The sequence below is a fragment of the Arthrobacter sp. FW306-2-2C-D06B genome (genome assembly GCF_021789175.1).
In the GTDB taxonomy this organism is placed as follows: domain Bacteria; phylum Actinomycetota; class Actinomycetes; order Actinomycetales; family Micrococcaceae; genus Arthrobacter.
In genome coordinates, this window is record NZ_CP084560.1 from 3,597,734 (window position 1) to 3,827,219 (window position 229,486).

217 protein-coding genes and 1 riboswitch (1 of these 218 only partly in view) are annotated in these 229,486 nt (G+C 62.9%); of the genes, 87 read left to right on the top strand and 130 right to left on the bottom strand.

Annotated features, from left to right (window positions below):
• Nucleotides 1-409: 409 nt before the first annotated feature.
• The 5 genes from LFT47_RS16780 to LFT47_RS16800 form a co-directional block, all read right to left on the bottom strand.
• On the bottom strand, nt 410-1,822 hold the full coding sequence (locus tag LFT47_RS16780) for a sulfate adenylyltransferase subunit 1 (protein WP_236812431.1): 1,413 nt from the start codon (nt 1,820-1,822) through the stop codon (nt 410-412).
• Nucleotides 1,822-2,769, bottom strand: a complete 948-nt coding sequence (gene cysD / locus LFT47_RS16785; protein WP_236812432.1) for a sulfate adenylyltransferase subunit CysD — start codon at nt 2,767-2,769, stop codon at nt 1,822-1,824. Before cysD ends, LFT47_RS16780 begins: the two co-directional genes overlap by 1 nt.
• Nucleotides 2,766-3,482: a phosphoadenylyl-sulfate reductase gene (locus LFT47_RS16790; protein WP_236812434.1), complete on the bottom strand. Its 717-nt coding sequence runs from the start codon at nt 3,480-3,482 to the stop codon at nt 2,766-2,768. The genes cysD and LFT47_RS16790 overlap by 4 nt, the downstream gene beginning before the upstream one ends.
• Nucleotides 3,479-5,224, bottom strand: coding sequence for a nitrite/sulfite reductase (locus tag LFT47_RS16795; protein ID WP_236812436.1), 1,746 nt, complete (start codon nt 5,222-5,224; stop codon nt 3,479-3,481). Before LFT47_RS16795 ends, LFT47_RS16790 begins: the two co-directional genes overlap by 4 nt.
• Nucleotides 5,225-5,357: 133 nt before the next feature.
• Nucleotides 5,358-6,056: a sirohydrochlorin chelatase gene (locus tag LFT47_RS16800; RefSeq protein WP_236812437.1), complete on the bottom strand. Its 699-nt coding sequence runs from the start codon at nt 6,054-6,056 to the stop codon at nt 5,358-5,360.
• Nucleotides 6,057-6,119: 63 nt separating this feature from the next.
• On the opposite strand from LFT47_RS16800, the gene LFT47_RS16805 reads away from it, so the two are divergent.
• The gene (locus LFT47_RS16805) at nt 6,120-6,791 is read left to right on the top strand and encodes a trimeric intracellular cation channel family protein (protein ID WP_236812439.1); all 672 of its coding nucleotides are present in this window, start codon (nt 6,120-6,122) and stop codon (nt 6,789-6,791) included.
• Between the two features lie 13 nt (nt 6,792-6,804).
• On the top strand, nt 6,805-7,227 hold the full coding sequence (locus LFT47_RS16810) for a hypothetical protein (RefSeq protein WP_236812441.1): 423 nt from the start codon (nt 6,805-6,807) through the stop codon (nt 7,225-7,227).
• A 120-nt stretch (nt 7,228-7,347) separates the two neighbouring features.
• On the opposite strand, the gene LFT47_RS16815 is transcribed toward LFT47_RS16810, so the two are convergent.
• The 4 genes from LFT47_RS16815 to LFT47_RS16830 all read right to left on the bottom strand — a co-directional run bounded on the left by LFT47_RS16815 (nt 7,348) and on the right by LFT47_RS16830 (nt 11,782).
• Nucleotides 7,348-7,989, bottom strand: a complete 642-nt coding sequence (locus LFT47_RS16815) for an endonuclease domain-containing protein (RefSeq protein ID WP_236812442.1) — start codon at nt 7,987-7,989, stop codon at nt 7,348-7,350.
• A gap of 537 nt (nt 7,990-8,526) precedes the next feature.
• On the bottom strand, nt 8,527-9,630 hold the full coding sequence (locus LFT47_RS16820; RefSeq protein WP_236812443.1) for a polyprenyl synthetase family protein: 1,104 nt from the start codon (nt 9,628-9,630) through the stop codon (nt 8,527-8,529).
• A gap of 9 nt (nt 9,631-9,639) precedes the next feature.
• The gene (locus tag LFT47_RS16825) at nt 9,640-10,983 is read right to left on the bottom strand and encodes a geranylgeranyl reductase family protein (RefSeq protein ID WP_236812444.1); all 1,344 of its coding nucleotides are present in this window, start codon (nt 10,981-10,983) and stop codon (nt 9,640-9,642) included.
• Nucleotides 10,984-11,005: 22 nt separating this feature from the next.
• Nucleotides 11,006-11,782 carry a demethylmenaquinone methyltransferase gene (locus LFT47_RS16830; RefSeq protein ID WP_236812445.1) on the bottom strand — a complete coding sequence of 259 codons (777 nt, stop codon included), beginning with the start codon at nt 11,780-11,782 and terminating at the stop codon, nt 11,006-11,008.
• A gap of 92 nt (nt 11,783-11,874) precedes the next feature.
• On the opposite strand from LFT47_RS16830, the gene LFT47_RS16835 reads away from it, so the two are divergent.
• The 4 genes from LFT47_RS16835 (at nt 11,875) to LFT47_RS16850 (ending at nt 16,170) form a co-directional block, all read left to right on the top strand.
• Nucleotides 11,875-13,233 (top strand): isochorismate synthase, encoded by a 1,359-nt coding sequence (locus tag LFT47_RS16835; RefSeq protein ID WP_236812446.1) that lies wholly within the window; start codon nt 11,875-11,877, stop codon nt 13,231-13,233.
• A 200-nt stretch (nt 13,234-13,433) separates the two neighbouring features.
• A complete protein-coding gene (locus tag LFT47_RS16840; RefSeq protein ID WP_059387235.1) occupies nt 13,434-14,387 on the top strand; it encodes an ABC transporter substrate-binding protein in 954 nt (317 codons plus the stop codon).
• A 35-nt stretch (nt 14,388-14,422) separates the two neighbouring features.
• Nucleotides 14,423-15,397, top strand: a complete 975-nt coding sequence (locus LFT47_RS16845; protein ID WP_236812447.1) for an amino acid ABC transporter permease — start codon at nt 14,423-14,425, stop codon at nt 15,395-15,397.
• Nucleotides 15,394-16,170, top strand: a complete 777-nt coding sequence (locus tag LFT47_RS16850) for an amino acid ABC transporter ATP-binding protein (RefSeq protein WP_272909590.1) — start codon at nt 15,394-15,396, stop codon at nt 16,168-16,170. Before LFT47_RS16845 ends, LFT47_RS16850 begins: the two co-directional genes overlap by 4 nt.
• A gap of 37 nt (nt 16,171-16,207) precedes the next feature.
• Here the strand turns inward: LFT47_RS16850 and LFT47_RS16855 are convergent, their stop codons facing one another.
• From LFT47_RS16855 to LFT47_RS16875, 5 genes are all read right to left on the bottom strand, one after another.
• A complete protein-coding gene (locus tag LFT47_RS16855; protein ID WP_236812448.1) occupies nt 16,208-17,209 on the bottom strand; it encodes a type IV toxin-antitoxin system AbiEi family antitoxin domain-containing protein in 1,002 nt (333 codons plus the stop codon).
• 180 nt (nt 17,210-17,389) lie between these two features.
• Nucleotides 17,390-19,099, bottom strand: coding sequence for a 2-succinyl-5-enolpyruvyl-6-hydroxy-3-cyclohexene-1-carboxylic-acid synthase (gene menD / locus LFT47_RS16860; protein WP_236812449.1), 1,710 nt, complete (start codon nt 19,097-19,099; stop codon nt 17,390-17,392).
• Nucleotides 19,100-19,353: 254 nt separating this feature from the next.
• Complete coding sequence (locus LFT47_RS16865) at nt 19,354-21,438, bottom strand: PhoX family protein (RefSeq protein ID WP_236812450.1); 2,085 nt, start codon at nt 21,436-21,438, stop codon at nt 19,354-19,356.
• 109 nt (nt 21,439-21,547) lie between these two features.
• A complete protein-coding gene (locus LFT47_RS16870) occupies nt 21,548-22,537 on the bottom strand; it encodes an o-succinylbenzoate synthase (protein WP_236812451.1) in 990 nt (329 codons plus the stop codon).
• A gap of 25 nt (nt 22,538-22,562) precedes the next feature.
• Nucleotides 22,563-23,360, bottom strand: a complete 798-nt coding sequence (locus LFT47_RS16875; protein ID WP_236812452.1) for a hypothetical protein — start codon at nt 23,358-23,360, stop codon at nt 22,563-22,565.
• Nucleotides 23,361-23,718: 358 nt separating this feature from the next.
• On the opposite strand from LFT47_RS16875, the gene LFT47_RS16880 reads away from it, so the two are divergent.
• On the top strand, nt 23,719-24,780 hold the full coding sequence (locus LFT47_RS16880; protein WP_236812453.1) for a LacI family DNA-binding transcriptional regulator: 1,062 nt from the start codon (nt 23,719-23,721) through the stop codon (nt 24,778-24,780).
• Nucleotides 24,781-24,895: 115 nt separating this feature from the next.
• Here the strand turns inward: LFT47_RS16880 and LFT47_RS16885 are convergent, their stop codons facing one another.
• The 4 genes from LFT47_RS16885 to LFT47_RS16900 all read right to left on the bottom strand — a co-directional run bounded on the left by LFT47_RS16885 (nt 24,896) and on the right by LFT47_RS16900 (nt 29,601).
• Nucleotides 24,896-26,323 carry a glycoside hydrolase family 32 protein gene (locus LFT47_RS16885; protein ID WP_236812454.1) on the bottom strand — a complete coding sequence of 476 codons (1,428 nt, stop codon included), beginning with the start codon at nt 26,321-26,323 and terminating at the stop codon, nt 24,896-24,898.
• Between the two features lie 25 nt (nt 26,324-26,348).
• The gene (locus tag LFT47_RS16890) at nt 26,349-27,152 is read right to left on the bottom strand and encodes a carbohydrate ABC transporter permease (RefSeq protein WP_236818659.1); all 804 of its coding nucleotides are present in this window, start codon (nt 27,150-27,152) and stop codon (nt 26,349-26,351) included.
• A 92-nt stretch (nt 27,153-27,244) separates the two neighbouring features.
• Nucleotides 27,245-28,165: a carbohydrate ABC transporter permease gene (locus tag LFT47_RS16895; protein ID WP_236818660.1), complete on the bottom strand. Its 921-nt coding sequence runs from the start codon at nt 28,163-28,165 to the stop codon at nt 27,245-27,247.
• Nucleotides 28,166-28,182: 17 nt separating this feature from the next.
• Nucleotides 28,183-29,601 (bottom strand): extracellular solute-binding protein, encoded by a 1,419-nt coding sequence (locus LFT47_RS16900; protein WP_236812455.1) that lies wholly within the window; start codon nt 29,599-29,601, stop codon nt 28,183-28,185.
• Nucleotides 29,602-29,971: 370 nt separating this feature from the next.
• On the opposite strand from LFT47_RS16900, the gene LFT47_RS16905 reads away from it, so the two are divergent.
• The 3 genes from LFT47_RS16905 to LFT47_RS16915 all read left to right on the top strand — a co-directional run bounded on the left by LFT47_RS16905 (nt 29,972) and on the right by LFT47_RS16915 (nt 34,116).
• Complete coding sequence (locus tag LFT47_RS16905) at nt 29,972-32,143, top strand: amylo-alpha-1,6-glucosidase (RefSeq protein ID WP_236812457.1); 2,172 nt, start codon at nt 29,972-29,974, stop codon at nt 32,141-32,143.
• Complete coding sequence (locus LFT47_RS16910) at nt 32,144-33,166, top strand: glycosyltransferase (protein ID WP_236812459.1); 1,023 nt, start codon at nt 32,144-32,146, stop codon at nt 33,164-33,166.
• A gap of 104 nt (nt 33,167-33,270) precedes the next feature.
• Nucleotides 33,271-34,116: a phosphatase PAP2 family protein gene (locus LFT47_RS16915; RefSeq protein WP_236812461.1), complete on the top strand. Its 846-nt coding sequence runs from the start codon at nt 33,271-33,273 to the stop codon at nt 34,114-34,116.
• Nucleotides 34,117-34,189: 73 nt separating this feature from the next.
• Here the strand turns inward: LFT47_RS16915 and LFT47_RS16920 are convergent, their stop codons facing one another.
• Nucleotides 34,190-34,927 (bottom strand): hypothetical protein, encoded by a 738-nt coding sequence (locus LFT47_RS16920; protein ID WP_236812463.1) that lies wholly within the window; start codon nt 34,925-34,927, stop codon nt 34,190-34,192.
• 167 nt (nt 34,928-35,094) lie between these two features.
• Here LFT47_RS16920 and LFT47_RS16925 point away from each other — a divergent pair, with 167 nt between their 5' ends.
• Complete coding sequence (locus LFT47_RS16925; protein WP_236812464.1) at nt 35,095-35,889, top strand: alpha/beta fold hydrolase; 795 nt, start codon at nt 35,095-35,097, stop codon at nt 35,887-35,889.
• 3 nt (nt 35,890-35,892) lie between these two features.
• On the opposite strand, the gene LFT47_RS16930 is transcribed toward LFT47_RS16925, so the two are convergent.
• The 9 genes from LFT47_RS16930 to LFT47_RS16970 all read right to left on the bottom strand — a co-directional run bounded on the left by LFT47_RS16930 (nt 35,893) and on the right by LFT47_RS16970 (nt 47,026).
• The gene (locus LFT47_RS16930) at nt 35,893-37,005 is read right to left on the bottom strand and encodes an acyltransferase family protein (protein WP_236812466.1); all 1,113 of its coding nucleotides are present in this window, start codon (nt 37,003-37,005) and stop codon (nt 35,893-35,895) included.
• Between the two features lie 417 nt (nt 37,006-37,422).
• Nucleotides 37,423-38,643: an MFS transporter gene (locus tag LFT47_RS16935; protein ID WP_236812467.1), complete on the bottom strand. Its 1,221-nt coding sequence runs from the start codon at nt 38,641-38,643 to the stop codon at nt 37,423-37,425.
• 44 nt (nt 38,644-38,687) lie between these two features.
• Complete coding sequence (locus LFT47_RS16940) at nt 38,688-39,557, bottom strand: hypothetical protein (RefSeq protein ID WP_236812468.1); 870 nt, start codon at nt 39,555-39,557, stop codon at nt 38,688-38,690.
• A 369-nt stretch (nt 39,558-39,926) separates the two neighbouring features.
• On the bottom strand, nt 39,927-41,240 hold the full coding sequence (locus LFT47_RS16945) for a MinD/ParA family ATP-binding protein (protein WP_236812469.1): 1,314 nt from the start codon (nt 41,238-41,240) through the stop codon (nt 39,927-39,929).
• Between the two features lie 297 nt (nt 41,241-41,537).
• Entirely contained in the window at nt 41,538-41,957 is a 420-nt protein-coding gene (locus LFT47_RS16950; RefSeq protein ID WP_236812470.1) for an arsenate reductase ArsC, read from the bottom strand.
• A complete protein-coding gene (locus tag LFT47_RS16955) occupies nt 41,954-42,688 on the bottom strand; it encodes an aquaporin (RefSeq protein ID WP_236812471.1) in 735 nt (244 codons plus the stop codon). Before LFT47_RS16955 ends, LFT47_RS16950 begins: the two co-directional genes overlap by 4 nt.
• Complete coding sequence (locus tag LFT47_RS16960; RefSeq protein WP_236818661.1) at nt 42,685-43,035, bottom strand: ArsR/SmtB family transcription factor; 351 nt, start codon at nt 43,033-43,035, stop codon at nt 42,685-42,687. Before LFT47_RS16960 ends, LFT47_RS16955 begins: the two co-directional genes overlap by 4 nt.
• 46 nt (nt 43,036-43,081) lie before the next feature.
• Complete coding sequence (locus LFT47_RS16965; protein ID WP_236812472.1) at nt 43,082-44,578, bottom strand: SDR family oxidoreductase; 1,497 nt, start codon at nt 44,576-44,578, stop codon at nt 43,082-43,084.
• Between the two features lie 60 nt (nt 44,579-44,638).
• A complete protein-coding gene (locus LFT47_RS16970; protein ID WP_236812474.1) occupies nt 44,639-47,026 on the bottom strand; it encodes a glycosyltransferase family 2 protein in 2,388 nt (795 codons plus the stop codon).
• 217 nt (nt 47,027-47,243) lie between these two features.
• On the opposite strand from LFT47_RS16970, the gene LFT47_RS16975 reads away from it, so the two are divergent.
• Complete coding sequence (locus LFT47_RS16975) at nt 47,244-48,812, top strand: chitinase (protein WP_236812475.1); 1,569 nt, start codon at nt 47,244-47,246, stop codon at nt 48,810-48,812.
• A 142-nt stretch (nt 48,813-48,954) separates the two neighbouring features.
• Here LFT47_RS16975 and LFT47_RS16980 read toward each other — a convergent pair whose 3' ends face one another.
• Nucleotides 48,955-49,575, bottom strand: coding sequence for a CalY family protein (locus LFT47_RS16980; protein WP_236812476.1), 621 nt, complete (start codon nt 49,573-49,575; stop codon nt 48,955-48,957).
• Between the two features lie 556 nt (nt 49,576-50,131).
• On the opposite strand from LFT47_RS16980, the gene LFT47_RS16985 reads away from it, so the two are divergent.
• The 4 genes from LFT47_RS16985 to LFT47_RS17000 are packed head-to-tail and all read left to right on the top strand — an operon-like array spanning nt 50,132 to nt 53,291.
• Nucleotides 50,132-50,545 (top strand): ArsR/SmtB family transcription factor, encoded by a 414-nt coding sequence (locus LFT47_RS16985; RefSeq protein ID WP_236812477.1) that lies wholly within the window; start codon nt 50,132-50,134, stop codon nt 50,543-50,545.
• On the top strand, nt 50,542-51,525 hold the full coding sequence (locus LFT47_RS16990; protein ID WP_236812478.1) for a cation diffusion facilitator family transporter: 984 nt from the start codon (nt 50,542-50,544) through the stop codon (nt 51,523-51,525). Before LFT47_RS16985 ends, LFT47_RS16990 begins: the two co-directional genes overlap by 4 nt.
• Nucleotides 51,526-51,573: 48 nt before the next feature.
• A complete protein-coding gene (locus tag LFT47_RS16995; protein WP_236812479.1) occupies nt 51,574-52,116 on the top strand; it encodes a Chromate resistance protein ChrB in 543 nt (180 codons plus the stop codon).
• A 38-nt stretch (nt 52,117-52,154) separates the two neighbouring features.
• On the top strand, nt 52,155-53,291 hold the full coding sequence (locus LFT47_RS17000) for an MFS transporter (RefSeq protein WP_236818662.1): 1,137 nt from the start codon (nt 52,155-52,157) through the stop codon (nt 53,289-53,291).
• Nucleotides 53,292-53,308: 17 nt separating this feature from the next.
• On the opposite strand, the gene LFT47_RS17005 is transcribed toward LFT47_RS17000, so the two are convergent.
• Both LFT47_RS17005 and LFT47_RS17010 read right to left on the bottom strand, forming a co-directional pair.
• Nucleotides 53,309-54,127: an MBL fold metallo-hydrolase gene (locus LFT47_RS17005; protein ID WP_236812480.1), complete on the bottom strand. Its 819-nt coding sequence runs from the start codon at nt 54,125-54,127 to the stop codon at nt 53,309-53,311.
• A gap of 145 nt (nt 54,128-54,272) precedes the next feature.
• Nucleotides 54,273-55,514 (bottom strand): integrase catalytic domain-containing protein, encoded by a 1,242-nt coding sequence (locus LFT47_RS17010; RefSeq protein ID WP_236812481.1) that lies wholly within the window; start codon nt 55,512-55,514, stop codon nt 54,273-54,275.
• A gap of 215 nt (nt 55,515-55,729) precedes the next feature.
• On the opposite strand from LFT47_RS17010, the gene LFT47_RS17015 reads away from it, so the two are divergent.
• From LFT47_RS17015 to LFT47_RS17030, 4 genes are all read left to right on the top strand, one after another.
• Entirely contained in the window at nt 55,730-56,104 is a 375-nt protein-coding gene (locus LFT47_RS17015) for a DUF7793 family protein (protein ID WP_236812483.1), read from the top strand.
• A 36-nt stretch (nt 56,105-56,140) separates the two neighbouring features.
• Nucleotides 56,141-57,679 (top strand): putative bifunctional diguanylate cyclase/phosphodiesterase, encoded by a 1,539-nt coding sequence (locus LFT47_RS17020; RefSeq protein WP_236812484.1) that lies wholly within the window; start codon nt 56,141-56,143, stop codon nt 57,677-57,679.
• A gap of 9 nt (nt 57,680-57,688) precedes the next feature.
• Nucleotides 57,689-58,486 (top strand): class I SAM-dependent methyltransferase, encoded by a 798-nt coding sequence (locus LFT47_RS17025; protein WP_236812486.1) that lies wholly within the window; start codon nt 57,689-57,691, stop codon nt 58,484-58,486.
• A 159-nt stretch (nt 58,487-58,645) separates the two neighbouring features.
• Nucleotides 58,646-59,776: an EAL domain-containing protein gene (locus LFT47_RS17030; RefSeq protein ID WP_236812487.1), complete on the top strand. Its 1,131-nt coding sequence runs from the start codon at nt 58,646-58,648 to the stop codon at nt 59,774-59,776.
• A 12-nt stretch (nt 59,777-59,788) separates the two neighbouring features.
• Here the strand turns inward: LFT47_RS17030 and LFT47_RS17035 are convergent, their stop codons facing one another.
• Nucleotides 59,789-60,433: a TetR/AcrR family transcriptional regulator gene (locus tag LFT47_RS17035; protein ID WP_236812489.1), complete on the bottom strand. Its 645-nt coding sequence runs from the start codon at nt 60,431-60,433 to the stop codon at nt 59,789-59,791.
• Nucleotides 60,434-60,635: 202 nt separating this feature from the next.
• Between LFT47_RS17035 and LFT47_RS17040 the strand changes: the two genes are divergently transcribed.
• Nucleotides 60,636-62,141 (top strand): FAD-dependent oxidoreductase, encoded by a 1,506-nt coding sequence (locus LFT47_RS17040; RefSeq protein ID WP_236812491.1) that lies wholly within the window; start codon nt 60,636-60,638, stop codon nt 62,139-62,141.
• Between the two features lie 18 nt (nt 62,142-62,159).
• Here LFT47_RS17040 and LFT47_RS17045 read toward each other — a convergent pair whose 3' ends face one another.
• Entirely contained in the window at nt 62,160-62,729 is a 570-nt protein-coding gene (locus tag LFT47_RS17045) for an NADPH-dependent F420 reductase (protein WP_236812492.1), read from the bottom strand.
• A gap of 349 nt (nt 62,730-63,078) precedes the next feature.
• Between LFT47_RS17045 and LFT47_RS17050 the strand changes: the two genes are divergently transcribed.
• The 9 genes from LFT47_RS17050 (at nt 63,079) to LFT47_RS17090 (ending at nt 71,909) form a co-directional block, all read left to right on the top strand.
• Nucleotides 63,079-64,320 carry an integrase catalytic domain-containing protein gene (locus LFT47_RS17050; RefSeq protein WP_236812481.1) on the top strand — a complete coding sequence of 414 codons (1,242 nt, stop codon included), beginning with the start codon at nt 63,079-63,081 and terminating at the stop codon, nt 64,318-64,320.
• Between the two features lie 315 nt (nt 64,321-64,635).
• Nucleotides 64,636-64,866 carry a hypothetical protein gene (locus LFT47_RS17055; RefSeq protein WP_236812493.1) on the top strand — a complete coding sequence of 77 codons (231 nt, stop codon included), beginning with the start codon at nt 64,636-64,638 and terminating at the stop codon, nt 64,864-64,866.
• A 35-nt stretch (nt 64,867-64,901) separates the two neighbouring features.
• Nucleotides 64,902-65,084 carry a hypothetical protein gene (locus LFT47_RS17060; protein ID WP_236812494.1) on the top strand — a complete coding sequence of 61 codons (183 nt, stop codon included), beginning with the start codon at nt 64,902-64,904 and terminating at the stop codon, nt 65,082-65,084.
• A gap of 234 nt (nt 65,085-65,318) precedes the next feature.
• Nucleotides 65,319-65,528, top strand: coding sequence for a hypothetical protein (locus LFT47_RS17065; protein WP_236812495.1), 210 nt, complete (start codon nt 65,319-65,321; stop codon nt 65,526-65,528).
• A gap of 344 nt (nt 65,529-65,872) precedes the next feature.
• A complete protein-coding gene (locus LFT47_RS17070; RefSeq protein ID WP_236812496.1) occupies nt 65,873-66,532 on the top strand; it encodes a response regulator transcription factor in 660 nt (219 codons plus the stop codon).
• On the top strand, nt 66,529-68,316 hold the full coding sequence (locus LFT47_RS17075) for a hypothetical protein (RefSeq protein ID WP_236812497.1): 1,788 nt from the start codon (nt 66,529-66,531) through the stop codon (nt 68,314-68,316). The genes LFT47_RS17070 and LFT47_RS17075 overlap by 4 nt, the downstream gene beginning before the upstream one ends.
• Before the next feature lie 89 nt (nt 68,317-68,405).
• A complete protein-coding gene (locus LFT47_RS17080; RefSeq protein WP_236812499.1) occupies nt 68,406-68,990 on the top strand; it encodes a YdcF family protein in 585 nt (194 codons plus the stop codon).
• A 652-nt stretch (nt 68,991-69,642) separates the two neighbouring features.
• Nucleotides 69,643-70,752 carry a hypothetical protein gene (locus LFT47_RS17085; RefSeq protein ID WP_236812500.1) on the top strand — a complete coding sequence of 370 codons (1,110 nt, stop codon included), beginning with the start codon at nt 69,643-69,645 and terminating at the stop codon, nt 70,750-70,752.
• A 182-nt stretch (nt 70,753-70,934) separates the two neighbouring features.
• On the top strand, nt 70,935-71,909 hold the full coding sequence (locus LFT47_RS17090) for a cellulase family glycosylhydrolase (RefSeq protein ID WP_236812501.1): 975 nt from the start codon (nt 70,935-70,937) through the stop codon (nt 71,907-71,909).
• Between the two features lie 346 nt (nt 71,910-72,255).
• Here LFT47_RS17090 and LFT47_RS17095 read toward each other — a convergent pair whose 3' ends face one another.
• From LFT47_RS17095 to LFT47_RS17105, 3 genes are read right to left on the bottom strand one after another with little or no spacing between them, the layout of a single operon-like run.
• Nucleotides 72,256-73,680, bottom strand: a complete 1,425-nt coding sequence (locus tag LFT47_RS17095; protein WP_236812502.1) for a dihydrolipoamide acetyltransferase family protein — start codon at nt 73,678-73,680, stop codon at nt 72,256-72,258.
• 2 nt (nt 73,681-73,682) lie between these two features.
• Nucleotides 73,683-74,810 carry an alpha-ketoacid dehydrogenase subunit beta gene (locus tag LFT47_RS17100; protein ID WP_236812503.1) on the bottom strand — a complete coding sequence of 376 codons (1,128 nt, stop codon included), beginning with the start codon at nt 74,808-74,810 and terminating at the stop codon, nt 73,683-73,685.
• Complete coding sequence (locus LFT47_RS17105; RefSeq protein WP_236812504.1) at nt 74,807-76,039, bottom strand: thiamine pyrophosphate-dependent dehydrogenase E1 component subunit alpha; 1,233 nt, start codon at nt 76,037-76,039, stop codon at nt 74,807-74,809. Before LFT47_RS17105 ends, LFT47_RS17100 begins: the two co-directional genes overlap by 4 nt.
• A gap of 171 nt (nt 76,040-76,210) precedes the next feature.
• Between LFT47_RS17105 and LFT47_RS17110 the strand changes: the two genes are divergently transcribed.
• Nucleotides 76,211-76,675: an Lrp/AsnC family transcriptional regulator gene (locus tag LFT47_RS17110; RefSeq protein ID WP_234748882.1), complete on the top strand. Its 465-nt coding sequence runs from the start codon at nt 76,211-76,213 to the stop codon at nt 76,673-76,675.
• A 236-nt stretch (nt 76,676-76,911) separates the two neighbouring features.
• Here LFT47_RS17110 and LFT47_RS21400 read toward each other — a convergent pair whose 3' ends face one another.
• Complete coding sequence (locus LFT47_RS21400; protein WP_272909591.1) at nt 76,912-77,046, bottom strand: hypothetical protein; 135 nt, start codon at nt 77,044-77,046, stop codon at nt 76,912-76,914.
• An 82-nt stretch (nt 77,047-77,128) separates the two neighbouring features.
• Nucleotides 77,129-78,124, bottom strand: coding sequence for a glycosyltransferase family 4 protein (locus tag LFT47_RS17115; protein ID WP_236812506.1), 996 nt, complete (start codon nt 78,122-78,124; stop codon nt 77,129-77,131).
• 341 nt (nt 78,125-78,465) lie between these two features.
• On the opposite strand from LFT47_RS17115, the gene LFT47_RS17120 reads away from it, so the two are divergent.
• The 3 genes from LFT47_RS17120 (at nt 78,466) to LFT47_RS17130 (ending at nt 82,304) form a co-directional block, all read left to right on the top strand.
• Complete coding sequence (locus LFT47_RS17120; protein WP_236812508.1) at nt 78,466-80,016, top strand: polysaccharide biosynthesis tyrosine autokinase; 1,551 nt, start codon at nt 78,466-78,468, stop codon at nt 80,014-80,016.
• Between the two features lie 116 nt (nt 80,017-80,132).
• Nucleotides 80,133-81,275 carry a glycosyltransferase gene (locus LFT47_RS17125; protein ID WP_236812509.1) on the top strand — a complete coding sequence of 381 codons (1,143 nt, stop codon included), beginning with the start codon at nt 80,133-80,135 and terminating at the stop codon, nt 81,273-81,275.
• Nucleotides 81,276-81,365: 90 nt separating this feature from the next.
• Nucleotides 81,366-82,304 (top strand): glycosyltransferase family 4 protein, encoded by a 939-nt coding sequence (locus tag LFT47_RS17130; protein WP_236812510.1) that lies wholly within the window; start codon nt 81,366-81,368, stop codon nt 82,302-82,304.
• A gap of 72 nt (nt 82,305-82,376) precedes the next feature.
• Here LFT47_RS17130 and LFT47_RS17135 read toward each other — a convergent pair whose 3' ends face one another.
• The 6 genes from LFT47_RS17135 to LFT47_RS17160 form a co-directional block, all read right to left on the bottom strand.
• Complete coding sequence (locus tag LFT47_RS17135; protein WP_236812511.1) at nt 82,377-82,961, bottom strand: glycosyltransferase; 585 nt, start codon at nt 82,959-82,961, stop codon at nt 82,377-82,379.
• A 483-nt stretch (nt 82,962-83,444) separates the two neighbouring features.
• On the bottom strand, nt 83,445-84,302 hold the full coding sequence (locus LFT47_RS17140; protein WP_236812512.1) for a glycosyltransferase family 2 protein: 858 nt from the start codon (nt 84,300-84,302) through the stop codon (nt 83,445-83,447).
• Nucleotides 84,292-85,749 carry an oligosaccharide flippase family protein gene (locus tag LFT47_RS17145; protein ID WP_336885418.1) on the bottom strand — a complete coding sequence of 486 codons (1,458 nt, stop codon included), beginning with the start codon at nt 85,747-85,749 and terminating at the stop codon, nt 84,292-84,294. Before LFT47_RS17145 ends, LFT47_RS17140 begins: the two co-directional genes overlap by 11 nt.
• Nucleotides 85,750-85,900: 151 nt before the next feature.
• A complete protein-coding gene (locus tag LFT47_RS17150) occupies nt 85,901-87,052 on the bottom strand; it encodes a glycosyltransferase (RefSeq protein WP_236812515.1) in 1,152 nt (383 codons plus the stop codon).
• Nucleotides 87,053-87,086: 34 nt separating this feature from the next.
• Entirely contained in the window at nt 87,087-88,217 is a 1,131-nt protein-coding gene (locus tag LFT47_RS17155; RefSeq protein WP_236812517.1) for a glycosyltransferase, read from the bottom strand.
• Nucleotides 88,218-88,293: 76 nt separating this feature from the next.
• The gene (locus tag LFT47_RS17160; protein ID WP_236812519.1) at nt 88,294-89,655 is read right to left on the bottom strand and encodes an O-antigen ligase family protein; all 1,362 of its coding nucleotides are present in this window, start codon (nt 89,653-89,655) and stop codon (nt 88,294-88,296) included.
• A 414-nt stretch (nt 89,656-90,069) separates the two neighbouring features.
• Between LFT47_RS17160 and LFT47_RS17165 the strand changes: the two genes are divergently transcribed.
• The 5 genes from LFT47_RS17165 to LFT47_RS17185 all read left to right on the top strand — a co-directional run bounded on the left by LFT47_RS17165 (nt 90,070) and on the right by LFT47_RS17185 (nt 96,420).
• Entirely contained in the window at nt 90,070-91,455 is a 1,386-nt protein-coding gene (locus LFT47_RS17165) for a sugar transferase (RefSeq protein ID WP_236812521.1), read from the top strand.
• A gap of 42 nt (nt 91,456-91,497) precedes the next feature.
• Complete coding sequence (locus LFT47_RS17170) at nt 91,498-92,811, top strand: UDP-glucose dehydrogenase family protein (protein ID WP_236812523.1); 1,314 nt, start codon at nt 91,498-91,500, stop codon at nt 92,809-92,811.
• 2 nt (nt 92,812-92,813) lie between these two features.
• A complete protein-coding gene (locus LFT47_RS17175; RefSeq protein WP_236812524.1) occupies nt 92,814-94,700 on the top strand; it encodes a DUF4012 domain-containing protein in 1,887 nt (628 codons plus the stop codon).
• Nucleotides 94,701-94,886: 186 nt separating this feature from the next.
• Nucleotides 94,887-95,498, top strand: coding sequence for an LPXTG cell wall anchor domain-containing protein (locus tag LFT47_RS17180; protein ID WP_236812526.1), 612 nt, complete (start codon nt 94,887-94,889; stop codon nt 95,496-95,498).
• A gap of 319 nt (nt 95,499-95,817) precedes the next feature.
• Complete coding sequence (locus tag LFT47_RS17185; protein ID WP_236812528.1) at nt 95,818-96,420, top strand: arsenate reductase/protein-tyrosine-phosphatase family protein; 603 nt, start codon at nt 95,818-95,820, stop codon at nt 96,418-96,420.
• Here LFT47_RS17185 and galU read toward each other — a convergent pair.
• Entirely contained in the window at nt 96,417-97,307 is an 891-nt protein-coding gene (galU, locus tag LFT47_RS17190) for a UTP--glucose-1-phosphate uridylyltransferase GalU (RefSeq protein WP_236812530.1), read from the bottom strand. The genes LFT47_RS17185 and galU overlap by 4 nt on opposite strands.
• 456 nt (nt 97,308-97,763) lie before the next feature.
• Between galU and LFT47_RS17195 the strand changes: the two genes are divergently transcribed.
• The 4 genes from LFT47_RS17195 (at nt 97,764) to LFT47_RS21555 (ending at nt 100,066) form a co-directional block, all read left to right on the top strand.
• On the top strand, nt 97,764-98,372 hold the full coding sequence (locus LFT47_RS17195) for a hypothetical protein (RefSeq protein ID WP_236812532.1): 609 nt from the start codon (nt 97,764-97,766) through the stop codon (nt 98,370-98,372).
• Nucleotides 98,373-98,424: 52 nt separating this feature from the next.
• The gene (locus LFT47_RS17200) at nt 98,425-98,793 is read left to right on the top strand and encodes a hypothetical protein (protein WP_236812534.1); all 369 of its coding nucleotides are present in this window, start codon (nt 98,425-98,427) and stop codon (nt 98,791-98,793) included.
• A 550-nt stretch (nt 98,794-99,343) separates the two neighbouring features.
• The gene (locus tag LFT47_RS17205; protein WP_139359671.1) at nt 99,344-99,652 is read left to right on the top strand and encodes a hypothetical protein; all 309 of its coding nucleotides are present in this window, start codon (nt 99,344-99,346) and stop codon (nt 99,650-99,652) included.
• Nucleotides 99,653-99,655: 3 nt separating this feature from the next.
• Nucleotides 99,656-100,066 carry a MauE/DoxX family redox-associated membrane protein gene (locus LFT47_RS21555; protein ID WP_442863414.1) on the top strand — a complete coding sequence of 137 codons (411 nt, stop codon included), beginning with the start codon at nt 99,656-99,658 and terminating at the stop codon, nt 100,064-100,066.
• A 442-nt stretch (nt 100,067-100,508) separates the two neighbouring features.
• Here the strand turns inward: LFT47_RS21555 and LFT47_RS17210 are convergent, their stop codons facing one another.
• From LFT47_RS17210 to LFT47_RS17220, 3 genes are all read right to left on the bottom strand, one after another.
• Nucleotides 100,509-100,991, bottom strand: a complete 483-nt coding sequence (locus tag LFT47_RS17210) for a carboxymuconolactone decarboxylase family protein (protein ID WP_236812536.1) — start codon at nt 100,989-100,991, stop codon at nt 100,509-100,511.
• 38 nt (nt 100,992-101,029) lie between these two features.
• The gene (locus LFT47_RS17215; protein WP_236812538.1) at nt 101,030-102,370 is read right to left on the bottom strand and encodes an LCP family protein; all 1,341 of its coding nucleotides are present in this window, start codon (nt 102,368-102,370) and stop codon (nt 101,030-101,032) included.
• Between the two features lie 114 nt (nt 102,371-102,484).
• Nucleotides 102,485-104,122, bottom strand: coding sequence for an NRAMP family divalent metal transporter (locus LFT47_RS17220; RefSeq protein ID WP_236812540.1), 1,638 nt, complete (start codon nt 104,120-104,122; stop codon nt 102,485-102,487).
• Between the two features lie 282 nt (nt 104,123-104,404).
• Nucleotides 104,405-104,579, bottom strand: a riboswitch (M-box (ykoK) riboswitch).
• Nucleotides 104,580-104,626: 47 nt separating this feature from the next.
• On the opposite strand from LFT47_RS17220, the gene LFT47_RS17225 reads away from it, so the two are divergent.
• Nucleotides 104,627-104,986: an ArsR/SmtB family transcription factor gene (locus LFT47_RS17225; RefSeq protein ID WP_236812542.1), complete on the top strand. Its 360-nt coding sequence runs from the start codon at nt 104,627-104,629 to the stop codon at nt 104,984-104,986.
• A gap of 86 nt (nt 104,987-105,072) precedes the next feature.
• On the opposite strand, the gene LFT47_RS17230 is transcribed toward LFT47_RS17225, so the two are convergent.
• The gene (locus tag LFT47_RS17230) at nt 105,073-105,882 is read right to left on the bottom strand and encodes an ABC transporter permease (RefSeq protein ID WP_236812544.1); all 810 of its coding nucleotides are present in this window, start codon (nt 105,880-105,882) and stop codon (nt 105,073-105,075) included.
• Nucleotides 105,879-106,796, bottom strand: a complete 918-nt coding sequence (locus tag LFT47_RS17235) for an ABC transporter ATP-binding protein (protein ID WP_236812546.1) — start codon at nt 106,794-106,796, stop codon at nt 105,879-105,881. Before LFT47_RS17235 ends, LFT47_RS17230 begins: the two co-directional genes overlap by 4 nt.
• 38 nt (nt 106,797-106,834) lie before the next feature.
• On the opposite strand from LFT47_RS17235, the gene LFT47_RS17240 reads away from it, so the two are divergent.
• Nucleotides 106,835-107,350, top strand: a complete 516-nt coding sequence (locus LFT47_RS17240) for a DUF2127 domain-containing protein (RefSeq protein WP_236812547.1) — start codon at nt 106,835-106,837, stop codon at nt 107,348-107,350.
• A 130-nt stretch (nt 107,351-107,480) separates the two neighbouring features.
• Here LFT47_RS17240 and LFT47_RS17245 read toward each other — a convergent pair whose 3' ends face one another.
• The 8 genes from LFT47_RS17245 to LFT47_RS17280 all read right to left on the bottom strand — a co-directional run bounded on the left by LFT47_RS17245 (nt 107,481) and on the right by LFT47_RS17280 (nt 115,158).
• A complete protein-coding gene (locus LFT47_RS17245) occupies nt 107,481-108,260 on the bottom strand; it encodes an enoyl-CoA hydratase/isomerase family protein (RefSeq protein WP_236812548.1) in 780 nt (259 codons plus the stop codon).
• Nucleotides 108,261-108,271: 11 nt separating this feature from the next.
• On the bottom strand, nt 108,272-109,507 hold the full coding sequence (gene paaE / locus LFT47_RS17250) for a 1,2-phenylacetyl-CoA epoxidase subunit PaaE (RefSeq protein WP_236812549.1): 1,236 nt from the start codon (nt 109,505-109,507) through the stop codon (nt 108,272-108,274).
• A 10-nt stretch (nt 109,508-109,517) separates the two neighbouring features.
• On the bottom strand, nt 109,518-110,057 hold the full coding sequence (paaD, locus tag LFT47_RS17255) for a 1,2-phenylacetyl-CoA epoxidase subunit PaaD (RefSeq protein WP_236812550.1): 540 nt from the start codon (nt 110,055-110,057) through the stop codon (nt 109,518-109,520).
• 11 nt (nt 110,058-110,068) lie between these two features.
• Nucleotides 110,069-110,971 (bottom strand): 1,2-phenylacetyl-CoA epoxidase subunit PaaC, encoded by a 903-nt coding sequence (gene paaC / locus LFT47_RS17260; protein WP_236818663.1) that lies wholly within the window; start codon nt 110,969-110,971, stop codon nt 110,069-110,071.
• Nucleotides 110,972-111,033: 62 nt separating this feature from the next.
• Nucleotides 111,034-111,363, bottom strand: coding sequence for a 1,2-phenylacetyl-CoA epoxidase subunit PaaB (gene paaB, locus LFT47_RS17265; RefSeq protein WP_236812551.1), 330 nt, complete (start codon nt 111,361-111,363; stop codon nt 111,034-111,036).
• Nucleotides 111,360-112,355 (bottom strand): 1,2-phenylacetyl-CoA epoxidase subunit PaaA, encoded by a 996-nt coding sequence (gene paaA / locus LFT47_RS17270; protein ID WP_236812552.1) that lies wholly within the window; start codon nt 112,353-112,355, stop codon nt 111,360-111,362. Before paaA ends, paaB begins: the two co-directional genes overlap by 4 nt.
• A gap of 485 nt (nt 112,356-112,840) precedes the next feature.
• Nucleotides 112,841-113,233 (bottom strand): hypothetical protein, encoded by a 393-nt coding sequence (locus tag LFT47_RS17275; protein ID WP_236812553.1) that lies wholly within the window; start codon nt 113,231-113,233, stop codon nt 112,841-112,843.
• A 224-nt stretch (nt 113,234-113,457) separates the two neighbouring features.
• Nucleotides 113,458-115,158, bottom strand: a complete 1,701-nt coding sequence (locus LFT47_RS17280) for a sensor histidine kinase (RefSeq protein ID WP_236812554.1) — start codon at nt 115,156-115,158, stop codon at nt 113,458-113,460.
• A gap of 251 nt (nt 115,159-115,409) precedes the next feature.
• On the opposite strand from LFT47_RS17280, the gene LFT47_RS17285 reads away from it, so the two are divergent.
• Nucleotides 115,410-116,252 carry a response regulator transcription factor gene (locus LFT47_RS17285; RefSeq protein WP_236812555.1) on the top strand — a complete coding sequence of 281 codons (843 nt, stop codon included), beginning with the start codon at nt 115,410-115,412 and terminating at the stop codon, nt 116,250-116,252.
• Between the two features lie 31 nt (nt 116,253-116,283).
• Here LFT47_RS17285 and LFT47_RS17290 read toward each other — a convergent pair whose 3' ends face one another.
• The 13 genes from LFT47_RS17290 to LFT47_RS17350 form a co-directional block, all read right to left on the bottom strand.
• Nucleotides 116,284-116,739 carry an Hpt domain-containing protein gene (locus LFT47_RS17290; protein ID WP_236812556.1) on the bottom strand — a complete coding sequence of 152 codons (456 nt, stop codon included), beginning with the start codon at nt 116,737-116,739 and terminating at the stop codon, nt 116,284-116,286.
• A gap of 125 nt (nt 116,740-116,864) precedes the next feature.
• Nucleotides 116,865-117,749, bottom strand: a complete 885-nt coding sequence (locus tag LFT47_RS17295) for a type II secretion system F family protein (protein WP_236812557.1) — start codon at nt 117,747-117,749, stop codon at nt 116,865-116,867.
• 8 nt (nt 117,750-117,757) lie between these two features.
• Nucleotides 117,758-118,690 carry a type II secretion system F family protein gene (locus tag LFT47_RS17300; RefSeq protein WP_236812558.1) on the bottom strand — a complete coding sequence of 311 codons (933 nt, stop codon included), beginning with the start codon at nt 118,688-118,690 and terminating at the stop codon, nt 117,758-117,760.
• Nucleotides 118,691-118,697: 7 nt separating this feature from the next.
• A complete protein-coding gene (locus tag LFT47_RS17305; RefSeq protein WP_442863477.1) occupies nt 118,698-120,020 on the bottom strand; it encodes a CpaF family protein in 1,323 nt (440 codons plus the stop codon).
• A gap of 203 nt (nt 120,021-120,223) precedes the next feature.
• Nucleotides 120,224-121,417, bottom strand: coding sequence for an AAA family ATPase (locus LFT47_RS17310; RefSeq protein WP_236812560.1), 1,194 nt, complete (start codon nt 121,415-121,417; stop codon nt 120,224-120,226).
• The gene (gene cpaB, locus LFT47_RS17315) at nt 121,414-122,163 is read right to left on the bottom strand and encodes a Flp pilus assembly protein CpaB (protein WP_236812561.1); all 750 of its coding nucleotides are present in this window, start codon (nt 122,161-122,163) and stop codon (nt 121,414-121,416) included. Before cpaB ends, LFT47_RS17310 begins: the two co-directional genes overlap by 4 nt.
• 34 nt (nt 122,164-122,197) lie before the next feature.
• Entirely contained in the window at nt 122,198-123,229 is a 1,032-nt protein-coding gene (locus tag LFT47_RS17320; RefSeq protein ID WP_236812562.1) for a Tad domain-containing protein, read from the bottom strand.
• The gene (locus LFT47_RS17325) at nt 123,217-123,591 is read right to left on the bottom strand and encodes a TadE/TadG family type IV pilus assembly protein (RefSeq protein ID WP_236812563.1); all 375 of its coding nucleotides are present in this window, start codon (nt 123,589-123,591) and stop codon (nt 123,217-123,219) included. Before LFT47_RS17325 ends, LFT47_RS17320 begins: the two co-directional genes overlap by 13 nt.
• A gap of 125 nt (nt 123,592-123,716) precedes the next feature.
• A complete protein-coding gene (locus LFT47_RS17330) occupies nt 123,717-123,944 on the bottom strand; it encodes a Flp family type IVb pilin (protein ID WP_236812565.1) in 228 nt (75 codons plus the stop codon).
• Nucleotides 123,945-123,990: 46 nt separating this feature from the next.
• Entirely contained in the window at nt 123,991-124,203 is a 213-nt protein-coding gene (locus LFT47_RS17335) for a Flp family type IVb pilin (RefSeq protein WP_236812567.1), read from the bottom strand.
• Between the two features lie 725 nt (nt 124,204-124,928).
• Nucleotides 124,929-127,727: a PEP/pyruvate-binding domain-containing protein gene (locus LFT47_RS17340; RefSeq protein ID WP_236812569.1), complete on the bottom strand. Its 2,799-nt coding sequence runs from the start codon at nt 127,725-127,727 to the stop codon at nt 124,929-124,931.
• A gap of 99 nt (nt 127,728-127,826) precedes the next feature.
• Nucleotides 127,827-128,492 (bottom strand): PAS and ANTAR domain-containing protein, encoded by a 666-nt coding sequence (locus LFT47_RS17345; RefSeq protein ID WP_236812571.1) that lies wholly within the window; start codon nt 128,490-128,492, stop codon nt 127,827-127,829.
• 195 nt (nt 128,493-128,687) lie between these two features.
• On the bottom strand, nt 128,688-129,650 hold the full coding sequence (locus LFT47_RS17350) for a plastocyanin/azurin family copper-binding protein (RefSeq protein WP_236812573.1): 963 nt from the start codon (nt 129,648-129,650) through the stop codon (nt 128,688-128,690).
• A gap of 419 nt (nt 129,651-130,069) precedes the next feature.
• On the opposite strand from LFT47_RS17350, the gene LFT47_RS17355 reads away from it, so the two are divergent.
• The 6 genes from LFT47_RS17355 (at nt 130,070) to LFT47_RS17380 (ending at nt 137,545) form a co-directional block, all read left to right on the top strand.
• Nucleotides 130,070-131,113 (top strand): LCP family protein, encoded by a 1,044-nt coding sequence (locus tag LFT47_RS17355; protein WP_236812575.1) that lies wholly within the window; start codon nt 130,070-130,072, stop codon nt 131,111-131,113.
• A 203-nt stretch (nt 131,114-131,316) separates the two neighbouring features.
• A complete protein-coding gene (locus tag LFT47_RS17360) occupies nt 131,317-131,937 on the top strand; it encodes a CalY family protein (RefSeq protein ID WP_236812576.1) in 621 nt (206 codons plus the stop codon).
• An 83-nt stretch (nt 131,938-132,020) separates the two neighbouring features.
• Entirely contained in the window at nt 132,021-133,007 is a 987-nt protein-coding gene (locus LFT47_RS17365) for a signal peptidase I (protein ID WP_236812577.1), read from the top strand.
• Nucleotides 133,008-133,050: 43 nt separating this feature from the next.
• Entirely contained in the window at nt 133,051-133,560 is a 510-nt protein-coding gene (locus LFT47_RS17370) for a hypothetical protein (RefSeq protein ID WP_236812578.1), read from the top strand.
• Between the two features lie 78 nt (nt 133,561-133,638).
• Nucleotides 133,639-135,858 carry a S9 family peptidase gene (locus LFT47_RS17375; protein ID WP_236812579.1) on the top strand — a complete coding sequence of 740 codons (2,220 nt, stop codon included), beginning with the start codon at nt 133,639-133,641 and terminating at the stop codon, nt 135,856-135,858.
• 55 nt (nt 135,859-135,913) lie between these two features.
• The gene (locus tag LFT47_RS17380; RefSeq protein WP_236812580.1) at nt 135,914-137,545 is read left to right on the top strand and encodes a sensor histidine kinase; all 1,632 of its coding nucleotides are present in this window, start codon (nt 135,914-135,916) and stop codon (nt 137,543-137,545) included.
• 115 nt (nt 137,546-137,660) lie between these two features.
• Here the strand turns inward: LFT47_RS17380 and LFT47_RS17385 are convergent, their stop codons facing one another.
• The 8 genes from LFT47_RS17385 to LFT47_RS17420 form a co-directional block, all read right to left on the bottom strand.
• The gene (locus tag LFT47_RS17385) at nt 137,661-137,834 is read right to left on the bottom strand and encodes a hypothetical protein (protein WP_236812581.1); all 174 of its coding nucleotides are present in this window, start codon (nt 137,832-137,834) and stop codon (nt 137,661-137,663) included.
• Nucleotides 137,835-137,916: 82 nt separating this feature from the next.
• Nucleotides 137,917-138,711 (bottom strand): response regulator transcription factor, encoded by a 795-nt coding sequence (locus tag LFT47_RS17390; RefSeq protein ID WP_236812582.1) that lies wholly within the window; start codon nt 138,709-138,711, stop codon nt 137,917-137,919.
• Between the two features lie 99 nt (nt 138,712-138,810).
• The gene (locus tag LFT47_RS17395; protein WP_236812584.1) at nt 138,811-139,461 is read right to left on the bottom strand and encodes a TetR/AcrR family transcriptional regulator; all 651 of its coding nucleotides are present in this window, start codon (nt 139,459-139,461) and stop codon (nt 138,811-138,813) included.
• Between the two features lie 24 nt (nt 139,462-139,485).
• Nucleotides 139,486-141,513, bottom strand: a complete 2,028-nt coding sequence (locus LFT47_RS17400; RefSeq protein ID WP_236812587.1) for a CocE/NonD family hydrolase — start codon at nt 141,511-141,513, stop codon at nt 139,486-139,488.
• A 30-nt stretch (nt 141,514-141,543) separates the two neighbouring features.
• The gene (locus LFT47_RS17405) at nt 141,544-143,472 is read right to left on the bottom strand and encodes an ABC transporter ATP-binding protein (protein ID WP_236812588.1); all 1,929 of its coding nucleotides are present in this window, start codon (nt 143,470-143,472) and stop codon (nt 141,544-141,546) included.
• Nucleotides 143,472-144,377: an ABC transporter permease gene (locus LFT47_RS17410; protein ID WP_236812590.1), complete on the bottom strand. Its 906-nt coding sequence runs from the start codon at nt 144,375-144,377 to the stop codon at nt 143,472-143,474. The genes LFT47_RS17405 and LFT47_RS17410 overlap by 1 nt, the downstream gene beginning before the upstream one ends.
• A gap of 30 nt (nt 144,378-144,407) precedes the next feature.
• Entirely contained in the window at nt 144,408-145,364 is a 957-nt protein-coding gene (locus LFT47_RS17415; RefSeq protein ID WP_236812592.1) for an ABC transporter permease, read from the bottom strand.
• Entirely contained in the window at nt 145,364-146,941 is a 1,578-nt protein-coding gene (locus tag LFT47_RS17420; RefSeq protein ID WP_236812594.1) for an ABC transporter substrate-binding protein, read from the bottom strand. The genes LFT47_RS17415 and LFT47_RS17420 overlap by 1 nt, the downstream gene beginning before the upstream one ends.
• Before the next feature lie 175 nt (nt 146,942-147,116).
• Here LFT47_RS17420 and LFT47_RS17425 point away from each other — a divergent pair, with 175 nt between their 5' ends.
• On the top strand, nt 147,117-147,977 hold the full coding sequence (locus tag LFT47_RS17425) for a DMT family transporter (RefSeq protein WP_236812596.1): 861 nt from the start codon (nt 147,117-147,119) through the stop codon (nt 147,975-147,977).
• Nucleotides 147,974-148,453 carry a hypothetical protein gene (locus LFT47_RS17430; RefSeq protein ID WP_236812598.1) on the top strand — a complete coding sequence of 160 codons (480 nt, stop codon included), beginning with the start codon at nt 147,974-147,976 and terminating at the stop codon, nt 148,451-148,453. The genes LFT47_RS17425 and LFT47_RS17430 overlap by 4 nt, the downstream gene beginning before the upstream one ends.
• Before the next feature lie 89 nt (nt 148,454-148,542).
• On the opposite strand, the gene LFT47_RS17435 is transcribed toward LFT47_RS17430, so the two are convergent.
• From LFT47_RS17435 to LFT47_RS17455, 5 genes are all read right to left on the bottom strand, one after another.
• The gene (locus LFT47_RS17435; protein ID WP_236812600.1) at nt 148,543-149,340 is read right to left on the bottom strand and encodes an ABC transporter permease; all 798 of its coding nucleotides are present in this window, start codon (nt 149,338-149,340) and stop codon (nt 148,543-148,545) included.
• Entirely contained in the window at nt 149,337-150,200 is an 864-nt protein-coding gene (locus LFT47_RS17440) for an ABC transporter permease (protein ID WP_236812602.1), read from the bottom strand. The genes LFT47_RS17435 and LFT47_RS17440 overlap by 4 nt, the downstream gene beginning before the upstream one ends.
• Before the next feature lies 1 nt (nt 150,201).
• Nucleotides 150,202-151,035, bottom strand: a complete 834-nt coding sequence (locus LFT47_RS17445; protein ID WP_236812604.1) for an ABC transporter ATP-binding protein — start codon at nt 151,033-151,035, stop codon at nt 150,202-150,204.
• Nucleotides 151,036-151,060: 25 nt separating this feature from the next.
• Entirely contained in the window at nt 151,061-152,143 is a 1,083-nt protein-coding gene (locus LFT47_RS17450; protein WP_236812606.1) for an ABC transporter substrate-binding protein, read from the bottom strand.
• A gap of 143 nt (nt 152,144-152,286) precedes the next feature.
• The gene (locus LFT47_RS17455) at nt 152,287-152,841 is read right to left on the bottom strand and encodes a GNAT family N-acetyltransferase (protein ID WP_236812608.1); all 555 of its coding nucleotides are present in this window, start codon (nt 152,839-152,841) and stop codon (nt 152,287-152,289) included.
• Between the two features lie 130 nt (nt 152,842-152,971).
• Between LFT47_RS17455 and LFT47_RS17460 the strand changes: the two genes are divergently transcribed.
• From LFT47_RS17460 to LFT47_RS17470, 3 genes are read left to right on the top strand one after another with little or no spacing between them, the layout of a single operon-like run.
• Nucleotides 152,972-153,454, top strand: coding sequence for a hotdog fold thioesterase (locus tag LFT47_RS17460; RefSeq protein ID WP_236812610.1), 483 nt, complete (start codon nt 152,972-152,974; stop codon nt 153,452-153,454).
• 7 nt (nt 153,455-153,461) lie between these two features.
• Nucleotides 153,462-154,814 carry a phenylacetate--CoA ligase PaaK gene (gene paaK / locus LFT47_RS17465; RefSeq protein WP_236812612.1) on the top strand — a complete coding sequence of 451 codons (1,353 nt, stop codon included), beginning with the start codon at nt 153,462-153,464 and terminating at the stop codon, nt 154,812-154,814.
• Nucleotides 154,815-154,867: 53 nt separating this feature from the next.
• Nucleotides 154,868-155,470: a TetR/AcrR family transcriptional regulator gene (locus LFT47_RS17470; RefSeq protein ID WP_236812614.1), complete on the top strand. Its 603-nt coding sequence runs from the start codon at nt 154,868-154,870 to the stop codon at nt 155,468-155,470.
• Between the two features lie 216 nt (nt 155,471-155,686).
• Here the strand turns inward: LFT47_RS17470 and LFT47_RS17475 are convergent, their stop codons facing one another.
• Nucleotides 155,687-156,094 (bottom strand): VOC family protein, encoded by a 408-nt coding sequence (locus LFT47_RS17475; protein ID WP_236812616.1) that lies wholly within the window; start codon nt 156,092-156,094, stop codon nt 155,687-155,689.
• Between the two features lie 210 nt (nt 156,095-156,304).
• Between LFT47_RS17475 and LFT47_RS17480 the strand changes: the two genes are divergently transcribed.
• Complete coding sequence (locus LFT47_RS17480) at nt 156,305-156,625, top strand: GYD domain-containing protein (RefSeq protein WP_236812618.1); 321 nt, start codon at nt 156,305-156,307, stop codon at nt 156,623-156,625.
• Between the two features lie 243 nt (nt 156,626-156,868).
• Here the strand turns inward: LFT47_RS17480 and paaZ are convergent, their stop codons facing one another.
• Together paaZ and LFT47_RS17490 are read right to left on the bottom strand one after the other, a co-directional pair.
• Nucleotides 156,869-158,971, bottom strand: coding sequence for a phenylacetic acid degradation bifunctional protein PaaZ (gene paaZ, locus LFT47_RS17485; protein ID WP_236812620.1), 2,103 nt, complete (start codon nt 158,969-158,971; stop codon nt 156,869-156,871).
• Between the two features lie 245 nt (nt 158,972-159,216).
• A complete protein-coding gene (locus LFT47_RS17490; RefSeq protein ID WP_236812622.1) occupies nt 159,217-159,942 on the bottom strand; it encodes a tyrosine-protein phosphatase in 726 nt (241 codons plus the stop codon).
• Nucleotides 159,943-160,191: 249 nt separating this feature from the next.
• On the opposite strand from LFT47_RS17490, the gene LFT47_RS17495 reads away from it, so the two are divergent.
• The 6 genes from LFT47_RS17495 to LFT47_RS17520 all read left to right on the top strand — a co-directional run bounded on the left by LFT47_RS17495 (nt 160,192) and on the right by LFT47_RS17520 (nt 166,450).
• Nucleotides 160,192-161,205, top strand: a complete 1,014-nt coding sequence (locus LFT47_RS17495; protein ID WP_236812624.1) for a LacI family DNA-binding transcriptional regulator — start codon at nt 160,192-160,194, stop codon at nt 161,203-161,205.
• Nucleotides 161,206-161,372: 167 nt separating this feature from the next.
• Nucleotides 161,373-162,608, top strand: coding sequence for a sugar ABC transporter substrate-binding protein (locus LFT47_RS17500; RefSeq protein WP_236812626.1), 1,236 nt, complete (start codon nt 161,373-161,375; stop codon nt 162,606-162,608).
• A gap of 10 nt (nt 162,609-162,618) precedes the next feature.
• Nucleotides 162,619-163,623 carry a carbohydrate ABC transporter permease gene (locus LFT47_RS17505; protein WP_236812628.1) on the top strand — a complete coding sequence of 335 codons (1,005 nt, stop codon included), beginning with the start codon at nt 162,619-162,621 and terminating at the stop codon, nt 163,621-163,623.
• A gap of 7 nt (nt 163,624-163,630) precedes the next feature.
• Complete coding sequence (locus tag LFT47_RS17510; protein ID WP_236812630.1) at nt 163,631-164,446, top strand: carbohydrate ABC transporter permease; 816 nt, start codon at nt 163,631-163,633, stop codon at nt 164,444-164,446.
• A gap of 100 nt (nt 164,447-164,546) precedes the next feature.
• Nucleotides 164,547-165,320 (top strand): ThuA domain-containing protein, encoded by a 774-nt coding sequence (locus LFT47_RS17515; protein ID WP_236812632.1) that lies wholly within the window; start codon nt 164,547-164,549, stop codon nt 165,318-165,320.
• Complete coding sequence (locus LFT47_RS17520; protein ID WP_236812634.1) at nt 165,317-166,450, top strand: Gfo/Idh/MocA family protein; 1,134 nt, start codon at nt 165,317-165,319, stop codon at nt 166,448-166,450. Before LFT47_RS17515 ends, LFT47_RS17520 begins: the two co-directional genes overlap by 4 nt.
• Here LFT47_RS17520 and LFT47_RS17525 read toward each other — a convergent pair.
• A complete protein-coding gene (locus LFT47_RS17525; protein WP_236812636.1) occupies nt 166,447-167,445 on the bottom strand; it encodes an IS481 family transposase in 999 nt (332 codons plus the stop codon). The two genes, LFT47_RS17520 and LFT47_RS17525, sit on opposite strands and share 4 nt — an antisense overlap.
• 221 nt (nt 167,446-167,666) lie before the next feature.
• Nucleotides 167,667-168,305 carry a LysE family translocator gene (locus LFT47_RS17530; RefSeq protein WP_236812638.1) on the bottom strand — a complete coding sequence of 213 codons (639 nt, stop codon included), beginning with the start codon at nt 168,303-168,305 and terminating at the stop codon, nt 167,667-167,669.
• Nucleotides 168,306-168,520: 215 nt separating this feature from the next.
• Here LFT47_RS17530 and LFT47_RS17535 point away from each other — a divergent pair, with 215 nt between their 5' ends.
• The gene (locus tag LFT47_RS17535) at nt 168,521-169,372 is read left to right on the top strand and encodes an SGNH/GDSL hydrolase family protein (protein WP_236812640.1); all 852 of its coding nucleotides are present in this window, start codon (nt 168,521-168,523) and stop codon (nt 169,370-169,372) included.
• 44 nt (nt 169,373-169,416) lie between these two features.
• On the opposite strand, the gene LFT47_RS17540 is transcribed toward LFT47_RS17535, so the two are convergent.
• Nucleotides 169,417-170,010, bottom strand: coding sequence for a GNAT family N-acetyltransferase (locus LFT47_RS17540; protein WP_236812642.1), 594 nt, complete (start codon nt 170,008-170,010; stop codon nt 169,417-169,419).
• 22 nt (nt 170,011-170,032) lie between these two features.
• Complete coding sequence (locus LFT47_RS17545; protein WP_236812636.1) at nt 170,033-171,031, bottom strand: IS481 family transposase; 999 nt, start codon at nt 171,029-171,031, stop codon at nt 170,033-170,035.
• A gap of 247 nt (nt 171,032-171,278) precedes the next feature.
• Between LFT47_RS17545 and LFT47_RS17550 the strand changes: the two genes are divergently transcribed.
• Complete coding sequence (locus LFT47_RS17550) at nt 171,279-172,223, top strand: endonuclease domain-containing protein (protein WP_236812644.1); 945 nt, start codon at nt 171,279-171,281, stop codon at nt 172,221-172,223.
• Between the two features lie 69 nt (nt 172,224-172,292).
• On the opposite strand, the gene LFT47_RS17555 is transcribed toward LFT47_RS17550, so the two are convergent.
• From LFT47_RS17555 to LFT47_RS17575, 5 genes are all read right to left on the bottom strand, one after another.
• The gene (locus LFT47_RS17555) at nt 172,293-173,156 is read right to left on the bottom strand and encodes a 3-hydroxyacyl-CoA dehydrogenase family protein (RefSeq protein WP_236812646.1); all 864 of its coding nucleotides are present in this window, start codon (nt 173,154-173,156) and stop codon (nt 172,293-172,295) included.
• On the bottom strand, nt 173,153-173,974 hold the full coding sequence (locus LFT47_RS17560) for an enoyl-CoA hydratase/isomerase family protein (protein WP_236812648.1): 822 nt from the start codon (nt 173,972-173,974) through the stop codon (nt 173,153-173,155). Before LFT47_RS17560 ends, LFT47_RS17555 begins: the two co-directional genes overlap by 4 nt.
• The gene (locus LFT47_RS17565) at nt 173,974-175,197 is read right to left on the bottom strand and encodes a thiolase family protein (RefSeq protein WP_236812650.1); all 1,224 of its coding nucleotides are present in this window, start codon (nt 175,195-175,197) and stop codon (nt 173,974-173,976) included. The genes LFT47_RS17560 and LFT47_RS17565 overlap by 1 nt, the downstream gene beginning before the upstream one ends.
• Before the next feature lie 162 nt (nt 175,198-175,359).
• Entirely contained in the window at nt 175,360-176,019 is a 660-nt protein-coding gene (locus LFT47_RS17570) for a pentapeptide repeat-containing protein (protein ID WP_236812652.1), read from the bottom strand.
• Complete coding sequence (locus LFT47_RS17575) at nt 176,019-176,477, bottom strand: SRPBCC family protein (protein WP_236812654.1); 459 nt, start codon at nt 176,475-176,477, stop codon at nt 176,019-176,021. Before LFT47_RS17575 ends, LFT47_RS17570 begins: the two co-directional genes overlap by 1 nt.
• A 73-nt stretch (nt 176,478-176,550) precedes the next feature.
• On the opposite strand from LFT47_RS17575, the gene LFT47_RS17580 reads away from it, so the two are divergent.
• Nucleotides 176,551-177,276: a dienelactone hydrolase family protein gene (locus tag LFT47_RS17580; protein ID WP_236812656.1), complete on the top strand. Its 726-nt coding sequence runs from the start codon at nt 176,551-176,553 to the stop codon at nt 177,274-177,276.
• Nucleotides 177,277-177,409: 133 nt separating this feature from the next.
• Here LFT47_RS17580 and LFT47_RS17585 read toward each other — a convergent pair whose 3' ends face one another.
• Nucleotides 177,410-178,888 (bottom strand): amino acid permease, encoded by a 1,479-nt coding sequence (locus LFT47_RS17585; protein WP_236812657.1) that lies wholly within the window; start codon nt 178,886-178,888, stop codon nt 177,410-177,412.
• Between the two features lie 201 nt (nt 178,889-179,089).
• On the opposite strand from LFT47_RS17585, the gene LFT47_RS17590 reads away from it, so the two are divergent.
• The 5 genes from LFT47_RS17590 to LFT47_RS17610 all read left to right on the top strand — a co-directional run bounded on the left by LFT47_RS17590 (nt 179,090) and on the right by LFT47_RS17610 (nt 183,452).
• Nucleotides 179,090-179,818 carry a CPBP family intramembrane glutamic endopeptidase gene (locus tag LFT47_RS17590; RefSeq protein WP_236812659.1) on the top strand — a complete coding sequence of 243 codons (729 nt, stop codon included), beginning with the start codon at nt 179,090-179,092 and terminating at the stop codon, nt 179,816-179,818.
• Nucleotides 179,819-179,954: 136 nt separating this feature from the next.
• A complete protein-coding gene (locus tag LFT47_RS17595; protein ID WP_236812661.1) occupies nt 179,955-180,392 on the top strand; it encodes a VOC family protein in 438 nt (145 codons plus the stop codon).
• A gap of 21 nt (nt 180,393-180,413) precedes the next feature.
• On the top strand, nt 180,414-181,367 hold the full coding sequence (locus LFT47_RS17600) for a 1,4-dihydroxy-2-naphthoyl-CoA synthase (RefSeq protein WP_236812663.1): 954 nt from the start codon (nt 180,414-180,416) through the stop codon (nt 181,365-181,367).
• Nucleotides 181,368-181,376: 9 nt separating this feature from the next.
• Nucleotides 181,377-182,510 carry an AMP-binding protein gene (locus LFT47_RS17605; RefSeq protein ID WP_236812665.1) on the top strand — a complete coding sequence of 378 codons (1,134 nt, stop codon included), beginning with the start codon at nt 181,377-181,379 and terminating at the stop codon, nt 182,508-182,510.
• 60 nt (nt 182,511-182,570) lie between these two features.
• Nucleotides 182,571-183,452, top strand: coding sequence for a 1,4-dihydroxy-2-naphthoate polyprenyltransferase (locus LFT47_RS17610; RefSeq protein WP_236812667.1), 882 nt, complete (start codon nt 182,571-182,573; stop codon nt 183,450-183,452).
• 227 nt (nt 183,453-183,679) lie between these two features.
• Here LFT47_RS17610 and LFT47_RS17615 read toward each other — a convergent pair whose 3' ends face one another.
• Nucleotides 183,680-183,988 carry a DUF4229 domain-containing protein gene (locus LFT47_RS17615; RefSeq protein ID WP_236812669.1) on the bottom strand — a complete coding sequence of 103 codons (309 nt, stop codon included), beginning with the start codon at nt 183,986-183,988 and terminating at the stop codon, nt 183,680-183,682.
• 81 nt (nt 183,989-184,069) lie between these two features.
• Between LFT47_RS17615 and LFT47_RS17620 the strand changes: the two genes are divergently transcribed.
• The gene (locus LFT47_RS17620) at nt 184,070-184,447 is read left to right on the top strand and encodes a PLD nuclease N-terminal domain-containing protein (RefSeq protein WP_236812671.1); all 378 of its coding nucleotides are present in this window, start codon (nt 184,070-184,072) and stop codon (nt 184,445-184,447) included.
• A gap of 123 nt (nt 184,448-184,570) precedes the next feature.
• On the opposite strand, the gene ccsB is transcribed toward LFT47_RS17620, so the two are convergent.
• Genes ccsB through LFT47_RS17645 form a run of 5 tightly spaced genes read right to left on the bottom strand, consistent with a single transcriptional unit; the run spans nt 184,571 to nt 189,447 of the window.
• Entirely contained in the window at nt 184,571-185,635 is a 1,065-nt protein-coding gene (gene ccsB, locus LFT47_RS17625) for a c-type cytochrome biogenesis protein CcsB (RefSeq protein ID WP_236812673.1), read from the bottom strand.
• Entirely contained in the window at nt 185,635-187,362 is a 1,728-nt protein-coding gene (gene resB / locus LFT47_RS17630) for a cytochrome c biogenesis protein ResB (protein ID WP_236812674.1), read from the bottom strand. Before resB ends, ccsB begins: the two co-directional genes overlap by 1 nt.
• Nucleotides 187,362-188,117, bottom strand: coding sequence for a cytochrome c biogenesis CcdA family protein (locus LFT47_RS17635; protein ID WP_236812676.1), 756 nt, complete (start codon nt 188,115-188,117; stop codon nt 187,362-187,364). The genes resB and LFT47_RS17635 overlap by 1 nt, the downstream gene beginning before the upstream one ends.
• A 14-nt stretch (nt 188,118-188,131) precedes the next feature.
• On the bottom strand, nt 188,132-188,782 hold the full coding sequence (locus LFT47_RS17640; RefSeq protein WP_442863478.1) for a TlpA family protein disulfide reductase: 651 nt from the start codon (nt 188,780-188,782) through the stop codon (nt 188,132-188,134).
• Between the two features lie 2 nt (nt 188,783-188,784).
• Nucleotides 188,785-189,447 (bottom strand): histidine phosphatase family protein, encoded by a 663-nt coding sequence (locus LFT47_RS17645; protein ID WP_236812678.1) that lies wholly within the window; start codon nt 189,445-189,447, stop codon nt 188,785-188,787.
• A gap of 203 nt (nt 189,448-189,650) precedes the next feature.
• On the opposite strand from LFT47_RS17645, the gene LFT47_RS17650 reads away from it, so the two are divergent.
• The 3 genes from LFT47_RS17650 (at nt 189,651) to LFT47_RS17660 (ending at nt 192,119) form a co-directional block, all read left to right on the top strand.
• A complete protein-coding gene (locus LFT47_RS17650) occupies nt 189,651-190,199 on the top strand; it encodes a YceI family protein (protein ID WP_236812679.1) in 549 nt (182 codons plus the stop codon).
• A 198-nt stretch (nt 190,200-190,397) separates the two neighbouring features.
• Nucleotides 190,398-191,060, top strand: coding sequence for a hypothetical protein (locus tag LFT47_RS17655; RefSeq protein ID WP_236812681.1), 663 nt, complete (start codon nt 190,398-190,400; stop codon nt 191,058-191,060).
• A gap of 234 nt (nt 191,061-191,294) precedes the next feature.
• On the top strand, nt 191,295-192,119 hold the full coding sequence (locus LFT47_RS17660; RefSeq protein ID WP_236812683.1) for a hypothetical protein: 825 nt from the start codon (nt 191,295-191,297) through the stop codon (nt 192,117-192,119).
• Between the two features lie 71 nt (nt 192,120-192,190).
• On the opposite strand, the gene LFT47_RS17665 is transcribed toward LFT47_RS17660, so the two are convergent.
• Entirely contained in the window at nt 192,191-192,898 is a 708-nt protein-coding gene (locus LFT47_RS17665) for a redox-sensing transcriptional repressor Rex (protein ID WP_268818795.1), read from the bottom strand.
• Between the two features lie 51 nt (nt 192,899-192,949).
• Nucleotides 192,950-193,204 (bottom strand): glutaredoxin family protein, encoded by a 255-nt coding sequence (locus LFT47_RS17670; RefSeq protein ID WP_236812685.1) that lies wholly within the window; start codon nt 193,202-193,204, stop codon nt 192,950-192,952.
• 77 nt (nt 193,205-193,281) lie between these two features.
• Here LFT47_RS17670 and LFT47_RS17675 point away from each other — a divergent pair, with 77 nt between their 5' ends.
• Nucleotides 193,282-194,100 (top strand): HAD family hydrolase, encoded by an 819-nt coding sequence (locus tag LFT47_RS17675; RefSeq protein WP_236812687.1) that lies wholly within the window; start codon nt 193,282-193,284, stop codon nt 194,098-194,100.
• A 299-nt stretch (nt 194,101-194,399) separates the two neighbouring features.
• On the opposite strand, the gene LFT47_RS17680 is transcribed toward LFT47_RS17675, so the two are convergent.
• From LFT47_RS17680 to LFT47_RS17690, 3 genes are all read right to left on the bottom strand, one after another.
• The gene (locus LFT47_RS17680) at nt 194,400-194,498 is read right to left on the bottom strand and encodes a 30S ribosomal protein bS22 (RefSeq protein WP_003792170.1); all 99 of its coding nucleotides are present in this window, start codon (nt 194,496-194,498) and stop codon (nt 194,400-194,402) included.
• Nucleotides 194,499-194,671: 173 nt separating this feature from the next.
• Nucleotides 194,672-194,884 (bottom strand): helix-turn-helix domain-containing protein, encoded by a 213-nt coding sequence (locus tag LFT47_RS17685; RefSeq protein WP_078107672.1) that lies wholly within the window; start codon nt 194,882-194,884, stop codon nt 194,672-194,674.
• A gap of 158 nt (nt 194,885-195,042) precedes the next feature.
• On the bottom strand, nt 195,043-196,185 hold the full coding sequence (locus LFT47_RS17690; protein WP_236812689.1) for a 3-deoxy-7-phosphoheptulonate synthase: 1,143 nt from the start codon (nt 196,183-196,185) through the stop codon (nt 195,043-195,045).
• Between the two features lie 325 nt (nt 196,186-196,510).
• On the opposite strand from LFT47_RS17690, the gene LFT47_RS17695 reads away from it, so the two are divergent.
• Nucleotides 196,511-197,524, top strand: a complete 1,014-nt coding sequence (locus LFT47_RS17695) for a LacI family DNA-binding transcriptional regulator (protein WP_236812691.1) — start codon at nt 196,511-196,513, stop codon at nt 197,522-197,524.
• Here LFT47_RS17695 and LFT47_RS17700 read toward each other — a convergent pair.
• The gene (locus LFT47_RS17700; protein ID WP_236812693.1) at nt 197,521-198,219 is read right to left on the bottom strand and encodes a FadR/GntR family transcriptional regulator; all 699 of its coding nucleotides are present in this window, start codon (nt 198,217-198,219) and stop codon (nt 197,521-197,523) included. The genes LFT47_RS17695 and LFT47_RS17700 overlap by 4 nt on opposite strands.
• A gap of 79 nt (nt 198,220-198,298) precedes the next feature.
• Between LFT47_RS17700 and LFT47_RS17705 the strand changes: the two genes are divergently transcribed.
• The gene (locus LFT47_RS17705; RefSeq protein WP_272909592.1) at nt 198,299-199,603 is read left to right on the top strand and encodes an alpha-hydroxy acid oxidase; all 1,305 of its coding nucleotides are present in this window, start codon (nt 198,299-198,301) and stop codon (nt 199,601-199,603) included.
• A gap of 129 nt (nt 199,604-199,732) precedes the next feature.
• Here the strand turns inward: LFT47_RS17705 and gdhA are convergent, their stop codons facing one another.
• From gdhA to LFT47_RS17730, 5 genes are all read right to left on the bottom strand, one after another.
• Entirely contained in the window at nt 199,733-201,070 is a 1,338-nt protein-coding gene (gdhA, locus tag LFT47_RS17710) for an NADP-specific glutamate dehydrogenase (RefSeq protein ID WP_236812695.1), read from the bottom strand.
• Nucleotides 201,071-201,275: 205 nt separating this feature from the next.
• Entirely contained in the window at nt 201,276-201,461 is a 186-nt protein-coding gene (locus tag LFT47_RS17715) for a hypothetical protein (RefSeq protein WP_236812697.1), read from the bottom strand.
• A gap of 135 nt (nt 201,462-201,596) precedes the next feature.
• Nucleotides 201,597-201,845 carry a hypothetical protein gene (locus LFT47_RS17720; RefSeq protein WP_236812699.1) on the bottom strand — a complete coding sequence of 83 codons (249 nt, stop codon included), beginning with the start codon at nt 201,843-201,845 and terminating at the stop codon, nt 201,597-201,599.
• Nucleotides 201,846-202,258: 413 nt separating this feature from the next.
• On the bottom strand, nt 202,259-202,846 hold the full coding sequence (locus tag LFT47_RS17725) for an ArsR/SmtB family transcription factor (protein WP_236812701.1): 588 nt from the start codon (nt 202,844-202,846) through the stop codon (nt 202,259-202,261).
• A 98-nt stretch (nt 202,847-202,944) separates the two neighbouring features.
• Nucleotides 202,945-204,156, bottom strand: a complete 1,212-nt coding sequence (locus LFT47_RS17730; protein ID WP_236812703.1) for an acetoin utilization protein AcuC — start codon at nt 204,154-204,156, stop codon at nt 202,945-202,947.
• Nucleotides 204,157-204,268: 112 nt separating this feature from the next.
• Here LFT47_RS17730 and LFT47_RS17735 point away from each other — a divergent pair, with 112 nt between their 5' ends.
• Nucleotides 204,269-205,702, top strand: coding sequence for a TrkH family potassium uptake protein (locus tag LFT47_RS17735; RefSeq protein WP_236812705.1), 1,434 nt, complete (start codon nt 204,269-204,271; stop codon nt 205,700-205,702).
• 40 nt (nt 205,703-205,742) lie between these two features.
• Nucleotides 205,743-206,381 (top strand): potassium channel family protein, encoded by a 639-nt coding sequence (locus tag LFT47_RS17740; RefSeq protein ID WP_171983496.1) that lies wholly within the window; start codon nt 205,743-205,745, stop codon nt 206,379-206,381.
• Between the two features lie 26 nt (nt 206,382-206,407).
• On the opposite strand, the gene proC is transcribed toward LFT47_RS17740, so the two are convergent.
• The 8 genes from proC to LFT47_RS17780 form a co-directional block, all read right to left on the bottom strand.
• On the bottom strand, nt 206,408-207,238 hold the full coding sequence (gene proC / locus LFT47_RS17745) for a pyrroline-5-carboxylate reductase (RefSeq protein WP_236812707.1): 831 nt from the start codon (nt 207,236-207,238) through the stop codon (nt 206,408-206,410).
• Between the two features lie 252 nt (nt 207,239-207,490).
• Nucleotides 207,491-208,327 carry a sugar phosphate isomerase/epimerase family protein gene (locus LFT47_RS17750; RefSeq protein WP_059389509.1) on the bottom strand — a complete coding sequence of 279 codons (837 nt, stop codon included), beginning with the start codon at nt 208,325-208,327 and terminating at the stop codon, nt 207,491-207,493.
• A gap of 1 nt (nt 208,328) precedes the next feature.
• Nucleotides 208,329-209,393, bottom strand: a complete 1,065-nt coding sequence (locus LFT47_RS17755) for a Ppx/GppA phosphatase family protein (protein WP_236812709.1) — start codon at nt 209,391-209,393, stop codon at nt 208,329-208,331.
• A gap of 71 nt (nt 209,394-209,464) precedes the next feature.
• The gene (locus LFT47_RS17760; protein WP_236812711.1) at nt 209,465-209,953 is read right to left on the bottom strand and encodes an SseB family protein; all 489 of its coding nucleotides are present in this window, start codon (nt 209,951-209,953) and stop codon (nt 209,465-209,467) included.
• Between the two features lie 186 nt (nt 209,954-210,139).
• Nucleotides 210,140-211,201, bottom strand: coding sequence for a hypothetical protein (locus tag LFT47_RS17765; RefSeq protein WP_236812713.1), 1,062 nt, complete (start codon nt 211,199-211,201; stop codon nt 210,140-210,142).
• A gap of 178 nt (nt 211,202-211,379) precedes the next feature.
• Nucleotides 211,380-214,109: a type I DNA topoisomerase gene (gene topA / locus LFT47_RS17770; RefSeq protein WP_236812715.1), complete on the bottom strand. Its 2,730-nt coding sequence runs from the start codon at nt 214,107-214,109 to the stop codon at nt 211,380-211,382.
• Nucleotides 214,110-214,229: 120 nt separating this feature from the next.
• A complete protein-coding gene (locus LFT47_RS17775) occupies nt 214,230-214,871 on the bottom strand; it encodes an ArsR/SmtB family transcription factor (RefSeq protein WP_236812717.1) in 642 nt (213 codons plus the stop codon).
• A 36-nt stretch (nt 214,872-214,907) separates the two neighbouring features.
• Complete coding sequence (locus LFT47_RS17780; RefSeq protein ID WP_236812719.1) at nt 214,908-216,581, bottom strand: DUF7059 domain-containing protein; 1,674 nt, start codon at nt 216,579-216,581, stop codon at nt 214,908-214,910.
• An 84-nt stretch (nt 216,582-216,665) separates the two neighbouring features.
• On the opposite strand from LFT47_RS17780, the gene LFT47_RS17785 reads away from it, so the two are divergent.
• Together LFT47_RS17785 and LFT47_RS17790 are read left to right on the top strand one after the other, a co-directional pair.
• Nucleotides 216,666-217,103 (top strand): hypothetical protein, encoded by a 438-nt coding sequence (locus LFT47_RS17785; protein ID WP_236812721.1) that lies wholly within the window; start codon nt 216,666-216,668, stop codon nt 217,101-217,103.
• Between the two features lie 44 nt (nt 217,104-217,147).
• Nucleotides 217,148-217,684 carry a hypothetical protein gene (locus LFT47_RS17790; RefSeq protein WP_236812723.1) on the top strand — a complete coding sequence of 179 codons (537 nt, stop codon included), beginning with the start codon at nt 217,148-217,150 and terminating at the stop codon, nt 217,682-217,684.
• A 9-nt stretch (nt 217,685-217,693) separates the two neighbouring features.
• Here LFT47_RS17790 and trhO read toward each other — a convergent pair whose 3' ends face one another.
• On the bottom strand, nt 217,694-218,587 hold the full coding sequence (gene trhO / locus LFT47_RS17795) for an oxygen-dependent tRNA uridine(34) hydroxylase TrhO (RefSeq protein WP_236812725.1): 894 nt from the start codon (nt 218,585-218,587) through the stop codon (nt 217,694-217,696).
• 125 nt (nt 218,588-218,712) lie between these two features.
• Here trhO and LFT47_RS17800 point away from each other — a divergent pair, with 125 nt between their 5' ends.
• Both LFT47_RS17800 and LFT47_RS17805 read left to right on the top strand, forming a co-directional pair.
• Nucleotides 218,713-219,408, top strand: a complete 696-nt coding sequence (locus tag LFT47_RS17800) for a GNAT family N-acetyltransferase (RefSeq protein WP_236812726.1) — start codon at nt 218,713-218,715, stop codon at nt 219,406-219,408.
• Between the two features lie 65 nt (nt 219,409-219,473).
• Nucleotides 219,474-221,798 carry a DEAD/DEAH box helicase gene (locus LFT47_RS17805; RefSeq protein WP_442863479.1) on the top strand — a complete coding sequence of 775 codons (2,325 nt, stop codon included), beginning with the start codon at nt 219,474-219,476 and terminating at the stop codon, nt 221,796-221,798.
• Between the two features lie 18 nt (nt 221,799-221,816).
• Here the strand turns inward: LFT47_RS17805 and LFT47_RS17810 are convergent, their stop codons facing one another.
• The 7 genes from LFT47_RS17810 to ssd all read right to left on the bottom strand — a co-directional run bounded on the left by LFT47_RS17810 (nt 221,817) and on the right by ssd (nt 227,371).
• Nucleotides 221,817-222,248 carry an Rv3654c family TadE-like protein gene (locus LFT47_RS17810; protein WP_336885419.1) on the bottom strand — a complete coding sequence of 144 codons (432 nt, stop codon included), beginning with the start codon at nt 222,246-222,248 and terminating at the stop codon, nt 221,817-221,819.
• Nucleotides 222,245-222,655, bottom strand: coding sequence for a TadE family type IV pilus minor pilin (locus LFT47_RS17815; RefSeq protein WP_336885420.1), 411 nt, complete (start codon nt 222,653-222,655; stop codon nt 222,245-222,247). The genes LFT47_RS17810 and LFT47_RS17815 overlap by 4 nt, the downstream gene beginning before the upstream one ends.
• Before the next feature lie 227 nt (nt 222,656-222,882).
• Entirely contained in the window at nt 222,883-223,263 is a 381-nt protein-coding gene (locus LFT47_RS17820) for a DUF4244 domain-containing protein (protein WP_236812730.1), read from the bottom strand.
• 174 nt (nt 223,264-223,437) lie between these two features.
• Nucleotides 223,438-224,088 carry a type II secretion system F family protein gene (locus tag LFT47_RS17825; RefSeq protein WP_236812732.1) on the bottom strand — a complete coding sequence of 217 codons (651 nt, stop codon included), beginning with the start codon at nt 224,086-224,088 and terminating at the stop codon, nt 223,438-223,440.
• A gap of 3 nt (nt 224,089-224,091) precedes the next feature.
• Complete coding sequence (locus LFT47_RS17830) at nt 224,092-224,886, bottom strand: hypothetical protein (RefSeq protein ID WP_236812734.1); 795 nt, start codon at nt 224,884-224,886, stop codon at nt 224,092-224,094.
• Nucleotides 224,883-226,148, bottom strand: coding sequence for a TadA family conjugal transfer-associated ATPase (locus LFT47_RS17835; protein ID WP_236812736.1), 1,266 nt, complete (start codon nt 226,146-226,148; stop codon nt 224,883-224,885). Before LFT47_RS17835 ends, LFT47_RS17830 begins: the two co-directional genes overlap by 4 nt.
• Entirely contained in the window at nt 226,145-227,371 is a 1,227-nt protein-coding gene (ssd, locus tag LFT47_RS17840; RefSeq protein WP_236812738.1) for a septum site-determining protein Ssd, read from the bottom strand. Before ssd ends, LFT47_RS17835 begins: the two co-directional genes overlap by 4 nt.
• Before the next feature lie 160 nt (nt 227,372-227,531).
• On the opposite strand from ssd, the gene LFT47_RS17845 reads away from it, so the two are divergent.
• Nucleotides 227,532-229,226, top strand: a complete 1,695-nt coding sequence (locus LFT47_RS17845; protein ID WP_236812740.1) for a bifunctional 3'-5' exonuclease/DNA polymerase — start codon at nt 227,532-227,534, stop codon at nt 229,224-229,226.
• A gap of 44 nt (nt 229,227-229,270) precedes the next feature.
• A protein-coding gene (locus LFT47_RS17850) for a CHAD domain-containing protein (RefSeq protein WP_236812741.1) crosses the window boundary here: on the top strand, nt 229,271-229,486 show its start. The gene runs 648 nt beyond the window's last position; the window shows 216 of its 864 coding nt (coding positions 1-216); the start codon lies at nt 229,271-229,273; its stop codon lies beyond the right edge, outside the window.

Here is a 229,486-nt window from a genome sequence, read left to right on the forward strand (position 1 = left end):
CTGGCGCTCCTTTATCCAACTCTTGCTGGAATCGGATTCATCCTGTTCGCTGGGTTCGGCTACCTTCGCCTGGTGTTGCAGCCCGGCCAAGTCTTGGTCCGCCCCTTCGGCAGCGAGCGTCCAATTTACGAGAAGGCTTCGGACGGGACTGTATTTTCAACATACTTGGAGGCTGACTGTATTTGGTGTGCCTCAAACGGACTAAACAGCAAAATGGCAATCCGCCACGTCAACAACGAAATCGTCTGGGTTTGCCGAACCAATCCATCCCAACACCGTATCGGCTTTGATCCGACGTCCGTTGGCCCTTAATCGAGACAGCAGACACAAAAAACCGCAGCGTGTTTCCCATCCCGGGCCTTGAAGGCGGGGTTTGGGAAACAAGCTGCGGTTTTCACTAACCACCAAGTCAGATGACGTAACGTTCGTCCTCGTGGTCGCCTGGGTGGTCCTTCACCAGGCCGGCGGCCAGGGTGTTGCCGTCCACGGGGTCGATCACCAGGAACGCACCGGTGCGGCGGTGGTGCAGGTAGTTCTCCAACGGCAACGGCGCGGCCAATCGAAGCTGGGCGTTGCCGATGTCGTTCAGCTCAAGGCTGGAGGCAGCCTCCACGTTGAACGTGGCCAGATCCAGTTTGCCCGTCACATTTCGGACGAGCGCCTGGACGGTACGGGTCCCGTGCTTCACAAGCACCTTGGCACCTTCGCGCAGCGGTTTCGGTGAGAGCCAGGCCAGCGCCGCGTACAGATCTGCCGAGCTCTCGCGCACGGTCCCTGCTGCGGCAATGGTGTCACCGCGGGCGATGTCGATTTCATCGGCCAGGCGGATCGCCACGGACTGCGGAGCGGTAGCCTCGGCCAACTCGCTGCCGGCGAAGTCGATCCCCGTCACGGTGGTGATCTTGGGCTCGTGGCCCGGGCTCAGGACGGTGACCTTGTCGCCGAGCTTCACGGTCCCCTCCGTGATCTGGCCGGCGTAGGCACGGTAGTCGCGGTACGCTCCGACGTCGAGCCCGGCGGCCACGGCGTCGGGAGCCAGCGCGCCCTGCGGGCGGATGACCAGCTGGACCGGGAAGCGGAAGCTCTCCAGGTGGCTTTCGAGCTCGTCGGCGGCCGGAAGGGTTTCGAGGACCTCGAGTAGGGCCGGGCCGCTGTACCAGGGAGTGCGGTCCGAGCGGTCCACGACGTTGTCGCCGTCGAGCGCTGACACCGGGATGACCGCGACGTCGGCAATTCCGTCGCTGCCCAGGCCAAGCTCACGGGCAACCTTCTGCACGTCCGCCTCGATTTCGCGGAAGACCGACTCGCTGAAGTCCACGAGGTCGATCTTGTTCACGGCGACGATCACGTGCGCCACGCGGAGCAACTGCAGCACCGACAGGTGGCGGCGGGTCTGCTCCAGGACTCCCTTGCGGGCGTCAATGAGCACGACGACGGCATCCGCAGTGGACGCGCCCGTCACCGTGTTCTTGGTGTACTGCACGTGGCCGGGGCAATCCGCGAGGATGAAGCTGCGGCGGTCGGTGGCGAAGTAGCGGTACGCGACATCGATGGTGATGCCCTGCTCCCGCTCGGCACGAAGGCCGTCGGTCAGGAGGGCGAGGTCGATCGCCTGGCTGCCGGTGGCACCGGCTCCGCCAAAGCCACGGTCCGCCGATGTGCGGGCAACGGCGTCGAGCTGGTCAGCAAGGATCGCCTTGGAATCGTGCAGCAGGCGGCCCACCAGGGTGGACTTGCCGTCGTCGACCGATCCAGCGGTGGCGAAGCGGAACAGAGTAGATTCGCGCAGGCCGGTCTCCAGGAGTGAAGTCTCAGTGCTCATTAGAAGTAGCCGTCCTTCTTGCGGTCTTCCATGGCTGCCTCGGAGATGCGGTCATCTGCACGGGTGGCGCCACGTTCGGTGAGAGTGGATGCGGCAACTTCGACAACGACGTCGGCGACCGTGCGGGCGTCGGAAAGAACGGCGCCGGTGCAGGACATGTCGCCCACAGTGCGGTAGCGCACGAGCTTCGTGATGACTTCCTCGTGGGGTTTCGGCATGGAAACCTCGCCGACCGCGCGCCACATGCCATCGCGTTCGTAGACCTCGCGCTCGTGGGCGTAGTACAGGCCGGGCAGCTCAATGCCTTCGCGCTCGATGTAGCGCCACACGTCCAGCTCGGTCCAGTTGCTGATGGGGAACGCGCGGACGTGCTGGCCCACGGTGTGGCGGCCGTTGTACAGGTTCCACAATTCGGGGCGCTGGTTGCGGGGATCCCACTGGCCGAATTCGTCGCGCAGGCTCAGGATGCGTTCCTTGGCACGGGCTTTGTCCTCGTCGCGGCGGCCGCCGCCGAAGACGGCGTCGAACTTGTTCCGCTGGATCGCATCCAGCAGCGGCACGGTCTGCAGCGGGTTGCGGGTACCGTCGGCACGCTCGGCAAGTTCGCCACGGTCGATGAACTCCTGCACGGAGCCGACCACAAGCTTCAGGCCCAGGCGCTCCACCGTGCGGTCACGGAAATCGATGACCTCGGGGAAGTTGTGTCCCGTGTCCACGTGCAACACGGGGAACGGCACCTTGCCCGGCCAGAACGCCTTCGTGGCCAAGTGCAGCATCACCACGGAGTCCTTGCCGCCGGAGAACAGCAACGCAGGCTTCTCGAACTCGGCAACAACCTCACGGATGATATGGATTGCCTCGGACTCGAGGGTGTCGAGGCTGGAAAGGCGCTCACGGGTTTCCAGCACAGACAACTCCAGGTCCTCGTTGGTGATTTGGGTACTCATACGTGTAGTCCGCATTCTGTCTTGTCGGTTCCTGCCCAGCGGCCGGAGCGGGGGTCCGCTCCCGGGGCCACTTTGCGGGTGCAGGGCTGGCATCCGATGGACGGGTAACCCTGGCTCAGGAGGGGGTTGACGGGAAGGATGTTGTCTTCGGAGTACTGGACCAGCTGGTCAAAGCTCCAGTCGGCCATCGGGTTGACCTTGACCAGGCCGTTGGTTTCGTCCCACGTGATCAGCGGTGTGTTGGTCCGGGTGGGGGCCTCGTCGCGGCGGACACCGGTGAACCAGACTTCGTAGCCGGCGAGGGTCCGGCGCAGCGGCTGGACCTTGCGGAGCGCGCAGCACTGGGCGGCGTCGCGGGCAAACAGATCCTTGCCAAGAAGGCGGTCCTGCTGCTCCACGGTGTTCTCGGGGAGCACATCCACGATGTTCACGCGCAGGTTCGCGGCGACCTCGTCCCGCGTGGCATGGGTTTCCGGGAAGTGATAGCCAGTCTCCAGGAAGAGGACGTCGACGCCCGGAAACTGGTCCGCGACGAGGGCCGGCAGCACGGCGTCGGCCATGGAGCAGGCGACCGCGACGGCGGGCAGTTCGAAGTTGCGGGCCACCCAGGCGATGACGTCGCGGGCGGGCGCGTTCCAGCCGAGTTCTGCGGCACCGGATTCGGCCAGGGCCTTGAGTTCCTCGTGGGAGCGGAGCTCGGTTGTGGTGGTCACTGGAGATCTCCTTCATCTGCGGAGTGTGCCCATTCGGCGAAGGTCTGGCCTTCGGCGCGGTCGGCCACGAACTTCCGGACTACCCGCTCAACGTAATCGGGCAAGTCCTCGACGTAGACCTTGAGGCCGCGCACGGTGCGTCCGAGGCCTGCTTCTTCGCGGCTGGACGAAGCCAGCCCGCCGCCCAAGTGAACCTGGAAACCCGGGGTGGGATCGCCGTCGGGCGTTGGCAACATCATGCCCTTGAGCCCGATGTCCGCGGTCTGGATGCGGGCGCAGGAGTTGGGGCAGCCGTTGATGTGCAGGGACAGTGCTTGCGGCAACTGACCGCTGTCCGCAAGGTCGGCCAGGCGGCGTTCCAGTTCGGCGACGGCGGTGGCTGCCGTGACCTTGGTTTCCACGATGGCGAGCTTGCAGAACTCGATACCGGTGCAGGCGATGGTGCCGCGGCGGAAGACGGACGGGCGGGCGGAGAGGCCCAGGGTGTCAAGCTCGGCCACGAGCTGCTCAACCTGCTCCTTGGCGACATCCAGCACAACGATCTTCTGGTGCGGGGTGGTGCGCAGGCGGAAGGATCCTCGGGCTTCGAGGGTGTCCGCGAGCTTCACGAGCTGGCTCCCCGAGAGGCGTCCGGCCAAGGGTGTGGCGCCGATGAAGAACTTGCCGTCCTTCTGCTCGTGGATGCCGACGTGGTCGCCCGGTGTCGAGGGCTTCGGGGCTGCGGGGCCGTCGGAAAGCTTGAAGCCGAGGTACTCGTCCTCGAGGATCTGGCGGAACTTCTCGGGACCCCAGTCGGCCATGAGGAACTTCAGGCGAGCCTTGGTGCGCATGCGGCGGTAACCGTAGTCGCGGAAGATGCTGGTGACACCGAGCCATACTTCGGCGGCTTCCTCGGGCTTCACGAACGCACCGAGCCGCTTGGCGAGCATCGGGTTGGTGGAAAGCGCGCCGCCCACCCAGAGGTCGTAGCCGACGCCGAGTTCGGGGTGGACCATGCCGACCAGGCCGAAGTCGTTGATCTCGTGGACCACGTCCTGCGAGGGGTGGCCGGTGATGGCGGTCTTGTATTTGCGCGGCAGGTTGGCGAGTTCGGGGTCGCCGATGAAGCGCTCCGCGAGTTCGTGGATCAGCGGCGTGGGATCGATGATCTCGTCCTTGGCAATGCCGGCAACCGGGGAGCCCAGGATGACCCGCGGGACGTCGCCGCAGGCCTCAGTGGTGGACAGGCCGACGGATTCGAGGCGGCGCCAGATTTCCGGCACGTCCTCCACGCGGATCCAGTGCAGCTGGATGTTCTGGCGGTCGGTCAGGTCGGCGCTGCCGCGGGCGAAGTCCACGGAGATCTGGCCGATGACGCGCAGCTGCTCGGTGGTCAGCGCGCCGCCGTCGATCCTCACACGGAGCATGAAGTACTTGTCCTCGAGCTCGTGCGGCTCAAGCGTGGCGGTCTTGCCGCCGTCGATCCCGGGCTTGCGCTGGGTGTACAGGCCCCACCAGCGGAAACGGCCGTGCAGGTCCGTGCCGTCGATCGAGTCGAAGCCGTGCTTGGAGTAGACAGACTCGATACGCTCGCGGACGTTGAGCCCGCTGTCTTCCTGCTTCCAGGTTTCGTTGGCGTTGAGCGGCGCGGTGCCGTCAACCTTCCATTGGCCGTGGGGTTTAGCGGCAGGACGGGCGGTGCGGGCCGGGCGCTTGGGTGCAGCCTCGTCCGCAGACGCTCCGGCTAGAGCTGTATCAGTCATGCATCGACTGTAGGGCTGGCCCGAGAGGCGTAACAAAGGTCCGGGAAACGGAAAGTCACCTAGGGAAACATTTCGTCACGAACCGCCGTCGGGCCTTGTTCACCCGGCCGCGCTGTGCATTCGAAAAACCCGCTCAGGAGCTGGCATCAACCACCGCGTCGTAGCGTTCCAGGGCGATCTTCGCGAGCACCGGAGAAGGCAGCAGCGGTGCCGTCACGACGTCGGCTCCGGCCTTGGACAGTTGGTCGTGGAAGTAGCCCGTGGCCAGCAGATACGAGGAAACCACCACCCGGCCACCGTCTCCGGTGACTTCCGCGCGCAAGGCCGCGACGCCGTCGGGCACGTTCGGCTCGGCACTGGCGCCATAGGCGACGCGCACCTTGTTGGGAAGCAGCCCGGCGAGCTGGCGCGCCTGCTCTTCCGAATCGACGGAACCGTCCGGTAGCGACGAGCCCGCGGCGGCGAGCAGGACGCCGTCGTCGTCGCGCAGGCCCGAGTCGCGCAACCGCGCGGCGAGCAGCTCCGCGAGCCGCGGATCCGGCCCCAGCGGCGGCGCCGCGGACACCTCCGGGCGGGACTTGATCGCCTTCGGGATGTCCACCTTGACATGGTAGCCGGTACTGAGCAGCAAGGGAACGACGACGGCGGGCGTGCCTTCCGGGAGGCCGGCCACCACGCCCGACAACTCGGGTTCCTGGACGTCGACGTAGGCCTCAACGACGGTCAGGCCGGGCCGGAGCGCCTCGATCTCGGCCATGACCTGGCGGATAGCGGCTTGCCCTTCGACGTTCCGGGTTCCGTGGGCGCACGCGATCAAGACGGGGCTGTTCATGCGTGCAAGCGTAACGTTGGGCGAGCATGATCGCCCGTCTGTGAACGAAGAATGGAGCTGCATTTGTTCACTTTTGACCTTGCGCTGGTATGGCTGGATCTGGCCGGCGTCTTCTTTTTCGCCGTGTCCGGATCCTTGCTCGCGGCCAGGAAGCAGTTCGACATCATCGGCTCAGTTCTCTTGGCTTCGCTGGTTTCCCTGGGCGGCGGTGTCATCCGCGACATCGTCATCAATGCCGGCCCTCCGGCGGCGTTCACCAACCCGGTCTACCTTGTACCGCCCCTGTTGGCCGCGATCCTGGTGTACTTCCTGTTTTCGAGCATCCAGCGCTTCACGTCCCTCTTGACCCTGTTCGACGCCGGCGGGCTGGCCCTGTTCTGCATCACGGGGACACTCAAGGCACTGGCCGCCGGGATGAATCCGGTGGCTGCAATCCTCTTGGGTGTCACCACGGCCGTTGGCGGCGGCTTGCTCCGGGACATCACGGCCAACGAAATTCCCACCCTCTTCAATGCCCGGGATCTCTACGCCCTGCCAGCCTTCACGGGAGCCGCGCTGACGGCACTCCTCTGGAACATCGGAGCCTTCAACGGACTTTCGGCGGCCCTGGTTGCTGCCTGGGTTTTCGCCTTCCGGGTAGTGGCTTGGCGCTGGGGTTGGCGGGTGCCTTTGGCGGTCCGGGGATGGCACCGCGCCGGGGTCTCCCCAGGCGCCGATTCACGTGGCCGCGATTAGCTAGGATGGGAGCATGACTGACATGTTCCTCGAGAAATTCCGCGCGCTTGTACCGAAGTATCTCGAGGACGAATGGCAGGAAGAAGATGGGCTGTCCGCCACTGAGCTGGACGAAGCCCTGTCCGCCCACTCGTTCACCATTCCCATGGTGCTGCGCGAGTTCTACCTCGCGCTCGGTGGCTGTGAGGACCTCATGGAGGCTTACCACTACTTCTGGGACCCGGAAGAGCTCGAAGTGGACGACGAAGGCTTTCTCATGTTCCTGGAGGACGAGGAAGAGCAGTTCACCTGGGGCTTCCGCGTAGGCGACCTTGGCGTCCCGGATCCCATCGTCTGGCGCCGCAACAACGCCCGCGGCCAGTGGAAATCCGAAGAGGGCACGTTCTCCGAGTTCGTGTTCGACATGTTCGACTGGGCCTTTAGCGACGAAGACTAGGGGTTTGCTGGGAGGCCGGAGCTTTCTCCCCACCTTTGGGCTGAGTCTCGCTCCCGATCCCCTTGTTTCCGGGGCTGTTCTTTCTGCGCCTGGCCTGCGCTTGGCCAAAGCCGGGGAGTTTCAGCGGCTTTTTTGGCGTAGGACCTGGAGAACCTCGGCAAGCACGGTTTCTGGCTGATACACAATCTGCGAATAGTCGTATCTAAGAACCAGAAAGCCTTTCACCGTTCCTGCGTTATTGCGTCGCCGATCCTTCTTGACCTGCCGAGGCTGCAGGTGGCTCTCCCCGTCTACCTCCACGATCAGCTTGCCCTCCAGCAAGAAATCCACAATGCCTATTCCGGGCAATTCGACCTGCGTCTCGGTACGGATCCCTGCATTCAGGAAAAGTATCCGCGCCACAACCTCGATCGGAGAATCTGCCGAACCGTCGACCAGTGAGAGCACCTTTCGGGCCGCCCCGTTCCGGTTGCCGGGTAGCCTTTCACGGAGGTAATCAAGATTGGTCCGGCCTTGGAGGAGAGCACTTTCCACCATGATGGCGGCCTCAATTTCAGGCAGGCACCGGAGCGAATGCAGCAGAGTGTCTGTCAGGCTGGCCACGGGACGAATGTGCCGAGTTTCCAAAACTGACTCACGGTGGACTACAAAATCCTTGGCATTGCCGTGCTTGCACAGCAAATGGACGGTCCGGGGTTCGTGCAAGACCCAGATGCCATGGTGCCGGGAGATGACGCGGTCGGAGAAGCCGGCCTGCTTCACCGTGGAGGTTCTCGCAGCGGAGCCTGCGTAATTCAGGAAGCCAACGAGGTCCATACTCCAGCAGTGTGGCGATGCCGCTGAAAGGCCAAAGTTTCGCTATGTGGACAACTGGCAGGCGCCGAAACTCCCCGGCTTTGATCGAGCTGCAGGGATTCCGACGCCGAGAATCCAGGCCTCGGGGTCCAAGGGGCTATCAAAGGTGGGGAATTTACGACGCAGAAGTCCCGACAAACTACAGAAAAGCCTTTGACCGGGGAAGTTGCACCCGTGACAAAGTTGTCATATGCTGTAACCGGATTCACTAAATGCCTCCGGTGAGTCTGATGCGAACGGAGATTATGGTCCCGGTTCGTTGCAGCGCGTGACTCGTAGCGTTGCAAGGAACCGGGGCCATTGCATTTAAGCCCGTCCCCGCCCAACTGACTACGGGGGTGGGCCCACCACGCCGCCCCCCTGAGCCCAACTGACTCGCAGTTGTTGTCGTTATGAAGCGTCAAAACGACAACAACTGCGAGTCAGTTGGGTCTGCGGTGGGGACTAGCTGGCGCGCTCCACCACGGCGTGGGCGAAGTTCGTGAGCGACTCCTTGACCACGCCTTCGGGCAACGGCTTCAAGGCTTCGATGGCGTCAGCAGACCACTGGCGCGCAATCACCCAGGATTCGGCGGTGACGGGATGCTCGCGGAGCCCGGCCACGGCCAAGGCCAGCGCCTCATCGGAGGACAAGTCACCGTCTACCAGCTTCAAGAGTTCGACGGCGGAGCGGTCACCATTGTCGGCAGCCTTGCGGAGCAGGAGCACAGGCAGAGTGGGTACGCCTTCGCGGAGATCCGTGCCCGGGGATTTGCCGGACTTGACCTTGACGCCCGTGACGTCGATGACGTCGTCGGCCAGTTGGAAGGCCACGCCGACCTTCTCGCCGTATTCCACCAGCACGTCCTCGAAGGCTTCGTCGGCGCCGGCGAAGATGGCACCGAGCTGGCCCGAGGCCGCAACCAAAGAGCCGGTCTTGTCGGCGATGACGGAGAGGTAGTGCTCCACCGCGTCCTCGCCTTCACGCGGGCCCACGGTTTCGTGCAGCTGCCCGAGGCACAGGCGCTCGAAGGTGCGGGCCTGGATTCCCAGGGCACGCGACCCGAGTTCGGAGACCAGGATCGAGGCGCGGGCGAAGATCAGGTCACCTGTGAGGATCGCCACTGAGTTGCCCCAGACTTCGTGGGCCGTGGGGGCGCCGCGGCGGTAGGGCGCGGAGTCCATCACGTCGTCGTGATAGAGCGTTGCGAGGTGGGTCAGTTCAACCACGACGGCGGCCTGGACCACTTCCGGCCGGGAGGCGTCGCCGAGGTGGGCGCACAGGAGGGTCAGCAGCGGACGGATGCGCTTGCCGCCGGCTTCCACCAAGTGACGCGACGTTGCGTCAGCCAGGGGATCCGAGTTGGCGATTGCTTCGCGGAGCTTCTTTTCCACGCGGGCAAGGTTAGTGGTGATGGCAGGACCCAGCTCCACGTCCTTGGCGATGGCCGCAAAACCGGCAGGAAGCTGCAGGCCAGTGGCGATCGCGGTGGTGGTGGGAGCGGGTTCGACAGCGTCCGGCAGGCCGTGCCCGGCGTGCGTCCAGCTGTGTTCGGCAGAGTGAGTCACGGGTTAACCCTAACTTTTCACGGAGGAAAGCGTTGATTCGGTGCCGGCGCGGGTGGAAGCGGCGGTGGACGTGGTGTTGGACGTGGCCGGGACCAGCATCTCGAGGACGCGGATCGCGCGGTCCTCGAAACCCTTGGCCGACGCATCCGTGAGGTTCGCGAGCATCCGCACCACAAAGCGCATCAGCACCGGAATGGGCATGCCCGTCCGTAGCGCGAGTTTCATCACGGCGGGCTTTCCGATGAGGGCGGCAAAGACACGGCCCAGGGTGAAATGTGAACCCCACTGGGCCCGCAGGTAGTCCGCGTACCGCGAAAGGTGCGCGTCGGCGTCGTCGGCCGTCCATCCCGCGGAACGGGAACGCGAGGACGCGTCGATAATGAACTCGGCCGCGAAGCGGGCGGACTCCATGGCGTAGGAAATGCCCTCTCCGTTGAACGGCGAAACCATGCCGCCGGCGTCGCCCAGGAGCATGAGCCCCGGCGAGTAGTGCGGGGTGCGGTTGAAGCCCATGGGCAGTGCGGCGCCACGGATCTCCCCCACCTGGTTTTCGGGTGTGAAGCCCCACTCGGACGGCATTCCGGCGGTCCATTCGCGCAAGACCTGCTTGTAGTCGAGCTTGCCGAATTCCTTGGAGGAGTTCAGGATCCCGAGGCCGACGTTGGACGTGCCGTCGCCGACGCCGAAAACCCAACCGTAACCGGGCAGGGGCTTGCCGGACTTGCCGGGGAGCTCAAGCCAGCCTTCCATCCAGTCGTCGTCGTGGCGCGGCGAGGTGAAGTAGGTGCGGACGGCGACGCCGAGCGGGCGGTCGTCGCGCTTGTGCATGCCGAGCGAAACGGCGGTGCGGGTGGAGTTGCCGTCTGCGGCGAGCACGACGTCGGCATGGAAGTCGCGCGTTTCGCCCGTCTTGCGTCCGGACTCGTCGAGCAGCGCGGCGCGCGCGCCGATCACGCGGCCGGCGTCGTCGCGCAGGGCTTCGGAGACGCTGTGGCGTTCAAGCACGACGGCGCCCGCCGACTGGGCGTGCCGGGCCAACTCCTCGTCGAACCCGAGGCGCGTGCGAATGAGTCCGTACGTGGGAAAATCGGCGACCTCGGGCCACGGCAATTCAATGGTGCGGCCGCCGGCGATGAGCCTGAGCCCCTTGTTCCGGCGCCACCCCTCGTCCTCGGCGTGCGGGAGGCCGAGCTTCTGGACTTCGCGGACCGCGCGGGGAGTGAGGCCGTCGCCGCAGACCTTCTCGCGCGGGAAGGCGGTCTTTTCCAGAACCGTCACGGAAATGCCCGCCTGGGCAAGGTAGTACGCGGCGGTGGACCCGGCTGGCCCTGCGCCGACTATCAGTACGTTCACAGCGTCCTTGTTAATAGGCCGGTTAGCGGGACTGATCGCCGGCTTGGCGGCGCGGCTTGATCTGGCGGCGCAGCTTCGCCACGGGAACGCTTTCCCGGTGTTCGGCACCGGGCTTCTGGGCGCGGTGCACCGCGACGATGCCGCCGCTCAGGTTGCGATAGTTGACGTCCGTCCAGCCGGCTTCCTGCAGCCATGCGGCCAGGTGGTCCTGGTCCGGCCAAGCGCGGATGGACTCGGCGAGGTACACATAGGCGTCCGGGTTGGAGGAGACCTTGGTGGCGATGGCGGGCAGTGCTCGCATGAGGTATTCGGTGTACATGGTCCGCCAAAGGGGCACCACCGGGGCCGAGAATTCGGCGATGACCAGGCGTCCGCCCGGCTTGGTGACGCGGAACATCTCCGCGAGGGCCTTGTGTGGTTCGTTGACGTTGCGCAGGCCGAAGGAAATGGTGCACGCGTCGAAGGAGTTGTCCGCGAAGGGCAGCTTGGTGGCGTCCCCGGCAACGAAATTGATGTCGGGGCGGCGGCGCTTGCCGACCTTCAACATCCCGAGCGAGAAGTCGCAGGCCACAACGTCCACTCCGGCGTCGGCGTACGGTTCGCTGGATGTGCCGGTACCGGCGGCGAGATCCAGGACCCGCTGGCCTACCCGAACATCCATCGCATCCACGACGACGCGGCGCCAACGCCGGGTCTGCCCCATGGACAGGACATCGTTGACGACGTCGTATTTGGGGGCGACATCATCAAACATCGTCGCAACTTCGTCCGGACGCTTTTCCAAGGATGCTCGGTTCACCCTGCAATTGTCTCAGACAAATATGGGAAGAACTTTCGGGGCGCTCCGGCCAGCACGGCTACCGTGGCCCGCGGGAGTAATGTTGTTCCATCATGACGAGTACGCTCCGCACCTTGACAGTCCCCCTCGATGTTGATTCATCCTCCGGGGGACTGCCGTCATTTCTGGTTCGGGACGACGTCCTGTGCTGGTCCCGCCGCGAGAACGGACTGGTGGGCTTTGGCGAACTCGCGCGATTCACCGCTTCCGGGCCCGATCGCTTTCTCGAGGCCGACATCTGGTGGCGCCACCTCGTCATCGAGGCCGACGTCACGGATCCCCTCGAGATCCCCGGCACCGGCCCTGTCGCTTTTGGCTCCTTTGCCTTCTCCAAGACCTCCGCCTTTGAGTCCCGCTTGATCCTTCCGGAAATTGTTGTCGGGATCAGGGACGGGCAGTCCTGGCTCACCCAGTTGACGCTCGACGACGTCGAACTCACCGAAGCGGGTGCCCTCGCCGCCCTGGCCGGCTGGCTTAGCTCCGGCGTCGGGCACCCAACTAACTCGCAGTTGTTGTCGTTTAGAAGGCCCATAACGACAACAAGTGCGAGCCAGTTGGGTGATGGGAAGGTCACGCTGGAAAGCGGTTCGCTGAGCGAAACCGCCTGGAAGCAGGCCGTGGCCGACGGCGTCGCGGAAATCCGGACCGGAAAGCTGGAGAAGCTGGTCCTGGCGCGCGACGTCGTGGCGACACTGCCCGACGGCGTCAACGCCGCCAACGTGCTGCGGCAGCTGGCCGGCCGTTACCGCGAATGCTGGACGTACGGCGTCGACGGCTTGGTCGGCGCGACGCCGGAAATGCTCATCCAGGTGGAGGGCCGCACGGCACAAGCGCGGGTCCTGGCCGGCACGCTGGACCGTCGCGACGCCGAGGGGTTGGACGGCTCCCCCATGGAATACGCCGAACGCGTGCTGGCCGGTTCCGAGAAACAACGGCACGAGCACGAGATCGCCATCCAATCACTGACCACGCAGCTCGCACCCTTTTCCGAAGCCATGAACGCCCACAGTGAACCGTTCATCCTGGAGCTGCCCAATGTGTGGCATCTGGCATCGGATGTGAAGGCCGAGCTTGCCGATATCGAGGGACATGTCCCTACGTGCTTGGCCCTGATCAACGCGCTTCACCCCACGGCCGCAGTGTGTGGCACACCTACTTTGGTTGCCGGGGAACTGATCCGGGAGCTTGAACACATGGATCGCGGGCCGTACGCCGGTCCGGTCGGGTGGCTCGACGCCGCGGGGAACGGCGAGTGGGGCATCGCGCTGCGCGGCGCGATCATCGAGAGTCCTACAACCGTGCGCCTGTATGCGGGCTGCGGGATCGTTGACGGCTCGGTTCCCGATGCCGAGCTGGCGGAGACCTGGGCCAAATTCCGGCCGATGCTCGAGTCCCTGGGGATCAGCAGCTAAGCCCCGAACCCGAGGATTCCGTTCGAAACCTGCCCTCCCAACTGTCTGGGGTGCGAGACAATAGCCAAGGTGGGGGTCTTGATTTTTTGCTTGGTAGGTTATCCAATAGTAAAACTTAGTTTTCTGTGACGCACATCTCATGTTCGGCGCTACACTATGAACCGATTAGTTTCGCATCCACTGCAACAAAAGGTAAGAAAATGCAGAAATTCCGTTCGCTTCCGGTCAGTTCGACGCTCAAGGCTGCAACAATCATCGCAATCGGCGCCCTGGCACTGACTGCCTGCACCAACGCCTCAGAGGCGGGCCCGTCGAGCGCCGCTTCGCCTTCCGGCAGTGCCAATGCAAGCTTTGACCCCAGCACCATCACCAAGGACGACACCCTGGCTGCACTGGTTCCCGCGGCCATCAAGTCCAAGGGCACGCTGACCGTCGGCTCTGACACGACCTACGCTCCTGCGGAATTCCTTGGAACCGACGGCCAAACCCCGGTCGGTTACGACGTCGACATCGCCAAGGCGATCGGCGCCACCCTCGGCCTGAAGGTCCAGGTGCAGACCGCCGAATTCACGGGCATCCTCCCCGCCCTCGGCCCGAAGTACGATCTGGGCATCTCGTCCTTCACCATCAACCCCGAGCGCCTCGGCGCCGTCAACATGGTCAGCTACTTCAACGCCGGCACCGCCTGGGCCGTGCAGAAGGGCAACCCGAAGAAGTTCTCCTTGGATGATGTCTGCGGCAAGTCCATCGGCGTGCAGACCGGTACCGTCCAGGAAGACCCGGACCTCTCCGGCCGCAACAAGAAGTGCGCAGCTGACGGCAAGCAGCCGATCAACATCGTGACTCTCAAGAACCAGACCGATGTCACCACCCGGCTCGTCAACGGCAGCATCGACGCCATGGCAGCCGACTCCCCCATCATCGGTTACGCGCTGACCCAGACCAACGGACAGCTTGAGAAGCTCGGCGACGTGTACGACGCCGCTCCCCAGGGCATCGCTGTTGCCAAGTCGGACACCGCCCTCGCCGATGTCATCCAGAAGACGCTGACCAAGCTCATGTCTGACGGTTCCTACAAGAAGATCCTCACTGGCTGGGGCAACGCCGAAGGCGCCATCACCAAGTCCGAGGTCAACCCGGCGGTCAAGTCTTGAGTATTCCCGCCACCGATAACAAATCAGGTGCACAGATGGATCATCATCAACCAGGCCACGCCGCGCCCGTGCTGAACGATGCGGTGCCGGTCAGGCACCCTGGCCGCTGGATCAGCGCCATCATCATTGTTGGCGCAGTGATCCTTATGATTCAGAGTGCGATCACGAATCCCAACTTCCGCTGGGACGTGGTCGGAACTTACATCCTGGACGTGAAAGTCGTCCAGGGCGTGGGCTGGACCCTGCTCCTGACCGTCGCCGCAATGGTTCTGGCAATTGTCTTGGCCATCCTGCTCGCTGTGATGCGCCAGTCCGACAACCCCGTCCTGCGCTACACCTCCTGGGTATGGGTCTGGTTCTTCCGCGGCACCCCGGTCTACACCCAGCTGGTCTTCTGGGGACTCGTCACCGTCCTTTACCCCACGCTGTCCCTCGGCATCCCCTTTGGCCCGCAGCTCGTCACTTACGTGCTGTCGGACCCCACCCATGGCCTTATCCCGGCCATCCTGGGGCTTGGCCTGAATGAATCGGCCTACCTGGCCGAGATCTTCCGGGCCGGCTTGAAGTCCGTCGACAAGGGTCAGACCGAAGCTGCCGAAGCCCTGGGCATGGGCAAAGGCAAGATCATGTGGCGGATCATCCTGCCCCAGGCAATGCGCATCATCGTCCCGCCGACCGGCAACGAAACGATCGGCATGCTCAAGACCACCTCGCTGGTATTGGCCGTGCCGTTCACGCTCGATCTGACCTTCGCGACCAACGCCCTGGCCAACCGGATCTACCTTCCGATCCCGCTCCTGATCATCGCGGCCGCCTGGTACCTCCTGGTCACCAGCGTGCTCATGGTCGGCCAGCACTACATCGAGGCCTACTACGGCAAGGGCGTGGACACCAACCTCGCGCCGGCGGTCATCAACCCCGCAGCTGCCAAGGCTGCCGCAGCAGTAGCACCGAGCGCCGAAGCAGAGCCGTCCTTGAAGATGGACTTCCCGGAGGATGAGGCAAAATGACGATCACCACCCAGAAACCGCTGGTGCGGATCGAAGGCCTCCACAAGTACTTCGGTCCCCACCACGTGCTCCGCGGCATCGACCTGACGGTCAACCAAGGCGAAGTGTCCGTTGTCATCGGCCCGTCCGGTTCGGGCAAGTCCACCATGCTCCGCTGCGTGAACCTGCTGGAAACCATCAGCGCCGGCCGCATTTCCGTCGGCGACCAGCTGATCGGCTACCGCGAAGTCAACGGGCGCCTCCACGACCTGAAGGTCAAAGAAATCGCCGCGCAGCGCCGGGAAATCGGCATGGTCTTCCAGCGCTTCAACCTGTTCCCGCACAAGACCGCGTTGTACAACGTCATGGAAGCGCCCGTGCAGGTCAAGGGCAAATCCAAGGGCGATGCCAAGAAGGCGGCCCTCGAATTGTTGGACCGGGTGGGCCTGGCCGACCGGGCCAACCACTACCCGGCCCAGCTCTCCGGTGGCCAGCAGCAACGCGTCGCGATTGCCCGTGCCCTGGCCATGGAACCGGAGCTGATGCTCTTCGACGAGCCCACGTCCGCCCTTGACCCAGAACTCGTGGGCGATGTGCTCAACGTGATGAAGGATTTGGCCAAGTCCGGCATGACCATGATCGTGGTGACCCACGAGATCGGCTTTGCCCGCGAGGTCGGCGACCGCCTGACCTTCATGGACGGAGGTGTGGTGGTGGAATCCGGTGACCCCCGCGAGATCATTGCCAACCCCCAGCACGCCCGCACCAAGGAATTCCTCAGCCGAGTGCTGTAGCAAACGGGCAATCGCTACGCAAACGGGCCGGTGACACTCATATCCGAGTGTCACCGGCCCGTTTGCTTGTCACGGACACATTTGGGTGTCCCACGGAGGCCCGACGGCGGCGCGGCACCCCGGCGTCGAGCAGTATTCGTTCCAGTCGGCCCGGAGTGTTGAGTTCGTCCCAGACCCACCTAGCCACGTTTCTGCCCGTGGCCCGGATCCGGTCTTCGCGTAGCTTTTCCTCATACACCACATCCGACGGCGTCCGGCCTCGCAGATACTCCGGTTTGAGATACTTCTCGCGACCATCGAATTCGCCGACAACCCGGGTCTCCTCCCAATAGAAATCCGTGATGGCGACCCTGCCAGTACCGTTCCTGACCTCGTATTGCAGCACCGGCGGGGCAAATCCGGCAACGTGGATCAGCCCCCGGCTATACGACTCTCCCGGCGAGCAGGACTGCGGGTCGGCGAAATCGACCACCGCCGTGATACGCCGGACGGCCGCGTGCGAATACCTCCCGTCTATGCCAGCCAGCAGATCTTTTTTCGAGAGCACAGGCACGGGCCGCAGCGAGTCAGGCTTGAGGATGTGATCCACGGGCACCACGGCTTCCGCGAAGGGGACCGTCGCAGCGATGTCGAGGACAGTACGGATCCGGCCTGTGACGAGAAACCCATCCAACTGTTCACTGTTGTGGGCTTGTTCAGGTACATAGTGCCGGCGGACTCCTGCGCGGGACCGGCCGCCGCCGGAGAACGCGGTAAGTGCGTGGATCGGCTGTTTCCGCAGGATGACAGGTATTCCGCTAATGGCCGCGGCTGAGTGGTGCGAAAACGTGGTGGGCGAAGTAAACGTCTCTGCCGCGGCCTCGACTCGGAGCCTGTACCGCTCCCACTCTTGCAGCTTGCTCCAGCGCACCGCTTCCACGTATACGCCATGACGAATGCGGATAAGCTTCCCTGAACGGGCCTGCGCGGACAATGCCCTGGTAGTGAGACCGATCCTGGACAGGTCCTTCGCCAGAATCAGCCGCGGAAGTGTGTTCATTCATCCACGATCACAGCCCAACAACGGGCTGCGCGAGGCACTTTCTACCGTATGTGGACAACTGCTGAAGACGCTCTCCCCGACGCGCGACACAACTACGGACGGGCGCCACGTGTATCCGGGTATCCCCGGTCCGCTTGCGCGTCTCCAACCCGTTTGCGCGTCGCCAGGGCCGAGCGCCTACGCCCCGAGCAGCACCTGGGACACTGCCGAAGCAACTGCGGCCTTGATGCGCGCGTGCAAGGGACGCAGGTCCGGACGGTCCGTGCGTACTTCCACGATGCTGCGCCCCTTCAGAGGCGAGGCAAGCACGGCGGCGAGCTCCGCCGTCGTACGCGCCAAAGAGTGCCCGACGCCGTATGCCGCGGCCAGCGCTGAAATGTCCACGCTGTGCGGGGTGCCGAAGAGGCGCTCGACGGCGGTGCCGTATCCGCCGTCGTCCTCCACCTTGCCGTGCTCAAGGAGGCCGAAGATGCCCCCGCCGGCGTCGTTGAGGACCACGATGCGCAGGTCCGGTGCTGGTTCTCCGGCTCCAAGGAACAGGCCTCCGGCGTCGTGCAGGAAGGTGATGTCGCCCAGGAGGAGGGTGGTTTCGCGGCCCGCGCCGAGGGCGATTCCCGTGGCCGTTGAGATGGTGCCGTCGATGCCGGCGAGGCCGCGGTTCGCGAACACTGTGGCGAGTGGTTCGGGCCCCGGCTGCCCCGCGAGGTCGACGTCGCGGATGCCGTTGGAGGAGCCCAACACCAGCTGCCCACGGGCGTGTTTCCAGACGGTGGCTCCGACGGCGGGACCGTTGGCTGCCTGCTCGACCTCGAGGACGCTGTCGAGCGCGTGTTGGGCCGCGGCACCGGCCAGGAGCCAGGCGTCGAGCCACTCAGCCGAACCCCGGCCTGCGAACGCCGCCAATTCAGTCAGCGAATCAAAGCGTTCCTCGCTGCGCCGGCCGTGTTCGTACCAGGCCACAGGAACGGGCTCGTACATGGCGGCGCGAAGGTCTCCGCGGGCCAACAAAGCAGCAACCGGCCGGGAAAGGGTAGGCCGTCCGAAGACCACCACCCTTTCGATCGGCAGCGCAGAGCCACGCCCGAAGTTCTCCAGCATGAGGCGGTACGGCCCCACCGCATTGGGCCCGAAACGCGCGTTGGAAGAGGGCTCGGCCAGCAACGGAAGGCCGTGGGCGCGGGCGAACGCCTCGGCGACCGGACCGGCGTCGTGCCCAGCCAAAACCACCGTCCGCCGTTCCGTCAGTTCGGCAGGAGCGAGGGGCATGCTCAGTGGCTGGGGACCCGAGTCGTAGTGGAAAACTCCGTGGCCCTTGGTGGCAGGCAGCGCCTCGCCCAATTCCGGAACCAGCGGCTCGCGGAACGCCAGGTTGAGCTGCACCGGTCCGGGAGGCGTGTCCTCGAGGGCGCCGGTTGCCGCGTAGATGGCGGTCTCGACGGCCCTTTGCGGGTTGCTTCCAGCGGCGATGTCGACGGCGAAGCGAACGTGTTCGCCGAAGAGGTCCAGTTGGATAGTGGTCTGGTTGGCGCCGGTACCGTGGAGCTCGGCCGGGCGATCGGCCGAAAGGACCACGAGCGGCACGGCGGCGTGGTTGGCCTCCATGACCGCGGGCAAGAGATTCCCGACGGCGGTGCCCGAGGTGGTGAGGACGGCCGCCGGAGCGCCTGTCGACAGGGCCAGGCCCAGGGCCGTGAACCCGGCAGAGCGTTCGTCGATCCTGACGAGGAGGCTGACGTTCCCGGCAGCTTCGGCTTCGGCCAGCGCGTATGCCATGGGTGCCGAGCGCGAACCGGGAGAGACCACCACGTGCCGCACACCGCCGTCGAGCAGGGCCTTGACGGCGATCCGGGCAGCGGCGAGGGAGCTCAGGGAGCCTTGCGAAGTCACCGCACCAGTCTATTAGCGGCGCCTCCCTCCCGACGCCCGCTCACCTATCGGCCCAAAACCCCAAACGCCCGCTCACCTATGGGCCCCCAAACCGAAACGCCCGCTCACCTATCGGCCCCCAAACCGAAACGCCCGCTCACATATCGGGCCCCAACCCCAAACGCCCGCTCACTCCCTTGAAGAGAGTGAGCGGGCGTCTCCCGAAAGACGCACATAAGTGAGCGAGCGTCGGGAAAGGGGGGAACGGGAAACCCTTAGCCGTCCTTGCGGAACACCTGCACGATCGACGGACGCGGGGCGCGGACCTGGCCGGCGGCGGGGGCGGCTCCGGCGCCCACGTAGTCCGGGAAGTACGAGTGCGGAGCGTCGAACGTCCCTTCCTCACCCGGGTGCTGCACGGCGACGAAGACGGTCCGCTCGTCGTCGTGCACGATCGGCCCACAGGTCTCGGCGTCGCGCGGTACGGCGAGGAACTGCTCCACCTTGCCGCGTTCGCTGCCATCCAGGGTGACTTTGAACAGCCCGTCCGCATACCCGATCGACGACGGCGCGCCGTCAGTGGCGATCCACATGTAGCCTGCCGAGTCGAAGGCGACGTTGTCCGGGCAGGAAATGGGCGAGACCTTGTCGGCCGGGAAACCGGAGAAGTATGTGGAGGAGTTCTTGGCCGGATCTCCACAAACCATCAGGAGCGTCCAGTTGAAGCGCGTGGAGTTCTGGTCCCCGGTTTCGGTGATTTCGACGATGTGGCCGTCCCGGTTGAGCGTGCGCGGGTTGACCTCGGTGGCGCCTTCCTTGCCGGGCTTGCCACGGTCCGAGTTGTTGGTGCAGACGACGTAGACCTTGCCGGTCGCCAGGTTCGGCTCGACGTCTTCGCAGCGGTCCATCTTCGTGGGGCCAACCTTGTCCGCGGCGAGTCGGGTGTAGACCAGGACCTCAGGAACGGACATGCCCGGAACTGCGGAGGCGCCGTCGACAACCAGGGGAAGCCACTCGCCGGAACCGTCGAATGCGCCGTCAGACGGAAGCTTGCCGGTTCCGTCGATCTCAGCCGCGGGAGAATCGCCGGTGAACTTGGCGACGTAGAGGTCGCCTTCCGAGAGAAGGTTCATGTTGTTCCGGCGGGCCGCGGCCGAGTCTCCGGCCATGTACTTGCCCTTCGAGACGAACTTGTAGAGGTAGTCGAAGCGCTCGTCGTCGCCCATGTACGCCACTACATGGCCGGACGCGGCGACAATCACGTTGGCGCCTTCGTGCTTGAAGCGGCCCATGGCGGAGTGCTTTTTCGGTGTGGAGGAGGGGTCAAACGGGTCGACTTCCACGATCCAGCCAAAGCGGTTGGTTTCGTTGGCGTACCCGGCATTACGGGTGTCGAATCGCTGCTCGTCCAGCTCCCACTTGCGCGCGGTGGCCTTGGAACTAAGGCCGTAGCGCTTGTCGCCCGCCGAGGTACCGGGAGCTACGAAATAGCCGTTGAAGTTTTCCTCGCCGGAGAGGATGGTGCCCCAGGGAGTCGTCCCGCCGGAGCAGTTCCCCAGGGTGCCCTTGATCTTCCGGCCGGACGGATCGTCGATGGTCTTGACGAGGTCCGTGCCCGCGGCGGGACCGGTGAGCTCATACGTCGTGTCGGTCAGGAACCGACGGTTGAGCGGCGCGCCCTTCACGTAGCTCCACGGCTTGTTCTTGTTCTTGCGCTCGAGTTCAACAACCGTGAGCCCGTGTGCGGCACGTCCGATCGCGCGCGCCTCCGCAGCCGCCAAAGTGGCCGGGAACATGATGTTCTCGTTGGTGTACTCGTGGTTCGTGAAGAGCACGGCACGGCGGTCCTTGGAATCCGGGATGGGCAGGATGTCCGTGTAGTCGTTGTTGTAGCCGAACTGGCGGGCCTGCGCCGCTGCGGTCTGGCCGTTCAGCTCGAAGGCCGGCGAGTCCGCAAAGAGCGGATCGCCCCAACGGATGATCGGCTGCCACGCGAAACCATCCGGCACGGTGAACGCGTCAACGGTGTAGTCGACAGGCTTGATCGGCGCGAACTTGAGCTTGGCCTTGTCGAAGCCCGTCTTTGCCGCCGCGGACAGGCCAGCACCTTCGGGAACGTTGCCAGGCAGGTTTCCGCCCAGCACGACGGCGAGCGCGCCCACGGCGCCGAAGCCCAGGGCGGCGCGGCGGGTCACAGCTGCGGAAGCGATGTCGCGGAAGTAGGCGTTGGAGCTCGTGTTGCACACCTCGCCCGAGCAGGCGTTGTCGCACTTCAGGGCGCACGTCACTGGGCTGCGCTTGCCCTTCGTATGGCCGAGCATCGGGAGCAAGCCGAACTTGCGCTTGGTTGATTCAGACATGGGAAATACCTCCGGGGATTGAGTGATCTCCCAACCCTTACAGCGCTAGCGGAATCCGAGAGGACACCCCGGTAAAATCCCGGTGAATTCCCAGACTTTTCCCAGCAATCTATGTTTCAAGGAGTGCGTGCACGCGGCGGAGCCGGTCCAGCCACCAATCGCGACGTTCAGCGGCGGCCGCGTACTGCTCCAGCAGCCCCTCGTCGGCGACGGCTTCGCGGACGCGGATGGCGCCGTCGTCGGGCACTAACGGATCCTGGGTGATGTCCGAGGCGAACAGCCGCACGGTCCCCAGCCCGCACGCGAACGGCAGCTCCGGCAGCGCGGCGGCGAGCGCGAGCCCCGCGCGGATCCCCACCGAGGTGTCCAGCGCCGAACTTACGACGGCGGGAAGCCCGGCTTGCGCCACGATGTCCAGCGCCCGCCGCACTCCCCCAAGCGGCGCCACCTTGACCACGATCAAGTCAGCCGCGCCCGCGCGGGCAACCTTGAGGGGATCGTCTTCCTTCCGCACGGATTCGTCGGCGGCGATGAGCACCGGCGTTCCCTGCTGCGCTAGCCGTCGGCGGACTTCGGCGAGGCCCTCGATGTGGGGCACGGGCTGTTCGGCGTATTCGAGCCCGACGGCGGACAGCCGCCCGAGTGCCTCAACCGCCTGCGGCACGTCCCAGCCCGCGTTCGCGTCCACGCGGATCGCGGCGTCCGGCAGGGCGTCCCGGACTGCGGTGACGCGCGCGACGTCGTCGGCCAGTTCCTGCCCGCGCTCGGCAACCTTGACCTTCACGGCGTCCACCCGGCCAAAGCGCTCCAGGACCTCGGGCACCCGGGCGGCAGGCACGGCGGGGACGGTGGCGTTGACTGGAATGGTGTCCCTTAGCTGCGGCGGAAAACCTTGCCATGCGGCTTCGACGGCGGCGGCGAGCCAGCGGGAAGCCTCGGCGTCGCCGTACTCCGGGAACGGGCAAAACTCGCCCCAACCGGCCGGCCCGCGGAACAGGAGCGTCTCGCGCTCTGTGATGCCCCGGAACTTGACCCGCATCGGCAGGCTGACCACTTTGGCGGTGGCAAGGAGTTCGTCGAGGGTGGGGAATGGAGGCATGGTTTCACTGTAGCCCGGGGCGCCGCTAGGCCGAGTTGCCTGTCTGTGGCGGCTGTTTCGTAGCCGGAGCAGTGGGCAGTCGGTCGCCGGCATGGTCGACGATCGCATTGACGTAGCTGCTGAGCTCCCGGATGACCGCATCCGAGGGCTGCGCATCCGGCAGCGGGTGGACACCTGTGACGAACAGGTTTCCGCTCATGGTGACCATGCGAAGCACATGGATCGGCGACCCCGAACCCGTGATGGTGGTGACGTAGGTGAAGGACTTCGAGCCGTGAAGGTCCAAATTCAACCGCGTCAGGGACGAGTGCACGTATTGATTCCCCGAGCTAATAGTCACCTCGGTGCAATATCCGAGGACTTTACCGATGCTGTACATGCCCTGCCAGAAATAGCCGGAATTGTCGGAGGACGCCATGATGACGGACATGTTCGCCTGGGGGCCAAGCACCGCGGCCGCCGTCGGGATTCTGTAGTCGACCAGCTCTCCTGCCTTCAGGAGGTCCCGGCAATTGGCGGGATCGGTGGTCATGTCGGCGGGCCCGACGGCCATCGAATCCTGCATGTCCTGAATTGCTGCCTCATCAATGAGCCGCGACATCACGCCGTCGGGAGCGCGGAGGTTGCCGAGCAACGCCTGCAGCTCGTGCGACGATTGGACCCGCGCTTGGGCACCGCTGCTTGCCGTGGGTGCCGCGGTTGGCTTGGAGGTCGGAGGGGCCTCGGACGTCCCGGCTGGGGCCAGAGGCCTGGCGGCAGTTACATCGAACACGCAGGCGTTGAGACTCAACGCCGCCGCCGCTGTCAGCGCGATCGTAGCCATTTGGCGCAAGGAAAAAATCGGACCCACCCCCATAGATCAGAACACCGGTTCTGCCCGGCACGCACAACGATACCGCTTGGCGTTCGGCTCGAAGGGCGCCTATGTGAGCGAGCGTTCGTCTGGAAGGGCGTATACGTGAGCGAGCGTTCGTCTGGCAGGCAGGCCCCCAAACGCTCGCTCACCTTTGGGGTGTTTTCGGCAATCGCTCGCTCACCTGATGTGAGCGAGCGTTCGTCTGGAAGGGCGTATATGTGAGCGAGCGTCGGGTTGGAGAAGGCGGGGGACGCGAACCGGGCCGCCCCTCACACGCGTTAGGTAGAATGCAGCAAGAAACGGGACCACAGCCGGAGGAGCACGCATGCAGCGCAAGGCCACAGCACTCGACGTCGCCAAACGGGCGGGCGTCTCGCGGAGTGCGGTGTCGCTGGTGCTCAACGGCCGGGGAGACGGCAACGTGGCCAAGGAAAGCCAGGACCGTATCCGGCAGGCAGCCGCGGACCTCAACTACTCCCCCAACCCCATCGCCCTGAGCCTGCGGAATCAACGTACGCGCGTGATCGGCATCGTGTCGGACGAGGTGGTGGTCAGCCCGTTCGACGGCAACATCATCGGTGGCGCCGACGACGTCGCCCGGGCCCACGGCTTTGTCACGGTAGTGATGGACACCGAGCGGGACGCCTCCCGTGACGAGAGCGCCGTCGAGACCTTGTTGGACCGGCAAGTGGACGGGCTCATGTACGTCACGGTCGGTTTGAAGCCGCTCGATGTGCCCCAAGGCATGCTGCGCGTCCCGTCCGTGCTCGCCAATTGCTTCGACAACAGCCCCGAACCGCAGTTGCGCCACGTGATCCCGGACGAAGTTTCCGGCGGTCGCGAAGCCACTGAGCACTTGCTTCAGCTGGGCCATCGCGATATCGCGTTCCTTGCCGGCGCCGCCACCTCACCGGCCGTGCCCTTGCGCGTCGTGGGGCATCGGGAAGCAATGGCCAAGGCCGCCATCCCCGTTCGCGAGGACCGCGTGTTCATGGCCGGTTGGGACATCAACGACGGTTTCCATGGCGCCATGGGACTGCTCTCCGCCACCGATCGGCCGACGGCGATTGTCTGCGCGAACGATCGACTCGCCATCGGCGTCGCCCTGGCTGCCGCGCGGCTGGGCCTGGCCGTACCGCGCGACCTCTCGATCATGGGTTACGACGACGAGTCACGCATCGCGGCCACGATGGTCCCCGCGCTCACCACCATGGCACTCCCCCTGCGGGAAATGGGAGCGGCCGCGATGAGCATGCTGCTGGAGCAGATTGAGGACCCTGAGCGGGTCCAGCGGCCGACGTCGGGCGGCGGCACCGGCCATCTGGAAACCATGGTTCCCTGCCGCTTGGTGGTCCGTGAGTCGACTGGGCCTGTACCCGCCCTCTAGATCCGACCTCTTTTGGCCGGGCCACCGCCCGGGAATCCGCGGAAACGCGGGGATTCCGGACGGCAGCACCGGCCAAAAGTGGTCAAAAGTTGAGTGCCCGACGGCGGCCTGCCGCCTATTCCCGCAGCGTCAGTTCCCAGACGTCCGCCTCCGCACCTTCGGGAAGCTCAAGAATCCACGTTTCCCCGGGCGCAGGGTAGGCACGGAGTGTGGTCGCCACGGAACCTGTCCGATACACCTCCACCAGGGAAGCATCGACAAAGATTCGAAGTTCCTCCCCCTCGGACAACGCCCCTGCAAACACGACTTGGCGTTCCGCGCCGGAGGCCAGGACCAGCCGAACCTCACCGGTTCCGCCAACAGTCCCAGCCTTCACAACAGCCTCGGCAAACGGCGGCAAGGCCACAGACCCGGACGCCCCGTCCGCGGTCAAGACACCCCGATACGCCTCGACCTCAGGCGCAGGAGCAACCACCAATGCACCGTCCTCAACCGAGAGGAAGCGCGGGTGGGTTAATACGCCCGCCCAGCCTGCGGCGTCGATCTCGTCTTGCGAACGGCCGCGCCGGCCGTCACGGCCCGGGCCTTCGTTGGCCCACCCCCACAGCAGGGCACGCGGCTCAGACCCAGACCCCGACCCCGACCCAGCCGCAGAATCCAGCTGAACAATCTGTGGGGCGTAGAAATCCCGGCCAAGGTCGGACCTGCCGCCGGAACGCGGCACGAACACCGGCAACCCCGTGGACGGGTCCACGGCGAGCGAGCCGATCAGGTGGCCCACGCCGTTGGCGTGCTCGTGGTCGTCGCCGGAGAGCCACAGGGAGAACATCATGACCCAGGTTTCCACCCCGTCGGCAGGCACCCGGTTGGACGGCACCTGGACCAGTTGCGGGCATTCCCAGATTTCGGCCGGAGTGTGCGTGGCCGCCACGGGGTTTTCGGTGGTCAGCCAAATGCCTTGGTACGTCCAGTTGGACATGTCCTCCACCGTGTACAGCAGCAAAGCAGCATGGCCATTGGCCAGCCCGGCGCCCTGCATGGCGTAGCGCTTGCCGTTGAAGTGGAAGATGAAAGGGTCTCGCACGGCCGTGACCAGTCCGTCGTCCGGCATGGAAGCGGCAATGTGGCCGTCCTGTTCCCACGTCACCAGGTCCGCGGAGCCCCGGGAAATCACCACTTGCGAGTGCCCTCCGTCGCCCCGCACGCCCGAGTACGCGGCGGTGGGGACACCGCCGTCGTCGGTCACCACGCCGGTCCAGCAACCGAACTCATCCGGCCCGCCGTCCTCCGGGCGGAGCGCGACCGGGTGCTCATCCCAGTGGACCAGGTCCGGAGAGCTGACGTGCCCCCAGTGGATCCGATGATGCCTTGCCGATTCCGGGTTGAACTGGAAGAACACGTGGTAACGGCCGTTGATGTAGCTGATGCCGTTCGGGTCGTTGATCCAGCCTTGCACAGGGCGGGGGTGGAAGCGCGGGAAAGCCGGGTCCGGGTGGATGGCAGCCGCCGCAAGTGCCGGGGTGGAGGATATGAGGTCCGTCATCGAAATCCTTTCAGGGAAGTAGAAGCTATTTGCCGGTGCCGGCGGTGAGTCCGTCACGCAACGCGCGCTGGCCGAACATGAACACCACCAGGGCGGGAATCATGGAGAGGATCACGCCTGCCAGCACCACGGAGATGCTGCCCGTGCCGAGGTTGCCCTGGAGCGACACCAGGCCCAGCGGGAGCGTGAAGTTCTGCTCGGAGATGGTCAGGATGAGGGGTCGGAAGAACTCGTTCCAGTGGTAGTTGAAGGCCAGGATGCCTACGATCGCCATGCCCGGCATCGCCAGCGGCGCGTACACGGAACGGAACGTGCGCCACGGCGAGGCGCCGTCGATCGCGGCTGCCTCGCCCAAATCACTTGGCAGCCCCAGGAAGTACTGGCGCATCAGGAAGGTGCCGAACGCCGTCGGGATCGCCGGAAGGATAAGCGCAAGGAGCGTATCCGACAGACCGATGCCGCGGATCAGCATGAAGACCGGAACGATCGTCACCTGCGCCGGGACCATCATGGTGGCCAGCACAATCGAGAAGAGTGCCCCGCGGCCCCGGAACTTGAGGTTCGCGAACGCGTAGCCGGCGAGCGCCGCCGTGAACATCTGCCCGACGGCGATCAGTCCCGTCACGAGGGCGCTGTTGAGGACCAGAAGCATGATGTTGAGCTGTTTGAAGACCTGGTCATAGGACGAGAAATCGGGGTTGAGCGGAAGGAACGACGGCGGCAGCTGGAACGATTCCGCCGGTGGCCGCAGCGAGGTGGACAGGGTCCACAACACCGGGCCGAGGATGAAGACGGACGCGATCAGGAGCAGCACGATTCGTCCCGCCATGCTCCAGTTCCGCTTCTTGCGGCCCGCGGGCCTTGCGGGCGCCAAGCGGTCGATGGCGGCGCGCGGGGTTGAGGTTGTAGTCATGGCGGGCCTTACTGGTAGAAGACGAATCGTTTGCTGAGCCGGAACTGGGCGGCGGTAATGGCCATGATGATCAGCGTGAGGATGACGCCGATCGCCGAGGCCTGGCCGAATTCGAGCCGCTGGAACGCCGACTCGAAAATCACCATCACCGCGGTGCGCGTGGCGTCGCCGGGGCCGCCGCGGGTGAGGACGTAGGGCTGGTCGAACACTTGGAGGGCGTTGATGATCGCCATGACGGATGCCACTAGCGTGGTGGGGCTCAGCAGGGGCAGCGTCACGTGGAGGTGTTTGCGCCAGCCCGTGGCGCCGTCGATCGACGCGGCCTCGTACGTTTCGGTGGGGATGGACGCCAGCCCGCCGATGAACAGCAGGAACGAGAACCCAAAGTTCTGCCACACGTACACGAGGATCACGACGGCGGCAGATCCGGCTGGCGTCGTCAGCCACGGGACGGCGGGGACGCCTACGAAAGACAAGAGCCAGTTGACCACGCCGAATTGTTCGTTGAACAGGTAGCGCATGAAGATGGACACCGACGCGGCGGACAGGATCAGCGGGAAGAAGAAAGCGCTGCGGAAGAAGACGCGAAGCCAGGCCGGGAGCTTCTCCTGCACCATAATCGCCAGCGCCAACGCGAGACCGAGCTGAAGCGCGACGGCGACCACCACGAACAGTATGGTGTTCAGGAACGAGACACGCACCGTGGGGTCCTGGACCACTTCGGCGAAGTTGTCGAACCCGACGAAGCTTGGCGCAGAAATGATGTCCCAGCGGAAGAACGCGAGCACCACGGAAGCGACGATCGGCACGAGCGTGAACAAGCCCATGCCCAGGATGGTCGGGGCCAGGAACGCCCACGGCAGCCAGCGCTGACGTTGTCTTCCGCCTGTCTCGCTCGTAGCGGCGCCGTTTCGACGTCTGGTGGACATGTCCCTTGTTGCCGTGCTCATGCCTGCCTCCTCAAGGCGATCTCAAGGTCGCGCTGCATGGAGGCGAGGGCCTGCTTGAGCTGGTTCTCATCACCGCTGACGGCCAGGGATACGTTTTTCATCAATGCGGTCTCGACGGCGGCCTGCTGGGGCGGTGCCGGAATGGGACCTGTGGTGGGGAATTTGTCGAGCGTGTCGTAGAAGACTTTCCAGTGTTTGGGTCCGCGTCCCGCGTACAACTGCTCGTTGACCATGGAGCGGCGCGCGGGGGTGGTGTTCGGCGTCGGGAAGACCAAGCGCATGGCTTCCAGGCTGGAAGCGAACTTGAGCCACTCCCAGGCCGCGTCCTTGTCCTTTGCGGTCTTCATGATGGCGTAGCCGGCGGTGCCGAACTGGTGCCGCTGGGTGCGCCAGCGCGGGAAGAACTGGACGTCGAAGCCGTCTTCCTTCATTCCGGCTTCGTGGAGGCCTTCCACCCAGTAGCCGCCGGCGGGGGTCATTCCGATCCTGTTGGAGGCGAACAGCCCGACGAGCGAATTTCCGCCGCCTTCTTCGGGTCGGACACCGAGGCCATCCTTGACGAGGCCGCGCAGGTAGTCGAACGACTCGTACACTCGCGGGTCGTCGGCATTGGGTTCAAGCCACTGGTAGCCACCGGAACGCAGTGCGCGCGAAGGATCCTGGGCGTAGAAGCTGTCCCAGAGCCATTCCCCGCCGGTGGACTTGGATTCCTTGAGGAAGCTGGTGTCGTTGGCATAGAGCCAGGGCACCACGCCGCCGAAAAGCCTGTTCGTCCAGTAGTACGGAGTGAAGTCCTGCGGCTTGGCTTTCCTCATGGCAGCGAGGGTGTTGCGGAAATCGACCTGGGTCCAGTTATCTGCCGGACGCTCCAGCCCGGCTTGCTGCAGGGCCGAGGTGTTGTAGTAGATGTTGGCGGCGTTCCAGTCGATGGGGAGCTGGAACAGGCTGCCCTTGTACATGAACGCCTCCACGAGGCTCGGGTGGACGTCGGCGAAGTACTCCTTCATGTCCGCGGCGTCGCGGCGAAGGTACTCGTCCAAGGGGTGCGCCAGTTTCTCGGCGAAAAGCTGGGCACCTTCCGTGGCTACGTAGACCACATCCGGCGGCGTTCCTGCTGCCACCATGGTGAGGATCTTGGTGAAGAAGTCCTTCCAGTCCGCGGCCTGGATGGCCTGGACCTTCACCTTGATGTCGGGGTGCACCTTCGCGAACGCATCAATGACCCGCTGGCGGGCGGCTGCGTCCGCTGCGGTTCCCAAGATGGCGATGCTGAGGCTGTTGTCCCCGCGGCCCGGGATGTCCATGCCGGTCAACCGCGGCCACGACGCCACCGTTGCTCCGACAATTCCCGCACCCAAGGCACCAAGGGCTGTCCTGCGTGAGATCTCACGCAGCTTCCCATTGCTTTCTGCCATGTCCAATTCCTTCCTAACACGTGTTAGGTAGCGTAAATCCATCGCCTAACACGTGTCAAGCGTCACATTCGTGTTACGCGCCCCTCACCCTCCCCGACGCCCGCTCACATATCTCCCCCTTTGGCCCGACGCCCGCTCACATATCTCCCCCATTCGCCCGACGCCCGCTCACATATCTCTCCCCCCTTTGGCCCGACGCCCGCTCACATCCGAGCGAGCGTCCCCCCAACCCGGACCCAAACCCCCCTATATCCGAGCGAGCGTCAACCCAAAAGCCCCCATATCTGCAGGAGGGTTCACTTCCGAAGACGTGGCGAATACGCTGAAACAAGCTGCCCCATTCCCCCGTCCCTAGCTTTGGAGCCCATTGATGACAGGTTGGAATGCCGAGAACCTCGCAGGTTCGGCCGGCGCAGGTGCCGTGACGCTGTTGGCAGGAACATCGTTTTGCGTCTCCGCGGCCAACGGCGACATGGACCAACTGCGCCCGCACGGGATGTTCTTCCGTGACACGCGGTTCGTTTCAAACTGGGCGTTGGAGGTGAACGGTCACCCGATCGAGGCCTTGGGTTCTCCCGTCCCGGAGCCCTATCGCGCCGATTTCGTCGGACGAGCGTCCCGCACCGACGGCTTGGCCGACAGCCATCTGCTCATTGAACGCCGGCGGAGCCTGTTTGGCGGAGTGCACGAAGAGATTACCGTCAGGAATTTTTCCAGCAAGCCCACCCACGCCACGGTTTCGCTCACGGTCAATGCGGACTTTGCCGACATCTTCGAAGTGAAGGAGGGCCGGGCACGCCACGAAAGCGTGCATTTGACGCGGGGTGGCGACGGTTCGTTGGTCCTTGAGTCCCAGCGGCAGGGGCGGCACGTCCTGGTCACCGTTGACGCGCCGAATGGCGTGGTTGACGGTGATGTCATCAGCTATGACTTCACTCTTGAACCCCAAGGCCATTGGTCCACGGGTGTGACGGCCACGCCACGCATCGAAGGGGTCGGACCCGAGGCGGACGCCCAGGTTTGGGGCAACCAGCGCCCTTACGATGTCCCGGAAGAAAGGTTGCAGGAGTGGCATGGCAAGGTTCCCACAACGGAACTTGCCAACAAGGCCTTCGAGAAGGCGTTGGCCCAGAGCAGGGCTGACCTCGGCTCCCTCAGGATCTTCGACCCCGACCATCCCGGACGGACAGTCGTGGCCGCAGGATCGCCGTGGTTCATGGCCCTTTTCGGCCGGGACTCGCTCCTGACGTCCTTCATGACACTTCCACTGGATCCTTCGCTGGCGCTGGGAACACTCAAAACCCTTGCCGACCATCAGGGCCGGACCGTCAATCCCCTCAGCGAGGAGGAGCCGGGCCGGATCCTGCACGAGGTGCGTCTCGGCGCCACCACGGGCCTCGCACTTGGCGGCGGTACTGCCTACTACGGTTCAGTGGACGCCACCCCGTTGTTCGTCACCCTCTCCGGGGAGCTCACCCGTTGGGGATTCCATTCCGAGGTCTCGGAAGCCCTTCTGCCTGCGGTCGACCGCGCGCTGGACTGGATCCGCGACTACGGAGACGCCGACGGTGATGGCTTCGTTGAGTACTCGCGGGCCACGGATCATGGCCTCCTCAATCAAGGCTGGAAGGACTCAGGGGACGGAATCAACTTCGCCGACGGCACATTGGCGGAGCCGCCGATCGCCTTGTGCGAAGTCCAGGGCTATGTCTACACCGCGTATCTCAGCCGGGCTTTGATGGCCCAAGAAGACGGCGACCTGAAGCTGGCCGCAGTCTGGGGCGCTCGGGCAGCCGAGCTCAAGCGACTCTTCAACGAGAAATTCTGGCTCCCCGAACGCGGCTATTTCGCGATCGCCCTCGATCGCGAGAAACGGCCGGTAGACGCATGCGCGTCCAATATGGGCCACTGCCTCTGGAGCGGAATCGTCGACGACGACAAGGCTCCGTTAGTCGCGGAGCGGCTGATGTCGGACACCATGTTCACAGGCTGGGGCGTCCGTACGCTGGCCTCGGACATGGCAGCCTACAACCCGGCGAGCTACCACAACGGCTCGGTGTGGCCGCATGACAATGCACTCATTGCCGGCGGATTGATGCGCTACGGCTTCGTTGAAGAGTCCCAACGCCTCGTCACAGGCCTCCTGGAAGCCGCCGAGGCGTTCGATGGACGGCTACCGGAGTTGTTCTGCGGCCTGGACAGGAAAACCTACGGGACGCCAGTCCCCTACCCTTCGTCGTGTTCGCCACAGGCTTGGGCCGCCGCCACACCCGTTCATTTGCTGAGGGTATTGCTGCGCTTCGATCCGTGCCTCACCCACGGCGGCCTCTGGCTGGCACCGGTGGCTCCCGAAGGCTTCGGCGACATCCGCATGCGGAACATCCCCCTCGCCGGCTCCCGGATTTCCGTGGAGGTGGTCAACGGAAAAACCCGGGTCACGGACCTGCCCGAGAATGTCGCGCTCCACCTCGAAGCCCGCAAACCGTTGTCCGATCTCCTTGATGTACACCACGTCGCCGCCGGACTGCGGCGGGGGCACTAGGTGCGCATCGGACTGGTTGCTCCGCCTTGGATTCCAGTACCGCCGCCTGCATACGGCGGCACGGAGTCGATCATCGATATCCTGGCTCGCGGCCTGGCTGCCGCGGGCCACGACGTGCTTCTGGCGGCCGCGTCCGGAAGCACATGTCCGGTGGACAAAGTCCCCGGCCCGCCGCTTGCCGACGGCTCGAGGATCGGGAACGGGACGGACGAACTCCGCCACAGCGTGTACGCGTTCGCGGCCATGGTCGACGTCGACCTCATCCACGACAACACCCTGGCGGGGCCGCTGTACAGGCATCGGCCGAAGGGAACGCCCATCGTCGCAACGGCGCACCTCCCGTTTTCGGCAGAAAACCATGACATCTACCAGGCCATGGCCACGGACACAGCGATCATTGCCATCTCGCACCATCAAGCAGACACTGCCCCCGGCATCAAGATACGGAAGGTCATCCACCACGGGATAGACACGCAGTCCGTCCCGCTCGGAGCCGGCGACGGCGGCTACGCCTGCTTCCTTGGCCGGATGCATCCCGGCAAGGGCCTGCCGGAAGCAATCAAGACCGCCCGACTGGCCCAGGTACCGCTGCGAATTGCGGCCAAGATGTACAGCGCGGAAGAACATGAGTACTACGCCGAGGTCATCGCACCGCTGCTCGGGCCCGACGTCGAATACCTCGGCGAGCTGAACGCGGCGGACAAGTTCGTCCTCCTGGGCGAGTCCTTGGCCCTGTTGAATCCGCTTCAGTGGGATGAACCCTTCGGGATGGCCATGATCGAGTCCCTCGCCACGGGGACACCGGTGGTGGCAACTTTCCGGGGATCAGCCCCGGAAATCGTGTCCGATGGCGTCACGGGCTATCTCCGTTCCAGTCCCCCGGAACTGGCCGAAGCCGTCATTGCCGCCGCGACGCTGGACCGCGGCGAGTGCCGCCGCGCCGCGGAGAACTACTTCAGCGCCGAGAGGATGGTTGCCGAACATTTGGCGCTCTATGAGGAACTCCTCGCCGAGCAAAAGTGATCCTCCCAGCCAAATATGACACCCTGAAAGTAATGAGTTTTCCTAAGACGAGCCGACTGCCGGCCACAAATAGTACCGCCACCAGCCGCTGGGCGGGCGCTGGGATGAGTTTCCTTTTTGTGCTCGCAACCCTGGCATGCATGGTCGCATTTATTGCCACCTACTACTTTTTCGTCCGCACCACCACGGGACAATACATCGACGAATCCGCCTTGGTGGAGGCCGCGACCATCAACGGTCCCACCGAGCGGGCAACCACCCAGTTCCTCGACTGGTTGCCGGTCACCTCGGTGGCGATCGCCGCCGTCGTCGTTCTTTTCGTCACGATAATGCGCCGCCGCTGGAAGTCCGCCGGGATCGCGGTGGCCGCTTGTGTCGCGGCAAACCTGGCCACCCAGCTCCTCAAGGACTGGTTTCCGAACAGGCCGTTCCGCGGCGTCCAGACCATTGAACTGAACTCGTTGCCCTCCGGTCACACCACGCTCGCGGCGTCGGCGGCTGCCGCGGTCTTCTTGGTGGTGTCGCCGCGGTGGCGGCCCCTGGCGGGGTTCCTCGGCGGCACTTTCGCAGTGGCGGCCGGGGTTTCCACGCTGATCAACCAGTGGCACCGGCCCGCCGACGTCGTCGCCGCGTTCCTCGTGGTGGGAGCGGTCATGCTGCCGGCCGGCTGGTTGGTGCTGCCGACAGGAAAGCGCTGGAATGTCCAGGACGGCCGCGGTGAGCACTGGGCGTCGTCGCGTGTGTGGCTTTCGCTGTCGACTCTGGCGGGCGTCGTCGCCGCGGCCGTTGCGGTGTACTCGCTGATTGGAGTAGCGACCGGTTTCGGGCAGGAAAGCACTACCAACTACTTCTGGGCCGGCGTCTCGCTGATTGTCATCACCGGCTATCTGGCAACGGTCGCTGCCACCTGGCTTTTCGGTCTGAATGCCCGACGGCGGCAGTCACCTTAGTGGCGCACGCGGCTTCCTGCACGACCGGGTCTAGAGACTCGGTGCGCTGCGCACTTCTGCCCGATAAAGGTTTTCAGTTGATCTGCAGGTTGGAAAGGCGCACCGCGACCTTGGAAAATTGTCGCTGTTCGATAATGCGCCAAACGCTCACGGTCGCTTGAGCGAGGGCCAGCATGATGATCAGTGGCGTGAAGGCATCAAGCCGGCGTGAATCGAAAAAGTACGTCGCGGTAAAGAAACCCGACACCCACAGCGAGCTGGCACCGAAGTTCTGCCATCTAAGCCAATCAAGGAAGTGTCCCGGGCGTAGTGGCGGGATCTCCAAGAGCGCCGCCTTCTCCGCAGGCACTACTGAAATGGCAGCCGATGCCAGCAGCAGGCCGCCCATCCACAAGGACGGGTTGGCGGGATCGGAGAATCCACGCCCCGATAACAAGGGCAACGAAACCACGGCCAGAGGCAGGATTGCTGGAAGGACATCCACTACTTGCCTTCGCATCAGGACCATCGGCTTGGACCAGAAGCGCCAGGACAGGATGACGACGCCCCAGATCAGGGCAACGGCGCCATAGAAGAAGGAAAGCAGAACGATCTTGTCATTCCCCGGTCCGGCGGGTGCTGTGGCGGCCAGCCACATTCCGACACAGCCCTCAAGGATCAGGGTGCTGCCCGCCACGATGGATACAGGTTTCGCATTCCGGATTGCCCGCATGAACTGTTCCCTCCCCGCCGAGACAGTTCCCCCTGCGATCATCGAACGCCAATGCCTCGCAGGTGTCAACGATTCCGGGATCGCTGGGCGGCTCAACATTTGACCACTTTTGAACAACCTTCCAGTCCGGAGTCCCCGTATTTCCACGGATTCGTAGGAGGCAGCCGGGCCAAAGGTGGTCGTATCTGGAGGCTCGGCCCGGTGAGCGTGAATGCCCGACGGCGGCAGTCACCTTAGTGCCGCGCGGCGAGGCGTAACCTGATGCTATGGGCGCCGAAGTCCTGGATCTCAGGCTCACCACGGGCATACGGATACCGTGCCTCGTCCAGGGCGACGCCGATGCGAAGCCGCTGTTGCTGTTGCACGCCTGGGGTGAATCCCGCCGTAGCTTTGACCGCCTTGTACCTCTGCTGACGGACTTCAGGGTCTACGCGCCCGACCTCCGCGGGCAGGGAGACGCCGAGAAGCCGGAGCTCGGCTATTCGTTGGCGGAACAGGCCGAGGACGCCGCAGCCATCCTGGATGCTCTCGGTGTCGAGAGGGCGTTCGTCCTTGGTTCCTCCAGCGGCGGCTACGTGGCCCAGCAGCTAGCCATCGGGTACCCCGATCGCGTCGCGGCCCTCGTGCTGGTGGGCTCTCCCCTCAGCCTTCGGGGTCGGACTGCTTTCGCCGAGGAAGTCGCCAGTCTCCAAGACCCGGTCGACGAGATCTGGGTACGGAATTCCCTTGCATGGTTCCCACTACTACATGCGATTCCTGCCTGGTATATCGAGGACCGGGTGCGTGACGGAGTCAGGATGCCCGCGCATGCGTGGAAGCTCATCCTCCATGGCTTGCGAACGGCAACTCCGCCCACGGAGTCCGGAACCATTCTCGCGCCCACCTTGATCGTGTGGGGCGCACATGATGGCGTTCTGCCTCGAAGGCACCAGGAAGCCTTGGCGGCGCGAATACCCGGAGCCGCATTGAAGGTTTATCCCGGAGTAGGGCACCTGGTCTTGTGGGAGTGCCCGGAACAACTGGCAGCGGATACCACCGCGTTCCTCAATTCACTCGGCTGAGGTTCACGGACGGCCGCTGCCACGGCTTGAGTGCCCGACGGCGGCAGTCGCCCTAGCCGCCCTCGCGGCCCCCGCCGTCGGCACCATTGCGCGCAGCCGGAGCCGGGCCGGTTCCTCGACGTACTTGAACAGCAGATGGGTGGCCAAGGCAATCCCGAGCAGGCACGCCGCCCCGAGCAAGTTCTCCGCCACCGGGCCGGCCCCATGCGGCCAGTCCTTGATGAGCCAGTAGAAGAGGTAGATGAAGAACATGTGGACCAAGTACAGGCTGTAGGAACTGTGGCCGCCATATTGCAGCCACCGCGCCGACAACGCCGAGCGGAGCCAGCCGCGGGTCAGGCTAAGCAACGCAATGAGCAGCGGGAAGGCAAGCACGGCCAGCCGCCCCGGGCCGGGTTTCCCGGCCGTGGCCAGGAAGATCACGACGACGGTCCCGGTCAGCAGGGCGCCGGGACCGGCCAAGGCGGGATTGAACTTCATGCGATCAGCGTTCCGAGCTGCGATGCAAGCGAAAGCGCCCGCAATGAAGCAGCACGCGATCCGCAGCAGCCATTGGTACGGCTGGTCCTCATCCGTGGCGATTGGCAGGTCGGGACCCCAGATGGCTGTCGGCAGGAGAACGAGCACGGAGCCGGCCAGCGCCGCGAGCGGATGCAGCCGGCGCAGCCGGAACAGGACCAGCGCCAGCAGCGGAAACGCCAAGTAGGCCAGCCACTCGGCACTCACCGTCCATCCCGGACCGAACCAGCTGGCGCCGTCGGTACCGGGTTGGAACCAGAGATGCATCATCAGCAGCTGCTTGGCCAGCCCCCACGGAGACAGGTCCGGAGCCTGGGTCTGGAGGGACCATTCGCGCACGGATTCCTGCGCCGTCCCATATACGAACCACAGGCCCAACACGCCCACCACCAGGGCGAACGCGGGCCACATGCGGGCGAACCGGGCCCAGACAAAGTCCGCTGCAACCCGCCAGCGGAAGCGCGGGCCCAACCGGTCCAGGTAGGTGTAGGTGATGATGAAGCCGCTGAGCACAAAGAACACGTCCACGCCCAGGTCGCCATTGGCAATGATGGGCCGGAGCAGCTCATAGACGGGGGCGAGGAAGGTGTGCTGCATGGCCTGAAGGTGGAAGAACACCACCCACAGAGCCGCAACAAAACGCAGTGCGGTCAGCGTAGCGAGATCAGGCCGGGACTGCTTTGGTTCGCTCTTTGGCAGGCGATTCTCCGCCCCGGAACGTAGCGGCGGTGCGTTGTCCGTGACGGGTTTCCCAGCAGTCGGATTCGCAGTGGGGGCACGATGCGGAGGCGCGATGACTGAGAACATCCAATCCACCATACCGGAGGCACCTGACCGGAGTCTGGGAGCTGCATACCCAACTAGCTCGCAGTTAACGTCGTTTTCAGGGCCCAAAACGACATCTAATGCGAGCCAGTTGGGCCGACACCGGCGAGCCAGTTGGGCCCACACCGGCGAGTCATTTGGGCCCACAGCGGCGAGCCAGTGGGGCCCACGCCGGCGAGGCGGTGGGGATCAGTAGTTCCTGCGGTGCTTGAGTTTCGGGAGCGCGACGCTGAACACCGCCGCGGCGGCCACGCCGAGGAAGCCCGTGGCCCAGACGCCCGCCGCGAGCGATATTGCAGCCGTCAGTGCCGAGAGCAGAACGGGCCCGCCTGTGGCACCGGCGTCGGAGATGAACCTCCACAAGCCGAGGAATTGCCCTCGACCCTTCTCCGGGGAAAAGTCGGCGCCGAGAGTCATGATGAGTCCTGAGCTGATGCCGTTGCCGAAGCCGATCAGCAGCGAGGCCAGCAACAGTCCAACAAACTCGGCGGACGACGGCATCAGGAACAACGCCGCGCCCATGATGAGGGTGGACGGTACCGCGACCCACATGCGCCCCTTGCGGTCCATGAGCTTGCCGGCCGGATAGAACACCAGCATGTCGATCGCGCCGGACAAGCCGTAAATCAGTGACGCGTGTGTGGCGTCCAATCCCAAGTGGTCCGCCCACAAAGGGATGACCACCTGGCGTGAGGCCCGCAGCGCGCTGAGCAGCAGGATTCCGGTACCGACCGTCAGGAACACGCCCGCGTGCGAAACCGCGACGCCACGGAGGGTGGGCTCGGGACCCTTCCGCCCGCCGTCGACGTCGTCCGGCAACACAAGGTCCGGGATGGTGAGGGACAGCACCGCGGCTGCCGCCATGCCCGCCACGCCAACCCAATACGCGCCGCTGATGCCGGCGAACTGCATCACGGCCGCGCCGACGAACGGGCCGATGAACACGCCGATCCGGGTCACGCCGCCCAACGTCGAGAGGGCGCGTGCCCGGTAGATGACCGGGACGGCTTCCGTGAGGTACTTCTGTCGCGCAAGGTTGAAGACGCTCGTGGACATCCCGACGACGGTCATCGCCGCGGCGAGCAGCCAGATGCCGTTGTGCGCAAGGAGCGGCGCGAATCCGGCCGCCAACAAGGCCAACGCTCCGGCGGCGCCCGCGGCGACGATGGCCCATCGTTCGCCGAACTTGATGGTGATGAGCGAAGCGGGCAGGTTGAAGAACCAGGACCCCAGCCCGATCAGGGTGACCACCAACGCGGAAACGGCCACGGAAGCACCGAGGTCGCGAGCGGACAATGCCACCACCGGAAGCACCGCGCCTTCGCCGATACAGAACAGCAGGGCGGGCCCAAAGGCGGGCAAGGCAATGCTGCGGAGATTGAAGGGCTGAAGGGTGCTGGTGGTGGTCATCCCTTTCATCCTAGGACTATTGCCCTAGGACACTACTTTCGTGACTACTTCAGGAAGCTCGCGTTGAACGAGTTCAGGTCAACGTTGATCCCGTTCAGGGTGTGTTCGAACTTCTGCTGGATCCCCACGCGCATGGTGCTTGCCGTGTTCCAGCCGCCGTACTGCACAGGTGCCGGCGTCAGGTAGTTCGCGGTCCAGCTGGAGTAGTTGAGGTTGCTCGTGTCGGTATCCCAGAGTGGCACGTCCGAGAATGCGGTGCTGTTGCCCATCAGGCCTGGCCACATGCCGCTGCCGCTGTAGATCACGGGCCGCACGCCCAGGCTCCGCACGCCATCCACCATGGCCCGTGTTACCAAGGATCCACCGGGCTCGATGTCCAGGGCGAAGAACTGCAGTTGGGACGTGTACGGGCCGGCGGCTTTGATCCCGTTCTGCCAGCACGACGCGTCACGCGTGTACACCGCGATCTTGAGGCCGGCGTCGAGCGCCATCTTCAATTGGGCTTGGGTCTGTTGCCACGGAGTGCACGTGCCCCAGGCGGTGGAGTGCATCACGTAGAGACGGAAGCCCTCGGCGTAGGCCTGGCGGAACCAGTTGGGGTCTGTGATGGCGGCGGTGGTGTCGAGCACCTTCACGGAGCCGCCCTGAGCATCCTGGGGTACGGCGGCGGCTTGGGGTACGGCTGCAGCCTGGGGTACGACGGCGGGCGCGGGTGCGGCGGCAGGCTGCGGAACGGCGGGAGGTGCTGGAGCCGGCGTCGCGAGCGGGGCCACCTCAGCGGCGGGTGCGGCGTTCGCGATGGGTGCGGGGGCGGCGTCGGGCGCTGTGTTGGCGGAGGGGCGGGCGCCAGTGGCACCCGTCAGTCCGAGGAGAAGCACGGCAGCAAACATCAAGGCAAGTTTTTTGGGAATCAAGGAGGCTCCTGGGTGCTGGCCTCGGGTTCAGAAACGGGCGCAGCTGGGTGTCATGAAGGCACGGAATTGGGTGCACCATGCCCGGGCCCAGTTCCCGGTCATGGCGAGGTCGCCCCGCAAAGCGAATGACGTCCAGGTGCAACTCTAGGGAAATCCCGACGGAAGCGACAATTTGCAATCCGCGTAGTAGTCGAGTAATAACCCGCTCTTGCCCGCGTAAAACCAAGTAATGAATAGAGTGTCCACAGCGTCACTCTAGGAAACACCCAAGTAGCCCCACCCCAACTGACTGGCAGTTAATGTCGTTATGAGCCGTCTAAACGACATCTAATGCGAGCTAGTTGGGCGGGGGCCGCCAAAGCGGAGGCGCTACACGTACCCGTCCACGATCGCGGCCGCGATCTCCTTGTACGCGCGGCGGGTGTCGGGGCGCAGGACGTCCAGGGTGACCAGGTCGCCGTCGGCCACTCCCCTGTCGTGCGGCACGGCAATCAACTGGCGGCAGATCCCGGCGAGGTGTTCCTCGATGGCGTCCTTGTCCACGCGGGACGACACCTCGTCCTTGTCCGTGATGACCACGATCGCGTTGCGGGCGAGTTCCTCATAGCCGTGGCTCGCGAGCCATTGAAGGGTGCTGCGGGCACGCTTGGCACCGCTCACGGCATAGCCGGCGGCGATGATGAGGTTGTCGGCCGATTGCAGGATGCCGCTCATCGCATTGTGCGTGACGCCGGTCCCGCAGTCGGTCAGCGCGATGGAATAGTAGCCCGAGATCAGCTGGCGGATCCGCAGGTATTCCTCGGCGGTCAGTGAATCCGAAACTTCCGGGTCCTGCTCGCCGGCGATCAGGTGCAGTCGGCCGGCATGGTGCATGTACCGGGCCAGCGCCGTGAGCGAATCGACGTTGTCGACGTTTTTGAGCAGGTCCGTGATGGTGCGCGGCGTGGCCTTCTGGTAGATGCCCTCGCCCAAGGCGCGCTCCACGAGGTCGCCGGAATCAGGGTTGGCGTCGATGGCGCAGGGCGGGTCGCCGCGGAATTCCGCCAAGGTAAGGCCGACGCCCACCGTGGTGGAGGTCTTGCCGATCCCGCCCTTGAGGCTCAGGACGGCCGTGTTGTAGCTGCCTTGGAGTTGGCGGGAAATGCGCCGCGCCAGTTCGTCCTCTTCGCGCTGCTTGGCGCTGGGCCCGAGGTTCCAGGCGCCGCCGGTCAGCCGGTAGAGCATGCCGCGGAAGCCGCCGATGGGCCGCGGCTTCTGTTCCCGCACAAAGGAACCCGGGGAGGAGATGAAGTCGGAGATGGGAGCGTTCGCGGCTGCGGCGCGCCCGGCTCGTGCGGCAGCCGGGGAAGCAGCGCCCGACGCCGGTGCTGCCGCCGTCGGGATCTCACGGCGTGGTTCCTCACGGCTCGCGTCACCGCTGGTCGAGCCTTCGCGGCCTGTTTCCGCGTGGTCCGTTACCGTTCCGGCGGACGCGTCGGCGGCTGCTGCCGCTTCGGCCCAGGATCTGCTTTGGAGCGGGGCAGACGTGGATGCGGGTGCGTCGGAATCGTTCGGGGTAATGATCGGCATAGTTCCTGTCCAGGGGTCACCCTCGGCGCGACGGCGATCGCGGCGTCGACGAAGGTCGGGCTGCCCTTCGTTCGATGCAGCGGCGCTGGCTTCGTTGTCCAAAGAATCCGGCATGGTCTTGTCCCCTAAGACTCGCGGCGTTGTGCACCGCGGCTCTCGTTTAGATTGCTTCAACCAGCAAGTCTAGGTGGCGAGGGCCCCAAACCTGACATGCGGGCCGTGCCGGGCAGTTTTGGCTGGGATTTTGGTTCTGGGTTTGGGCCCGGTTTTGTCGCAGCGACGGCGGAAGTGGCGGCGCGAGTGGCGGCGCGACGGATTCTGCTGGATCACTCGGGGTCGCCCGGACCTTATCCCCCGGAAACACGCGGATTCTCCTCCGATACCTCGGCGGTGATCCAGCAGAATGTGTCCTTACGCGGCGGCGTTGAGGGACTCGATCAGGCCTTCGATGCGGCTCTTGATCTCGTCCCGGATGGGGCGGACGGCGTCCAGGCCCTGGCCGGCCGGATCTTCGAGGACCCAATCCTCGTAGCGCTTGCCCGGGAAGTACGGGCATTCGTCGCCGCATCCCATGGTGATGACGACATCCGATTCCTTTACGGCCTCCGTGGTGAGGATCTTGGGGATTTCGGCGGACATGTCGATTCCGAGTTCGGCCATGGCTTCGACGGCGGCCGGGTTGACCCTGTCTGCCGGCTGGGAGCCCGCGGAGCGGACCTCGATCCGGCCTTCCCCAAGGGTCGTGAGGAAGGCGGCAGCCATCTGGGAACGGCCGGCGTTGTGGACACAGACGAAGAGGACGGAGGGTTTCCTGACGGATTCAATGCTCATGAGAGGACCTTTCGATCGGATTCGGGGCCGGGCGCGGGAGCCGGCAAAGGCGCAGAAGCGGCCAAGGGCGCGGGAACGCGCGGGTACAGGGCGCGGATCAGGAGGAACCCGGCGGCGCCACCCAGCAACTGGGCGAGGATGAACGCCGGAGCGGAGGCCGGGGCGATGCCCGCGAAGGTGTCTGTGATGGTCCGGGCTGCGGTCACGGCGGGGTTCGCGAAACTCGTGGAGCTGGTGAACCAGTAGGCGGCCGTGATGAAACCGCCGACGGCAAAGGCAACCCGCTCGGACCGCCCGGAGCGGATGGTGCCGAAGATGACCAGGAGCAGCCCGATGGTGGCGACTACTTCGCCGAGCCACAGTCCTCCCCCGGCACGTTGATGCGTGGAGAGCGTCACGGCGTCGAGGCCGAACATCAGGTTGGCGAGCACGGTTCCGGCCAGGCCTCCAGCGAACTGGGCGGCGACCAGTGCCAACGCGGTGGGCGTATCAAGGATTCCCAGGGCCCGTTCCACCAAAGTGACCACAGGGTTGAAGGATGCCGAGACCGGCTGCAATGCAAGGATCAACGCGACGAGGGCGGCGCCGGTGGCGACGCTGTTCTGCAGAAGCTGCAGTCCGACGTCGTTCGGGGAAAGTCGCGAGGCCATGACCCCTGAGCCCACCACGGCCATGACCAGGAAGGCGGTGCCGGCGAACTCAGCCACGGCCCGGCGTGTCAGCACGCTCATTGGCCCTGTCCACCGATCAGGGCCGCCAGTCCGGACAGGGCGTCGGTGCGGGCGCGGTAATAAACCCAGACGCCGCGCTTTTCGCGTTCGAGGAGGCCCGCTTCGTGCAGGACCTTCAGGTGGTGGCTGATGGTCGGCTGTGACAGCTCGAAGGCGTCGTTGAGGTCGCACACGCAGGCTTCGCCGCCCTCGTGGGACGCCACGAGGGACATCAGCCGCAGCCGCACTGGATCGCCCAGTGCCTTCAGCAACGGCACGATCCCTTCGGCTTCGGACTCCGACAAGGGCTCCCTGGACAGCGGCGAACAACACGCCACCGTCTCGACGGGCGTTAACTCCAAATGCATAGACACACGTAAATATTCACACTTGTCGATATTTAAGGCAAGGCCGCTAAGGCAACGCGGGATCGTCGTCGTCCGCCATCGACGCCGCTGCGGCCGTGATGCGGTTGGCCATGCCCTTGAAGATGACGCCATGGAAGGGCAGCACCGCCAGCCAGTACAACCGTCCACCCAAGCCTTTGGGGAAGAAGATAGCCCGTTGCCGGTAGCGGGCTCCGCCTTCGGTCTCCTCCGCCCGCATTTCCAGCCAGGCCCGCCCGGGTACCTTCATTTCCGCGCGGAGGCGCAAGAGTGAGCCGCGGTCGATCTGCTCCACGCGCCAGAAATCCAGCGCGTCCCCCGTATTCAGCCGGGTCGGATTGAGCCGCCCGCGGCGAAGCCCGACTCCACCCACGAGCTTGTCCATCCAGCCGCGCACGGACCAAGCCAAGGGAAACGAGTACCAGCCGTTGTCTCCGCCGATGCCTTCTATGACCTGCCACAGTTGTTGCCGGGTGGCTGTGGTGAGCTGCTCCTGGTTGTCCTGGTACACCAGGTGTCCGGCCCATTGCGGGTCAGTGGGAAGCGGATCGCTCGGGGCACCGCGAACGGAGGAGTTCTGCCAACTGGTTTCCACTTCTCCGGCGGCCTCGCGCGCCAGGGCCAGGCGAAGGGCTTCCCGGTATCCAAGCAGTCCGGCTTCGGGCGGATCTATATATTCATGGATATCCTGCTCCCCGACCACGCAGTTTTGCTGGAGGGATCCGATCAGGGGCACTGCCAAGGAACGCGGTATGGGGGTGACGAGGTTGACCCACTGGGATGCCAACCATGGAGTCAGGACGGGCAAGGAAATCACCGGCCGGCGCCGCAGGCCCGCTTCCGCGGCGTAGCCGTTCATCATCTCGTCGTACCGGAGGACATCCGGGCCGCCGACGTCGAAGGTGCGGTTGAGCGAGGCCGGGAGTCCAGCTGCTGCGACGAGGTAATACAGCACGTCGCGGATCGCGATCGGCTGGACCTTGTTCCGTACCCATCGCGGAGCCACCATGACGGGCAGCACCTCGGTCAGTTGCCGGATCATTTCGAACGACGCCGAACCGGAACCGATCACGACGCCGGCCTGAAGCACGATCGCAGGCACGTGCGGTTCCGCTAGGAAAATGTCGCCCACTTCCTTGCGGGACCGGAGGTGCCGGCTGAGCTCAGTTCCTTCCGGGTGCAATCCACCCAGGTAAATGATCCGTCCAGCCCGGGCGTCGGCCGCCGCGCGTGCGACGTTGCCGGCGCAGAGCCTTTCTGTCTGTTCGAAAGACCGATGGCCCGAATGGCCCATCGAGTGCACCAGGTAGTAGATGACGCCGGCCCCGGCAAACGCCTGCCGCAGGGAGTCGACATCCTCGAGGTCGCCGATCATCACGTCCACGCGGTCTGCCCAGGGGACGTCGTCGAGCTTGTTCGTGTGCCGTACAAGGACCCGGACGTCGTACCCGGCCTCGAGCAGGCGCGGGACGAGGCGTCCCCCGATATACCCGGTGGATCCCAAGACCACTGCCAGTGGATTCATTGTGCCCTCTCCGAATGCCCTTGCGGAGCCGGAACTCCGACGCCCAAGGCCAGCGTAGCCCTACGCCGATCCGGCCCGTTTCCGGCGGTCGTTCTTGCCCCGGAGGTCGCGGTTCAGGCGGCGGTCACCGTGGTAGAGCAGCGACTCCCAGTCGACCTGTTCCGGAGTTTTGGGAACGATGGCCGGGGGCAGTGCTTTCGGCTTTTTGGGCTCGACGTATAGCCAGTTCAGCACGCCAAGGTACATGTCCACTCCGGAGTTGGCCAGTCCGATGTAGGCCCGGATAGCACCGGCGGCCATCACGGCGTTGAAGGCGGCGAAGGCGGCGTTGCCCCAGTTTCCGAGTTCCCAGTTGCGCCAGACGGTCAGCAGGGAGAACGCAACGATCAGGTACGGAGCGAGGACGTAGAGGGCCGGCGCGGCGGTACGGTCTTTGACCTTCGGGGTCCGGACGAACGGGATCTTGTCTCCCGTGAGCGCTTGCTGGAGGGACTTCAGGACGCCGGCGAGATTGACCGGCAGGAGAACGAGGTTGAATCCGTAGATCCGGAAGATGTCGCTGAACCTGTGGCCGCAGTCCCGCAGGTCGCTTCCCATGGCCAGGAAGTAGGGCAGGGCCGCAAGGAAGACCAAGGGGCTGAGGAGACGGCTGTCGTAGGGGTATGCGAGGAGGAACAGCAACCCGAAACTGGCCCAGGTGATGGAGGCCATGTAGTTGACCCGCAGCAGGATTTCGCGGAAGAGGACCGGCCTGGCTTGGCCTCGGCGCTTGCGGATCTGTTCCCAGAGTTTGGGCAGGATCAGCAGGCCGCCGTTGGCCCAGCGCCGTCGCTGCACCACGAGCGATCCGAAGTCCGGCGGGGTGGCGCTGTAGCTGAGCCGTTCGGGGTAGTTGGCCAAGGTCCAGCCATGCTTACCGAGGTCCACGCTGGACTCGGTGTCTTCGATGACAGTGCGGTCCTGGATGTAGGTTCTGACCTCGAAGCCGCCCACAGTGGAGATCTCTACGATGTCCTCCAGGGCGCGTTTGCGGATCACGGCGTTCGCGCCCACCCAGAAGGTGGCGCCGTATTGGGTCATGCCCTGGTGCTGGATGTGCTGGATGTCTGTGGTGGCCCCGGCGATGCGCTCGATCCGGGTCGGGGCGCCGCGGAAGGAGGAATACGGGGTCTGGGTGACGGCTACCTGCTCATTTCCCGGGGATTCGAGGAGATGAACCAAGCGGAGGCAGTAGTCGCGCAGCAGCATCGAGTCCGCATCCAGGGTCAGGACGTAGGTGGTGTCCGGGATCGAGAGCGCGTCGCCGTCGTCGACCCCTGCCGGCCCAGCGACCCCTGCCGGCCCAGCGACCCCTGCCGGCCCAGCGACCCCTGCGGGCCGCAAGACGGTCCCGTCCGCGGTCTGTTCCGGGTGCCAGGTCCCGCCCATGAGTGAGAGGTAGGCGTTCAGGTTCATGGCCTTGTTGGCCTCGTGGGAGAGGCTCGCGAACCGCTTCCGCTCGAACGTTGACACCCGGGCGTTGAAGATCCAGGTCAGCCGTGCGTACAGTTCAGCGATGCGTTCCGGCCCGGGAGAGGTCCGCTGGGCGTTGGCGGCCGTCAGGGCCAGGATCACCAGACGTAGTTCCCGGGCCAGGCCCATGAGGACCAGATCCACGAAGAACTCATCCACGTGGTCCCCGACGGACTCGGTCTCGGCCATGGCTTCGAGCCATTCGGCGGCGTATTGGTATTCGGCGATGAGCCGCTCAACCTCGGTGCCGGGGTCTAGTTCAGGTTCTTGATCACGACGACGGCGGTACCTCGCGTAGGCGGCGTTGACCCTCGCCGCCGGTTCCTGGAGTGTTTCCGTGATCTGGCCTGCGAGCGCGCGCGTGGCTTCCAGGCGCCGGAGCACGTCGGGGTCTTCCGGGAAGGGTGGGTCATCGAGAAGCAGCACAACACTCAGGTCCGGGAATTCCTGCAGGACCGCGGACCACATGGTCCCACGGACCACTTCCGGCTCTTCCGCGTAGGAAGGAATCAGCACGGTGATGCCCTCGGAGTAGTCGAAGAAGTGCCGGTCCAGTTCCCCTCGTGGAACACGCCGGTGGGCCCGAAAGCGGGTCAGGGCGCCTTGGCGGGCGGTGAGGTACATCAACGCCGAGAACGTCAGGAAGGACACCACTACCAAGTAGGAGAGGGTTTCTGCGCCGAAGCGGAATCCAGCGCCGGGGTTGTCCACCAGCTGCTTGAGCACCGTCGTGACCACATAGCCGACCCAGGCGAGCACGGTGGTGAGGACGGCGATGCGGCCGAGGACTATTTTCCGCCGCGATGGCGCAGGATGGACGATCGAGAGCGGTTCAGAGCGTTTTTCCGCGCCCCACTGACGCTTTCGGGCTTTTGAAGACTGCCCGTCCGCCGTTCCCTGTTCATCGGGGCGAAGCAGCACGATCTGATCCGACATGAATCCCCATTCGCTGTCCGTGCACCCCCAGCGGGCGCGCGGCACAATGCGGGCGTAATGTAACGGACCGCACTCCAGTGCGCCCCTATGATAGGCGAACAACGCGGAGTTCCGACAGAACTCATGGAAATGCTACGCAAGATGCGGCGCTTCCCGGGGAGTGAGATCTTTCCCAGACATCCGTGAAGTCCTATTCACAAGTTCTAGGGGTATCTCTGTGTCTAAGCGCTTTCCCGGCCGACGGCTGTCCGTCCTGCGTTTGGGCATCCTTTGCGTCATCGTGGTCGCGGCGGTCACCGCCGGCTACCTCGGCCTCCGCAACGTCCAGGATGTCAGTGCCGCAGCATCCATGCCTTCGGTGTTCTCCGGCTACGTGGACGTGACGGCGACGCCCCGGTTCGCGTTCGAAGATCCAGCCGTGCCCAGCGCGAAAGCCGTGGTGCTCTCCTTCGTCGTCGCCGATCCGAAGCAGGACTGCGCCCCGTCCTGGGGTGCGGCGTACAGCCCCGACCAGGCAGCTTCGGACCTCGATCTGGACCGGAGGATCGCCCGGCTCCGCCAGCTTGGCGGGGCAACCGCGGTTTCCTTCGGCGGGATGAACAACAACGAACTCGCAGTTTCCTGCAAAGACACAAAGGCCCTGACTGACGCCTACCGGCAGGTCGTGGACCGCTACGACGTCGCGACGGTAGATCTCGACGTCGAAGGCGTCGCCTTGGGCGACATGGCCGCTGCCGACCGACGGGCCCAAGCCATTGCCGCCCTCCAGAAGGAACGCAAAGCCAGCGGCAAGTCCCTCGCCGTCTGGCTGACCCTTGCCGCCGACCCGAACGGCCTCACAAGCCAAGGCCAGGCCATCGTGGCGCATACCCTGTCCGGCGGGGTCGATCTGGAGGGTGTAAACATCATGACGATGGATTTCGGCGCCAGTAAGCCTGCAGCTTGGAGCATGTCCCGGGCCTCGGAGTCAGCCGCGGATGCCGCCCACGATCAGCTGGCCGCCCTCTACCGCAACGCCGGAACTGACTTTGGCAGCGAAACCCTCTGGCGCAAACTTGGCTTGACCGTCATGGTGGGCCAGAACGATATCGCCGGCGAAATATTCACCCTCGATGACGGCGCCACCATGAACAGTTTTGTCAAGGACAAGGGCCTTGGCAGGTTGTCAATGTGGTCCATGAACAGGGACAGGACCTGCAGCCCCAACTACCCGGATTTGACCAAGGTCTCGGACAGCTGCAGCGGGGTGGTTCAGGGTTCCCAGCTGTTCTCGACCACGCTTGCCCATGACGTGGCACTGCCTACGCCGACTATTACTCCATCGCCTACGGTCACTGCCTCAAGTAGTGCAACCGCCACCCCCACCGATGACCCGGCAACGAGCCCCTATCCGGTATGGAGCACTTACGCCGCTTATACGGCGGCTGACAGGGTGGTCTGGCACGGCAGCGTGTACGAGGCGAAATGGTGGACCCGTGCTGACGTTCCGGACAACCCGGTCCTGCAGGGCGGTGCCACTCCGTGGAAGCTCGTGGGTCCGGTGCTGCCCGGGGACAGGCCGAGCCCCAAGGGGACGGTGCCTGCGGGGACCTTCCCGGCATGGGTTCCGGAGACCATCTATCACAAGGGCGACCGCATTCTCTTCGAAGGATCCGCATTCGAGGCCAAGTGGTGGACTCAGGGCGACAGTCCGGAAGCCGCAGTCCAAGGCGCCCCGGACTCCCCCTGGGCAAGATTGACCCCGGCCCAAATCCTCACCCCACCGGCTTCCGCACCGGCTTCCTGACGCGCGAACAGGCAGCAGATGCCCTCAAAATCGCTTCGAGAGGGCATCTGCTGCCTGTTCGTGATGGGGTTTCGACGGGGAGGCCCTCCGCCGTCGTTTTCAGGGGGGCTCGACGGCGGAGGGCTGGCTGGGGTGGGGGGTGTTACTGGTTGGTGGCGGTGCGCTGGGTGCCGGTGAAGTTGAAGGCGATGGTGCTGCTCTGGTTCTGGAGGGTGTTGTCTGCGGTGGAGGGCAGGGTCAGGGTGACGCGGAGGTTGTCGGTGTGGCCGGCGGTGATGGAGGTCAGGTTGGCCAGGGCGACGTTGGCTCCGATCACGGGGCGGGAAGCCAGTACCGAGGTGGTGGTGCCGGAGCAGGTGTAGGTGTAGGCGGGGGCGGTGCCGGCTTCGGTCCAGGCGGTGGAGCAGTCATCGACGGCGACCTGCAGGCCCATGGTGGTGTTGGTGTCCAGCAGGGAGGTCGGGGAGGCCGCGGTGGTCAGGGTGATCGCGGAGAGGTTCTGGTTTCCGGTGGCGTTGCTGAGGGTGGCGACGCGCTGGACGGTGTCGCCGGGGACCAGGCCGGAGGCGGCGACGCTGAGGCGGTTGGTGGTGCCGGTTGCGCCGAGGGCGATGTTGACGATGCCGGAGGCGACGGTGTTGCTGGCGGAGGTGCTGGAGGTGAAGGCACCGTAGGTTCCCAGTCCTGCCACGCCGGCAGCAGTGCCGACCAGGGCCAGGGATGCGATGACTTTGCCGGTGGTGGTTTTCAGGTTGAGACCCATGATGTTTTCCGTTTCTTGAAGCCCGTGTGACCGGGGCTTTGCTGTCCGATGACCTCTACTTTCCGGCAGGATTTTTAGGAAGCCGCAAGGTTCCCGCTAGCTTTTCTCGAAGATTGGTTAAAGATTCAATCAAGTAATTTTCGAGTGGTGAGCAGTCGGGTGCCCGCAGCGGGCAAGTAGTGGAAACGAGTAACGACGCGAACAGGCAGTAAATGCCCCCAAAATCGCTCCCAGAGGGCACTTACTGCCTGTTCGCGTTAACGCCGCTGCCCAAACCCCTAGCGTCGGAGCGCTAGTACGACGACGGCGACGGTCGCCACAGCGAGGATCGCCAACCCCACGTATGCAAGCACCTGAAGGCGCTGCTTTCGAATTTCCCGCTTCGATTCACGAGCCGACAGCCCAATCATCTTGTTCCCCATGTGGGGAGCGTACGCCGCGATTGTTTCGCTCGGGCAACAAGGAGGATAACTGTTACGAAGTTCCCAGCTGCCAACCCCTGGAACCGTGTCCCCTATACTGACATCTGAATACCTGTTCAGATGTTGGAGGTCCCGTGGTTGCCCGTGAAGCTGTCGACGAATGCGGCGTGAAACTTGTCGACCCCGACAGGGTCGAAATCGTCCGCGCGGCCCTGCCCTCGGATCATGACATTGCCGAACTGGCCGACGTGTTCTCCCTGCTCGGCGACCCTGGGCGCTTGCGGCTGTTGACGTCGCTGCTGGAAGGCGGAGAACTGTGCGTGTGCGACCTTGCCGCGACGACGGCGATGAGCGAGAGTGCGGTCAGCCATGCGTTGCGGCTGCTGCGCGCCCACCGGGTGGTTTCCGTTTCGAGGCGCGGCCGGATGGCGTACTACCGGCTCGATGATGCGCATGTACGGATGCTGCTGGACCTGGGGCTGACCCACACCGGCCACACCGTCGCCGTTCACCCCGAGCGCACGGCCAAGGAGGCCAAAGGCCAATGAGCACCCACAACCACGACGCGCCAGGCAACCCAGCCAAGCACCACGCCCACGGCCACAGCCACAACCACAGCCACAGCCACAGCCACAGCCACGCAATAGCAGCGAACGCGGACCGTCGCTATCTGGTCATCGCGTTGGTACTGATTGTCGGGTTCATGATCGTCGAGGTGATTGTCGCCGTCGTTTCCGGCTCACTGGCGCTGCTCTCGGACGCCGGGCACATGCTGACCGACGCCGGGGCGATCGCCGCGTCGCTGTGGGCGATCAACCTCGCGGCCCGTCCGGCGCGGGGAATCTGGACGTTCGGATTCAAGCGCGCGGAAATCCTCTCCGCGGCCGCCAACGGAATCACCTTGCTGGTCATCAGCGCTCTCGTGGCCGTGGAGGCCATCCACCGCCTCCTTGATCCGCCGCCCGTCGAGGGCGGACCGGTCCTGGTGGTCGCGATCTTCGGGATCATCGTGAACCTCGTGGCGGTGTGGGTGCTGGCCAAAGCCAACCGGTCCAGCCTGAACGTCGAGGGATCCTTCCAGCACATCCTGACCGACCTCTACGGATTCATTGCGACGGCGGCGGCCGGGCTCGTCGTCCTGACCACCGGTTTTACCCGCGCCGATGCCATTGCGTCGCTCATCGTGGTGGCCCTGATGCTGCACGCCGCGTGGGGGCTGCTGCGGGACTCCGGGAGGATCCTCCTGGAAGGCGCGCCGGAAGGTGTTGACCTGGCCCAGGTCAGGGAACACCTCCTCGAAACCGGGCACGTGCATGACGTCCACGACCTGCACGTCTGGACAGTCACCTCGGACCTTCCCGCCCTGTCCGCGCATGTCGTCCTGGACGAGAGCTGCTTCCACGACGGACACGCCCCGCTCATCCTTGACCAGCTGCAGAACTGCCTGACCGGGCATTTCGACGTCGAACACTCCACCTTCCAGCTCGAACCCGCCGGCCACGCCGTCCACGAAACCGGCACCCACTGATGACGCTTCCCCTACCGTGAGACTGTAACAGTCGTTACACTTACACCTGTGACCAATGAACCGAGTCCGTCTTGGCTTGTGATGATCGTCCAAGTTCCCTCCCAACCCTCCAGGCACCGGGTGGCCGTCTGGAGGGAGCTTCGCCGTTTCGGCGCGGTTCCCGTGGGACAGGGTGCCTGGACCGCTCCGGACGTTCCGGTGTGCCGCGCGGGCGCCGAGAAGGCCCGTGAACTCGCCAGGGCCGGCGACGGCGAGCTGCTCATGCTGACGACGAACGCCGACGACGCGGACGCCGTCCAGCTTCGCAGGCTTTTCGACGCGGCCAGGGCCGATGAGTGGGCCGAGTTCTCGGCGGACTGCGGCAAATTCGTCGAAGAAATCGCCAAGGAAATCGCGAAGCGCAAATTTACCCTCGCCGAACTGGAGGAAGAAGAGCAGAGCCTGGAGAGGCTTCGGCGGTGGTTCCGGAGCAATCGGTCCAAGGCGGTCTTCGCTAGCCGGCTGGTCGATGAAGCGGAGACCGAACTTGCTCGGTGCGCCGCGGTCCTTGAAGAATTTTCAGACCTTGTCTACCGGGAGGTGCACCAGTGAGCCGCACCAGCCCGGCCCTGCCGATCCAAAAGCCGACAATGCCTCTCTACGCAGCGGGATTCGTGACCGCATTCGGGGCCCACAGCATTGCTTCAGGAATAGGAGCCCAGAGCGGGAACATCGGCCTGAGCCTGCTGAACCTGGGCATCCTGCTGGCCGTTTACGACCTGGCCGAGGTGTTTCTCAAACCCGTCTTCGGTGCCCTCAGCGACCGGATAGGACCCAAACCGGTCATCGTCGGCGGCCTACTGGCGTTCGCTGCCTTCTCGCTCGTGGGTTTGTGGGGCGCCGACCCGCTCGTGCTGGGCCTCGCCCGTCTGGGCCAGGGCGCGGCAGCAGCGGCATTCTCACCCGCCTCATCGGCCACCGTGGCACGCCTGGCCGGCGGCAAGAACTCGGGGAAATTCTTTGGCCGCTACGGATCCTGGAAAAGCCTCGGCTACATCATCGGCCCGCTCCTCGGAGCCGGCCTGATCCATGTCGGGGGCTTTGCACTGCTCTTTGTGGCCCTTTCAGCCCTGGCAGCGGCCACGGCCTCGTGGGTGGCGGTGAGCCTGCCACGGTTCGACCCGGTTCCCCGCATCCGATACACCGTCCTCGACCTCGCCCGGCAGATCACCGAACGGCGCTTCCTCGTGCCCACGGCAGTGCTGGCGGCATCCACCGGCGCCCTTGGGGCTGCCATCGGGTTCCTGCCGGCCCTGGCCATCCGGCACGGACTCGATCCCGTCGCCGGGACGGCCGCAGTGAGCGTGCTGGCCATCGCCTCGGCCATCACCTCGCCATGGATAGGGACGCGGCGTGACCTGCAAGGGATCAGCGATGCAGTGGGGATGCGGTCCGGGCTGCTGCTCACCGCCGCGGGCATCGGAATCGTAGCCACCGTCCCGGGACCAATCACCCTGTTCGTCGCCGCCCTGCTGATCGGGGCCGGGATCGGAACAGCCACGCCGCTCGCGTTCGCCCATTTGGCCGACACCACGCCCGACGACCGGATGGGCAGGACCATGGGCTCCGCCGAGCTCGGCAGGGAACTCGGCGACGCAGGCGGACCACTGATAGTCGGAAGCCTTGCCACCCTGGGCGGACTACCGCTGGGACTGGGTGCACTCGCCCTGCTCGTAGGCGCAGCATGCGCACCGCGGCTCAAGAGCACCCCGCCTCCCCAGCGCTGACCCTTCAATCACACCCCTTAGTGGTGTGCTTGCGTCGTCTCCTGGAGCCGCTTGATGAACCAGCGTGATTGCTCGGGTCCGTAGGGAAGCACCGGGATCGCCTTGGTAGCGTCCGACGGCGTGTCCCGGATCGACTGCCTTGCTTGCCGTACCGCTGTGGACATGGTGTTGGCCATGGTCTTCACGAACTGGTCGCTGGCGGGCTTGCCGTGGCCGGGGATGAGGAACTCGTAGCGGTGGCGCAGGGCCGAGATGTGGCGCAGGACGTCTGCCCAATCTTCCGGGTAGGAGTCCTCGAACGAGGGATGCGCGCCTTGTTCCACGAGGTCACCGGCGAAAAGGGTGCTGGGCGTGCCTACCAGGAGGTCGCCGTCGGTGTGGCCGCGGCCCAGGTAGAACAGGGTGGCTGTGAGGCCGCCGAGGTCCACCAGGACGGGCTGATCCTTGACGATCGCGTTGGGGATGACGAGTTCGACGGCGTCGCCCTTGCCCGCGGCCATCTCCGGTTCGGTGGCGGAGACGAAGCGGCGCTGGTGGTCGCCGTCGTCGTCGATGGTCGCGGCACAGTTGACGTGCCCCCAAAACTCCGTGACGCCGTCGTCGGCAAAAACGGCGTTACCGAAGTAGTGGTCGTAGTGGGCGTGGGTATTTACGACGACGAGAGGCAGCTGGGTCTTTTCGCGGACTGCGGCGAGGATTTGCCGGCCTTGGCGGGGGCCGCAACCGGTGTCGATCACCATGGCTCGTTCCGTACCTACAACGAGGCCTGTGTTGAGCAGGCACCCTTCGGTCTCCAACACGTAGTTGTTAGGGCCGACTTCGAGCCATGCTGACATTGTTTCTCCGTCTGATGCGTTCCGGCAGTGTTCAGGCCTCGATTCTACCCACGTAGAGCCGGGGGGATCGGGACAAAAGGCCCAGTTGAGACCCGGGCCGTTCGAAATCGGTCAATGCGTAGGAGCAGGGCCCTGTTGCCTCACGTCAATACCTCCGGGAAGGTTGATTCGTTGCCTCATGTGAAAACCTCCGGCTGGTGTGGTTCCATCGTTCGTTCACAGCGGGTTTGATCGGTGCCGGTTGTTTGGCGGTGGCGATGGTTTCAAGCTGGCCGGTGAGGGCCAGTATCTGCCGTGAGAGCGCGGCCGGCCTGATCTTCTTGTATTGGGCGTTCATGCGGATCACGGGCATCCGTGCCACGGCGGGGTCTGCTACGGCGCGCCTGTGCGGGGTCGCCGCCCGGTCGTGGGTTTTGCTGACCTTGGCTCCGTGGCGGACCTTGGCGATGAGCTTTTGCTGGGGCAGCAGGTAGTTGGTGAAGATCCGGTCCAGCTCCCAGATCTCGTTGAGCAGCTCCAGTTCCGCGGCGGTGTCATAGCGCAGGTAGCCGACAAGCTCACGGACCCGGGACCAGTTCTTCTGTTCGACGTGGGCGCCGTCGTTCTTGTTGCTCGGGCGCGACCGGGTGAAGGTGATGCGGTGCTCGAGGCAGAACTCGAAGAGTTCGTTGTTGATGAACTCACTGCCGTTGTCCGAATCGATGCCGATGACGGGAAACGGGAAGACCGCCAGGACGTGCCGCAGGGCCGCGAAGACGTGCTTCTGTGCCTTGTTCGGCACGGACCGGTTCACCGTCCACCCGGTAGCGATATCGGTGACCGTGAGGGTGAAGCAGTACTGCCCGGACGCGGCGCCGCCCTCGTGGCCGACCAGATCGATCTCGACGAAACCCGGCACAGCGCTGTCCCACTGGGCCCAGGTGCGGATCGGGATCTGGGACTTCAGCAAAGATCCGGGCTTGGTATGGGACCGGCCATGCGGCAGGAGCTTCGCCCGCTGACCGGCCAGCCGGCGGTCAATGGTCGCCGCACTCATGCGGGCGAGCATCGCTGCCTGCCCGTCGGTAATGTCCAGGACCTTCTCTGCCCGCAGCATCGGCACGAGATCCGGCAGCATGGGGGCCAGCAGCTTGCCCGCAGGGCCCCGTAGCACCGCCCAGCACAGCACGAGACCGTCCTGCAGGTCGGCCCCATACACCGGGGCGCGTCCCGGCCTGACGGGCCGTGGCCGCGGCGGATCGAGCGCATGCCGCAAAACCGCCCGGGCATGGTCCCGGTGCCAGCCGGTCAGCTCGACAAGCTCATCCAGGATCCGCCCCTTCCTGGCCCGGTCACCGGCCCGGTAGGACTCGGCCAGGTGCTTCGTCACGGCTTTGCGTTCACCCATCGTCAATCCCATCCCTCAAGGATCTCCGCGGCCACCCTTCCCGGACCCTTTCCCATGAGGCAACGTATGCGGCTACGCGGAGGTTTTTTATGAGTCAACGCGAGGGCTTGAGGACCAATGCTCGGGAAGCTACGCTATCGGGGTTGGCGATTGCTACTTGTTAACTAGCGACAGCGCAGCTTGGTTCGGCGGCCTGGTCGGGGGAGGACGTGATCGTGATACCGGATACTGCGGACGGTGAAAAGGCCACGGTCGATTTGACCGTCGACGGATATCTCCATCTGCGCTGGCGGCCCGGAGTCGCCATTGAGGTTGAGGATGCGCGGGCGGCCATGGCGAAAGTCAACGAGCTCTGCCAGCAGGAGCAGCATCCAATGCTGGTGGACATGGCCACGGTCGCTTCCGTTAGCCGGGAGGCCCGGGGCGTGTGGTCCATTCCCTGCGGCGCTTCGCGCATCGCTTTGCTAGGTACGTCGCCTGTAGACCGGGTCCTGGCGAACTTCTTCCTCGGAGTGCATGTCCCGCCTTGCCCGACCCGCTTTTTCACATCGCGCAGCGAGGCTTTGGACTGGCTTAATGCGGGTGCGTGAGCCCCGGATGTACTTGCTTTTGACCGCAGGGATTAAGTGACCGCGAGGGAGAGCGTCGAGGACCCGCGCCTGCAGCTGTTGGTTGACGGGGTTGTCCGCTTGGCTGCCGGGGATCTGGACGCCCGCATTGAACCTTCGAAGCATCGGGATGACATTGATGCCGTCATCACCGGAGTCAACCTGCTCGCAGAGGAACTGGGCCACATTCACGCGGACCTGGAACAGCGGGTGGCCGCCCGCACGGCCATGTTGCGGCGAACACAGGTTGAGCTGGAACAGATGGCCAAAACAGATGCCCTCACGGGCCTTGCGAACAGGACGCTGCTTACCGAGCGGATCCAGGGAGCGATCCTCTCCAGCACGGACGGCGGAAATGCCCCTGCCGTGTTGCTCCTGGATCTGGACTCATTCAAGGCCATCAATGACATCCTGGGCCACAGCGCCGGTGACGCCGTGCTGGTGGAAGTTGCCAAACGTCTCCGCTCGGCCGTCAGGGCACACGATACTGTTGCCCGCCTGGGCGGGGATGAGTTTGCCATCCTCATTGCCGCCGCTACCGAAGAGGAGATCCTTCGAATTGCGCACCGCGCATCGGAGTATCTGCAGGACAGCATGTCTATCGGCATGGAGACGGTTTGGGCGATGGCCAGCATCGGCGTTTGCATCGGCACGCCGGGGTACCGGGCTGAAACGCTGATGCGCGATGCCGACATCGCCATGTACCAGGCAAAGGCGCGGGGCCGCAACAATGTCCAGCTCTTCCGCCCGGAAATGCTCGACGCCGTCCAGGAACGGTCGCGTATAACCGCCGAACTGCGCACCGCTGTTGCCGGAGGAGAGCTGGCGCTGGTGTATCAGCCGGTGGTCGAGCTGGCTTCCAGCCGCGTCATCGGCGTAGAAGCCCTCCTCCGATGGCATCACCCTGTCCGCGGAACCATCATGCCGGGCAGTTTCATTGGCATCGCAGAAGAGACCGGCTTGATCTTTGAGCTGGGACGGTGGGTGCTGCATGAAGGTCTCGCCCAAATGAGCCGCTGGAGCCAGACCGAGCCGGACCTGCCGGACTTTTGCCTGCACATCAATCTCTCTGCCGCCGAACTGCTCCGAACCGACTTGCTGGACGATATCCGGGACACCCTGGCCCGGTATTGCCTGGATCCTCGGCGTCTGATCTTGGAGATCACCGAGACCGTGTTGATGTCGCGTGAAACCGGACAGGAACAGGTCCTTAGCGGCCTCCGGGAGCTCGGTGTGGGGCTGCAGATTGACGACTTCGGTACCGGCTATTCGTCCATCAGCTACCTCAGGTCGCTTCCGGCAGACACTGTGAAGGTCGATCAGTCCCTCATCAAGGACATGGAGTCGGACCCTCGGCAACAAAAGTTCGTTTCCGCCATTCTGCAGCTGATTTTTGCTGCGGGGCTCAACGCGACCGTGGAAGGCATCGAAACCGCAGAGCAGGCGGCCCAGCTGGAGGCCATGGGTTGCCTCTACGGGCAAGGCTACTTCTACGGATACCCGGTTCCAGCCGCGGAGATACCGGATCAGCTCCGCCCGCCCGCACGGCGTCTGTAGAGTAATCGCATGTCGAAGCTTTGGGACCAGATGTTGCTTGTCCCCACAGTAGTGCGCCTCGCTTCCCGGGCACCGAGAAATCCGGACACCGCGTGGGAAGGGTACTGGCGCGGAATCCGCACCACTGGCCGTTCCGGAGACGTGCTTTGGGACTCGGACTCGGCGGCAGAGCGTGCACAATACACCGACGCGATTGCGGCCCACTTTGATCCAGCTCTTCCGGTAGTTGACGTGGGGTGCGGCAATGGTACCCACACCCGCTGGCTTGCCGGCCTGTTTCCACGGGTTCTCGGGATCGACGTCTCCAAGGGAGCGATCGAGATGGCGAGCAAGGAAGCAGAAGGCGTCCAAAATGCCGACTTCATGGTTCTGGATGCTTCGGGGGCAGGTGCCGGTGAGGCCCTGTTGGAGCGCCTTGGGCCTGCCAATGTCTTTGTCCGCGGAGTCTTCCACGTCTTGAAACCCGGCAAGCAGGCCGCAATGGCCGCCAACCTCCGAACTGTCATCGGGGACAGGGGCCGGGTGTTGCTGGCCGAAACCAACTTCCGCGGAAATAGCCTCGGTTACCTGGCCGAGCTCGGCGCCACCCGGCAAAGCATGCCGCTGCAGCTGCGGCGCGCCTTGGAGAACCTTCCCCGGCCCGGGCACTTCGGTGCCAGGGAACGGCACAGCGTATTTTCGGATTCGGACTGGCAAGTGATTGCCGATGGCCCGGTTAACATCGAAGTGGTCCCGATGAACGCCAGCGGTCTTCCGCAGTGGGTTCCGGGATATTACGCACTCCTGTCCGGCGCGGAGGATTCCTAATCAGAAAGAGAGCGGGTGTAATTTCACCCGGTGCGGACCGCGCGTTACATCCCCATGAAGATTTCATTTCAATCCGGGCCGACCGGAATGTTCCGCTGTAGTGTTTGCGTTGTTGCAAGTCCCGGGCTCAGCCGGAGCTAAAGGCAAAGGAATAGCTTAATGTCGACGCGGAAACCGTCTTTTCGTGCATTGACCAACTCGGGTATGCGTGCCAGTCCGGAGACTGTGGAGCCGCCCCTCGAGCAGCTGCGTGGGCTACGCCGCCAGGTCCTGGAAATCATCGACGAAGTCTTTTCGGACTCTTCGCAAGCAACGGATGCGGTGCGCGAACAACTTCGCCAACACATTGCCGCCCACCCCGGGCGTCCGGAAGAGGCGCTGCTGGATCATTTGTTTTCGCTCAGGTCGCAACAGCCGGACCAGCCCGAGCCGCAGCCCGAGCCGGACCAGCCGGAACCGGACCAGCCGGAGCCGGCCCCGGACCAGCAGCACCCAAGCAGCCAGCACCCAAGCAGCCAGCGTCTTGAGGCGGTGCTCAGGGACCGGATGCTGATGACCGCCTTCCAGCCCGTTTTCGACCTCACCACTGGAACGGTGGTCGGCGCGGAGGCTTTGACCCGTTTCGTTAGCGATAGCGGAGACCCGGCCGATTACTGGTTCGCGGAGGCCGAGGACTCTGGCCTGCGAACGGATCTCGAATTCGCCGCGGTGGAATCGGGGCTCGACGCCGCGTCGAAGCTGCCGCCGCACCTTTTCGTGGCATTGAAGCTCTCCCCTGAGGTCTGCCTGGATCCGCGCCTTCCTGTGCTTTTCGATCAAGCTCCGGTGGCGCCCGCCCGGGTGGTCCTTGAAATCTCGGGGAAGTTTCCCCAGGAACAGGACCAGGCCGCTTCGCTCGACGCGGCGGTGGCCCGGCTGCGTAGTGCCGGCGTGCGCCTGTCAGTCGAAAATACCGGTTCGTTCTTCGCCGAGGCCAGCCATATTCTTCGGCTCAAGCCGGAGATGATCAAGCTGGATCGGAATCTGACTGCAGGTCTCAACCTGGATCCCCTCCGGCAGGAACTCGTCGAGGCGGAGGTCCGCTTCGCACGGAAGATCGGGGCTGCCTTGACTGCCCAACGCATCGAAACCGAGGCCGAACTCGCCGCTCTTTCAGGCCTGGGAGTAACTCTCGGACAGGGTTTTCATCTTGGGCGGCCCTCGGTCCAGCCCCGCGAATGGGCCAAGTGGGGCGGACGTGCCCGGCACCTCGCCTCCCCCGGCGGTCGCGGCCGGACCACGCGGAGCTGACGAACGGGCGCCTCAGGCAGTTACGGGGCGGTCCGGGCCTCGATGTTGTTCGATCAGCCACGCGGCCATCTGCTGGGCGCGCTTCGAGGCCAGGACGTCTCCTTCCGTGGCCGAGATGATGGAGCCCTTCATCAGGATGTGCCAGGAGCGCGCGAACTCGTCGGTGCGCTCAAGCCCGGCTTCTTCTGCCAACTCCTGGATGTGTCCCCTGATTCTGGCAAGGTAGCCGATGCTGGCTTTCCCCAGCGGATGTTCACGCCCCATTTCAAGCAGGACGTTGATGAAGGAGCACGCCTCAAAGTCTTCCCGCTGGAACCAGTCACCGAATACGTCGAAGATGGCGAGCAGCTGCTCCTCGGCGGTATTTCCACGGCTCCGGGCGTCCGAGATGATCAGGTCCACGGTCCAGATCTGGTCGCGAAGCGCGAGGAAGGCAAGAACCAGATCGTCCTTGGACGGAAAGTGCCGGTAGAAGGTGGCCTTTGCCACTCCTGAACGCTCGATGAGCTGCTCCACGCCGACCGCACGGATCCCGCGCCGGGAGAACAGTTCGTAGGCGGCGTCCAAGATGCGATCCACCGCGTCATCACGGGTGGTCGTTTGTCCGGCTGGCAATGATGACGAACCGGGCGCTTCCGAGGCATCTGGCGTACTCATGGTGAGAGCAATATTACTCGCGCCCCTACAAGACAGACCGGTCTGTCGGGGCCTTTTTGCGTGAACTCGGCACTAAGCAACCCGCGACGTCGGCGCTCCCCTATTGCTTCTCTGGTGCCCTTCTGCTTCTCTGGCACTACCGGGCCGCCACCGCGCTACTTCCGGTGTGGACCGCGCCCGGCTGAAGGGACGTGGGACCGCTATGACTTCTTTGTGGCTAGACGCGCGCGAGGCTTCCGCAGCCGCGAGCCCCGATGAATTCACGCCCGGCAGCAGTTACGACGCCGTCGTGGTGGGCGCCGGCATCACGGGCCTGGCGACGGCGCTCATGCTGGCACGGACCGGGAGCAGCGTGCTGGTCCTCGAAGCCCGACATATCGGGGCGGTCAACACTGGCAACACCACGGCTAAGTTGAGCCTTTTGCAGGGCACCACGTTGTCCAGGCTCCGGAACCAGTATTCGGTGAACGTGGTCCGTGGCTACGTCGACGCGAACCGGGCGGGCCAGAAGTGGCTGCTCGAATACCTCGAGGGCCGGGGGGTGCCTTTCCAGTACCGGGATGCGTACACCTTCGCCACCACGCCCACCGGCGCCGAACACCTGGTCGCCGAGGCCAACGTTTCGAGGGCTGCCGGGCTCAACGTCAAGTCCACCCGCGAGACGGGGCTGCCGTTCGACGTCGACGCCGCCTTGCGGCTTCCGAAGCAGGCCCAGTTCAACCCCATGGACGTCCTGGATGCGCTGGCTTCGGATGTTCGGGCGGCCGGCGGCAGCATCGTGGAGGGTATCCGCGTCATGAACGTCCGCAACGGCGATCCCCAGACGGTGGTCACCAGGAAGGGCGAGGTCCGCGCCGGTTACGTGGTGCTCGCCACCGGGACACCTATCCTGAACCGCGGGCTCTACTTCGCGAAGCTGCGGCCGAACCGCTCGTACGCCGCTGCGCTGCGGCTGCCGGACGGCGTGAGCCCCCCTCCGGGGATGTATCTTTCCGCGGAGCCGCCCACTCGCTCGCTCAGGGACTATCCGCTGCCCGACGGCGGAGCGTTGCTTTTAGTGGGCGGGTTCGGGCATGCAGGTGGCCGGGCGCCGTCGACGCAGGTGCATGTGAACGAGCTGCTCGGGTGGGCCCAACAGCACTATCCGGGTGCCGAGGTCACGCACACGTGGGCTGCCCAGGACTACCAGGCCGGCAATCTCATGCCGTTCTTCGGCAGGTTCCCCCGGGGCAACGGGAAAATCTTCTTCGGCACGGGCTACAACAAGTGGGGCATGACAAACGGTGTTGCGGCGGCGCTTGATATCACCGCCGATATCCGTGGCGAAAAGCTGGAGTGGGCCCACACCATCCACCACCGGGTGACGGGTCCCCGCGGGGCAGCGTCGACGATTTCGTTGAACGTAGAGACACAGCAGCAGAACTTCCGGGACAAGGCAGCCCTGAAGGAGAAGCCGGCCATCACGGAGGAAACCGACCCCGCCGAGGGCACGGGCGTCACGGGACTTTTCCACGGGAAGCCTGCGGCCATCTGCAAAGTGGATGGCGTCGTGTGCAGGGTGTCCGCGGAATGCGCGCACTTGGGCGGAATTCTGCACTGGAACGACGCCGAGAAGTCCTGGGACTGCCCGCTCCACGGCTCGCGTTACTCGGCGGCAGGCAAGCTGCTGGAGGGTCCGGCGACACACAATTTGTTCAAGCTGCAGTAGGGGTTGCGTCGCTCAGCTTTACTTGAGCCCTAAGCGTGCCGCCAGCTCGCCGGGGCGGTGGAAGCGGTAGAAGAACGGACCGAGTTCTCCCCTATCCAGCGTGGAGGTCAGGGTGATGAGACTTTCCAGCAGCGGAGCCTTGGCCAAGTCGCCAAGATGTATCGGCTCGAATCCCGCGTCCCGGATGAGGTGCTCGGTCGCTTCGCGGGCATCGGCGTCGGACGCGAAGAGGGTTCCTGGTGGCATTGGCTCCGCATCGACGGCGTCGTAGATCGAAGCGAAGTTGGTGTTGAAGGCCTTTGCGGTGGGCCCGCCGACAATGGCTTTGACCTGTTGGGCGATCGAGTCGTATCCGACCGGGCGATCGCCGAAGGTATTGCTGGCGTCGATTGTCACCTGGCCGTCAAGGCCGGCAATCTTGGCCAAGCCGGCGGCGATCGAGTCTCCCGGAATGGCGACCACCACGACGTCGGCACCGGTAGCATCGCCGCCGTCCCGGCCTAGCGCAGTCACGTCGTGACCTGCAGCCTTCCAGCGCCGCGCCAGCGCGCCGCCGACGTGCCCCCGTCCAATCACGGTAATCCGCATGGATTCCACCTACCCATTTCGAAGCAAGTACCGACGACGAACACGTCTCGGGGGCTGCACTGCCGATTATTCGCTGGGGCCTGTGGGCTCATGGCCACCCGATTCATCACTCGAATTTCGGTCAGCATCCTGGCAATCATTGCAGCGACCGACGAATTGATGCGGGCAATCGGGCCAGCCATCGCCCTCCCCACGGAGCAACGTAACTTTCATTCCGGCATCCTAGTCCCCCGCGCGGGCCCCAGGGCGCGTTGACTCATAAAAAACCTCCGCGTAGCCGCATACGTTGCCTCATGGGAAAGGGTCCGGGAAGGGTGGCCGCGGAGATCCTTGAGGGATGGGATTGACGATGGGTGAACGCAAAGCCGTGACGAAGCACCTGGCCGAGTCCTACCGGGCCGGTGACCGGGCCAGGAAGGGGCGGATCCTGGATGAGCTTGTCGAGCTGACCGGCTGGCACCGGGACCATGCCCGGGCGGTTTTGCGGCATGCGCTCGATCCGCCGCGGCCACGGCCCGTCAGGCCGGGACGCGCCCCGGTGTATGGGGCCGACCTGCAGGACGGTCTCGTGCTGTGCTGGGCGGTGCTACGGGGCCCTGCGGGCAAGCTGCTGGCCCCCATGCTGCCGGATCTCGTGCCGATGCTGCGGGCAGAGAAGGTCCTGGACATTACCGACGGGCAGGCAGCGATGCTCGCCCGCATGAGTGCGGCGACCATTGACCGCCGGCTGGCCGGTCAGCGGGCGAAGCTCCTGCCGCATGGCCGGTCCCATACCAAGCCCGGATCTTTGCTGAAGTCCCAGATCCCGATCCGCACCTGGGCCCAGTGGGACAGCGCTGTGCCGGGTTTCGTCGAGATCGATCTGGTCGGCCACGAGGGCGGCGCCGCGTCCGGGCAGTACTGCTTCACCCTCACGGTCACCGATATCGCTACCGGGTGGACGGTGAACCGGTCCGTGCCGAACAAGGCACAGAAGCACGTCTTCGCGGCCCTGCGGCACGTCCTGGCGGTCTTCCCGTTTCCCGTCATCGGCATCGATTCGGACAACGGCAGTGAGTTCATCAACAACGAACTCTTCGAGTTCTGCCTCGAGCACCGCATCACCTTCACCCGGTCGCGCCCGAGCAACAAGAACGACGGCGCCCACGTCGAACAGAAGAACTGGTCCCGGGTCCGTGAGCTTGTCGGCTACCTGCGCTATGACACCGCCGCGGAACTGGAGCTGCTCAACGAGATCTGGGAGCTGGACCGGATCTTCACCAACTACCTGCTGCCCCAGCAAAAGCTCATCGCCAAGGTCCGCCACGGAGCCAAGGTCAGCAAAACCCACGACCGGGCGGCGACCCCGCACAGGCGCGCCGTAGCAGACCCCGCCGTGGCACGGATGCCCGTGATCCGCATGAACGCCCAATACAAGAAGATCAGGCCGGCCGCGCTCTCACGGCAGATACTGGCCCTCACCGGCCAGCTTGAAACCATCGCCACCGCCAAACAACCGGCACCGATCAAACCCGCTGTGAACGAACGATGGAACCACACCAGCCGGAGGTTTTCACATGAGGCAACGAATCAACCTTCCCGGAGGTATTGACGTGAGGCAACAGGGGCTTCGCAGCCCGTGTCCTTCCGGGGAACGGCGAATGACCAGCCAGGCGTAGGGCGAGAAAACGCACCGCAGTCGACGACTCTAATCCTCCTTTTCAAATGCCAAATTCATAACTCAGCTAGGACGAGTTTGCTCGAAAATCCCTTCCAACAAAGACCAAAAGGTCGTAAGATTTCTTGCAAGCTGTGGGTCGCGGGGGCACCTATATGAATAGGAGTTTCCCTTGCGACGTCTACGTATCTTTGCCCCAGCTTCTGCATGCCTTTCTTTCGGGATTGCGGCTTCTGAGAGAAGGCAATCGTGAAATGGTACCGCTGGGTGCACCAGCTGATCTTTGCTGCATCCCTGGCGCCGCTTTGGATGGGTGTTTGGGACCTGTCGCTTCGAATCCTTCTTCCGTTGCTTGCCTTGATTCCCTATGGCTTCAATGAAGTAGTTCTTTATCGGAGGGAGAAGGCCGCACGTGCACTCGCAGCCGAGCTCGATCGCACCGACCCGATGGTGCACGCCTACCGCGAGCCGCCTTCCTGAACTCTAGTGAGATCTATTAGGACAGGAGTTTCAAAATGACCGCGAACCTAAGCGGTACCGAAAGCGGCATCCTGTTTTCCCGACTGTGCATAATTGTCGGGATTATTGGGGGCGTCCTGGCAGTCCTGCACCCGCTTCTGGGGGCTGCGCTGTCCGTGCTTGCGTTGGTGTGGCTGTTGCCGGTCAGCGCAGCACCGGTCAGCACGCGTACCGCATAGCACTCTTAGTCAGTCTGGCCGCTCTGGTGATGAACATTGTAATTCTGCTCTCGTCACTGTCTGTTGGAACGTCCGTTCCTGATCCCCTCCCGGCCGTGAAAATTAGCTAAGGGGCGAATGGAGGAGACCGTTTAATAGGAGCTTCAATTGCAAACACCACATATTTTTACCCAAGTAAGAAACCGGCTACTCATTATTGGGGTGATTGTCTGCGCGGGCGGGGTTATCTTCGAAATGTTGGCCACCACCTTACTTTCGCTGCTTTTCTCCCTCCAAGGAGGGGCTGGCGGGGGCGTCGGCCTATGGCTCACAGGCTTCATCGTTTCAGTCGTACGCTTCGGGCTTGCCCCGCTCGGAGCATCACTCGTAGCGCTCGGCATCGCAGCACACATCCTTCGAAACCAGATCCCGGACCTTCTCAACAACCGTGGGAAGGACGGGTAGGCGGCATCGAACCCGGTCGCAATACCCGAACCCCCGGACCCCAACGCAAATCCAGCGACGATATCCTCCCGGCATGGGGAACCTCAGAACGGGATATCTGGCCAGGGATGAACGACGCGAGCGTCGAAGAAGGATTCAGCGGAAGCTCTCCTACGTTGGATTAGGAGTGTTGGCTGCCGCCACAATTTTCGTTGTCACGATTGCCCTCCGCCACTGAGGCAAGCACCTCAGGCATGCGGCGTCGCGAAACGTACTGCGAGCGCGCCGCCGTCGTAATTCGTCCTGAGCCGTAACCAACCGGCACTGCTGGTGAATCAATGGGCGTGCTCGGCTAGCCTTCAACCATGGGGGCTATGGGGTGGGTTCGGCGGGTGCTGGTTGTCGAAGATCAGCCCTTCATGCGGGGGCTGATCGCTGATGCGTTGAGGGGCGCGGACTTCGAAGTGCATGACTGCGCGTCGGCGTCCGACGCGCTCTCGATGTTCGCCACTGTCGATCCCGATGTTCTCGTGACTGACATCGATCTGGGAACCCGGCCCAACGGCGTCGAACTGGCGCACGTCGCGAAATCGCTCTCACCGGGGTGCGCCATCGTTTTCCTCACCAACTATCCGTCGGAAGCTCCTTTTTCCGAGTTGCCGGCGGGGTCAACCTTCGTCAACAAGTCGTCCCTTGACTCGGTGGACGGCCTCATCAGTGCGGTGAACTCGACCCTCGTGGAGCTTCCCGTCACCGTGACTCCCCCTGAGGCGTCGGACGCATCGAAGATCGGCGCGCTGACCCGCGTACAGCTGGATATCCTGCGCATGATCGCGGAGGGCTGGTCGAACGCCGAAATCGCCAAACAACGGGGAAGCAGCATGCGCTCGGTGGAGAAGGCCGTCTCGCGCACGTTCGAGGCCCTTGGCCTGAACCGAAGTCCGGGCGTCAACCCACGGGTTGCCGCGGCAACGCTGTACGCGCGCACGTTTGGGTTGCCGGCCCCTGCCGATAGCGATAAATGAGCGGCCGCTCCCCTGCGCTCTGGGCCCGGGGTATCGGCGGTCGCAATGCCCTGAGCCTCTGGTCGTGGCTTCTGACCCTGCCTTTGGCGCTGACGGTCATGAACATGTTCGCAGGATCGATCACGCTGGCTGGGACGGGATCGGTCACGCTGGCCGTGCAAGCTTCCGGCACGGCGGTCGTGTTTGTCGTGCACGTCCTGCTCGGTCTTGTGGGGATACTTCTTCGCCCCGTGATCACGGCACGGCGGAGCCTCAAGGGCAGAATTACGACGGCGTTCGGCACCTTCGCGTTCCTGGGCGCCTGCCGCCCACTCCTGGTGGCTTGGTCCGCGCAGGCCCTGAATATCGCGGACCTCAGCGAAGATCTCTGGGCGCGCGTCCTCATCAACATCGGGGCGGCGCTGGTCTTCCTCTCGGCGATCGCGATGCTGACTGACTCCATCCGCGGGCACGCCGTACTCGAACGCCGGCTCCGCGCTGCTCAGGCCGCGATCGAAGCGCAGCTCGGATTCGATGAGAACCGACTGCGCTCGATCCGTTCCGACTACGTCACCGAACTGTCCGAGCGTCTTGACACAGTCCTCTCTGCCCGGGTGGTGACAGCCCTCGACAGAGCCGAGGCCTCACGCCTGCTGCGGACGATCTCCGATGACGTCGTCCGCCCGATGAGCCACCATCTCTTCCACGACCACACACCGTTGCCGCCTGAGACAGCCCCTCCGCGGTCGCCTTCCCGTGCAGAACGCACCGAGCGATTCACGGAATTGATCCAGGCTGCACCGCTCGCATTGCCTGTGCTGCTCTTCGAATCACTCATCTCAGTGCGTCTGCTCACCGAATACGACGTTCTCTTCCTGCTGGTTCAATGGGTTGCAGGCGGGGCCATCCTGCTCATCGGGAATGCAGCGACGGCCCGGACGGTACGGAGGATCACCAGTCCCCTGCGGCGAATCTCCGCCATGGCCCTCTGCTACGCGGGCACGGCCGCAATTGGCGCGTCGGTGACCTGCCTACTGCAGGCCGCGTTCGGCTATGCCCCGTTCTTCTATTGGGCCGCCGTCTGGGCCTATCCGCTGACTGCGCTCACTGTGGCCGTTCTTCGAGCTGCCGAACGCCGACGACGGCGGCACGAGGTCAGGCTGGCACGCTCGCTCAACGAGCAACTCAAGTTAGCCGACCGCGCGCACCAGAAGCTGCTCCACACCCGCCGGAGGGTCGCCAGGATCCTGCACACCAAGCTCCAGGGAAACCTGGTTTCGAGCGCCCTCGCCTTGTCCGCCCCCGGAGGGAACTACTCAGAAGAGTGTCTTCACCCGAAACATGTCAGGGATATCCTGACGAGTGCCGTGGCTGCGGCGGAGAGTGAGATCTTGGAGGAGCCGCACGGGCAGACGGGGAGTGCAGCATCGAGTATCCAAGACCTGCTGAGTACCTGGGGCCGCGTGCTGAGGCTGGCATGCGACATCGACCTTGGAGTGTGGGCCTTGTGCGACGAGGACCCGGCAAGGGCCGAGGCAGTCATCGAAGTACTCTCAGAAGGCTTCACCAACGCCATCCGACACGGAGAGCGAAACCATATCCGCGTCACGATGTCGGCCCGAGAGCCGCACCCGGCACGAACGGCGGCTGGCACCGGAGCCATTCACATTTCCATCAGTTCCCCGGGCCGGCTCCGAGGCTCGGTCCACCCCAGTCTCGGGATGACGACGCTTCAGGCTCTGTCCAAGGACGTAACACTCGGAGAGGATGGCGAAAACGTGGTCCTTCGGGTGGTCCTTGCGTGAGGGCGGTGGCGGGTCTCTGAGTGAGCAGATAGTAGTCTTAGATCCAGTGCAGCGCTGCCGCCCACATCCCGCATTGGTCAGAGGACGGTATGACTCTTCTCCGCGATCACGAAACACAGGCCACACCGCCTACCCGAAAGAAGCGTCTCTTCTTCCGGTCGTTTGCGGTCATTGCGGCCTTGGCGATCTTCTGGGCCGTTGCCGGAATCTTTCTGTACGTGACCCCGCCTGCTGATGAACCGAAACACGCCGACGTGTTGTTCGTCCTGGGCCCGCCGGACCAACGCATGGTCTATGCCGAACAGCTGATGCGGCAGGGGTACGCACCCACGCTTGCGGTCTCAAGTCCAGTGGACAAAGACGGCAGATTCACCGCGGACGTTTGCCGGGATCACCGCTCTTATCGGGTTATTTGCTTCCACTCGGATCCGTTCACAACACAGGGCGAAGCCCGGGCGCTTAGAGACCTGTCAAACCAGTACGGATGGAAGAGCGCGAACGTCCTTACTGCTCAGTTCCATGTGACCCGGGCCCGGGTGATCGTCGGCCGCTGCTACTCAGGAGACATCCAGATGGTTGCCGACCGGATGGACTTGTCGCTGATTTCCTGGGCCTACCAGTACCTCTACCAAAGCGCGGCCTTCGTCAAGGTCGCGCTCCATCCGGACTGTTGAAGGTCAAGCAGGCACGCCACGCCGGGCGCAAAGATTTTCCAGAGCATTCTCTGGACGGAAAGAAAATTCCTCCAGACTATTTATAAAAGAACTCGAATAATAGCGTCGAGATCCCGCACATAAGGGCGTTTCCACGACTACGGCGATTGCCAGTTGCCCGCCATAAGATTTGCTGAATTTTAGTAAGCCATCTTAGTAACCTGAATCGTAAACTTTGGGTACTTGTTTCTTAAGGAAATTTCTATCTCACAAGCCGGATCACCGCATAGGGCGCCCCCGGCAGACACGGCTCCTTCGACGTAATGCCATGTCAGACCCCCTTTTGACTTCGAAGGCCAGCAACGCGGCTGTGCTATCGCACGCTAAGTTTCGGCAAATAGTGAGTGGGTCCGCCGCTCCTGCCGCGAGTGTTCAGGGTAAATCGCATCGAATGAAATACGTAGATCAGCCCGCAGAAGCGAGTATGGACGGCTAAAGAGGCGTAATAGCTACTGTGGTTAGGGGAATCCCGCGCACTTAGCGTTTGGACATGTCGATCTACCTGTAGGAATGCGCACTACCTCGGGGTTTCTTCAAGCTTCCGTCCATCTGCGCAGCTCTTCTTGGTCGATCAACGGTCTCCTATTAACACCATCTGGGATTGTGATCAGTCATGTACAACGAATCTGGGGAAAGAGGTGCGCCGCTGGGCGGTGGCGCTAGTGTCAAACGCCGTGGGCTATTCAAACTTGGTGCTCTGGCGAGCGCAATCACGGGCGCCTTCGCAGTATCGGGCGTCGAGGCGGGCCCAGCCCAAGCTGCCGGGCATCCCGGCCTGGCGGCGACCGCACTGGGCGCTATTGACCTTTCCGCGACATATGACCCCATCGGTGCAGGTGCTTTGGCCCAGACCGCGGCGGCCACTGACGCAACATCCAAGGTCACTGCTCACGCCGGAAACGCAAGCGCCCACGCCCGCATCCAAATCACTGACGTCCTTATCAACCGGACCGTCAATGGGCCGCCCAACGATTCGATGTTCACCAACCCCACAGACGGCATGGAAGTAGTGGATACGGCAAACTTCCGCAAATGGGTCCGCATCGGCGGAAACTGGGTGTACACCGCACTCGGGAGCACCGCGGTCTTCACCCCCGCCGCTGTTTCCGGACTAGTCGCCTGGTACGACGCCAGCCAGATCGTCGGTCTCGCAGACGGTGCTTCCGTCCCCCGATGGAACGACCTCTCAGGGAACGGGAACAACCTCACCCAAGGCATTGCAGCTAACCAGCCCGTCTATAAGACAGCGATCCAGAACGGCAAGGCCGTAGTCCGGTTCAACGGCAGTAGTTCAGTGATGTCCAAGACCCTCGGCGTGGCGCTCAAAGCGCCTTACACAGTGATCCTTGTGGGACGGGCCTCCAGCGGAACATCTGCGAACGAGTGCTTCTGGTCCGGGGGAAACTCGACGTTCCTGGAAGGCCGAACCAACGGGAAGTACCAGACCCAGTCTGGAAGCGCGGTTTTCGCGCAAATAGGGACCGGTGTGAAACTCAACGCCTTCGTGGCGCTCTCGGCAATCTTCAGCATCACACCTTCCCTGCGGGTCAACGGCGTCGAGCTTGATGGCTCGTGGTCCTCTTGCGCCAATGCCACCAGCATCTATGTTGGTGCAGTAAACGGCTTGGGCGACTGGCTCAACGGCGATATTGGTGAACTGTTGGTCTACAACCGGGCACTCACCAATACTGAACTGCTTCAAATTGAGGGCTACCTGTCATGAGCAAGTGGGGAGTAGGTGTAACGCCTGCTGCGCCGCCGCCAATCAGGGGATGGCGCATTTCCACTGTCCCCATGCAGCGAGGCTGGACGATCCAGCAGGGCGCTACTGCCAGCTACCCTGATCCGCGTGCTGGGCAGTTCCGCGGCAGGGTTGGAATGTGTGCAGACCCAACGCTCGCGAACATGCAGGCACTTTCGGCGGCAGGTATCAACTGGCTCCGCTGCGATTTCTCGTGGGCGATCATCCAGCCCGTCGACGCGGCTCACTTCACCTGGGCCACCACGGACGTGGTCATGAAGGCGGCTGCTCAGACCGGGATGAACATTCTGGCGATCATCGACTACTGCACCCCGTGGGCGTCCTCCAAAGGCGTTCAAACCGGTGACGCAAAGTTCTTCCACCCGACAAACAACAGCGATTACGCCAATTACGCGTGGGCCATCGTCAATCGCTACGGTCCGGGCGGCGCTTTCTGGTCCGCGCACCCGGAGTTTGTCCCACGCCCGCTCACTGCCGTGGAGATCTGGAACGAACCATCGGCGTACTTCTACTGGCTACCAGAACCAGACCCGTCAGATTACGCGGCCATGGCACTTGCGGCGGCAAAGGCCATTAAGTCGGCCAGTTCGCAGGTCAAGGTCATCGTCCCCGCCGACATCTACGAGTCACGAAATGATGGCGAGGGGCCCACCCTTTGGGGCAGATCGGTGTTCGCCGCCCAGCCCACACTAGTGAACTACGTGGACGCAATCAGCGTCCACCCGTACCCATCGAGTGTGTGTCCGGACCCCTTGGACGACACACGCAATGTGGACCAAGGTTTCTATGGGAAGGCTTTGGTCGCCCGCGATTTGGTAATGAATCAGACGGGCCGCGAGCTCCCGGTGTGGATCACTGAGGTTGGGTGGACGACCGCCACGAGCACAAGCATCGGCGTTACTGAGACAAATGCCGCAACTTACACCAATCATGCACTCGGCCGAGCCTTGCAAGACAACGGGACAGCTCAACCCTACAGGCCAGCTATTGACATGATTTTCCTCTACAAATACGGGAGATCGAACGGGGTCATGACTGATGCACAGGGTAATTACATGCTGCTCCGAGCTGACGGTATGGCCAAGCCAGCATGGTCAGAAGTACTCAAGTATGTCTGACAAGGCTGTATTCGGAGCTCGCGACCAACAGATCGAACATGACCGAGTCTTCCGGGGGTCAAAGACTTTCGACTGGTTTCTTGCCACCTAGCACCTTGATTGGCATGGCTGGGGCTCCCAAGTAGAGAGTGTGTGGTTCACAGTCCCCGGTGACCACTGCGTTGGCTCCTATCACACTGCCGTCACCGATAGTCACCCCAGTAATACGGTCACGCCAGAGCCAAGGAATTGTTGCGACAACAAGGTATAAAACCAACAACGATATCCATGGACTCGCTGACTCGGACGTGTCAACCACAAGGTGCAGACTCAGCGGCGTCCGTAGGCCAAGCAAATTTCGATAGCCCTACAAATCCGCCAGCACCGTCCCCGGGTTCTCGATCGCATCGGCCACATACCTCAGGAACCCGGCAGCCGTTTCCCCGTCACAAACCCGGTGGTCGAAAGCCAACGTCAGCTCGGTGACCTTGCGGACGGCCAGCTGACCATCGACTACCCAGGGCTTGTCGATGATGCGGCCTACGCCAAGCATCGCTACCTCTGGGTAGTTAATGATCGCGGCGGAACCGTCTACACCGAACACGCCGTAGTTGTTCAGAGTGAAGGTACCGCTGGCCAACTCCGTCGGTGTCGCCTTGCCGTCCCGTGCAACGGCAGTGAGCCGGCGGATTTCAGTATCGAGTTCGCGGGCGCTCAACAAGTGGGCGTTGCGGACCGACGGAACCACGAGGCCGCGGTCGGTCTGTGCGGCGAAGCCAAGGTTGATGCCGTCGAATGCGATGATTTCCTGCATTTCACCGCCAGCCGTATCCTCGGCCGTGACAAACCGGGTGTTCAGCTCGGGGAATTTTTTTAGCCCAGCTGTAACAAAACGAGCGATGAACGCGAGCAGGCCGGGAGCGCCGTTCGGATCGCGCTTCTTGAGTTCTGCACGCATCTCAAGGAGCGCGCTGGCGTCCACATCCACCCAGACAGTCGCCTCAGGGATCTCGGAGCGGCTGCGGGTCATGTTCGCCGCAACTGCCTTCCGTATACCGCGGACCGGGGTGCGCGAAGCCACGGTCAAGCCTGTACGGGCATCCTGGACCCCAGTGGAGGTCTGGACAACGGGGGCCTCAATGGGCGTGGTCTCGCGCGTGGCCCCTCCGATGGCAGCCTCAATGTCGCGGCGCAGGATGAGCCCGCTCTCCCCCGAACCAGGCACGGCGTCCAGCGAGACCCCATGATCCCGGGCCATCTTCCGCACCAAGGGAGAAATCACGGCAGAGAGCTTCCCTGGAATCCGCGTGCGAGACAAGGAGAGTTCGGCAAAGTCGGGTTCCGAGGTCACAGCAACGGCAGAACCAGCAGACACCTTCCGCGGCCGGGTGCGGCGAGCTTCGCCACCTCCGGATGTGCCGTAACCAATGAGGACGTTCCCGGATCCGGCTTTCTCTTCGGTCCGGTAGGTTTCAGCAGCGGCGGCCGCGGGCGCTGCAGAGACCTTTTCTTCCGTAGGCTCGGGCTCAGCAGCAACCGGAGCACCAACAGGGGCCACTGAGATCAGCGGCTTCCCGACGTCGAGCGTCTGGCCGGCCTCGCCGTGGAGCACTGCGACGATGCCCGCGTAGGGCGAGGGCACCTCCACCATGGACTTGGCTGTCTCGACCTCGGCGATTGGCTGGTCAACGCGGATCTCGTCGCCCACGGCCACAAGCCAGTTGACGAGTTCAGCCTCGGTGAGGCCCTCGCCCAGGTCCGGAAGCAGGAACACCTGCATTTCTGCGCTCATGGTCAGTTCTCCCATTGAAGGTCGTCAACGGCGTCGAGGATGCGGTCGACGCTTGGCAAGTAGTAGTGCTCCAGCTTCGGAGCCGGGTAGGGGACGTCGAAGCCGGTCACACGGCGGATGGGCGCGGCCAAGTAGTGGAAGCAGCGTTCCTGCACGCGGGCCACGATTTCGGAGGATACGGAAGCGAAGCCGTGAGCCTCGGCGATGACTACCGCTCGCCCGGTCTTGCGCACCGACGCGCAGACGGTTTCGTCATCGAAGGGCACGATTGAGCGGACATCGATTACCTCAAGGCTTCGGCCCTCTTCAGCGGCCGCAGCTGCGGCTGCCAGCGCGGTCGGGACCGAGGGTCCGTAGGCGATGAGCGTCGCGTCAGTGCCGGGACGCGCGACTGCGGCGCGTCCCTCACTGCTGGATCCTGTCGCAGCGTTCGCGGCATGTTCGGCGCGCAGGGCGCCCAGGTCCACCTGGTCTTTGGACCAGTAGAGCTTCTTAGGTTCCATGAACATGACGGGATCGTCGGAATCGATGGCCTCGCGGAGCATGCGGTAGCCGTCCGCCACGGTAGCCGGCGTGAAGACCTTTAGGCCCGCGGTGTGGGCGTAGTAGGACTCGGACGAGTCGCAGTGGTGCTCTACGCCGCCGATCCCGCCGGCATACGGGACGCGGATGACCATGGGCAGCTTGACGGCACCCTTGGTCCGGTTGTGCATCTTGGCGACGTGGCTGACGATCTGTTCGAAGGCAGGGTAAGCGAAGGCATCGAACTGCATCTCAATCACGGGACGCATTCCATTCATCGCCATGCCGACGGCCATGCCCACGATGCCGGACTCGGCCAACGGGGTGTCGAAGCACCGCTGCTCTCCGAATTTGGCCATGAGGCCGTCGGTGATCCGGAAGACGCCACCCAGGCGGCCAACGTCTTCACCGAATACCAGAACGGAAGAATCGGCCTCCATGGCGTCCGCCATCGCGGTGTTGAGCGCTTTGGCCATGGTGACGGTCTGCGGGCCGGAGGCTTCGGCGACCGCAGCTGCGCTGGCTGCCGCGCTGGCGGTGGCGGAGCTGACGTCACCGGTTGCGGCGTGCTCGGTGGCCTCAGAGGATGTGGTGACGGCGGGGCTCATTTGCCTGCCTCCTTCTGGCTGGATGCCTCACGGGCGAGTTCGTCGGCGAGCAGGGCGGACTGCTCCTTCAGCTGCGGAGTGGGTGTGGAGAAGACGTAGCGGAAGAGGTTTTGCGGGTCTACGGGTACGTCTTCACCCAGGCCTTCGCGTAGCTGCGAGGCAACGGCTTCGGCCTTCGCCGCAATTCGGGTCGAACCGTCGTCGTCGAGAAGTCCTCGATCGGTGAGATAAGACGTCATGCGGCTGATGGGGTCCTTGGCGGTCCATTCGGCCACTTCGCTGTCCTCGCGGTAGCGGGTGGCGTCGTCGGCGTTGGTGTGGGCCTGCATGCGGTAGGTGTGGGCCTCGATGAGTAGCGGGCCGGAGCCTTCGCGGGCCAATTTCACGGCGCGGTCCAGCACGGCGAGCAAAGCGACCAGATCGTTGCCGTCAACGCGTTCGCCGGCCATGCCGTAGCCGACGGCCTTGTGCGCCAGCGACGGCGCCACGGACTGTTGGCTCAGGGGTACCGAGATGGCGTATTTGTTGTTCTGTACGAAGAAGATGACTGGCAGGTGGAAGACAGCCGCGAAGTTGAGGGCTTCGTGGAAGTCCCCTTCGCTCGTGGCACCGTCGCCGCACATTGCTAGCACCACGGTGTCTTCGCCGCGGAGTTTGGCGGCATGGGCAACTCCGACGCCATGGAGAAGCTGGGTGGTCAGCGGCGTGCACTGGATACCGACCTTCTGCTTGGTGGGGTCGTAGCCGCCGTGCCAGTCGCCGCGGAAGATCGTCATGGTCTCTACCGGGTCGACACCCCGGGACATGACCGCTACAGCGTCGCGGTATGTGGGGAACAGCCAGTCGCCTTCGCGCAGGCACAGCGCGGCCGCTACCTGACAAGCTTCCTGGCCGTGGCTGGAGGGGTAAACGGCCATGCGGCCCTGCCGGACGAGGGCGGAGTTCTGGTCATTGACGCGTCGCCCGACGACGAGCTGTTCGTAAGCGGCCATGAGTTCGGCATCGCCGGGGATGGGATACTCGTGGCCGGGCTCCGTACCCTGCTCAGCTTCGGGCTTGAGCACGCCAGAAGGATCGACCATCTGGATCGGATGGCGTGCAGGCAGCATGTAGTCTTCCACGCTGATTCCGAACTTGTGCCGCACTTCGGAAGCTTGGTCGTTGGCTTCGGTATCGTCCGGCCGAGCGTCAGCCAGACCCTGGGCCTCATGGTCCGCGGAGATCGTCATTGGTCCGTCCTTCTGTATCCACTATTTGTCACCAGTATGTTCCCTGGAGAAGTTTCGTATCCAGCTCTAGGCAGAATCGTGGAAAAGCTTGCCTGAAACCTTTATTCTGGAAGACGGATTGCAAATGTGAGCTGGGTAACTGGCCCACGCTGTGGACGAATTGGAGATGCAATGGCCGAGGTCGAAGCGGATCAGGCTGAGGTTCCTCTTGACCAAGTGGACAGGGACATCATTGCCGAGCTGACGCGGGACGGCCGGATGTCGGTCACCCAGGTGGCCGAAAACGTCCACATCAGCCGGGCGCACGCATACTCAAGAATCTCGCGGCTGACGGGCGAAGGTGTGCTCACTAAGTTCACCGCACTGGTGGACCCCATCAAAGCCGGCTTGAAATCATCGGCCTACGTCACGCTCAAGGTGCAGCAGCACTCGTGGCGCGAGCTCCGTGAAGAGCTCCGGCTCATTCCGGAAGTACAGCACATAGCTTTGGTGGGTGGCGATTTCGACGTCATCCTACTGGTCCGCGCCACCGACAACATTCACCTGCGCAGGGTCATATTCGACCAACTACAGTCGATGCCAGGCGTGCAGGATACGCAGACGTTCCTGGTTTTTGAGGACTTGGATACGCGGTAGGACGACAGAGTTTGGGGCGGATTGCACGGACACCTACGAGCGAACTCCAAAGCCATTCAACCTACGTCGTTGGACAGACACACGTCATTGCTGAAGCGCAACAAGCAGGACGACTCAGCTCTGTCTTTCCACGCATCCGACGGGCGAAGATCAGCATGCCTGCTCCTCCGACGATTCCAAGAGCGCCCAGCATGGTTGCCAGGCCTTCGACGTAGCCTTCGAGGGACATCCCAGGGCTAACGAGTTAGGGCCAGGTAGACCACCGCTGCCGTGACCAGCAGCAAGACAATCAAACCGCCGAACTTGAACCGTTTCCGAGTCGTTTTTCGGTAGGGGTTGATGTCTACGTAGCCGGGCAAAGCGTCCTCCATTTTTGATATCTCTGAACTTCCCCCGAATATGTATCGACCAAAAGTCCGCCCAAGTAAGTACGCCCGAGTGCAGAAATGAGGGCTAGGATCTTACCGACTCAAAAATGACCTCGTGCGCATTGACCCAGTCTTCGATGTCGTAGCTCAGACTCCAGTTCCGCGCAAGGGACGAGGAATCGCTATTGATTATCCGTTCGGCGGATGCGATCCAATCCTCAGCGGCTGAGTCAGTTGGGAGGACCGCCCCGCCGGCTGCCTGCACCATGGCCCCGAAGCCCGACTGGGCATTGGTTAGAACTGGTAGACCATGTGCCGCTGCTTCTATGAGCGTGGTCGGGAAACCCTCGCCTGCACCTGTCGATGTGAAGACCATGACGTCCGCCGCACGATATAGGATCGAGGGATCCCCGACGTGTCCCATCAAACGCACGTTGGGGGCCAAAACGTCGGTGGAGCGTCGCAGCTCGTCGTACATCTCGCCATCCCCCGCGACGATGACGATGCCTCTCCAAGCACTTCCCAGTGAAATCGCAATCCCCGGAAGCTTATCCTTGTGAAGTCGACCAATCCACAACATCACGGGCATGCCTTCCGGTATAAGGAGACTCTCGCGCGCGCCGAGTTTTTCAGCTTCGGTTGGTGGTCGCAGGATGGATGTATCGACTGCGTTGCGAATGACTTCAACGCGCGGACCAGAGCCAACGACCTTTCGAACGCTCGCAGCGACTCGCTCCGAAACGCAGACTATCGCTGAGACTCGCCGGGCGGCCAACCTGTAGCCCAAGGCGAGGATCGCCCCCTTGACACCCTCTGGAAACGTGCCGTGTTCAGTCCAAACAACCGGTGCGCGTCGACTGAGCAGACCTGTAAATCCGATCTGCTCCCTTTTGAATTGCAAGTGAAAAATCTGCACTTCAAGATCATCAATAAGCTGAGAAACCCGCGCTCGCTCTCGAGGCAACCTGAAAATACCCCCAACCAGAGTCCTTGCACCCCATTTTGGACCAAACCCAGCTTCGACGCGATCTTGACCAGTCTCCTCCCAGCCTGGGATCGATCCGATCAAAACTGAGGCCATACCTCGTTTGCTCAAGGCTTTGTAGAGCCTTACCAAGTAGGCCTCGGCTCCCCCAGCGACTGCCGACTGACAAATGGTTACAGACTTCAAGCTATCCCCCGAAAATGATTGATGACGGTCACTGGATTTTACGCCAGGACCGCGATGGAATGGCAGGCTTCAAACGAGATTCGTTCTCATAGGCACGGGTGCGCCCATTAGATTTCCATGCCCCAGGCGTATTGAAACGTAAAGGTCAAAGCAGCCAGTTACACTTAGCAGGAACAACAGCTGGGTGCGAAACCGGGCAACGCCTGCCGTGACTGAAGCACTGGGCCCAGACACAGGGGGAAACCGGACACGTGGAAATACGGGACTATCTGCTCATACTCCGTCGAAGTTGGACCCTCGTCCTAGCTCTGACTCTGGTTGGCCTGCTTGGAGCGGGGGCGGCATCTGTTCTGATTCAGCCGACTTACAAATCGGACACCCAACTCTTCGTTGCAATTCAGAACTCTGGCTCTGTTCAAGAACTCGCGCAAGGAAACACCTTCAGTCAGGCGCGCGTCCAATCGTATGTGAAGACCGTGACGACCCCCACAGTTTTGCAGCCGGTGATAGATAGTCTGGGCTTGCAGGTAACTTCGAGTGAATTGGCGAGCAAGATCTCGGCCTCAACCGATCTCAATACGGTGCTAATCACGGTTTCGGTGTCGGACAGATCACCGGTGCAAGCTGCAGCAATAGCTCAAGCCGTGGCAGACAGCCTCATCAAAGCCGTGGATAACTTAGAGCGACCGAAGGCCGGCGGCACATCACCAGTGCGTTTGTCAGTCATTACGCCCGCCGCGACCCCGACGGCTCCCGCCGCCCCGAATACGAAACTGAACCTTGTGATCGGTGTGCTTATTGGCCTGGCGGCCGGCATTGGTGGCGCGTTTCTCCGAGCAAGTCTAGATAGCCGGGTACGGGGAGAAACCGATGTGCGCCGAATAACAAGTGCGTCAATCCTTGGTGGCATCGCATTCGACCCCGAGGCGCCTAGGAGACCACTTGTAACACAGATCGCCGCTCAGAGCCCACGCGCCGAATCCTTCCGTCAGATCCGAACAAACCTCCAGTTTGCACACGTAAGTCACGAGCGAAAGACCGTTCTGGTTACTTCCTCGGTCCCTGGCGAAGGCAAGAGCACGATGGCTACAAATCTGGCAATTTCCCTCGCCCAATCAGGACAATCTGTCGCCCTCATCGACGCTGACCTCAGAAGGCCGATGGTAGGTGAGTACCTTGGCCTAGAACGAAATGCTGGCCTGACAACTGCGCTGGTGGGCCACGCGGATCTTGACGATCTCCTTCAACTCTGGGGTGAAGACGGCCTTTATGTACTCACATCAGGCCAGATACCTCCGAATCCAAGTGAGTTGCTTGGTTCGGAAGCGATGAAGGTCCTGATATCCCGGCTGGAACAGACCTTTGACGCGGTAGTCATAGACGCGCCACCGTTACTTCCGGTGACCGATGCTGCCGTCTTGGCGCAACATGTGGGAGGCGTTGTTCTCGTCGTCGGTAGCCAAAAGCTAAGGCACAAAGATCTCGAACAGTCCCTCGCTGCACTCGCAATGGTCGAGGCCGACATTCTGGGAATCGTGATCAATAGAGTGCCAACAAAGGGGCCCGACGCATACTCATACACCTACTACAGCTACACGCAAGAAGAGCCAAAAGGCTCCCCCGGCCGCTCCAAGCGAGGGTCGCGCAAGGCTTCCTCAAGAGCAGCCTCGCCTTCACGGGGAACTTCGTCAAGCACCATCTCGCCGGATCCCAAAAATCAGGTTGGGACCGTTGACGGCCTATTTGACCGGCGAGAAAGGGAAGCTTCAGTCTTTCCGGCGGGCCGAATTCCTCGTGACTGAGAAGAATCTAGACTCTTTGTCTAGAATCGAAGCCAACTTGGACAGTTCCGATTCCGCGAAAAATGGAGAGCCAGACAATGTCGCCTAATCTAGCTCTGCGCCGAAAATGCCTTGTCGTGAGCGTCGAATCACCCTGGCCAGCGGTCAACGGCGGGCGGGCACGGGTGTCGAACGTGGTTGAACAACTGGCGGCCAGCTATGACGTGACTGTAATTTACCCGGTCAAGGCAGGCGAGCCAGCATCATATGCACCGCCGGGCGTGAAACAAATCGCCGTAGATACCGCAACAGAGCCACGCCTTAGGGACCGTCTGAGCATCCTGCCGCGACTGGGGATCATTACACTCAGAACCATAGCGCCTGAACTCAAAATCGTCATGGATCAGCTGCGTCCAGACTTCGTTTACTGGACCCACTCCTATATTGCGGCCGTTGGAATGAAGTCAAATAGGGACGGCCTGAACCTCGTCGAGTTTGCAAACATCGAGGGGAAACGTTCCCTCTCCCTTGGCCGTTCGAGCAAGCGCATTAGGAACAGGGTTAGCGCCTTTTCCGAGTATCTCAAGAGCCTTTGGTGGGAGCCTCGCTGTGCTCGTCGGGCGAGCCTCACGATCTCCCTTCATCACCAAGAGGCAAAGATCCTCCAAGCATCTGGCGCAAAGGTAGTTCTGGCACAAAACGGATTCAGCCAACATGAGTATTTCCCCTCATCACCGGACTCGCGTCGCATCCTAGCCGTAGGTTCGTGGACTTATGGTCCGAACCGTTCGGCAATTGAGTCTTTTTTGGAAGGCGAGTGGGTCGAAATTCTCAGGCAGGCTCCAACCATGGAGCTTGTCATCGCAGGTTCAGGATCCGAAGGCCTCCTAGACGGACGGGTTTCGAAGGTTCAACAAGTCTCCGCGCTTGGCTTCGTGGACGACCTGTCTCAAATTTTCCGTGATTCCTTTTGCCTTCTCGCACCAGCGACCAGCGGCGGTGGGAGTCAGCTCAAGATTGCGGAAGCCCTCTCTCACCACCGGCCCGTCATCGGCCCGGCATTCCTTGCGAGGGAAGTATCGCCAGAGATGCCGGAGGGCGTGTTGATAGCTTCAGACGACATAGTCAGCTCGGTCATAGAGCTCGCGCAGTCCCCGTCTCACCGCCACTTGCTTGAGAGAAAACTTCTAGCTTTCGTTGCAGATCGCACTTGGCACCGCAACTTCCTCCCCGTCCGAACCTGGCTTACAGAGACTCTTCGTGAAAACAGGCCCTTGTAGGAGAATCCGAGACTAATGCAACCGCCCAACATAGCAATTATTTCCCCTAGTCTCAATCATACGGCCGGGGGTGTGGAGATGTTTTGCTCAATGTTGGCCGAAGTCCTGACGGAGAATGGCGCCAACGTACGCATTTTCTCTCCTAGACGCCCTAAATCACGAATTCTCGCCAAGTTCGGCTTGTCCCACCTCCAGCAGACTCTGTCAATGCGACGGGAACTCAGGCATTGGGAACCTCAGATCGTCGTAAGCAACGGGACGCTTGGGTTTTTCGGGCGAAACACTTGGAAACATATTCACGTATTTCATGGGACTATGGTGGCCCACAGCCTCTCCGATCGTGTTGGCCGTTCCTTCAAAGACTGGCTCATAAAAGGCATATTTGGCGGCGGCCTTTCGGAAGCCATGTCAGGTATCGGTGCAACGCGTGTCGCCGTCTCGCAGTCCTGCGCGGCCGAGCTAAAGAAGTATTACGGATACCGCGCTCATCAAGTTATCCCAAATGGCGTACGCTTGAATTCTGACGTCGAGCAAATTCGTGAGGGGCTCATATTCGTAGGCCGCCGGGAGTCTCGAAAAGGCTACGAGATGGCCGTGGAATTAGCCATGGCCGTCAAGCAGTCACTTTCGGTTGCGGGACCTGGCGATGACCCAAGAACTAGGAATCTTGGAGTCTTGGATGAGACCGAGCTGCAAGAACTTTACTCGAGGAGCAAAGCCATGGTTTTCCCTTCTAACTATGAGGCTTGCAGCTTCGCGGTCTTAGAAGCCCTCACCAACGGATGTGCTGTGATCACGACAAAAGTAGGGTGGATTCCAGAGCTATTGTCGGCCGTGCCCGAATATGAGCGTCTAATCGGCCAGAGAAACAACCAAGCATCATTCGAACTGCCCTTGCAACGCGTTCTTAGCGGCGATGCCGCAACTATGTCCGCACTAGAGGCGGCAGTGTCGTGGACTAGGGAGAACAACTCCTTCGAACGCTTTTCACGCGAATGGACCGACCTGATTAACGAACACAATGACTGACGCGCTCCAATTACACACCTCAGTCATGATGTGAATCACTCGGTCTGGACACTGGGCGTGAGATCCCGGATGTCAAGGACGGCGATCGGAATCAATTCCTGAGGCCAGCACCGCTTTGAGTCGTACGGCCAATTGTTCGGATTGATCGGCGCCGAGCTCAAACGTTAGCGGAGACTGTTCGCCCAGTCCCCCAGCAGACGAAACAATTACCGATCGCCCAAGTTGGTTTGCGAGGGCAACGATCCCACTCTGACTGGCAACCCGGTAGGGGCACACGACGACGTCACTAAGCTTAATCAGGGACACGAGCTCAGCAAGATCTAGGTACCGAGGCTCCACAAGGCGCCTGTGTCGACCATCGAGATTGGCCGCGAGAATTTCACTTGCGGCGCCCTTGTCCTCTCCAGCAAAAACTAGGTTTATGGAGAAATCAAGCTTGTTTACTGCTTCCACGAGAAGCAGCGGATTTTTGTCGCTTCGCAATTGGCCGGCAAACAGAACCACCGGTTCACCACCCGAAAGCTTCTCATGCCAGCCGCCGCTTGTTTCTTCCTGTGCAGTTGGTACGTACTGCCAAAGGACTCTACGTTCAATCTTTGGCGCTTCAGGAAAGCGGGATGCCTCCGAGGTGACATAGACAATTGTTGCCGTAGCCATCCTCGTCGCCGATTGAAGCACACCGTCCTCCCAAGGTGCCCCGGACCTTTGAAAACTGTTGTGGGGCGAAAAGACCACCTTACGTCTCACGAACCAGGGCAGAAAAATGAAGAGGAGATACAGTCCCCGGCCAAACTGTCCCTGAACTTCCCAATCATCCCGCTTCGACCAAGCCTCCCACGCAAGATGGGGGATCAGAATTGCGCAGGTCCACGAGATCGTCAGTAGCCGGCGGAACGTACGCGGGCCCCGACGTTGCCACCTCATGCACTTGTGATAAACAAGCCCCGGAATCTCTGGGCTGGTCTCGGCGTCCATCGAGGTATGAAGAACCACTCGGTCCCACTCCGAGTAGGTCCCGTGCTCCGCGGCCCCGAGAACGTGTTGGTAAACCCCGCCTTCGCCGCCTGGTTCAACTACGTGGAGCGTCTTCACCGTACGTTCCTCCCACTTCCAACTCACAGGTAGCACAGAATGGATGTGTCATGAGTCCCCAGATTTCGTGATTCGTCTCGCCAACTGCGTCAGCAATGGCTTCATTCGCCTTAGCATCGAAGACCAAAGGAACGGACCGATCCCCGCGATGTGTCCATTTTTCTTCAACCACCAACCATGGCGAATGACAAATCGAAGTTCATTACGAGCCACCCAATACTCGTAGGCAAGGCGATTTGAGCGGGAGATGCCACCAGCAGGTTTCTCGTACTGATAAGAATAGGCACGACTTGTAACCACCACTTTGAATCCAGCGCGGGTCGCGGAGACAAAAAAATCAGACTCCTCACGCCAGTAATTTCCGAGGTATCCTTCATCAAATTGCAGCTTAGCCAGTAGTGAGCGTCTGACCAAGACATTGTTCGGTAACCAGAGCGAGTCGCTCCAGTCTTCTTCAGGCACTATCGACGGGCTCAGCAATGTCGGACCACCAGGGCTCCGCCGAGCCAGATTGAAACCCGCACGAGGATCCGTTCCCGGATCAAAATGTAGCCAAGCCGTACCGACGATGTCTGCCCGGCTGTCTAAGGCAACTGTCTTGAGTGTCCGAAGGAAGCCCTCGGAGTGGTGATCATCATCATCGAGCAAAGCAACCCACTCGCAGCGAGTCCGCTGAATTCCGACATTTCTAGAGCGCGAAGGCCCAACAGCTGCAGCATTCACAAGGACTATGAGCCGCGGGTCGTCTATTTCTCTCAGAGTTTCGGCAGTACCATCTGTCGAGCCGTCGACGACTACAACAATCTCTCGAACATAGTCGTCAGCTAGTAGCAGATCGACCTTATCTCGAATCTGAGATGCGCGGTTGTGCGTCGGGATAACGACACTAACACCTTTAACTGTCACTTTTCCTCCGCAGGATTAGATTACCCTCATGTTTGCCAACCAGCTTCAAAAAGAGCATTGCAATCACGAAAACAATAGGGCAGACTATTACGCCAATGACAAACGAACCTTTTGTCAGAAAATAGGTGCACACGATGATAAGAACAAACAATGGATAGCGCCAGCCAAAGATGCTTCTGAAGCTCATTCCAAGAGGACCAGCACATAGCGTCAAAGACAAGACACTCATCGCTATCTCTGTTGCAGCGGCCACATATGCTGAGCCAAGACCGCCCCAATTACCGATGGCCCAAGGTTGCAACATCAGGCTCAATACACCCAGCACCGCTACGAACGGAATCTGTCTCTTTACACGGTCGATGGCAAAGCACAGAGTCGAGCCTACATAACCCAAGGTGATCCCGACGAACGCAAGGCCAAGCACTTCTAGCACCCTGGCGGAGTTTCCGAAGGCATCTCCGTATATGAGCCGCACAATGACGTCGCTAAAGAGCGCAATCATTAGACCTGAACCAATAGCAACGATAACTGACAGCCTTATGACGGCCTTCGAAAGTCTCTGTAGCTGCATCGATCCCTGCGCCAATGCGTCAATAAGAACAGGGAGCATCGGAACCACGATCAGGCTCGGAATGATTTGGGCAACGTCAATGACTTTGTAAGCGGCGGTATACAACCCGGCTTCATGCGCACCAGCAAGACCGATCACCAGTACACCGCCAACCCTGTAGTACGAGGTTACAAGAAGGCCTAGGAGCCCCACGGGCCAGCTTTTCGACAGAAGCAGCCTTGCCACCGCCCAAGTCGGCCTCCCGATCATGGACTTTCTACCGTAGAAGGCCAAAGTTATTAGCGTCTGGAGAGCAGTGGTCATCGCAAACGCAAACGCAAAATCTATCGCCGTTGGGTGATCGCTAAATCCAACAATGAGGACTGCGAACATCCACAGAGCTGATTGACCAAGAGTTAGAGCACTCCCTATCTCTGGGCGCAATCTTGCGTTTGAGAGAGCGATGAGTGCACCTGAAGCGCCCAAGGGGGCGCACACTGCTATCACGATAAGAACTACCGCATTAGTGTTAGGGATAGTGAACAGGCTTATCGGGATTGCGATCGCAATCCCGATAAACGCAGTTATTAACCGAATACATATTCCACTACCAGCCACATGGCCCGCGAGCTTCGGATTGCGACGAGCTTCCGCAGTCATTGCCTGAACTGCCCCGAAGTCAGAAAGTTGGGTGATTATGGTGAGAATCGTCAAACCGACGCCAAACTGTCCGAACTCTGAAACCCCTAGCGAACGCGCGAGGACGGCATTGGTGACTATGCCTATGAGAAGCCCAAACAGTCGAAAGACAAGTGAAGTGGCGGTTCGCCTTACGGCGGGGCGAATAGTCTGGGTCCGCAGAACCAAAAACATGTTTCGCATCGGTGTCATCGGCATTCGCCCCCGCAATCACCGTGTATTGCGAAAGAAGAAGGTTGCTCGATTCGATGACGACATGATAATCGCTCACTTACCACCAATGCCACCATATAATCCCAAGTGATGACTTGTTCGCTCTCCAAAAATACCTCAACTCTGCTGTGCGTCATTAGGTTCCACCCGCTGAGTTCATTTCTCCTAGAACATTTCGAGCTTGAACCCCGCGGAGCGTCCAGCTGTTCCTGTCCGCCAGTTCATGACGTTCCGCGATTTCTCCAGCTGATGGAAGCGAGGTCCGCGCCAATACGTTTCGGACGAAGCTCTGCCTATTCGACGCGACGCTGACGTGTCCCTCCACCTTGTTTACCGCGGGTATCGCGGTTGAAACTACATGAAGACCGGCCGCGAGGTATTCGAATGTCTTCAATGGATTGACCCCTCTCGTGTAGGAGTTAATCTCGTACGGAATCAGCCCTACTGAAGCTGTCCAATAGAGTTTCGCCAAATCAACCAAGCTAAGGTGACCATGATACTCAGCCCCTTGTTGTACAAGCTCTTTCACGAGGGCGTCTGCCTTTCCTCCACCTTCAGCAATGGGACCAGCTAAATGCAGTTCCACGCCCTCATGGAGCAGTTGGCGGAGTAGCTCGAAATCAACCTTTTTCTCGCTAAAGTTGCCTGCGAAGACTGCACGTCCAGGACGACGCCCCTCGCCGCTCTTGAATTCACTCCGTATCAATGACACGTCAGCCACGTTCGGCCAGTGAACAACCTTTGAAAAACCACGGTTGTTGAGGTGCTCATAGACCGCACCGCTGCTGCCGATAGCGAGATCCGCGGTACGGGCGAGGGCGTTTTCACCATCGTTGACCAATTGCGTGGAGATCTGCGGAAACTCCGCCAATAAGTCGACACAGTGGTAGATAGTTGCGTCGGCGATTTCGTCGAATCCGTAGGTTACAGGGGAATACGTCCAAAGAATCCTGGGGCCAGGGTAAGAAATCCAAGAACTGTAAAATCGGCGCAATAGTGCACGATTCAGAAGCTTGGTAACGCCCGAGTGAACGGGCACAACGACGGGACGCACCACCTCCATTCCAGCAGGGACAGGTCGCTCGGCAAATTCGCTTCTAGACCGCGGATCGAGCCGTCGGATCATTCGATCTATGTCTCGGCGAGTTAGCTCGGGACGACGGAGGCCGAGAGACTCGCTAAACAGGATAGGAAATTCTGCAGCGATTTCGCGAGCCATGTAGTGCTGGTTCGTCGCGATGGCTTGGTTCCAGTCAGCGGTTCCAAGGATTAGCACCATCGGCTGCATTTCACGCCCGCCTTCTCTTCTACTCGACATTTGATTACTTCCCAACGGAAGATGTTCCAAACACTTCGGGTGCCCAGCTTCCAAGTTCACGGCGGAAGCGCGCTTCGCTGAAATCCTCGGCCCTTTGGAGAGAGTCACTGGTGCGACATTTCGCGGCCAACCTGAGTGCCTCGTCAATCTCTGAATTTGATGAAAAACTCGTGAGGGCTCCAGTAACACCGTGAACAACGCTTTCTGAGGCGCCACCTCTCCGATTCGCGATCACGGGCGCACCCGCCGCCATGGCTTCCACCGGGATAATCCCAAAATCTTCTACGGGCGGAAAAACGTAGACAGAACAACTTTGAAAAAGACTATAAAGTAGCCGGTCCGAAACGCTTCCGACGAAGTAGCATTCAATCTTCTCCTCGTTCGCTATAGTCTTTAGTCTGGGGAGATCGGGCCCGTCACCGACTATCACAACCGGCAATTGGGCTCGTTTCCCGACTCGAATGACATGATCAAGCATTTTGTACATCACCAGCCTGGATGCGCCAAGAACGAACTCGTCAGGAAGGCCGTCGAAGACTTTCTCCTCGGCCACATTCAAATGATCCCGCCATCGCTCCACTGACTTGATTCGTTCAACGGAAACAGGCGGATAGATAACCGTCGATTCGCGCTCCCAGGTCGTTTCAATGCGACGACTCACGAACTGGCTGTTTGCCGCCACTTTTGTGAGTTCCTTCGCACGTGAGGCGTCAAGTCGCCTCAGCGGGACGGAGAGCATCCGCACGGGAAGGGAACGGCCTCTGCTATCTAACTCAGGTGCCCAGATGTATCTTGCGGGAGTGTGCACGTAAGCAAATTTCATCGAGGTCTTCGAACCACCTGAAAGTCTGACGTGGTGCGCGAAGAGGTGAGTGCTTATCATCGCCCAGTCATAGGGTTCGGTGTCAACCTTGCGCCACACAAACGGCATGATCGGAAGTGCCGCAGCTTTATGGTTGCGAAACGGAGTTCGCGCGAGAATCGATTCCGTAACGTGTCGTTCTCGAAAACGTTTGGGATCATCATTCCAAAGGCATAATATATCCGCCAACGGGAGGTAGTCAGCGAGTTTCGTTAGAACCTGCTCGGCACCCCCATGCTGTTCTATCCACTCGTGCACGATTAGTCCTGGCATCTTCCCCCACCTCATCGGTACCATCTAGCAAACTACGCACGAACATTAGCCATCAAATAGACCTGACTAGCAGTCATCATTCTGTCGCACCCGGCGACGTATGGATCTCTGCGGACTTGTAGTCCGCCATAATGCCGGCGGCTAGACCCAGAATTGCCGGCCAACGACTCGTTGTTGTTAGAAAGGGAGCTGACAGCGAGGATATGACAAAGATAGGCACGAAAAATGACCCCGCGGAAACAGCAGTTGGAACTAACGATTGGTCCATGCGGAACAGTCCGATAGAATCACGAGTCATTGAATAAAATAGAACGATCACAGCAAGAAGTCCAATAAGTCCGAATCGTAGCCAGTCAAGCAAGAGCTCATTGTGAACATATAGCGATCCGGATTGAACAAAAAATCCAGTTAATTGTTGACTCTGCGGTCCATATCCGTTTGGCTGCTCTAGCGCATATTGCAGTCCGATCGCAATATCATCTAAATGGCCCGTGGTTGAAACGTCCTCACCGACACCATTCAACGTCGAGTAGCTGACAAGCAAACGGTCCGCAAAAGTCGACAGGAGGCTCGGAAATGCGATAAGCCCGAGAAGGATAAAACATCCACCCCACACCACCACCCGTTTCACCATGACGTGGTATTGCTTATTTACGAAGATCATTAGAACCAAAATGACAATTAAGCTAATTATCACCGATCGGCGAAATGAAACGAGAAGGACAACAGCCGCGCAGGCGGCAATAGCTACGCGTCCTTTGGTTAGGCGTTCAGATCGCAAAATAGCCAGCAGGACGGCGGCGGCGGCGGCGGCGGTGGCCGTGTCATAGTAAACAAGCCGTCCCCCCGCGGCCGCCGCTAGCGCGGAAGGTAGTCCAGTCGCCGCAAGGATAACTACGGCCACCCCGCCCGCGATCGCAGTCGATCGCAAGGCTTTCACGTCGGAACTGTAGGAAGCCCCTACAATCCACGCGAGCATAAAAATAATAAATGGACGGGAAACTTGCCCTAGGGCGGACGTGATATCCATGCCCGTCGCTAGCCCTGACACCGCTACGCCGAATGCCAAAAGGAGGGCGAGAAAGAACGTCAATTGAAATTTCTTTATTCTAATCAACGCTTTTCCGCGTTTTAAGATGGCAACGAATGCCGCCGCGGCAACCAAAATTCCGATAATAGGAATCTTAGCAAGGAGCGAAAAATAGAACTCAGAACCAAAAACGGTCATCCCGGAAAATCCGGTGGCCGGCTTGATTTCTTGGGTAATCAAAAGAATGAGAACAAGAACGATCGTTGGCTGCCAAATAAGTAAGGCCGTTCCTGCTAGCGCGAGCAACACAACTCTGCCTGTGTCCGTAGCACCCAAGGCGCCACAAAGGCCCACCCCAACCACCATGGCAACGGCGAACGAAGCGGTCCTAACGTTCGCTGTCTTCAAGATTCTTCCGCTCTTCCGTCGTATACATTTCCGCCCCCAAACAACAACGAACGTGTAGTGCAATGTTGCGTTTCGGCTCGATTGACCCAGGGCTCGGCCCAACGCTACTGCTTATGGTAGCGGTTGGCTGCCTTTGGGCGCCCTTGGCCCTCGACAGAGCAGTCCAGATGGATCACCAGCTCGGAAGTGTTTCTTAGGTGAGCTATGGTCACGCCCACAGCCAACAGGTATCAATCCCGGAAGCCTTGAGTCCTTTCATTACGCTGTGGCGCACTCGAAACATAATGGATGACCCGCTTGCGCCCTGTATTGTGGCGTCGGGGGCCTCCCAACGAAGAATATCTAGGCCATGGGGGATGACTATTGGGGACTGATTCGGGTTGGAGGGTACGCACTTCGCGGACCCTGCGAATAGTGGACGCCCTTGTTATTTTGTGGGCGGTAAGTGGCGCATACATCATCCGGTTCGGGTTCGACTCGGGCTTCACGGTTTCCGGACAGGATTCCAGCTATGTTTGGCTGTCGATCTTCCTTGCGGTTACTTGGTGGCTCATGCTTGAAGCCTGGAGCACCCGTCTTAGCCGGATCCTGGGCTCAGGGCCTGACGAGTACAAGCGAGTTGCGGCAGCGTCCCTTTGGCTGTTCGGATTTGTAGCTATCTTCTCCTACGTCTTTCGCATGGATACAGCACGAGGCTACGTAGGAATCGCCCTCCCGGCAGGCCTTATCGGGCTGCTCTTGGCTCGCTGGCTCCTACGCCAGCACCTGAGCGTCCACAGACAGCGAGGGCGGCGGATGTCCCGGCTCATTTTGCTTGGTGGTCCCAGCGCGATCGCTCATCTGGCGGCGACCTTGGTCCGGGAAAAACACGCCGGCTACATGCCCGTTGCCGCCTACACCCCGGGGGATTCATCCTACTCGAACGAACTCACCAGCGTTGGACTTCCCGTGCTTGGCCATGAACCGGAAACGCAGGCTATTCTTGAGGCGATCGAGCGATGCCAGGCCGATGCAGTGGCGATCTCAGCCGGAGTCCAACTGCACCCGCGGACCCTCCGCCAGCTCGGGTGGGAATTGGCCGAAAGGAACGTAGGGCTCATTTTGGCCCCAGCGCTCACGGATGTCGCGGGACCACGTATCCACACCCAACAGGTCGCAGGACTCCCCCTCATTCACGTCACGACTCCAACTCTCGAAGCCGGTCAGCGCGTCGCCAAACGACTGTTCGACGTTGCAGTATCGGCTTGCCTAATTGTCTTGTTTTCCCCGCTTTTGGCTGTGCTCGCCCTCATGGTGAAGCTCGACAGTCCTGGTCCCATCCTCTTCCGTCAAGAACGCGTGGGGTTTGAGGGTGCCCCCTTCAGGATGCTCAAGTTCCGCTCTATGGTGTTAGACGCAGAGGCGAGGCTCGCTGAGCTGGCCCACCAGAACGAAGGGAACGGTCTGCTCTTCAAGCTCCGGGACGATCCACGTCTAACTCGCACGGGAGGCTTCCTTCGCAGGTACAGCCTGGATGAGCTTCCGCAGCTGTTCAATGTTCTGTCTGGCTCCATGAGTCTGGTGGGTCCACGCCCGCCATTGCCGAAGGAAGTAGCGGCGTATGAACAAGATGTGCGACGACGACTTCTGGTCAAACCAGGAGTTACGGGGCTCTGGCAAGTCAGCGGAAGATCGAATCTTTCCTGGCAAGACTCCATCCGTCTGGACCTCTACTACGTGGAAAACTGGTCTCTGGCCGGTGACCTGATTATTTTGCTCCGCACCGCCAGAGCTGTCATCACTGGACATGGAGCCTACTAACACCGCTGACGCACGAACGACCCTCTGGGGGAAGGCAACACAATGCGAATTTCAGTCATCGGCTGCGGCTATCTCGGCGCTGTCCACGCTGCCTGCATGGCCCAGCTCGGCCACGAGGTCGTTGGCATCGACGTGGACGAGCTGAAGATCAGCACGCTCTCCGCTGCCCGTGCCCCATTCTTCGAACCAGACTTGGACGAGCTCCTGAGGGACGTCCAGGAGACCGGTCGACTGGCATTTACAACTGACATGTCAGCAGCGGCTGGTAGCAACGTCCATTTCATTTGCGTCGGAACGCCCCAAAAGAAGGGTGAAAACGGTGCAGACCTCCGCTACGTTGATGCCGCTGTGGACGCGTTGCTGCCGCACGTCCGGCCAGGCGATATTGTGGTTGGAAAGTCCACAGTCCCGGTAGGGACCGCTTCCCGACTGGCTGACGTCCTGCTCGAAAAAGAACCCACCGCCCATCTCGTGTGGAATCCCGAGTTCCTTCGCGAAGGTCATGCCGTCAAAGACACTCTTTCCCCGGACCGCTTGGTGTACGGCGTGGCGGATGGTTCAGAAGATCACGCCGCCGTCTCCGTGTTGGACGAGGTCTATGCATCTCCCCTTTCCGGGGGAACCCCTCGATTGGTCACCGACCACCCGACCGCGGAACTTGTCAAAGCCGCCGCCAACTCCTTCCTCGCCACCAAAATCTCCTTCATCAATGCCATGGCTGAGGTCTGCGAAGCAGCTGGGGCTGACGTCACCCGACTGGCCGACGCAATCGGACTTGATGACAGGATCGGGCGAAAGTTTCTCAACGCCGGCATTGGTTTTGGTGGAGGCTGCCTGCCTAAGGACATCAGAGCCTTTATGGCCAGGGCTGGCGAGCTCGGAGCCGACCAAGCTTTGACCTTCCTGCGGGAAGTGGATTCCATCAACATGCGCCGACGTACGCGGGTTGTAGAGCTAACCCGCGAACTTTGCGGTGGAAGCCTCTTGGGCCAGCGCATCACGGTGCTCGGTGCTGCCTTCAAACCGGAAAGCGACGATGTCCGGGACTCACCGGCGCTCAGCATCGCTGCGCAGCTCCAACTCCAAGGAGCCGTAGTGACAGTCACAGATCCGAAAGCACTTGAGAACGCGGCGAAACGCTTTCCTGAACTGCAGTACGAGCCCGATCTGGAAACAGCGATGGCAGGTGCCGATACACTTCTCCTGCTCACCGAATGGCAGCAATACAAGGAGCTCGACCCATTTGAAGTGAGCAGCGGCGTTGCCGGTCTCCGGATCCTGGACGGACGAAACGTACTGGACGCTGCAAAATGGCGTGCTGCCGGCTGGCAGTACCGAGGACTCGGAAGGCCCTAGGCGTGACCGAAAACGAACCATCCGAAACCATCCCGGACGAACCTGAGCTACGTCGGGGCACGGGGAAACCGCCGCTAGGCCATCGCCGTCGTCGCCTTTTGACAGTAGGAATTTGCTTTGCAGCCTGCCTGGTGGTTGCCGGGGCCGTCACTTTGTGGCTCAGCACGAAGGCCTCCATCATCAAGGCAGAGCTTGAGGCGTCCGCCCAACTCGTGCCCAGACTCAAGGCGAACATGCTTCAAAACCGGCCCTCCGAAGCATCGTCGGCAGTTGATCAGTTGCGGCGGCATACTGCAGCCGCACGCGACGCCGCCTCTGATCCGCTCTGGACGTTGGCCTCGGCGATCCCGTGGCTCGGCGCGAACTTCTCTGCCACTGCCGAAATAGCCCGCTCAGCTGACGACGTCGCAAATTTGGGGGTCGCCCCCTTGGTTAGCGTCTACGACTCTGTGAACTGGGACAAACTTATGCCAAGCAGCAGCGGCACAGACCTTGACCCGATCCGCAAAGCAGCGCCAGCGATAGCATCAGCTGCGCACGCTGTCCGCATTTCGGGCGAGCGGCTGAACGGGATCGACGCCAACAGCTTGCTCCCCCAAATCGCCGGACCCCTGACACAGGCCAAGCAGCAATTGAGCTCCGTAGTAGATGAGCTGGCCACGGCGTCCGATGCTGCAAGCTTGGCCCCAGCCATGTTGGGCTCCGACAAGCCGCGACACTACCTGCTGCTTGTCCAGAACAATGCGGAGGCGCGGGCCACCGGCGGCATCCCCGGAGCTCTGGTGGTACTCACAACGGACAAAGGCAAAATCAGCCTTTCCGCGGAGAGCAGCGCGAGCGAGCTGGGAGTGTTCGATCCCCCGGTATCCGTGGATCCCGAGCAGGAGCGCATCTATTCCGACCGAATTGGGATATTTATGCAGGACGTCAACTTCACTCCCGACTTCCCCACGTCTGCGGCCATAGCGCTAAAAATGTGGGAGCAAAAAAAGGGAGAGCAGCTTGACGGTGCGATTTCGATCGACCCGGTAGCGCTCGGCTACATACTTGACGCCACAGGACCCGTCAGCCTCCAGGATCCGCAAATGCTTGTGCTTACTAAGGGCAAGCTGCCAACCCAGCTCTCGGGCAATAACGTGGTGAAAACGCTGCTGTCCGACGTCTACGCTCAGATCAAGGATCCGAAAGCCCAGGACGCTTACTTTGCAATGGTGGCCAAGGAAATCTTCGGTGCCCTATCTTCGGGCAAAGGCGAGGCGAAGAGCCTGCTTGCCGGAGTTGGGAAAGGGGTAGACGAGCACAGGGTCCTGCTCTGGTCAGCAGACACGACAGAACAAGCCGTTCTCGGGAAGTACACCCTCAGCGGCTCCATTTCCGGCCCTAGCGTGCCGGCGTCCCAATTCGGCGCTTACTTCAATGACGGCACAGGCGCCAAAATGGATTACTACGTGAAACGTACCGTCCAGCTCATCCAGCAATGCACGGGTACCGATGGTTATGGGACGGTCAAAGTGCGGATCACCAGCACCAATACTGCGCCCGCTGATGCGGCGACGTCATTGCCTGCGTACGTAACCGGAGGTGGGATTTTTGGTATTCCGCCCGGTACGGCCCAAAGCAACGTGATTGCCTACGGCCCTGCCCAAGCCCACGTTGAAACCGCGACGCAAGATGGGAATCAAGTCCCGTTCGGTGCGCAACTCCACGACGACCGGCCTGTGGGCACTCTCTCCGTCCGGCTTGCCCCAGGACAGAGCAGCACTGTGGAATTCACTTTCGGGAAAATCGTCCAGCATAGCCAGCCTGAAGTGGTGGTAACACCAACTGTCCAATCCCTGGACCAGGTGGTACTCCCGACTCAATCGGCAAGCTGTGAAGCCACAGGATAGACGGCGTGTTAACCCTTTGTAACGAGTTTGGATTTACTTTGCAGTAAGTACCCTTAGGGTGGTAGCTTCTCTCTTGGGTAGGTCTCAGATTTCAGTTCACGTGTTCGTGGTGGATGAAATCACATCACAACAATGAATTACGCATCAGGTCTCAAGCACGTACCAAAGGTCTCAGGGGGACAAAAATTGAAGAAGTCATTTGCAGCGCTCGCGCTTGCGGGCACCATCGCACTCGCCGCTTCGGCTCCGGCAATGGCCGTTGATTACCCGGCACCGGTACCGGGCACCGTTTCCAGCGCAACCGTAACTGTAGGCGGAACCGTCGTATTCTCCGGCGGAGGCTTTACGCCCGGCGAAACCATCGTCATCACAATTACCTTCACTGCTGCACCTCAGGGCGCTGCAGCACCCGGCACGAGCAATGGCATCGCCATGGCCGTACCGGGAGGCCTTCACTTGGCACCCACCACGCTGACCGCTACTGCCAACGCCTCCGGCGCTTTCTCCACCGACGTCGCGCTGACCGCGGCAGGTACCTACCAGCTGACCGCAGAGGGCGCAACGTCCCACCACACCGTCACGTCAACTGTTGTGGCCGCTGGAGTCAGCGGCGCGGGGCTTGCAAACACCGGTGGGACCGGACTGGCCAACACCGGTGGTACTGGCTTGGCTAACACCGGCGTGGACTCCAGCCTGATCCTTTGGGGCTTGGTGGGCGCTGGCGCGCTCGCAGCCGGCACCGTCTCTGTGGTGGTGGCCCGCCGCCGCGCAAAGAACGAAACCGCAGCAACAGCCTAAACGCTAAACAAAAGGAGGGGTTGTTTCCGGTGATCCGGAAACAACCCCTCCTTGTTTGCGCATACGGTAATTTATGAACATGGGGAGACATTGGCGACGCCGCAAGAGGCTGAGCTTCAGGGTGGAGTTGCCAGGCATTCCACGAATTCCAGCGATTCCGAGTCATGCCTGGCCCGTCATTTTTCTGATCCTGCTGGCCGTGGTTTCCTTCGGCGTGGCTGCGTTCGCCCTCCTACGGCACTCGTGATTATGACTCCCGTGTTAACTTGTAAAACACAGGTGTCACGCGCACCCGCCAGCTAGTGAAAGAGCTATACCTTTGGAATCGCCCCACCCCGTTCGGATACTGACCGTTTGCACCGGCAACATCTGCCGCTCCCCCGTAGCCGAACGTTTGCTCCAGGCAGGCCTGGACCAGGTTCTCCCCGGCGGCTTCGAAGTCCGCAGTGCCGGCACCCGCGCCATGGTGGGCAGCCCCATTCAACCGCTATCTGCTGACATCATCCGCACGTACGGCGGAACACCCGAAAACTTTGCCGCGCGCCAGCTCACCTCAAAGATCCTGAGGGAAGCGGACCTGGTGCTCACCATGGCGTCCCACCATCGCGGGGAAGTTCTCCAGCTGGATGCCTCCCTGCTCAAACGGACGTTCACCATCCGCGAGTTCGCGCGGATGGTGACGGCCCTTGAGGAACGAGGCGACGCGCCGCCGTCGGGCTCTGACTACACCCAACTATGGCGAGAACTGCCGGCGCGGGCATCGTCTGTGCGCCACCTCGTCCTGGCGGCAAATTCTTCGGACAACGACGTCGCGGACCCCTACAAACAGGGCGCCGAGGCGTACCTGCGGATGGAAGACGAGCTGGCTCCGGCCATCCTCAGGATCCTTCGCTACGCGCGGCTAAGCATGCAGCCGTCCTAACCCAGGAATTCCTTCATCCAGGTTTTGAGATCTTCACCGAATTCGGCCCGCTCGGAGGCCAGCGTGATGACGGCCTTCAAGTAGCTGAGTTTGTCCCCGGTATCGTAGCGACGCCCGCGGAAGACGACCCCGTAAACGCCCGCGCCTTCGCCTCCGCCCTTGGCGAGGGTCTGGAGAGCGTCGGTCAGTTGGATCTCGCCGCCGCGCCCGGGCCCGGTCTCTTCGAGGACATCGAACACAGCCGGGTGCAGGACATAGCGTCCGATGACGGCCAAGTTTGATGGCGCTTCTTCAACGGAAGGCTTCTCCACAAGGCTGTTGACGCGGACGTAATCCTCCCCCACGATGGGCGTGATATCGGCGCAGCCGTACGCGCTGATCTGCGACGGCTCCACTTCGATGAGGGCAATCACCGAGCCGCCGGTCTTCGCTTGAACGTCGATCATGGTTGACAGAAGCTGATCCCGCTCGTCAATCAGGTCGTCCCCCAAAAGCACGGCAAACGGTTCATCACCTACGTGCTGCTTGGCGCACAGCACGGCATGACCCAAGCCCTTCGGTTCGCCCTGCCGCACATAGTGAATAGGCCCAAGCCCGGAGGCATGCTGCACGGCGTCCAAGCGGGCTTCGTCGCCTTTCAGCTCCAAAGTACGTTCGAGATCAGGTGCACGGTCGAAATGGTCTTCCAGCGAGCGCTTGTTGCGGCCCGTGATCATCAGCAAGTCGCTAAGCCCTGCCCTCACAGCCTCCTCAACCACGTACTGAATGGCCGGCTCATCTACCACCGGCAACATTTCCTTCGGCATCGCCTTGGTGGCAGGCAAGAAGCGCGTGCCCAATCCGGCGGCCGGAATAACTGCTTTACGAACTGATCTCCCCATAGACATAGGGCAAATCCTACGAATGGATTATCAAAAACGCTAATCCCTGATGCAAGATTTCTGACTTTCCGGCCAAGAAGTCCTTAGCTCCGGGCCCTCAAAGCGTGGCCGTCAACAGGTAGGTGCGGAGATTGGTTTGCTGTCCGGTGTCCCTTGCGCCCGGTGACCTGGGCTAGTCGACCGAAGTTTGACGCGGGCTGTCCAGCCTGGACCACTGTCGGCTCGCTCGAGCCCTTGGCCCGAAGGAACATGGAGGACGAACGCCGTCCGGTGGCAAGAACCTGACAGATCGCCGACGTCAGGATCGCGGCCGTGGCGCCTCTGCTGGCGGCGGCTTGGATGGGTGTGGATCCGTGGAAGATGTTCGGGCGCTGACTGCAGTCGGAAAGTCGCGGAAATTGCCGGAATTAGGCCCTGGATGCCATGCCAGACGAGCAGAGGAGATTGTAAGCATCATTATATTTGCCTGACCACACTATCATTGAACAAATTTCTGTTTTCTGCTACCTTCGGGGAACTCACAAAGACGTTTGGAATTTCGGGGGGAAATTCATGCGCACATCAATAAAAACAACCATTCTCGTCGGTGCAGTCTGCGTTACCGGCATCACACTTACCGCCGCGACGCTCAACGCTCCTCCGTCGATATCTGCAGCCTCAGACGTCGTTCCGGCTTTCTTATCGCGACAGGCGGAGTCTGATAAATTACCGGACACATTCATTGCCACTTTTGCGCCAACCGGCGCCGATCTCACAAACGCCCGGTTTCTTGGGGCCGGCCCGAACGCTCGATACTTCGCCGTCACTCGCGGTTCGGACAAAATTTGCATCGCAACCGTCGGGAAAGCTGCCGAGCCGCTCGGTTTGGCCTGTACCAACGTCAAGGGCTTCGAGGGCTATGGGCTGCGAGTCGGCAACGATGACCGTAGCGAACAGGCTTGGTTGATATCTCCACACGGCTCGGTCGGAAATACGCTGAAGAGCGCGGACGCCGTTGCGGCCACGAGCAAGGGCGGTCAATGGAAGCAGATTGCCCCCAGTCTCCTAGTACTGGGCCCGAGTAACCAATAGACGAGCGGTCAACGTTCAGCGCAAAATTGCGATCATAAATTTTGGGGGAAGCATGAAAAACATTAAGCGAATTACCCTCGTTGTTCTTACAATCGTGTGCTCCTGGTTCCTATCAGCTCCACCGGCAAGTGCCTATGGAGCCGACACATGGGCGGCCCAGCCATACATGTGCAACCCGGGCACGTTCTGGGGCGGCAGCAGCTGGCTCTATTACGGCGTGGCCAAGGCTGAAACGAAAGAGGACGGCAACTTTTGTTGGAACGGAAACAACACCGTTTCCGCCGCCGTCCACGATAACTATCGCAACGGATACAACTGGGCCGTTGGTCACAACGCAGTGGAAACGTACTACTCCACGCCGTATTACTCCACCTGGGGCGGCTTCCACTCGTGGGGCAACTCGGGCGCCCAGGTCACCTAATTCTGCGAGTGACTAACCGGTATTGCCGACAAACCATGCGTCGCCACCCTCTTGGGTTCACTGGCAGGGCCGGGACCCCAAAGGCCCTAACTCTAGCGACCGCTGCTTACCCGGCTCTAAGCCCGGTTCGCGTTCACGTGCCGCGATCAGCGGGTAGTTGACGCTTCGGAAGGCGTTAGCAACAACATCGAAAAGAATGGACGAGCATCGTGGATCGTGATGAAAGCAAGGTTCCTCGCCGGCCCAGCACGAGAAGATCCTTCATGAAGGGGATGGCAGGAACTCTCGGCGTGGGTGCGATTTCAGCAGCTGGATTGGCGTCAGCAGCCGGGACCGCATTCGCAGACCCAGCTCACCAGCATTGCGTCAGCACAGCACAAAAATTCATCGGAATGAGCTGCATAAACGGCGTATGGTGGGAGTATTACAAAGTGTATTGCACGGTTTGCCTCGGAAGTTGCGGGCCGAATCGTGAGATAAATACCTGTGTGCTCTGCTAGCTTTATACACGGCAACACGCTGAAATTAATCCACATTTGGTGAGGTTGACATGAAAAACAAAGTACTTCTTGAATATGTAGGGGATTATCCTTCAGGGGAGTCTCCTGACCCGAGTAACAAGGGAATAATCAGCCTGGAGTTCGCACTCGAACATCATGGGGGGTATAGCTTTGACATGGAACTACCAGATGGCAGTTTCATCCCTGTCTCCCTCGAGGAATTTCGCGGCAAGGATCCCAAAACTACGTTCATTGTCCTCGGAGTTGAATCAATCCCCGATAGCCCCGAGGACTACGCGCGTTGGGAAGCCAGGGTCGTTGCCAAGCGCGGGCCGATTCGAAGAACACCGCTTAGGTAGTCAATGACCGTCCTGCGGATCGCGCTAACGGGATATTTGGCAGCGACGCTGCTGTTCCCCGCCATCCAAAAGTTCCGCGCCCGTGGGAGGCTCTCGTCCTACTATGCGGAGCTATTCAACATGAATGAGCCTCGGGCTCGCATCGGGATCGTTGCTCTTTGTGCTGCCGAGGCCGTCCTCGCCGTCCTACTGGTGCTTCACGTACAGCCCATGATCACAGGTGGTGCAGTGATCGCTCTCTTCCTTGGATTCATCGTCTTCCGGCTCCGACTGCTACGACGATTCAACGGCACCATAGCCTGTGGATGCAACGCTGAAACCGGAGCGACCACGCGGTCGGAAAGCCGCGGAGGTGTAGCAGGAGTAAGCCTGTTGGCGGTTTTAGCCTTCGCCTGGACCCTTGTAGCCATTTAGCCTACTGGCTGCCCCTTCGTGGGCGCTTCCTCATCGCGCCAGTTGTCTATTTACGCTCCCGGGCGGACCACGCCGACTGACAGTGAGGAGTCTGCGCACCACTCAATTTGCTCAGATTTAGCACTCAATCCATACCCAAAGGTGGAAACAACTGCTTAGGATCAGCACGGTACCGGCGCCGATCCTAATTCAAAGAGGAACGCACATCCGAAAGGCGGCCACTTGGGCAATAAGATTCCGAACCCTTGGATAAGCGCCTCGTCCTTCGCCTGGGCGGTCCTGTTCGCCTCATGGCAGCCCTTTGTCTGGTGGCGAGGAGTTGCATCAGTCATCGCATTGGGCCTCGGATTCTGGGGTCTTTACCTGTGGTGGCACATTAGGCGGAAGAATTCGAGCACCGAGCCTCCACCAGGCTGAGAGGAATCCTGCGACTTCGCACGCTTCACGACGACGGACGGGCCTTGCGCACCGGGTGCTCGCTCAGGATGGACAGGCGGTTGAAGGCGTTGATGCCGATGCATGCCATGCACAGCACGCTGATCTGCTCGTCGCTGTAGACCTTCCGTGCACGGGAAAACAGCTCGGCGGTGGGACGGGCGCTGCTCATGCGCGTGATCTGTTCGGCCAGCTCAAGCGCCACCTGTTCGGCCTCGTCGAAGAGCCCCACCTCGCCATGCACCGACACCAGGGAAAGCCGCTGCTCGGTCTCTCCGTAGCCAATGGCGCGGCGGTGATGCAGATCCAGGCAGAACGCGCAGCCATTGATCTGCGAAGCCCGGTAGTTCAACAACTCGAGTGTGCGGCGCGGGATCCCGGTCCTGTCCGCCTCGGCAGTGACCTGACCCGCGTAGTCGGACAGTGCCTGATACAGCCCAGGCTGTTGCTTGTCCAGATAGCCGGCGAGCTTCGGGGTATTTTCACTCATCCGCAGAGCCTATCGGAGTGAACTACCTAGACGCTGCGCTATTTCACGCAGGCAATAGCACCGCCTTGGAGCGCCCCGGTGGAATCCGCGTAGACATTGCTCGCAGGTGCTGACGGGGTGGCTGGCGCTGGGGCTGCAGCCCCTGAGGCGGGTGGAGCTTCAGGTGCCGCGGCCGCAGGCGAGGCGGCCGCCGTCGTCGGGGTCGCCGTCGTCGTCGGTGCGGGAGCCGGCGGGACCGGGGTGAGGAGTTCCTTCACGGTTGCCTGCACCTGGTTGACGTCCACGGTGTTGATGGACGCGCCATCCGGGGACCAGCCGAAGCCTGTGATCGGCAGTGTGGAGAAGGAGATGTTGCCCCCGGTCAGCGACGTCGCCTGCTGGGCAAGCTGGATCAGGTTCAGCTCCGAATCAACCACGATATTCTTGCTCACGGCATCCAGGACGCCCTGCATTTTCCCGATATCGGTGAAGGTCCCGGCGTCTTTGAGCTGGTGGGAGACCGAGGCGATGAACGCCTGCTGCCGGCGTTCGCGGTCCAGGTCCGAGAAAAGGTACGTCGGATCGGTGGTATCCCGCCGCTGCCGCACGAACGCCATGGCCTGCCTGGCGTCGATCTGCTGCATGCCCGCTTTGAAGTCGGCCCCGGAGAAGGTGTCCTGCGTGGCCCGGTTGACGCACACGGTGATGGGCGCGATCGCTTGGGCCGTCTGATAGAACGCGGCCATGGTGACTTCGAGGAAGTGGTCGATATGTACGCTGCCCAGGAACTTGGTCACGGTTGCTATTTCGGCTTTGCGCCCGGCGTCGCGCGCCGCCTGGTAGGTGGTGTCGTCGTCGGGCTTTCCCGCGTTGATCAACGAGGTCTTCTCGGCTGCGAAACCGTAGCCGTAGGCCTCCTTGATTTTCGCTTTGAACGGGCCGCTCCCGGGTATGCCGTCCACCTGGACGTAGTCATCCCGGGGAATCGAGATCCCCGCGGCTTTGGAACCGTCCGCCGGGATATGGATGAGCATCAGGACGTTGGAGTTGTAGCCGCCGATATTCTCATCGCCCGCGTGCAAGGCGTCATACATCTCGGGCGGAAGGGGCTTGCCCTTCTCGTCGACCCTTGTATCGAGGCCCATGATCAGGATGTTCGTGTCCTGGCTCAGCTTCGGCACCGCTTGGGGCAGTGTTTTCAGGTCCTTGAGGACATCCGAGCGGTGGACGTTGTTGTTCACCGCAACCGCCGTCGCGCCCACATAGGTGACCGCGACGGCGACCGCCAGGGCCACGGTGGCGGCGACCGCCGTCGCCGAGATCAGGATGACGGACTTGCGCCGCGACTTGCGCCGCAAGTGGCGGGGACCTTGAGAGCTTGTGTGCTGGCCATCATTCATGGAATTCTCCTGTCCCCGCCGCGGTTGGCGTGGTGGCTGGGTCCGCGGCGCGACCAGCGGGTAAGCAGATTGTAATCGGCCATCCGCGTAATGGCCTCGATGACGCGGAAACCATCAGGCGCCAAGTGCTAGCTGGACCACCCGGACGATGACCAGGATCATCGCGATCAGTAGGTAAGTTCGCAGAACCGTCAGGCCGATCCGGTGCCCAGTGGACAGTTTGGGGGCGGTGAGCAGTGCTATCGGGGGCATGCGCCAGGTTGCCCGCTGTGAGCGGTCGACTGCATCGGGGCTCGGCGCTGCAGGGTGGATTCCGCGGTAGACCAGGAACACAACTCCCGCGACGGCGGAGACGGCGGCGCCTCCGATGAGGATGCCCAGGATGGCCTCCGAGCCCATGTCCGGGAACAACACCCCGGCGGTCAGCACCAAGGAAAGGATCACCAGGACCGCGATCACAGCCGAGGTGAAGAAGTTCATGAACCGACCGTTCACCCAAGGTCCCAGCACTTGCTTGTCATTGCAGAGCAGCAGCAGGAACACCGTGGCCGAGGGAAGCAGGACCCCGGCCAGCACCTGGACCCCGACGGTGAGCAAACCCAGAGGGCTGCCCGGGATCAAGACCACAATTGCCGAGAGGAGCAGGACTCCGGCGAACACTGCGTAGAAGCCTTTGGCGTCGGACACTTTCCGGTGCAGGGAGTGCTTGAGCCCCAAAACGTCACCGAGCGCATAGGAGGTGGAAAGCCCGACGGCGGCGGCCCCGATAATCGAGGCATCGATCAGGGCCAGGGCGAACAAGACTCCGGCAACCTTTCCGACGTGCTGTTCGAGCCCGACGGCGACACCCCCGGCGTCGGTGAAGTTGCCGAACTCCGGGGTACCGGCAAACGTCGCCGCCGTGAAGGAAATGATCGCTGCGGCGCCCACGATGACGATGGTGATTCCCAGCCAGAGATCGGCCTTCTCGTACTTCAGGAAGCGGGGAGTGATGCGCTTGTCGATGATGTACGACTGCTGGAAGAAGAGCTGCCATGGCGCCACGGTGGTTCCGACGATCCCGATGATCAGCAACGTCACCGTGGACAGGTCCGCGCCTTTGGGCATGCCGGGTACGACGAAATCGTGCGCGACTTGTCCGACGTCGGGATGGACCATGAAGATGATCGGCACCAGCAGCAGGGACCCGGCCACCAAGGTCAGGCAGACACGCTCGAAGCGCTTGAAGGAACCCGTGCTCGCGGCGCCCACGATCACGGCGGTGGCAAGGAGAATTCCCGGGATCTTGGGGATGCCCAGGTAGTCAAGACCGAGGCTGATGCCGATGAATTCGGTAACGATGGTCAGGGCGTTGAGGATGAACAGGTCGATGACGCTGAACGCGCCCCAGAACTTGCCGAATCGCTCGAGGATCAGGCGGGCATGTCCCACCCCGGAGACGACCCCCAGGCGCAGCACCATTTCCTGGTTCACGTACAGCACGGGAACCAGCAGCAGCAGGGTCCAGAGGAGCGACGTGCCATAGTTCTGTCCGGCCTCGGTGTAGGTGCCGAAAGCGCCGGCGTCGTTGTCGCCGACCATGACAATCAGCCCGGGTCCGATGATCGCCAGCAGGGTCTTCAGGCGTGCTTTGATGCCCGAGCGGGGCTTTTCGTCGTTGACGCGGATGGTGCCGAACGCACCTTTGATATCACCGATGTGAGCTGTGTCCAGGGCTGCGGAGGGCGCTAGCAGGGTCTTGGTTTCGGTCATGATGTACCGGCCTTCTGCCCGGAAACGGGCACAAAAAGTCATGGATAAGCCTCACCGGGGCACGTGGCATGGGCGGGCATTTTTGCGTAAGTGTGGGCACGTACGTGCCGCTTGGATCAGGCTCCGGCGTGCCGGACCGAATCAGCGCAGAGTGTCAGAAGGCTGAAGCGGAGTCCGAAAAACGGGACGGGAGACTGGGTTTATGACCATCGTTCATGATGGAACCGTCACCTCCTGCTGCTGTTGGGCGTGCCGCGGGGAGGGCGGGCATAGAGGCCCGCACATGCCCCTCCTCGTAAGACCTTTGGCACTTCGCGGCGTGAACCCGGACTGTGTCCAGGAGCCAATCGGGACCACCCCTTAATGCCGGGGCGGCCTGTCCTGACCCGGGGCGTCTCTCGACGTTGGGGGTCGCTGGCATGTTTCCGCGAAGGAGCCTCAGCTAACGAACGGCACCTTGCTCAATATATATACCTCATTTTATCCGTATGAAACAATATAAGCATGGATGCAGATAACGCTGTGTGCGGCCGGGAGCCGGACAGCCAGTACGTCGAGCTAGCCGTCGAGGTGTTTGCGATGCTCGCCGACGCCACCCGGGTTCGCATCATTCTTGCACTGCGCGACGGCGAGTTGCCCGTCAACCAGCTGGCCGAACTGGTCCACAAATCCCAGGCAGCGGTGTCCCAGCATCTGGCCAAATTACGCCTCGGGCGTGTGGTCACCACGAGGCAAGCCGGAACCCGCGTGTACTACCGCCTCGCGAACGAGCACGTCCGCCAACTCGTCACCGATGCCATTTTCCAGGCCGAACACTCCCTTGACGGAACACCCCGCCACCACCACGCCGACATCACTGACTAGATGTCGGCCGGGCGTGAGCCGGGCGCCCGCATGGGCGAGCCGCACCGCCGTCGTGGTTTCCCTCTAGCGGCGCTTCCGCCTTTCTGTCACGCTTTGACGTCCTGGCGTGGGAAGACGACGGCGGTCACCACGACGAAGCCGGCAATCCACAGGAGCGCTGCTCCCAGGGCCGCCGGATAACCTTGGAGAGGCGTCGGGCCTACGAGGGGCACGGTGGTCCCCACGATGGTGTTGAACACCCGGCCCGGGAACCACTGGCTGACCTGCGGCAAAACCACCGCGATGATGCCTTCGACCACCAGGATGTAGGCCAGGGCGATCCCGACGGCGGCCGCGACCGAACGGGTGAGCACGGCGATGACCATGCCCAAGGCGCTCACCCCGATGAGGCAAAGCACCTCATTGCCCAAGAACGCCAAGAAGACCTGCAGCCCCTCCGGAGAGGTCCAGGCATCCGTCTGAATCCCCTGTCCCTGAGCGACCACAAGGATGAATGTGCCGCTGATGAGCAGGGTGAGCAGCACCGCGAGCAGCACAAAAAGCACCAGCGCAAGCATTTTGCCCGCCAACCACCGCAGGCGGCGCGGCTCACAGACCAATAGGTTGCGCAGCGTCCCTTGCGACCATTCCGCGGCGAGATTGGCCGTCACCATCACCAGTGCGATGGCAATGATCACGGAGCGGGCTTGGCCAATGATCGAGACCAATCCCTGAGGTGTGGGGAACGCGGCAATCAGGCCGGTCATCTCACGGCCGGTGGCTCCGGATGCGATCTGGTGGAACGTCAAATAAGCGATAAAGGTGCTCACCACCAACATCGCCCCCGCGACCGCCAAAACATTCCAGCGCCGAAACTTGAGCAGTTCGCTGCGAAACGCACGGATCACGGAAATCATGAGCGGTCTCCTTTCAGCAGTGCCAGGAACAGCTGCTCGAGGCTGGCCTCCCTTACTCGGATGGTCAGGTCCGGCGCGCCGGCTTCCGCGGCCTGCCGGTTCAACGTCTCGGCAAAACCGGCAGAACAGGCGATGCGCAAGAGCTGATCCTCCCTCGTGACCGCATAGCCGGCCTCGCCCGCGAGTCTGGCCGCCAGATCCAACTGGACAGCGTCCTGGGCTTCGACCACTACTTCGACGCGTTGGGCCAACAGCTCCCGGGCCGGTCCGCAGAACAGCGCCTTCCCCTGATTGAGCATGATCAGCCAGTCGGTGAGCTGTTCCAACTCACCGAGCAAGTGACTGCTGAGCAAGATGGTTTTCCCCTGGCCGGCCAAACGGCGCAGCATCCCGCGCATCTCGATGATGCCTAGGGGATCAAGGCCATTGGCTGGCTCGTCGAGAATGAGCAGCTCCGGATCGGGCAGCAGGGCCATCGCCACCCCAAGTCGCTGCTTCATGCCCAGCGAATAGGTTCCCGCCCGGTCACGCCCCCGATCGGAGAGTCCCACCACTTCCAGAAGTTCGCTCACGCGGGAACGGGGATAGCCACCAAGGCGGGCGAGCACCTCCAGATTGGTCTGCCCGGAGAGGCCCGGATAGAACGCGGGCGCTTCGACGAGCGGCAGGTAGCGCCCGACTTCAGGGAGCGAGTGGCCCAGAACCGTGGCGCTGCCCGCATCCGGCCGCACCAGCCCCAGGAGAAGGCGAAGGGTGGTCGTCTTGCCTGCCCCATTGGGACCGATAAAACCTGCGATGGCACCCTTGGGCACGCGCATTGTCAGGCCGTCGACGGCGGTATGCCTGCCAAAGTGCTTGCTCAGGCCATGTGTTTCAATGGCGAAGACTCCTGCGGGATCAGAGGAGAGGGACATAAGAAAGAATGTATCTTGAGGTAGCGGAGGGAAGTGTGATGGAAACGAAACCGGCTGAAACAACCCTGCTCGACCGGACATTTCGCGTGAGCCTCATCCTGAAGGGCCTGGACGGTGTCCTGGAACTGATCGGCGGCATCCTCCTCTTAGTGGTCACGCCGAAACAAATCGGAGATCTGGTCCGGTTCCTCACCCAGCACGAACTCGCCCAGGATCCGCACGACTTCCTGGCGAACAGCTTGGTGCACCTGAGCTCCAACCTCTCAGGTTCGGCCACGCTGTTCGGCGCGATCTACCTACTGCTCCACGGCCTCGTCAAAATCGTCCTGGTCTGGGCTGTCCTGAAGGACAAGCTCTGGGCCTACCCGTGGATGATCGCGTTCTTGCTGGTCTTCATCATTTACCAGGGCTATCGGATCGCCGTGGCCTTCTCCTGGGGCTTGGTCCTCCTGACGGCCTTCGACATCTTCATCGTGTGGATCACGGCCCGCGAATACCGACTCCACCGGGCGCGAAATCAACAGCACTCCCCTTCTTCGCGGCCGGCCGACTAAGGGACCGGCTCGCCGTCGAACTTTTTTGTCACCGTGGGTTCGTGGGTGCGGGCCCAGCGCTAGGTTCCGGAACGCAGCAGTGGGACCTCACCCACGATTTCAGCAGACGAGGGCCCTGGCAGGGAGCCTGCTACCCCTTGAAGACCGGTGCCCGCTTCTCCTGGAATGCCCGGAAACCCTCGGCGTAGTCTTCGGTCTTGCAGAGCCGCGCCTGCTCGTCGTTCTCTTCGGACATGGCGGCCCACAAACCAAGGCGCTGATCGCGGATATGGGCCACGAGTTCCTTGCTGGCCGTAAACGCACCGGTGGCACCAGCCGCGACCCGCTCAACGATGATCCGCGTGGCCTCCAGCAAGGCATCATCGGGCATGACCCTGCTGAACATTCCCTGCGCCACAGCCTCGGCGCCGCTGATCAGGTCCGCGGTGTAGATGAGGTCCAAGGTCCGGTGCATGCCCAGGCGTTCGGTGAAGTACCAGTGCCCGCCCGAGTCCAATGTGGCGCCCAGCTTCGCGAACGGCGAACCGAACTTCGCGTTCTCCGCCACGTACACCACGTCCGTGGCGAGCAGCAGGCCGAGCCCGACGCCGAGGCACGCGCCATGCGCGGCCGCGAAGGTCGGGGTGGGGAAGGCTGCCATCTTCTTGAGCAGCGGCTCCACGAGCCCGTTCAAGTACGCCTTCGCATCGTCGCTCTCCGGCGTCACACCGGCAATGTCGCGTCCCGCGCAAAAGGCGCGGCCCTCTCCGCGGATGAGCAGCGCCCGCACCATTCCGCGGGAGGCGGCGGCAGCGGCGTCGTCGTACGCTCTATCCAGTTCCGCGAGGGCTGACTCGTCAAGCGAGTTCAGCTTTTCCGGGGCATTGAGGACAATTTCGGCGATGCCGTTGGCGATGGAGAGCTCGATCATTCGTTTATTCCTTAGACGTCGAAATCGACCGTGACGGATTCACTGGTGGGGTGGGACTGGCACGTCAGCACGTAGCCCTTGTCCAACTCATCCTGCTCCAAGGCGTAGTTCTCGTCCATGCTGACCGTCCCAGAGACCAGTTTGGCGCGGCACGTGCCGCAGACGCCACCGGCGCACGCGAACGGAACGTCCGGGCGGACCCGCAAGGCCGCATTGAGGATGGACTCCCGGGCGTGGGTCGGGCTGGCGACATCGCCGGTCAACCCATCCAGCTTGAAGGTGATCTTGAACGTGTCCTTCGACTCGTCCTCCACAACGGGCCGGCCGGCGTTGCCCTCGGGGCGGTCCGGGCGGCCGGTGGTGAAGAGCTCAAAGCGGACGTGCTCGGGTGCCACGCCACGGGCGGCGAGGGTATCCCGGCACAACTGGACCAGCTCGAACGGCCCGCACAGGAACCATTCGTCCACGTCCTGCGCGTGGATCGCGGTGCCCAGCAGCTGCTGCAGCTTCTCGGCGTCGATACGTCCCGTCATGAGCGGCGCAATGCGCTGCTCGCGCGACAACACGTGGTGCAGCGCCAGGCGCGACGGGTACTTGTCCTTCAGGTCCGCCAGTTCCTCGAGGAACATGACGTCCATGGCGGCCTTGTTGGCGTAGATCAGGTCGAAGCGCGTCTCCGGGTTCGCGGCCAGCAGGGTACGGGCGATCGCGATCACCGGGGTGATGCCCGAACCGGCGGCGATGGCCACGAAGGATCCGGCGTCGCCGAACTCGCCCGCCATGTTCTGCGGATTGTTCATGGAGTTCATGACGTTCTGCTGGACAGTCTTGCCGTCCTTGCCATGCTTGGAAATGAACGCACCCATGGGGCTCATGACGTCGAGGGTGTCGCCGGCCTTGAGTTCCGCGTTCGCCCACGTGGAGAAGATGCCGCCCAGGTCCTTCTTGATGGCCACGCGGATCTCGCTGCTGCCGTCCGCGAAGCTGCGCGGCTCTGCGCAGATGGAGTAGCTGCGGCGGACCTCATGGGGCTCCCCGCTCTCGTCAGGAAGGGTCGTCCGCAGGGCCACGTACTGGCCGGGAAGGTAGTCGTACTGGCCGGCAAGTTCCGCCGGAACATCGAACGTGACCTCGATGGCGTCTTCAGTCAGGCGGCGGACTTCCGAAACGCTGAGGGAATGAAAAGACGCACGACGGCGGCCGGTGGCCTGCGCTTGTTCGGCTGCGGTCTGGCGGACAACGGGCATGTCGGATTCCTTACAGGACTTTGAAGTAGTCGAACGGTTCCTTGCAGTCCTGGCAGACGAAGAGCGCCTTGCAGGACGTGGAACCAAAGCGGGTGAGTTCCTTGGTGTTCAGTGATGAACACTGGGGGCATTTCACGGCGAGGCTGAGCCGCACTTTGCCGGCGTGGCCGCCGGCTGCTGCCCTGCCACTTGGAGGTGCGATGCCGTATTCCTGCAGCTTGGCCTTGCCGTGCTCGGTCATCCAGTCGGTGGTCCAGGCCGGAGCCAGGACGAGCTCGACGTAGACGCTCGGGTAGCCCTCTTTGTGGAACGCGGTCTTGAGGTCATCGCGGATGGCGTCCATCGCGGGACAGCCCGAGTAGGTCGGCGTAATGGTGACCTGGACCGCGGGGACCAGCCCGCCGTCGTCGAACAATTGGACGTTCCGGAGGATCCCCAGATCCTCGATGCTGAGGACGGGAATCTCCGGATCGCAAACCGTGGCAGCAATCCCCCAGGCCTTCTGCTCGGCGGTTTGCTTGGTCTGTGTTGGTGTTTCTTGAAGGAACATGTCCACCACCGTCACCAGCTTGCGCCGGGGTGTTCGCGGGCCAGCACCTGCATCTCGGCGAGCAGGTAGCCCAAATGCTCGGAATGCTTGCCCTGGCGTCCGCCACCCAAGGATTGCGGGATACGTTCGAGATTGAGTTCCTCGTCAAGGCCGGCTTCGCTCAGGATTTCGCCCGTGAGCTGGTCGAAGTCCGCGCGGAGGCTGGAGGGCTGCACGCCTGCTCCGCTTTCAGCGAGGCGGGCCGTGAGCTCGTCGTCTTCGAAGAGTTCTTCGACGTAGGGCCAGACGAGCTTGAACGCCCGGACGATACGACGGCGGGACTCTTCCGTGCCGCCGGCAAGCCGGAGGACCCACTGCGCGCTGTGGTCGCGGTGGTAGTCGACCTCTTTGAGGGCCTTCGCCGCGATGGCTGCGATGGTGGCATCCGTGGATCCGGTCAGCCGCTTGTAGAGCTCGAACTGGTAGTAGCTCACGATGAATTGCCGGGCGATGGTGACGGCGAAGTCACCGTTGGGCTGCTCGAACAGGTGGGCGGAGCGGAATTCGTGCTCCCGGCGGAAGTACGCCAGATCGTCCTCGGACTTGTCCCATGCCGCGCCGGCGTAGGTGAGGAAGGAACGGGCGTGGCCGAGCTGGTCGAGCGCGATGTTGCCGAGGGCGACGTCTTCTTCGAGCTCCGGGGCACGGGAGATCCAGTGACCCAGGCGCTGCGCGAGGATCAGGCCGTCGTCGCCGATGCGCAGTGCGTATTCCGCGACGTCTTCGCTTGGCTTGACTTGTCCCTTGCGGATCTCGAGCGCGATGTCCTCGGGGCGCAGGGCGTTCCCGGGGGTGATGCGGGTGGCGCTTGCGGAACCGTCTCCGGAGGCACCTGCTCCCTTGACTCCGACGGAAATGTCGCCGTGGCCCTCGATGGCGAAGTCTTTGTTTTCGTTTGCGTTTGCGTTTGCGTTTGCGTTTGCGTTTGCGGGGGCGGTCACAGGTGCTTCACGCCTTCGCTCTTGGTGTAATACGTCGCGTGGCGGTAGTCCTTGCCCTGCGGGGACTCGAAGAAGGAACCCTTGGAATCCGGGTCGCTCGAGGAAATCGCATCGGCCGGGACCACCCAGATGGACACGCCCTCGTTGCGACGCGTGTAGAGGTCACGGGCGTTGCGCAGCGCCATCGCCGCGTCGGGAGCGTGCAAGGATCCGGCATGGACGTGGGACAAGCCGCGGCTTGAGCGGACGAAGACTTCCCAGAGGCTCCAGGGAGTTTCGTGGGGTGCGTTGGCTTCGTTGGCCGGTGGCGTGACTGGGGTGCTCATGCTGCGTATTCCTTCTCTGCTTGCTTGCGGGCGTACTCGGCGGCCGCTTCGCGGACCCAGGCGCCGTCGTCGTGCGCTTCACGGCGGCGCTCAAGCCGCTGCGCGTTGCAGGGACCCTTTCCGGCGAGAACGTCTTTGAACTCGTTCCAGTCCAGGGGGCCGTGCTCCCATTTCTTGGTTTCATCGTTGAAACGGATGTCCTTGTCCGGGAGCGTGAGGCCCAGGACCTTGACCTGCTCCACCATCATGCCCACGAAGCGGCTGCGGAGCTCATCGTTGCTGAACCGCTTGATGTTCCAGGCCATGGACTGCTTGGAGTTGGGTGAATCGTCGTCGGGCGGGCCGAACATCATCAGCGCCGGCGCATACCAGCGGTTGACTGCGTCTTGGGCCATCTGCTTCTGCGCAGGCGTGCCGTTCGACAGTTCAAGGAGGATCTCGAAACCCTGGCGCTGGTGGAACGACTCTTCCTTGCAGATGCGCACCATTGCGCGTCCGTAGGGGCCGTAGGAAGCACGGCACAGGGGAACCTGGTTGCAGATCGCGGCACCGTCGACGAGCCAGCCGATCGCGCCCATGTCCGCCCAGGAAATCGCGGGGTAGTTGAAGATGGACGAGTACCGGGCCTTGCCGGCGATCAAGTCGCTGGTCATCTTGTCCCTGCTTTGGCCGAGGGTTTCCGCGGCCGAGTAGAGGTACAGGCCGTGGCCCGCCTCGTCCTGCACCTTCGCCATGAGGATGGCCTTGCGCTTCAGGCTCGGAGCCCTGCTGATCCAGTTGGCTTCCGGCTGCATGCCGATGATCTCCGAATGCGCATGCTGCGAGATCTGGCGGAGCAGGGTCTTGCGGTAAGCCTCCGGCATCCAGTCGCGGGGTTCGATGCGCGAGTCCTCGGAGATGATGCGGTCAAAGTACGCCTGACCGGCCTGTTCCCGCTCAAGCTCTTCGGGGGACAGCTCAGCGGGCACAGACTGCAGATTCTGCGATGCCATGGTTGCTCCTAAATATTTACCGACCGTTCGTTCAGAATATGCGGAAGGCGCGAGATGCGTCAAGCGTTCGGGCCGGTTGGTGCGGCGCCTCCACAACGCGCGCTCACATATATGCCCCTCTCCCCCGACGCGCGCTCACATATATGCCCCTCTCCCCCGACGCGCGCTCACATACAGGGCCAATTGCCGATACGCGCGCTCAGATCATCTGAGCGAGCGTCGGGGGAGAACACTGCAAAGGTGAGCGGGGGTCGGTCCGGGAGGGCTTGTTTGTGAGCGAGCGTCTGAGGGGGAACGACACAAAGGCGAGACGACGGCGAAACGGGACTGCCGCCGTCGGGCGCTAACGAACCGCTGCGGGCACATCGACCGGAACGCTCGCTCAGATATATGGCCAAACGCCGGAACGCTCGCTCAGATCATCTGAGCGAGCGTCGGGCCGGAAGGGCTTGTTTGTGAGCGAGCGTCGGGAGGAGGCGTGGCACTCAGGCCGCGGCCGATACCGGGACCAAGGCGGGTCGCGGTGTCAGTTGCTTCCGCGCCCAGCGGGCAAGCTTCTTGCCTTTGCCCTTCCACCAGTTGTCCTCGTCCTTATCTTGGTGCCAGCGGAAGATGATCATCACAATCACGAAAACGCCCATGGCCACGTCCGCCCAATTCCATTGGATTGCCTTGGCGAGCACACTGACGCCCATGACAAGAATCGACGGCACCGCCAAGGTCTTGAAGATGGTGTTGGCGACATAACGCCGATGCGACCGCGGCACGGACACGGCGCGGACCATGTCGAAACACACGCATACCACCACCATTGCCTGGCCCAAGTCCATCAGAATGAGCCCGGGCAGCGAGCCGGCGAACATGGAAGCGGATTCCATCCCCGCGCTCAACGGACTGCCCCCGTAGCTATCGGACGCGGAAAGGACACAACAGGATTGCAGGAAACACACATACGAATGACCCCCAGAGATCAGGAACTGCATTGAGACCAACTGCGTTCCATTCAATCTGGCGGCTCCGGGGCCGGTCACGAGTAATGGGTACTCTACTTTGCGCGGCTGACTACTTGCACGGCGGGCAGTTACCCGGTCCGGCGGCCGGCTTAATACACTGCCGGGGCTTCTGTCTGCGACGGTTCCGGGGGCGAACCAGCCGGCAGCGCCACAGTGAAGGTGCTTCCAGCGCCGGGCTTGCTGCTGCAGGAGATGCGGCCGCCATGGCGTTCCACGATGGACTTGGTAATGGACAATCCAAGTCCGACGCCCGGAATCGCGGCCTGACGGGCGGCGGTTGTCCGAAAGAACCGGGTGAAAATCCTGGCCGACTCGTCCTTCGTCATGCCCATCCCCGTGTCCTTCACTTCAAGCCGGACCCATCCGTCGTTCCGCTCTGCCCTGATCGTCACGAGTCCGCCACCAGGCGAATACTTGATGGCGTTGGATACCAGATTGTCCAAGGCCTGTCCCAGCCTCAAGGGATCGGCGTTCGCCCACAGGGGTGCGGGAACGTCGGCGACGAGGCCCACGTGGGCGGCGTCGGCCTGCGCTCGTGCAGAAACCAAACTGTTTTCGACCAGCCCGGCCAGATCCGTGCGCCGCAGATGCACGCTCTCTACCGCCGCAGCTGACGAGAGCAGATCCTCCACTAAGGCCCGGAGCCGCTCGGCATTCCGCTCCGCAACTTCCAAGCCAAGCCTTGTTGCTGGTTGGAGTTCTTGGGCGCCGCGCAGCACAAGATCGATGTTGCCCAGGATCGATGTCAACGGTGATCCGAATTCGTGCGAAACGTTGGCAACCAATTCGTCCTTGGCCGCGAGTGCATCGACTACATCCGTCACGTCCTTGAAAACGATCACCGCACCCGCAAATCCGTCGTCGAGCTCGCTTTTCATACTCCGTGCGGCGGTTGAGACGGCCCGTTGGTCGGTGCCGGCGCCGAACCAAAGCAGATAGTCCGAAAATGTTTCCCCTTGAACGGCCCTCCGAACAGGGCCCTTTTCAAGCTGAATCGGCGTCCGCCTGTCTTGGCCGAAAACCAGCCAGTCTTGTTCCGCGGGCCCTCGCGAGCCTTCCGCGGGCATTGCCATCTTGAGGAATGCCTTTTGTTGGTTGTTGATCAGGAGGGTTTCGCCCTGCGAATCGACGGCGACAATTCCGACGTCGATCGTGTCCAGGATTGTCTTGAGCAGTGTTTCCCGCTCCCTGCTTGCAGCCAACAATTGCCGCAGGGCCTGATCCCGCTGGCTTACCCTCCGTTGCTGGAGACGTGCATTTGAGCCAGCCAAACGAATGGAGACTGCCATTGCGAACATCATGAGGGGCAAAAGCAGCACCGAAGAAATGTCCGACGCAGTGGGACGGGGCAAGTGCGAAACCACTGGTGGAAACGCAATGACGAAAGGACCAACAAAGCTGAGGATCAGGCTTGTCTTGGAAAGCATGCCCGAGGCAGACAACCAGATCACCGGAAAGATAGCCAATGTGATGAGGCCGGGTATCGCGCTGAAAGCGCCGTTTCGCGTGAACCAGAGGGCAACAAAATCTAATATAGGGATCGTCAGGCTTGCGCTCGGTGCCATTCTCTCCCAAGGGACCAGCAAGCAGCCCAGGAACAGGACGCCGTGGAGAACGACTCCGGTAACGAACAACCAATTTTGGGTTAACCCCGGCCAAACAGTAGGTGCCGCGATTGCCAAGCCCGCGATGATGAGCGTTAGCGGCAATTCACAGACAGCCAGCCGGGCGCGAGGCGTGAGTTTCCTGAAGAAACGGGAGGCCGCGCGGAAAAATGGCTGCTCACTCAAAGTCGAGACCCTTCCTTGGAGATTCGCGAGCATTTACTGATCCACGCGATTCCCGAAGGAACCGCCCGGAGTCCACTATTCCCCCAAGGAACCACAATACGACGACCCGGACGATCAAACTGGAAGTTCGGAGCCACGCTAATCCACATATTAGATGCCAGATGGCTTTAATGCTTGTATCGTGAGTATTTGGGTGGCATTTACCGCATTGCGCTGGGCTGTGCGGCGATGTGCGCCCTCAAGGATGTCCAATGAGCGAGCCTGGGGTAGCTGTAGTCATTGAGGATGACGAAGACGTACGAAATCTGGTTGACGCCATCCTCAAAGAAGCTGGATTTGTGGTGCACTCTGCCGCCACCGGACGCGAAGGCGTGGAAGTGGTGCGGGATCACCATGCCTCCGTGGTGACGCTCGACGTCGGGCTTCCGGATATGGACGGCCACGAGGTGCTCCGTCGGATTCGGCAATTCAGCGACGCATATGTCGTGATGCTGACGGCCAGGCGCGACGAGCCGGACACGCTGACGGCTTTCCTCACCGGCGCGGACGACTACGTCAAGAAGCCGTTCTTGCCTCGCGAATTGAGGGCCCGGGTCACTGCCATGATGCGGCGGCCACGCGCGGAAGGCAGGCTTGCGTTGCCGGAGGAGGGTTACGGGGGTTCGGCCCGTTCGGCCGGGCCCGACGGCGGTTCGGCCCGTTTTGACGGGGGTGCTTACAGGGCCGGTTCAGCCGGGGCCGGTTCGCCCGGGGCCGAGCAAGCGGTGATCAAGCACAATGGCTTGGCCCTGAACTACAAAACACGCACGGTGACGCTTCAAGGTTCGGCCGTGACATTGACGAGAAGCGAGTTCGATCTGCTCTTCGACCTGCTTCGGGCCAAAGGCGAGGTGCGGACGCGCGCCGACCTCGTGAGGGCAGCGCGGGGCGACTACTACGACGACGATGCGTACATCAGCGACGCCGACGAACGCGCCGTAGAGACCCACATCGGGAACCTACGCCGAAAGCTTCGCGAAGATCCACAATCGCCGCGCTTTCTACAGACTGTCCGGGGAGTCGGCTATCGGCTGACCCCGAAAAGATCGGATTAGGCGAGCCGACGTCGGATTAGGCGAGCCGACGTCAATCGTTCCGGAGGACGTAACTGTCCTTTAGTTCCTGGACAGTCAAGTGCCCGCATTCAGCAAGTTCCTTGAGCAGGGGCCGGGCCTCACGCAATTCACGTTTTCGAATGCGTTCCTCCATTTGCGCTGCAAGTACTGCGAGGCGAACACCGCCAACCATGACGGAAGAAGTCCGGAGGCTCAGCACCGCGTTTAGGGCCGCGGCCACGTCGCCGCGCTCGACGGCGGTCGCCAGGATTTCGTATCGCTTGGCCCAGAGTTTTGCGAAGTCGCCGGCAAACGTGCGTGCGACCAGCGGATTGTCCACTTGATCTTCCAGGAGTTGGAACTCCGCGAGGTCCAGTATGGGATGTTCGGTAAGCGGGACGACGGGCAGCCCATTGGAGTCGTCGACCGAGCCCGGATGGCTCGGATCTGAATCCTCGTTGACCTCGCTGGAACCTGAACTGAACATAGCCCAATGCTACTTTCTGAATTCCGGAAAAACCGAACTTATGGCTATCTTAAGGAAATCTTAGGCCTTTCTTGACTTACCCGGTTTCATCGTCCGCACCCAATTCAGAGAATGCGCTATTGCGCTTAGCCTCCACTGAAGGTGGCTATGGCGTTGATGACAGCCGGCCCCAGGATGGCGATGAACAGCACGGGGAAGATAAAGAGGAGAAGCGGGAAGAGAACCATCACCGGAAGCTTCATCGCCTTCTCTTCGGCGCGTTGTCGGCGCTTGACCCGCATCACCTTCGCCTGGACCCGCAGGACCCGACTGATGGCAATGCCGTATGTGTCTGCCTGAATGACGGCCTGCACGAAGCTTCGAAGCTCCGGAACGTTGGTGCGTTCAGCCAAGGCCAGATAGGACTCGCGACGGCTCCGTCCAACCTGCATGTCCTGCAAAGTCCGCACCAGCTCCTCGGCCAGGGGCCCCTTCCCATTTTCGCCTGCCCGGGCCATGGCTCCTTCAAAACCTAGGCCCGCCTCGACCGATATCAGCATTTGGTCCATGGTATTTGCGAGTTCCAATTGCAAGGCCTTTTGACGCTCTTGTCCTTTGCTGTACAGCATTAGGTCCGGGATAAAGTATCCAAGCAGTACAACAAATATCCCCACGAGCTTAAGTAATCCGCTCGAGCTGTTAGCACTGATCAAAAACCCAAAAAGTGCGCCGAACAATCCGAGCAGGGGTTTGGCTGCGAGGACGCGCCCCAAAGGGAGCGACGGCGGACGGCCTGCCAACGAGAGCAACCGATCGAGCTTCTGGACGTAACTGACGGGGGTCAGGCGGTACCCCATGAGCTCGAGTGCACCACCACGATTTTGTGGACCGGTCTCGGCAATGTCTTGACCCCGAGTCAAGAGCACCCGGACGGCACGTTGGGCTTTGCGGTCAACCGACAGGAATGACCAGGCAAGGTAGGCGATCGGCAAAGGAACCAGGAGGAGGGAGACAAGGAGGGAGGGATTCACGGGTCACCTCAAAACTTCAAGTCGATGATCTTGCGCATCCAGAGACCGCCGATCGTCATGAGAATGACTGACAAGCCGATCATTCCCCAACCAAGCGGATGGGTGAACATCACGTTCATGTAGCCGGGGTTGACAAGCAAGAGCATTGTGACGATGCCGAACGGAAGCGCCATCAGGATGTATCCCGAGAACTTTCCTTCCGCGGCCAAGGATTTGATATGGCCCTTGATCTCGCTGCGTTCGCGTATGGTCTCGTTGACTTGGTCCAAGACCTCCGCAAGGTTTCCGCCCACCTCGCGGTTGATTTGGATGGCTTGCGCTATCCACACAAAGTCCTCGCTCCGCATTCGCTCCGCTGTGTCGGTGAGCGATGCCTCAAGATCGCGGCCAAGGCTTGTCTCCGTAATAATCCGGCGCATTTCCTCGGAGGTCGGACTGGCAGATTCCGTGGCGGCAGCGTCGATGGCACGGAGGATGCTGTGCCCTGCCCGTAAGCCCCCAGCCAGTAGTTGGAGGGTGTCCCCCAGCTGTGCATCGAACTTCGCACGCCTTTTGCCGGCCAGGGAGCTCACGATGAGCCGTGCCACGAAGGGCGCCGGGATAAAGAACAGGAAGGCCACCAACGGACCGCCGATGACCAGCCCGATCAAGGCACCCACGAATGCACCGGCAATGACAAGGATGAAGAAATCCGCCTGGCTCATGCGCAGCCCGGCATTCTCCAGTTGTTCCCGGTTGAAGAGCCGGACGTTGCGCCTGGTCAACACCCCATGGACTGCATCGGCGGCAGAACCTGCAAAACGCGTCAGCTGCGAGCCCGCGCCTACGTGGTAGGGACGCCGTCGATCGAACGGAACTTCCGGGGTTTTCGGCAAGATCACGGCCACACCGAGGAGCAGGATGGCCGAAAACATCAAGGCCATTCCGGTCAAGAGGATCATGTTCCGTTCACGTCCTTGCTGCTGTTGCTGTTGCCAAGGGCGCGGCAAAGACCCCGGGAGATACATGAATGCCCAAGTCATCGAAGCGATCGATGAAGCGCGGACGGATTCCCGTTGGGACGGGCCTTCCGAGAAACCTTCCGTGAGCGTCGACGCCCGCCGAGTAGTCGAAAACGAATGCATCCTGGAGGGTGACAATGTCGCCTTCCATGCCTTGGACCTCAGTCACGTGCGTGATTCGGCGCGTTCCGTCCCGCAACCGGGAGATCTGGATGATGAGGTTCACGGCGGATGCTATTTGCTCGCGGATTGCGCGCAATGGCAGGTCCATGCCTGCCATGAGCACCAGGGTTTCGAGGCGCGCCACGGCGTCGCGAGGAGAATTTGAGTGCACCGTGGAGAGGGAACCGTCGTGGCCGGTGTTCATGGCCTGCAGCATGTCGAGGGACTCTCCACCGCGGACCTCGCCGACGACGATCCTGTCCGGACGCATACGAAGCGAGTTCCTGAGCAACTCCCTAATGGTCACCGCACCTTTGCCCTCGGTGTTCGGTGGCCTGCTCTCAAGCCTGACCACATGTTGCTGCTGGATCTGCAGTTCTACGGCATCCTCAATGGTGACGATGCGGTTGTCTTCCGGGATGAAAGACGAGAGCACATTCAACAACGTCGTCTTGCCGGTTCCAGTACCTCCGGAAACAATGATGTTCAGCTTCGCCTTGACGCACGCATTGAGGAGCTCCGCCATTTCGGGCGTGAGCGTTCCGAAATCAATCAGGTTCCTGATGGTCAACGGCACTTTGCTGAATTTTCGGATGGTCAGCGACGAGCCGCCCACCGCAAGCGGTGGGATCACGGCGTTGACTCGGGAGCCGTCCTCAAGTCGCGCGTCAACGAGCGGGGACGACTCATCGATCCTGCGCCCCACCTGTGAAACGATGCGTTCGATGACTCTCCGGAGATGGTCCTCGGAGCTGAATCCGGAGTCCGTGAGGGTCAGTTTGCCTTTTCGTTCGACGTAGATCTGGTCCATCCGGTTGACCATGATTTCGGTGACTTCCGGGTCGTCCAGCAAGCGTTGGAGCGGCCCATAGCCAAGGACGTCATCCGCCACGTCCGCGACCAGCCGGCTGCGCTCGTCCGCGGACAGCGGAACCTGTTCGGCGTCGATGATCCGGGTGAGTTCTTCCCGCGCAGTTGACCGCAACTCATGCTCGCTGACGCTCGAGTCGTTGAACCTCGCCCCCAACCGTTCGAACAACGCTGTGGCTGCGCGCACCTTGAGGGCAGCGAAGGCGTCCACGGGTTGCTGGGCCCTGAGCTTCGGCATGTCAGGGACGTCAGACAGCTTGACTGAAGTGTGGGACTTCATGGCGCTGGCGGGCTTCCCCGCGGGAATCGGCCGGACATGCTGCGTCGAGTCAGCGAATGTCGGTTGAGGGGTCGAGGGCGCGCTCGCACCAAAATCCACCCCCGGGCCGGAAGACGCTTCGGTCTTGTCCTCGGCGGCATGCAGCCGTTCAGACAGCTTCATTAGACGACGACCCTTCTGTGCAGTTTGCGCTGCGCTGTGGCACGCCACGCGGGATTGAAGCGCTCGACAAGTTGCTTGAGTCCCTTGACGGCCGGATCCTTCACCGAGTCCTGGAGCACGGGAATGCCGCGGTTGGTGGAGAACGCTACGGCCTTCGATCGGGGGATGCTTACGTCAACCGGGGCGCCTACGGTGGACTCGACGTCCTGCACCGACAGGCCCGACTTGGAATCAGCCATGTTGAGCACCACATGCCGGGTTTCCGGCAGGAGGTTCAGCCTGCGGAGAATGTCCAGGCCGGAACGGAGGCCCCGGACACTTGGAACGTCCATGCCGGTCACCCAGACGGCGTCCGAGCATTGCTCGAGGGCAGCCAGCCCGATTTCGGGCAGTCCGGGTGCCGTGTCAACAACCACGTATTGGAACTCTTGTGCGAGCTGTTCGAGGAGCCTACCGACTTGTTCCGGAGAGATCTCGTCTGCTTCGACGGGGTCCTTTGGCGCGCACAAAGCATAAATGCTTGCCGGGTGGACAGTGAGAAATGCCTTGAGCACCAGGGAATCCTGGCTGGCCGAGGGAGTAACGGCATCGGTGACAGTATGCTCCGGATTGAGGTAGAGCCCGGAGGCGACGTCACCGAATTGAAGGTCCAGATCCACGATCACCACGCTCATCGGCGCGATCTTGCCCAACCCCACTGCGATGTTCGTGGCGATGGTCGTCTTGCCCACGCCGCCTTTGGGGGAAAAGACGCCGATCACCAAACCCTTCGGGGAGCCGGATTGCTTGGGTTCCCCGGTGCGCTGCCGGCTCGCGAAAGACTGGCACGCGCGCTCAAGCATCACCCGTATCTGGGCCAGGTCCGCATCCGGACTCATGATGTCGCGGATACCGGACCGCATGGCTTGGAGGACAAACGCGGGATCCAGTTCACTGACAAGGATGACGCTCAGTTCCGGCAACTGCACATCGAAGACGGTGGCCAGGCGCAGGGCATCTTCCACGGGCACGTCGGGTCCCAGAATCAACACTTCGAGTTGTTCCTGGTTGAGCGCGCCGAACAGTTCTGCTGGATCAGCCGGCAAAATGCTCGTGAAGAAGGTTTGCACGCTTCCGGGCAGGCCACCCGCAACAGCTTGTCGCAACCGCTGGTCAAAATCGGTATTGGGCGTAATCAGGACAAAGCGGCTCACTTGTATACCCCGCTCTGCTGCATGAGGGTGGGGCCACTGTCTTTGGCATCCAACGGCTCTTTGCTCAGCCAGATCTTGGCGTACTCGGCGGCGAAGACAATCTTGGAGGCATCCACATCGCTCACGGCGACGGTCAGCAAGAGGGAACCGGTGGGAAGTGCGCTGTCCTTGGAGCCGGGCGCACCGGAGGTGGGATTGGGCGTCGCTTGCGCACTCGCGGCTGTTTGGGGAGCGCGTTGGACCATCGTCACAAGAACCTTGTGTATCACCAATTCGGTAGTTGGCTTGTCGCTCGACATGGAGATGAATATTCCTATGTGGTCACCAGGAACCAGCAGTCCCCCGACTACCCGCTGGGGTTCCAATTGAAATGAGACCTCCTGAAGCCCTGCCGGCACCTTGACGTCTCCAGGAGTCTTGAGCGCGTCCGGGGCCACCAGTCTTTCCGACACCAGCGTCTCGCCAGGGACGAGGTCGACGGCGGCCACCTTGCCTTGTGCGTCCCCCAACGTGTGTAACGCTGTCTTGGGGACGGCCGATCCCGGCAGTTGCTGGGTATCGAGGGAATCCTTCATAGCGTCAACAGAGGTGCCGGCCGGGATGGCCGTCTTGACCACCAGGACGTCAACGGGTGCCAGGTTCTGGACTGCCCGTTGATCCGCGCCTTGAGCGTAGGAGAAGACAAGAATCACCCCAACGAGCGCCAGCACTGCCGCTGCCGACCCGGCCAACAAGCGTGACTTCACTTACAACTCCTGTGCTCAAAGAATGGATGAAAAGCTAGGGGGTGAGGCGCACAATGGTGGCCCCGTAGGCATCTACCGGGCCCAGCGAGTAGCCATCTGCCAGCGAGACGTACTTGATGAAGCTCCCGATGATTCCGCGGCAGCCTCCGGTGCAGGCAAGAGCATTGGAGACGTCGGAATTCGTGTTACGGAAACTGTCCGGAAGACTGTTGTTGCCACCGCTGAATTTCCACCCAGTCACTTTGAATGCTGCGAATGACACGAGATGGTAAACAGCCCCGGCTCCTGTACCTGTTGCGACGTCGAAAACCGGGAGCAGCACGATGACATTCCCACCAGCGGTGAGCGTGTCACCCCATTTTTGAAGCGTCGCTAGACAGTTTCCCGGCATACTGTTCCCCGAGGAGTTGCCGGCTTCGCTGGTGGCGAGGTTGATCGTGCTGCCACACAATCCGGCATCCTGGGCGAGCCAGCCGAACCCCCCAGGCACCACAGCCCCGGATGGGCCGTAATTGCAGCTGGGATTGGCACCGGAGCTGTGTTCCTGAAGAAGCTGAAGCGCTCCGCCGATGTATCCCTGCACTTGGCAGATGGAATACGCGAGTGGAAAGGCGGTTCTGCCGGCGACCGCGCTCCCCCACTGAACGCTGGACGTGGTCAAGACATTCGTGCTGTTCATGCCCAGGACGCGCGCAAAAAGGAGCGAGACGGCGTTCGGCGCCCCGCCTGCCTGCTGGGCCCCGGCGGTCACAGTGACTTTCCGGTTTGTCAGGTCCAGATTGATCGACTTGATGTTGTTCAGGCCATCGTTTGCGTTCTTGTTTGCGATGTCGCTGGCGATGGGGGACGTGGTGGAGCAATTCGGATCGCTCGTACTCGCGGCGCACTTCTGCGCCACCGCGAGGGCGGCGGCGTCGGATCCGTTCTGCACTTGCGCCCTTTCCGAGTACAGCATTCCTGCATCCACGGCGAGGGCGGCAAACCCGAGCAGGACCACCAACAAGAGCGCGACAAGAACCGCAATCGCACCGCGCTCGCCGTCGTCGTGGGTCATCAGCCGCCGCATATCATGACTCCTACTCCTTGCATGGGGAAAGGCCCAGCGATTCCCGTGAGCGTACTGAGGGTGTACTTGATGGTCACGGACATCTGGGCGCCGGAGGTACAGCTGGCGGGACTGAAAGTGAAGTTCGTGTCTGCCAGCTGTGGATTCAACGACACGGCAGCGTTCTTCGCCGCAGTCTTGGCGGCCGTCTGATCATTCGAAATAGCCATGACGCGAACTCCTTCGCGTGCTGCGTTCGAGAGCGACACCTGCACGTTGTAAGCCCTGCCGAATTCCATAATGCCTAGGAGCAGCATGATCAGGAGCGGTGCCAGGATGGCGAACTCGACTGCCACGGCACCGCGCTCTGAAGACCTCGGCATGATGTTGCCCTCCCAGAAAACGGATAGTTCGAATCAAGCAGAGTGGCGGCCGCCTGAACGCTGCCGCCACTCGGGGTTTGCTTGGTGCGCTGGTATTGCCTCCAAGGCATAAAGCCGGGAGACCGCTAAGGGCAGGTGGCTTGACCGGGGCCCGATCCTGCACTGAAGGTGGTTTTACCAGCTATGGAACACTGGGCTTGGGTGAAGGTGTCGTGAACTGTCCCACCCAGCAGGGTCACAGCGGCGATGATTACCACTGCGATGAGGGCGACCATGATGCCGTATTCGACGGCGGTGGCACCCGTTTCGTCGCGCCGCACGTGAGATGCGGACTTGAGGAAAGCGGAAAGCATTGATGCTCCTTGTCTGGTACGAACAGTCGGGGAGGAGGCGAACCTACTAGCCACAAACGTTGGTGGTGGTGTTCCACGTTTTGCCGGAAACTGAGCATTGGACCTGGGAGAAGGTGTTCTTGACAGTCCCACCCAGCGCCGTGACGGCGACGATGATGACAACAGCAATGAGGGCGACCATGATGCCGTATTCGACGGCGGTGGCGCCCTTTTCGCTACGACGGATGCGCGAAGCGGCGTTGGAGAAGAAAGCAAACATGTGAAACTCCTGAGCGAGTTGGGGAGATACGGGCTGGTCCAGCACCAGCTCTCTAGCAACTTAGCAACGCCCAATACCCCGGGGAGCAGTCCTTGGGACAACCTGTGCCAAGACTCGCGATCCTGCGCATTTCTTGGGTCAAACCTGTGGAATCCCTGCGATCTTGGGCTTCCCTGCCAAGCCGACCAAAGGTGGGAAAACAGCGCAACAGGACTCCCGCCGCCGTCGGGCCCCCACCAGGACGCTCGCTCACATATACCGCCAAAAACCGGAACGCTCGATCACAAGATGTGAGCGAGCGTCTGCCGAAAACACCTAAAAGGTGAGCGAGCGTCCGGGGGGAGCACCCCCAAAGGTGGGAAAACAGCGCAACCGCCCCGCCGCCGTCGGGCGCCGACAAACAAGTCGCCGGCACACCCGCGACGCTCGCTCACATATACGGCCAAATCCCAGAACCCTCGCTCACATATAGGGCCTTTTTGCATGATGCTCGCTCAGATCAACTGAGCGAGCGTCCGCCGAAAACCCCACACAAGTGAGCGAGCGTCCGGGGGGGAGCACCCCCGAAGGTGGGAAAACAGCGCAACTGCCCCGCCGCCGTCGGGCCCCCACCAGGACGCTCGCTCACATATACGGCCAAAAACCGGAACGCTCGATCACAAAATGTGAGCGAGCGTCCGCCGAAAACCCCACACAAGTGAGCGGGCGTCGGTGGGGGCGAAAGGCTAGGCGGGTGGGTGCTCGACCGTCACGGTGCCGGCGTCGCCGTCGACGGTGATTTGTTGGCCGCTCGTGAGCCGCTGGGTGGCGACTCCGGTGCCGAGCACAGCGGGGATGCCGTACTCCCGGGCCACGATGGAGCTGTGGCTCAGCGGACCGCCGACGTCGGTGACCACGGCGGAGGCCATGGCGAACAGCGAGGTCCACGCGGGAGTGGTGATACGCGCAACGAGGACCTCTCCGGGCGCCATCTGGTTGAAATCCTGCGGCCCGCCCAGGACGCGCGCAGGAGCACTAACCCGGCCCGCACTGGCGCCGACCCCTTTGATGACGTCGCCCGACTGGTCCTGGGAGCGTGCCGGCATCATTGATTCGAAAGTGCGCTTCATCCAACGGGTCTCCGGCAGCAGTTGCGGCGCGGCCGCCTTGGCCTGCCCCCGCCAAAGCATCTTGCGTTCCTCGACGACTTCGGCACGGACGGGGCGCGCAGCCCCCGTAATTGCCACCGCCACCGGCGCGAGCGGTTCCGCCGTGCCCGGCGGCCGCGGCGCGGCGAGGCCGAACTCGACGGCGCTTTGCAGCTCCTGCCGGCGCAGCCAGAACACGTCGGCGGGGCGGGCGATGACGCCGGAGTAGACCAGCCGTTGTCCGAGTTCGAGCAGCATCCGCCGGATCAGCGGCCAGGCAAGCCCGACGTCGGCCAGGGCATCTTCGCGTATCGGTGCGGACTTCTGCGCCCACCGGAGCAGACGGATGAACGGCGCCTTGCGACTCCGCCCGAGCCGGGTCTGTCCGAGCCGGGCAAGCATCCGCTCGGTTTGGTCCTCCCGCCTGGCGGCCGAGAGCCGTTGGCGCTCATGCGGGTCGTTGCCGTGTCCCTGGAGGTAGAACTTGACCGTATCCAGCAGCGCCGAAGGATCGTCCGCCGGCACCGGGCTGGCGAAGTCCAAGTTGTAGACCGCATGGCCGAAGCGATCGAGGTGGGCCTGGAAACGTGGATGCCACTGCTGCCAGAGGGCCGGGTCCATGCCGGCGGGAGGGAGCCAGCTACGCTGCGACTCGGCCAGTGCCGCCGTCTCTTGATCGAGGATGGCGGGGGCCAGCCCCTCGACTTCCCGGGCCCACGCTGCGAGGTCGTACAACGATTTCTCCGCACGGATCGGTTCACTGTCGTAGCCGAGGAGGAATGTCTCGGCGGGGGGATCCCCCGCGCGCCGGATGAGTTTGTCGTAGAACGCCCGGAAGGAGATTTCGCTCGTCGCGGCGATCGGAATGACTGACTCCACGGCGGTGTAGTACACAGTCCCGGCGTCGAGCAACGTCCGGACACCCTCAAGCAACTCTTCTCCTGAAAGATCCGCCGCGGACTTCGCCGCCCAGTCTTTGAGCACCTCCTTGTAGCGGGGATGCGAGAATTCACGCCAACCCGTCATGCCCATGTGCGCCTTGCCTTGAGCCAGGGCGAGCATGGCCCCCGGCGCCTTGCGCATCACCCGCCACATCGCCGAGGAGCGGTAGTAGTAATAGGCGTACCCGTTGATGGTGGGCAGTCCGACGTCGCCATCCCTGACCACGTCGCTCCCGACGGCCTCGTTCATCAGGGTCTTGAGCGAACGGGTGACCGAGCCGTCAATGAGGTCGGCGAACAGCGGCGTGAGCGGGTCCGGCAGCTGTTCCACGATGCTCGCCCGGAAATAGAGCCCCTTCGGGTAGGGCAACGGCCACGTGTCTGGGGTGTCCACTACGGGTTCAGGCAGGGCCGTGATGGGCCTGGACTGCAGCATGAAGAAATTGCCGTCGGCCCGCGCCCATTCGATGTCCTGCGGAGTTCCGAAGTAGTCCGAAATCCGTGTTCCATAGCGGGCCAGCGCGGCGGCAGCTCCGGCGTCGAGCACGGCTTGGTTGCGAAGCGCCGCCGGGACCGGTTGCTCCGTAGTCCCTCCCCGCTCCTCGGAGCCGTCCGCGGTGCGGTCGGCAGCGCCGTCCGCGGCGCGGTCCGCATACACGGTCATGACTTCCTTGTCGGCGGTCCGGCGCGAGAGCACGCGGCCGGTTCCCGCTTCGACCACAAGGTCATCCGTGTTGACTGTTCCACTGACCACGGACTCCCCCAGGCCCCGCGCTGCACTGATGACGATCTGGTCGCGGCGGCCGTTGGCAGGATTGGCGGTGAACATGACGCCGGCCGCCTCGGCCTCGACCATCCGCTGGATCACTACCGCGAGGCGTACATCGCCCGGTGCGATGCCTTCACGGTCCCGGTAAGCCATGGCGCGCGCCGTCCACAAGGAAGACCAGCAATCGACGACGGCGGCATCCAACGCTTCCGCCCCGCGGACGTTGAGGTAGGTTTCCTGTTGCCCGGCGAAGCTTGCCGAGGCAAGGTCCTCGGCCGTTGCGGACGAGCGCACCGCCACGGGCGCACCGCCGTCGTCGTCGCCGCCGTCGCCGCCGGAGCCGCCGCCACCGCCGTCGTCGCGAGAGCCGCCGAGGCCCTCATAAGCGGCGGCGAGCTCGTACGCGATGGCCGCGGGCATGGTGCCGCCAGTGAAAAGGTCCCGGATGACGGCCGAGGCATCCTCGTAATCCTGCGGCGACGCGTCGGGCGGGAGCGTCGCCAGTTCCTGGATGCGCGCCTGAATCCCGTTGGCATTCACGAAGGCCTCATACGCCGCCGTGGTCAGCACGAATCCGGGAGGGACCGGAAGCCCGGCGCGAACAAGGTTCCCCAGCCCGACGCCCTTGCCGCCGGACACGGCGACGTCGGCTGCTTGGACATCGGCGAAGTTGTAGATGTAGGTCATGACCGTCGCTCCTTGCCGCGGAGACGCCCTCATCGAGCCTGACTCACAACATACTGCCACTCCGTCCGGCGAGAGGCGATGGCTGCGCTGTCCGGCTTCTTACTGCCGGTCCAACGCGCGTTTCACCGCAGCCTGGTCGCAAGCCTGGAGAACACGAATGAACCCGTCCATTGCTTCTGGCCCCTCGTCGGTGTCGGCCACGCGAACAAGGTGTGAGGCCAGGACTGCGACCTTGACGTTCGTCATGCTGCTGCAACTCACAAGCAATTTGAAGGCTGCGTCGGAGCTAAGGAGCAGCCGCCCCATCAGGATGCCGCGTGCCTGATTGATGACGCCCCGGGTCGCATTGGCGCCCGCGACGGCGTCACGCGCCGCTTGCTCGGTTTCCCGCCGCAGCGTGGACGTCAGGTCCACCGTGGTCCCCTCGAGCGCGACGGTCCCCGATGGGCCCAGTTGCGCGTTCCCCGCCGTCAGCACACGACGGACTTGTCCCTGCGCGTCAATGATCCGGTGATAAATACAGAAATGGCCGCCGTCCCGGAATACTTGAGCCAGGATCTCCATGGTCCGCGGCCTGTCATCCGGGTGCTTGTGCGACATGAGCAGCTCGAGCGTGGGCACAACTTCCCCTCGCTGGTAGCCGTGGAGATTGAAGAGCCCGTCGGACCATTCCGCTTTCCCTGTAAGCGGGTCAAAGAGGAAGGTTCCGGCCAGAAAGCCGGGGGCGCCCAGTGCACTCGAGTACGTATGAGGGCTGTCCAACATGGCGCAAAGACTCATTTCCTAAGGGTGCTTATTAATTCAGCTAAGCGTACAGAATACAACGCGTACGACGGCGGCGCGCGCCGTCGGCGCTTCGGCTCACCGGCCCGCCCCGACCCGCGCCACGGGGCCTGTTTCGCCGTCGGTATGTAGCGCCGGCACAGGAAACAAGCCCCGGTATGCGTTCAAGTTACCGGCTCAGTCCTTCACCACCACCTTGCCGACCATTCCAAAGTAGTCGTGGAGTGCGCAGATGTAGTCGTATACCCCTGCCTTGTTGAAGGTCACTGTGAATGTCACGCCCGGCGGCAAAATGCCCGAATTGAGCTGTCCGCCCGTGTAATTCGTCGGATCGCCCAGCGGCGGGAACGGATTGGCTGGCTCGGTACCGAAGGTGATCGTGTGCGGCTCGCCCATGCCGTTGTTCACGAAGCTCACTTTCTCACCAACGTGGATGACCACTTTGGGTTCGATGAACCGCATGACCATGGCAACGCCGTCGTCGGCCCCGGCAAACACGGTGTGGTTGTCCGCCTGATCGCGTGCGTCGCTCCATTGCTTGTAACCGTCACGGATGATGGCCCGTTCAGCCCGCTCTACCCGGTTGTTGTATTGCTCCTGGGTGTACGGGTAGTCAGTACCCTTGGCCCGCACGTGGACTGTGCCCTTCTGGCCCGCGCCGTGCACCAGGCAGTAGTACGTGAAATCGCCTGCATCAGGGAACTTCAAGGTGTAGGAACTGACTTCGGCGAAACCACTGTTCGAGACGTTCGACATCACGCCTGAGTTGTAATAGGAGTGTCCGTCGTAGGACGTGCCGCCCTGCGCGGATATATAGAGAGGGCTGAAAGGATCAAAGGGTTGCGTGGACTCGATGGTTTGCCCCGCGGCCAGGAACGTGACTGTATGGATTTCGGCCGCGTTGGCCTCCCAGGTGACCTTGTCACCCGCATTGATGTAAATGTTCTTCGGGAGGAAGGACATTCCCTGGATGGCCTGGTCCGACGATTCGGAGCCGACCTGGACGGTCCACGTCCTGGCGGATTTGCCACTGTCCGCTGCAGCTGTGCCACTCAGGGCCACCGGCAACACGAGGGCAAGTAGCAAAACCATGAGGGCTCGAAGGCGCGGCAATAGAACGGGTTTTGGATGAGCAGTCATAAGACTCATTCCTTAGGAAAATCTTTGCTGACCGGCTGTTATTAGCCTGGAAATTTTGAGGCGCCGGAGACCATGGCGTCGTTTGACGGTGACTCGGTTTCTTTTAAATTCCCTATGAACTTCAGCTCGCAACTGCCGCCCGTCCCCCGCATACGATGCGGCGCCACGACGTTGGGGCCATGCAGAATCCTCCCTTGCTCGCAGGGATTACGTCCAGCTCCGTGGGCTAAGAGCCCCCCATTGCGGAACCGAAAGGACACGGCAAAGCCGGCCCATGTGAAGGCGAGAGATTTATCTCTCATGGTGCTACCAGGACGTTATTTTGTCGAGACTCCAGGACTGCATACGGGCGATTTTTGTGGCCGAAATGAGGCCTTCGCTGGCGCGTTTTTAACTCACCTGGGTGATACGTTCCGGACATGAACGGACGACGGCGACTGTGGCTTGCGGCGGGACTGGCAGTTCTGCTGGCCCTCGTGGTGGTTCTGGCCGCGGTCATTGCCGGATCCAACAGGACCTCGTCCGGATCGTCGCCCTCAAGCGCCTCCGCGGGCGCAACCGCTACCCGGACGCCATCCCCCAGCAAGTCCCCTGCGCCAACCGCTGCCGCACCGGCCCCGCCTACCATCCCGGAGCTTCCCGCGACCCCCATGAACATCCTGGTGATTGGCAGTGACAGCCGTGCCAATGCCAGGGACCAGAACAACCAGACCGTCACCACGGGGCAATCGTCGGACCAACGCTCGGATTGCCTGATGCTGATCCACGTCCCAGCAGACCGGCACAAGGTCTACGGTATTTCGATCCTGCGCGACAACTGGGTGGACATCCCGGGCTATGGAGCATCCAAAATCAACGCCAGCCTTGAGGTGGGAGGCGTCCCCCTAGTGGTCCGGACCGTCGAGACGCTATTGGGCACGCACATAGACCACACCGTCATGCTGGACTTCGAGGGCTTCAAAGTCCTGACCGACGGCCTCGGCGGGATCGACGTCAATGTCACACAGCCCTTCACCGCCAGCTTTGACACCCATCACACCTTTGTTGCCGGCATCAACCACTTGGACGGAGAAGCGGCCCTGGAGTTCGTCCGCGAGCGCTACTCGTTCGTGGACGGAGACTACCAGCGCGTCCGCAACCAGCAGACATTCCTTCGCGCCCTCTTGGCCAAGCTTTCCGGGGGCGTCCAGACTCCCGCCGGCGTGTTGGGACTCGTCCAATTTGCAGCCAACTACCTCACTGTGGACCAAGGATACGACCCCGCAGCCGTCGCCATCCTGGCCTACGCGCTCCGCACAGTTGATCCCGGTGCCTCCGGCTTCTTCACCCTGCCCACCGCGGGCACGGGTACCTCCCCGGACGGACAATCGATCGTGCTGCCGGATTACGCGGGAATCGGAGAAGTGGCCGCGGCGCTGCGGGACGACACCCTGCCTGAATATGTGGCCGCCCACGGTTACTGAGCCGCCGCGGGCTACTCGTTTCCACTACTCGGAGGCAGCAAGCACCTGCCTCCCACCACTCGAAAATTACTTGATTGAATCTTTAACCAATCTTCGAGAAAAGCTAGCGGGAACCTTGCGGCTTCCTAAAAATCCTGCCGGAAAGTAGAGGTCATCGGACAGCAAAGCCCCGGTCACACGGGCTTCAAGAAACGGAAAACATCATGGGTCTCAACCTGAAAACCACCACCGGCAAAGTCATCGCATCCCTGGCCCTGGTCGGCACTGCTGCCGGCGTGGCAGGACTGGGAACCTACGGTGCCTTCACCTCCAGCACCTCCGCCAGCAACACCGTCGCCTCCGGCATCGTCAACATCGCCCTCGGCGCCTCCGGCACCACCAACCGGCTCAGCGTCGCCGCCTCCGGCCTGGTCCCCGGCGACACCGTCCAACGCGTCGCCACCCTCAGCAATGCCACCGGAAACCAGTCCCTCTCCGCGATCACGCTGACCACCGCGGCCTCCCCGACCTCCCTGCTGGACACCAACACCACCATGGGCCTGCAGGTCGCCGTCGATGACTGCTCCACCGCCTGGACCGAAGCCGGCACCGCCCCCGCCTACACCTACACCTGCTCCGGCACCACTACTTCGGTACTGGCTTCCCGTCCCGTGATCGGAGCCAACGTCGCCCTGGCCAACCTGACCTCCGTCACCGCCGGCCACACCGACAACCTCCGCGTCACCCTGACCCTGCCCTCCACCGCAGACAACACCCTGCAGAACCAGAGCAGCACCATCGCCTTCAACTTCACCGGCACCCAGCGCACCGCCACCAACCAGTAACACCCCCACCCAGCCAGCCCTCCGCCGTCGAGCCCCCCCGAAAACGACGGCGGAGGGCCTCCCACAAGAACGGAGACCCAGCCATGACCGCATCACTGGTCCGCCACCGGCGGGTCTCCCGGACAGCCACCACGACGGCGACACCCGGCTCGGGTAAGGGCCAGAGTGTTGCGTCGAAGTTTGCCCGCGCCATGGTCAGCGTCATCACCACCACGGTGATGGTTGCGGCCGTCGCTGCGTTCCTGTTCCTCGCCGTCGGGCCCCGAATCCTCGGTTACCAGACCAGCACCATGCTCACCGGCTCGATGTCCCCGCTGATCAACCCGGGAGACGTGGTTGTCACCGTTCCCGTGGCGGTCCAGAACCTGAAGGTCGGGGACATCATCACTTACCACATTCCGGTGGAGGACCAGCGGGTGGAGACCCACCGGATCATCGACTTGACGGTGAACAACCAAGGTACTGCCACCGTCCGTACCAAGGGCGATGCCAACAACGGCGCAGACCCCTGGACCGCGACCCTGGCAGCAGGCCAGGTTGACCGCCAGGTGTTCACCGTCCCCTACCTTGGCAACGCGATCCGGGCTCTTCGTGATCCCGTTGTCCTGAAGGTCCTGATGTACGGCGCTCCGGCTGCCCTGGTAATCATGGTGCTCGTCTCCATCTGGCGGAAAAAGCCCGAAGGCGACGACGGCGCCGTGGACGCCGGCGCCGCTTTGCCGGCCTTTGACCGCCGCCCGCTCAAGCGCCTGGCCAGGGAGATGAAGAGCAAGGAGGCCGCCGAGAAGTTCGCGGCCGCCTACGCCAAGTTGCTGCCGCAGCGGGTGGACAAGATCAGCCACGCACTGAGCACCGGCGACAGCGACCTCGCGATGGATGCGGTGCTCAGCCTGAAAATCAGCTCCTCGATGGTAGGGGCGCTCCGGATGGAACAGCACTGCGTCCGCCTCGAGCAAGCCTTGGGCACAACCGATCACGCCGCGGCGATCCAAGCCGGGGAACTCGTCCGCCAGCACCAACCACAGCTGGAAAAAGCCCTGGGCGGTCACGCCGCCCGGCGCGCTGCTTGAAATCCTCCTCAAAGAACTGAACCGGGTCCGCTGCCTTTACCGCATGAAAGCGGTGAGAATGGGATGGACCACCGGGCCTGACAGAAAGCCGCTGACCTTGCGTAGAAGCCGGAGCACCGCCGACGCCGCGCAGACCCCTGCGTTGGGTCGCGTCGCCGCGGTCCTGGCAGCGGCTGCGGTACTGGTGTTCGCTCCGGGTATCGCGCAGGCGGCGTTCAACGGGTCCGATAGTGCTTCACTCCCCGTTTCCTCCGCCACCCTGGCATCGACCGCGACGGTCAGCGCGAGTTGCAGCGGATCGAACCTCACCATCAGCGTCACGAACTGGGCCCTGTCCGATACCCGGTTCGTAGGACAGTTCACCGTCACTTCCAGCCTCGGGATCCTCCTTTTTAGCGGCAACAGCAACCAAAGCGGCGGCGGAACCTACACGGCGAAAATCATTCCCCACCTCGGTACCTGGAATTGGTCGGTCAGCAACCAATACTCGATCCCGGGCACCAGCAACGTCTGGACCGGCACGGCCAAGACGGGCCAGTTCACCTGCACCTGAGAGCGCGCCTAGGCGCACGCCCCTACCCCGGCAGCGAACGCGGGCGCCGGCGTCAGTCAGGCTCTATATATTGAGAGCATGACCCAGACTTCCGGTTCCGCCCAGCCATCCCACGCCGAAGGCCCAACGGCCCCCGTCGCCAAGAAGGTGCCGCACACCCGCGAACACCACGGCGATGTTTTCGTGGACAACTACGAATGGCTGCGGGACAAGGAATCCTCCGAGGTCATTGAGCACTTGAAGGCCGAAAACGCCTACCAGGAAGCCGTCACCGCACACCAGGAACCGCTACGCGAGGCGATCTTCCAGGAAATCAAGGGGCGTACCCAGGAGACCGACCTCTCGGTCCCCAGCCGCAAGGACGGCTGGTGGTACTACACCCGCTCCGTCGAGGGCAAGGAGTACGGCATCCAGTGCCGCGTCCGGGCTGCGAACTCGGGCAATCCGGTGGCGGACTGGACCCCGCCGGCGGTGGAACCCGGCGTCGAACTCCCCGGCGAAGAAGTCCTGCTGGACGGAAACGCCGAGGCGGAAGGCAAGCCGTTCTTCTCCATTGGCGGCACGGCCGTGACGCTGGACGGCAACCTTTATGCCTACGCCGTGGACAACTCCGGCGAGGAACGGTTCACGCTCCGCATCAAGGACCTGCGCACGGGCGAACCGCTGCCCGACGTCATTGAGAACATCTTCTACGGCGTGGCCTTCTCCCCCGACGGCACCCGGATCTTCTACACCGTCGTCGACGATTCCTGGCGCCCGTACCAGGTGAAGTCGCACGTCCTGGGCACGCCGGTCAGCGAGGACGAGGTCATCTACCAGGAGGACGACGTCGCCATGTGGCTCGGGTTCGAGCTCTCCTCCGACAGGAGGTACCTCGTGCTGGGCATCGGCTGCTCGGAGTTCAGTGAGACGCGCCTGCTGCGCTTCGACGACTTCGACGCCGGCCTGTCCACCGTGATTTCCCGCGACGAACGCATCCTGTACGAGGCCGAGCCGTTCCTGCTTGATGGGGTTGAGACCATACTCCTGACCCACAACAAGGACGCCATCAACTCGATGGTGTCCATCGCGGACCCGTCCGAGTTCGCCAAGCCGCTGGCCGAGCAGCACTGGCGCACCGTCGTCGAGCATTCCGACGCCGTTCGCGTCAACGGCGCGGGCGTCACCTCGACGCATCTGGTGGTGTCCGTACGGCAGGACACGATCGAGCGCGTGCAGGTGCTGCCGCTCGCCGGGCTGGGAACCGCCGCGCAGGGCGCGGCGGTGGAGCCCGCCTTCGACGAGGAGCTGTACACGGCCGGCGTGGGCGGAACCGACTATGAAGCCCCGGTGATCCGCATCGGGTACACGTCCTACTTCACGCCGTCGCGGGTGTACGACTTCGTGCTGCCCACCGCCGCGCTGCCGCAAGGCGAACTGCTGCTGCGCAAGGAAAGCCCGGTGCTGGGCGGGTACACCGCGTCCGACTACGTGGCCACCAGGGAATGGGCGACGGCGCCGGACGGCACGCGCGTTCCGCTGTCCGTGCTGCGGCACGCCTCCCTTGTGCAGGACTCAAGCGCCGCGGGCCTGGTCTACGGCTATGGCTCGTACGAGGTCAGCATGGATCCCGGTTTCGGGGTGGCCCGGCTGTCCCTCCTCGACCGCGGAATCGTCATGGTGATCGCGCATATCCGCGGCGGCGGCGAGCTCGGCCGGCGCTGGTACGACGACGGCAAGAAGCTCAACAAGAAAAACACCTTCTCGGACTTCATCGCCGCGACGGACTGGCTCGCGTCCTCCGGTTGGGTGGCGCCGGGGCGGATCGCGGCCATGGGCGGCTCCGCAGGCGGCCTGCTGATGGGTGCCGTGGCCAACCTTGCGCCGGAAAAGTACGCGGCGATCGTGGCTGCCGTGCCGTTCGTGGACGCCCTCAACACCATCCTGGACCCCGAGCTGCCACTGTCAGCGCTCGAGTGGGAAGAATGGGGCAACCCCATCACGGATTCCGAGGTGTACGAGTACATGAAGTCCTACACCCCGTACGAGAACATCCGCGCCGTTTCGTACCCGCGCATCGCAGCCGTCACGTCCTTCAACGACACCCGCGTGCTCTACGTTGAGCCGGCCAAATGGGTCCAGGTGCTGCGCTCCGAGACCACCAGCGCGGCGCCGATCGTGATGAAGATCGAGATGGACGGCGGACACGGCGGAGCCTCGGGACGATACGTGCAGTGGCGCGAGCGCGCTTGGGACTATGCCTTCGTCGCGGACTCGCTCGGCGCCGTCGATCTACTGCCCGGTGCCGGGCTCAAGTAGCGTTCTCGATAGTAGGCTCTCCCCAGGGGCCGAACCGAAACAATAGGAGCGCAGCTTGACTAACGATGCATCGGTGCCAAACCGGGCTTTGGTGGCCGACCCTGACCCGGTTCGTCACGCAGAGACGGTTGCGGCGCTCGCCGCGGCAGGGTTCGTGGTTCGTTCAGCGCACGACGCCGGTTCCCTTGCGGCCGCGCTGGAAAGCGAACCGAGCGACGTGCTGGTGGTGGACAACGACCTCCGGGAGTTCCTTCCCCGCAATAGCGTTCCGGTTTTGCTCCTGCTGGATCCCGAGAACGAGCTCGATGTTGCTGCCCTGGAAGGGTGGACGATTGCTGATTTCACCTACCGGGGCCAGCCTCCCGCATTTCGGGTCCACCGGGCCCTGGTACTGATAGCCCGTGCCGCCGAACGGACGCGCCGCCGTTCGGAAGCCGAGTCACTGAGGGAGAGCCTGCGAAAAGTGTCCGCGGCGATCCGGTCCACCATTGATCCGGGACTGATTGCCCGGCATCTGGTGGATGGCATCGGCGAGGCCCTGGGCGCGGAGCATGTCTGGTTCACCACGTTCCCGGACGCCCGGGTGCCACAGGTGAGGGCCGAATGGAACGCTCCGGGACTGGTACCGGGCGTCCTGCCGGACGAACTCACAGACGAGATCGCCAGGTTCGCGCTTGCGGAGCGGCTGTGGGCGGAAGCGGAGGTGCAGCCGCTTCCGAAACGGGCTCCCGCAGGTGAGCGGGGTGGTGCGGGTGCGCTGGGTGGTGCCGGGGCGCCGTCGGCCTCTGTTGTGGTGCCGGTAGGCGAGGGAGATCTCGTCCTCGGTGTCATCTGGATCGCCCGGCCGGACACGGCGCAGGAATGGACCCGGGCCGAGTTAGGCCTGATTCAACACGTCTCGGGCAACCTGGCGTATGGGCTGATGCAGAGCCACCTGATCGGCGCGCAGCAGCAGGTCATGTACAAGCTCCAGGAACTCGACCAAGCCAAGACCGACTTCCTCACTACGGTGAACCACGAACTTCGAACTCCCCTCACGTCCATCACCGCCTATCTCGACATGATCCGCACGGGCGCCGGTGGACCTCTTCCCGCGGGTGTCGGGCGGATGGTCGACGTCATTTCACGAAATGCCGAGCGGCTCCGACGGCTGATCGAAGACATGCTCACCGTCTCGCACCAGGACAGCTCCGGCGACCTCCAATTGAGCCGAGTGAATGTCGGACCCTTGCTCAGGCTTGTTGTCTCGACCTTGCAGCCGCTCGCCGACTCCCGTTCACTGTCCCTTACCGTCATGCATGCGCCGGAAACAATGACTGTCCAGGCCGACGAGGCCAAGCTCGAGCAAGTCTTCGCCAACATCATCAGCAACGCGATCAAGTTCACGCCCGACGGCGGCCACGTTGCAGTCAGCAGCGGGATCACCTCGGAACCTGACTTGGTTCCCAGCGTGGTGGTGCGCGTGGAGGACACCGGCGTCGGGATCCCCGAAACGGAAATCGAGCAAGTCTTCACGCGATTCTTCCGCGCCTCGAACGCCTCCACTGCGGCCATCCCCGGGAGCGGGCTTGGACTGGCGATAGCCCATGACATTGTGGAGCGCCATTCCGGCCGGCTCGATGTCGAGTCCGCCCTCGGCGTGGGGACCACGGTTTCGGTCCGGCTCCCCCTGGATACGGAGAGCTAAGAAAACACCGCCCCTGGGCGGTAGCCCGGGGCGGTGTCTGGAATTGCTCTATCGTCTACCCAAGTGACTGGCAGTTAATGCCGTTATGAGGCGTCTAAACGGCATCAAGTGCGAGCTAGTTGGGCCACCAACCGATCTGCGCGTAGTTCACAACGGTGCCGGTGGTAACCGTCGATACCGTGGTGCTCGTGGTGTCGTGCGTGGTCTTCGGGGCGGCATTGGCAGGAGTAACAAATCCGCCAATAGCGAGCAGCCCCGTCATGAGAAGTGTTGCGGCGAATTTTTTCATGCAGTGCTCCTTTGAGCCGTGAAAATCCGAAGTTGACTTTCCCAGCGTAAAGAGCCTTGTTAAAGGTTCCCTTAAGATCGCCTCAGTTTTCCGAAGTCTTTGCTGCGAGGCGGTAACCGACGCCACGCACAGTTTCCACCCAACGCGGCGACTGCGCCGAATCGCCGAGCTTCCGCCGCAGATTGGCGATGTGTACCTGGATCGCGCGCTCTTCGGATTCGCTGACATAGCCTCCGGTTTCGTACTCCCTGGCATGGAGCCAGCGGGCAAGCCCCGTGGTGCTTCGAACCACGCGTCCGGCCTCCATGAGGGCCTGAAGAAGGTCGAACTCGGTGCGGGTCAATTGCACCTCTTCGGTGCCCACCCGGGTTGTCCGCGTGGCCACGTCCAGGAAAAGGCCGTTGTGTTCCAGCCCCGACGGCTCGGCCGCGGGAAGGACGGGCGTGGGGCCGGTTGGCGAGTTCGGCGCCGGCGGCAGCTCCGCCGTCGGGCTCCCTCCGGAACCGCTCAAAAGCTTGCTGCCGCGCGGCCGGCGAAGGAGCGTCTCAACCCGGGCCAGAAGTTCGCGGGGACGGAAGGGCTTGGTGACGAAGTCGTCAGCGCCGATGGCCAGCCCTTGCAGTGTGTCCACTTCACGCGCGCGGGCGGTGAGCATGATGATGTAGGCGTCACTGAACTCGCGGACTCTACGGGTGACCTCGATCCCGTCGATGTCGGGCAGGCCGAGGTCCAAGGTGATCACATCCGGGTTGTGAAGGCGGACCGCATCCACGCCGTCGACGCCATTCCCGGCCGCGTAAACTTCCAAGCCCGATGCCTCGAGGACAGCATGGACCACCTCACGGATGTCATCGTCATCCTCGATTACTACAGCCACGCCCGATGCGCCCACGTCAAGATCCCCATCTCTTATGCTCAGCCCACCTTAACACCAGCGGTACCCGCTATTCTCGCGCATGTCGGCGTGAGTCCCGCTTTACCTGATCTGGAGCTCACGCCTCACGAACGCGATAAGCAGGTTCCGCGAGGTTTCCACCGGAAGGGATGAACCCCGCGCATAGCATTGGACGGCGAGGCCATCCACCATGGCGGCCGTTTCGATGGCGAAGCTTTGGGGATCGTCGCAGACGAAGGATCCCTCGCTGACTCCACGCTCGGTAATCTCGCGCAAGGCGCTGCGCCAGCCGTCATAGTGTTCGCTCATCCAGCGTCCGTAGGCTTCGTCCCTGGCCGCAGCGGACCAGAAGTCGAACCAGATCAGCCAGTGCCGACGGGAACTCGCGTCGGAGCCGAACATCCCCTCGAGGAAATACAGCAGTTCCTTAGTGGGGTCGCCGGACCCTCTGGCACTTTCCTGGAGCGGAACGTAGAAGTCCGCGGTTTCGGCCTTGACAACTTCCATCAGAACTTCGTCGAGACTCTTGAAGTGGTAGGTGATGGTCCCGGGTGACACTCCGCAGGCTTTCGAAATGTCGCGGATCAGGACATTAAACAGCCCTTTGTCCGCGATCAGGTCCCGCGCGGCATCAATCACCAGCTGCCGCCGCACTTCAGTAGGGTGCCGCTGCCGTTCCCCGACAGTCTTGGCGCGGGGCCGCTCTTCGTGGTCCTTGGCGGTAGTTGTCATGTCGTTCGTCCTCGTTTCCCCTGGTCAGGCCGATGTCCGACTGATGCGCTTCTCAAAAGTCTTTTCAAAGAATAGTTGCTCGTCCTTGAACGTCTTGACTTCGTTGTGCAGCACATAATGGTCTTTGCTCGCAGTGACCGTAGCGTGGGTCTCGATCCTAACTCCCCAGTCCTCGCGCTGCAGCGAGACGTTCCACATGGACTCAGCCCGCGCCGTCAGGGGATCGTTTCCCGATATCGAATACCGCTCGAGGGCCTCTTCACCAAAGTTCAGGCCATCCGGGTAAATCCGGTTGCCGCCGTAGTTCGGGTCCACAGTCAAGGTCCAGGACTCCGATTGCGGCTCGTACCTGACCTCACGCTCGGGGCGTACGGCCGCCACAGGTCCAGGCTTGATGTCCAAACCCGGGGCTTGCTCCGCCTCCTCGAAGACGATGTCGCGGCTTCCAATGGCGGCAGGATCGAGGTCATCAAGCGTCAGTACGCTCTGCCCGGCGTCAACGGTCACAAACCCTCGTTCGCCGTGTGGCCAGATCCAAGGCCAGTACGTCGTGGCCAATGCGAGCCGGAGCCTGTGCCCGGCCGGAATCTGCCACGACATGGACGTGAACTCGATCTCGGCGTCCACGAATTGACCCGGAACGAGCTCCTCCGCCATGTCCATCCCGTTGCGCCTTGCCAGGTTGATGGCCCCGCGGGTGATCAGGGTGGACGATCCGTCCGGCCCGACATCGCAGAGCCGAGCAATCACATTGGCCCGGGGCGTGCTGCTGTTGACCCGAAGCTTGAACCGGGCGTAGCCAAACAGGTTGATGTCCTCTGCAAGGACAGGCGTCTCAAATACGACCGAGCGCCCATCCTCGGCACGCTGGTCCGGCGGCAGATCGGACAGATTCCCGAAGGGGAACCACCGGGCGGCATCCCCGCCGTTGTGTTGCGGTGTGTCGACGACGGCCATCCCGGCGGCGTCCGTTGCCAGGCTGCGCAAATCTGAGGCTAGGTTGAATTGCCGCTGCCCGACGTCGGCGGACGGCCAGCCGTCCAGTCCCACCCAAGTGCCCGCTCGCTCGGGGTAATGGGTGGCAGGCCGCACGGAGTCCTGGTGATAAGCGCGCAGCGCGGGTTCAGCCATGACATCCGTTTCGATGCCCTTGAGCCAGTAGTCCCACCAACGCAAGGTCTCTTGGAGGAAGCCAATGGTGGGCCCGGGCGTGCGCTGGATGTCTGGATACTGGTGCGACCAGGGCCCGATCAGACCTTGCGCGGGGGCGTCAAGATGCTCCAGCAACCGAAAAACAGTGTTGCGGTAGGGATCCGCCCAGCCTCCGACGGCCAGGACGGCCGCGGTGATTTTGGAGTAGTCCTCGCAGACCGAACCGTGACGCCAGTAGTCATCGCGTTCTTGGTGGTCCATCCAAATTTCGGAGAAAGGCTGGAGGGCTTCCAAGCGTTCTTTCCACATGGTTTCCCAGGCGTCGCCAACCCGCCAAGGCGCGGGCGGGCGGCATTGGAACGCCAGCATGGTTCCAGCCCAGGAAGTCATGTCAATGCCAAGCATCGCACCACCGTAATAGTGCACATCGTCGGCATAGCGGTCGTCCGTGGAGCAGACGGTGACAATAGCTTTAAGCGCCTCCGGCTGCTCCGCGGCGAGCTGCAAGGCATTGAATCCGCCCCAGGAGATTCCGAACATTCCCACTTTGCCGGTACACCAGGGTTGGGCGGCCAGCCACTCGATGACCTCAACTCCGTCTGCCTGCTCCTGCGGGTGATACTCGTCGAGCATGACGCCTTCGGAATCTCCGCAGCCGCGCATATCAACACGGATCGAGGCGTAGCCATGGCCCGCGTACCAGGGGTGGCGCTGCGCGTCACGCGGTGCAGTCCAGTCCCCGCGTCTGTAGGGCAGGTATTCCAACAGTGCAGGCACCGGCTGTGAGGCCGCGTCTTCAGGAAGCCAGATTGTGGCAGCCAGCTGGACGCCGTCGCTCATCGGAATGAGGACGTGTTCCATGACGGTGGCGGAATGGGGGAAGTCCGTGCGGATCTTCACGGGTATTTCCTTTCTAGGATGCGTGCAGCGCTAGGGGGCAGCGGGCGCCGGGCGGAGTTCTGCCACGTCAGCGTGGCATTTGATGCGGTGTGTGTCCGAAACCTGGATGGTAGGCGGGACCACCGTGCGGCAAACGTCGCGGACAATCGGACACCGGCTAGCGAAGGGGCATCCGAGCTCGGGCGGGGCATCAGGGATTTCATCCCGGACACCTTGCGCCTTGGCCCCATGGTCGTCGCCGAGTTCGATCACCGAGTCGAGCAGGAGCCGCGTGTATGGATGGGACGTGTCAGAGAAGATCTCTTCCACCGTGCCGTCCTCGACGATGCGTCCGAGGTACAGGACCACTACGCGGTCCGCTACTGACCGGACGACGGCGAGGTCATGGGTGATGAAAAGGAAGCCGATGTCCTTGTCCCGGCTCAGGGTGTCCATCAGGCGCAGGATGGAAGATTGCACCGAGACATCAAGCGCTGACACAACTTCGTCCGCCAGCACGAGAGACGGGCCGGCGGCAATGGCCCGGGCGATGCCAACCCGCTGGCGTTGACCACCCGAGAGCTGGCCGGGCAATCGTTGAGCGAAACTGGCCGGGAGTTCCACCTCTTCCAGCGCTCTCTCCACGGTGGCTCCTTTGACGCCGAAAAGCGTCAAGGGCCGCGCGATAGCCGTCCGGACCGAGTGCCTCGGATTTAGCGAAGTATCGGCGTTCTGGAAGATCAACTGCACGGCTTGGCGGAGACTCTTGGGGCGGCTGGAGACGGTCCGGGCCAGATTGCCGCTACCCTCCCGGTGGTTTGCAGACTCGCCACCGGCCCAGGTGAGGGACATCTGTCCCCCTTCGCTCTTTTGCAAGCCCGCAATAGCGTTGGCGATAGTGGACTTTCCGGAACCGGACTCTCCCACAAGCGCCACAATCTCGCCGGCGTTGACCTCAAAGCTGACATCCTGCACCGTGGGACCCGTCCCTGGAACCGGCTTCTTGCGGTAGTCGATTGTCAGGTCCCGGACGGTCAGCACGGGCTTGGCCTCCCGGGGCCGAGTACGGATGTACAATTCCACGGCGCCTTCCCGAACGGCCCCGGCGTCGATGACTGCCTGATCCATTCCAGGAGGGATGCCCGGGGTGTCGATGCGCGGCACGCTATCTATGAGGCCGCGTGTGTATGCATGTTGCGGCTGTGCAAGGACGCTTCGGGTCAAGCCAGACTCCACCACCGCGCCTTTGCGGAGCAGGGCGATGTCCGTGCACATCTTGTCAATGACGCCCAAGTCATGGCTGACCATCACCATGGACATGCCCAGCGTCTGCTGCAGCTCCGTCAGAAGGTCAAGGATGGCAGTCTGCGTGACCACGTCCAGCCCAGTAGTCGGTTCGTCGAGGACGAGAAGGGACGGGTTGGCGGCGAGCGCCATCGCAATGCCGATGCGCTGTTGTTGCCCGCCGGAAAACTGATGCGGGTACCGATCGAGCGCTGGTCCCGGGTTGGGAAGCCTGACCAAACGGAGCAATTCCTCGGCCCGGGCGCGCTGGGCGGCCTTGTTTCCCTTGAGGTGGTGAAGGACTTCGGCGATCTGCTCTCCGATCTTCATGGTGGGAGTCAGCGCGTTTCCGGCATTCTGCGGGACCATCGCAACCTCAGCCATGCGAAGGCGGCGCAGCTCCCGCGGGGCGAGCGCGAAGACGTCCTGGCCCGCCACGTGCACCGATCCGTTGGACACGAACGACGTGCTCCGCAGGGAGCCCAGCAGGGCACTGGCCAGCGTGGACTTCCCGGAACCCGACTCCCCCACCAGACCCAGAACGTGGCCGCGCCGCAACTGCAGGGTCACGTCCTTGAGGACGTCCACCTGGCGCTTTCCCGAGAGGTAGGAAACGCTGAGGTTCTGGATCCGGACAATGTCCGTTCCGTTGAGCATTGTTGCTTCATACGTGGTGTCGGCTGCATCTATCGTCACTAGCCCAGCACCTCCTTCATTCGGTCGATGCCGAAGCTCTTCGCAAGCCCATCGGCCGCAAGGTTGAGTCCAACAATCAAGGACGCCAGCGCCGCGATGGGCGATAACGTGGCCAATGGCACCACAGCCATCAAGTTCCGGTTCTCGGCAACCATGAGGCCCCAATCCGGCGTCGGTGGGCTGGCGCCGAAGCCCAGGAAGGACAGCGAGCTGATAAGCAGCACAACCCAAGAGGCCCGCATGGCGAATTCCACCAGGATGATGTCCAGGACATTGGGGAAGACTTCCCGGACGAGGATGGAGAACATCCCCTCGCCCCTGGCCTTGGCTGCGGTGATGAAGTCCTTGGGCATCACATCCATTGCCGCGGCCCGGACAATACGGGTCACCCCGCCGGTGTAAACCACCACAACGGCCAAAATGATGACCCAAGGACCGGTACCGAAGATGGTCACCACCACCAACATGGACAGGATCGCCGGTACCGCCAGCACCGAGTCCAAAACCCTGGTGATGATGTCATCCACAATGCCGCCACGGTACGCTGCGATGCCCGCGATGACGGATCCCAGCAAAACCGTCAGCGCGGTGGCAGTGAAACTGATGGCCAATGCGTACTGGCCACCAAACAGGGTTCGCGTCAGGGTATCGCGGCCGAGGGCATCCGTGCCCAGCAAATGAGCCCCGGAGCTCTCTTGCAGTGCGCTCATCGCGTCCGTGGCGATCGGATCGTAGGAGGTCAACACCGGGGCCAGGACCGCCACGACGATGTTCACTATCACCAGCGCAAAACCGAAAGTGGCTGCCCGGGACTTCAGGATGGACCGGACGGTCCGTGCAAAGCTGCTCGGGGACTTGGGGGCCGCGCCTTTGGGCGCCGGGGCCGTCGTCGTCATTGCGCTCATTTGCTGCTCCGTGTCATTTGCTGCACCGTGTCATTTGCTGCTCCTCGGGTATCGCAGCCGTGGATTCAGCAGGAACGCTGCAAAGTCCGCCAGCAGGTTACACACCACATATGTCAACGCGCTCATCACCGTGATCAGCAAGATGGTGGGAAGGTCACGTGTCTGGACAGACCTGATCATCAGGGTGCCGATTCCCGGATAGTTGAAAATGCTTTCCACAACCACCACACCGCCGACGAGCCAAGCTATGTTCATGGCGATCACATTCAAGGTGGGCAGCATGGCGCTGGGCAGGAGGTGTTTGAAGACTACCCGGGAAGTCGAGTTGCCCTTCAGGATGGCTGTCCGGACAAACTCGCTCTCCATCACGTCAATCACCGACGTGCGCATCATCCGGATGATGTAGGCCGCCAGAACGCAGATCAGGGCCGCGGCTGGTAGCCAAACAGAGGGTAGAAGATCCGCGAGGGAAGCGTTCTGCCCCGCAATCACCACTGCCGGGAAAATCGGGATGTAGATGGAGAAGAGGAGCACCAGCACGGTGGCGACCACAAACTCCGGAACGCTCATTCCCACAAGCGCCAGCGTGGAAATCGAGATGTCCGGCCACCGGTCGCGGGTCAGGCCGGCAACAAGGCCCAATACAAGGGAGAGCAGGATGCCGATCACGATGGTGATGCCGGCCAGGAGGGACGTGTTCACCAAGGCGGAACCCACCTCCCTCGCGACGCTGCCGCCGCCGACGAGGGAGTTCCCAAAGTCGCCGTGCAATGCACTGCCGAGCCAAGTAAAGAAACGTGAGACAGGCGGCTCATCCAGCCCGAGTTGTTGCCGCATAGTGGCCACGGCTGACGGCGTGGCGTTCTGACCCAGCAACTGGGTGGCCGCATCTCCCGGCAGAGACTGGATGGCACTGAAGACCAGCACCGTAGCCAGCAGCACCGTGAAGACGGACCAGCCCAATCGCTTGGCGAAAAACGTGAGCACTATGCACGCAGCCCGATGTTGATGTAGTCGAATTCGAAGCCGTGCTCGCTGTAATTGACTACCTGCTTGCTCAGCCCCGTGATCCGGTCGGAGAAGAAGGGAGTGAGGGATCCGCCGTCGTCGATCAGGATCTTCTGGGCGTCCTGGTAGAGCGTCTTCCGCTTTGCCGCGTCCACGGTGGCGCGGGCCGCATCCAAAGTCTGGTCAAACGTGGCATTCGAGTACGCCGTCTCGTTGTACGAGGATCCGGTGCGGAAGATCTGGTTCAGCAACTGGTCGATGGGGCGGCCCGTGTACCAGTAAGTGGTCATCAACGGCTTCTTCATCCAGACGTCGGTGAAGTAGGAATCCGCAGGAGAGTTGGTCACGGCCAAGTTAATGTTGGCGGCCTTCATTGAACTCTGCAGGGCCAACGCGAGCGGCGACAGCACCGGGTCGTAGCTGGAGGTGTAGATGGGCACATCGAAATGGTCAAAGCCCTTTGCCTTCAGCAGGGCCTTCGACTTATCCGGGTCGTAGCCCAGGCCATAGTCCAGGTAGTAGGCCTCGGACGGCGGCACGGGGTTGTTGTGCGCGACAGTTCCGTTGCCCTGCACCGCCAGTTTGAACACCTCGTCCGGGTTGTACGCATGAGCGAATGCGCGGCGGATATCCGGGTCTTTGAATTCCGGGCTGGTGTTGAGCATGGGTACCGGATACCACTGGGCGTTCTTCACACTGGAGACCGTTGCGACCGAAGAGGCCGAAACTGTCTTTGCCGTGGCGAAATCGAGGTTGGTCTGGGCCACGAGGTCGACTTGCCCTGCCAGCAAGGCGTTCACCCGGGCCTGGGTGTCGGCGATGGAGGAGAACTCGATCCCATCCAATGCCGGTTTGTCGCCGAAGTAGTTGGGATTACGCACGATGGAACCAGGCCCTGCTGCCGTGAAACTCTTCAGTTTGAACGGACCAGTGCCGATGCCGCTGGCACCGATGGTGGCCGCGGAACCGGCCGGAATGATGTAGCAGTTGTACCCGGTCAGCAAACTGGCGAATTCGGCGTTCGGAGACTTCAGGGCAAATACCACGGTGGTGGCATCCGGTGCCTTGATCGAGTTGCCATCGACAAAGGGGGAAAGCACACCGGCCTGCGGAGACTTGGTGGCCGGATCAAGGATGTGCTGAATCGAGAAAATAACGTCCTGGGCGGTGAACGGCTTGCCGTCGTGCCAAGTCACACCCTTTCGCAGGACGAAAGTCCAGCTCATCGCGTCTGCGGACAGTGTCCACGACTCGGCCAGGTCCGGAATGAGCTCACCCTTGGCCGAAAGCTTGACCAAGCGGTTGTACAGGGCGCCCAGGTACTCATAAGCGGACAAGGAACTGGCAGGGTCCAAGGTTTCGGCCTTCGACGCCGGCGGCCGGGCGATGCGCAACGTCCCGCCCTGGCGGGCAGCGCCGCTCGCGGCTCCCGTGGTCGACGACGACGGGCTGACCCCGCAGGCTGCGAGGACCGCGGGGGCCAGCAACAGGGCTGAACCGGCGAGAAGGGTGCGCCGGGACAGCCACCCTGTTGGTGCTTCGATCCGTGAATCCATGGTGCCGAATCCTTATCTTTATTTCTTCCGCGAACGATCTAATTCATGTACTGTACGAATAAATCGTCTGAGAGAGCAATAGTTCTCCGAATAATTTAACCGCCCTGAAACAAAGGGCCGTTTCGCCGGAAAGGCCCCGATTGTGACCGGATGGTACCGAAGACCAGATGTGCTGATGGTGCTGTCTTCCGCGCCCACATACGTGGCGACCCGCGAGGCCCTGAAAGTTATAGACCCGCAGGACCTGACGCCGCTACGCTACTTGGGTGCCGCCGTCGCGCTCGGCGTGGCCTTGCTCGTCCGGCGGCAGCGACTTACGCTGCGGGGCCGCGACATTCCGAGGATGCTGGTAGCGGGACTGCTAGGGTATGCAGGCTTCGGCCTACTCCTGAACCTGGGGCAGACGACCGTTCCAGCCGGAACAACAAGTCTCCTACTAAACATCTCGCCCGTTTTCGCGTTCATCCTCGGCCATCTCATGTTGCGGGAGAGAACGTCCAGCCTGGGCTACTGGGGCATGCTCCTTGCTGTGGCAGGGGTCGTCGTCATTACGCTGGGCGATTCCGTGGCTGTCGGCTTCAACGGCGACGCCTTGTACATCGTGGCGGCAGCTCTTCTCTTGTCAGCATTCCTCATCGTCCAACAGCCTCTGTTGGCACGCGTCCCTCCGCTCGAAGTGGTCTTCTGGGGATCCCTTATCGGCGCAGCGGCCACGCTGCCGACCGCCCGATTCGCAGTGGCGCCAGCGGAGTTCACGTGGACCGTTTGGTTGGCGCTGGTCGTGCTCGTGGTGGTCTGCACGGTGGTGGCTTACGGTTTCTGGAATGTCTCGCTGTCACGGACCAGCGTGGCAGAGGGCGGTTCGCTCCTGTACGTTGTGCCAGTGCTGTCCCTACTGCTCGGGTGGATTTTGCTGGGCGAAGTCCCCAGTATCGCCTCTCTCCTCGGCGGCACGGCCGCCTTGGCAGGCGTGATCTTGCTCTCGCGGGCAACCGCATCAATCGCACCCCAGAAAGAACTGGAGCCCGCACCATGACCGTCCCCCACTTCGAGGAGGAACACGTCGAAATTCCCCTCTCTGCGGACGCGTCCGCCAAGCTCGCCGACATCGCCGCCTCCGTCACAGCGGACGTGGGCGCATTGCTGACAACCATCTCCCTCTGGCGCCCTGAGACCGAGGACCTGGTCCGGGTGTTTACGACCATGCCAGAGCTCTACCGGGTAGGTGGGATCTCAAGCGAACTGGGTGAAGACTGGCTCCAACACTGCGTCGTACACCAGGAATCATTCCTCGCTTCGGAGCAGGGAGCGATCGACTCGGATGCTTTCGAGCACCAGGATGTCCTTGGCGCCCTCAATCTCGGCGCAGCTATCAACGCGGTGATTGTCCACAACGGCCGATTCCTCGGCTGCCTCAATCTGCTGGACGTCGCGGGCGCGTACTCGGAGCCATCCGTGCGACGCGCCGAGGCTTACGCCGCGCAGCTCACGGAGGTCATACGCGCTCTCTGAAGTTCACCTGGAATCCACGGCTCCGCACCGGCCCAGTGCCCTTTTGGGACTCGGCCGGCGGGGAGCCACCGACGCTTGCGGGGACGCGCTTAGCTTGGACGGGTGTGCCCAGCGCGGCGCAGGATCATGTCTTCCAGGAGCGAAACGAGCGAGTAGAGAATGATGGACGCCAGGGTGATGACCACGACGGCGGCCCACACCTCATTGTTCTTGGCCCGGGAGACGGCGGAGATAATGGCGTAGCCGATCCCCTTGCCGGTCGCGAGCCATTCGGCCAGGAGCGCCCCCGTGATGGCTCCCGGAATCGAGACGCGCAAGGCCGTGAAGAATGCGGGCAACGAGGACGGAAGAGCTACTTTCAGCAGGGAGGTCCAGCGTGAGCCCCCGTACACCTCAATCACCTCGAGCATGCCCGGCGAAGCTGATCGCAGCCCGAACACCACGGTCACGAGCGCCGGAAACAGCACCACGAGGCCGCCGATTGCCGCCACCGCCGGTTCCTGCCGCCCGAAAATCAGGATGATGATGGGCGCGAGGGCCACGAGTGGAACGGAACGCAGCAGCATGGCGATGGGCATGAGTGCATGCTCTACGCCGCGGAAGACGACGAACAGGGCCGCGATCGCCACGGCGCCCGCGATGCCCGCAGCGAAGCCCATGGAGGCGTCGATGAGCGTCTGGCCGAGGTTTAGGAAGATGGAGGTCCTGTTAGCCTCCGAGGCCGGAACGGTGAACAGGAAATTGAACACATCGACTGGTCCCTTGCCGACGAACGGCGAGATATGGAAAAGCTGCAGTAGCCCCATCCACAGCAGCAGGACGACTCCCAGCGACACCACCAAGCCAATCAGCCCCCGTCCCAGGCCTCTAAGCAGTGATCCAGTCATTGAGAGCCGCCCTTCCGTCCGGCGGTGCTTGAGGCTGACCACGGCACCAGCAACCTCGTCAGCACACCGAAAGCCGCGTAGCCGAGACCGGCGAGCAATCCGGCCATCAACGCAACTCCCCAGGCGCGGGCAATCTGCAGGTTCTGCTGCGCGTTGACCATCGCGGGGCCGATGCCCTGGTCCACACCACCTACATATTCGCCCAGGACAGCGCCCAGCACGGCGGCTGGAACGGCGATCTTGAGGGCGGTCAGAATCCCCGGGAGTGCAGACATGAGCTGGACCTTGAGCAGTTGTTTGATCCGTCCACCACCGTAGACGGCGATGAGGTCGAGGCTGGACTCGTCCGCGCTCTTTAGCGCCGCTACTGCTCCCACCACGGTGGTGAAGAAGACCGAGATACCGGCCAGCAGCACCGCGGTCCCCGATGATTCGCCGTGCCCGGGCGAGCCGATAACGATGAAGGCTAGCGGGCCGATGGCGACGATCGGCAGGCAGTAGCTGATCACCGCCAGCTGGATGACCAGCCGTTCCAGCGCCGGGACCACCAAGACAGTTGCGGCGAGCAATAACGCGGCGAGATTTCCCCAGAAGTATCCGATGGCGGCTTCTGTTTCGGTGACGCTCACATTGGGCCAATAGAAGCTGACACCATCGGTGACGAGCTGGCGGACGACGTCGAACGGCGTCGGAATGGCTCCACCCCCGCCGCCGGCGGAGGCCCCGACGCCCGCCAGTACCGTTACCGCAGCGATCCACCACAAGGCGATCGCGCCAAAGACTCCGGCAAGGCCGATGCCCCACGGCGGGAGGCCGCCAAGGCGGGCTCGGAGACCTGCGCCCGTTGTCATCTCGGTCATGTCAGTGCCTCGTTTCCGCGGCTAGCCCGACGTCGCCGAAGAGCAAGTCGGAAGCGCGGTCGCAATAGGCGTGGAACTCCGGCGTGCGCATCATTTCGGGTGTGCGGGGGCGCGGCAGGTCCACCGTGATGATCTCCTTGATCCGGCCGGGTCGGGCGCTCATCACGGCAACCACGTCCGAAAGGAAGATCGCCTCGGAAATTCCATGCGTCACCATGAGCGTGGTGGCCGGTTTCTCGGTCCAGATCCGCAACAGCTCCAGGTTGAGCCGCTGCCTTGTCATGTCATCGAGCGCACCGAACGGTTCGTCAAGGAGCAACACCGAGGGCTTGAGGACAAGCGAACGGGCGATCGACACGCGTTGCCGCATGCCTCCGGAGAGTTCTGCCGGTTTGGCCTTTTCGAAGCCCTTCAGCCCGATCAGTCCGATCAGCTCATCCACCAGCTCCTGGTCCACGGGCCTTCCTGCCACTTCAAAAGGCAGACGGATGTTGGCTTCCACGCTGCGCCACGGTAAAAGGGCCGAGTCCTGGAAAGCGATGCCGAGTTCGTGGCCGGTCCGGAGCTCGGCCGGGGTGTGCCCATCCACCACCACCTGACCGCTGCTTGGCTCCTCCAGCCCGGCCAGAATCCTCAGGATGGTGGATTTGCCGCACCCGGACGGCCCCAGGAGGGAAAGAAAGGATCCCCGGGAGGTCCGCAGATTGGCGTCTTCCAAGGCCACGACTTTTCGCCGGCCCACGGTAAACGTCTTGTTCAGGTCCCTGAGCGAGATGCCGGTGCCGGAGAGGAACCCGGCTCCCGATGTCGAAGTAGTTTGAGCGCTGGTTTCCATGTGACTGCAGTCCTTGCCCCGGGTCCTACTTGAGGCCCGGGTTTTCCTTGTAGACCTCGCCAAGGAGGCTCATGTCGAAGATCTTGTCCGCCGTGGTGTCGTAGCCGGCCAGCTTGAGGATCTCGATGTTCTTGGCCATCAGCGCATCTGAAACCGTGAAAAGACCATTCGCCTTGGTTTCATCGCTGACGATGAGCTTGGTGTTCTGGGCTTCGGCCTGGCCCTTTTCCTTGGCTACGCTCAGGCCAAGCTCCTTACCGTAGACCTCCACTGCGAGACGCGCCGACTCCGCTGCGTCGGCTACGGCGTCCTTCCAACCCTTGATGGAAGCGGCCAGAAAGGCCTTCAGCTCCGCGCGCTTGTTCTTGATGGCGTCCTCTGTTGCCACGAAGCTCTCGGCAATGAACGGCAGGCCGTTGTCGGCGAACGGCAACACCGTCGTCTTGTGTCCGCCGAGCTCCAGCGTGAGGACTTCGTTGGTCAGGTAGGCGAAAAAGCCGTCGACATCCCCGTTGGTCAGGGGCTGGGGATCGTATTGGACCGGCACCTTGGTGACCTTGCCGGCGTCGATCTTGTTGACCTTCAGGAGGGCATCAAACAGTGTCTCGTTCACGCCGGCCTGCACCCCGATCTTCTTGCCGATCAGGTCCTCGGGCTTGGTGATCGGCTTCGTGGCGAGCGAGACGATGGTGAAAGGGTTCTTTTGGTAGGTAGAGCCGATGATCTTCAGCGGAGCGCCCTCATTGAGGATGACCGGGGCAACGCCCACAGGCGAGGACGTGCCAACCAGCGCCTTGCCTGAGAGCACCATGGTCTCCGCAGACGCACCGCCGGGGCCACCGGCAATCAGGTTGACCTTCTCGAAGCCGGCTGCCTTGTAGTAGCCCTTGGAGTCGGCGAAGTACTCGCCGGCGAACTCCGAGTTCTTCAACCAGGACAGCTGGACTTCGAGAGTTCCGAACGAGGCCGCGGACGGAGTGCCCGACGAGGTGGCTGCCGAGCCGGTACCGCAGCCGGCCAACGCCAGCAGGCCGAGCGAGGAAATGCCCGCCATGACTGCCCTGCGCGAGGGGCGGGCGGCGGCCTGTTCCTGAGTGCTGATGCTCATAGTGATCTCCATATCGGGATGCCTCCGGTTCAATCGGGACACAATCGTCCCGTGACCTCCACGCTATGGAACAAATGTTTCAGCGAATGGATGTGGCTTGTTTCTGGCGGGTAACAAGTTCCATCGGCGCCGTGGCCGAGGGGCTACTTCCGGGCGCGCCACTCGGAGTCGAGCATCGCGTAGATGACTTCAGTGGACCATTGGCCCTTGTAGTGCCAGTTGTCCACGAGCTCGGCTTCGCGGCGCATCCCAAGCCGCTCGCACAATCCCGACGACGACGTGTTGAGGGCATCGAGCTTGGCGTCGATCCGGTGGAACATGAGGGTCTCAAAACCCAGACGGAGAACGGCGTTGGCCGCCTCGGCGGCGTAGCCCTGCCCTCGGCTGCCCGGAGCCAGGATCCAGCCGATTTCGGCCTGTCCCGTGCCCGGCAGCCATTTGAGCACCACTTCGCCAAGCAGCCCCGGCGAGTCCGCCCGCTCTATGGCGAGGCACACCCAGTCGCCCTCTTGCTCGAAGGTGAAGTTGGCGTAGCGGCCCAGCGCTTCCATGGACTGCGTAAGGGTCAATTCCTGCCTGAGCAGGAATCGCGCAGTCTCGGGCAGTGACTGGTAGGCGTGGAATCGCTCCAGGTCGGTGGCCTCGAATCTGCGAAGCACAAGCCTCGGAGTCCTGATGGGGAGTTCGATAAGCGGCATGCCACGAGGCTACTACGTCGGGGTTTTTGGGGGTCCGGATCCGTCCCGCCGAGCGGTCACCCCTTGACAGTTCAAGCAAACTGGGATTACCTAATGAACATTCGGTAAATAAAGCTGGAGGCAACGACGCATGGTTGAGACCACCCTTTCTGGCGCAGCGCAGCACCAGATCCTCAAGAACGACTACGCCTCCGAGTGGATGGGCCTGGAGGTGCTCAAGGTCGACGACGGCCACGCCACCGTCCGCATGAAGCTCCGGCAGGAAATGCTCAACGGCTTCGGAATGGCCCACGGCGGAATGATCTTCGCCTTCGCTGATTCAGCGTTTGCCCTGGCCTGCAACCCGGCCAACCCCTCGCCGTCGGAAGCGGACACCATAACTGTCGCCGCCGGCGTCGACATCAACTTCCTCAAGCCGGCCTATCAAGGCCAGGTGATCACCGCCGTCGCGAACCGTCGCGCCCACAACGGCCGCAGCGGCCTGTACGACATCCAAATCTTCGCGGCCGACGCAAGCGAACCTGCCGCCGGCGGGTCGACCGAAGTTCCGGGCAGCTACGGCGAGCTCATCGCCGAGTTCCGTGGCCGCAGCCGCACCATCTCCAAGAAGTAGGAAGACCATGACACAGAACACCGTCGCCGCTCCCGACGCACCGCTTAACACCGCACAGCTGGACCGCGAAGAAACCATTTCCCGCGACGAGCTCGAGGCCCTGCAGCTCAGTCGCCTCCAGCACACCGTGGCCTACGCCTACGATCGCGTCCCGCTGTACAAGCGCAAGTTCGACGACGCCGGCGTCCACCCTTCCGATCTCCGCGAACTGTCCGATCTCGGCAAGTTCCCGTACACCACCAAGGAAGACCTCCGCCAGGAATACCCCTTCGGCATGTTCGCCGTGCCGCAGGCCGAAGTCGCCCGCATCCACGCGAGCTCAGGCACCACAGGCCGGCCGACCGTCGTCGGGTACACCAAAAACGACCTCGCCAACTGGGCGACCCTGGTGGCCCGCTCGCTCCGTGCTTCCGGGGTCCGCCCCGGCATGAAGGTCCACAACGCCTACGGCTACGGCCTGTTCACCGGCGGCCTGGGCGCCCACGCGGGTGCCGAAGCGCTGGGGTGCACTGTCATCCCGATGTCGGGCGGCCAGACCGAACGCCAGATCCAGCTGATCCAGGACTTCAAGCCGGACGCCATCCTGGCAACGCCGACTTACCTGCTCACCATCGCCGACGCCATGGCGCACATGGGTGTCGATCCGGCGTCGACCTCGCTCAAGTACGCGGTGCTCGGAGCCGAACCGTGGACCGAGGAAATGCGGCACGAGCTCGAGACCACCATGGATATCAAAGCCTGCGACATCTACGGGCTCTCCGAGGTCATGGGTCCGGGCGTTGCCGGCGAAGCCGTGGAGACCCAGGACGGCTGCCACATCTGGGAAGACCACTTCCGCCCTGAGATCATCGATCCGTTCGACCCCTCCCGCGGGGAAAGTGCCGTGCTGGCCGACGGTGAACCGGGCGAACTCGTCTTCACCTCGCTCACCAAGGAAGCGCTGCCGATCATCCGGTACCGCACCAAGGACCTCACCCGCCTGCTGCCCGGCACGGCCCGCCCCGCGCACCGCCGCATGGGCCGCATCACCGGACGCAGCGACGACATGATCATCCTGCGCGGCGTGAACCTCTTCCCCTCGCAGATCGAGGAAATTGCCCTGCGCATCCCCGAACTCAGCCCGCACTTCCAGCTCGAACTCACCCGCCCCGAGGGCAAGCGCATGGATTCGCTGACGGTCAAGATTGAGCGGCGCGAGAACGTTTCCGTCGAGGCGGGCACGACGGCGGCACACGCCTTGCGCGAGCAGATCAAGATCCACGTGGGTTCTTCGTGCGTGGTGGACGTCGTGGAGCCGGGTTCGCTTGAGCGCTCCAACGGCAAGCTGCGCCGCGTCTACGACATGCGACCCAAGAGGTAACGTGGCCGGGCGGATGCGCGAATCAACCGAACGTTCATGAGAAAATGGCCAGCATGCCTAGTGAAACAGTAACCAAGCGGGGACGCCCCGGATACGACCAGCAATCAGTGCTGCTCATCGCCGTCGACGTCTTCAACCGCCACGGTTACGATGCCACGTCCATGGGCATTCTGGCCGAAAACCTCGGGATCTCAAAGTCGGCCATCTACCACCACGTGCCTTCCAAGGGCGACCTCCTGAAGCTCGCCCTGGAGCACGCGTTGGGTGGGCTCGAGGCCATCCTGGAACAGCCCGAGGCTGTGACCGGGGCAGCAGATGCCCGCCTGGAATTTGTCCTGCGGCAGACCATCGCCGTACTGGTGGAGCGCCTGCCGTTCGTCACGCTGCTCCTGCGTCTCCGCGGCAATACGGACATCGAGCGTGATGCGCTGGAACGGCGTCGTGCCTTCGACCACAAGGTGGCCGCGCTGATCTCGGCTGCCCGCGAAGAGGGCACGCTGCGCCAGGACATCGATCCGCGCACCGTGACCCGGCTCCTGTTCGGCACCATCAACTCGATCGTGGAGTGGTACAAGCCGGGCGGCTCACTCTCCCCGCAGCGCCTGGCCGACGACGTCATCACCATGGCGTTCGACGGCCTCCACGCCTCGGCGTAGGTTCGTTCCCCTCCGTCCCTGCCCTCCCCCTGCGACGCCCGCTCACATATACGGCACCCTCCCCCCAACGCCGGCTCACATAAACGGCACCCTCCCTCAACGCCGGCTCACATAAACGGCACCCTCCCCAACGCCCGCTCACATATACGGCCACTTGACAGAACGCTCGCTCACAAAAAGGTGAGCGAGCGTTCTGTGGCGCGTTCGTGAGTGTTTTCAGAGCTGGTATTCGGCCTGGATCCCTAGGCTTTCATGGACGCAGAGGATGTTGTTTTCCGTGTCCATGAACCAAGCGCAACGGTCGGCGTCCGTAGTGCAAATGTGGTGTTCTGTCTTGAGATCCGGGAGGTCGTAATCCCGGAATTCGACGCCGCTCGCCTCCATTTCGTCGACTGTCCGCTCGATGTCACTGACTTCAAAGGAAAGGGCAGTGTGCGATGAGTGCATGCCGTCCTTGATGGGCATCAACTGCAGCATGGGACCGCCGTCGATGCCGAACAAATCATTTCCATCCCAGGTCATGCCGCGATGAGGGAGGCCGAGTTTCTCCGCGTAAAAACTGCGGGCTCGGTCCACGTCGTCGACGGGCAAGACGGTTGTGGCTGTTCTGAGTGCTAGGTTCATTTCGCCACCTCCTACGCAAAAAATCTTACGCCGGGCGGGATCGGAAAGACCTTGAGAGCGTGCGTTAGCCTAAACCGTTGTCTGGGCGACGACGGCGGCCTAATATGTGCACAGCCCCCTCGCAGGGGAACAACTCCGGGACCTTCCCTCAACGGGTGATGGGAGCACCTGAGGAGGCCCGAGTCCTGGACATCACGGGACGGGAAGACAATGACCAAATATCTGTTCGAAGCCAACTACGTGGGCGACGGAATCAAGGGGCTGTTGCGCGAGGGCGGCACCAAGCGCCGCGATGCCGTGGTCGATGCACTCAAATCCGTCGAAGGATCGCTCGAATGTTTCTACTACGCGTTCGGTGAGACCGACGTCGTCGGAGTCTTTGAAATCCCGGATGCGGCTAGCGCCGCCGCCCTCTCACTCATGATCAATGCGACTGGCGCAGTGCGCCTGCATTTGAAGCCGCTCATGACGGTTGAGGATCTCGACGAAGCTGCCAAGAAGTCTCCGACATACCGCGCCCCAGGGCAATAGAACTCCTCAGGCACGGAACGCTCCCCGCAGATGGCGAGCGTTCCGTGCCTGCAGTTCATACGTGAGCGAGCGTCCGGCCAAACCCCGATATACGTGAGCGAGCGTCCGGCCAAACCCCGGTATATGTGAGCGAGCGTCCGGCCAAACCCCGGTATATGTGAGCGAGCGTCCGGCCAAACCCCGATATACGTGAGCGAGCGTCCGGCCAAACCCCGGTATATGTGAGCGAGCGTCGGAAGGGGGTTACTTCTCCACGAGGGTCAGGACGTCGTAGGTGGCGACGATTTCGTCGTTCTGGTTGGTCAGCACGGCGTCCCAGGCTACTTCGCCGTATTCGTCAGTCTCGCGGGGCGTGATCTTCTTGGCCGTGAGCGTGACGCGGATCGAATCCCCGGCAGCCACCGGGGTGATGAAGCGCAGGTTCTCCAGGCCGTAGTTGGCCAAGACGGGGCCCGGCGCGGGTTCCACGAACAGCCCGGCGGCCCAGCTGAGCAGCAAGTACCCGTGCGCCACGATTCCCGGGAAGAACGGGTTTGCTTCGGCCGCTTCCTGGTTGGTGTGTGCGTAGAAGGTGTCGCCGGTGGAGTCGGCGAAGGCGGTGATGTCGTCCAGGGTGACCTGCCGCAGTCCGGACCGCACGGCGTCGCCGATCCGCAGAGTCGCAAGCGACTTCCGGAACGGGTGCGTTCCTTCCGTCTCCACGGTGAAGTTGCGGTCCGCGCCGGTGTGCCAGACGCCGGTCACAGCACTGAGCATGTTCGGCGAGCCCTGGATGGCGGTGCGCTGCATGTGGTGCATGACGGAGCGGATACCACCGAGTTCCTCGCCGCCACCGGCGCGGCCGGGTCCGCCGTGGACCAGGTGCGGGACAGGCGAACCATGCCCGGTGGACGAACGGGCGTCCTCGCGGTTGAGCATCAGGACTCGGCCGTGGTGCGCCGCGATTCCGGTCACCAATTCCCGGGCAACAGCAGGATCGTTGGTGCATACGGAGGCCACGAGGGAGCCGCCACCGCGCGCGGCGAGACGGACGGCGTCGTCGAGGTCCGCATAGCCGATCACGGACGACACCGGACCGAAAGCCTCGAGCGAGTGGACAGCTTCCGAGTCGACGTCGGCCCAGCTCAGGACGACGGGCGACATGAACGCGCCGCCCTCCACGACACCCACGGTGCCGTCGAGCGAGGTGACCGACGGCGAATCGAGCGTTCCGTACGCAAGCTCGCCACCGGCGTCGAGCATTGACTGCACTGCGGCGCGAACGTCGGCAAGCTGCTCGAGCGATGCGAGGGCGCCCATCGTGACGCCCTCTGCGCGGGGGTCACCGACCACGACGCGCTCGTCGACGCGCGCGCCGATGGCCGAGACGACGTCGGCCACCAGGGCCTGGGGCACGATGGTGCGGCGGATAGAGGTGCACTTCTGGCCGGCCTTGACGGTCATTTCGGTGACGACCGACTTGATGAAGGCGTCGAACTCGGGGGTGCCGGGCACGGCGTCTGGGCCGAGGATCGCGGCGTTGAGCGAGTCGGTTTCGGAGGTGAAGCGGACGCCGCCCTGGACCACGTTGACGTGGGACTTCAGCGAGTTGGCGGTGGAGGCGGAGCCGGTGAACGCGAGGAGGTCGCGGTAGTCAAGGTGGTCCAGCAGGGTGCGGGCCGATCCCGAGATGAGCTGCAGCGAACCTTCCGGCAGGATGCCCGACTCGACGATCGCCTTGACCACGACGGCGGCAACGTAGCCGGTGGGGGTGGCTGGCTTGACGATGGTGGGGACGCCGGCGATGAATGCTGGCGCGAACTTCTCGAGCATGCCCCACACGGGGAAGTTGAAGGCGTTGATCTGCGCCGCGACGCCCGGAATGCGGGTGTAGATGTGCTCGCCGGCGAAGGAGCCGTCCTTGGACAGGATTTCCATGGGTCCGTCCACCACAACCTGCGAGTTCGGCAGTTCGCGGCGGCCCTTGGAACCGAAGGTGAAGAGGACGCCGATGCCGCCGTCGATGTCTACCATCGAGTCGATCTTGGTGGCGCCGGTCTTGAAGGAGGACGTGTAGAACTCCTCGCGGCGGCCGTTGAGGTACTGGGCCAGTTCCTTGAGTTTGAGGGCGCGCTGGTGGAAGGTGAGCTTGCCGAGCTCTCGCTGGCCCACCGTGCGGCCGTAGTTCACGACGCCGGCAAGGTCCAGTCCGTCGGTGTTGACCGTTGCGAGGATCTCGCCCGTGCTGGCGTCGCGGACGGGCACGCCTACGGAGGCGTCGGCCCTGGGGGTCCACCACTCGCCCTGGACGAAACTGGGCACGGTTTCAACGGTTGTGGCTTCCGGAGCGACTGCGGTACTGGTCATCGTCGACGGGTCCTTCCAAGGCACGGGCACGAAATGGATTGAACGGCCGCAAATTACTGACCGGCCGTTCGGTAATATCCCCAGAATACATGAGAGCCCCGATCTGCACACTAGATGCCCCCTGGGGTTGCGTCCTTCCTGACCTTCTTTGACGCGTTTTGACGCCCGGAAGTTGCGACTCGCCGTGTCGCAAGCGCTTTCCGAAATCAAAGAAGGTCACGACGGCGCGTGGCCACCTTCCGCTTCTACCGCGCCGGAGCGTGGAGCTTGGCTCGAACAGCGGCGACTTCCGCCTCGGAGACGCCGTTCGCTCCCAGGAAGGCAACCGTGTCCAAGGAATGCGCGAATTCCAATAGGCTCACGCTGCGTGATGCCAACATCGCTTCAAGGGCGTCTTCCTCGAGAAAGGGATCATGGGCGTGCGGGGCGCGGTGGTGACGGTGGCGCTCGTTGATTCCACGCATTCCCTGCTGGTAACCCCGCACGATTTCCTCGTCGCTCGCTCCTGCCAGGTTCTGCAGCATCACGGCGATGATCCCGCTACGGTCGCGCCCGGCCGCGCAGTGCACCACCACCCCGCCGGGTGCCGCGGAAATGGCTTTGAAAACCGCGGCGAGCCTGTCAGGGAAGAGCCGCACATAGTCGGCATAGTGGGCAGGGTCCTTCAGGTACGGACCAAAGCGCTCGGTGAACTCTTTGTCCTCCGGGTCTTCGGTGGGGCAATGGACGATGTCGAATCGTGCGGTCGCCTCCGTTGAAACCTTGGGATCGACCTCCCTTGGCTGCTGCTCGCGAAGGGTCCGCAGATCGATAACGGTGCGGATGCCGGCGTCGTACATTTGCTGCCAACCAGCTTCGGTGAGCCATTCGCGCCGGCCCATCCGATACACGCCTCCGGCGATGTGCCAGGCGTTCACCGCGCCGTCCCAATGGACGCCCCGCTGCTTGGCGGCGGTTGAGATCCCATCCATACCGGACAGCTAACCACACGACGAGATAGGTGAGCGAGGGTTGGGGGAAAGACGGTCATAGGTGAGCGAGGGTTGAAGGAAAAGGCGGTATATGTGAGCGAGGATCGTGAAAGAGACGGGGATCGGGGTCTTGTGCGTCTTACGTGAGTTATGTCATACTTTTTCTCGATACGCATCGACGATGCGTATCGACGACACAGCACCAGACATCAGACCAAGACCACTGGACCCGGCAAGGAGGCCTGGAACGTGCCCACGAGCAAGGATGTCGCCCAGGCCGCCGGCGTAGCCCAAAGCACCGTTTCGTATGTGCTCAGCGGCAAGCGGCCCATTTCCGAGAAGACCCGGAAAAAGGTCGAGGCCGCCATTGACCAGTTGACGTACCAGCCCAATGCGGGCGCCAGAGCCTTGGCAAGCCGCAAAACCAGGGTCATCGGCTTGGTCATTCCGTTCATCCCGGAACTGGAAATGGGATCGATCATGGAATTCGTCTCGGTGATTGCCAGCACGGCCCGCCAATTCGACCACGACATTCTCTTGGTCACCGACGACGAAGGCGCCGCCGGGCTGCGCCGCGTCGTCGGGCAGCAGATCTGCGACGGCCTGATCCTCATGCAGGTTGAGGACGAAGACGAGCGCCTCCCTGTGGCGCGCAGCCTGAACGTCCCGGTGGTTTTGATCGGGATCCCTCGCGATCCGTCGGGCCTGGTCTGCATCGACGCCGACTTCGAAATGGCGGGTGAGCACTGCGTCCGGGATCTTGTTGCCGCGGGCCACTCCGTGATTTCCGTCATTGACTGGCAGCCCGCGGTGATGAACCGGCACGTGAACTACGTCGACCGGTTCTTGCATGGCACGGATGTCGCGGCCAAAGCCCTCGGCGTGACCGTACTCCACCTTCCCGGCGGGACGGACCGTGCCACCATCTCCGAATCGGTGGACAAGGCCCTCGCCAGCACCACGGGCAAGCCGGCCTTCATCGCCCCCGACCGCACCATCCAGGACATTCTGCGCCGCGATTTGGGCACGCGTGGCCTGACATTGGGGTTGGACGTTTCAGTTATCGGAAGCGCCTCCCCTACCCTTGCCGAACTCCAACCCATACCGCTCTCCACCATCGATCTGCGCCCGGCGGAAGTATCCCGGCGGGCGGTCAAAATCATGTGCCAGCTCCTCGAAACCGACTCCCACGGACCACACGAATCCCTGGAGTTGGTACCCACGGTCATCACGCACCGATCCAGCACCCTCCGTCCGCAGTAAATCGCCACCCCTGATTCGCCGCGCCCGTCCTCTCGTTTCAGCTCCATATCCTTTCGTTTCAGCTCCATCTCCCTTCGTTTCAGCATCGTCGATACGCATCGACGAATTCGCTTCGCTTCCCATCACCAAACGCACCGCCCCCTTTTCCCACCAACAAAGGACAGACAATGAAGTCAGCTATCAGGACACGCCGCCCGCTCGCCCTGGCCGTGGCAGCACTGGTCGGCCTACCACTCGCCATCTCGGGCTGCGGTACCACTGCCTCCGCTTCCTCCACGGACGCCGTGAAGGAAGTCTCCGTGATGGACTATTACAACAACGAGCCGGACAAGTCCTTCATCGGCGACGCCCTGACCGCCTGCGGCACCAAGGCCGGCGTGACGATCAAACGCGAAACCGTGCCGGGTAAGTCGTTGATCTCCAAGGTGCTCCAGCAGTCCTCCTCCAAGACGCTGCCGGATGTGCTCATGCTCGACAATCCGGACCTGCAGCAGATTGCGGCCACTGGAGCGCTGGCGCCCTTGGCCGATTTCAACATCAGCACCGCCGATTTCGCGCCCGGCGTCCTGAGCGCCGGTACCTACAAGGACAAGGTGTATGGACTCGCCCCCACGGTGAACACGATCGCCCTCTTCTACAACAAGGACATTCTGGCCAAGGCCGGCATCACCCCGCCCACCACCTGGGACGAGCTGAAGGCTGCGGCCACCAAGCTCACCTCGGGCGAGCAGTATGGCCTGGCTTTCAACGCCAACCCCACCTATGAGGGCACATGGCAGTTCCTGCCTGTCATGTGGTCCAACGGTGGTGACGAGAAGAACATCAACACCCCCGCGACCGCCCAGGCCCTCCAGCTCTGGACCGACCTCGTCAAGGACGGATCCGTGTCGTCGTCGGCGCTGAACTGGACGCAAGCAGACGTCAAGGACCAGTTCATGGCAGGCAAGGCGGCCATGATGGTCAACGGCCCCTGGCAGATTCCGGCGCTCGACAAGAACACCACTCTGCAGTACGGCGTCGTCAAGATTCCGGTCCGTGACTCCAGTCAGACAGCCGTTGCCCCGCTTGGCGGCGAAGTGTGGACCGTCCCGCAAACAGGCAATAAGGCCCGCCAGGCCAAAGCCGCGGAAGTGGTGGCCTGCATGAACAGCGACGAAAACCAGCTGGCGATGGCCAAGGTCCGCAACACGATCCCTTCCAAGACCACGTTGGCCGCGAAATTCGCCACTGACAACCCCAAGCTCGCCACCTTCACCGATCTCATCAAGACCGCCCGGGCCCGCACCGGCGAGCTCGGAGAAGGATGGCCGGCGCAGGCGACCAAGATCTACACCGCCATCCAGACCGCGCTGACAGGCAAGGCTTCCCCGGCCGAGGCCCTCAAGCAAGCCCAAGGCCAGTAAGCGGCTGGACATGTCCCTCACAACTGATTTGTCGCAGGCAAAGTCGCGGGCCAGCCAGCGCACCAAAGCGCGCGCAAAGTCCGGGTCGGAGAACACGCCGAGCGGGGAGGCAAGGCCCAGCAGGCGCAACCGCAAACGCCGCGAGCGCCTCTTCCAATGGCTGTTCCTGGTTCCTGCCGTGACCTACATGGCGCTGTTCTTCGGCTACCCCGTGGTCAAGAACATCGTGATGAGCTTCCAGGACTACACAACAGCGACGTTCTTCACGGGCGAGGCCCCCTGGGTGGGGTTGGCGAACTACGCGAAGGTGCTGTCGTCGTCGTTGTTTTCAACGTCTTTGGTGAACACCGCCCTGTTCACCTTGGGATCCATACTCGGCCAGTTCGTGATCGGTCTTGCGCTGGCAATCTTCTTCCAACGCAAGTTCCCGCTCAACGGAATCCTGCGCTCGCTGCTCCTGCTCCCCTGGTTGCTGCCGCTCATCGTGTCCAGTGCCGTGTGGAGATGGATCCTGGACAAGGACAGCGGAGCGTTGAACCGCTTCCTCGGCGAATTGCACATCGTGAATACGGGCGTTCCGTGGCTCACCAGTACCTCGCTCGCGCTGATCGCCGTGGTGGGAGTGAACATCTGGATCGGCATCCCGTTCAATCTGACCATCCTCTATGGCGGCCTCCAGGAAATCCCGGATGAGCTCTATGAAGCCGGTTCCCTGGACGGCGCCACCGGTTGGAAGGCGTTCCGGCACATCACCTGGCCGATGCTTCGTCCGGTAGTGAGCGTGGTTCTGGTGCTCGGGGTCGTCTACACCCTGAAGGTGCTGGACATCATCCTGGGCCTGACCAACGGTGGCCCGGCGAATTCGACCCAGACCATCGCCACCCAGTCCTACGACCTGTCCTTCCACGAGTTCAAATTCGGCGAGGGCGCCGCCCTAGGCAACGTCCTGGTGGTCATTTCCCTGGTCTTCGCGGTCCTGTACCTGCGTGCGAGCCGGCGGTCCGTCGATGAGTGAGGAAACCATGACTGCACCCGGACGCAAACAATGGGGCTACACGGTCCTGGCCATCTTCTTCCTGGCGATCATGCTGTTCCCCGTGTACTGGATGATCAACGCTTCGTTGCAGCCCAACGGCACCACGTTGGAAACATCGTGGCTGCCGCTTAAGCCGGACTTCACGGGCTATGCCACGGCCATCAGCGAACAGGGAGGGAACCTGGTCACCAGCCTGGTGATCTCACTGGGCAGCGTAGTACTAAGCCTGGCCATCGCGGCGCCGGCGGCCTACGCCTTGGCCTATTTCAAGGTCAAGGGCGCCGGCGTGGTCCTCTTCGCGATCCTGATCAGCCAGATGATCCCGGGGATCGTGGTGGCCAACGCGCTGTACACGGCGTACAACGATCTCGGCCTGCTCAATTCCATCCCGGGCCTGATCCTGGCAGATTCCGCCCATGGCATCCCGTTCGCGATCCTCATCATCAGGGCCTTCATGAACGGCATGCCGGCGTCGGTCATCGAGGCGGCCCGGGTGGACGGCGCAGGGCATTTGAGGGCGTTTTGGTCCATCGTGGTGCCGCTGAGCAGGAACTCGCTCATCACCGCGGGGCTCTTCACCTTCCTGTTCACCTGGAGCGACTTCCTGTTCGCACTGACCCTGACCACCACAGAGACGGTGCGGCCCGTGACCCTGGGAATTTTCCAGTACATCGGCGCCTACGTGAACGACTGGAGCTCCGTCATGGCGACGGCGGTGCTCGCCTCCATTCCTGCCATCATCCTGCTGGTCGCGGCGCAGAAGTACATCGCAGCCGGTACGACCGGCGGCGCCGTCAAATAGACCGCCCTCGACGCCGGCACGGTACCGCCGGTGCCCAGCGCGCCGCCGGCGGCACCGCACCGCCGTCGGGCACTGAACCACAAACTTCAAGGAGAAAATCATGACTGACAGCAAGCCAATCCGCGTCACCGTGTGGAGCGAAAACCGGCACGAAAAGCGCGACGAACTGGTGGCGCGCCTCTACCCCGACGGCATGCACGGGGCCGTGAAGGCCGGCATCGAGGAGAACCTCGGCGCCAAGGCCAGCGTCCGCACCGCCACCCTGGACGAGCCCGAGCATGGCCTCACCGAGGAAGTCCTCGCCAACACGGATGTCCTCACGTGGTGGGGGCACATGTCCCACGGTGATGTGGACGACGAGATCGTCGAGCGCGTGCACCGCCACGTCCTGTCCGGCATGGGCCTGATCGTGCTGCACTCCGGGCACTGGTCGAAGATCTTCACCAAGCTCATGGGCACCTCGTGCACATTGCGCTGGCGCAGTGAGCAGGACCGCGAACTGGTCTGGACCGTGGACCCCACCCATCCGATTGCGAAGGGCGTTCCGCACCCCATCGTGATCGATCAGCAGGAAATGTACGGCGAGTTCTTCGATATCCCGACGCCCGAGGAGCTCGTGTTCATCAGTTCCTTCAGCGGCGGGGAAGTCTTCCGCTCGGGATGCACCTTCCGCCGCGGCCACGGCAAGATCTTCTTCTTCAGCCCCGGCGATCAGGACTACCCGGTCTACCACCACAAGGATGTCCGCCGGGTCATCTCGAACGCCGTCGAATGGGCAGTCACAGATCGGCCGGAGCGCGCCTACCCCGAACTCCTGCGCTATGAGACCAACGATTTCTTCAACGGCAAGAGCTACCAGGGAGCCAACGCATGAGTACCCCTTTCGCCACCATTCCCGACGACGGCACTCCCCTTCGCGTCGTCGTGGTCGGAGCCGGGGGCATGGGCCGTGCGTGGCTTAGGACGGTGCAGGAGTCGCCGCTCGTGGAACTCGCGGGCATCGTCGACCTGGACCTTGACGCCGCCCGCGCCGGCGCCGCGGCTATCGGGCTTCCCGATCTGCCGGTAGGCACTGGAACCGCGCAGTTGGCGTCCGACGTCGGCGCCCACGCGGTCATCAACGTCACCGTTCCGTTAGCTCACCATCCGGTGACCTCCGAGGCGCTGGCGGCGGGGCTCCCGGTGCTCGGCGAAAAGCCCGTGGCGTCCAACGTGGTCCAAGGGCTGTCGCTGGCCGCGGCGTCGGAGCTTACTGGCCAGTTGTTCATGGTCAGCCAGTCCCGCAGATACAACAGGCATCTTTTCGAAGCCAAACGGCTCGCCGCTTCTTTAGGCAGCGTGGGCATCGTTTCCGCCGAGTTCTTCAAGGCGCCGCATTTCGGCGGATTCCGGGATGCCATGGACCACCCGCTGCTGCTGGACATGGCCATCCATCAGTTCGACATGGCCCGGTTCCTCCTCGACGCGGATCCTGTCTCGGTGTTCTGCGAGGAATACAACCCGTCCTGGAGTTGGTATCGCGGCGATGCAGGGGCCACCGCAATCTTCGAAATGACCGGCGGGGAACGCTTCGTGTTCACCGGGAGCTGGTGCAGCCCGGGCCGGGAGACCTCGTGGAACGCGGCATGGCGGATCAGCGGCGAACACGGCACGGTCCTGTGGGACGGCGACAGCGAACCTGCGTCCTCGTTGCTCCTTCCGTCCGGAACCGGTTCGGAGGACCCGGGCCAGGAGATCGCCGGTTCGCTGCGTGACTTCGTGGTAGCCCTGCGCACCGGGAGCACTCCCATGGGCCAGGTCCACCAGAACATCATGAGCCTGGCCATGGTGGAGGCGGCCATGCTCAGCGCCTCCACGGGAACACGCGTTTCCGTTGATGCTCTGCTTGAGGAATCCTACGCACAGGCCGTCCTGACCGAACGCGACCCGGACGTGCTGGAGGTCCTGAAGTCCTGGACATCGGTCCGCACCGCACTGGCTGTTCCTGCCCACCAACCCAACTAGCTGTACTGCCCAGGGAGGTTGGTCAACCGGCTGAGGGGTGGTTTGTTCCCGGTGGCGGTGTGGGGCCTGTGGTGATTGTAGTAGTGGATCCAGGCCGGTAGGGCGTCGCGGCGTGCTGTTTCGGTGGGGTAGAACTTGGCGTAGGCCCAGCCGTCGTTGAGGGTGCGGTGGAACCGTTCGATCTTGCCGTTGGTTTGGGGCCGGTAGGGTCGTGTGCGTTTCGGTGTGATGCCCAGTTCCTCGCAGGCGTGGGTCCAGGCCTTGGAGACGTAGGCGGATCCGTTGTCGGAGAGCACCCGTTTGGTGGTGATGCCGCGGTCGGCGAACCAGGCCACGGCGCGGCGCAGCACGGCGATCGCGGTTACGGCCTTCTCGTTGTGGTGGATCTCGGCGTAGGCCACCCGGGAGTAGTCATCGATGACGGTGTGCACGTAGGCGGTGCCGTTGCGGGGGTGTTTGCCCGAGCGGGGCAGGCCGTTGCGGCTGGCTGAGGCCCGGGAGTTCTTCCCGCCTTCTTGCCGGCCGAGGTATCGGTGGCCTCCGCCGTCGGGGATGTTGCCGAACTTGGTGACGTCGACGTGGAGCAGCTCTCCCGGGGATTGGTGTTCATAGCGGCGGATTGGTTCGCCGGTCACCCGGTCGATGTAGCGCAGCCTGTTGATCCGGCAGCGGACCAGGACTGCGTGAACAGTTGACGCCGCGATTCCCAGCCTGCCGGCGATCTGCACCGGTCCCAGTCGTTTGCGCCACCGAAGTGCCACGATGCGTTTCACCAACGCCTGCGGTGTCCTGGCCGGGCTATGGTGCGGCCGTGAGGACCTGTCCTGCATGCCCGCGGCTCCGTGGTCGAGGTAGCGCTGGACCCAGCGCTTGGCCGTGGGCCAGGACACCATGAACATCTTCGCTGCCTCGGAGATCGTCCAGTGCTCGTGGACGACCAATTTGGCGAGCTTCAAACGGGTTTTTGAGGTCAGTGTTGCGTTAGCGTGGGACACGAAGGCCTCCTGGGTGAGCAGCGGTTCTTAGACAGCTCCACTCCACACCGGGAGGCCTTCGTCATGCCGGAAATCTATGCCGTGTTCTCACACGACTTCAACCAATGTCCCTGGGCAGTACAACTAGCGGCCGTTAGCTGGCAGCCCACCCAACTAACTCGCATTTGTTGTCGTTTTGAGCCCTCATAACGACAACAAATGCGAGTTAGTTGGGGGTGCCGTTAGCTTGAGGCGAGGGACTTCGTCAGGATCGTCCCGCCGACGCCGATCAGGACCGTGCCGGATCCGCCAGTGATGATCCGCTTCGCCCGGGGTCGGGCGAGTGCCGTGGAGATTCTCTTGAGCGCATGCACCAGCAGGACGTACCAAACCAGCGCAGTGAGCAGAAAGATGCCCGCCATCAACGCGTGCTGGCCCAGAGGGGGAAGCGGCGCGAGGTTGAATTGGGGGAAAAGGGACAGATAGAAGACGGCGACCTTCGGGTTGAGCAGATTGCTGACCATTCCCTGCACGAACGGTGAGTTACCTCGGGACCCAAGCCTGGGTTGCGGAACCGTAATAGCTTGACTGCGGGGGCGGCCGAAAGCCTCCAGCAGGGCGCGGGCTCCCAGATAGAGCAAGTACGCCGCACCGGCGATCCTGATGGCGTTGCCTAGGACTTCCGACGCACCCAAGAGCGCGGTGACGCCAAGCACGGCGAGAAGGGCAAGGATCGTGTTGCCGACCATGATTCCGATGGCGGTGGTTGCCGCTGATCCGGGTCCGCGGGGTGCGTTTTTCAGCACAAGCGCAAAATCAGGGCCGGGAACGAGGACCACGACGACGCAGGTCAGCGCAAACGCCATCAGTTGTTCGACCATGAGGGACTGCTTCCGGGGGAATGGATCTTCGGCACGTGTTGCCTTCAAGAGTGTAGTCGTCTGGCAGGGCGGTTGGACCTACACCGAATGGAAAAACCAGGCCACTTTTCGTAGTCGTGGACGCCCGGCTCGCGTAGTCTGGCGGCAAGACTGCCTGGCTGGGGTAGCCCGCGCCGCCAAGCGGCACTGCAGATCGACACGAGGGGATATCAATCATGCAAGCAGCTAATTCGCGACGCCGGTATGGCCGCCCGGTGGGCGCCGCCGCCGTCGTCGTACTCCTGGCAGCACTCGGAACGGGACCGGCCCACGCGAATCCGACCACAGCGAAACCCGCCGATGTCTATGTGGCACTCGGCGATTCCTATGCCGCCGGCACGGGCGGCAGCAGTCCGGCTCCGGGCTCATCGCCGGGCTGCCATCAGAGCCTGGACAGTTACGCTGCGCTTTTGGGCGGGCTGAACCTGGGCTGCTTCGGCGCCACATCGCTTGCCGTCAAGGCAAGCCTGGAGAATCTGTCTCCCGCCGACCCGGTTGCGATCGCTCTGGGGTCCGCTACCGAAGTCTCGGTGACGGTTGGCGGCAACGACGTCGGCACGGGAGCCGTGGCGGTGGCTTGCACCAGCGCCGATGCCCTGGCCTGCGCTTCGGCCGTGCAGGGCGTGGCGAATGCATTGCCCGCACTGCCCGGCAACATCGTGGCCATGGTCCAGTCCATCCGGCAGAAGGCACCCCACGCCGACATCGTGCTGACCGGCTATCCGCGCTTGTTCACCGTTGGCCCCAAGATGCCTCCCGCGCAGAAACAGTTGGCCACCACCCTGAACGGAATGGCTGACCAATTGAATGCGACCATCGCTGGCGCCGCCTCCGCCGCAGGAGTGGGGTACGTGAGCGTGACGGAGCGGTTCACCGGGCACGGCATCGGTTCCAACAATCCGTGGATCCACTACACCCAGCTATCGCCACTGGATCCGCCGCAGCTCGCTTTGGAGAACTTCCATCCCAATGATGCCGGCTACTCCCAGGGCTACCGCACGGCCGTCAACAGCGCGCTCAAGAAGTAGCGGGCGCGAGGCGCGAACGCGCGGCGCCGTGTGCGCGTTCGCGCTCAGGGCCGCTTATCGAGCCGGAACTCGAGGCCGGTGCGCACAGCGGGCCACTCGTGTTCGAGGATGGAGAACACCACCGTGTCGCGGAGCACTCCGTCCGAAGTCCGCGAGTGGTTGCGCAGCACGCCGTCCTGCTTGGCGCCCAGACGGGCGATAGCCTCGCGGGACTGGTGGTTGAGCCAGTGCGTACGGAATTCGACGGCAGGACAGCCAAGGGTTTCGAAAGCGTGGCGAAGCAGCAGCAGTTTGGAGTCCGGGTTGCTCCCGCTGCCCTGGGCCGAAGCAGCGTTCCAGGTGGAGCCGATCTCTACCCGCGGAGTGCCGGCGTCGATGTTCATGTAAGTGGTCATGCCGATCAACTTGCCGTTCGCCTTCAACCGGGTCGCGAACGGCACCATGGATCCTTGCTCCTGCAGCCCGAGCCGGCGGTCGATCTCCGCGGCCATTCCCTCCGGCGTCGGGACCGAGGTGTACCAGAGTTTCCACAACTCGCCGTCTTTTGCGGCATCCACAAGGCCGTCGTGGTGCTCGGGGCTGAGGGGTTCCAAGGTTACGAAGCGACCGTCCAGGGTCACGGGTGCAATGAGAGTCACCCAGCCAGCCTAACCGACCCAACTAGCTGTACTGCCCAGGGAGGTTGGTCAACCGGCTGAGGGGTGGTTTGTTCCCGGTGGCGGTGTGGGGCCTGTGGTGATTGTAGTAGTGGATCCAGGCCGGTAGGGCGTCGCGGCGTGCTGTTTCGGTGGGGTAGAACTTGGCGTAGGCCCAGCCGTCGTTGAGGGTGCGGTGGAACCGTTCGATCTTGCCGTTGGTTTGGGGCCGGTAGGGTCGTGTGCGTTTCGGTGTGATGCCCAGTTCCTCGCAGGCGTGGGTCCAGGCCTTGGAGACGTAGGCGGATCCGTTGTCGGAGAGCACCCGTTTGGTGGTGATGCCGCGGTCGGCGAACCAGGCCACGGCGCGGCGCAGCACGGCGATCGCGGTTACGGCCTTCTCGTTGTGGTGGATCTCGGCGTAGGCCACCCGGGAGTAGTCATCGATGACGGTGTGCACGTAGGCGGTGCCGTTGCGGGGGTGTTTGCCCGAGCGGGGCAGGCCGTTGCGGCTGGCTGAGGCCCGGGAGTTCTTCCCGCCTTCTTGCCGGCCGAGGTATCGGTGGCCTCCGCCGTCGGGGATGTTGCCGAACTTGGTGACGTCGACGTGGAGCAGCTCTCCCGGGGATTGGTGTTCATAGCGGCGGATTGGTTCGCCGGTCACCCGGTCGATGTAGCGCAGCCTGTTGATCCGGCAGCGGACCAGGACTGCGTGAACAGTTGACGCCGCGATTCCCAGCCTGCCGGCGATCTGCACCGGTCCCAGTCGTTTGCGCCACCGAAGTGCCACGATGCGTTTCACCAACGCCTGCGGTGTCCTGGCCGGGCTATGGTGCGGCCGTGAGGACCTGTCCTGCATGCCCGCGGCTCCGTGGTCGAGGTAGCGCTGGACCCAGCGCTTGGCCGTGGGCCAGGACACCATGAACATCTTCGCTGCCTCGGAGATCGTCCAGTGCTCGTGGACGACCAATTTGGCGAGCTTCAAACGGGTTTTTGAGGTCAGTGTTGCGTTAGCGTGGGACACGAAGGCCTCCTGGGTGAGCAGCGGTTCTTAGACAGCTCCACTCCACACCGGGAGGCCTTCGTCATGCCGGAAATCTATGCCGTGTTCTCACACGACTTCAACCAATGTCCCTGGGCAGTACAACTAGCTCGCATTTGTTGTCGTTTTGGGGCCTGTAAACGACAACAAATGCGAGTCAGTTGGGGTTCGCGGGCGATTACCTGTGGATAACTCAATATGGCGTTCCAGGATTTGCAACGATAGGGCGATGAGGACCCCGCAACCTTTGCCCGCGCTGCTGGCCTGCGCCCCGTTCACCTTTCAAGAAGCGGTCGACGCCGGTGTGAGCCTCAGGCGGTTGCGGCACCGATCGCTGCCCTCGCCTAGCCGGGGCATCCGAATTCCGGACCACGCATTGGTTCCCGGGCAGGCGACGGACGTCGGTTTCGTCCGGCCCTTCACCGCGGTGACTGAGTTCTCGGCAGCGTCGCACGCCACGGCGTTCGCTCTGTGGTCATTCCCTGGGTTCCTCCCCCGTAGCGATGATCCGCGCATCCACATTTCGCGTCCCGACACCATGGCCATTCCTCGACGAACAGGAGTGATTGGGCATGTGGGGCAGTTCTTCGACGACGAAATCACGAGTCTTGACGGGCTTCTGGTCACCACGCGCACCCGGACCTGGCTAGATGTGTCCAGGAAGATGAGTGTTGACGAACTGACCGTTGTGGCCGACCATCTGGTGCGGATCCCCCGGCCGGAGTTGGAAGGCCGGACAGAGCCGTACGCAACATTGGAACAACTGGCCGACATGCTGGACCGGCACAAAGGAACTCCCGGGATCCGCAAAGCGCGGCTGGCCCTCGATCAGGCGCGGATCGGCTCAGACTCCGCCCCCGAAACGCGGCTCCGGCTGGCCCTTGAATACGGCGGACTGCCAGAACCCCAACTGAACGTAGCTACTGAGCTAGGTGCCGGCGTCGTACGTCAACCGGATCTGGCCTATCCGGAACACCGTGTGGCGGTCGAATACGACGGCGAGCCGCATTCCGAGCCGGCCCAGATAGTCCGGGACATCGCCCGCGAAGAGGACTTCGCGCGTGCGGGCTGGCACTTGGTGAGGATCTCCAAACGGCACATGGCCAACGATGCACGGTCCGCCGTCGCGAAAGTCCGTGCCGTGCTCCTTGATCGAGGCTGGACCCCCAAGTGACTCGCATTTGTTGTCGTTATGGGGCCTGAAAACGACAACAAATGCGAGTCAGTTGGGGACACAAGGCAGCTAGTCAGCCCAGTCGAAGAATCCCTTGCCGGTTTTGCGGCCCAGCTCGCCGCGGGCGACCTTGTCGCGCAGGATCTGAGGCGGGGCGAAGCGCTCCCCCAGGGTCGAGTGCAGGTACTCGGCGATGCCCAGTCGCACGTCCAGGCCCACGATGTCCGTTGTCCTAAGCGGTCCCGTCGGGTGCTTGTAGCCGAGCACCATGGCCGCGTCGATGTCCTCCGCGGAGGCCACGCCTTCTTCCACCATTCGCATCGCCTCGAGTGCGATCGCAACGCCCAGCCGCGAGGACGCGAAGCCGGGCGCGTCATTGACGACGACGGCGGTCTTGCCGAGTGCCCCGGTCCAGCTTTTCGCCGCTGCGGCGAGCTCCGCCGAAGTCTCCTTGGCCAAGACCACCTCGATGAGCGTGGAAGCCGGGACAGGGTTGAAGAAGTGCAGGCCAACGAAATTGGCAGGCCTCCGGAGCTGCGAAGCGAGGCCCGTCACGGAGAGCGACGACGTGTTGGAGGCCAGGAAGGCGTCAGCAGAGAGGTGTTCCTCCACGGCCTTGAGGGCCGCAACCTTGAGCTCGTAGTCCTCGGGCACGGCTTCCACGACAAGCCCGCAATGGACAAAGGAGTCGTAGTCGGTGGAGGTGCTGAACCGGGACAAGGTCTCTTCGGCGGTCTCCGTCAGTGTGCCTCGGGCAGCGGACTTTGCCACAGCCTCAGCGACGCGACCTTGCGCACCTGCGGCGGACTCGTGGTCGCGCTCGACGACGATCACGGTGGCACCTTTGATCAGGAAAGCATGGGCGATGCCGGCCCCCATGCGGCCACCGCCGAGGACACCGACAACATGCGGGATAGCGGACGTTGCCGTCATTTTCGGGTCCTGTCTGGGGTGTCGCTGGATTGCTTGGCGCTGGATTGCTTGGCGCTCTTCTTGTCGGTGTTCTTTTTGTCGAGGAACGCCTGCATGCGGTCGAACTTGGCTTGCGATTCGAAAAGCATGCCCTGGGCGAGAGTGTCGATCACGGGGTGCGCCTCGGCCGGAGCGTGGAACACGGACTTGGTGATCCGCACCGCCAGGGGATCCTGCCGGCCGATCCGGTCAGCAAGGTTGTGGGCCGCTTCCATCAGCACTGGGGCTTCATGGATCTGGGTGATGAGATTGATGCGGAGGGCTTCCTCGGCGCGGAGGACGGCGCCGGCAAGGAGGATCTCCTTGGCGATCGGCTCCCCCACGAGTTCCTTGAGTCGCCAGGTGGCCCCGGCGGCGGCCATGATGCCCAGCCCGGTTTCCGGGTTGCCGATGCGAAGGCTGGGCGTACCGATGCGGAAGTCCGCGGCGTAGGCGAGTTCCGCACCCCCGCCCAGGCAATAGCCGTCCAAGGCCGCGATAACGGGCATGGGCAGCTTCGCGATCCGCACGAAGATGGTGGAGTTGATGCCGCGCAAGGCGTCGTCGCGGCGGCGTTCCCTCAGCTGGCCGATATCTGCGCCCGATGCGAAAACGCCTTCGACGCCGGCAATGATCAGGATTTTCGGCTCGCGTTCAAGGTAATCGCACACCCGATGGAGTTCGTCCACCATGTGCTGGTCGATCGCGTTGCGGACCTCGGGCCGGTTCAGAAGGACAGTGACGCGGTCCTCGCGTTCCTCGATGAGCAGGGTTGCGAATTCCTCGGGGTTCAACGCCATTACATGCCTTCCAGGAGAATGGCCGCGCCCTGCCCGACGCCGATGCACATCGTCGCGAGGCCAATCTTACGGTCGGCGGTGCCCAGCTCGCGCTCCATGCGGCCCAGCAAGGTGATCGCGATACGTGAGCCGCTGGAACCGAGCGGGTGCCCCAGGGAGATCGCACCGCCGTCGAGGTTCACGATGTCCGGATCCAGGCCCAGACGCCGCATGCTCGCGAGCGATTGCGTCGCGAAGGCTTCATTGAGTTCGACGGCGCCAAGGTCGCCGACCGTGAGTCCGGAACGGCCCAGGATCTTCTGGGTTGCCGGAACTGGTCCGATGCCCATGATTTCCGGTTCGCAACCGGCCGAGCCGCCGTCGATGATCCGGGCCCGCGGAGTGAGGCCGAACTTTTCGATGGCGGCCTCGGACGCGACGATGATGGCCGACGCGCCGTCGTTAAGCGAGGAGGAGTTGCCCGCCGTGACAACCGAGCCACCGGCGACCACTGGACGGAGCCCGGCGAGGACCTCCATCGTGGTTCCCTCGCGTGGGCCTTCGTCGGTATCCACCACGGTTTCGCCCTTGCGGGTCTTCACTGTGACCGGGACAATCTCTTCCTTGAAGCGACCGCCGGCGATGGCAGCAAGCGCGCGTTCGTGCGAGCGGACGGCGAAGGCATCGGCGTCTTCCCGGGAAATGCCGTCCACCCGGGCGACTTCCTCGGCAGTTTCCGGCATGGAATACGTCATCTTCCCGCCGCGGGACAGCTCGCCCTTGCTGAAGAGGGGGTTGGCGAAGCGCCAGCCGATGGACGTGTCGAAGATCTGGCCCGGTTTGGCGAAGGCTGTGGTGGGCTTCTCCTGGACCCAGGGGGCCCGGCTCATCGATTCGACGCCGCCAGCCACCACGATGTCCGCCGCACCGGCCTTGATCATGTGGCTGGCCATGATGATGGCGCTCATGCCGGAGGCACAAAGGCGGTTGACCGTGATGCCGGGGATGTGGAGGGGCAGTCCCGCCAGAAGGGTGGCCATCCGGGCGACGTTGCGGTTTTCCTCGCCAGCGCCGTTGGCGTTGCCCAGGATGACTTCATCGATCGCGTCGGGGTCGACGCCGGCACGGGCCACGGCTTCGCGCACGACAAGGGCTGCCAGGTCATCCGGCCGGACCGCGGAAAGCGCGCCGCCATAACGGCCTACAGGGGTGCGGGCACCGCCAACAAGAAAAGCCTCGACCATGAGAACATCCTTCGCGAAGGGAGCGGGGCCGGCGAATAATTTACCGACCGTTCGTTCTATAAAGATTACACGGCGCCGCCCCACGGTCAACCGTCACCCGGTCAACCATCACCCGGTCAACCGTCACCCGGTCAACCATCACCCGCGGCGCCGTCGCTCCACTCAGATCACCCGAATACCCAGGTGTCCGGCCAAAAGGGGTGCCAACAGGCTGAGCTGGTAATCATCGATGACCACGCCGGACAGGCCGCCGAGTCCATTGATCATCCGGAAGTCCGAGCCCCGCAGGTCCACGTCCTTGAGCTTGGCCCCGGTGACATCCAGCGTCCCGATGGTGCAATCCTTGAGCACCATCCGCGTCGCGGTACAAGCCCCGAGGTCGAGCTCGTTGATGATGCAGCCCGTGATCACCACATCCGTGAGCTTGGATCCGCGCAGGTTCAGGAAGTCCAGCTTGCCGCCGTCGATCTTCACCGAGTGCCAGGCGCCCTCGTACATCTCCGCTGAACCCCAACGCGGGTTACTGATCTCCACTTCACGCCACGATGTGCGCGCAGCCGTGAATACCGGAGCGTAGGGCTCATTTAGGATGCAATCCCGGAACGTCGCGCCACGCAGTTGTGCTTCGTTGAAGGAGACTCCGTTGAATTCACACTCGATAAAGTCCGCTCCACTCAGCTCCGCTCCGTCAGCCACGGCACGGGTGAGGCGTACGCCATCGTACCGCTCGCCGCGCTGGAAGTCTGGCGCTGGATCGTCGCGGAGCTCGTCAAGCCTGATCGGGGAAATCCGGGGGGCCGTCACCTTGGCGACCGCCGCCATCAGAGCGCCTCCGCTTTCGCCGCGATCTCGGTGAGATCCTTCGCGAGAGCCTTGCGGGTGACACTCAGCCCGAGCTTTCCGAACGCGGCCATCATGACCTTGCTGAAGAAAGTCGGCTTGAGGACCTCGGCGCCGAAGAACAGCGCAAGTTCGGTCCCGCCGTCGCGCTCTTCGAGGGTGAAGCGCGTTGTGTAGTCCGCGCCGCCCTGCCGCGCTTTGACAGTGGTGCCGCGCGGCGGATCGCTCTGGGAAACGTGCATTTCCACGGTTTCCTCCCTGCCCATCATGGCGCGGGTTTCCTTCCACCGCGTGCCCTCACCGTAGGGTCCCTCGCTGAGCATCTGAATGGCTTTGACGCCCGACAACGTCTTGGCCGAGCCCGGAATGTCGGTGATGACGGCCCAGACTTTCTCCCGGGAGGCGTTGATGTGCTGGCTGAGAGTGGTGCTGTGGTCCATGCATCGAGCCTATCGGCGACCGCCGACAAAAACAGCCGACAAGGCACTTGCGCGGTCTGGCAGGATTGCACCCATGGTGCACATCGACTTGAGCGCGGACAGCGTGGCGGCAGGAGGCTCGCGGACCCTGCAGGGGTACCTTGCCGAGCCCGACAGCGACGGGCCGTTTCCCGGCGTCGTACTCATCCATGAGGCCTTTGGGCTCGACGACGTGATGCGCCGCCACGCGGACCGGCTCGCCGCGGCGGGCTACCTGACCCTCGCCGTCGACCTCTACAGCGACGGCGGCGCGAGGCGCTGCCTCATGGCGACCATGCGCTCCCTGATGTCGGGTACGGGCCGGGCATTCACGGATGTTTCCACGGCACGGATCTGGCTCCGCAACGATGCCCGGTGCACCGGAAAAGTGGGGGTCATCGGTTTCTGCATGGGCGGAGCCTTCGCCCTGCTAGCGGCCCACGACGATTTCGACGCCGCCTCTGTGAACTACGGCCAGTTGCCGCGGCACCTGGAGCAGGCTTTGGAGGGGGCGTGCCCGGTGGTGGCCAACTACGGAGGGAAGGACAGGACGATGCCGGGAGCGGCCGCGAAGCTGGAGGCCGCCCTGACGAACCTCGGGATCGAGCACGACGTCAAGGAATTCCCGACGGCGGGCCACGCCTTCATGAACGACGTTCCGGTCGGGCCCCGGCCACTGCGGCCGTTGATGCGGGTGATGGGGATCAAGCCCGATCCGGCTGCGGCCCCGGAAGCCTGGCAGCGGATCGAGGACCACTTCGCGAAGTACCTGAGGGACTGAGCCGGTTAAATCGATTGCTCCGTAAGTGCCGTTCTGAGCGCTCAAAATGGCAGTTACGGGGGCCCACGCCAGCGAGGGCCCCGGCCTGAGCTTGCGAAGGCTGGGAGCTGGTGGGGACAATCGATGGTGCGGACTAGCTGAACAGCTCGCTCTTCGGTTCGTTGTTCTTGACCTTCTGCCAGCCCAGCCACAGCACCAAGGCGAAGAACGGGATGGTGGCCAGGGTCCAGAGGCCCAGGAGGAACACCTCGCCCGTGGCCTTGTCCGTCATGGTGTCCATGCCGATCAGTATGGTGATGGCCAACAGGGCGATCAGGCCAACCCAGCTGGTCCACGGCGAACCCGGCATCGGGAGGCTGGAAACGTTGCCCTTCTTCTTGCGCAGGGCGATCTGGCTCGCGAAAATCGAGCCCCAGGTGAAGATGACGCCGATCGAGGCCGTGTTCAGGGCGAGGTCGAAGGCGTGCGAACCGCCCAACCAAATGTTGAGCAGGATGCCCACGAGGTACACGGCGCCGATTGCCAGGATGGCCGCATACGGCACGTGGCGGGTGGACATCTTGGTCAGCCACTTGGGGGCATGTCCGTTGTTGGCCATGGTGCGGAAGATGCGGCCGATCGAGTACAGGCCCGAGTTGCATGAGGACAGCGCTGCGGTGATGACGATCATGTTCATGACGTCGCCCATCCACGGCAAGCCCATCTGGCCGAACACCGTGACGAACGGGGAGGTTCCCGCGTGATACTGGTCCGAAGGCAGCAGCATCGCCAGCAGCGTGACGGAACCGACGTAGAAAACCACGATGCGGATCACGACGGCGCGGATCGCCTTGGGCACTTCGCGTTCCGGGTTCTGCATCTCGCCGGCGGTAATGCCGACCAGTTCGATGGCGTTGTAAGCGAAGATCACGGCGTTCAGGACCAGGATCATCACCAGGCCGCCCTTGGGGAACATGCCGCCGTCGGCAGCGAAGAGGTTCCCCACGGATGCGTGGCCAGTGCCCACCTGCGCGTTCGTGACCACCATGAAGGTGCCCACGGCCAGGAAGATCAGGATCGCGGCGACCTTGAGGCAGGACGCCCAGAATTCGAACTCGCCGAAGGCCTTGACGCTGAACAGGTTCACGGCCACCAGCAGCACCAGCGCGGCGATGGCGGACAGCTCAACGGGAACATTCGGGAAGAAGAACTGGAAGTACAGGCCGATGGCAATGAGTTCGGCGATGCCCGTCATGGCCCAGTTGATGAAGTACATCCAACCGGAGAGGAAGGCGCCCTTTTTGCCGAACATTTCACCGGCGTAGCTGACAAAGGAGCCGGAGGTCTGGCGGTACATGATCAGTTCGCCAAGGGCCCGCATCAGCAGGTAGGCAATGACGCCGGCAATGGCGTAGGAGAAGATGAGGGCCGGGCCGGTGGAGGCCAGCCGTCCACCCGCGCCCATGAAGAGGCCGACGCCGATCGCGCCGCCCATCGCGATCATCGTGACGTGGCGGCGGCTCAGGGTCTTCTGGTAGCCCTCGGCGCTGAGGTTTTCGGAAGTTGTAGAGGTACTGGGCGCAGCCAGGGTTCCCGGCTCACGCTGAAGGTCGGTTGTGGTGTTTTGAGGCACAGCTGTTCCTTGTGGGTTGAGGATGTGCCGGCCCTGGCTTCATGCGCATCGGCACGGACAATTCGAGCTTTCACCCTGTTGGCGAGTCGAATCAGTAGCGAAAACGCGGAAGCGTCGAAGGTAAATCCGGCAAAACCATCCTACCCGGTGATTTCGGCGGAGCGTGACGCGGGCAACAAACCGGGGCGCTACGCTGGACATATGGGCACCATTCCGCCAGCCGGCAGGCTATACCGATTCACGGGCTTGGACGCTGCGGCTTTCGGACTCTACGTGTCATTGGCGGCTGTCCTGAGCCTCGCCACGGCCCCGGTGACGGGTTTCGTGCAGCGGGTCTTTCCCGACCCGGCCACCGCCGTCTTCGCCATCAACCTCGCTTTTTACGCTTCGGTGGGCCTGTTCGCCGTAGCAGCTGCGTGGCGCGTCATAGCCCGCGACCTCCTGATCCTGGCCACCCGTCCGTGGTTCACGCTTGCGATGATTCCTTTATCCATCGTGGCGATGCTGGTGATCACCGCCATCCTGGTGACGGTTGCCGGCTCGGCCACGGAGTCGCAGAACCAACTGGGCCTGCAGTCCCTGGTCCTGCAACTGCCGGCCTGGTTCGTGGTGCCCTTGCTGGTGGTGTTGGGCCCCTTCGTGGAGGAATACCTGTTCCGGCACCTCCTGATCGGCAAGCTGTCCCGCCGCGTCAATATTTGGCTTTGTTGCGTTCTGTCCGTACTTTGTTTCGCCGCCATCCACGTGGTGGGACGTGAGGGGCTGGTGCTTCCCGCCCTGGCCCCGTACCTGGGAATGGGCGTCGTCCTGGTGGCTGTCTACGTCTGGACAGGCAAGAACGTGATGTTCTCCTATTTCGTTCACGCCGCCAAGAACCTCTTGGCCGTCGTGCTGATCTACGCGATCCCGCCGCAACTCCTCGGCGGCTAACCAACCCAACTAGCTCGCAGTAGTTGTCGTTTTCAGCGCTCAAAACGACAACAAATGCGAGTCAGTTGGGAAACCCGGACCGGAACTGTCCGCTAGGCACTTCCCCGGCCACGCGCCGCCGTCGTAGGTTCAGTCCATGGCACTGAACTTTCAGGTAGTGATCGACTGCAAGAACCCGCACGTCCTCGCCGATTGGTGGGCCAAGACGCTCGAGTGGATCGTGGAGCCCCAGGACGAAGCGTTCATCCGGTCCATGGTCGATCAAGGCTTCGCCACGGAGGCCGAAACGACCACCCACAACGGCAAGCTCGTGTGGAAGGACGGCGCGGCCATCGGCCCGGAAGAAGACCAGGACAAAGACACGCGCCGGCGTTTCCTCTTCCAGACCGTTCCGGAAGACAAGACCGTCAAGAACCGCGTCCACTGGGACGTGCGCCTCAACGGACAGGACAAGGACGAAGTCCGCGCCACGTTGGAAGCGCGTGGCGCGAAATACCTCTGGACGGCCAAGCAAGGGCCACACGAATGGCACACCATGGCGGATCCCGAAGGCAACGAGTTCTGCATCAGCTGAGGGGATTACTAGACTCTGAGGGTGAGCAACGACTTCCCCGCCAAGGTATCCGACGTCTTTGACCCGTCCCGCTGGCGCACCGTGTCCGGTTTCGACGATTTCCAGGACATGACGTACCACCGGCAGGTCGAGCGGGACGCAGACGGAAAAGTGTCGAGGGACCTTCCGACGGTCCGGATCGCCTTCAACCGCCCGGAGGTCCGCAACGCCTTCCGGCCCGGCACCGTTGACGAGCTGTATCGTGCCATGGACCACGCCCGGATGACTCCGGATGTCGCCACAGTCCTCCTCACCGGGAACGGCCCCTCCCCCAAGGACGGCGGCCATTCGTTCTGTTCCGGCGGGGACCAGCGCATCCGCGGACGAGACGGGTACCGGTACGCCGACGGCGAGACGCAGGAGAGCATCGACCCCGCCCGGGCGGGCCGCCTGCACATCCTGGAAGTCCAGCGGCTCATGCGGACCATGCCGAAGGTGGTCATCGCCGTCGTCAACGGCTGGGCCGCTGGTGGCGGGCACTCCCTTCACGTCGTCTCGGACCTCACCATCGCCTCCCGCGAGCACGGCAAGTTCAAGCAGACCGACGCCACGGTGGGAAGTTTCGACGCCGGTTACGGCTCGGCGCTGCTCGCCCGGCAGATCGGGCAGAAAGCCGCCCGCGAGATCTTTTTCCTGGCCCGTGAGTATTCCGCCGAGGACATGGTGCGCATGGGTGCCGTCAACGAAGCCGTGGACCACGAGCGCCTCGAGGAGGTTGCCCTGGAGTACGCCGCGGACATCGCTCGCCAATCCCCGCAGGCCATCCGCATGCTCAAGTTCGCCTTCAACCTCGCCGACGACGGCCTGGCCGGCCAGCAGGTCTTCGCCGGGGAGGCCACGCGCCTGGCCTATATGACGGACGAAGCCGTCGAGGGCAAGGAAGCCTTCCTCGAGAAGCGCGATCCGGACTGGTCCAACTTTCCGTACTACTTCTAGGACTCGCCCGTGAACATCGATCCGGTTCTCAAAGCCCTGGCCGCCGCCCTCCACGACGAGGGTCCCGCCGTCGAAATCGTCATCCTGGAAGACGGCACCCCTGCGGCGGTCCCCGTTGAAACACCGGGCTTCGAGGACGCCGCTCTTGTGGTCCGCACTTCCGGTTCCACCGGGACGCCCAAGGCCACGGTGCTGACGATCGACGAGCTCGCTGCTTCTTCCATGGCCACAGCCATCGCGCTCCGGGGCGAGGGACAGTGGCTCCTTGCCCTGCCGCTGCAATACGTTGCCGGGGTGCAGGTGCTGGTCCGCTCGCTCTTCGCCGGCACGCGTCCGTGGGCCATGGACCTCTCGAACGGCTTCACTCCGGAGGCATTCACCGCCGCCGCCGAAGAGCTGACCGACACCATCCGCTTCACCTCCTTGGTGCCGACCCAGCTGCAGAGGCTCCTGGACTCACCATCGCCGCAGACCCTCGCAATACTTCGCCGTTTCAACGGCATCCTCCTGGGCGGCGCGCCTGCACCCGACCCACTGCTGGACGCCGCCAGGGATGCCGGACTGAAGGTCGTGACCACCTACGGCTCCGCCGAGACGTGCGGCGGTTGCGTGTACGACGGAAGGCCGCTTGAGGGGGTCCAGGTCCTGCTCGACGACGACGGCCGGGTCCTCCTGGGCGGCGACACTGTGGCCTCCGGTTACCTGGACGCGCCCGAGGCGAGCGCCGAAGCGTTCTTCGAGGAGGACGGCACCCGCTGGTACCGCACCAACGATCTCGGCGCGCTCGCCGACGACGGAACCCTCACGGTGCTGGGCCGCGCCGACGACGTCATCATCACCGGCGGCGTGAAAGCCTCCGCCGCGTTCATCCAGGCGGAGCTTGAAAAGTTCGACGGCGTCACCGCGGCTTTCGTGGCCGGCGTGCCTTCCCGCGAGTGGGGCCAGGCGGTGGCAGCTTATGTTGCCGTCGAGGACAGCTCCCCGGAAAGCATTGCGGACTACAAGGCCCGCTGCCAGGAATCGCTAGGGACCCTCGCTCCCAAAACGGTGCTGACCACGGATGGCCTCATCATGCTCCCCAATGGAAAGCCGGACCGGCTGGCGATGATCGAGCTTCTCACCGAGGTGCATCAGGGAGAATAGACACGTCCTCCCTGACCGTCATTTGCCATCCCCAACGCGAAACAACACGAGGTACTGAACGTGGCAACAGCTGCACAATGGATTCAAGGCGCCCGCCTGCGCACCCTGCCGGCAGCGATCGCGCCGGTTCTGATCGGCACAGCGGCCGCCTACGAGCTGCAATCTTTTCGGCTCTTGAATGCCATCCTCGCCGCCCTCGTGGCGCTGCTCCTTCAGATCGGGGTCAACTACGCCAACGATTACTCGGACGGTATCCGTGGCACCGATGAGGACCGCGTGGGTCCGCTCCGGCTGGTCGGTTCCGGTGCGGCACGCCCGGTACACGTCAAGTGGGCTGCCTTCGGCGCGTTCGGCCTGGCCATGATATTCGGCCTGGTACTGGTGCTCATCACGCAGAGCTGGTGGCTGATCCTGGTGGGAATCGGCTGCGTCCTCGCTGCGTGGGGGTACACCGGCGGCAAGAACCCGTACGGCTATATGGGCTTTGGCGACTTGTTCGTGTTTGTTTTCTTCGGCCTGGTGGCAACGCTCGGCACCACCTACACGCAGGCCGGTCAAGTGAGCCTTCCGGCCGTCATCGGGGCCATCGGCACCGGATTGATTGCGTGTGCCTTGCTGATGGCCAACAACGTGCGGGATATCCCCACGGATACGGCGGCGGGCAAGCGGACGCTGGCGGTGCGACTTGGCGACCGCCACGCCCGCGAGAGCTACGTCCTGATGCTGGCCGTCGCGATCCTGTTGGTCGTGATACTGGCGCCCACCAAGCCGTGGATGCTGATAGTGCTGCTGCTGATCCCCGCCTGCCTGATGCCGGCTTGGATCATGGTCAACGGCCGGAAGCGCAAGAGCCTTATCCCGGTGCTCAAGCAGACCGGAATGATCAACCTTGGCTACAGCGTGCTGTTCTCACTGGGCCTCATCCTGAGCCACGGCTTCTAACGCACGCTCAGATATAGCCCGGTTTCCCCAAACCCTCGCTCACATGATGTGAGCGAGCGTCGGCCGAAAGTGCCACAAAAGTGAGCGAGCGTCCTCCCCAGGAACGCTCGCTCACATATAGCCCGGTTTTCCCAAACCCTCGCTCACATATAGCCCGGTTTTTCCAAACCCTCGCTCACATATAGCCCGGTTTTTCCAAACCCTCGCTCACCTTGGGCTGTGGGCTTCTAGGATTCCTTGGGGCGTCGGTCGTTCTCGACCTTTACCGCGGGGTTTTCATCGACCAGCCGGTCCTCGATTGAGGCATCTTCAATCTCCAACGCGGAGCGGATGGGCTTGGCCCGCCCGGAGAAACGTTCGCGCATGGCGGCGGTGGCGGCGTCGCGCTGTTTCTGGAAGAACAGGTAGCTGATGGCGAACGCGATGAGGCCCGCGAAAATCGCCGCCAGGAACAAACCCGTCCGCAGGAGGGCGAAGAGGACGAAGAGCGGTACAAAGATCGCAAGCCGGATCAGGGAGTATTTGAGGAAAGCCACGGATCAAGTTTAGCCGCACAGCCTGATTGCACCCTGATCGCACAGCTATCGTTGGACCCGGCGGCGACTAGACTTGACGGTATGCTCCGCGTAGTTGCAGTTGTCGCCGTCCTTCTCGTGTTCGTCTATGGGCTGGTGGACGTCATCCGCACCGACCGCCGCTCTACCCGGGGAATTTCCAAAACCGCGTGGATTGTGGTCATGATCCTGCTGCCGGTTCTCGGCGCAGTCCTTTGGTTCCTTATCGGCCGTCCTTACAACCTCCGGCCCGCCCCGCAGCCCACGAGCCACACCATCGCCCCCGACGACGACCCCGACTTTCTCCGCAACCTCGAGGTCCGCCGTCGCAACCAGGCCGAAGCCGAACGGCTGAAGAAACTCAAGGCCGAACTGGAAGCCAAGGAACGCAAGCTCAAGGGCGAATCCAAGGCCGACGACAGCGGCGACGTCAACAGCTGACGTTCCCTTCCTGACCTCCTTTAAACCAAGAACGACGGCGACACGCCCGCAAGTGCGGAGTGTCGCCGTCGTCGTTAATTCAAAAGGGGTCAGGACGGCAAGGCGCCCGTTCGGAGCGAAGCCCTACTGCGAAAGCCCCGAGTAAGAGTGCAGACCGTTGAAGAACACATTGACCACGGTGAAGTTGAAGATCACGCACAGGTAGCCTGCAATCGACAACCAAGCCGCGCGGGTTCCCGTCCAGCCGCGGGTGGCGCGCGCGTGCAGGTAGCCGGCGTAGACCACCCAGATCACGAAGGTCCAGACTTCCTTGGTGTCCCAGCCCCAGAAGCGGCCCCAGGCTTTCTCGGCCCAGATGGCGCCGAACATGAGGGTAAAGGTCCAGCCCACGAATCCCACAGTGTTGATGCGGTAGGACAGGTTTTCCAGGCTCAACGCGTTCGGTACGAGCCGCATGAAGCCCAGTTTGTCCACGCCGCCGGCCGCCAGGGTCTTCTGCCGGTGCGATTGCAGCAGCTGCAGGGCCGACATGGCGAACGTCAAGGTGAACAGGGACGCGGACATCACGGCGATGGAGACGTGGATGACCAGCCAGTAACTCTGCAGCGCCGGGACCAGGTGGCCCACCGGGGTCCAGTACGTCACGGACGCGGCCACCATCATGATCACGGCGAGGCCCAGCACGAAGGTGCCAAGGAAGCGCAGGTCGCGGCGGATGAGCGAGAGCAGGAAGACTGCAACCACAAGGAAAGCGCCCGTGGTGAGGAACTCGTACATGTTGCCCCACGGCACGCGGCCTGCGCCGATCGCACGGGTGATGACTCCGGCACCGTGGATTGCCACGCCGATGATCGCGACTGCCACCGCCACGCGGGCGGGAATGCGGCGCTCGGCGGCGTACTTCATGTCGCCGCCGGCGGTCTGGTTGACGGAGGTGATCGCCGACGTCGGGCGCTCGGTACGGCCGGCAGGTCCCCCGACGTCGTTTCCGCCGGCACGGCCGGCAGCCACCGGAACCTTGACCTCGGCTGCCACCGAAGAGGCCGCCTTCAGGTCAACTGCCTTCAGCATTTTGCTGCTCTTGGCGAGGTCCCACGCGAAAGCGATGAACGCCACCGTGTAGGTGCCGGCCGCGAGCAGCATGAAAAGCTCGCTGTACTGGCCCATGGTTTCGTTGATGGGGAACATTACTGGTCCTTCGAGGTTGAGGAAGAAACGGTGTCGGTGGACTGCTCTGTGGTGAGCAGCCATTCTCGTTGTAGCAGTTCGCGGATCGCGGCAGCTTCGCCGGCCAGCCTGTGGTCCTCGCCGCGGGCAAGGAGACCGTACTCCACCATTGTGCGCCCGTCGTCGTGGGTTCCGGTCCGGACCCAGACTCGGCGGCGGTTCAGGTAGAGGGAGAGAATCAATCCGGCGACCGCCAGCAAGGCGAACACGAGCGCGGTGGCCTGGCCCGGATTGTGGTGGATGTCGACGCCAACGTACTTCTTGACGCCGTCGAAAGTGATGCTGCCCTTGCCGTTCGGAAGCGTGTAGGTGCCTCCGGGGGCGAGCGCGATGGCCTTATCGGCCATGCCGCGGCCATTGAGCGGGGTCAGCTTGGCCACGTCGAGCTCGAAGACGTTCTGCGGGGTGCCCTTGTTCAGGCCGAGGTCGCCGTAGTACGAGTTGAGGTTCAACTGCGGATTGATGAGTGAGGGATCGCCGCTGAAGGCGACCCCCTTGTCCGTGACCATCGCCGTGGGCAGAAAGAACCCTGCGAAGCCGAGCTGATCGGGCTTGGCATCGGGAACCTTGATGACCACGGAGGAGTAGTAGTTGTCACCTTGCAGCTTGGCTACGACAGGTCCCTGCATGGCGACGTTGCCGGCGCCGTCCCGGACGGTGACGACGGGAGCATAGCCGTTGCCGGTCAGGTAAATGCTGGTATCGCCAAGCGTCACGGGGTCGTTGACCTTGAGGACCTGCTTCTTGGCGGGCGCGTCCGGGGTGTCCTTGGTGGTGACGTCGGCGGTGAAGTCGATGGGCTGCCCGAAGTGCGCCGGCGATTCGCGGTCGAACTGGACGTCGAACTTGTTCAGCTGGATGGAATACGGCTGAAGCCAGCTGCTCTGGAAGTTGGTGCCCGGGCTGAACTGGTCATAGCCCACCAAGGTGTTCACGAAGGTATCGCCTTCCACCAGGATGCGCTGGCCGCTGTAGCCAAACAGCCCGCCGGCCGCCACCGAAACCAGCACTCCGATCAGCGAAGCGTGGAACACGAGGTTGCCCACTTCCTTGAGGAAGCCCCGTTCGGCACCCAAGGAAGGCATGGCGGCGTCGACGTCGCGCACCTCGACGCGATAGCCGCGCTTCTTCAGTACCGCGGCGGCGTCCGAGATAGCCTTCGACGCCGGGATCCCGGCGTCGGCGGGCAGCACGAGCGTGCCGTACTCCGGGAGGCGCGAGAGACGCTTCGGGGTCCGCGGCGGCTGGGAGCGCATCGCCTTGTAGTGGGCGATGGCCCGTGGCGTCACACAGCCGATCAGGGAGATGAACAGAAGAATGTAGATCGCCGAGAACCAGGCAGAGGAGTACACGTCGTAGAGCTGCACGGAGTCCAGGAGCTTGCCGTAGTCCGGGTGGTCGCTGATGTACTGCGTCACGATCGAAGGGTTGGCCGGACGCTGCGGGAACAGCGAGCCGGGAACCGCCGCGACGGCCAGGAGCAGCAGGAGGAAAAGCGCAGTACGCATGCTGGTCAGCTGGGTCCAGGCCCAGCGCAGCATGCCTACGATCCCCAGGACAGGCAGTGCGGCCTCGGCCTTGGCCTTGTCGATCGCCTTGTCATTCGCCTTGTCAGCTGCGTTGTCAGCTTTCGCGGAATCGCTGGCGGACTTGTTGGACTTCTTTTTACCTTGCACGGGCTCGCTCATCAGATCGGCAACTTCACATCGGTTTGGAACCAGTACTGCAGCCCGGTAACCCAGGCACCCCACACTCCCGTGGCCATCAGGATTCCCAGGAGGATCAGGATGCCCCCGCCCATCCGCTGGATCGCGAGGCGATGCTGGCGGAAGAAGGACATCACACCCATCCCCCGGCGGACTGCGAGGGCTATCAAAAGGAAGGGAATGCCAAGGCCAAGACTATAGACAAACGCCAGGAGTGCCCCCTTCGCCGCGGACGACCCACCGGAAAGGCTCAGCAACTGGACCGCGGAATAGGTCGGGCCGATACAAGGTGCCCAACCGAGACCGAAGGTGATGCCCAGCAAGGGTGCACCCCACAGCCCCGCGGGCGGCTTGGCATGGATTTTGGCGTCGCGCTGCAACCACCCGAAGCCGCCCAGGAAGACGACGCCCATGATAATCACCAGCACGCCCAGCAATTGCGTGATCCACGCGTTCTGAGGGCCGGTGATAAGGGTCCCTAGCTGGCCGAAGGCGCCACCGAGCAGGACAAAAATCACGGAGAATCCGAGGACGAACAGGCCGATTCCGGCGAGCATGCGCCCGCGCCTTTGCTTTTGGAGGTCGACGCCGGTCAGCCCGGTCACATAGCCAAGGTAGCCAGGCACCAGGGGCAGGACGCACGGCGACAGGAAGGACACGAGTCCGGCCAGCAGAGCCACGGGGATGGCCAGCAGCAGGGAACCGCTCAGGATGGTCTCGGCGAAAGGACTGTTCACGCTGTCGGGGCCACCTACTCGGCAACCGCGGTAGTGATGAGTGCCTTGAGCGTGCTCTTCTCGATCTCGCCCAGGACGCGGGCGGCAACCTTGCCTTCTTTGTCCAGCACAAGTGTGGTGGGCACCGCACCGGGAGGCACGATACCGGAGACAGACAGCAACACGGCGCCGTCTTCGTCGTCGAAGCTGGGGTACGTGAGGTTGAACGTCTTGTCGAACGCGTCGGCCGTTGCCTTCTCGTCCCGGAGGTTCACACCGTAGAACTGGACGCCTTTGCTCTTGAACTCCTGGTGCAGTTCCTCAAGGATGGGTGCTTCAACCCGGCACGGCGCACACGCGGCGAACCAGAAGTTGAGGACGGTCACCTTGCCAAGCAGGTCCTGCGGTGTCACGGCAGTTCCGTCGAACAAAGTGCCTTTGATCCCGACGGCGGCCTTGCGGTCCGCTTTGGCGAATTCGGTCACCGAGCCGTCCCCGGCAACGTAGTTCTTGTTGTCGCCGGCTTTCGCTTGCTGGGCCAGGGCATCTTCCTGGGCACAGGCGGACAGGCCCATGGTCAGTGCGGAGAGCGCCACTCCCCCGACGGCGAGGAAGCTGCGACGCGAAGTCAAGGCGGCATTGATCTTCTGGCCGCTGGTCTTGCGGCTCGTGGTGTTCCCGTACATTGTCATGCTCCGGGCGTCTTCGCGGCACCGGGCAGCAGCACGGCGGCGGGTTCGCTGTACTCCACCCGCGCAACCTTGCCGTCGTCGAACACCAGGGAAGTCAGGGACGTCAGAGTGCACTCGCGTTTGCGCGGATCGTGCCACAGGGGCCGGCCCTCGGCGCTGAGGCGCGTGGCGTAGATGGGGAGCTGGTGGCTAACGAGGATGGCTTCGGCGCCATCGCCGCCGAGTTCGATCGCTTTCAGCCGGGCATCGTCGACGGCGGCACGCATGCGGGTGACCTGGTCCTGGTAAGACTCGCCCCAGGACGGGCGCAGCGGATTGCGGTACTCGAGCCAATGCTTGGGCTTGATGAATTCGGAGATGTTCGCCTTGAGCCCTTCGAAATGGTTCTCCGCCTCGATGATCCGCGGTTCCGTGTGGATCTGGAGGTCCAACGCCTGGGAAGTGGGGAGGGCGGTTTCCTGTGCGCGGGTCAACGGCGAGGAGACAAGGTAGACGATGTTCGCCCCCTGGGCGACGCGGGCAGCGAAGTGGTCCGCGAGCATCTTGGCCATCTCGCGGCCGCGTTCGGAGAGGTGGAATTCGGGCAGCCTGCCGTACAGAATGCCGTCGGGATTGTAGACCTCGCCATGGCGGAGCAGATGGACAGTTGCTTGGGGCATGTTTACCAGTTTCTCAAAGAAGGCGGGCGATCTGAAATCTTCTACGTTTCGTAGAACTGAAAGTTTCTCCAGAATGTTCCCTGAAGGTGGAATAAAAGATGCATTTGCATGTTTATACTTGACACAAGGTTCGGTTGACACTTCAACTAAGTACGGCCGAACGACCGATGAAGCTACGATCACCACTTCCCAAGGAGAACCCCATGACTCTTCCCGCAAACGTCACCACCGGCGTCTGGACCCTCGACAACTCCCACAGCGAGATCGGCTTCACCGTCCGCCACGCAGGCATCAGCAAGGTCCGCGGCCAATTCACCGACGCCGAAGCCACCCTGGAACTCGGCAGCGGCCTGACCGACTCCAAGGTCGCAGCAACCATCCAGACCGCCAGCTTCGACTCGGGCGACACCAACCGCGACGGCCACGTCAAAGGCGAGGACTTCTTCGATGTGGAGAAGTTCCCGGAAATCACCTTTGTCTCCCGGCACGTCAAGGCCAACGGCGACAGCTTCGACCTCGTGGGCGATCTGACCATCAAGGGCGTCTCCAAAGAGGTCACCATCGAGACCGAGTTCAACGGCGTGGCTGTTGACCCGTTCGGCAACACCCGCGCAGGCGTCTCCGGTGAGACCACCATCAGCCGCAAGGACTTCGGCCTGACCTGGAACGCAGTGCTCGAGGCCGGCGGCGTGCTGGTCAGCGACAAGGTTGTCATCAACCTCGAACTGGCTTTCATCGCACCTGCCGCCTAATCCATCGGGTTCCCGATCCTCCGGGTTCCCGCACCGAATGGCGCCTTCGGGGCCGCACACGATCACGTGTGCAGCCCCGGAGGCGCCATTTTTGCTTGCGGTGTCACCCGCCTATTGTTCGGGGAAAAGCCGATACTTAGCGGCGAATTAGCCAAGAATTTCCTATGAATCCTTAAACCTCAGGTCTAAAGTGATGCCATGAGTAACCCAAACGAAGCTCCTCAGCCTCAGCAGCCCGGAGCCCAGCCACCGCAGCCCGGCAATGTCCCTCCTGCGGGTTACCAGCCTCCGCAGGGATACCAAGCACCTCCTTCTTACCAAGCCCCTCCCTCCTACCAGCAGCCCGCCCCCGGATACCAGCAGCCGGGCCAACCCGCCTACGGCATGCCAGCGGGTCCGAACGCCGCCCCACCGGCAGGGCTCGGCTACGCGGCCCCGGCGAGGAACACTTTTGGACTCGACTTCAACAACATCGCGCAGCGCTTCCGGGACACCACCGGAGTGCCGCAGCAGCTGACCATCTCCTACTGGTTGTGGGTTGCGGCTGCCGCTTTGGGTATTGTTGCCAGCTTCCTGAATATCTTCACCATGCGCGGCCTCTTCGGCGAGATGATGGTGGGGCCTGGCATTGTGGGCCTGATTTTCAGCCTGGTGTTCGCAGCCCTCTACATCTTCATTGCCATTCGGCTCAAAGAGGGCTCCCGCTGGGCGCGACTTGTCCTGACCATCCTGGGAGCGTTCGCGGTAATTTCCCTTCTGGTCCAGGTGGTTACCCTTAACCTCAACTTCATCGGATCGGCGGTAGCCGTCGCTGCTGCGGTCTTGATGTGGCTTCCGGAGTCCAGGAAGCACTTCGTATAACGGCAACGCAGCACCCATAGCCGAAGGCCGCGGCCGGTCCCCGGAGGACCCCGCGGCCTTCCGTTTGTCCTCGCTCCATTCCCAGGGGATCCGCCGAAGCTTGTTCGGCGAGAATTCTTCCTGTGAATCATCACCAGCACTGTGCCGTCGGGGTACGGTGGAATTAAGCCGAGCTGGGGGCAGGGCACGTTGCACCCGGCAGCCGTATCTGCAGTCGACACGCAAAGGAATGCCATGAGCACCCCTCCGTACCCGCCGTCCACTCCGGGCGAGAATCCCACCCCTGAGCAGCCGAAATACGGCCAGCAGACACCCCAGCAGGGCCAGCAGCCGCAATACGGCCAGCAGGCTCCCCAGTACGGCCAGCCTTCCGCACCTCAGTACGGGCAGCAGTCACCGCAGCAGGGTCAGCAGCCTCCCTACGGCCAACCCTCCGCACCGCAGTACGGCCAACCTTCCGCGCCCCAGTATGGGCAGCAGGCTCCGCAGTACGGGCAGCAGGCACCTCAGCAGCCGCAGTACGGCCAGTCTCCTGTCCCGCAGTACGGGCAGGGCGGGGCCACCACGTGGCCGAGCCAGCAGCCTGCTGCGACCTCCGGAGTCCCCCAGTTGGTCAACATCTCCTTCTGGCTCATGATTGCCGCCGGTGTACTGACCTTGATCGGCATTCCCTTCACTATCGCGACGCTGAACTCGCCTGCAGGCAAGAGCATGTTCGATCAGGCCTTGGCGGCGCAGGGAAACAACGCTTCCGGCGTCGACACGAGCACCTTCATCAGCATTGCGATCACCTTCCTGGTTATTTTCTCGGTGATCTTTGCCGGGCTCTACGCGCTGGTTGCGTTCAAGGTCCGCAAGGGCAAGAACTGGGCCCGCATCCTGGGCACGGTCTTTGCCGCAATTTCCCTGTTCGGGCTGACCCAGCTCGGCATGGGCACCATCACCATCCTCCTGGGCATCGCCGCGATCGTGCTGCTGTACTTGCCGGCCTCGGCGCCGTATTTCCGGAAAGCCCAGCCGTTCGCCAACCCCTACGGCCAGCCTCCGTACGGCCGATAAGCACAGCGCCGTACGGTCGATAGGCCTATAGCCAAGAACACAACCAACAACGGGCGCAGACCCGGTTTGGCCTAGAGGGCCTGCCGCGGAGTCTGCGCCCGTTGTGCGTGATACGCCAGGATCTGAAGCTCAGTGGCCATGTCCACCTTCCGCAGATTCACGTAGGGCGGAACCTGCAGCAGCACCGGAGCAAAGCTGAGGATGCTCCGGATACCCGCGCTGATCACGCGGTCGCAGACATCCTGTGCCACCGCTGCGGGAAGGGCCAGGACAACCATGTTGGTGCCGGTCCGCTGAAGGACCGTTTCAAGATTGGCGGCATCGCTGACCCGCAGCCAGCCGACTTCGTTCCCGATAATCATGGGATCGGCGTCGAGGATCGCCACCACGTCGAACCCACGCGACTCGAATCCGCCGTACCGTGCCAAGGCTTTGCCAAGGTTTCCGGCGCCCACAATGGCCACTTTCCAGTCGTGTGTCAGGCCAAGCGCCGCCGCGATGTGCCTGCTCAGGTACTGGACCTCGTATCCCACGCCACGCGTTCCATAGGAGCCGACGTAAGAGAGGTCCTTGCGCAACGTAGACGAACTGACTCCAGACGCCTCAGCCAACGCCTCGGAGGAAACCCGTTCCACACCTTCGCCCAGGAGGGAGTTCAGAGCGCGCAGGTAAAGCGTCATCCGGGCCACAGCCGCGGGCGGTATCTGCTTCGCGGCAGAGTCCTTGTCCCCGGGTACAGCTTCGGCGGACGGTTCCAGCGCAGTCACGTTCTTCTCCATTGCGTCGCTTTGTTTTCCCACTCTATTGCCAACAAAGCTCTGCACGCATGTTCAGGCGACGATGGCCTTCTTCAGGACCCGCACCAATCGCGCCTCGTCGATTTTCCAGAAATCCCGCTGAATTCCGTCCACGAAGACCACCGGGATCTCCTCGGCGTAGCGCTCGCGGAGTACGGGGTCTGTGTCGATCGACTGTTCCGTCCACGTGAGCCCGAGGCTTGAGGTCACGCGTTCGACGGCGTCACGCGCCGCGGCGCAAAGGTGGCAGTCAGCCTTGGTGAGGAGTACGACGTCGGGATTTGGCATGGTTCAACGGTATCGCTTCAGCGTCGGCACGGCCGTCGCGAACGGCACGGGGCCGGGCGATTGACTAGACTCAAGGCATGCCCGTCGAGAAGAACGCCGTTGTGGCCACCGCGCCGACTGCAACGCAGCAACACGGCGAAGCCGCATTCTTCGACGTCGACAACACCCTCATGAAGGGTGCCAGCCTCTTCCACGTCGCCCGGAAGATGTATGAACGCAAGGCCTTCACACTCTCGCAAGCCGCGGGTTTTGCCTGGAAGCAGTTCAAGTTCGTCCTGCGGGGCGAAAAAATGGAGGACGTCCATTCCGTCCGGGATTCCGCGCTGATCCTCGCGGCCGGTATCAAGGTGTCCGATATCAAGGAACTGGGCGAAGAGGTCTACGACGAGATGATCGAGTCGCGGATCTGGCCCGGCACCAAGGCCCTGGCAGAACAGCACCTGCGTGTTGGCCGGAAGGTCTGGCTCGTGACGGCGACGCCCATCGAAGTTGCCACTGTCATTTCCACGCGACTCGGCCTGACCGGGGCACTGGGTACCGTCGGCGAAGTCGAAGATGGCGCCTACACGGGCCGGCTGGTGGGCGAGATCCTCCACGGACCAGCCAAAGCCGTGGCTGTGCAGCGCATAGCGGACGAAGAAGGCCTGGACCTGAAGCGCTGCTGGGCGTACAGCGATTCACATAACGACATCCCGCTGCTCACCTTGGTGGGCCACCCGGTGTGCATCAACCCCGACGCCGGGCTACGCCGCCATGCGCGGGAGAACAACTGGCCCGTTTACGACTTCCGCTCCGGCCGCCGGGCAGCCACGCTCGGCCTCAAAGCCGCGACCGTCGGTGGCGCCGTCTACGGTTTGTGGCGGGGCTTCTCCAAGTTCCGCAGCCCGAGGGCCTGACCCAGGCGACGCTCGCTCACTTATAGCCGCCTCCCCAGCAACCCTCGCTCACCTATAGCCGCCTCCCCGGCGACCCTCGCTCGGATATAGGGGCCTTTCCGGCAACCCTCGCTCGGATATGACGCAAGAATCGAGAACCATCCCGCACATGATGTGAAGGAGGGTTCCGGCAGGTGGCCACATACGTGAGCGAGCGTTGTCGAACTGGCCGACATACGTGAGCGAGCGTCTCCGGGGAGGAGCGCAAAAATGCCCGCCGCCTTGAGAGGCAACGGGCATTCACGCTGTAGGAAGTATCTCTACTTCTTATTGCGACGCTGGTGGCGGGTCTTACGAAGCAGTTTGCGGTGCTTCTTCTTGGCCATACGCTTGCGGCGCTTCTTAATAACTGAACCCACGTAAGTTCCTTACCAAACTAGATTGAGATTCTGTCTGCTGGGTGAGGTCCTTGAACTGAGCAACAGACTTTACAACTGACAGATTCTTACAATGACGTAAAACGTTCCTTAACAGGGTACCGCTTATCGGGGGCACCCAATGACCGCCGGCCCCTGCGGGAACCAGGCATGGCTCAAGCCGTCTCCGAGTGTCCGTCGACGACCGCGCCCTTGAGGTACTGGCTCACGGCTTCTTCGGGGACCCGGAATGATCGTCCAAATCGGACGGCCGGCAATTCTCCCGAGTGGACCAGGCGGTACACGGTCATTTTGGAAACCCGGAGGACTTCGGCAACTTCAGCCACTGTCATGAAACGCGCGTTCGAGAAGTTAGTCTCTGCGGACATTTCTCCATATTCCTTTGCTCTCAGCGGTTAGCGGCGAACCCCAGCATTCATTACCTGGTGTGCCGATGCTGAGCCATCAAACAACCATGTGCTAGATACTCTAGAGGCTGCTGGTACCAAAGTGAAAGTCTTTCGGCCAACTGGAGACTAGGTTTCACTTAGTTGGAAGCAGCCATCCGACGCTTGCGGGCCGAGGCCGCCAACTGGTCCAGGACGGACACCGTGACGTCCCATTCCATGCAGGCGTCCGTGACGCTCTGGCCGTACACCAGCTCTTGCTCGCCAGCAGACTGCCGCTCCACATCCAGGTTCTGCGCCCCACCGACAAGGAAGCTCTCCAGCATGACGCCGGCGATCGGCGAAGCCACGTCATCTTCCAACTGCGCACCGATCTCCAAGGCGACTTCGGCCTGCCGATGGTGGCTCTTGCCGCTGTTGGCGTGGCTCGCGTCAACAATCAGGCGCGGATTCAGCCCCTTCGCCGAGAGCTTCTCCGACGCAACCGCGACTTGCCCGGCGGCGTAGTTCGGACCCTTGCGACCGCCGCGCAGGATCACATGCGTGTCCGGGTTGCCTGCAGTCGCCACCAGGGCGGCGCGCCCATCGCCGTCGATCCCCAGGAACGCCTGGGGAGCCGCAGAAGCGCCGCAGGCATCGATCGCTACCTGGAGGTCGCCGTCGGTCCCGTTCTTGAAGCCGATCGGCATGGACAGACCGGAGGCGAGCTGACGGTGGATCTGGCTCTCGGTGGTCCGCGCACCGATGGCGCCCCACGCCACGAGGTCGGCCATGTATTGCGGGCTGATGGGTTCCAGGAACTCAGTGGCGGTCGGCAAGCCGAGGGCCGTGACTTGCTGCAGGAATCCACGCGCCGCACGGAGTCCGGCCGCGATGTCATGGCTGCCGTCCAGGTGGGGATCGTTGATGAGGCCCTTCCAGCCCACCGTGGTCCGCGGCTTCTCGAAGTACGCCCGCATGACGATCAAAAGGTCTTCCTTGTGCTTCTCCGCCTGGCCGACCAGCCTGCGTGCGTATTCCAGGCCGGCCTTCGGATCGTGGATGGAGCACGGGCCCACGATCACCAGGAGGCGATCGTCAACCCCGTCCATGATGGCGCGGACTCCATCGCGCCCGCGCTCGACGACGGTGGCGGACCTCGCGTCGAGCGGCAGTTCGGCGCTGATTTCCTGCGGCGTGGGGAGCGGCTCGAAGCGGCTGACGCGCAGGTTCGACGTCGGCTGGGCGGCGGCATTCTCGACGTCGACGTTATGCGTGGTGGGCTCTGCGGCGATGCTGGTCATGAAAGGGGTCCTGTTCCGAAAGAGGTGCGGACCCTGCTCAGAGCCCGCCTGGAAATGGCGAAGGGCAGAGAATCATCTCTGCCCTGTTGGCTCTGAAGGAAAGTTGGATGCGTGTCAGTTAGACGCGGGCCCCTCCAGAGCCAACGAAAAATACGCATACCAACGCTTAGTCATAGCCAAACCATAACCTCAGGCTCCGGATGCCCGCAAATTGAAATGCAACGACATCAAGGGAAACCGTTTCCCCACGCAATATAAACTTCACCTCAGAACAAATGTCCCCGCCGCGTTGGAACAGGGCGGCCCCAGCTCCAGGAAGGAAACCATGCCAGGCAGAAGGAACACCCGGCGGGTGGGCATCGCAGATGTGGCATCCATGGCCGGTGTTTCGCACGCCACGGTTTCCCGCGTCATGAACGGAAATACAACCGTGGACGCGGACATTGCCGCGCGCGTGCGCGCGGCCGCCTTGGAGCTGAAGTACAAGCCGAACCCGGTAGGCCGCAGCCTGGCCCTGGGAAAAACCGACACTATCGGAATCGTGGTGCCGGACCTGTCCAACCCCACGTTCCAGGCCATTCTCCGCGGACTGAGTATTGCCGCGGCCCGCGACGGCTACCGCGTATTGATCGCGGACTCCTCCGAGGTCTCCAGCGAAGAAGCGATCCTCGCCGGGGAAGCCCGGAGGCGATGCGACGGCGTCGTTCTTTGCGCCCCCCGCATGAGCGACGCGGAACTGGAAGAACTCGCCCCCACGCTCTATCCGCTCGTCCTCATCAACCGGACCACCGAGTCGGTGCCGACCCCCAGCCTCGTGGTGGACTACGGCCAAGGCATCCAGGAGCTCGCCGCCCATCTGGTGGAGCTGGGCCATCGCAAACTGGCCTATCTGACGGGACCGGACCGCAGCGCGTCCAACGTGCAGCGCCTTCGCGGTCTCGAAAAGTTCACGGCCGAATTCCCCAACGTCGAATTGCAGTTCATTCCCGGAGGCAACACGTTCGACGCCGGATTCGAGTCAAGCGATGCCGTCGCCTCGTGCGGTGCCACCGGGATCCTCGTCTTCAACGACGTCGCGGCGATGGGCCTCTTGAGCGGACTAAGCCAGCGCGGCATCCGCGTACCGGAAGACTTGTCGCTCACCGGTTTCGACGACATGCCCTTCGCCCGGTACACCATGCCTCCGCTGACCACCGCCGCCGTGCCGATCTCCGACCTCGGGGACCTTGCATGGCGCCGCATGCGGGAGCAGATCCAGGCCAAAGACGCCGCCTCCCCCACGAACTACTTCCCGCCGCGGATTGAGCTCAGGGGCAGCACCGGACCCGTCAAAGCCTAGGGTTCCTCAGGGGCTTGCCCCAGCCCGGCTTCACGGTAGTACCCCTCGATGTGCGCGGCAACCAGCGTCGCTGCCCGGCCGCCGTCGCGGTCGTTCACTGCCGCCAAAATGGCGCGGTGCTCGGACCGCAGGCGCTGGGCGGTGCTATCCCAATCCGGCAGGTTTGCCGTGAGCGCCGCGGCGTACCCCTCAATCGCTTCCCGGAGCGATCCCATGATGGTGCTTACCACCGCATTTCCGGCGGCTTCCGCCAGTGCGAGGTGGAAGGCGACGTCCAGCGCGAGGAAGTCGTCGACGGCGGCACTCACGTCCATTTCGTCCAGGAGCCTCGCTGCTTCCCCGAGTTCGGGGGCGTCAGTTTTGGCGCGGGATACCGCCCACGATTCGAGCAGGACCCGCGTTTCCACGATGTCGGCGACCGGCAAATGCTGCGTGGCCACATGGAGGCGGAGCGCGGAGCCGAGAGCCGCGGCCGGTTCCGCGATGACCACGGTCCCGGCATCCTTTCCGGAGCCGACACCGGCCCGCACCACGCCCATGGCCTCGAGGATCCGGATGGCTTCGCGGACCGACGTCCTTGAGACTTCCAGCTGTTCGGCCAGTGCCCGCTCAGCGGGAAGCCGTCCACCAAGCACCAAGTGCCCGTCGGACAATTGCTTTTCGATCCAACTCAGGACGAGCTCGTGCGTTCGCATGGATAAATAGTAGTTGATGTGGTTGGACCACATGGCATAGAGTGTGGTCCAACCACACAAGCACACTGGAGACAGCACCATGACGCAGACCGTCCAGCCGAGCAACGCCCCTTCCCTTGAGGTGCCCGCGAACGTCCCCGCCGCCGTCGGGCGTCCAGCTGCACTCAAGCGCCGCGTTCCCAAATACGCGGACCTGGCGCCCCTGATGAAGTTCAAGAAGCCCGAGTTCAGCAACGCGGCGAAACTGCGCCGCGCGTCTACCGTTTGGGAACTTCGGGACATGGCCAAGCGGCGAACTCCCCAGGCACCATTCGACTACACGGATGGTGCTGCGGAGGCAGAGATCACCCTTCGCCGCGCCCGGCAGGCATTCCAGGACATCGAGTTCCGGCCGGGAATCCTGCGCGACGTCTCCAGTATCGACCTCAGGACCGAGATCCTGGGCAAGGAATCCCGGCTTCCGTTCGGCATCGCACCTACTGGATTCACCCGCATGATGCAGTCGGAGGGTGAGTACGCGGGCTCGCAGGCGGCCGAAGCGGCTGGTATTCCCTACACCCTCTCCACGATGGGCACGGCTTCCATCGAGGACGTGGCCGCAGCGGCTCCGAACGGCCGCAACTGGTTCCAGCTGTACCTCTGGACGGACCGGGACCGCTCCCTGGAACTGATCGAGCGCGCCGCCAAGGCCGGGAACGACACCCTCATGGTCACCGTGGACACCGCCGTCGCGGGCGCACGGTTGCGGGACGTCCGCAACGGCATGACCATTCCTCCCGCCCTCACCGTGAAGACCGTGCTGGACGCCTCCTACCGGCCCGCTTGGTGGTTCAACTTCCTCACGCACGAGCCATTGACCTTCGCCTCACTGTCGCGCTACACGGGCACCGTTGCCGACCTCATCAACTCCATGTTCGATCCCACCCTGACCTTCGACGACCTCGACTGGCTGCGCGAAACCTGGAAGGGCAAGCTCGTAGTCAAGGGCATCCAGACGGTGGAAGACGCCCGCAAGGTGGTGGACCACGGCGCGGACGGCGTCGTGATCTCCAACCACGGCGGGCGCCAGTTGGACCGGGCACCGATTCCGCTGCACCTCGTTCCGGAGGTCGCCGCCGCGCTGAAAGCGGACAACAGCGACGCCGCCATCATCCTGGACACAGGCATCATGAACGGCGCGGATATCGTGGCGGCCCTGGCCCTCGGTGCCGACTTCGCGCTGATCGGCCGGGCCTACCTCTACGGGCTCATGGCCGGTGGCCGCCCCGGCGTGGACCGCACCATCCAGATCCTGGAGAAGGACATGGCCCGCACCATGGCCCTGCTTGGAGTCACGAAGGTCTCGGAACTCAACCCGGACCACGTGCGCCTACTACAGCACTAGCTCGGGCTGCCCAACTAGCTCGCATTTGTTGTCGTTTTGGGGCCTCAAAACGACAACAAATGCGAGTCAGTTGGGTGGGGTGGGCAGGATGACGCGGGTGGCGCGGGGGCGCGCGTGCGTGCGTGGGGCCTAGATGAGGCCTTGCGCCAGCATGGCGTCGGCGACCTTCACGAAGCCGCCGATGTTGGCGCCCAGGACGTAGTTGCCGGGCGCCCCGTATTCCTCCGCGGTTTCGGCACAACGATCGTGGATGCCCACCATGATTTCCGTAAGGCGTGCTTCGGTGTATTCGAAGGACCAGGAATCGCGGCTGGCGTTCTGCTGCATCTCCAACGCAGACGTCGCCACACCACCGGCGTTGGCTGCCTTGCCCGGGGCAAACAGGATGCCCGCATCTTGGAAAACGGCAACGGCTTCACGGGTGGAGGGCATGTTGGCGCCTTCGGCGACTGCCAGCAGACCGTTGCTGACGAGCTTCGCCGCAGCGTCGCCGTCGAGCTCGTTCTGCGTCGCACACGGCAGGGCAACGGCGCCGTTGACGTCCCAGACCGAGCCGCCGGCCACATAATTGGCTCCCCGGCGGCGCTCCGCGTATTCAGTGAGGCGCCCCCGTTCGACTTCCTTGATCTGGCGGAGCAGCGCGACATCGATGCCGGCCTCGTCCACGACGTACCCGGCGGAATCGGAGCAGGCCACCACGGTGGCGCCGAGGGCCTGGGCTTTGGCGATGGCGTAGATGGCCACATTGCCCGAACCGGAGACCACCACACGTTGGCCATCGAAGGACCGGCCCCGGGTCTTGAGCATCTCCTGGGCAAAGATGACCGTGCCGAAACCAGTGGCTTCCGGACGGACGAGGGAGCCGCCCCACGACATTCCCTTACCCGTCAGCACGCCCGACTCGTAGCGGTTAGTGATGCGCTTGTATTGGCCGAACAGGTAGCCGATCTCGCGGCCGCCCACGCCGATGTCGCCGGCAGGAACGTCCGTGTATTCGCCGATGTGGCGGTACAGCTCGGTCATGAAGGACTGACAAAAGCGCATGATTTCGGCGTCGGAACGGCCGCGGGGATCAAAGTCCGAACCGCCCTTACCGCCACCAATGGGCATGCCCGTCAGGGCATTCTTGAAGATCTGCTCGAAGCCGAGGAACTTGACGATGCCCAGGTAGACCGAGGGGTGGAAGCGCAGTCCGCCCTTGTAGGGGCCCAAGGCTGAATTGAACTCGACGCGGAAACCGCGGTTGACGTGAACGCGTCCGGCGTCGTCGGTCCACGGCACGCGGAAGATGATTTGGCGCTCCGGTTCGCACAAGCGCTCAAGGACGGCGCCCTCCAGGAATTCCGGGTGCCTGTCGTGCACCGGGCCGAGGCTTTCAAAGACCTCGGTGACGGCCTGGTGAAATTCCAGCTCGCCCGGGTTCCGCGCCAAGACGGTGTCCCGGACTGCTTCCAGCCTCGAATCCATGTGACTCCCTACAACTTCTGCGCCGAAAGGCGGTCTGCGTACAATCCCGCTCATGCTCGCATCAGACGCGCGGCAGTCTCCATCCGAACCGATTACGACCGGGCAGGCCGCGAGGCAGCGGCAGTCGAAAAGCGCGGGGTTTCTCTTCAGAAACGCGACACTAGATCCGAAGGACCCTCCACGCGGGCCTCCGGCCGGGACCAATTCACATTATTGCTTCCGGGATGTCGAATCGCCTCCCAATGAGTATGCGAATGGCCGCGAGTAGAGGCTGATCTTCCAGCGCAACGCCCTCGTCCCCGTAATACACGCCCGTTTCGTCGCCCACTGCTTCGATGTCAAAAAGGTTGAGGACCTCGGCCACACGTAACTGATACTCGGTGGTGGTCATTTGGCGAGACGCGCGGACTGGAATTGCGCTGAGTGTGAGTGCGACCTCAGCATCGGATTCATTCACTTGAGCGCGTCACGTTACTTCCGCAATAGTCGGTCGCCGTCTGGATGTCATTGCTTTCCACTCTCCAGTTCACCGCCCTGGTTCCGTAGTTGAAGACATGGTCATAGCGCCGGTGTCCGCGTAGCGTTTGGCGGTGCCGGAGTAAAACGTGGCTGGCGCGTAGGAGTAAGTCACGACGTGTACCCACACGACCTGCCCCACGGGGCAGCTGAGCGAGCCGCTGACGCTCGTCACTGCTGCCTGCGCGGGCATCGCGGATGCCGCTACCAATGCCATTGCCGCACAAATGCCGATCGTGCCGACTTTTCGAGTTTTCAATGCTTCCCCCTGAGCGTCCGGACGGGAATTTTCGATGCAAGCCCGCCACTTGGTTTTTACGGTCCTGGAAATTCGAAAATGCCAAAACGTCATTCCTACCTCCCGATAGCAAAGACGAATGGGACTAGCAAGAATAGACGATGTCCCAAGCACGGACAAGATCTTTTGACAAACAGGTCAGAGGGACTTTTCTAGAAATCCCTCAATGGATTTCTGCTGGCCACCTAGTGTCTTCGTAACCTTTACCATCGCGACAAAGCGTCTGATGTATTTGTCAGCACTCAATTCACGCTCGACACCACTCAAAAAATGGTTTCTATGTACTCAATTTCGGCTTTTCACCACTCAGCAGGTCCGGGAAACGCCTCCGCAGAAGCCAATCATGGCGTCGGCGGGATCATGCCGGCTTGCTGCTACTTCTTCCGCCCGAACTTCGGCAGGTTCGGCAGGTTCGGCAGGTTCGCCAAGAGGTCGGCAGCCTTCGTGGCGGCACGGCCAACCGTACGGCCGATCTGCTGCGGCATGGTGTCGTCGATACCCGCGACTGGGGCAACAGCTCCCGAGGCGGGAACGGTTTCAGGCGAGCGCTCGACGTCGGTGCTCGCCGGGGAGGTGCCGAGCGGCTCGCCGTGGGGCTGCGTCCGCGGGGTGCCCTGCTGACCAACCGCACCCGGCTGGCCACCCGAACGTGCGCGGGGGCTGCGGGCCGGTGTGGCGGGCTCGGCCGCGGGCTTCGCGGGACCGACGTCGAACGTCTCCAGCCAGCTGGCAACCCCGGCGAGCGGCTTCGGGTTCAACGCGTAATAGCGCTTCTGCCCCTGTGCGCGCATGCTGACGAGATCCGCCTCGCGGAGTACCTTCAAGTGTTTTGAGATGGTGGGCTGGCTCGCTGCGAGCTCCTCCACCAGTTCCCCCACAGCCTTATCCCCAGAGCGGAGGGAAACCAGAATGTCACGCCGGGTTGCCTCAGCAATGACGGCAAATACGTCGTCAGTCACCATGCCTCCCACCCTAGCGACATATACGCCAAAAGGCATCAACTATTTCGCCTCTGCGCGTGCCGTTGACCCGAGCCTTGCGCCAGCTGGGCAAACACGCATCAGTCGAACCAAGGATCCAGTCCGTAAAGCGGGAAAATCTCCTTGCGGGTGGCGATGATGGTGCGGTCCACGGCATCCGCGGGGTCGTACCCGACCTCCCACGAACGCCACCACGTATCGACGCCGTCGCCCATGAGCTCCGGTACCGTTTCCCCGTACTTTTCCCGGACATAGCTGCGGAAAGCCTCCGGGACCGGAGCCGTCAGCTGGACGGGATGTTGGGCCACGATGCCTATCAAGTGGCTCCACGTGCGCGGTACCACTCCCGTGATGTCGTAGCCCCCTCCCCCGGTGGCGATCCAACGGTTTTCGCAGAACCTGGCGGCGAGGCCCGCGACGGCGGTGGCCGCCTCGCGTTGGCCGTCAACACTCAGGTTGAGGTGCGTGAGGGGATCGAGTTTGTGGGAATCGCAGCCATGCTGGCTCACGATGACTTCCGGTTCGAAGGCCTGCACGAGTTGCGGCACCACCGCGTGGAAGGCCCGCAACCACCCGGCGTCGCCCGTCCACGCAGGCAACGCCACGTTGACGGCCGTGCCCAGCGCGTCCTGGCCGCCGATCTCGTTGGCGAATCCCGTTCCGGGAAACAACGAGAGCCCGCTTTCGTGCAGGGAAATCGTCAGGACCCTGGGGTCGTTCCAGAAGATGCTCTGGGTGCCGTCGCCGTGGTGGGCATCGACGTCGATGTACGCGACCCGCCGGACACCGCCGTCGAGCAGCCTCTGCACGGCGAGAGCGGCGTCGTTATAGATGCAGAAGCCGCTGGCACGCTCGCGGGAGGCGTGATGCATGCCGCCGCCGAAGTTGACGGCCCGCACGGCGGTCCCGGACAGAATGGCCTCGGCCGCGAGCAACGACCCTCCGGCAAGCCGGGCGCTGGCTTCGTGCATCCCGCCAAAAGCGGGATCATCCTCGGTGCCGAGCCCGCGTTCCGGGTCCGGCGTCGTCGGGTCTTCGCTTGCACGCCGCACCGCGGCAACATATTCGGCACTGTGCACTGCCAGGAGTTCGACGTCGGACGCGACCTCGGGCGCCTGGACGGACACATGCTCCAAGTCGAATAGTCCGAGCGCCGCTGCGAGCCTGGCAGTCAGTTCCAGCCGGGCTGGAGCCATCGGATGCGAGGGCCCGAAATTGTATGCGGTCATGGCGGGATCCCACGCCACCGTCGTTGGCAGCGGGGACGGACGGAGGCCTGCCCAGGAAGTCATCAATGACAGGCTACCCGAGCGGCGGGAGCGCACCTGCCCCGTTACGGCGGGCGATTAGTGGTTTACTACTCAGGAAAGCAGAATCAATCGACAAGAAGCGAACAGCACTGCCATGACTCAGAGCCAGTCGAGGTCCCGAGACCCGGCCAGCTGGCAAACCGTCCAGCCGGAGCGGGGAGGCCTGTGGATATTCACGGGTATCCGCGACTTCATCGACAACATCGCCAACTCCTCGCCGGCGCGATTGGCGCTCACGGCGTACGTCTTCGCGATTCTCTTGTTCACCGGTCTGCTTTCCCTGCCGGCGGCATCGGCGGACGGTTCGGTCACTCCCATCCACCAAGCCTTGTTCACCGCTGTTTCCAGCGTTTGTGTTACCGGTTTGACGGTTGTCTCGACGGCGACGCACTGGACCTTCTTCGGCCAGCTCGTGATTCTCGTGGGCATCTTCGTGGGTGGATTGGGAACCCTGACACTCGCATCCCTCCTGGCGCTCATGGTCAGCAAACGGCTGGGCGTGAGGGGCAAGCTCATTGCCCAGGAGGCCATGAACAACGCCGGACGCTTGGGCGAAGTGGGTACATTGTTGCGGATCGTCATCTCGACGTCCGTGACCATCGAGGCCGTCCTGGCCGTCGCGATGATTCCCCGGTTCCTGACACTCGGAGAGGACTTCTGGCAGGCCGTCTGGCACGGGGTCTTCTATTCGATTTCTTCCTTCAACAATGCCGGTTTCACACCTCATTCCGACGGAATCGTGCCGTACGAGGCGGATCTGTGGATTCTTGTGCCGCTCATGCTTGGAGTGTTCCTTGGCAGCCTCGGCTTCCCGGTCATGTTGGTGCTCCGACGGCACGGCCTCAATTGGAAGAAGTGGAGCCTTCACACCAAGCTGACCATCCAGGTTTCCCTGATTCTCCTCGTTGCCGGCGCAGTCCTCTGGGCTTTGATGGAATGGGACAACACCAACACCATCGCCAACATGAGCTTTGGGGATAAGATCACGCATTCCATTTTCGCCTCGGTGATGACGCGCTCCGGTGGCTTCAACCTGGTTGACCAGAGCCATATGGATTCCACCACAAGGCTCCTGTCGGACGCGCTCATGTTCGCCGGCGGTGGTTCGGCGTCGACGGCGGGCGGCATCAAGGTGACCACCATTGCGGTCATGTTCCTCGCCATCGTCGCTGAGGCCCGGGGCGACGACGACGTCAAAGTTTACGGGCGCACGATCCCCGAAGGCACCATGCGGGTAGCCATCTCGGTGATCGTCGCCGGTGCTACCTTGGTTTGCGCATCCGCATTCCTGCTGTTGGCCATCAGCGGCGCGAGCCTGGACCGGGTGCTCTTCGAAACCATTTCGGCCTTTGCAACTGTGGGACTTAGCACGAACCTCAGCGCCGAGCTGCCGCCGTCGGGGGTCTACGTTCTCGCCGCACTCATGTTCGCCGGCCGCATCGGCACCATAACCCTTGCCTCAGCCCTGGCCCTCCGCCAGCGCAGGCAGCTATTCCATTATCCGGAAGAGAGGCCGATCATTGGCTAATTCAACAGGCGCCCCCAACCGGCCGGCGCACAACGCGCCCGTGCTGGTGATCGGCTTGGGCCGATTCGGTGCTGCCACCGCCGAGCAGCTCGTCAAGCAGGGACGCGAAGTCCTGGCCATCGAGCGGGACCGCACGCTCGTCCAGAACTGGGCTTCCGTGCTGACCCACGTCGTCGAGGCCGACGCCACCAACATCGATGCCCTCCGCCAGCTCGGCGCGCAGGAATTCAGCTCTGCCGTGGTGGGCGTGGGAACGTCGATCGAGTCCTCCGTGCTGATCACAGTGAACCTCGTGGATCTGGGCATCGAACACCTCTGGGTGAAAGCCATCACGGCATCGCACGGCAAGATCCTCACCCGCATCGGCGCCAACCACGTCATCTACCCCGAGGCCGACGCGGGCGTCCGTGCGGCACACCTGGTCTCCGGGCGCATGCTGGACTTCATCGAGTTCGACGACGATTTCGCCATCGTGAAAATGTATCCGCCCAAGGAAACAGTGGGCTTCACGCTGGATGAGTCCAAGGTCCGTTCCAAGTACGGCGTGACCATTGTCGGCGTGAAGTCCCCCGGCGAGGACTTCACCTACGCCCGGCCGGACACGAAAGTTTCCGGCCGCGACATGTTGATTGTGTCCGGGCACGTGGACCTGCTGGAACGGTTCGCGGCGCGACCGTAGCTGACTCTGGCTGCGGCCGCCTGGAACTAGGCGAGCTGCTGCGTGATCTCCGCGGCCCGGGCCGCTGCCGCGCGGGCTCCGTCGGCGATGATCGCAGGTATGCCGCCGTCGTTGAATGCCGCGATGGCACGTTCCGTGGTGCCATTGGGGCTGGTCACGGCGATGCGCAGCGCAGTGGGGTCCGCACCCGGCTCCGCAAGCATGAAACCCGCGCCTGCCACAGTCTCGCGTGAAATCATGAGGGAGAGCTCGGGGTCCAGGCCAAGCTCGACGCCGGCGGCCGCCATGGCCTCGGCAAGGTAGAACGCGTACGCGGGGCCAGAGCCGCTGATGGCGGACAGTGCATCCACCTGCTCCTCCGGGATCTCGACCACGGTGCCGGCGGCGGCGAGGATGTCCTTGGCCAGCTGGAGCTGCTCGGGCGTGCAGTTGGTCCCAGCTGAAACGGAGACCACCCCACGTCCGAGTTTGGCGGGCGTGTTGGGCATGGTGCGGATGACCGGCTGACCTGCGGGAAGGGCTGCTTCCAGCTGGGCGATGGACACAGCGGCGGCAACGCTGATCACAATGGTGTTCTTAGCCAGCGAGGGCGAGATTTCCCGTGCGAGATCGGCAATGCCGACAGGCTTGACACCAAGTATGACAACCGAAGCGCCCTTCGTAGCCAGCTTGTTGTTGTCTGGCTCCTCGGCTCCGGCGATGGTCATGACATGGTGGCGCTCAGCCAGTTCGGCGGCGCGCTCTGCTCGACGTACGGTTGCGACGACGTCCGAGGGATCCGTTCCGGCGGCAAGCAGGCCGCCCAGGATGGCCTCGTTCATGGACCCACAGCCAAGGAATGCGATTCGGTTGCTCATGGCTCCATGATGCCAGTTCAGCTGCGCCACCGCAGAACCAATGCCGTACTGTCCAGAGGTGCCCAGGATTCCCAGCTAGTTCCCAAGATTATTGCAGGCTGCACCCAATATCGCTCCGTAACGTAGTAATTACCTCATTGAGGGTGCGAGTGATGAGGCGGGCATGGGGATGTCCGCCACAAGCACCGGTGGTCGAACGGGTTTCCCCCCATTTTCCCGTATCGACCGCCGGTGCTTTCTCGTTTAAGGAGCTTAGATCTCGAAGGCTCCCACGAGCGGGGCTCCCAAGTGCTGGCGCGCAAAACGCAGCGTCTCGGCGAGCCATTCCTCGCGTTCACCGGCAGCTTTGGCCTTGCGTGTCGAAATCTCGGCAACCACGGTGCCCTCGAATCCGTTGGATGCAAGATACTGCAGCGCCTCGGCGCACTGTTGGGTCCCGTAGCCGGGGATCAAGTGTTCGTCCTTGCCCGAGCCCGAACCATCCGTGAGGTGGACGTGGCGGAGCTTGCTCCCGAGCGCCCGGATCGCCTCAAGGCTGTTGGCACCCGCTGTGGCCGCGTGCGAGAAGTCCCAGGTGACGTCGTCGTAATCCTGGCCCATCGGATCCCAGTGCGGAAGGTAAGCGAGCGCCTCACGGCCGCGCACGCGCCACGGGTACATGTTCTCTACCGCGATGTGCACCTGATACATCGCCGCGATCTCGCGGACACCGGCAGCGAAGTTCTCTGCGTAGTTCGACTGCCAGCGGAACGGCGGATGGACCACCACGGTGTTGCAGCCGACTTCGCGCGCCATCTGGCAGGACATCTCGATCTTGTTCCACGCCGGACCCCAAACCTGCTGGGTCAGGAGCAGGGTGGGGGCGTGGATGGAGACGATCTGCTGGTCGTATCGATGGCTTAGCTGGATGAGGGCATCCGGGTTCTGGCTGGTGGCGTTGTTAGTCACCATCACCTCGACACCGTCGTACCCCAGGTCCTGGGCCACGGCAAAGGCGTCATGGACGCTGAGCGGATAGACAGAGGCGCTGGATAGCGCCACCGGGATCCTCGGCGTGTCTTCTTCGGAATGCTCGACGTCGGTGCTCATGTTAGTTGGCCTGCCTCCCGGCGATGGGGATTGGTAAAGATACTGCCGCGGGCGCGGCCGTTCCGGTGTTGGCGCCCTGGCGTGGTACCGGTACCGCGCCTCCGAGCCCGACATGCGGAGCCGGGGCCAGCGGGCCATCGAAGATCAGCTGGTCGAGCCGGCGCAGGATCAATCCCTCGCGCAAGGCCCAAGGGCAGATCTCCATGCTGGGAAACTCGAACATTTCCAATGCGGCCTCGGCCACGAGGGCACCCGCAAGGATCTGCGCCGCCCGCGCATCCGAGACGCCCGGAAGGTACAGCCGATCCTCGACGGTCATGGCCGAGATCCGCTGCGCCCAGAGACCAAGGTCCGTGGCGTGGAGTTCGCGCTTGACGTACGGGCCGGCGCCGCTCGGTGCCGCGCCCGCGATGCGCGCAAGCGAACGGAAGGTCTTGGAGGTTCCGGCCACCAGGTTGGCCCGGCCCAGTTGCTTGAACTCACGCACCACGGGCTTGAGAGTGTGGCGGATGTACTTGCGCAGCTCTTTGACGCTCTTAGCCGTAGGCGGGTCATTGTGGAGCCAGTCCCTGGTCAAACGGCTGGCGCCAAGCGGTACTGACACTGCGAGCTCGGGCAGCTCGTCCTGGCCGAGCGCCATTTCGAAGGAGCCACCGCCGATGTCCAGGTCCAGGATTGGACCGGCGCCCCAGCCGTACCAGCGGCGGACCGCGAAGAACGTCATGGATGCTTCTTCGCTGCCGGTCAGTTCCTGCAGGGTCACGGTGGTCTCGTGCTTCACCCGGGCAAGGACCTCGACGCCGTTGGTGGCTTCGCGGATGGCCGAAGTACAAAAAGCCAGGAGGTCCTCGGCCTTGTGGCGGGCTGCGAACTCCCACGCTTCGAGGACGAATTCGATCAACTCGTGTTGTCCGGCGTCGTTGATGTTACCGTCGGCGTCCAGGAACTGAACCAGCGAAAGCGGTCGCTTATGGGAGGCAAACGCGACCGGGCGTGCGCCTGGATGCGCATCCACCAAAAGCAAATGGACGGTGTTGGAACCGATGTCTAGGACGCCAAGACGCATTCTGCCATTATTCCCCGATTCGAAGCGTGTGAAGCAAGTTCGACTGCCGATTCGTGCCGGCGGTTAGTCAATTAGTCCCGGGGTCCGTCGGTGCGTGCTTCGGCAGTTGGGTCGGCGGCTTCGTCGGCTTCATCGGCTTCGTCGGCTTCGTCGGCGCGGGTGAAGTCACGGCGGACGTTGGCGATGCCTTCCGGACCCATCTCGAAGCCGTGCTCGCTGCCGGGGTTGATCACGAGGCCCAGCTCGTCACCGATGCTGTCCAGAATCGCAGAACCGTGGGTGCCGAGGACGTTGGGTGCGGCCTCAAGGAAGTGCGACTCCACCCGGCTCGGGTGGCTGAAAACGGCGAGTACGGGCTGGCCCTCGGAGTTGGCGAGGACAAGTGGCTCCACGGCGGCGTCAGGCTTATCCAAGTTGTCGGTGCTCAGGATGTAGACCTCGTTGTTCAGGAAGGCCAGGATGACGTCCACCGGGTTCGCGTCGGGTTGCCCGGACTTTGCGAGCTTGGACTCAAGGTCGTTCAAAGGCAGGGATTCCGGGGGTGCAGGCTGATCTGTCATGATTCCACTCGATCACGGTTCCCCTGTCCGAAGCAATTCCCGGGCCTCTCGCTGGCCTCTCTCTGGCCTCGATCCCGGCCCTCCCGACGCCCGCCCGCCGTCGAGCCTGCCCGCCCGCCGTCGCGATCGTGGGTGCGGGCCGGGGGCTGCGTTCCGGAACGTAGCCCCCGGCCCGGACCCACGATCTCAGCCCCGAAGAAGCCTGAGCAAACGCACTTTCAGGCCGCGTTCGTCGAAGAGCCCTTTCCACTCAATGCGCAGGATCCGCCAGCCCTGCTCAGTCAGCAGTTTCTCCCTTTGCCGTTCTTCGAAGATCACTTCCGCAGTTGGCTTGTAGTCGAAATACTTTGCCTTGCCGTCGAATTCGAGCGCGGCCCGAAGGTGCGGCCACGCGAAATCGAACCGGTAGGCGCCACGGGGTGTTTGGACCCGCAGCTGGAGCACGGGATCCGGGAAGCCGAGCCTGGCGATCGCGTCCCGGGTCAGTGTCTCCCCCGGGGACTCGGACAACGGGTTCGCAAAGGCCAGTGCTTTTCGGACCGCGGTGACTCCCCGGGCACCGACCAGATTGGCGCACGCTGACTCCAGCCACTCACGATTGCATCCGAGCCTCAAGCCGTGGTCCACGAGAATCAGGCCCTGCCGATAATTAAGTATCTGCGCGCAGTCCAGAACGGTGCGGTCGAGTGCTGTCACTGGAAGTCCGTCAATCTCGATCCTCTGCCCGGGCAGGAGCGGGCCTGAATGGGCCCTGACGTCGGCAGCGTGGGATCCACTGGCTGCGTGGTAGGGAATGATGACGTGGATCAACTGGTCCGCCCTCCACAAAAACAAACGGTGCAGTCGTGCGGCGGAGGTGTGGCTGAACGTCAACCCATCCGCCGTAACGCGGAGGGTCCGATGGCAATACGCCGCCAACTGAGCGCGCTCCCGGCCATCGTCCGAAAGCCCATGCCAGAAGGTGCCCCGGACCAGGACGCCGGTCCGGACCCTCACCAGTGCGCCGGAGCGGAGGTTCTCATTGATGTGTCGCTTGTTCAGTCCTTGGGACAGCAATTCCTCCGTCCGCCACATGTTCCCGCCCGCGGGAAGCGGAGGCACTCCCGAGTTTGAGCGCGCCGAAAGCACAGCGGTTTGAGCGCCTGGCGGTGCAGAAGCTGCCGAGGACTTCGCCGGTTCCATGTAATCCCAAAGTTCCGCTAGCGGGTCCACCGGGACGACGGAGTCAATGTTTCCGTAACTGTTCACTGCACAAGCTTCGGCGAACAGCGGAGTGCCCGGAAGCAGCCAATCGAGCTATGTGGAAACCCGGAATTCCCTAATCATCCGACCAGCAGTCCGAACGGGAGTGATCCGGCAGCGTGCGTCTAAGCGAGGAACGAGCGAGCACGCAGAGGATTGCTCCCGTTCGGAGCTGCCCCCGAAACTACTTCTTCGCCGCAGCCCTCTTCGCGGGAGCCTTGCGGGCCGTCGTGGTGGTCCGCTTGACCGGGCCCTTGGCGCGCTTCTCGGCAAGCAGTTCGATGGCCTGCTCCCGGGTCAGCTCCTCCAAGGACGTGGCGCGCGGAACGGTGATGTTGGTGACGCCGTCGGTGATGTACGGGCCGAAACGGCCTTCCTTCACCACGATGTTCTTCTCCGAGACAGGGTCCGGACCGAACTCGGCCAGGGGCGGCACGGCAGCACGGGCACCACGCTGCTTCGGCTGGGAGTAGATTTCCAGTGCCTGGTCCAGGGTGATCGTGAAGATCTCTTCCTCGGATCCAATGGACCGCGAGTCCGTGCCCTTCTTCAGGTAGGGCCCGAAGCGGCCGTTCTGCACCGTGATGGGGTTGCCTTCGGCGTCCGCGCCGAGGACGCGGGGCAGGCTCATGAGTTGAATGGCTTCATCGAGCGTTACCGAGTCAACGGACATTGACTTGAAGAGCGAGCCTGTGCGCGGCTTGGCCTTGACGGGCTTCTTCGGCGGCTTGGGTTTGCCGTTTTTGTAGTACTCCACCGGCTGGTTTGCCAGTTGCTCTTCCGTCATCTCGGGGATGATCTCGGTGACATAAGCGCCGTAGCGGCCGTTCTTCGCAACCACGGTGTGCCCGGTGTGCGGGTCTGCACCCAGGACACGTTCCTCGGGGGCAGCCGTTTCCATCAGCTCCACGGCTTTGGCCGCAGTGAGCTCGTCCGGTGCGAGGTCCTCGGGGACGTTGGCACGCGCCGACTCCACGACCTCGCCGGTCTTGGGATCGATAGTGGGGATCGAGCTTTCCAGGTACGGGCCGAACTTGCCGACTCGCAGCGTAATACCTTCGGCGATCGGCACCGAGTTGATCTCGCGCGCATCGATTTCACCGAGGTTGTTGACGATGCTCAGGAGACCCGGATCGGCGTCTTCACCGTAGTAGAAGTGCTTGAGCCAAGCAGCACCGACGGCCTGGCCGTTGGCGATCTTGTCCAGGTCACCTTCCATGTCCGCCGTGAATTCGTAGTCCACGTAGTCGGTGAAGTGCTGCTCCAGCAGGCGGATCACGGAGAAGGCGATCCAGCTGGGAACCAGCGCAGACCCTTGCTTCCGGACGTAGCCGCGGTCCTGGATGGTGGAGATCGTGGACGCGTAGGTGGACGGACGGCCGATGCCGCGCTTTTCCAGCTCTGCCGTCAACGATGCTTCCGTGTACCGCGGCGGCGGCGAGGTCTCGTGGCCAACGGCAACAATTTCCGAAGCGGTGAGGGAATCGTCCTTGGCCACGTTGGGCAGGCGCCGGGCTTCGTCGGAATCGTCGTCGCCGCGGCTCTCGTCCTTGCCTTCTTCGTAGGCCGCGAGGAAGCCCGGGAAGGTGATGACCGTTCCGGATGCCGAGAACTCGGCGTCGCGACCATCGCTAGCCACTGCGCCGAGGCGGATGGTGGCGGTGGAGCCCTTGGCGTCGCCCATCTGGGAGGCAATGGTGCGCTTCCAGATGAGTTCGTAGAGGCGGAAAGCGTCGCCGGTCAGGTGGTTGGCCACCTGGGCCGGTGTGCGGAAAGAGTCACCCGCGGGGCGGATGGCTTCGTGGGCTTCCTGCGCGTTGGCGGCCTTGTTGGCGTAGACGCGCGGAGACTGGGGCACGTACTCGGGACCGTACAGTTCGGCGGCCTGGCGGCGTGCGGCCGTGAGGGCTTCGTCGCTCAAGGCGGACGAGTCCGTACGCATATAGGTGATGTAGCCGTTTTCATACAGGCGCTGGGCGATCTGCATGGTGCTCTTGGAGGAGAAGCGCAGCTTGCGTCCGGCCTCCTGCTGAAGGGTCGACGTCGTGAACGGCGCCGCGGGACGGCGCGTGTAGGGCTTGGTGTCGACCGAACGGACGCGGAAGTCCGCGTTCTCGAGTCCGGCGACCAACGACGTCGCGAGTTCCTCGTTGAGGTGCACCGCGTTCGCGGAGGTGAGGACACCGTCGTCGTTGAAGTCACGGCCGCTGGCTACCTTCGCGCCGTCGACGGCGGCAAGCTTCGCTTTGAACGTCGCGGAGCCGGTACCGAACTGGCCGGTCAGGTCCCAGTACGATGCGGACTTGAAGGCCATGCGTTCGCGTTCACGGTCGACCACCATGCGGGTCACCACGGACTGAACTCGGCCGGCCGACAGGCCACGGGCAACCTTGCGCCACAGCACCGGGGAGATTTCGTATCCGTACAGGCGGTCCAGGATGCGGCGCGTTTCCTGGGCATCGACGAGGGCGCTGTCGACGTCGCGCAGGTTGTCCATGGCGCGGTGGATGGCTTCCTTGGTGATTTCACCGAAGGTCATGCGGTAGACGGGAACCTTGGGTTTCAGGACCTCCAGGAGGTGCCACGCGATGGCCTCGCCCTCGCGGTCCCCATCGGTTGCGAGATAGAGCGCGTCAGCATCTTTCAGCTGGGCCTTGAGTTCGGCGACTTTTTTCTTCTTGTCCGGAGACACGACGTAATACGGTTTGAAGTCGTTCTCGATGTCTACGGCGAACTTGCCCACCGAGGTCTTCTTCAGTTCTGCAGGGAGGTCCGAGGGCTGTGGGAGGTCGCGGATGTGACCGATCGAGGCCTCGACAATGAAGCCTTCGCCCAGGTACTTGGCGATGGTCTTGCTCTTGGCCGGAGACTCCACGATCACGAGTTTCTTGCCGGTTTTTGCCTTGCTGGGCACGGTTCTCCTACAGAAAAATGAATTGCTTGGGCTCGTGCCCATATTGGCCTAGTTCACCATATTTTGCAGAATCGTGCGTTTTCATGTGCACAGTTGGTGTGGAGGATCAGTGAGTCTGGGCTATGTTGAAGACGGCGTCCGGTCGTCTGGAATCATCGACCACATCGTAGCGATTCGCACCGCTCCTTCGGGAATCCGCGTGGGATCTTCGAGTTCATATGACCTGATGAGGTTCTGGAATTTGGCCTTGAGATCCGTCCGCTGATCCGGAGTCAAGTAAAGCAGATCGCTGGACAGCACCATGGCGGCTGCCTCGTTCGCGGCCTCTCCGCGCTGGCGCCGCTCACCCCGGGCCCGGGTAAACGCGGTGGCCCGACGCCGGAAGGCGTCCAGTTCGAGTTCGACGACGGCGATCTCCGGGCTCGGAGCGTTGCCGCCGGATTTGATGGTGAAGTCCGAACCCGCGGCCTTCCAACGGCGTTCGCGCGCATCGCCCTCGTTGTCCGCAGCCGTCACAATCCCCCATTTCTGGAGGGCCCTCAAGTGATAGCTCATGGCGCTCGGCGTGAGCCCTGTCTGCGCGGCGAGCTCCGTGGCCGTGCGGCTCAACTGCGTGGAATACAGCTCCGAGATGACCTCAAGCCGGGCGGCATGCGCAAGCGCACGGATCGCTTTGGGGTCGGTGATCTCCACCGTCTTCTCGGGCCGTTTCCGGCGCTTCGGGGATGCCAGCCCGGCGGGTCCCCCATTGTCTTCATTCACCGGAACAGTTTATCCGCCGGTGCCGGCGCAAATGTCCTATGCCGCGGGAAGCAGGAAGCCGTCGCGGACAAGGTTCTCCACGTCCGAAAGCAGCCGTGCGCGGAATGCGTCGTCGTCGAAGTCGTCCGCTCCACCCAGCAGAGCGGCCAAGGCACCGATCAGCTGGCGGACGGACAACTCGCCGTCACATGCCGACACGAAGCCGGCGAGCTCGGTGCTCAGTAGATTCGTCCGGCGCAGCCCCGCGCCTTGGCGCAACAGGATGACGCCTGGGTGTTCGGCGCCGGGCCGCTGGTGGCGTTCCTCGGTCACGTCTTCGGCCACTACCAGGTGGGCGTCGGAGAGCTCGTCGGTGACCAGCCAGTCGGCGCGTTCGACGGCGGCGGCAAGGTGCGGGCCGATCGGTTGCTCGATGGGGTAGGTGATTTCTTCGAAACGGGTCTGCGCAGTTCCTGGATACTCGCCCAGCGGCCGCCGGAGCCAGATCATTCCGAAGCCAATTGCCTCCACATTGCGGGACGCGAAGTCCTCCAGGTAGGCCGCATAGGCATCACGGTAGAGCCTACGGTCGCGGCCTTCGGAGGCGTCCTGCAACCACGTCTCCGCGTACAGCTCGGGACTCACCTGTTCCCGCTGGATGAACCACGCCTCCGTGCCGGACCCCGCCAGCCACGACGCAGGCCGTTCGCTCCAGCCGCTGCCCGCAGGGATCTCCCAGTTGCCGAGCATCTGCGCCGTGCCGCCGGGCGCGAGGACATCGGGCAGCGTGCGGACGAGGTTGGCGACGATGTCGTCGCCGGGCAGCCCGCCGTCGCGATAGGTGAACTGCTCCGAAGAGTGCTCGCCGGCACTTCGCGGCGTAATGACGAAAGGCGGATTGGACACCACCAGATCGAAAGTCTCACCGGCCACGGGTTCCAGGAGCGAGCCCAGCCGCAAGCTCACCCGCGATTCGAGATCAGCAGGGTCAACGTGCAGGGCCTCCGCATTGAGCATCAGATTAAAGCGGGTGAACGCGAGGGCCCGTTCGGAGATATCCGTGGCCGTGACGTGCTCGCAGTGGTGCAGGAGATGGAAAGTCTGGATCCCGCAGCCCGTCCCGAGGTCGAGGGCGCGTTTCGAGTGCCGCCGGATGGTGGTCTGGACAAGCGTGGTGGATGCCTGCCCGATGCCCAGCACGTGGTCGTGCCGGAGCACGCCGGGCTGCTGGTGGGCGGCGAGATCGCTGGAGACCCACAGATCGGCGCCGCCGCTCCGACTGTTGTCTGCTCCGGAGTCGCCCTCCCAGCCGTACGGCCGCAAATCCACTTTGGCAGCGACAGCGCCGCCGTCGTTCTTCTCCACCAAGCCAAGCTCAATCAGGCCCGAGGTGCGGACGCGCGGCAGGGCGGCGTCGACGTCGCCTTCGGTTTGCGGGACAGCGAGAAGCCACAAACGTACGACGACGGCGAGCGCGGCTTTCGCGCGGTCCGTCGCCGGGTCTCCGGTCAAGGCAGCCGGTTCGGTGACGATGAGTGCAGGGATGAGCTGATCCCGGGCGAGAGCGGCGTGAGCGGACCCTCCCAGAAGTGCTGCCACGCCGTCCACGGTGTAGCCAACGTTCCGCAGGTCGTCGGCGAGCGCTGTGAGCAGCTCGGGAAGGTCGCTGCGCGGAGCGTCGAGGGTGGCGGGGGCGGTCCCAAAGATGGCGGGCGTTGCGGGATCAGTCACCGTTCAAGTCTATTGGGGGTAGCTGGCGGGTCTCGCCGGGTTCCGGCGTCGGCGGGGAGGCGTTCGAGCAGGTAGCGTTGAATCATGGCATTTCACCCCTCCACTTGGCGTCGCGCCGCACTTTTGCTCATCGCCGCAGCCACCCTCGCGATGACGGCGTGCTCCTCGGGAGGGTCTGTATCCAACGCCGACATCCCCGCGTGGAAGGCGACAACCATGCCCTCGGCAGCCGGGGTCGTCCTGGAGGACTCCGGGAAAATCCTGAACCGCGACCCCCTGGTCAAGAGCTTCGCGAACGTCGCCGCCGGTAGCTACACCTTGACTGTGGCCTGCGACGGCGGCGGCAAGGCATTCTTCGACGTTTCCTCGGGCCATACGCAGATCACAGAGGCCGGGGCGGCATGCAATGGCAGCCGCGAAACGTCCCGTATCAAGATTCCCTCGACAGGTCCGCTGAGCATCAGCGCAAGCAGCGTCGATGCTCCCGTGATCTACGCGTACCAACTGGTACCGGCTTCGTAACCCGCCCCCTCGTTCGGGCCTACAGCCCGGCGTAGAGTCGGATGATGGGGTGGGCACGCGCCCTGAAGGTAGCGACGACGCGGCCGGCGATTCCCGCCGTCGTGCTTTGCGGTGTGCTCGTGTGCGGCACCATGGCGTCGTGCGAATACACCTACGGGGACGGTCGTGCGGCGGCAAGCAGTCCGCCGTCGGCGGCCATCACGGATCCGGTACTGACGCGAGACCCTGGGCTGGGACAAACCGTCACGGGCGACGCGCTGAAGGCCTGGGCGCAGGACGTGCTTCCGGACGTGAACGGGCTGTCCTTCTATAGCAACTTCGGCGTGTTGTCGGCCGGCGAATCCCGCGACGAAGAGACCACCCAGCTTCCCGGGGGCACGTACGCGGTGACTCTGGCGTGCCGAGGTGCCCGCAGCGCCGAATTCATCGTGCGGAACGGAAGCGAAGTCCTCACCGATGTGATGCTGCGGTGCGGCACCACAAGGGTCAAGGTCCTGAAGCTGGACACGGACGCCATCCTGGTTATCACGATCACCGCCAATGCACCGGCGAATTTCGCGTACCGGGTGAGCCGGATCTGATGACCGGAGCTAGGCAGCGCAGCCTTCCGGGCAACGCAACGTTTCCGGGCTCGAGGCACATTCCGCGCAGTACAGTGTGAGGTTGCGGCAGCTCAGATTGGAGCAATTTTCAAATTTATTGGTGGGCGCCTGGCAGCGGACGCATTGGCCGATGGTCTTGGCGTCCTCACTGAATTCCACGTGCATGCGTTTGTCGAAAACGTACAAGGAGCCTTCCCACAGGCCCTGGTCCTTATAGGTTTCGCCGTAGCGGACAATCCCGCCGTCGAGTTGATAAACCTCCTTGAAACCGCGGTTCACCATGAGGCTGGACAGGACTTCGCAACGGATTCCGCCTGTGCAGTAGGTGACGACAGGCTGGTCCTTGAGATCGTCGTATTTTCCCGAGTCGAGTTCCTTGATGAAGTCGTGGGTCGTGGCGACGTCGGGAACAATCGCGTCCTTGAACTTGCCGATCTGGGCTTCGAAGGCGTTGCGTCCGTCGAAGAACTTCACATCCTTCCCGGCCGCCCTCTTTTCCTCCAGGAGCGCGTGGAGCTCTTCAGGCTGAAGGTGGGTGCCGCCGCCGACGACGCCGTTCTCATCCACCTTCAGTTCGCCGGGGGCGCCGAAGGACACGATCTCATCGCGAACCTTGACGCTGAGCCTCGGAAAGTCGTCGGCTCCGCCTTCGGACCATTTGAAGTCGATACCGTGGAAGCCCTTGTATTCCTTGGTGGTCTTCACGTACTGCTTGACGTTGTTCAGTTCCCCGCCAACTGTGGCGTTGATGCCGTCGCGCGAAATAAGGATGCGTCCGGTCAGGCCGAGCTTCTCGCACAGGGCACGCTGCCAGAGCCGAACGGCGTCCGGGTCCGCAATCGGAGTAAAGCCATAGAAGAGCACAATTCTGTTTAAAGCCACGTATTTAAGGGTACTTGGTGGCCCCAAACCCAGCTGTCGGGCCGTCGTCGGGCCGCCCTAAGTGTTAATGGAGCTGTTACTGACCGCCCCTGTTGATTCCCAGACCGCTGGCATAGTCTCTCTACATGAGTCACGACGCCTTGGTTGAAGACATCGCTGAGCTGCTCGAAGTCTGGGTGGCTGGCTGGTCCGGGTCCCGGAGCTATGAAACGCGAAAGGAAGGCCGGTTCCCGGCAGCCCTGCGTGCGGACAAAACCGGCGATTGGGAATTCTTCGCACATGACCCGTCGGATGCCGAATTCGCCGAGCTGGCTGCCAAGACCGCCCAGGCGGACACTCGTATCCTGACGATCCTCACGAACGACGCCGGCCGCTATACCCAGTTGGCCCGCGAGAACGGGCTGAACGTCACCTCCGATTCCCAGACCATGATGATCGTGGACATGGGGACACAAGATGCGGAAGATCCATGGCTCTCGGATGACGACCTCAAGCTCACCACCTTCGACAGCAAGGGCGTCCATTACGCCGTGGTCCATGCCGGCGAAGAGGTGGCAGCCAGCGGCCAGGTATACGTGGTCAAGCAGACAGCAGTGTTCGACAAAATCGTCACCGAGCCCAACTACCAGCGCCGGGGCCTGGGCAGTTTCATCATGAAAGCCCTCGCCGCGCAGGCATTTCAATACGATGTTGAAAGCGGTCTGCTCCTGGCTTCGTTGGATGGACAGCATCTCTATTCGCACCTTGGCTGGAAGCACGTGTGCCAGGTGCTCATGATGTCCACCAAACCGGTCGACGAGACTGACCTGTCTGTGGCGTAGCCGGCCTTCGGCGCCGGTCGGTTCCGGCGCGGTGACAGAATGTTCAAGTGAACGCAACTGAATCGATGATCTCCCTTCTGGGCAGGAGCCCGGACCCGGAGCAGTTGCGACACGTCCGCACTATTCCGGCGCGCCAGGCGATCCATGAGCCATGGCCGGCCTGGACCCATCCCGATGTCGTTGCCGCCTACGGAACCTTGGGCATCCACGAACCGTACCGGCACCAGATCGAAGCAGCCGAGCTCGCCCACTCCGGCCAGAACGTCGTCATCGCCACGGGGACCGCCTCCGGGAAGTCGCTCGCCTATCAGCTGCCTGCCCTCGACGCGATCCATCGTTCCGAGTTGCGGGTGCTGTCCGAGCCGGGCAGGATCCACGACGACGGCGCCGTCACCCTGTATCTCTCTCCCACCAAAGCACTTGCAGCCGACCAGCTGGCAGCGATCCGCGCCCTCAAGCTCCCCACGGTCCGGGCGGAAACGTACGACGGCGATACCGAGCAGTCCCAGCGCCGCTGGATCCGTGATCACGCCAACTTCATCCTCGCCAACCCCGACATGCTGCACTTCGGGATACTGCCCAACCACACGTGGTGGGCCCGTTTCTTCCGTCGGTTGCGGTACGTCATCGTGGACGAGGCCCACAGCTACCGCGGGGTGTTCGGGTCCCATGTCGCCAACCTCATGCGGCGGCTCCGGCGAATCTGCGCCTACTACGGTGCCGGCACCTCCTTTCCTGAACCGGTCTTCATTGCGGCGTCGGCGACAGCGTCGGACCCCGGCACATCCTTTGCGCGGCTGATTGGCACTCCCGTCCGCGAAGTTTCCGAGGACTGTTCACCGCATGGCTCCACTACGGTGGCTTTTTGGGAACCCGCCCTGACCGAGCTGAAGGGCGAAAACGGGGCAAAATCCCGCCGGACCGCCGTGGCCGAGACCGCGGACTTGCTGGCCAATCTGGTGTCCTCCCGTGTCCGTACCATCGCCTTCATCAAGTCCAGGCGCGGCGCAGAAACAATTTCGTCGATCACCAAACGCCTCCTCGATGAGGTGGACCCCAGCCTGCCCCAACGGGTTGCCGCGTACCGCTCCGGCTATCTCCCCGAGGAGAGACGGGCTTTGGAAAAGGCATTGCGTTCCGGTGAGCTGCTTGGCGTCTCCAGCACATCGGCATTGGAATTGGGTATCGACATTTCCGGACTCGATGCAGTGCTGGTAGCCGGCTGGCCCGGGACGAGGGCATCCCTGTTCCAACAGATCGGACGAGCGGGGCGTGCAGGCCAAGACGCCATTGCGGCCTTCGTGGCAAGCGACGATCCCTTGGACACTTACCTCGTCAACCATCCGGAGGCGATCTTTGATGTGTCAGTCGAGGCCACCGTCTTCGATCCCGGAAACCCCTATGTGCTCGGGCCCCACCTGTGCGCGGCAGCCGCCGAGCTCCCGATCGGCGTGCCCGAACTTGAGCTGTTCGGGCCAACATCCGAATCCCTGCTGAATCAGCTGGTGGAACAGGGTTACCTGAGGAAACGGCCTGCGGGCTGGTTCTGGACCCATCCCGAGAGCGCCGCAGCCATGGTGAACCTCCGGGCAGATGGAGGCGGCCCCGTAAGCATCGTTGACTCCGAGACTGGCTCCCTGTTGGGCACCATGGACTCGCCGCAAACCCACTACCAGGCCCACACAGGCGCGATCTATGTGCACCAGGGCGACAGTTACTTGGTCGAGGAACTGAACGAAGAGGACCATTGTGTAGTGGTTCGTCGAACCAACCCGGACTACTACACCACAGCACGGGACGTGACCCAGATCGAGGTCCTGCAGACTCTCCGGACCATGGAATGGGGCGATATCGCGGTCCACTTCGGCGAAGTGAGGGTAACAACACAGGTGGTCTCCTTCCAACGCAAGGCACTGATTTCCAATGAAGTTTTGGGGGAAGAACCGCTGGAACTCGGGGCCAGGGATCTTTTCACCAAGGCGGTATGGTTTGTGGTTCACAACCGTTCGCTGACTGGAGCAGGCCTCGTTGAGGCGCAGTTCCCGGGTGCGCTTCACGCCGCCGAGCACGCCGCCATCGGGCTTCTCCCGCTGGTCGCTTCGAGTGATCGTTGGGATATCGGTGGAGTCTCAACGGCGCTCCACGCCGACACCGGAGTTCCCACGATCTTTGTCTACGACGGCCATCCAGGCGGTGCCGGATTTGCCGAACGTGGCTTCGAAAAAGCCAAAGTGTGGTTGACCGCCACAAGGGACGCCATCAAAGCATGCGAGTGCGATACCGGCTGCCCTTCCTGCGTCCAGTCCCCCAAATGCGGCAACAAGAACAATCCGCTGGACAAGGACGCCGCAGTCACGCTGATCAACGTGCTCCTGCGGGACGCGGCTTAGACGCCGGTCCGGGCTGTTCTAGGGAGGAGGCCCGGCGCGAGAGCGGCCGGTCGCGGTCCCGAAGACTGCGCCGCGGTCCAGCTCAGTGCGGATCTCCACGATCCCGCCTTCGCCCACCGTGCATGCCGACAGCGAAGCTCCCTGCCGCGCGGCCGTTTCGCTCGCGACCACGCAAGGATCTCCCGTGGTCAGGCCGCGGGCTGCGTCGGCTCCTGCCAGCGCCGCGAGATCGGCGGCAGATGCTGCGCGGTGCCCCATCGCCACGGCCTGGGCCAGCATGAACGCCGCCGCCATGCAGATCATGACAGCAAGGCCCAGAGCAACGGCGAGGATGGTTCCCGAACCGTATTCCGCAACACGCCCCCCATCGCTGGCGCGGGCGCTACCTGCCCTCACGCCGCGCTTCGCCTCGCCGGAGCCATCGCTGGCGCGGGCGCTACCTGCCCTCACGCCGCGACCTCTTCCACAGCGGCTTCGAGCCCAAGCAACGGCACAGAACCTCTGAAATCCACAACGCCATCCCGGGCGAGGAATGGAACGGTGGCCGCCGACGATTGCGGGGCCTCTCCCCTTGCCGATGCCGTCGCCGAAAGCCTCCACGGGATGAGAGAGCCCAACGGGCCGGCGACCCGGGCGGAGACTGTGACGTTGATCCATTCGCCGTCTTCGGAAACGGCAGCCGAGGCGCCATCGCCTGCCAGTCTTCGAACGATTCCGTCTACGACCGCGTGGCCATCTCCGCGGGCGAGGGCCCTGGCTCCTGCCCTGGCCGCCTCTTCCAAGCGAAGCTGCGTAATTCCCGCGGCCGATCCTGCCAGAAGCAAGGCCAAAAGAAGCAGGACAGCTGGCAGTGTCACCGCGAATTCCGCAGTGACGGCGCCGTGGTCCCTCTCAGGGCAAGCATCTCGCCGACGGTCCCTCCGCGGGACATCCAGCTTCTCCGTCGGAGAAGGCCGTCTGATCGAAGGAGGCCACTGCAGCGCACTTCCCTCAGCGGAACGGGGTTGCTTCGCGGCGAACCGCCAAGCCAATACCCGCTGATGAATCGAATTCCCCGCACGGCGCTCTGAACCCCACCGCGGCGTCATGGCAGGGAGAGCGCGCTGCGAATGAGGTTGAGGAGGAAGCCACGCACTTCCTCGCTGCGAAGGATGACCACCAAGAGTCCGGCGAAGCCCACTGCGGCAAGCGTTGCGATTGCATATTCGGCCGTTGCCATCCCCAGCTCGGATCCCATGAGCCGCATCTTCGACCGTTTCGGAGCGGCAGATTCGTCGCTGGGCCGCGCACGGCCTGTTTCAACGTTGGAATGCAGGAGGGTTGGCAGCCGAACGGGCTTCCTTCCCGACGAGCCCGGGAACAGTTCAAGGACCTCGGCCTCAGGCCGAGGAAGGGATACCTGCGCAAGGGGCAGGGCGGTCTGGGCGGTATCGACGGTGTGGGCGGTATCGACGGTTGCGTTCATTTCAGTTCCTTTCTTCGCACCGGCTTGGCTGCCGGCCGTACTTCGACTCTTCCGTTGGCATTTGGGCTTCGAAAGGCCTCAAGTCTCCTAAGTGGAAAACTCGCTTCTGACCTTTCCTGTGGAGGGAAACTGGCATGTGCGGCAACGCTCAAGTCGACCCGGGCGGGGCCCCGGCTATCCCCCGGACGGAAGCATGGCCAACAGCACCGGGACGACCCCAAGACAAATGAAGGCCGGCAAGGAACACAAACCCAGTGGAATCACGAGTTTCACTCCGAGCGCGGCAGCGCGCTTTTCCGCCATCCTGAACTGTTCACGCCGGAGGCGAGCGGCCTGGGCATAAAGGATGGCCGAGGATGGCGCGCCGGTCAGGGCAGCGAAGGCGAGCGCATCCTTGAGCTTGCGCGCTTCAACGCACAGCTGGCCCGGACTCCGCCATGCCGTTTCCCACTCCGCTCCGATGTCGAGTGCCGCAACCACGGTCCCCAGGGTGCGGCCAAGCTGCGGGGACGCGCATCCGGCGATCAACTCAAGGGACCGTCCGAGCCCCGCCCCGGAGTCGAGCATGGCAGCCACCAACTCCAGAATCATCGGTACATTGCGCAAGCCTTCCTGGCCCTCGGGATTCGGGAAAGCAGCGACGGACTCACCCCTGCGAACGTTCCCTGGCGGGCCGTTGCGCCCGGACGTGCCGTTCCTTCCAGGTGAGCCGCGAAGCATCCGCAAGGCTGTGCGCCGCTGGATTCTTCCCTGATACGCCAGCTCGAGAATTGCTGCGAAGATCAATGTCAGGGACACCGCGAGTGCAGGAAAGGCCGAGCCCATCAGTCAACGCCCCGCTGCGGCATGCACCAATCGAGATGACCAGAGCCTGCCAGCGACGGTCAGGACGCCCCCGGCCGCGAGCGCTGCCAATCCGGCGCCGTTGGCCAGCAGGACCCCCAGCGGGTCCACGCCCAGCATCATGCCCAACCCCAAGCCGAACACCGGCAGCCACGTCAGAAGGCGCACCGTGGCTTTCGGGCCGGCCAAGGCAGTTTGCCGCGCATCACCGGCGTCGTCCTCGGCCTCAAGCTGGGCGGCGAACCGGGTCAGCACGTCGGCTAAGGGACAACCACTCGCCTCCGCAACGTCCAAGCATGCAGCAAGCTCTCCCCAGATTCGGCGTTCCACGGAGTTCCCGCCCTGAAGATCCTTCGCTGACGACGCCCTGATGGCTCCGGCCACCGACGTCCCCATCATCGAGGCCGCCCGCGCAGCCGCGAGAACTTGGAGAGACCCAGACGACAGCTTTCGTCGCGCATCAATGACTTCCGCGTCGCTTGAACCAAGGCGGCGTTCCCTGCCTCCATGCACCATCCAGAGTTCCTCCCAGAGCCTCGACGTCGAACGGCCTCCCCGGAGGAGAGCGGCCAACTGCTGTACGAGAACCGTGAGCGGCAATGCGTCCGCGCGAGGGCGTCTCCGCAGCGTGCGCGCCTCAGCCCCGGCCACGGCCCCAGCCGCTGCAGAAGCCGAGAGAGCACCCGGCAGGGCACGCACCACCCGTTTGCCAAGTCGCCGGGACGGTTGGAAGACCATCCACGCAGCGGCCGCCAGGACGAGGACGAGGAGTCCGCTCACGCGACCGCCCCAAGATGATCTGAACGGGAAATCGGTCCTGCTGACCCGGGCAGTGGCATAGGCAGGAGCCCGGGATCCAGTTCAAGACGCGATGCGAGGTCACGCCACGCGGGGCCGGCAACGGCGGCGCCCGCCCGCAGTTCGACGGCCGGCACGATCGATTGGCCTGACGCATCCTCCGACAACAATCCAATGCAGGAAACTCTTCTACCGGCCGGCGTCCGCTCGACATGAACCACTGCGTCCAATGCCGTGGAAAGCTGCAATTGAACGGCTTCCCGGCTCAAGCCTGCGAGCGCGCCCAACGCCACAAGCCTGGCCGGGACGGCGGACGCAGTGTTTGCGTGGATTGTGCCGCCGCCACCCGTGTGGCCGGTATTGAGTGCCGTCAACAGCTCACGGACTTCTGCACCGCGGCACTCGCCCACGATCAACCGGTCCGGCCGCATCCTCAGCGCCTGGCGGACGAGTTCGCCGAGGTCGAGTGCGCCACTGCCTTCAAGGTTTCCGTGCCTGGACTCAAGGGAGACGACGTGCGGGTGCACCGGATTCAGCTCCGACGCGTCCTCAATCAGGACGAGCCGATCACGCGGGCTGCTCAAGCCGAGCATCGTGGACAGTAGTGTGGTCTTCCCGGAACCGGTGGCCCCACTGATCAGGAAGCTCAACCGGTGGTCTACGATGGCCTGCAGCATCTGCTGGAGGCGCGTTCCGAACATGCCTGCATCACGCAGCTCGTCCATGGAGAAGACCTCCTCGCGCCGGATCCGAACGGACAACAAAGTTCCGGCGGCGGAAATCGGAGGCAACACTGCGTGCACCCGGTATCCGCCGTCGAGACGGACATCGACGCACGGCGAACCGTCGTCCAAACGACGCCCACCGGCCGCCACAAGCCGGGAGGCCAAGGCACGGATCTGAGGTTCGCCGTCGAAATGCACCCGTGCCCGTTCCAGCCCCTTGCCGCGGTCAAACCACACCGAGTCCGGGCCATTCACGAAGATGTCCGTCACCGAGGGATCGCGTGCAAGCTGTTGGAGCGGTCCAAGTCCGCTCAGTTCGGCGCTGATCGATTCGACGGCGGCAAGCGCCCCTGCGGTTCCGAGCAGCCTGCCCGTGGCGTGGACCGCCGCCGCCACGCGCGATGGAGTGACCGGTCCGGCGTCGGCCATGACGGTTTCCCGCACGGTTTCAAGGAGCGCGGCGTCCACGAGCCGGGTATTGCGTCGGCGCTCGCCGCTGGGGAATGCAGGGGTACTCATGCCGCGCCGTCGTCGAGTAGTTGGAGGACGGATTCCGCAAAGCGATGCACGGCCTTGCGCTTGCCGAATTCCAGAAGGCGTCCGAGTTCAGCCGCCGCGGCAGTACCGCGGAGTTCGGGGAGCACTCCGTGAAGCGGCAGCCCCAGCGATTCGGCAATGAGGGGTCCGTCGAGCGCCGAACCGGCATTCCCCCGGACCACCAGGGCTGTGTCCACGGGCGGCAGCTCCTGCAGAAGCCTGGCCGCAGCTACTGCACCCCGGAGTAGAGCCGGTGCCACGAGAAGGATCCTGTCGCAGTCCCAGGCGAAACTGCCAAGCGACTCCGTTCCGCGGCCGATGTCGACGATGACCAGTTCAAATCCCCGCCGCGCCGCATCAAGGACAGTCGCGACGGCTCCGGGCTCCACATCCGGGGAACGGTCGGGACTGCCCGGCCAAGATAAGAAGGAGAATCCTCCAGCTACGGGCAGTGAGTCGCTCAGCTGCCCGGTGCCGATGCTGCCGCTGGCACCGGAAAGATCCGGCCAGCGCAGTCCGGGTACATCTTCAGCGGCCAGGCAAAGCTCAAGCCCCCCTCCCCGGGGATCACCATCAACCAGCAGCGTCCGGACTCCGTGGAGGGCCGCTTCCTGGGCCAGCCAGATGGCAGCCGTGGACGCGCCCGCACCCCCGCATCCTCCCGTCAACCCGAGCACCAGTCCTCCGGGGTCCGGTTCACGGGACCTGCCGAGGTGCTCCGCCAGCCAGGCTGCAGCTTCCGGCAATACGGCCACGCGTTCGGCCCCCAGCGCCGCTCCCAATTGCCACAAAGAGTCCTCCTCGCCGTTGAGGCCCAGCAAGATGGAAGGTGCACGACGACGGGGCGGAAGTTCGCGGACATCGCTGCCGATAAGCACCATCCCCGCGGTGTCCCACATGGGCAAGGCAGCGGATGAATCGACGACTGTCCGGAAACTGACACCGACGGCGGCTGCGATCCTTTCGGTTTCGGCTTGCAGCCTGACATTCGCCGTCACCAGAAGGACTTCCCCGGAATTGGCAGGAAGCCAGGGCCCTCCAGAAACCGGGTCTGAGGACGCCGGGTCCGGCTCGGCTCCGGACAATGGACCCGATCTTCCGGGCCGCGGGCGCCCACGTTGCAGCGCCGTCGGGCCGCCCGCGCCGTGATACCCGACCCCGTTTCCCCGGCTGTTGTGGCTCCGTTCGAGATGTTGCCCACTCATGAAGCCACTCTCTCCGTTCCACCACGAGCGTTGAAGGCACGTATCGGCGTATGTGGATAAGCAACGACAACAAGCCCTGTGGGGGACGGGTCGTACATCGCGGACGGCAGCTGTCCGCAAGGTGCAGGGTTCCGCGGAATCACAAGGCAGAATTGTCAGCATGTACCTGCTGCTCGCCCCCCATCCAGACGGCGCAGCCATCCTGGAAAGCAATGCTGCCGGAGTAGCCGTGGCGGAGCCGCGCGTCGTACGAAAGTCCGATCTGGCCGGCGTCGTCAGCGTGTTGGAGAAGAGCCGTCCGCGCTGGGTCTGGAACCGGACCCAGGATTGGTACCCGGCGATGCTCCAGGCCGGGGTGGAACTGGAACGTTGCCATGACCTCACGCTCTGCCGCGCCATCCTCGTCCATTCCGAGTTCACGGCCCATACGGACTATGCCCGCAGCGCGGAAAAACTCACTCTAGACGACGACATCCCGGTTCCGCCTCGGGCCCTCCAGCCTCCCCCGCCGCCCGCCAATCAGGACGCGCTGTTCGACGACCTCGTCCCGCGCAGCACCGAGCCGGGCCTGCAGGAGGTCCGGGCCGAGTTCGCGGCACAGCAACACGCGCTCGGCCAGGCCTCCAAGGAGGAAGGCCGGCAGCACCGCCTGAAACTGCTGCTCGCTGCGGAATCCGCCGGCACGATGATCGCCGCCGAAATGCAGTTCACGGGTGTGCCGTGGCAGGAGGCGTTGCACGAAGAAATCCTGGAAGGCCACCTCGGTCCCCGGCCTCCCGCCGGCCACCGCCCAGCCAGGCTAGAGGCTCTCTGCAACGAGCTTCGCGGGATTCTCCAGTCTCCGAAGCTCAATCCGGATTCACCCCAAGACCTCATGCGTGCGCTGCACCGGAACGGGATCGAAGTAAAAACCACCCGCCAGTGGGAGCTCAAGGAATCGAAGCATCCGGCCATCGAGCCACTGCTGGAGTACAAGAAACTCTCCCGCTTGTTCACTGCCAACGGCTGGTCGTGGCTGGACGCGTGGGTGAGCGACGGGCGGTTCCGTCCTGAGTACGTGGTGGGTGGCGTGGTTTCCGGCCGTTGGGCGTCCAGGGGCGGCGGGGCGTTGCAGATTCCCCGCCAAATCCGGGGCGCGGTGCATGCCGACCCGGGGCACAAATTGATCGTCGCAGACGCCTCCCAGCTCGAGCCGCGGGTTCTGGTGGCGCTGGCGCTGGATTCGAAAATGGCCGAGGCTGCGCGCGACAAGGACTTGTACGCCGGCATCGCCGCGCAGGGCTTCGGTGGCGACCGTTCGAAAGCCAAGATCGCACTACTCGGCGCAATTTACGGCGCCACCACGGGCGAATCCGGTCGCCTCATGCCTCAGCTGACCCGCACTTATCCCCGGGCAGTCGGCTTCGTCGAACAGGCCGCCCGCGACGGCGAAGGCGGCCGCACCGTGACCTCAAGGTTGGGCCGCAGCAGCCCGCCGCCGTCGGAACGCTGGATCCGCAGCCAGCAATCCACGACGGCGGAGGAACAGCGGCGCGCGGACAGCATCGCCCGCTCGCGGGGCCGTTTCACGCGGAACTTCGTGGTCCAAGGTTCCGCTGCGGACTGGGCCTCGTGCTGGCTTGCCGAACTTCGACGGCGGCTGCGCACCGCGCGGAACGACGGCTTGCCCGCCGGGGAACTCGTGTTCTTCCTGCACGACGAGGTCATGGTCCACGCGCCTGAAGAGTCGGTGGAAGCGTGCATCAAGGCCATCGAAGAGGCCGCGGCCGCGGCGAAGGAATTGCTGTTCGGGCGGGTTCCGGTGGAATTTCCGGTGAGTGTCGCCGTCGTCGATTCCTACGACAAAGCGAAGTAATCGGCGCTATTGCCCCGGGCGCAACAGCAGAGGACGATTGCCCCGTGGGACACAAAGGCCACGCACCACTGGCTGCATATATCGCCTTCCAACTGACCGAGTTGGAAGGACAATTACCGCTGATCGCAACGGCCGATCCGGAAGCCGTGCACAACGCCAGGCTTGCCCTTCGCCGGCTCCGTTCAGTGCTTAGCTGCTATCGCGGCATGATCCCGAAACTCCCCCGGCCGGCCCGTGAGGAAGTCAGCTGGCTCGCCACG

Coding starts and splice junctions, on each gene's coding strand:
- LFT47_RS16780 (WP_236812431.1), bottom strand. CDS start 1,822: ATGAGCACTGAGACTTCACTCCTGGAGACCGGCCTGCGCGAATCTACT.
- cysD (WP_236812432.1), bottom strand. CDS start 2,769: ATGAGTACCCAAATCACCAACGAGGACCTGGAGTTGTCTGTGCTGGAA.
- LFT47_RS16795 (WP_236812436.1), bottom strand. CDS start 5,224: ATGACTGATACAGCTCTAGCCGGAGCGTCTGCGGACGAGGCTGCACCC.
- LFT47_RS16800 (WP_236812437.1), bottom strand. CDS start 6,056: ATGAACAGCCCCGTCTTGATCGCGTGCGCCCACGGAACCCGGAACGTC.
- LFT47_RS16810 (WP_236812441.1), top strand. CDS start 6,805: ATGACTGACATGTTCCTCGAGAAATTCCGCGCGCTTGTACCGAAGTAT.
- LFT47_RS16835 (WP_236812446.1), top strand. CDS start 11,875: ATGACGAGTACGCTCCGCACCTTGACAGTCCCCCTCGATGTTGATTCA.
- LFT47_RS16840 (WP_059387235.1), top strand. CDS start 13,434: ATGCAGAAATTCCGTTCGCTTCCGGTCAGTTCGACGCTCAAGGCTGCA.
- LFT47_RS16845 (WP_236812447.1), top strand. CDS start 14,423: ATGGATCATCATCAACCAGGCCACGCCGCGCCCGTGCTGAACGATGCG.
- LFT47_RS16850 (WP_272909590.1), top strand. CDS start 15,394: ATGACGATCACCACCCAGAAACCGCTGGTGCGGATCGAAGGCCTCCAC.
- LFT47_RS16855 (WP_236812448.1), bottom strand. CDS start 17,209: ATGAACACACTTCCGCGGCTGATTCTGGCGAAGGACCTGTCCAGGATC.
- LFT47_RS16865 (WP_236812450.1), bottom strand. CDS start 21,438: ATGTCTGAATCAACCAAGCGCAAGTTCGGCTTGCTCCCGATGCTCGGC.
- LFT47_RS16870 (WP_236812451.1), bottom strand. CDS start 22,537: ATGCCTCCATTCCCCACCCTCGACGAACTCCTTGCCACCGCCAAAGTG.
- LFT47_RS16875 (WP_236812452.1), bottom strand. CDS start 23,360: ATGGCTACGATCGCGCTGACAGCGGCGGCGGCGTTGAGTCTCAACGCC.
- LFT47_RS16880 (WP_236812453.1), top strand. CDS start 23,719: ATGCAGCGCAAGGCCACAGCACTCGACGTCGCCAAACGGGCGGGCGTC.
- LFT47_RS16885 (WP_236812454.1), bottom strand. CDS start 26,323: ATGACGGACCTCATATCCTCCACCCCGGCACTTGCGGCGGCTGCCATC.
- LFT47_RS16890 (WP_236818659.1), bottom strand. CDS start 27,152: ATGGCGGGACGAATCGTGCTGCTCCTGATCGCGTCCGTCTTCATCCTC.
- LFT47_RS16895 (WP_236818660.1), bottom strand. CDS start 28,165: ATGTCCACCAGACGTCGAAACGGCGCCGCTACGAGCGAGACAGGCGGA.
- LFT47_RS16900 (WP_236812455.1), bottom strand. CDS start 29,601: ATGGCAGAAAGCAATGGGAAGCTGCGTGAGATCTCACGCAGGACAGCC.
- LFT47_RS16905 (WP_236812457.1), top strand. CDS start 29,972: ATGACAGGTTGGAATGCCGAGAACCTCGCAGGTTCGGCCGGCGCAGGT.
- LFT47_RS16915 (WP_236812461.1), top strand. CDS start 33,271: ATGAGTTTCCTTTTTGTGCTCGCAACCCTGGCATGCATGGTCGCATTT.
- LFT47_RS16920 (WP_236812463.1), bottom strand. CDS start 34,927: ATGTTGAGCCGCCCAGCGATCCCGGAATCGTTGACACCTGCGAGGCAT.
- LFT47_RS16925 (WP_236812464.1), top strand. CDS start 35,095: ATGGGCGCCGAAGTCCTGGATCTCAGGCTCACCACGGGCATACGGATA.
- LFT47_RS16930 (WP_236812466.1), bottom strand. CDS start 37,005: ATGCAGCACACCTTCCTCGCCCCCGTCTATGAGCTGCTCCGGCCCATC.
- LFT47_RS16935 (WP_236812467.1), bottom strand. CDS start 38,643: ATGACCACCACCAGCACCCTTCAGCCCTTCAATCTCCGCAGCATTGCC.
- LFT47_RS16945 (WP_236812469.1), bottom strand. CDS start 41,240: ATGCCGGATTCTTTGGACAACGAAGCCAGCGCCGCTGCATCGAACGAA.
- LFT47_RS16950 (WP_236812470.1), bottom strand. CDS start 41,957: ATGAGCATTGAATCCGTCAGGAAACCCTCCGTCCTCTTCGTCTGTGTC.
- LFT47_RS16955 (WP_236812471.1), bottom strand. CDS start 42,688: ATGAGCGTGCTGACACGCCGGGCCGTGGCTGAGTTCGCCGGCACCGCC.
- LFT47_RS16960 (WP_236818661.1), bottom strand. CDS start 43,035: ATGCATTTGGAGTTAACGCCCGTCGAGACGGTGGCGTGTTGTTCGCCG.
- LFT47_RS16965 (WP_236812472.1), bottom strand. CDS start 44,578: ATGAATCCACTGGCAGTGGTCTTGGGATCCACCGGGTATATCGGGGGA.
- LFT47_RS16970 (WP_236812474.1), bottom strand. CDS start 47,026: ATGTCGGATCAGATCGTGCTGCTTCGCCCCGATGAACAGGGAACGGCG.
- LFT47_RS16980 (WP_236812476.1), bottom strand. CDS start 49,575: ATGGGTCTCAACCTGAAAACCACCACCGGCAAAGTCATCGCATCCCTG.
- LFT47_RS16990 (WP_236812478.1), top strand. CDS start 50,542: ATGAGCACCCACAACCACGACGCGCCAGGCAACCCAGCCAAGCACCAC.
- LFT47_RS17000 (WP_236818662.1), top strand. CDS start 52,155: ATGCCTCTCTACGCAGCGGGATTCGTGACCGCATTCGGGGCCCACAGC.
- LFT47_RS17005 (WP_236812480.1), bottom strand. CDS start 54,127: ATGTCAGCATGGCTCGAAGTCGGCCCTAACAACTACGTGTTGGAGACC.
- LFT47_RS17010 (WP_236812481.1), bottom strand. CDS start 55,514: ATGGGTGAACGCAAAGCCGTGACGAAGCACCTGGCCGAGTCCTACCGG.
- LFT47_RS17025 (WP_236812486.1), top strand. CDS start 57,689: ATGTCGAAGCTTTGGGACCAGATGTTGCTTGTCCCCACAGTAGTGCGC.
- LFT47_RS17030 (WP_236812487.1), top strand. CDS start 58,646: ATGTCGACGCGGAAACCGTCTTTTCGTGCATTGACCAACTCGGGTATG.
- LFT47_RS17035 (WP_236812489.1), bottom strand. CDS start 60,433: ATGAGTACGCCAGATGCCTCGGAAGCGCCCGGTTCGTCATCATTGCCA.
- LFT47_RS17040 (WP_236812491.1), top strand. CDS start 60,636: ATGACTTCTTTGTGGCTAGACGCGCGCGAGGCTTCCGCAGCCGCGAGC.
- LFT47_RS17045 (WP_236812492.1), bottom strand. CDS start 62,729: ATGCGGATTACCGTGATTGGACGGGGGCACGTCGGCGGCGCGCTGGCG.
- LFT47_RS17050 (WP_236812481.1), top strand. CDS start 63,079: ATGGGTGAACGCAAAGCCGTGACGAAGCACCTGGCCGAGTCCTACCGG.
- LFT47_RS17060 (WP_236812494.1), top strand. CDS start 64,902: ATGACCGCGAACCTAAGCGGTACCGAAAGCGGCATCCTGTTTTCCCGA.
- LFT47_RS17065 (WP_236812495.1), top strand. CDS start 65,319: ATGTTGGCCACCACCTTACTTTCGCTGCTTTTCTCCCTCCAAGGAGGG.
- LFT47_RS17070 (WP_236812496.1), top strand. CDS start 65,873: ATGGGGGCTATGGGGTGGGTTCGGCGGGTGCTGGTTGTCGAAGATCAG.
- LFT47_RS17075 (WP_236812497.1), top strand. CDS start 66,529: ATGAGCGGCCGCTCCCCTGCGCTCTGGGCCCGGGGTATCGGCGGTCGC.
- LFT47_RS17080 (WP_236812499.1), top strand. CDS start 68,406: ATGACTCTTCTCCGCGATCACGAAACACAGGCCACACCGCCTACCCGA.
- LFT47_RS17085 (WP_236812500.1), top strand. CDS start 69,643: ATGTACAACGAATCTGGGGAAAGAGGTGCGCCGCTGGGCGGTGGCGCT.
- LFT47_RS17090 (WP_236812501.1), top strand. CDS start 70,935: ATGCAGGCACTTTCGGCGGCAGGTATCAACTGGCTCCGCTGCGATTTC.
- LFT47_RS17095 (WP_236812502.1), bottom strand. CDS start 73,680: ATGAGCGCAGAAATGCAGGTGTTCCTGCTTCCGGACCTGGGCGAGGGC.
- LFT47_RS17100 (WP_236812503.1), bottom strand. CDS start 74,810: ATGAGCCCCGCCGTCACCACATCCTCTGAGGCCACCGAGCACGCCGCA.
- LFT47_RS17105 (WP_236812504.1), bottom strand. CDS start 76,039: ATGACGATCTCCGCGGACCATGAGGCCCAGGGTCTGGCTGACGCTCGG.
- LFT47_RS17110 (WP_234748882.1), top strand. CDS start 76,211: ATGGCCGAGGTCGAAGCGGATCAGGCTGAGGTTCCTCTTGACCAAGTG.
- LFT47_RS21400 (WP_272909591.1), bottom strand. CDS start 77,046: ATGGAGGACGCTTTGCCCGGCTACGTAGACATCAACCCCTACCGAAAA.
- LFT47_RS17115 (WP_236812506.1), bottom strand. CDS start 78,124: ATGGCCTCAGTTTTGATCGGATCGATCCCAGGCTGGGAGGAGACTGGT.
- LFT47_RS17130 (WP_236812510.1), top strand. CDS start 81,366: ATGTTGGCCGAAGTCCTGACGGAGAATGGCGCCAACGTACGCATTTTC.
- LFT47_RS17135 (WP_236812511.1), bottom strand. CDS start 82,961: ATGGCTACGGCAACAATTGTCTATGTCACCTCGGAGGCATCCCGCTTT.
- LFT47_RS17145 (WP_336885418.1), bottom strand. CDS start 85,749: ATGCCGATGACACCGATGCGAAACATGTTTTTGGTTCTGCGGACCCAG.
- LFT47_RS17150 (WP_236812515.1), bottom strand. CDS start 87,052: ATGCAGCCGATGGTGCTAATCCTTGGAACCGCTGACTGGAACCAAGCC.
- LFT47_RS17155 (WP_236812517.1), bottom strand. CDS start 88,217: ATGCCAGGACTAATCGTGCACGAGTGGATAGAACAGCATGGGGGTGCC.
- LFT47_RS17170 (WP_236812523.1), top strand. CDS start 91,498: ATGCGAATTTCAGTCATCGGCTGCGGCTATCTCGGCGCTGTCCACGCT.
- galU (WP_236812530.1), bottom strand. CDS start 97,307: ATGTCTATGGGGAGATCAGTTCGTAAAGCAGTTATTCCGGCCGCCGGA.
- LFT47_RS17200 (WP_236812534.1), top strand. CDS start 98,425: ATGAAAAACATTAAGCGAATTACCCTCGTTGTTCTTACAATCGTGTGC.
- LFT47_RS17205 (WP_139359671.1), top strand. CDS start 99,344: ATGAAAAACAAAGTACTTCTTGAATATGTAGGGGATTATCCTTCAGGG.
- LFT47_RS21555 (WP_442863414.1), top strand. CDS start 99,656: ATGACCGTCCTGCGGATCGCGCTAACGGGATATTTGGCAGCGACGCTG.
- LFT47_RS17210 (WP_236812536.1), bottom strand. CDS start 100,991: ATGAGTGAAAATACCCCGAAGCTCGCCGGCTATCTGGACAAGCAACAG.
- LFT47_RS17215 (WP_236812538.1), bottom strand. CDS start 102,370: ATGAATGATGGCCAGCACACAAGCTCTCAAGGTCCCCGCCACTTGCGG.
- LFT47_RS17220 (WP_236812540.1), bottom strand. CDS start 104,122: ATGACCGAAACCAAGACCCTGCTAGCGCCCTCCGCAGCCCTGGACACA.
- LFT47_RS17225 (WP_236812542.1), top strand. CDS start 104,627: ATGGATGCAGATAACGCTGTGTGCGGCCGGGAGCCGGACAGCCAGTAC.
- LFT47_RS17230 (WP_236812544.1), bottom strand. CDS start 105,882: ATGATTTCCGTGATCCGTGCGTTTCGCAGCGAACTGCTCAAGTTTCGG.
- LFT47_RS17235 (WP_236812546.1), bottom strand. CDS start 106,796: ATGTCCCTCTCCTCTGATCCCGCAGGAGTCTTCGCCATTGAAACACAT.
- LFT47_RS17240 (WP_236812547.1), top strand. CDS start 106,835: ATGGAAACGAAACCGGCTGAAACAACCCTGCTCGACCGGACATTTCGC.
- LFT47_RS17245 (WP_236812548.1), bottom strand. CDS start 108,260: ATGATCGAGCTCTCCATCGCCAACGGCATCGCCGAAATTGTCCTCAAT.
- paaE (WP_236812549.1), bottom strand. CDS start 109,507: ATGCCCGTTGTCCGCCAGACCGCAGCCGAACAAGCGCAGGCCACCGGC.
- paaD (WP_236812550.1), bottom strand. CDS start 110,057: ATGTTCCTTCAAGAAACACCAACACAGACCAAGCAAACCGCCGAGCAG.
- paaB (WP_236812551.1), bottom strand. CDS start 111,363: ATGAGCACCCCAGTCACGCCACCGGCCAACGAAGCCAACGCACCCCAC.
- paaA (WP_236812552.1), bottom strand. CDS start 112,355: ATGGCATCGCAGAATCTGCAGTCTGTGCCCGCTGAGCTGTCCCCCGAA.
- LFT47_RS17275 (WP_236812553.1), bottom strand. CDS start 113,233: ATGGAATCCGCTTCCATGTTCGCCGGCTCGCTGCCCGGGCTCATTCTG.
- LFT47_RS17285 (WP_236812555.1), top strand. CDS start 115,410: ATGAGCGAGCCTGGGGTAGCTGTAGTCATTGAGGATGACGAAGACGTA.
- LFT47_RS17290 (WP_236812556.1), bottom strand. CDS start 116,739: ATGTTCAGTTCAGGTTCCAGCGAGGTCAACGAGGATTCAGATCCGAGC.
- LFT47_RS17300 (WP_236812558.1), bottom strand. CDS start 118,690: ATGATCCTCTTGACCGGAATGGCCTTGATGTTTTCGGCCATCCTGCTC.
- LFT47_RS17305 (WP_442863477.1), bottom strand. CDS start 120,020: ATGCCGAAGCTCAGGGCCCAGCAACCCGTGGACGCCTTCGCTGCCCTC.
- LFT47_RS17320 (WP_236812562.1), bottom strand. CDS start 123,229: ATGCGGCGGCTGATGACCCACGACGACGGCGAGCGCGGTGCGATTGCG.
- LFT47_RS17325 (WP_236812563.1), bottom strand. CDS start 123,591: ATGCCGAGGTCTTCAGAGCGCGGTGCCGTGGCAGTCGAGTTCGCCATC.
- LFT47_RS17330 (WP_236812565.1), bottom strand. CDS start 123,944: ATGCTTTCCGCTTTCCTCAAGTCCGCATCTCACGTGCGGCGCGACGAA.
- LFT47_RS17335 (WP_236812567.1), bottom strand. CDS start 124,203: ATGTTTGCTTTCTTCTCCAACGCCGCTTCGCGCATCCGTCGTAGCGAA.
- LFT47_RS17340 (WP_236812569.1), bottom strand. CDS start 127,727: ATGACCTACATCTACAACTTCGCCGATGTCCAAGCAGCCGACGTCGCC.
- LFT47_RS17345 (WP_236812571.1), bottom strand. CDS start 128,492: ATGTTGGACAGCCCTCATACGTACTCGAGTGCACTGGGCGCCCCCGGC.
- LFT47_RS17350 (WP_236812573.1), bottom strand. CDS start 129,650: ATGACTGCTCATCCAAAACCCGTTCTATTGCCGCGCCTTCGAGCCCTC.
- LFT47_RS17355 (WP_236812575.1), top strand. CDS start 130,070: ATGAACGGACGACGGCGACTGTGGCTTGCGGCGGGACTGGCAGTTCTG.
- LFT47_RS17360 (WP_236812576.1), top strand. CDS start 131,317: ATGGGTCTCAACCTGAAAACCACCACCGGCAAAGTCATCGCATCCCTG.
- LFT47_RS17365 (WP_236812577.1), top strand. CDS start 132,021: ATGACCGCATCACTGGTCCGCCACCGGCGGGTCTCCCGGACAGCCACC.
- LFT47_RS17370 (WP_236812578.1), top strand. CDS start 133,051: ATGAAAGCGGTGAGAATGGGATGGACCACCGGGCCTGACAGAAAGCCG.
- LFT47_RS17375 (WP_236812579.1), top strand. CDS start 133,639: ATGACCCAGACTTCCGGTTCCGCCCAGCCATCCCACGCCGAAGGCCCA.
- LFT47_RS17385 (WP_236812581.1), bottom strand. CDS start 137,834: ATGAAAAAATTCGCCGCAACACTTCTCATGACGGGGCTGCTCGCTATT.
- LFT47_RS17395 (WP_236812584.1), bottom strand. CDS start 139,461: ATGACAACTACCGCCAAGGACCACGAAGAGCGGCCCCGCGCCAAGACT.
- LFT47_RS17410 (WP_236812590.1), bottom strand. CDS start 144,377: ATGAGCGCAATGACGACGACGGCCCCGGCGCCCAAAGGCGCGGCCCCC.
- LFT47_RS17420 (WP_236812594.1), bottom strand. CDS start 146,941: ATGGATTCACGGATCGAAGCACCAACAGGGTGGCTGTCCCGGCGCACC.
- LFT47_RS17425 (WP_236812596.1), top strand. CDS start 147,117: ATGGTGCTGTCTTCCGCGCCCACATACGTGGCGACCCGCGAGGCCCTG.
- LFT47_RS17430 (WP_236812598.1), top strand. CDS start 147,974: ATGACCGTCCCCCACTTCGAGGAGGAACACGTCGAAATTCCCCTCTCT.
- LFT47_RS17435 (WP_236812600.1), bottom strand. CDS start 149,340: ATGACTGGATCACTGCTTAGAGGCCTGGGACGGGGGCTGATTGGCTTG.
- LFT47_RS17440 (WP_236812602.1), bottom strand. CDS start 150,200: ATGACCGAGATGACAACGGGCGCAGGTCTCCGAGCCCGCCTTGGCGGC.
- LFT47_RS17445 (WP_236812604.1), bottom strand. CDS start 151,035: ATGGAAACCAGCGCTCAAACTACTTCGACATCGGGAGCCGGGTTCCTC.
- LFT47_RS17450 (WP_236812606.1), bottom strand. CDS start 152,143: ATGAGCATCAGCACTCAGGAACAGGCCGCCGCCCGCCCCTCGCGCAGG.
- LFT47_RS17455 (WP_236812608.1), bottom strand. CDS start 152,841: ATGCCGCTTATCGAACTCCCCATCAGGACTCCGAGGCTTGTGCTTCGC.
- LFT47_RS17460 (WP_236812610.1), top strand. CDS start 152,972: ATGGTTGAGACCACCCTTTCTGGCGCAGCGCAGCACCAGATCCTCAAG.
- paaK (WP_236812612.1), top strand. CDS start 153,462: ATGACACAGAACACCGTCGCCGCTCCCGACGCACCGCTTAACACCGCA.
- LFT47_RS17470 (WP_236812614.1), top strand. CDS start 154,868: ATGCCTAGTGAAACAGTAACCAAGCGGGGACGCCCCGGATACGACCAG.
- LFT47_RS17475 (WP_236812616.1), bottom strand. CDS start 156,094: ATGAACCTAGCACTCAGAACAGCCACAACCGTCTTGCCCGTCGACGAC.
- LFT47_RS17480 (WP_236812618.1), top strand. CDS start 156,305: ATGACCAAATATCTGTTCGAAGCCAACTACGTGGGCGACGGAATCAAG.
- paaZ (WP_236812620.1), bottom strand. CDS start 158,971: ATGACCAGTACCGCAGTCGCTCCGGAAGCCACAACCGTTGAAACCGTG.
- LFT47_RS17490 (WP_236812622.1), bottom strand. CDS start 159,942: ATGGATGGGATCTCAACCGCCGCCAAGCAGCGGGGCGTCCATTGGGAC.
- LFT47_RS17500 (WP_236812626.1), top strand. CDS start 161,373: ATGAAGTCAGCTATCAGGACACGCCGCCCGCTCGCCCTGGCCGTGGCA.
- LFT47_RS17505 (WP_236812628.1), top strand. CDS start 162,619: ATGTCCCTCACAACTGATTTGTCGCAGGCAAAGTCGCGGGCCAGCCAG.
- LFT47_RS17510 (WP_236812630.1), top strand. CDS start 163,631: ATGACTGCACCCGGACGCAAACAATGGGGCTACACGGTCCTGGCCATC.
- LFT47_RS17515 (WP_236812632.1), top strand. CDS start 164,547: ATGACTGACAGCAAGCCAATCCGCGTCACCGTGTGGAGCGAAAACCGG.
- LFT47_RS17520 (WP_236812634.1), top strand. CDS start 165,317: ATGAGTACCCCTTTCGCCACCATTCCCGACGACGGCACTCCCCTTCGC.
- LFT47_RS17530 (WP_236812638.1), bottom strand. CDS start 168,305: ATGGTCGAACAACTGATGGCGTTTGCGCTGACCTGCGTCGTCGTGGTC.
- LFT47_RS17535 (WP_236812640.1), top strand. CDS start 168,521: ATGCAAGCAGCTAATTCGCGACGCCGGTATGGCCGCCCGGTGGGCGCC.
- LFT47_RS17550 (WP_236812644.1), top strand. CDS start 171,279: ATGAGGACCCCGCAACCTTTGCCCGCGCTGCTGGCCTGCGCCCCGTTC.
- LFT47_RS17555 (WP_236812646.1), bottom strand. CDS start 173,156: ATGACGGCAACGTCCGCTATCCCGCATGTTGTCGGTGTCCTCGGCGGT.
- LFT47_RS17560 (WP_236812648.1), bottom strand. CDS start 173,974: ATGGCGTTGAACCCCGAGGAATTCGCAACCCTGCTCATCGAGGAACGC.
- LFT47_RS17565 (WP_236812650.1), bottom strand. CDS start 175,197: ATGGTCGAGGCTTTTCTTGTTGGCGGTGCCCGCACCCCTGTAGGCCGT.
- LFT47_RS17570 (WP_236812652.1), bottom strand. CDS start 176,019: ATGGCGGCGGTCGCCAAGGTGACGGCCCCCCGGATTTCCCCGATCAGG.
- LFT47_RS17575 (WP_236812654.1), bottom strand. CDS start 176,477: ATGGACCACAGCACCACTCTCAGCCAGCACATCAACGCCTCCCGGGAG.
- LFT47_RS17580 (WP_236812656.1), top strand. CDS start 176,551: ATGGTGCACATCGACTTGAGCGCGGACAGCGTGGCGGCAGGAGGCTCG.
- LFT47_RS17590 (WP_236812659.1), top strand. CDS start 179,090: ATGGGCACCATTCCGCCAGCCGGCAGGCTATACCGATTCACGGGCTTG.
- LFT47_RS17595 (WP_236812661.1), top strand. CDS start 179,955: ATGGCACTGAACTTTCAGGTAGTGATCGACTGCAAGAACCCGCACGTC.
- LFT47_RS17620 (WP_236812671.1), top strand. CDS start 184,070: ATGCTCCGCGTAGTTGCAGTTGTCGCCGTCCTTCTCGTGTTCGTCTAT.
- ccsB (WP_236812673.1), bottom strand. CDS start 185,635: ATGTTCCCCATCAACGAAACCATGGGCCAGTACAGCGAGCTTTTCATG.
- resB (WP_236812674.1), bottom strand. CDS start 187,362: ATGAGCGAGCCCGTGCAAGGTAAAAAGAAGTCCAACAAGTCCGCCAGC.
- LFT47_RS17640 (WP_442863478.1), bottom strand. CDS start 188,782: ATGTACGGGAACACCACGAGCCGCAAGACCAGCGGCCAGAAGATCAAT.
- LFT47_RS17645 (WP_236812678.1), bottom strand. CDS start 189,447: ATGCCCCAAGCAACTGTCCATCTGCTCCGCCATGGCGAGGTCTACAAT.
- LFT47_RS17650 (WP_236812679.1), top strand. CDS start 189,651: ATGACTCTTCCCGCAAACGTCACCACCGGCGTCTGGACCCTCGACAAC.
- LFT47_RS17655 (WP_236812681.1), top strand. CDS start 190,398: ATGAGTAACCCAAACGAAGCTCCTCAGCCTCAGCAGCCCGGAGCCCAG.
- LFT47_RS17660 (WP_236812683.1), top strand. CDS start 191,295: ATGAGCACCCCTCCGTACCCGCCGTCCACTCCGGGCGAGAATCCCACC.
- LFT47_RS17665 (WP_268818795.1), bottom strand. CDS start 192,898: ATGGAGAAGAACGTGACTGCGCTGGAACCGTCCGCCGAAGCTGTACCC.
- LFT47_RS17670 (WP_236812685.1), bottom strand. CDS start 193,204: ATGCCAAATCCCGACGTCGTACTCCTCACCAAGGCTGACTGCCACCTT.
- LFT47_RS17675 (WP_236812687.1), top strand. CDS start 193,282: ATGCCCGTCGAGAAGAACGCCGTTGTGGCCACCGCGCCGACTGCAACG.
- LFT47_RS17685 (WP_078107672.1), bottom strand. CDS start 194,884: ATGTCCGCAGAGACTAACTTCTCGAACGCGCGTTTCATGACAGTGGCT.
- LFT47_RS17690 (WP_236812689.1), bottom strand. CDS start 196,185: ATGACCAGCATCGCCGCAGAGCCCACCACGCATAACGTCGACGTCGAG.
- LFT47_RS17695 (WP_236812691.1), top strand. CDS start 196,511: ATGCCAGGCAGAAGGAACACCCGGCGGGTGGGCATCGCAGATGTGGCA.
- LFT47_RS17700 (WP_236812693.1), bottom strand. CDS start 198,219: ATGCGAACGCACGAGCTCGTCCTGAGTTGGATCGAAAAGCAATTGTCC.
- LFT47_RS17705 (WP_272909592.1), top strand. CDS start 198,299: ATGACGCAGACCGTCCAGCCGAGCAACGCCCCTTCCCTTGAGGTGCCC.
- gdhA (WP_236812695.1), bottom strand. CDS start 201,070: ATGGATTCGAGGCTGGAAGCAGTCCGGGACACCGTCTTGGCGCGGAAC.
- LFT47_RS17715 (WP_236812697.1), bottom strand. CDS start 201,461: ATGACCACCACCGAGTATCAGTTACGTGTGGCCGAGGTCCTCAACCTT.
- LFT47_RS17725 (WP_236812701.1), bottom strand. CDS start 202,846: ATGGTGACTGACGACGTATTTGCCGTCATTGCTGAGGCAACCCGGCGT.
- LFT47_RS17730 (WP_236812703.1), bottom strand. CDS start 204,156: ATGACTTCCTGGGCAGGCCTCCGTCCGTCCCCGCTGCCAACGACGGTG.
- LFT47_RS17735 (WP_236812705.1), top strand. CDS start 204,269: ATGACTCAGAGCCAGTCGAGGTCCCGAGACCCGGCCAGCTGGCAAACC.
- proC (WP_236812707.1), bottom strand. CDS start 207,238: ATGAGCAACCGAATCGCATTCCTTGGCTGTGGGTCCATGAACGAGGCC.
- LFT47_RS17750 (WP_059389509.1), bottom strand. CDS start 208,327: ATGAGCACCGACGTCGAGCATTCCGAAGAAGACACGCCGAGGATCCCG.
- LFT47_RS17755 (WP_236812709.1), bottom strand. CDS start 209,393: ATGCGTCTTGGCGTCCTAGACATCGGTTCCAACACCGTCCATTTGCTT.
- LFT47_RS17760 (WP_236812711.1), bottom strand. CDS start 209,953: ATGACAGATCAGCCTGCACCCCCGGAATCCCTGCCTTTGAACGACCTT.
- LFT47_RS17785 (WP_236812721.1), top strand. CDS start 216,666: ATGGCATTTCACCCCTCCACTTGGCGTCGCGCCGCACTTTTGCTCATC.
- LFT47_RS17790 (WP_236812723.1), top strand. CDS start 217,148: ATGGGGTGGGCACGCGCCCTGAAGGTAGCGACGACGCGGCCGGCGATT.
- LFT47_RS17800 (WP_236812726.1), top strand. CDS start 218,713: ATGAGTCACGACGCCTTGGTTGAAGACATCGCTGAGCTGCTCGAAGTC.
- LFT47_RS17805 (WP_442863479.1), top strand. CDS start 219,474: ATGATCTCCCTTCTGGGCAGGAGCCCGGACCCGGAGCAGTTGCGACAC.
- LFT47_RS17820 (WP_236812730.1), bottom strand. CDS start 223,263: ATGAACGCAACCGTCGATACCGCCCACACCGTCGATACCGCCCAGACC.
- LFT47_RS17825 (WP_236812732.1), bottom strand. CDS start 224,088: ATGGGCTCGGCCTTTCCTGCACTCGCGGTGTCCCTGACATTGATCTTC.
- LFT47_RS17835 (WP_236812736.1), bottom strand. CDS start 226,148: ATGAGTACCCCTGCATTCCCCAGCGGCGAGCGCCGACGCAATACCCGG.
- ssd (WP_236812738.1), bottom strand. CDS start 227,371: ATGAGTGGGCAACATCTCGAACGGAGCCACAACAGCCGGGGAAACGGG.
- LFT47_RS17845 (WP_236812740.1), top strand. CDS start 227,532: ATGTACCTGCTGCTCGCCCCCCATCCAGACGGCGCAGCCATCCTGGAA.